We start from the raw sequence: 230,686 nt of genomic DNA, 5'->3' as shown, positions 1-230,686 counted from the left end.
TGTCATTTCCTCGGTCTGAGGGTTGATTTTGACAAAGCGGATACTGATACCGGGCGAAAGCGTGCTTACAGGCAAAGAAATAATCTGATGGCCCCGAATTACGAAATAACATTCCACAAGTGATTTTTCTTGAGCGGAACTTATTTCTAATATGGCTGATACTGCAATGTCAGCATTGGTTTCTTTGATGATTTCTTGAGGTACATTTTTGCCAATCTCAAGGAGTTTCAACTGAATCTTGTCGGAGATTTGTAGGATTTCTTCTTTTCGAATTTGAATTAATTTTTTTTCGAGGTCTTGGTAAGGTGGCACGATACTGCTGTACAAAGTATCGGGAATGTTGAGACGAAGCCCAAAAGATTCCATTTTTGCTGGAAATTTATAGATGAGATTATTCCTGAAAAGAATGGCAGGTTTGCTGGTGTGCATTTTGCGATCTTCTTTTCTAATAACCTCTAATTCCATCTGAAACTGCTGGTCATTTGGTTTGACTTCAAATTCTATGGGTGTAAATTGTGTATGAATGTTCTTTAACACATACAAATGCTCGTTGGTTTCAATGGAATCGCCGGGTTTTATAAAATGCATTTTATAGACGAGACTATCTTCTGCTTGTTTTGCAGATTCTGCATCTACCTGAGATTGCGGTATTTGAGCTATTAAGGAGAATATATCCTGATGAACTGATCTTTTAATGCTGGGGTTTGATGCTGCGACCTTTGTAAGTTTATTGTCGTATTGTATTTCGGGATATAAAGTAAAAGTCTCTGTTCGATTTCCACTTGTATCTTCCTTCCAAAACTGTAAAGTGTATTTACGTATCTTTTGTATAAAAGTATCCTGACTGTATTCAACCCAATAACCATTCATAAACATGGATTCATTGCGAATCAATGTTATGTGCTTGGAGAGTTCATCCATATCTGGATTTTCAAGGAGGCCTTCCTGTGCAAATTTATTGGTTGATAGAATTTGTTTATTAACGCCGGTAAATAATATTCCAAGTACGAGTATGCCAAAGCCACAATGTGACAAAACGGAAGCAGCTAATTTGAGATTTGCCTTTAATACAAATAGAAAAAAATACGCGGAAGTGAATAGCGCAAACCAAGCAGAAAAAAGAAATAAAAAATGGCTCCAATGTAATTGAACAAAAGAAATTTTATACACGACAGTGGAGCTTACTAAAGAAAGTAAAAACAAACTAACAAGTGTTAATATGGTTTTTTTTGAAGGCCCTTCCGGTTGTAAGTATTTTAAATACACGGCTGTACCTGACAGGAGAGAAATAAAAATGGCTATCCAAATCTGAAATTGATTATGATGTGAAATGGGATCCAGAGGAATACTTCTATGCAAATGCGTGAAGTTGTTGCCAGATATAGATCCTGCTAAGTCCAGGATTTTATTGTAAACGGGTATCGAGGTGGTAAATGAAATGAGCAATGCGCTAAACAATAGTGTTAAACTCCCAATAAACATCCAAAATTCACGGGAATGTATATCTTCTTCTTTTTGAGGAGAAGGAAAATATTTAATTTGTTTCCAATAAGTGTAAAATGGAAAAATGGTAGAGAAAACGCATAGAGCCACCAATTGCCATTCCAGTCCCATTTGTGTAAAGGCATGTGCAGAACTATCACCTAAGATTCCGCTCCTTGTAAGAAACGAAGAATAACAAACAAAAATAAAACTCAAAAAATATAATATAAATGTAGGCTTTAAGGAATAAGTTGTGGCGTTTGCGATGAGGTTGGCATGAATTCCTGCTACCAGGATCAACCAAGGCGCCAGTGACATATTTTCTACGGGATCCCAAGCCCAGTATCCTCCAAAGCTTAAGGCTTCATATGCCCATGCTCCGCCCATGAGAATGCCGGTGCCGAGTACAAATCCAGAAAACAGACTCCAGGGCAAAGCTTCTTTTAACCACTGTTGTTGATCTTTATGGATAAGTGCAGAACAGGCATATGCAAAAGGGATAATGGTTGATGCGAATCCCAGAAATAAAGTAGGTGGGTGTATGATCATCCAATAATTCTGAAGCAATGGATTTAAACCATTGCCTTTTATGAGACTTACATAATCAGCATTTGCGAATAATGGAATGTCCATGGTATATCGGAGAAGATTGAAAGGACTACTTCCTAACTTGATTTCACCAAAATGAACCCCTAACAACATAGAGGTCAGTATTGCATTAACCCCAAGAATGATGAGCAAAACGCTTGTTCTAAGTTTGTTTTGTTGGCGACAAAAATAAATTCCCAAAATCCCATTCCAGAACATCCATAACAAAAAACTCCCTTCCTGTCCTTCCCAAAATGCCGAAAGAATGTATCGCATCGGCAATTCATCTGACACATGTGCCCAAACGTATTCAAATTCGTAGTAATGGCTTTGCATCATATACAAGATCAAGCCAATAGCAGATAAAATGGAGCTAAAATGAATGATATATGCGAGCTTTATTGCGAGCAGCCATTGAGGGCTTGGTTGAGCGCGTTGCAGATAACCTGAAACGATTGCAAACATTGCACTAAAAAATGCAAGGAGTATTAAAAAATGTCCTACATAATGAATCCAGATATGTTCATTGAGGTATTGAACGGAATTCATAATTCGGCTGTAGACTTAATAAAGATTTCTTCGTCTTTGTATTTGGAGGGGCATTTTAAAAGCATATTTTTTGCTTCGAAATGTTCGGTTGTCATTTTGCCTGTTAATACAATTTGTTCTGATAATTCAAAATCCTGAGGTTTAGGAGCTCTTAAAATAACTTTTTTCGTCAAACCGGTTTTATCTGTTAAATAAAAACTAAAATAATTAGCATCCTCTTCAGGTTTGTAATAGATCTCCTGCTCTTTGGCCAATTGCCCTACAATTTTAACTAAATCTCCGCTAGCTGATGCATCTTCAAAACCGGAATAGGTTGAAAAATCTTTAGAAGCGGTGATGAGAATGCCTATTGCGGCTGCTATTAAAATAAAGGAAAGGATGTAAACTCTTTTCATTGGACAAATTTAGCTAAAGATCTGCATAAAAATTCTGTAAGCTCTTTTGTTTAAAATATATTGACATTTCAACAAAAACTTAGCTTGTCAGTCTAATTTTGAGCCTTAATACTTTCAATGATGACTTATCCGATTATCGATGCTTCAAGATTGTGTTTGTTTCATGGAGAGAAATGCATACTCGATGAGGGAACTTTTAAAATCTTTGAAGGGCAATGGAGTGAAATTATTGGTCCTCCAAATTCTGGAAAATCGACCTTATTGAATGCCATTATAGGAAATCACGATCAAGGGTCTGGGCAATTGCAAATATTGGGTTACACTTTATTTCCAGTAAACAGAGATGATGCCAGACTATTGCGTCGAAAAATTGGTCTTGCTCAACAAACTCCGGATTTGTTAATGGACAAGACCATACGTGTAAATTTAATGATGGCGCTGCAGGCAGCAGATAAAATTAAGGAAAAACCTGATGAAAGTATCATTCAAGAGATGCTTGACGAAGTAGGCTTGTTGGCGAAAATTAAATCTGAAATTAGAAATTTGTCACATACAGAAATACTAACCGTTGCGATCCTTAGAAGTATTATCACAAAACCCAAATTGATTTTAATTGATCAATTGCTCGAGTACTTAGAGGAGAATTTTCGCAACAAACTCATCGCAATCCTTTACAATTTAGTGATTAAAGAAAAAATTGCACTAATTTCAACAAGTTATTTGGAACTTCCGAACTTACCCTTCGAAACCCTGAGATTTAAACTTGATGGTGGCAAATTGCTAGCCATCAATTAGAACCATTGTCTTTTCAAGAAGTGCATATCAGGGTGCTCCTTCCTATATTTGCGCAAAATATTGATCATGTTTGAAAGTTTGAATGAACGTTTAGATCAGGCATTTAAAGCATTACGAGGCAATGCCAGGCTAACAGACCTAAATATTGCTGAATCCATTAAAGATATTCGCAGAGCCTTGGTCGAGGCCGATGTTAATTATAAAATCGCTAAAGAATTTACCGATAAAGTCAAGGAAAAGGCACTTGGGACTGAGAACATCTTAAAGGCTGTAAAACCCGGCGAGCTCATGGTAAAGATCGTCATGGATGAATTGATCGAACTCATGGGAAGTCAAGCCGAAGGCTTAAATCTGAGTGGAAAACCTTCAGTGATTCTTATAGCAGGCCTTCAAGGATCGGGTAAAACCACTTTTTCCGGAAAATTGGCTCTTTTCCTGAAATCAAAGAAGAATAAAAAAGTGCTCCTCACTGCTTGCGACGTTTACAGGCCGGCTGCCATTGATCAGTTGACGGTACTCGGAGAAAGCATTGAAACTGAAGTCTTCAAAAATATTGAAATTAAAGACCCTGTGGCAATAGCTCAGCAAGCAGTTCAGTATGCTAAAGAGCAACAGTTTGATATCGTCATTGTAGATACCGCCGGCCGGACTTCTGTCGATGAAGAAATGATGGACGAGATTGAGCGATTAAAAATTGCTTTGCAACCTTCCGAAACTTTGTTTGTGGTAGATTCCATGACAGGTCAAGATGCTGTAAATACGGCATTAGCCTTTCATAGCAGAATTCAGTTTGACGGAGTTGTTCTCACCAAATTAGATGGAGACACCCGCGGTGGAGCAGCATTGTCTGTGAAATACACGGTCGGAAAGCCCATTAAATTTGTGTCAACAGGTGAAAAATTAGATGCACTTGATGTGTTTTACCCCGACAGGATGGCACAGCGGATTTTAGGAATGGGGGATATCGTAAGTCTTGTCGAAAAAGCTCAAGAACAATTTGACGAAGTTGAAGCCAAAAAAATTGAGAAAAAGATCAAACAAAACAAGTTTGATTTTAATGATTTTCTAGGACAAGTTCAGCAAATCAAAAAAATGGGCGATGTAAACCAATTACTGGGTATGATCCCCGGGATGGGAAAACTAACCAAGGATGTTCAAATTGATGATAATGCTTTTGGTAAAGTGGAAGCCATCATACAATCTATGACACCCCAGGAACGCGGCAATCCGGAATTATTGAATATTTCCCGCAAAACCCGTATAGCTAAGGGTTGTGGAAGGAATTTGCATGAAGTAAATGCATTTATTAAGCAATTTGAGGAAATGCGAAAAATGATGTTTATGATGTCTAAAGGGCAAGGTGTGGGCAATATGATGCAGCAAATGCGGAATATCAGAAGATAAGGTCAGAAATTTTCTGAGAATCTCAATTGTTTTTCATTATTTTTACTAAAAATTAAAAAGCATGAAAAGATTCTTTTTCAGTTTACTGAGTTTTTTATTGGTAACTCAATCCAATGCCCAATTAGGTGAAGGTGCCATTGCTCCGGATTTTTCAGTTCAAGATCTCAATGGAAATACCTATAGCCTCTATTCAATGATGGGCACTGATAAAGCAGCTTGTTTGGATTTTATGGCTACCTGGTGTGGACCTTGCTGGACATTCAAGAGTAGCGGTGTGATGGAGCAGGTGTATAATAATTTGAGTGCTCAAACTACAGTAATCATGCTTGAGGGCGATTGGAGTACCAATACAAACTGTCTTTACGGTCCTTCTGGATGTAATAATTCTACCCAAGGCAATTGGGTTGCCGGAACGCCATATCCCATCGCTGATTTGTCATCTACTAACGGTCCATCCGTAATGAGTGATTACCAGATTGCTTTTTATCCAACGCTTTATGTGATCGCTCCGGATAAGAGAAGCTGGAAGATTAAATCAAGAACCTACCAGGAATATGTGAATTGGATTACCAAGAGTTTTAAACTAAATGCTACGGCTTCCGTGACACATTCACTTTGTGGTGACAATGGAAAAGTTACTTTAGCTACAACAGGTGGCCACAGTGTTTTGACATACAAATGGAGCAATGGTGCAACAACTAAAGATCTGATAAACTTGCCGGGAGGTACTTACGGAGTGACGGTAACCGACCTCAACGGTTATTTTAAAGAATTTGGTCCTTGGACTGTCAACGGTCCTTCTAAAAGAGTTGCTGTTACAAATTCTAATCTAACTCACGTCAATTGTTTCGGTGAATCAACCGGAGCTATTGAAATCGAAACGGATTATGGAACTTCGCCATATACTTATAACTGGTCAAATACCCAGAGCACTAAGGATCTTTCGAACCTAATAGCCGGTGCATATACGGTAACAGTAACTGATCAAAATAATTGTACTACTACGAAAAACTATACCCTTACACAACCAACATTATTAAAACTCACCACCAGCGCTAAACTGGAAACCTGTAGTGAAATGAATGGAAGCGTTTTAGCAAAAGCCACGGGTGGCGTCCCGCCTTATTCATACGATATTGGTTTTGGCCAGCAAGGCAGTCCGTTTTTTGAAGATTTGAGCGGTGGAAAAGACTATCAGGTTACGGTGACGGATTCTAAATTGTGCGATGAAGTTTCTAGCGTATTTGTTGATGTCACCATCAGACCAATTGCAAACGCAGGGTCTAATAAAGATCTTGAATGCAAAAATGGTTTTGTGTTGTTAGATGGTTCTATTTCAGATGAAGGCCCTGAAATTATTTATGAATGGTCAACCATTGCAGGTAGAATAACAAAGGGAATTGATGAAAAAATAGGAGAAGCCGACCTGCCAGGTCGATACTATATTAAAGTAAGTAATGTTCAAAACAAATGTAGTGCTATCGATTCAGTTGAAATCATCGATGTCCGCGAATTTCCCAATTTAAATTATACAGGAGATACAGCAATCAACTGTAAATATTTGGAATCAAATATTATAGGCAAGAGTCTGGATACTCAGGTTGTTTTTTATTGGAAGAAAGTTGGAGATTCCATATTTTATGAAAAATCTAATCTTTTGAAAGTCAGTGACGCTGGAAATTATATTCTACATGTCAAGGACACGGTCAATCAGTGTATTACCCGAGATACGATTGGTATTGTAAAGGATCAACTAAAACCAGATGCAATAGCAAACCCTGAAAGAGATTTGAGCTGCACTGTTTCTGAAATAACAATTGATGCAGGATCTTCATCAACGGGTCCGAATATGACTTACAGTTGGTCCACTTTAAATGGGAATATCGTTAGTGGAGCAAACTCTTTGTTTCCGCTGGTGGATAAAAAGGGAGACTATAAATTAGAAGTATTTAATGCTCAAAATCATTGTACGAATACTGCAGAAGTTCAAGTTCAAGAGCAAACACCATTACAAACAAATTTTGAACAAAATATAGACAATCGAACTGTTAAATTTCAAGATCTTACGACTGGATTACCTACAAAATGGACTTGGAATTTTGGAGATGGTGGACAAAGTAGTCTGCAAAATCCGGAACATAGCTTTGCTTCAGATGGCGAATACGAAGTATGTTTAAGTTCAGAAAATGATTGTGGACCTCAAGTCTACTGTAGGAAAATTCTTGTAGGCATTTCGGTTTCTTTGAATTTATTGAATTATGAACAACGAAATGTAAGTTGTTTTGGAGGCGATGATGGGCATATAAAACTAAACATCCAAGGTGGTGTGCCGCCCTATCACTTTTTATGGAATACTTCTGACACCAGTCAGAATCTTTTGAATCTCGAAGCAGGAGATTATGATGTTCAAATATCAGATCAACAGGGTACCAAGCTGAATAAATCATTTACCATCAAGCAAGCACTTGAAATTATAAGCCAAAATGTAAATATAACCAATACCACTTTTGGACAAAAAACTGGCAGCATCCTGCTTGAAATATTCGGTGGAGTGCCTCCTTATGCTTATAAATGGAGCAATGGTAGTATTGATAATCCTGCCAGCGGCTTAGCTGCGGGTATTTATAATTGTGAAGTAACTGATGCCAATGATTGTATAAAGGCATTCGGCCCTTATGAAGTTAAAGAATTGGTGAGTGTAGAAACTCCATCATGGTTAAACAGTGTATTCATTGCACCCAATCCTGGTTCAACAGCAACTCTTTTTATAGAATTAGCTGAATCTACAGTATTGAACTGGAGTATTCTCAATGTATACGGAAAAATTTTAAACCAAGAAGTCATTTCTGGAAAATCTATTAAACTTGATTTCAAAACGGAAGCTTTTGATCCAGGAATCTATTTTATTAATTTGCAAAGTGGTAATAAACAGCACACTTTGCGTTGGATGTGCATTAAATAAGGGGAGGGTTCATATTTTTGCTGGATAGGTTAACAATCAGTGTAAAAATAAATTTGCCTGATAGGAAATTTATTGTATTCAGTAAAATCAGATGAATTCTAGCTCCTGATTTTTAGAATTCCAATTGGGTGTAATATTTCATTTAATGATGTTGCGCAAAATGGAATGATGGAAACTAAATGTAAAAAATCTGCTGAGGAAAGACGGAATAAATGCTGCGTTAAAATATTGGTGATATAGCAATAATGACATCAGAAGTTCTTCAAGAATGTAATGGTAAATTAATTTCTGAATGAGTCTTTCCGTGTAGTTTTGTGAAATAGAGATTTTAATAATTTACGATTAGACCATTTGCCTAATCTAATCCGGGTTGTCAAATTTATTTGTGAAAAATATACACTACATTAAGAATTCAATGGCATTCAAACGGATCGCATTTGCTTTTGAATTTCAGCAATTTTCATCATACATTCAATAGGAGACAAGGTATTAAGATCTATTGCTTTGATTTGATCGATAAAATTTTGATTGACTATTTCTTGTTCCGTTGGAAATTGAATGGAATTTTCTTTTTCTATATTAGTTCCACTGTTGCCTTTAGATCTATGCTCTTCAAGCCCCTTTAATATTATAAAAGCTCTGTTTACAACTTCTTTAGGCATACCAGCCATTTGAGCAACGTGGATTCCAAAGGAATGTTCGCTGCCTCCTTTGACTAGTTTTCGCAAAAAAATGACACTGTTATTTAATTCTTTTGTGGCTACGTGATAATTATGAATCCTTGGCAAATATTCTGCAAGTTCATTTAATTCATGGTAATGCGTCGCGAAAAGCGTTTTGGCTCGTTTGTCAGGAATATTATGTAAATACTCAGCGATAGACCATGCGATGGAGATGCCGTCATAAGTGCTTGTGCCCCTGCCAATCTCATCCAATAAAATCAATGAACGATCAGAAAGGTTATTGAGAATAGAAGATGTTTCGTTCATTTCAACCATAAATGTTGATTCGCCGGAGGAAATGTTATCACTGGCACCAACTCGGGTAAAAATTCGATCAATAACACCTAGCCTTGCTTCTTTGGCAGGAACATATGATCCAATTTGAGCCATTAGACAGATCAACGCAGTTTGTCTAAGTATGGCTGATTTTCCTGACATATTTGGCCCAGTAATCATCAGGATTTGTTGTGAATCGGAATCGAGGTATATATCATTGGGAATGTAATGCTCCCCATCAGGTAATTGGTTTTCGATCACAGGATGCCTTCCATTTCGGATATCTATAATTTTGCCATCATCTAATAATGGCTTTGAAAAAGAAAGCGTCATTGCAGTTTTCGCGAATGAATGAACAACGTCTATGGTGGCAATATTTTTTGCGTTTTGCTGCAATGGTAAAAGGTATTCTTGAATTAAATCAATGAGTTTTTCAAACAGATCTTCTTCAATTTGAATAATTCTTTCTTCAGCTCCCAAAATTTTAACTTCCAGATTTTTAAGTTCTTCTGTTACATAACGTTCTCCCGTAGACATTGTTTGTTTGCGTATCCAATGGTCGGGAATGAGTCCTTGATTTTTAAATTTATTGGTAACTTCTAGATAATAACCAAAAACAGAGTTGTATCCGACTTTTAAATTGTTGATCCCGGTTGCTACGGCTTCTTTCATTTGGATTTCAACCAAAAGATCTTTTGAATGGGTGAGTACGAATTTTAATTCATCTAATTCTGACGAACAACCTGATTTAAAGATACCACCTTTATTGGTTTGATTTGGAGCATCATCTGCCAATTGCAAGTCTATTAGCTGACAAAGATCATCGCAATTTTGAATTTGGTTTCCAATTGTTTTTAGATTATGATTGGTTTGATTTTCTAAAAGTGACTTGAGTGGCTTTAATAATTTGAGGCACTTTTTAATATGATTAATTTCTCTGGGTGAAATCCTTCGCAATGGAATTTTTGAAACCAATCTTTCCAAATCACCGAATTGATGTAGTAATGATTCCAACTCATCAGTTAATTTTTGATCATTGATAACACTTTCAACCATGTCGAGCCTGGATTGAATTTTAGCTACATCCATGAGGGGAAGTACGATCCACTTTCGAAGTAATCTCGATCCCATCGGGGTTTGTGTGCGATCTATGATAGATAATAAGGTTTTGCCTTCGGGATGAATTGGCTCTATCAATTCTAGATTTCGAATGGTGAATCGATCCATCCATACGAAATCATCATTCGATAATCTGCTGATACTTGATAAATGTGATGGATTTTTAGTTTCGGTGGTGTCTAAATAATGCAATATGACACCAGCCGCTATTTGACCTATATTGTATTCTTCGATGCCAAATCCCTTAAGACTGTTGACTTTAAAATGGTCAAGGAGTTTTGTTTTGCCAAAATCACTTTGAAAAATCCATTCTTCTAAACCATAAGAATAAAACTGATCTCCAAATATTTTTTCAAATTCTGTGATTCGCTGTCTGGAAATAATGATCTCAGATGGATTAAAACTTTCAAGTAATTTTTTGATATAAGGAATATCTCCTTCTGAAAGATAAAATTCGCCTGTTGATATATCTGCCAAAGCGATTCCAATTTTCTCAATTGAAAAATGAATGGCAGCTAAAAAATTATTTTTCCGGACATCTAATAATTTATCATCAGTAGTAACTCCGGGTGTGATGACATCTGTGATACCGCGTTTCACAATTTTTTTTCCTTTAACGGGCTTTTCAAGTTGCTCGCACAATGCGACCCGAAAGCCGGCCCTTACAAGTCTCGGTAAATAAACATCAAGGGAATGGTGTGGGAAACCTGCCAATTCAATGTCTGAACCACCATTATTGCGTTTGGTCAACACAATGCCTAAAATTTTAGAAGTAGTAATGGCATCTTCGCCAAAGGTTTCATAAAAATCTCCCACTCTATAAAGCAATATCGCATCTGGATGCTTTGCCTTCATGGCATAATATTGCTCCATTAACGGAGTCATTGTATTTATTTCAAATAACAAAGGCTGTCCTTTCATTGCCGCAAATATAAAGCCGCTGCCAGCTATTTAGAATAGGATTCTACTGATATATTTGTTTGGTATTTAAAAGATAGTAAATTTGTCAATAATTCATTCCTTTAGACCTGATTTATGAATACACAATTTAAAGAAATCTCAGCAGCAGACTACCAATTGCTTGTCGAAGCTATTCCACTAATTGCTATTTTAATAGCAGGTGCGGATAATGAAATTGATTTAAAAGAGAAAACCTGGGCTGAGAAAATTGTAAAAATCAGAAGTTACCATAACCATTTTGATTTAAAGTCTTATTACAAAGATGTTGATCTTCAATATGCTGAATTGTTTGAAAAAGGGATGGCTGAACTTCCAGTTTCAGCGGAAGAAAGATGTTCTGTTATAAGTAATAAACTTAGTCAATTAAATCCAATTCTGCGAAAACTTCCCATGCGGACTTCGAGTCAACTATACACTTCTTTTTTAGCCTATGCCGAGCAAATTGCACGTTCGAGTGGAGGTATCTTAAGAATGATGTCAGTAAGTAAAGAAGAAACAGTATGGATCGGGTTGCCTATGATCGATCCTATCTTTTATGACGATTTTGAAGAGGAAGAATAAATTGAATTACCTCAAAAATGCGCTTCTGGAATTGACTTTAGCCCAATAATTACTTCTTCGTAAAATAAGTTTGCGATTCTAATAGCGAATAATTTTTTGAAAGTAACGCTTATTATTTTCCATCCAATAGATTAGATATAAACCAGGATTTTCACAGGAGCTCAAATCAAGTGTATTCCCGCTAAGAATGTTTTCAGATTTCAACAGTTGCATTTGACTGTTGAAAAGCAAAATGTATTCGGCTTTTGATTGGGTCTTAATGGTGTTTCCTAAAACCGGATTTGGATACCAGGTATCCGTTTTTTCTATCAAATTATTAGAGCTGGATGCACAATCAACTTCGGACAATAACGATAAAATATACTCACCTGGAAAAGCGGTACCTGGATATTCAGTGGTATAATCGAACGGAACGCCAACATTAACAGTGAGTTTTAACTTAATGATTGGTTTAAAATCACCAGGTGTATTTACAGGACTAGGAGTGCCATGGAGGATAAGACATCCGATTTCATTCTTTTTAAAAATACAGTTAGGTGGATTGCAACTGTACGAAATGCCAACCGGCAAATTTGAAATTGCATTTTGCGTATCAATGGATACTTTTTCAAGGGGTAGGGGAGCCGGCAAAATGGGAATTTGGACAGTGTCAGGCACTACTACCGTGAATACAAATTCATAGGGTTTGTTAATACATGCTTTTTTAGTGATACCTCCATTTGGATTTGTAGGAGATATAGGTCTTGGAAATACGCCTGCAGATGAATCTTTCAATGTACTATCAGGAAGACAGATCTGGGAATATGCACCTAAACTGAAGATGGATAAAATAAAAGAAATCGCAAATTGATTCATAATATTGCTGTATTTATTGGCCCAATATACAGACTAGATGAATAAGAACTTTATAATCCTGATAATTTTATTTTTGAAAGCATATTTGCCGGCTCAGGAACTAGCACAAAGTTTACAAGGACTTGTTTTGGATAACAAAACCAAAGAGCCCATTTCTGACGTGATGGTTACATCAGGCAAAAAATATTGTTTTACCAATGAAAGAGGTGAATTTAAATTGTCACTCGATAGTACTGCACATGTGCTTCGTTTTAAATTGGTGGGTTATGAGACCAAAGAAATTCCAATAGAGATGCTGACTGCAGAACCTGTGCTTTTGGAGGAAAGTTTTTTATTATTGTCAACTACTGTGGTGAGCGCCTCTAAATTTGAGAGACCTATTGCAGAATCTACGGTGTCTATGAATGTAATCACAAAAGAGATGCCTGACCGCCTCAACTCAATCAGTGGTGAAAAAGTGCTGGATCGAATTCCAGGAGTTCAAATCATAGATGGGCAGGCGAATATTCGTGGAGGTTCCGGATATAGTTATGGAGCGGGTAGCAGGGTCTTGTTGATGATGGATGATATGCCGATGATGCAACACGACGCTGCAAATCCCTATTGGAATGATTTACCCATGGAAAGCATCGGCCAAATTGAAGTTATAAAGGGTGCATCTTCAACGCTCTATGGGAGTTCGGCTATGAATGGAGTGGTCCATTTTCGGAGTGTACTTCCGGGGAGCGATCCTTATACTGCCATTTCTATTGTTCCAACGGTTTATTTAAAACCTGGAAATGGCAAAGAATGGTGGGGCAAAGAAGGTCAGATAAGTTTGCCTTATGAAAATTATTTTTCTATAGTACATCGCAAAAAAATAAACCAATGGGATTATTCGGTGAATGCCAGTTACGATCGGAAAATTGGATTTAATAAAAAAAATAATTCTGATAATGTTCGCTTCAACGGAATTGCGCGGTATCGAATGAGTGATAGTTTGCTTTTTTCGCTTGGCATAAATGCAAATGGCGGTTCCAGCAGTGATTTTTTTTATTGGCTGGATAATGGCTTGTACGAAGGGGCAGAAGGAGCGGCAACCAAAAGCGATAAATTGCGATTTACCATCGACCCGGCTTTAAGTTATCATGACCGAAAAGGCTTTCATCATAAATTGATAAGCAGGTATTACAATATTTTTAATGGAGCTGACCAGAATCAGGAAAATAAGAGCAACCATGCATATGGGGAATATCAAATGCATAAACGCATCAACTCTATATTGCTGGATATTCAAGCGGGACTGGTTTTAAATGGAACCTGGACGAAAGCCAAACTATATAGTGATACCGCATTTACATTACACAATCAAGCAGCTTATCTGCAATTGGAAAACGTTTTTGGTCTCGTTTGCTTATGAATGCGGGCATCCGGTATGAACGCTATACCTCTGAGGGTCCCGGTAAATTGTCAGGAAGTGATATTGCACAGCAAACAAAAGATGATCGGTTTATACTGCGCGCAGGGATGAATTATCAGTTGCTAAGAGCTAGCTTTTTAAGAGTTTCGATAGGTGAAGGATTTAGATTTCCTTCTTTGGCTGAAAAATACATTTCAACATTTGCCGGTGGATTACAAATCGTGCCTAATCCCAAATTACAGTCTGAGCATGGCTGGAATGCTGAGTTTGGAATCCGTCAGGGTTTAGCGATTTTGGGTTTTAAAGGAATGATTGACTTTTCTTATTTCCAGTCTAGTTATTTTGATATGATGGAATTTGTTTTGAACAATCAACTTCAGTTTCAATCCAAAAATATTGGGAATACTCAAATCAAAGGTTACGAAGCGGAATTGTATGTTTCTCGTCCTATTCAAAATGGATCACTTACGATTCAGGCAGGATATACTTATATCAATCCAAAATATCGGGAGTTTGATTTGGAAGGTAAAAATTTGGCTATCAATGAAAGGGAATTTGCACCCATTGGTCAGCAAAACGCAGCCAACTCAAGTGCCGATGTAAACATTCTCAAATATCGTTCTAAGAACTTATTCCGGTTTGATATAAATTTAGATTACAGGAAGTTTTATGCAGGATATTCATTTCAATATGTTTCACATGTGCAAGCCATTGATTGGTTGTTTCAGGTGACCTTATTCATAAAAGGGATAGAAGATTTTAGAAAAGTCCATGATCATGGATACAGGGTCCACGACCTGAGAATTGGCTACCATTTACAGCAATGGAATATTCAATTAAATGTTAATAATCTACTGAATGAAATTTATACTACCCGGCCTGGTCTTTTAGAGGCCCCAAGAAATATGAGTCTTAAATTGCGTTATACTTTTTAAAAACATATAAATAATTATAAATCAGTTATTTATAAAATTTTAATCATATTACCTAGGCTCCTTTTATTTTAGAATATCCTCCATTTCTTCGCTGGAAGCACTATATTTGCGGAGTTTTTGAAAAAAGTAAAGTAATACAGTATATGTTTGAAAAAGGAATCGTCAAGTGGCTGCTCATTGCAATCGTTCTTGTTTGTTTGTTGCAGTTTGTTTATTATTTACCAACGAATAAGGTTGAAAGACAGGCAGCAGAATACTCGCTAAATGTAACCGGAGGAATAGAAGATGAAACTTCCCGGCAAGCTGCTCAAAAAGTGGCCCGGGTAAAGTATCTCGACTCTATTTCCAGCGAAAAAATATTTAGCATTCCTTTGATTAAGGAATTTACCTACCACGATCTTAAAAAGCAACAATTGGCTTTGGGTTTGGATCTCAAGGGCGGAATGAGTACCATTCTTCAAATTGATTTATCAGATCTCATCATTTCATTAGCTGGAAACTCATCAGATCCTGCTTTTCGGAAAGCTATTGCCAATGCCAATGATCGCATGCGCAACAGCCAACAAGATTTCATCAGTCTTTTTGTCGAAGAATTTAAAAAAGAATCAAACGGTAAAAGTTTGGCTTCCGTTTTTTCGAGAGGTGCATCCTTAAAAGATCGAGTAAACTTTGAGACATCAGATTTAGATGTTGCAAGGATTTTGCGCGAGGTGGCTAATGAGACGGTAGATCTTACCTTTAAAAGGTTAAAAGACAGGATCGATAAGTTGGGTGTGACCCAACCTAACGTATCTCTTGATAAAACCAGAGATATGATCGTAGTCGAACTTCCGGGAATCGATAATCCCGAAAGAGCTCGTAAATATCTTCAAGCCAGCGCCAAATTAGAATTCTGGGATGTCTACCGAAATTCTGATCCCGGCGTTTTTGATGGCATCGTGAATGCTGATAAAAAATTGGCGGCTATTGACAAAGGAGATACGACTTCAACTCAAGCTGACTATACTTTAGTTGACCGCTATGATTATACCCGTGACTCATTAGGAAATCCGATAGACTCAGTTAAAATTGGTACCGATACTATTAAGTCAGATCCGCTTACAGAAAAAGGACCGCTTTTGGCTGTATTCTCGCCAACTAGCCCTGCTGCCGGTTATACGGCTATTATTGGTTCTGTTGAAAAATCAAATAGATCGCGATTTATTGAATTGGTCAACAGACCGGAAGTAAAGGCTGTATTTCCATCAGATCTAGAATTTAGAATTGAGGCAAAACCTTATAAGCTCCAAGGCGAAACCAAGCCTTCCAATAATTACAATGTATATGCCATCAAGAAAAAACCGGGAGTTTCTACGGCGCCTCTAGATGGTGAGAGAATAGCCAGAGCTTCCGCAAATCCAGACAATTTGACTGGAGAGGTAGTGGTTTCCCTGGCCATGGATAATAAAGGCTCCAAAATTTGGGGCGAAATGACTACCCGTGCAGGAAATGACAATAAACGTGAGATTGCCATAGTGCTTGATGATGAAGTAGTTTCATGTCCAAGTGTTCGCGAGCCTATTTTAGGCGGTAATTCTCAGATATCCGGTAATTTTACAATCGATGAAGCTAAAGATCTTGCAAATATTTTGCAAGTTGGTAAACTTCCGGCAAAGACCAGAATTGTTCAGGAGTCTTTGGTGGGTCCTTCCTTAGGTAAAGAAAACATCAGCAAATCATTATGGTCCATTATCGGTGGATTTTTACTGGTCATGGCTTTTATGGTTATTTATTACACTTCAAGTGGTTTTGTTGCGATTCTAACTTTATTGCTCAACGTATTGTTTATTCTGGCGACACTCGCTTCTTTTGGAACTGTACTTACCCTGCCTGGTATCGCAGGTCTCGTATTGACGATGGGTATGGCCGTTGATGCCAACGTCGTTATTTATGAACGTATCAAGGAAGAACTTGCAGCGGGACGCGTGCTTATGGATGCCATTAAAGAAGGATTTGCACACTCTTATTCTGCCATTATTGACTCTAACGTAACGACAATTTTAACTTCCATAGTCTTATTCATATACGGTTTAGGTCCTATTAAGGGATTTGGTATCGTTTTGATCATAGGTATTATTTTCTCTTTGTTTACTGCAGTCCTGGTTTCAAGATTGATTCTCGACTGGTGGGTTGGCGTAAAAGGTAACTCTATTTCTTTTGCCAGCAATTTGACAGCACGTGCCTTTAAGAACGTAAACTATGATTGGGTGGGCAATCGTAAATATGCCTACATATTATCTGCCGCAATGGTGATTATTAGCCTGGTATCTTTTTTTACCAGAGGTTTCGAACTTGGCGTTGAATTTAAAGGGGGGTATTCGTATAATGTCACTTTTGAAAAAGATGTGGATGCAGAAAACATACGGCAGGCTTTAACAAAATCCTTTGGAGGAAATCCGATCGTAAAAAGTGTAGATACCCGTAACACATTCAATATCACAACTTCTTATTTGATTAATGATAATGCCCCGGATGCAGCTGAAAGAGTCAATCAAAAATTATTTGAAGGAATTAATGAAATGAGTGGTGGCAATTTAAAATACGAGGATTTTATAAATAATGAGTTTTCCGGGACTCACATTGCCTCGTTTAGTCAGGTAGGGCCCATCATTGCAGATGATATCAAAAGTTCTGCGATTAAATCGATTATTATTGCCCTTCTCGTTATTTTCGTTTATATCCTATTCCGATTTTATAAATGGCAATACAGTGCCGGAGCGGTCATTGCTTTAGCGCATGATGCCATTATTACGCTTGGCGCTTTTTCGCTTTTACACGGAGTGTTAAATTTCTCCATGGAAGTGGATCAGGCACTTATCGCCGCCTTGCTAACAGTCATTGGATACTCCATCAACGATACAGTAATTGTATTTGATAGGATCAAAGAACATTTGGGTTTTGAATCTCAAAAATCAGATAGGGAATTGATCAATGAAGCAGTTTCATTGACATTATCAAGAACGGTAAATACCTCATTGGCGACGCTCTTGACAATCATTATACTTTTCTTGTTCGGAGGAGCCAGTACAAAAGGTTTTTGTTTTGCATTGGTGGTAGGGATCATTGTAGGTACTTACTCATCAATTTTTGTGGCCACTCCTATTATTGTCGACTTAAAGACAAATCTAAAGTATGCAGCTAAAAAGATCAAGGCAAAGACGAGCAAACAACTTTTAAAAGTTTAAACAACAAATAATTAAAACCCCTTGCTTATCAAGGGGTTTTTTGTTTATTTTTGAAAGTCGGAATTAGAGATTAGTTCTTTCCATACACTTAGCGAACGATTAAACGTTAATCTTGTTTGATATGAACGGAATGCTTTGATATGCTTTTCAAATATATATTTGCGATATTCATAATTGTCTTTTGCGGGTGTAATTATCAGTATAAAATCCGGACAGGCGATCAGGCCTTTGAGGTCAAACAGTATGCTAAGGCAGCATCGATGTTTAAACTGGAATTTACGGAAACTTCCACAGAATCTGTTAGAGCCGAAAAGGCTTATAAATTGGGTTTATGTTCGAAATTTACCGGCGATTACCAGCAATCCTTGCACTGGTTTCGCACAGCTTATGATTTAAATTTTGGTCCGGACGCTTTGCGTGAATACGCCATAGCGCTTAAAAATAATGGGGAGTATGAAGCAGCTGCAAATGCCTTCCAATTATATGGCGATGAAATTAAAAGTCCGCTGGAAGTACGCAAAGAAATAAGCATTTGTAAACTTATGCAACAATGGGAACAGTCCCCATCTAATTATCTGTATAGTATTGTTGAGTTACCTGAAGTCAATGGTGAAGGAAGTTCATATGGCTATCAGCGCTTTTTGCCGGATGAATGGATGTATGTTTCAGAAAAGTGGAATACCCAAAATAAAAGCCAAAATAAATTTGAGTGGACAGGAAGACCATTTTCAGACCTCATGGTAAAATCGCAGAATTCCAATGTCGTGGGTTCTATTTTTAATTCGGCTTTCAATGAAGGAGCCTTTTCTTATTCCCCAGTTTCAGATAAATTATATTTTACGCGATGTGACAAAATTATTCAAGGCAAACAATTTTGTAAAATATATGAATCAATTAGAACCAAGGATACATGGTCAACTCCGGAAGAACTTATTATGTTTGAGGAGGCATCCAATCAGATGCATCCGGCAATGCATGCCTCTGATTCCATTTTTGTCTTTAGCTCGGATCATCAAGATGGTCTTGGTAAATTCGACTTATATTATGTTTTAAAAAATGGCGATGAATGGTCTGATCCAATCAATTTTGGTGAGTCTATCAATACAGAATTTGACGAAGTATTTCCTGTCTGGAATGGGGACACGCTTTATTTTAGTAGTTCAGGTTTAGTTGGAATGGGCGGTTTAGATCTGTATAAAACACATTTTTCTTCACAGAACACTTGGTCGCCACCCATCAATTTAAAAAATCCAATCAATTCAGAGTCTGACGATTTTCACTATTACATTGACCAAAACGCGAATCTTGAAGAAAATGAATTACAAAAGGCTTATTTCTCATCCAATAGAACCGGCTCTGGCTTGGATAAAATTTATCAAGTTATTACGAAAGAAAAAATATTAAATCAGGAATTGCCTAAGAAAGAACCATACAAATTTGATATCATCGCAAAGATCAGGTTTTTGGAACCTGGAAGTTATACTGGTTCTGTTGAAAAAATATTGGATAGCATTAATTTGGTGGACAAAAAGAGTAAATCTAGTTTCTCTACGACATCCAATAAAGTATTAACTCTAAAATTACTAGCGGAACAAACGTATGAATTCGTAGTTGGCAAACCCGGTTATTTAAACAGAGATATTTCATTTAGTTCTCCCGCTAAACCTGACTTAGATCGGGATAGCATCCTTATTTTAAATATGGATTATGAATTAATTCCGGTCGTTTACAACAGAGAATTTTTATTAAAAGAATTGTATTATGATTTTGACAAATGGGAAATTCGGGAAGATGCCATTCCTGCATTGCAAAATTTAATGGATATCATGCAAAAAAATCCAAAAATTGTAGTGCTGATTGGATCGCATACCGATTGCATAGGAATGAATGATTATAATCTGAATCTTTCTGAAAAACGAGCAAAGTCTGCAGCAGATTGGTTAATAATGAAGGGAATACAGAAGGAACGAATAGCAGGAAAAGGTTTTGGAGCTACGAATCAGGCCATAAATTGTAAGTGTACAGATTGCACAGAGGAGCAACATCAGGCTAACAGACGATCCACATTTCAATTAATTCCACCAAAAAACTAAGGGAATGTTTATTTTGCAGAGCTAATTATAAAGCATGATCGCATTTAAATTTTTATTTAAAATTATTGTCCTTCTGGTCATAATTGCTCTTAAAGAAGGCCTTGGTAGTGAAATGCTTGAAACCTGGATTGATCAATCCGCTTTTTTTAGATCCTTACTGAATTTTGGCATTTTTTGGCTTTCTTTAAATGTGGTCATTAGGTTAACACAATACATCTATAGAAAGCGGAAAAAACTAGGCCATAAATATTCTGATAATGTCATTATTGGTCTGCGAAATATTTATTATTTACTTACCGTCATGGCATCATTTTTTCTGATGATTGGCATGTTTGGATTGCATCCAAAAGAGCTTTTAACTGCTTTGAGTATTGTCGCTGCAGCGCTTGCTATTATTTCAAAAGAATTGGTCATGGATGTTATCTGTGGCATCAATTTCAGCTTTTCAAGGGATATCGCAATAGGTGATTATGTTAAAATAAATGATAAAGAGGGGCGAGTCCATGATCTCAATATTCATAAAATTGTTTTATCCAATAATAATCAATTAATTAATATACCAAATTCATCAGCATATTTTAGTGATATTATCAACTATAGCAGTAAAGAAAATTTTTGTTTGAATATGGAGTTGGATTTGCCGGTTTCGGTCGTCAACAAAAGGCAACAATTAGATCTTATCATTCAAAAGGCTAGCCGGGATCTGGTTCCAGAGATGCTTATTAATGAAATTCAGATTCATCTTTCAAAACTCACAAAGGATACAGTTTCCTTGAGCATTGATTTTAATTTTAAACATGCAGATAAATCAATTTCTTTACCTAAACTAAAAGATAAAATTCTACTTGAAGTATTGAAAATGATGGATGTCTCAAAATAAATAGAACTGAGAAATTAATCTGCAGCCAGTTCACAAATAAGGCCATCTAACAATTCTGAAACCGGTAATTGGCAAGATAATCTTGAATTTTCAGCACTGTTGGGCAGGCTATCTAATAATTGTGCCTCTTCAGGTTTAATGTCGGGTAGGGAATTTGCAGAATGAACGAAAATATGACAGGATGCACAAAGAGCCATTCCACCACAGGTTCCTAATACTGGAAGTTCGCATGCTCTGAATAACTCCATCAGTGAGTAAGCGGGATCATTGGGCAATTCAAGTTCGTGAATTTCCTTAGTTTTATCTATAACTTTTATCCTGATATAATCCATTGAGCAGTTAAATTAATAACGGGCAGGTTTAGAATTTGTTGATTCCGGTGACCGTTGTATATTTAAAACTTGGCTTTTGACCCTTGTGAATAATTTTATATGCTGATTGAACGGCAAGGGTTGCTTCATGGAATCCGCATAGGATCAATTTTAGTTTTCCTTCATAAGAATTGATATCACCCACTGCAAATATTCCTGGCACATTGGTACTATAGTCAATTGAATTTACGAGTATTGCATTCTTATCTACATTTAAACCCCATTCGGCAATAGGTCCTAACTTGGGACTGAGGCCGAACAATGGTAAAAACTGATCACAGATAACATCCCATTCCTCTTGCTCATTTTTGATAGTTAAGGATTGCAGAGCTACATTCCCATGCAATTTTGTTACTTCTGCATTAAGATGTAAATGCACTTTGTTCTGATTTACCAACTCACTTAATTTTGAGATTGATTCAGGAGCAGCTCTAAATTCACTTCTGCGATGAATGAGGGTGAGCTTTTCAGTGATCTCTGCTAAAAAAATGCACCAATCTAATGCACTATCACCACCTCCAGCAATTACTACATTCTTGTTTCTGAATAATTCAGGGTCTTTGATAATATAATGAACTCCTTTATTTTCGTATTCGCTGATGTTTTCGATTTCGGGTTTACGGGGTTCAAAACAACCCAAACCTGCTGCAATGATGATCACAGGGGCCTCAATCTCTGAGCCAAGAGAAGTTTTTATTTCAAAAATACCATCTTCCCTTTTAAGCAAATGATCCACGCGTTCACCGAGTGTAAATTTTGGATTAAAAACAGAGATTTGCTCCATCAAATTAGCTATTAAATCCTTTGCAAGAATAACCGGATGGCCCGGAATATCATAAATAGGTTTTTTAGGATAAATTTCAGCTAATTGACCACCTGGAGATGGCAAATAGTCAATTAAATGACATTTGAGCTTGAGCAAGCCTGCTTCGAAAACCGTGAATAATCCACAAGGTCCTGCACCTATGATGACAATATCTGTTTTTTCCATACGATTCAGGCGGCAAAGCTACATAAAATGATGTCCGCCAAACCTTTGATATTCAAGAGAATTTTAACTTTCAGATTAATATTTTAACCATATCTTTAGTTTTTATTAAACTTTTAAATGTAGAATGAGTCTACATCATATTATGTTTTTATTTCTTACACTATAAGACTATTAAAATGGACAGAAGAGCCACATTAAAGAAATTTTTTGGAGTAGAATCTGCTGCTTTATCGGGCATGAGGCTCCAGGAAGAAGCACTACCTGTGGGAGGCGGATTAAATCCGTTTTCAGGAACGTGGAATTATGCCGCGGCCGCCCACTTATTGAGAAGGGCCATGTTTGGGCCCAGCCACGCACAAATTGAAAAAGCCGTCCAGGATGGGCTTGAAAAAACACTGGATCTTCTATTTACGCCACAAGCGAAACCTATGCCACCTGTACTTTATGGCGATTCACCGGATGATCCTGATTTAAAACTGGGAGACTCGTGGGTCGACAAAAAATTACATCCTGAAGTCCAGGCACTTGCAAATTTTAAGGAAAATTCACTTTATTCCTGGTTGTTGCAATTAATTTTTAACGAGGGAGTTTCTGTTACCGAAAAAATGACTTTGTTTTGGCACAACCACTTTGTCGTATCTGAGATTTTTGATCCCAGATATAGTTATGATTATATCACACTCTTGCGTGAAAATGCTTTGGGTAATTTTAAAGAATTGACTAAAAAAATTACGGTTGATAAGGCGATGCTCATTTACTTAAACGGCGCTCAGAACCTTAAACGCGCTCCAAATGAAAATTATGCAAGAGAGCTGATGGAGCTTTTTACGTTAGGCAAAGGTGATCTGGCAGGTCCTGGAGATTATACTACTTTTACAGAACAAGATGTACTTGCTTTAGCCAAAGCCCTCACTGGTTGGGTCATCAGAACGGATAGGATGGATGAATCGTTTTATCCTTATGTGGAATTTATTCCAACTCAACATGACACGAGCGTTAAGCAATTGTCTCATCGTTTTGGCGGAATAACAATAGCGAACGCTAATGCAAAGGAATATGAAAATGTAGTGGACATCCTATTTACAAAAAGGGAAGCAGCTACATTTATTTGCAAAAAATTATACCGCTATTTTGTTTACTATAAAGTGAGTCAGGACATTCAAAATCAAATCATCGAAGGTTTGGCAGATCTATTAATTGCCAATGATTTTGAGATCGCTCCGGTAGTTAGAACATTATTGGCCAGTGATCATTTTTATACAGATGAAGCACTTGGTTGTTTAATACGGATGCCTTATGAGTTTGTATTCAATACAATTAAAACGATGGGATTGAATGTACCAACAGACATTCCTGGCAAATACAATGTATTTCTGGATTTATACAGAAGTACTGCGGGGATGGAACAAGTTTATTTCAATCCCCCAAGTGTAGCAGGTTGGACACCTTACTACCAGGAACCCAACTATCATGAGATTTGGGTTAATTCTGTGACACTTCCCATAAGAAATGCCTTCACAACGGTCCTGGCCAACAAAGCGAAGAGAATTCGCAACATTCAAGGGATCTTGTTTGGACTCGACCTTATTGGTTATGTTGAGAAATTTGCGAATCCCGGAAATGCTACAGCCCTTATAGACGATGTAGTCAACCATTTGCTGCCAAAAGCTATTGAAGCCAATCAAAAAGCATTTTTAAAAGCTAAGCTGCTTGGACAAAGAAGTGAAGCACAATGGACTTCAGATTGGAATGCTTATAAAGCAAATCCTTCACAAGCAACGAGAACGGCCGTTGAAAACAGGCTAAAACCGTTATTCGTTTCCCTATTATCAATGCCTGAATATTATTTAAGTTAAAATAAATAGTACTATGAAAAGAAGGTCTTTTATTCAGCTCAGTTCAGCTGCAACCATACCCATGCTTATCAATGGAATTCCTGTAGGAGCCGTTGCACGCAATTCCTTTTTGGATTTTGTAAATCCGGACAACGATCGCATCTTAGTTCTGATCCAAATGACAGGAGGAAATGATGGTCTCAACATGGTGCTTCCATTAGATCAATATCCAAATCTTGACATTGCGAGAAACAAAATTCTAATTAAAGAAACATTGGGTCTCAAACTTCGAGATGATCTTGCATTGCATCCATCCATGGGATCCTTAAAAACAGTTTTTGATGCCGGTAAACTTCGCCTTATTCAATCTGTTGGTTATCCTAATCAAAACAGATCACATTTCAGATCTACTGATATATGGACCTCAGGTTCCAGTGCAGAAAAGATGGAACCAAGGGGTTGGTTAGGTAGATATTTTTATAATGATCATGCATCATTTCCGGGAGGTTATCCAAATAGTGATTTTCCAGATCCGCTTGCTATCACAATTGGTTCCTTAGTCTCACAAACTTGTCAAGGACCTGTTGCCAATTTTAGCCTCGCCATTAATGATCCTGCAACAATGGCGATTCTGGAAGAGCCGGAGTTCGCTACAAATATTCCGTCTACCAATTATGGGAATGAATTAAAGTATTTAATGGATACTTTTAAGCAGACCAATGATTATACAGATGTTATTAAAGACGCTTTTGACGCTGCTGGAGGTTCTATAGCCACTACAGGTAATCCGTTGTTGGATCAACTGAATATCGTGGCACAATTGATTAAAGGTGGCATGAAGACGAAAGTATACGTTGTGAGTATAGGCGGTTTTGATACCCATTCTGCGCAATGTGATCCTGATGATCATGAGATCGGTGCACATGCAACTTTGTTGCAAAGAGTTTCAGACGCAATTGCCGGATTTCAATCGGAAATTGAAAAATCTGGCAATGAAAAAGAGTTGTTGGAATGACCTTCTCTGAATTTGGAAGGAGAATTAAAGCAAACGATTCTACAGGTACTGACCATGGTTCAGCAGCTCCGCTTTTCCTATTCGGGAACTGTGTGAATCCGGGAATTCTTGGTACAAATCCGGTCATTACCAATAATGTAGGAAATGATGAAGGCGTAGCTATGCAATATGATTTCCGTTCTGTTTATGCCTCAATTTTAATTGATTGGTTTGAGTTAGCTCCATCTATTGTCAGTGAAATTTTATTTGCTGAATTTCAAAAACTTCCCATCATTGAAGGATGCTCGCCTGTAGCTACAGATGAGCAGAATAAGGACTTTAATTTTGTGTTTAATACTTATCCTAATCCGGCTGATCGGAAAGTAAATTTATCTTTTGAATCTGCAAACGAATTTATCCGAATCAGCGTGTTCGATCCTTTGGGTTCTGAAGTTAAATTATTGTATTCAGGAAGAATGCAAAGCGGTCAGCATCAAATGGAATTGCTTATCGAGGATTTAAAACCGGGTAATTATTTTATTCGCCTGGCATCAGACCATGCCCAAAATACGAAACTGCTGGTAAAACTTTAATGAGAATTTACTCCTGAATTTTTCAGAAGTAATTGAAATCTATAAACCCGAGGTTTTAAAAATTAAAAACCTCGGGTTTTTTTATGTATACATTATAACGGTGATAGCTTCCAACCGGATTTTTAAAACGTCTGCTTCGTTTATTAGAATATATTCCAAGTTCTATTCTTTTGGTATTCAGCTCTGCTACCTGCATTTGAATACCTGATTTCCATATTTTGATTTGGCGATTATTTGATGTTCTAACACTTTACTAAATATTCACTTTGCATAATGCAAATAAGGTAAAGCTGAGGCCTGAACCAGTACTTCTGCTCAAGACCTTTAGCTTGATTCCATTTTTTATTAATATTGCAATTAATTCGGAATTGCATGTTACAAAAGAAACCTTGTTTATTAATATTAGCAGCGGGTATGGGCAGTCGGTATGGCGGCCTAAAGCAAATGGATGTTTTTGGACCCGGTGGACAGACTATTATGGACTTTTCAATTTATGATGCGAAGTTGGCAGGTTTCGAGCAGGTCGTGTTTGTCATAAGAAAATCTTTTGCGGATGCTTTCATAGCGCAAATGAAGCAAAAATGGGAAGATAAGATGCAACTTGATTTTGTTTTTCAGGAAACGGATGATATTCCTCCTGTGCATGTGAAAATTAATAACCGCGATAAGCCCTGGGGAACTGCTCATGCTGTTTGGGTAGCCAGAGATGTTATCAACGGACCTTTTGGTGTTATAAATGCAGATGATTATTATGGACGTGAAGCCATGAATATGCTATATAAAGAGTTGCTTGATGATAAACAGTATTCTCTGGTAGCATATCCTATTTTAGATACCTTATCTGAGCATGGGACTGTCAATAGAGGGGTATGTAAAGTGGATGAACAAGGACATCTTTTGGCTATTAAAGAATGTAAAAACATAGAGCCTTATCCTAAAATTGCATACCTGGAAAATGGTATGAAAATCGAATTATCGGAAACTAGTATGGTATCCATGAATATGTGGGCGCTTAGGTCTGATTTCTTTTGTTGGGCTGAAGTTTATTTTAAGGAATTCCTGATTGCTAAAGGCAATGAGCAAAGCTCCGAATTTTATATCCCAGATGTAATTCAGCGACTTATGCAGGAAGAGCAAAAAATAATTAGTGTCGTAAATTCAGGTTCTAAATGGTATGGAGTTACTTACCAGGAAGATAAACCCATAGTCGAAACTGCTTTTTTGCAAATGATCCAAAATGGCCTATATCCTAAAGTCATGTAATTTGTGGAATGAGAATTAAATTTTTTGTACATTCGTATTGATTCTGGACTACGGTTTTGCTGAGCGTGTATCTTTTGTAATTCAATTTTACCAAAGCAATGAAAGAACAGTTTAAAAATTATATACTTTGGCTGGGCTTTACTTTTATGAATTACTGCGGAATGAGCCAGCATCTAACGCATCAAGTTTCCTTTAATTCTTCTTCTCCATCTGCATATTGTGAATACGCTATGCATGAAGAAAAATTGAAGTCTTATGTGACTGATAAAATTAAAAATTCCAAAACTTTGCTGTATTCCAGATCCGGTTCAGAAAATATGGATATCAGATTCTATATTGACACAAGTTACGAACGCAGGAGAACAGGCGATTATTCGCATAATGATAGTATTGTAAATTACCTCAATGTTCTCGTTAACGCAGTACAAAATGACTTTAATTTAGCTGCTCCAAATTGGGATATAGTTATTGAACCGGAATATGTTTTCTTTGATGGAGCTACACCATTTTCTTACGGTTCGACTATTGTCGAAACTTTTTTAAATTTTTTTGATTGGATCGACAGCCAAGGCTATCCTGGAATGCGCGATACTTATGTATTTTATTCTGGTCAATATACAAATCAAGGGATTGCCTTTTTAGGCACCTTGTGTTTGCCAGGAGGAGCCATGGTTGGCTATGTTCAGGATCAAGCTTCAAATGAAGATTTATCATCTCACGAGTGGATTGGACATTGTGCCAATTCGTCCCATTTTGATGGAGAAATAAATATTATGAATTCTATTGCTCATCGGCCCTGGAACGCCCCAAGCATAGCAATTATTGAAGATTATCTCGAAAACCAAAACTGTGTTATAAATGCTCAAGTAGAACTGGATCTTGAAATTGAAGATTTTAATCTTGTTTTGGATGGAAACAAAGTAATATTGAATTGGAAATCATTCGGAGATTACACACAGATGAAAATCGAAAGAAAAAGGGAAGAACATAATTGGCAAAAAATCTTTGAATTAAAGAAAACTGATGTTGAGACGATTTCAACTTATAGCGATTATCTGGAAAATACTGCAACTTATTTTTATCGTTTAATTTTCAAATTTGATGATGGAAGTGAGTTATATAGTGATATTCGAAAACTCAACTTTGAAGGCGGAGAAATTTTGAGCATTGTCGGAAACAAATTAAAAAATCCAAAGAGAAGAATTGTAAACGTTATAGATATGATGGGCCGCTGTATTTGGATTTTTGATCAGCCTGATTTTGATTTGGATAAATTGAAGACAAAAGGACTTTACTTTTTTAAAGCTGGATCAGAGACCATTCGCTGGGTACATTAAAGCTAAAATAATCGATGTGCAGATTAGAGGGTAGGCGTAGTATAGGATATTGATATTAGGCCTTTGGTAATTATTTGTGTAATTCTGAAATTTGTAAATTCATTTTCATATTAAATTCCTTTGGAACTACCAGTTGGGTTCGCTATGATCATCAGCAGCACCGGCGTTTTTACTGTTTTGCCACTCTTCTTCTCTTTTGGCAAATGCATCATAATCGTAATCAGGCATGTATTTAGTTTTGATTTGATCAACCACTTCTTGAAGGTTTTCAACAAACCTATTAAAATCTTCTTTGTAAACAAAAATTTTATGCCGATCATAACCATCACTGTCGAATTTCTTGGTGCTTTCAGTAATGGAAATAAAATAATCGTTAGACTTTGTTCTGCGAATGTCAAAGAAGTAAGTTCTACGTTTTCCGGCCTTAAGTTTTTTGGAAAAAATATTGTCAATATGTTTGTCCCCTTCCACAGTTAAGATTTTTATTCTATGGTAAAAATACTCATTTTTGGATTATTGCTGATATTTATTCTGATTTTCAATGGTATATAGAGTATTGAAAAGTCCAGATTCCGATACGAGTTTATCAAAACTTCCTTCTTGAACCAGGACACCATGATCCAGCACATATATATAATCTAAGAATCGGGTTTGTTTGATCCTTTGAGTGATGAACAACAGGGACCGGCCATTGAGACTTGATTCAAGATTGTTGAGAAACCGGAGCTCTGTTTCAGAATCAACTGCCGAAAGGCAATCATCCATAATAACCAGTTTTGAATCCTTCAGAAGAGCTCTGGCAAGGCCAATTCGTTGTTTTTGGCCACCAGATGTATTGACTCCTCTCTCACCGAGTATAGCCTGGTAACCTGATGCGAAGCCCTCAATATCGTCATGTACCAGCGCAGTTGTGGCTGCCTGTTGTATGCTTGCTTGAGATGTTCCAGGACTACCAAATTTAATGTTCTCATGTACAGTATCCGAAAACAGGAAAAGATCTTGCGGGACATATGACACCAAAGATCTTACAAAATGAGCTTGAATAGAGTTTAATGGTTTTTCACCAACATTTAATTGGCCTTGATCTGCATCATAAATTCGAAGTAACAATTCTGCTATCGTTGTTTTCCCGGAAGCCGTGCGACCTACCAAGCCTACTTTTTGCCCGGGCCGGATCACCAAATTAATATTTTTTAAAGCTTTGATCCCTGAATCGGGATAGGTAAAGCAAACATTTTGAAATTCAAACTCAGGTACTTCATTCGGTTCATACTTTTCGCCAATGTTGCTGAGTTTTGAAGTAGTTGCCAAAAACTGATTGATTCTTTTTTGTGAGGCCTCAGCCTGTTGAATGATAGACGCACACCAACCAATCGCTGATACAGGCCATGTTAGCATGGTAACATATATCACAAACTCAGCAATGTTTCCTGCGGTTACACTTCCATTGTACACATTCAATCCACCTACATAAATGGTTATAAGGGTAGATAAGCCAATGAGCAGTAACATACTCGGAAAAAACAATGCATCAATTTTAGTAAGTGACAGATAATCTGATTTATACTTTAAAGCTGCATTTCCAAAATCCTGATTCCAGGATTGTTCTGTAGCATATGATTTAACAATCCGGATCCCGCTAAACGATTCCTGGCTTTTGGTGGTAAGTGCAGCGAGTTGTTCTTGAATCACTTCACTTTTACGGTGAATTTTATCACTGACCTTATAAATGATATACGAAAGTATCGGCAAAGGCAGCAATGTAAATAAAGATAGTTTGGCGTTTACATTAAACATCGTAATGATAACAATGAGTACGAGGCTTATCAGGTTGATTCCATATAAAAGTGCAGGGCCTAAATACATTCTGACTTTATTGACATCTTCCACAATTCGGGACATGAGGTCGCCGGTTTTATGCTGCTTAAAAAATGTGGCATCCAAAGTCAAATAATGTTTAAATATTTCACTTCTAAGATCATATTCTATGAGTCTTGACATTACGATGATTGTTTGTCGCATCATAAACATAAAAAGCCCCATCAACACTGCAAAAAGCAAAATGTAGAACCCAAATTTCATAAGCGATTGAATCAGCAAATTTGCATTACGTGCCTCTGGAGCTAGTTCAACAAATGCTAAAATCTCATTGAGAGCTTCGCGAATCGCTTGTGGCTGAAGAACCCTAAAAATATTTGATAAAACCACAAACAGAATACCTAAAAAAAGTTTGCTCTTGTACTTCTTAAAATATTTATTTAATGTTAAAAGCTGTTTCAATACTTGTGATTCAAAGTTGTAAAGGTAATTCAATTCATTTCACCATAATTCTTAACTTTATCAGAAATTTGGCGGATGAACAGAAGGATAACCCTTGATGAATTTGTAATTGAAAATCAAGGAACTATAAAAGATGCGGGTGGGGAATTCAGCGACCTTTTGCGGCATATTGGGATTGCAGGTAAAATAATTAACAGAATTGTCAATAAAGCCGGCTTAATGGATATTTTAGGGGTAGATGGAAATGTTAATACCTCCGGTGATACTGTTCAGAAACTTGATATTTTTTCAAATGATCTCATGATTGAGTATTTAAGAAATAGCGGGGTTTGCGCAGGAGTAGCCTCTGAGGAACTAGAAGATTACATTTCATTCGACAATGTTATCAATCGCAAACATAAATATGTAGTAATGGTGGATCCTTTAGATGGATCCTCAAATATTGATGTAAACATTAGTGTAGGCACTATATTCGGTATTTATAAGCGGATATCTGAAGCAGGTCAAGCTTTAGAACTAAGTGATTTTCTACAAAGGGGCCGCAATCTTGTTGCAGCTGGATATATTTTGTATGGTACATCCACGATGTTAGTTTATTCTACAGGTTACGGTGTCAATGGATTTACTTATGATCGTGGAATCGGTGAATTCTGTTTGAGTCACAGAGATATGAAAATTCCGAATAATGGAAAAATTTATTCCATCAATCAGGGTTACTATAGGCAATTCTCTCAAGGTATGCAGAATTATGTAAGTCATTGTGCCCATCAGGAAATGATGTTGCGTTATATTGGCTCCATGGTAGCAGATGTGCATAGAACACTTTGTCTTGGTGGAATATTCCTTTATCCTTCAACTTCCAAAAACATTGATGGGAAATTGCGAATGCTCTATGAATGTAATCCTATGGGTTATGTCATTGAACAAGCTGGAGGAATTTGTGTAAATGAACGAGGTGAAAATATTTTAGATTTAGACATCGAGAAACTTCATCAAAGATCCCCGGTTATTATTGGATCAGCGGAACTTGTTCGCTCGGCCTTAAAATTTTTGACAGCCTGATTAGGGTCCCTGGCAGTAAAAATACCGGCTTAATTTATGAAGTTGCAGACTATCTTTGATGATGTGTTGCAGATCTTTTATATCTTTTATAACTCCATGTTGTTCCCGATATTTAAAGATGAGTTTTGCATTTTTATATTTAAGATATGGGTGTTTTGCAAGTGTATCTAGAGGCGCAGTTTGGATGGATATTCTTTGATGAGGTATTTGCAAATACAATCGGGATTCAATCCGCGCATAAATGCTGTCATGCATACCAAATACTTCCTGGATTTGTTTTAATTCATAATACCCGCCTAATGCAGTTCTATAGTTGATGATTCTGTACGCAAGTTTATATTCAAGATTTAGTTTATAAATCAATTCCTTTACATTGATTGCGTTAAGATCATATGTCAGCTGTTGTTTAATTTTGGGATGCTTGGATAAAACTTTTTCTTTTGGTGGTTGTATATGAATCATAGATTTCAATCGCTCATAAACCATTGAATCCATGCCATAAATATTCTTAAACTGTTCTGAAGTTTTAATAATGCCTCCTTTATTCAAATATTTCTGAAGATTGGTGTATGCTTTTTTAGGTATTCCGAGCTTGGTAGCATTCTCTGAAGTTAATTGATTTGGATTGAAGCGGAAACGCACATAGTCGACCCGTTCCGTTTTGTATTTATTCAGTTGCTGATGATCTATTTGGGGCTTCCATTTTATAGATGAGTCGGATTCAGTAATTCCAAAATTTATGGAATCTGGATATTGCTCAGTGCGATATTTATTGATATACATTCTTGTCATTATAGGCGTTGCTACATATAATGTACAGCAAAGAATCAAGGCCTGAATTCCCGACATTTCAGTTTTACTGAGGTAAAATTTATGTTTACTTGGAGGATTCATCTAATGGAAATAATTCGATTTGCCCAAAAGAATTTTGATGAGTGCTGATCAGTTTTTGATAGCTACTATCTTGGATGGCAACTGCATATTTGCTTTTTAAATATTGCAAAACAAGTTCTGATTTTATGATCCGGAATTCATTTATATATTTTCGTTTTAAATAAAGATCTAATGATGGATTTTTTAATTTGCTCTTATAACATTTCCCTGATTCCAATAATAGAAATTCTGCTTTAAACTTATTTGGGATGATAATCAGTTCTGAACTTTTAAATGTGCTTACTTCTCTTGTCAGATATTGAATGGATCCTAGCGCTTGAATGAAGAACATAAGCATGCCGTATTTTAGTTGATGAGTGCTTAAGTACTTGTAAAAAACGAATAAAACCGCAAAGTATAAAATGCAATCTGTGGCTTCAAACCAGTTATGTTCTAAACTTGCATAAGGGAAATCGTTGATGATCTGAAGTGCTTTCAGTCCCACACGCACAATGAATTCCGTTAAGTACATGAGATGGTATGTGAGATGATGACTGATCGGATTTATACAACAAATGAGAATCCCGCTTAACATGAGCACAGGAGTAATAGGAGCCCATATCAAATTTGTCAATAAAAAATATAAAGGAAAAGTATGAAAATGATATAAACATATTGGGGTAATGATGAGCTGAACTCCCAGCGATACAGAAATAGTCGACCACATAAATTGGCCGAGGCGCGTTGAAGGTAATAGGATCCGTTGCGTAAATTTGGAGAGCCAAAAAATGCCCAATAATGCAAAGCAGGATAACTGAAACCCAATATCTTCTAGGTTTCCTGGGTGGATGAAAACTAATATACTTGCTCCGGCAAACAGTATGTTGATGGGTTGCGTATTCCGCTTAAATAGCCTTGAAATTTGGAATAAGCTTAACATTAACGCAGATCTGCAAACTGCAACGCCAAGGCCAGTGATCAATGTGTATATCCAAATAATCAACAAAACAGTGAGTATTTCAAATCTGTAGGAAATCGGTATTCCAATCTTGCGAAGTTGCTTAAAGAAGTAAACGAGTATGAAATAAAAAATTCCCAGATGCATTCCAGAAACAGCTAGTATATGTGATATTCCACCTATTCTAAAAGCTTCTTTTATGCTCTTTTCCATGGAAGATTTGTCACCTAGTAGCAATCCCGTTAAGAGCTGTGCAGTCAGGGGAAATTGTGTGTGTTGTTCAAATTGGGTTTTAAAATAATAAGAAATAACTTGAGCGCTTCGAATAGTTGACCATTTGCTCATTTGGCGAACTGAAAAAGTACTATCAATTGTGTTTGCTTTTAAGTAAATTTGATTTTGCATTAAGTATCGGTCGAATGGCTTTATGTAGCGGCTTGGAGTTTCTTGTATTTTTATTAAATTGAGTTGCATTTTTACAGTATCACCGAAAAGAACTTCTGGTGGAAGTTGTTTATTCCCATCAGTGATTTGCAATTTTACTGGAACTCTTTGATAACTTATAATTCCAGTATATAAATTGCGGTTCAAATATTGAGTATTGTTTTTTATGACAACATCATAAATTCCCGATAACTGATCTGGAATCATTGAAGCTAATTTTCTGATGTCATGATGGTATTCAAAGATTCGGAAGCAGAAAATACAAAACAAACTACTCACCATTAAAAGAGCTCGTACTTTTTTGAAATACTCAAATTGCGCAATAAATAGAAGTATAAGAGAGGCTGCAAATAATTGATAAATGAAACATTCACTAGGTATCAAATATTTACTTAACAGATAAGCCAGTAAGAGTTGTAAAAATATATAAACAAAAGGCCTTGCAAGTACAAATTGCAACATAGGGTGTTAATAAATTATAGGAATAAAATTAAGAGCAAAAAATCCTGCCTGCGTATATTTGAAGGACTACCTTTTATACACCAGCGATCATTTATTCAGTCTCCGTGTTTAGTTATTTAATAACTTCCCCAGTATCTTCGTAAAAACCACTCCGTTGCGAGTAAGATAAAGGCCAACAGAAATATCCATTTGGAATCTATGATGGGTTTGCTCTCTAAATTATAGTAAAGCGTGGGTTTGTGCAAATTCGATGTTTGAAGTTCGTTTTGTAAAGCAGAAATCTCTGTTGGATAGTAAGATTTTGCACCTGACTTTGAGGCTATGTTTTTGAGAAGGGAATGGTCAGCTGTTGTGGTTGAGGTTTCCAAATCATAGTTTGATATTGCTATGCGTCCTTCTTGTTTAAATTCCTTTTGATTCCAGGATAATTTTGCTGTATACTTATACTCGCCGGGTTCGAACGAACCACAATTGAGGGTGTAAAAATCTAATTCCTTTGAAAAAACAAAGGGGTATAAATTGCCATTGAAGTCCGATAAGCTCAGCTGAAGATCTGCATCATTTATTCTTGCCAAATTATCATTATAAAATTCAGCTTTAAAACTGATGTTTTCACCAGAGCCAAATAATGTCTTTGCAGGTTTAACCCTCAATCTTCGGTCATCAGCTTTTGTGCTTACAAATTGAATTGTCTTAGAAATGAGTTCATCAACCATTAAACTGGTTTGGGTGGTATGAAATTCATTTAACCTCCATTTCCAAATGCCATCACCAAAAATAAATGCTTGTCTGAAGCCGCTTTTGTCTGAGATTGCCCATAGAGGATATTTCGTATCCACTTTGCCGATTTTTTGATAACAGAGAACATTTACAGCAGCGCTGAATTCATAATTTCCAAAGGCCGCATTTATGGGTGCAAACTTTTCTAAGTTTGACTGAAGGTTTATCGAAAGTGAAAAGCTGTAAAAATCTCTATTTAATATTGGAACCACTTCATTCATACTTTTCGTCTGGGCTTGAATGCTGATATGATCTTGCATTTTATTAAATTCATTCAGATGTGTGGCTTCCCCCAGCACATATAAAATTGGAATATTTTTATTTTGAAGTAAGGCCATTAATTTATTTGACGAATGTTGCAAACTAGGCAGTTGATGTAGAATGATTGCTTTAACATCATCCAACTTTAATCTTTGGTCAATGGAGTAGTTCGTCTCTACGATGTAATTCTTATTTGTCAGAAGTGCACTTTTCAGCGCCGCAATATCTGGATGTGGGCTGTTTGCTAAGATCAACACTTTTGTTTTGGATTCCAAAACCTGAACATAAAATTCTCGGACGTTGTTTATTTTATTGGTTTCATCAGGAAGTGTATTGGTTTCTACTTTATACCGGTATACACCTGGAGCAATTGTAGCTAATTTAAAATCGAGTGTTTTGAAATAACTATTGTCTTGTATTTGTATATTTTGCGAATTTAATAATTGCCAACTGTTATTTTTGAATTCTTTTAACTGTAGTTGAACGGTAGCATTTGCACAATTAAATGCTTTTAAATCAACTTGTGTAATAAATTCATCGCCTGCATGGATGAGTTCATTATAAAAGATATTAGAAATTGCAAAATCTTTGGATAGGGTAGTATCACCTAACATGATTGTATAAACGGGCAATTGTTTTAAGATAGAATTGTAAAGTGGATTCTTACCTTGATTATAAATGCCATCACTTGCAAGGACCATGGCCTTTACATTTCGAAGATCCAAATGGTCGGTACAATATTCTAATAAAGAGTTTATATCTGTAGAATTGCCGTCAAAACTGTCTCTGGCAATTGTGTAAACTTTGTCACTCATGTCTAAAGTTTGGATGAGAAACTCATCTTCGAGCTCTTGAATGAGTTTGTCTCTTTCTGCCAGATATTGGCTTAGCTCTGCTTTGGAATGATAGGGAATGGATCGACTACCATCCTGGGCAATTACTAATATGGGTTTAGATGAATACTCTGTTAGTTTCTTTAAAATGGGGTTTAAAAGAAGAATAAATAATAAGAAAATGCCAAAGGTCCTTAAAGCTGCTAAAAGTAACTTCTGTCCAGTAGTGCGATCTGAAAAAGCCTTATTTTTGGAATAAACCATGATGGCTATTCCAATAGATATCATAAAAAATACCAAAAGATACCAGGCTGAATATTGAAAACTAATTTGCCCCATTTTGCGTTTAAATCACAGCAAATATCCACAAATTGATTTTTTATTGAGACAAATAACCAAATATTAACTTTAAATAATTATCTTTCAGCAAGATATGTATCCAAATTCTTTAAATTCCAAAGCCTTAAATCAAATTTTGCAGCCTGGTACTGCTGAATTTCATTTAAATCCCTTATTTCCTTTCTTGACTTTGATTGAAATATTTCGAAATATTAATTTTGGAAACTTGATATGGAGACCAAAACTAATGTTGCTATTATGTCTTTTGATGCTATCAACGCTTTCATTTGCATCGTTTATTCTAATGCCTATGGATCTGAAGCAATCAAATCATCTGAAAGCTTATGGGATTACCTATTGGGTCATTGATCAGGGTGTGGAGGCATTTTGGCTTTTAAATTATAGAGGTGGGAGTTTTGTAATTCCAAATACTGCAGAATTTGAAAAAGAATGTAAAACGAGGGGAGTAAGTTATCAGGTCATTTCAGCCTCAGAATTTATCCAAATCAAATCGGATATTGCAGACCCTGAAAAAAATGAGGAAGTTATTAAATTGGAGCAAGCACCTAAAATAGCTGTTTATACTCCGGAGTTCAACGAAAAAGGTGAGCGCATACAACCCTGGGATGATGCAGTCACTTTGGCTTTAACTTATGCTGAAATACCTTTTGAGAAAATTTATGATAGGGAAATTATCGGTGGAATATTACCAAAATATGACTGGTTGCACCTGCATCACGAAGATTTTACAGGGCAATATGGCAAATTTTATAGGGGGCAACATACTCAGCCTTGGTATATAGAAAATCAGAAACGTGCTGAAAGACTTAGTAAGGAATTAGGTTTTGAGAAAGTTAGCGAATGCAAACTAGCGGTAGTTCAAAAAATCAGGGAATATGTAATTGGTGGGGGATTTATGTTTGCGATGTGTTCAGCAACAGATACCTATGATATAAGCTTAGCAGCAGCCGGATTAGATATTTGTGCGGTCGTTTTCGATGGCGATGCTGCGGATCCCCATGCTTCGTCCAAATTAAAATTTGAACCTACATTCGCTTTCCGCAATTTTACTTTGATTGAAAACCCGATGGAATATGAGTTTTCTTCCATTGACAACACTTATCAAAGGCAAGTTCAACCTGAAAATGATTATTTTACTTTGTTTGATTTCTCAGCAAAATGGGATCCAATACCCACTATGTTAACCCAAAATCATACCCGCACTGTAAAGGGATTTATGGGTCAAACTACTGCATTCAAAAAAGACCTCATCAAATCTGATGTCCTGTTGCTTGGAGAAAATAAAGCAGCTGATGAGGTACGTTACATTCATGGCAAAAACGGATATGGCACATGGACATTCTATTCAGGTCACGATCCTGAAGATTATCAACACCTTGTCGGGGATCCTCCAACTGATTTAAATTTGCATCCTAATTCTCCTGGCTACAGACTCATTTTAAATAATATATTATTTCCAGCAGCAAAAAAGAAAGAGCGAAAAACTTAATGGTTTCACGACTATAAGGATAATATAATTACTTAAAAATTCTAAAAAGTATTTTTAATATTTTCAATGGCTACAGAAAATGTTACACTTTTCTGCGTATAATTCTGCATAGCACGTAATATTTAATTGCTTATGAAATTGGTCCAAACTTCAATGTGTTAAGCCAATATTAGCTAAGATGTGTTTTTAAATCGAGTAAAATTTTGCTTTAAAGTTATCTTTACCTTGAAATGTAAAAATAAATGAAAGCAAAAATTGCCGGTATCGGATATTATGTACCAGAAAGAGTTGTGACAAATAAAGAGCTTGAAGGAATTATGGACACAACCGATGCCTGGATTCAGGAAAGGACTGGTATTCAGGAACGACGATATGGAGTACCTCATGTTGAAACCACAACAACGATGGGCGCAAGAGCTGCCGAAAAAGCGATGTCTGATGCTGGGATCACTGGTGCGGATGTAGATTTTATCATTTTTGCGACTTTAAGTCCTGACTATTATTTTCCCGGATGTTCAGTTCTCATGCAAAGAGAACTTAAAATTACAAATTGCGAAGCTGGAGCATTAGATATCAGAAATCAATGCAGTGGTTTTATATATGGTTTATCTATAGCTGATCAATTTATCAAATCCGGTCAATATAAAAACATCCTCTTAGTAGGCGCAGAAATGCATTCTATGGGTCTCGATTTTACAACCAGAGGAAGAAATGTATCAGTCATTTTTGGAGATGGTGCAGGAGCTGTCATCCTACAGCCAACAGAAGATGAGAATCATTCATTGATCAATACTGTGTTGCATGCAGATGGATCTTATGCAGAAGAATTAGCGTTTATTAACCCCGGAAGTCATGGCGGCCACCATTCGCCTGAAACTGATTTTGGTTATGAGAAAAAAGAATACGGGGGCGTATTTTTTACCCAGAAAATGTGGGATGAACAATGGGTATTTCCAACGATGAACGGACAAGTAGTTTTTAAAACTGCAGTGCAAAAATTTCCTGAGGTAATTCTGGAAGGTCTCCAAAAAGCAGGATTGCAAACCTCAGATATTCAAATGCTTATTCCGCACCAGGCTAATTTGAGGATCAGCCAATTTATTCAAAGAAAACTAAGTTTGCCGGATGAAAAAGTGTGGAATAATATTCAAAAATATGGCAATACAACAGCTGCTTCCATACCTATTGCAATGGCTGAAGCCTATGAGGCAGGTAAACTCAATAAAGGCGATTTGATTTGTATGGCTGCTTTTGGTAGTGGTTTTACATGGGGTTCTGCCTTGATGCGATGGGCTAAATAATATGCATAAAAATGATAAAAGCAAACACTTGTTATTTAAAAATCAAACCGGTTGATATTTTAGCTATAGGTGTTCATCCGGATGATGTTGAGTTATCTTGTTCGGGTACTTTACTCAAACATATGGACCTTGGGTATTCTGTTGGTGTACTGGATTTAACATTGGGCGAATTGGGAACGCGTGGCGATGCAACGCGGAGAACAATGGAAGCCATCGAAGCGTCCCAAAAAATGAACATTTCCTTCAGAACTCAGTTGAATTTAAGAGATGGATTTTTTAAAGATACGGAAGATGAAATATTAGCAATCATTCAAATCATCCGTGCTAGCATGCCCAAATTAATTCTGGCAAATGCACTCACGGATCGTCACCCGGATCATGGTCGCGCAGCTAAATTAACTTCTGATGCAGTATTTTATGCAGGACTAGCTAAAATCATTACGCTTGATGAAAACGAGAATTCGCAGCAAAGATGGAGGCCCAAAATGCTTGCACATTACGTTCAGGATTTTCAACTTGAGCCTGATTTTGTTGTAGATATCAGCCAATATATGAATGCTAAAATTGAGTTGATAAAATGTTTCGATTCGCAATTTTTTAAAGAAAATACTCCTGAACCTGATACCCCAATTTCAGGTCATGATTTCTTTGAATTCATTAAATCTAAAGCTAAAGTTTACGGTCGACCTTGCAATTTTGAATATGCAGAGGCCTTTCAACTCCAACATTATCCTGGTGTTAAGGATATTTTTTTAGGCTTTGATTTAAATAGCTAATTTTCGCTTTTTTAAGATAAATACCAATAATCATTATTCAATGATGAGAAAATAAATTGGGGTCGTGAACCCAAATTTATATTCCTGTTAATATATAGCAATTTTAGTTGAAATGATTTAATATTTTGCAATATCTGAATGGATGAGTTGCTGAATACATAATTCACGGATCATCCATAAGTCTTCGAGTTCAATGTTTTCTAATTTCGACTCTTGAATCCAATGATTTAGATAATTTTTATGCAGATTTGTTTTGAAATTAACAATATTCTCAGGCAATATTTCATGTTCAAAAATGATATCACCTGAGAATTTCCGGATATCAAAATTTGGTTTAGTAAAATCAAATATTTCGCCATGAATTTTTAAATAATTATGAGCTTCCGGTAAATAATTTAATTGGTACTTCTTCAGAATTTCTTTTACTTCAGGGGTGTTTATTTCATTCATTCTATATATGCCAAGCATAAGTCTTACTTCATCATGTTGATTTTCAGCTGCAACTGTTTTTAATAAAGCATGTTTTGAGCTGCAGGTTCCACAATGTTCAGTGAGAACGGCACCAGGATCATTTTCGTGATGGATTCGTCTGTAAGGAAGTAATTTAACATCATTACAGGCAACAAAAAAATTATGGATTCCACGATCCAAAAAGAGTTGTGTGATAGGACGACAAGATCCAGGTTTAAATTCAAATTTTAAAAAAGTATCACGAACAAATTCAGAATGAATACTCATCACCGTGGGCGTAAATAGTCGCCATACTCAACATCATTTGTATATTCATGAGATCCTAACCGAAATGAAAAGTACTTTGTACTTTTTGGATTTAACTTTTTTTCAAAAGTGCAAAATATGGAATTGCCAGGTCTGAACAGGAATTGTTGGTTCGTATATTTATTTTGAATTATAGAAAAGGTAAATCCGGAATCTATGCGCGGTTTTGAATTGAAGTTATAATGCATACTTTGAGCATTTAAAGAATTGCATTCATTAAAGTCAAAAGTAAGGATAGTGATTGTTACAAATAGTTTTAAAAGCCGGAGCATGTTCAGAATTTATAAGGTGTATGCTAAAGCTAAGATAAACAGGAATTAAGTCTGTATAATACCAGGGTTGAATTTTTTTAGTTTTCCATAAGCGGCAGCTTCAATCCCCATTATGATCCAATCCCGGGAATGCAGGGGATCTATCATTGCATCCACCCAGAGGCGTGCAGCAGCATAATACGGACTAGTTTGCTTTGTATATCTATCGTTAATTTCATCAAACAATTTTTTCTCATCATCTTCTGTGAGTTGCTCTCCTTTTGCTTTCATTGAACTTATTTGTATTTGAGTGAGAACTTTTGCAGCTTGAGAACCTCCCATTACTGCGATCTTAGCACTTGGCCAGGCTAGGATAAAACGAGGGTCATACGCTTTTCCACACATCGCATAATTTCCTGCACCATAAGAGTTTCCAATGATAATGGAAAATTTAGGGACCGTTGAATTTGCCACAGCATTCACCATTTTGGCGCCATCTTTTATAATGCCGCCATGTTCCGAGCGGGTACCTACCATAAAACCTGTGACATCATGCAAAAAAAGGAGTGGTATTTTTTTTTGATTGCAGTTCATAATGAAACGGCTTGCTTTATCAGCGGAATCTGAATAAATTACACCACCCATTTGCATTTCACCTTTAGCCGATTTTACGATTCTTCGGTCATTAGCAACTATTCCAATGGCATATCCTCCAATACGAGCGTAGGCACACAATACAGTTTTGCCATATTCTTTTTTATAATATACAATTGACTCAGCGTCGACAAGACAATCAAGAATGTCACCCATATTGTAAGGCTTTAATCCATCAGCAGGATATATTTTCAAAATATCTTCTGCAGATCGAGCCGGATTCCTTGCATCACGCAAATCAAAATTTGTTAGTTTCTGTAAGTTGATTTTATCTACCAGCGATTTTATAGTATCGAGGCATTCTTTATCATCTTTCATTTTATAATCAGTGACTCCAGAAATTTCACAATGTGTTCTTGCGCCTCCTAAAGTTTCCTGATCTGCCTCTTCGCCAATTGCAGCTTTTACAAGATAAGGCCCTGCTAAAAAAATGGATCCGGTTTTTTCGACGATTAATGCCTCATCTGACATAATTGGTAGGTAAGCTCCACCTGCGACACAACTACCCATAATTGCAGCAATCTGAGGTATACCTTTCGAAGATAGTATTGCATTGTTTCGAAATATTCTTCCAAAATTTTCTTTGTCTGGAAAAATTTCATCTTGTAAAGGCAAAAACACGCCTGCACTGTCGACCAAATAAATAATTGGAATGTGATTCTCCATTGCAATCTCCTGAGCTCTGAGGTTTTTTTTGCCGGTGATAGGAAACCATGCTCCGGCTTTTACGGTAGCATCATTAGCAACGATGATACACAATTTACCTTTAATATAACCTAATGTGACAATAACTCCAGCGGCAGGACAGCCTCCGTATTCTGAATACATTTCATAAGCTGCTAAAGCACCGATTTCAAATCTGGGGCTGTTTGCATCTAATAAATATGCTATGCGCTCTCTGGCTGTTAGCTTTCCATCATTTCTTTGAGCCTCTAATTTTTTAATTCCGCCACCTTCCCCGATTTTGTCGAGGATTCGCTCCAGTTTTGTTAAAGCTAATTTAAACTGATCTTCGTTTTGATTACTTTGTATATGCTCCATAGAAATGCGCTTGACAAATTTGATGTTGTTTAATATTTATTAAATCGGTAGGGATATTTTCCCTGATATTTTTCATAAAATCCATTGAGCAGTACATTTCGATCAGCGTTTTTAATATTTTCCACCAAATCATCCGTATTTCGAATGGGATTGCCATTTAATGATGTAATGATATAATTGGGTGCCATGTTAGTATTTTCAATGATGCTGTTTTCATAAATACTCAACACTTTTACTCCGCTTGTTTTAAATTGGGTTTTCTCTTCAGCTGTGAGATCTCTTACTTCCATTCCCAATTCCAAAAGTTCGCGATCTCTTCGGGTACTCACCATTCCAATGGTATTCGCTTGATTTTTCAAGATGGCTTCTGTGGATATACGCTTGGAGGATCTCCAATAATCAATTTTGATTTTGGTTCCAGGTCTCATTCGGCCGATGATCTCCTGTAGTTCAGGGACTGTTTTTATGGTTCTGTTATTGATTGAAATAATGATGTCTTCAGGTTTTAGTCCTGCAACATCTGCAGCGCCATTTTTTGTAGTATTACTTATAAAAACGCCTTCAACGGCATCTAAACCATATAATTTTGCCCGCTCACTGTTTACTTCTTCAATGACAACTCCCAGCAATCCGCGTTGCACCGTGCCAAAGTCCTTAAGATCCCAAACCACTTTTTGAACGAGTTTAGACGGGATAGAGAAAGAATATCCTTCGTATCTGCCTGTCTGACTCAAAATGGCCGTGTTAATTCCGATAAGCTTTCCAGAAGTATTGACTAATGCCCCGCCGCTATTCCCAGGATTCACAGCTGCATCAGTTTGTATAAAAGATTCAATCCGGTATTGCTGATTGTTTAATATATTGATGTTCCTGGCTTTTGCAGAAATGATTCCCGCAGTTACCGTTGATTGTAATCTCAAAGGATTGCCTACTGCAAGGACCCATTCTCCAACCATGCTTGAATCAGAATTGCCAAACTCCAGATATGGCAAATTTGCATCTTCGAGCTTTAGTAATGCTATGTCAGTAGTAGGATCCGTACCAATCAGTTCAGCAACATATTCCCGGTTGTTATTTAATAGGACTCTAATGGTTTGAGCATTTTCCACAACATGATTATTAGTTACGATATATCCATCAGGGCTAATAATGACTCCCGATCCTGTGGCTTGGCCTCTTTTCGACATAAAAAATAAAGGATCATCCTGTTCCACAGAGGATTCAATGTAAACCACAGCGGGAGTTGCCATAGCAGCTGCAGCCACAAAATTGGGAGGTGACTGCACCAAAAACGGGGATGCCTGGTTTGGCCCTGAGGTTAAATCAGCATGCAAATTCTCTGTAAGGGACTGTCTTTGCGTGAAATATGCATTTTGCTCGATACCTGACGGATACTTATAGTTGATGTAAACGCCAACGCTAACCAGACTCAAAGAGACAGCAGCCAGGATGGTTAATAAATTAAATTTAAGCGACATACGTATATAAAGTTTATATAATGTAATATTCTATATCAAAAACTGTGCCTTCAGCACAAGTTTCGTTAATCTTGCCTTATGGAACGAATGATTCCCTTTGAAAAATATGAGGCGACAGGAAATGATTTTGTCCTGTTCGATTTCTTTGAGAGTGAGTGGTTTGATATCAATGATCATGCGCTTATTTATAACATTTGCCAGCCACATTTTGGTGTGGGTGCTGATGGTTTATTAATCCTAAAACCCCATACATCATTTGATTTTGAAATGCTTTATTATAATGCAGACGGCAACCGTTCCAGTTTTTGCGGAAATGGCAGCAGAGCCTCAGTGCTTTATATGGCAAACAAACAAAATAAAAAGGAATTAAGTTTTATGGCTATGGATGGTCCTCATCTTGGCATATTACACAATGGGGTAGTTTCTGTTCAAATGAAGGATATCCCAAACCTTGTAAATCATGAATTGGGGACTATCATTGAAAGTGGTTCACCGCATCTAATGGTGGAAATAGATAATCCTTTTGAATCTGATATAAACACGGAAGGCCAAAAAATTCGAAGAAAATTTGATCCTGATGGAATTAATGTAAACTTTCTAAAAGTTGAAGATGATTTTATTACCATCGCAACTTATGAAAGGGGAGTGGAGGCTGAAACTTTAGCTTGTGGTACGGGCGTCACCGCTGCTGCTTATTTTGCCAATCGTAAAAATAATGCTCAAGGCCAACAAACTTTAAAAATTAAAGCCAAAGGTGGATTTTTAGAAGTTAAAATGCTACTTTCCGGTGAATTGGCAACAGACATTTGGTTAAGTGGACCTAGCCGTAAAGTATACAGCGGGTTTTATGTATTATGATTGTTCAATTTCCAGATTTAAAAGCACGGCTTTGAGTTCTGAAACTGAATGTAAATCGTTGGTTAACTGTGCTTTAATAATACCTTTTTGATAGATTTCTTTTGCTTTATTCCAATCTTCGCACTGTTCATATATTTTTCCCAGATGGAAATAGACGCCTGTGTATTCTGGGTCTGTGTCTAATATTTTTAAGTAAAATTCTTTTGCTTTTTCATATTCCTGAAGATTTTCAAACTCCTTAGCGATTGCAAATCTGAGAAATGAATTTAAAGGATCATCTTCGAGCATTTTTAATAATTGTTGCAGACGGTTCGTGGTGTTCATTCCTAAGCTATTAACCGTAAATATATATCTTTGCGTCAAATAGAAAGAAAGTGAATTTTTTAGTTTGCATAAGCAAAACAGCGGATACAACTTCGAAAATTGCATTTCATGCAGATGGAAAACAGTTTGTAGAAGAAGGTGTTCAGTTTATACTAAATCCTTACGATGAATGGTATGGACTTGTTAGAGCCATTGAACTCAGAGATCTGTTCGGTGGTCAAGTAGATGTGGTCCATGTTGGATTGGCTAGTTCAGATATTTTAATCAGAAAAGCATTGGCTATTGGTGCAGATGCTGCATATAGGATAGATCTTGAGCCTGATCATGCTTTTTCGGTTGCAAGCCAGATTGCTGCATTTGCCAAAGATCGAAATTATGATCTTATTTTTACTGGTAAAGAAACGATCGATTACAATAACGCGGAAGTCGGCTCTTTGCTTTCTGAATTGCTACAAAAACCATTTATTTCCCTTTGCAGTCATATGGAATTATCAGATCGCACAGCCATTTGTAAATGCGATATTGAAGGTGGCACACAGACTCTTGAAGTGCAATTGCCCATTATCGTTTCATCGGCAAAAGGTATGGCAGAGCAAAAATCCCAAACATGAAAGGCATTATTGATGCCAAAAAGAAACCACTTGAAGTAATTTCAGGCGTGGATGTTCAGTCTAAAATCAATCTCATAAAATACGAAATTCCCGAGGGCAAAAAAGGAGTTCGAATGATCGATCCTTTGAATACGGATGAATTAGTTGCCATTTTCAAAAATGAATTAAAAATAATCTAATCCAAAAATGATATTAGTAATTTGTGAGTCGAAGTCTGGAAGTTTATCTAAAAATTCAGCCGAAGCCTTAAGTTTTGGAATTTCAATTGCCCAATCTAGCGGAAAAAAAGTAACAGCTCTTGTTCCTTCAATTCTGGATAAAACGGCGCTCCAACAATTTAAATTAGATCATATTTATAGTTTTAATGCAGTTCATGAAATGGACGCAGAAAATTATTCAAAGCTCATAGATTTGGTTTGTCAAAAGTTGCAACCTGAATACCTTATATGTAGCAATAATTCATTGGGGAAAGCGATGGGTGGAAAACTTTCCGTAAAACTGAATGCAGGTTTAATCAGTAATGTTATCGGATATCATTTTATAGATGGTAAACTTCAATTTAAAAAGAGTGTATTTTCAGGAAAAGCATTTGCCTGGTACCAGGCAGAAACATTTCCTTGTATAATTTCGTTATTGCCTCATGCTTTCGGTGTATTGGAGTCGCAAGCTATGAATGTAAATTTGGTTGAAGATTTAAATTATAATTTGGAGCCATCACCTATAATCCATAAAGAGTTAAATCTTGCTAAAGGTAAAACGCCATTGACTGAGGCAGATGTTGTGGTTTCAGGAGGTAGAGGACTTAAAGAAGCCGCTAACTTTAGTATGATCGAAGAGCTTGCAGAATTGCTCAATGCTGGAACTGCTTGTTCACGTCCTGTTGCCGATGCTGGTTGGCGACCACACCATGAACACGTCGGACAAACAGGAACGGCCATTCGACCTAATGTTTATATCGCTGTTGGTATCTCAGGAGCTATTCAACATTTGGCTGGGGTCAATAATTCAAAAAAAATAATTGTTATTAATAAGGATGCAGATGCGCCTTTTTTTAAAGCTGCTGATTATGGTATATGTGGAGACTTGTTTGAAGTAGTACCAAAATTGATAGAAGCTTTGAGAAAATGTAAATAAAATAGAAGAATGCCCAATCAGGACAATAAATTACTGGAACTCGAAATTATAGCTTTGTCACATAGTGTGACGCAATCACAGAATTATGCGATTGTTTTAGGAGAATTAGAGGGAAACCGACGACTACCAATTGTTATTGGTGGATATGAAGCACAAGCGATTGCGGTAGTCCTGGAAAGGATGACTCCAAACAGACCTTTGACTCATGATCTTTTTAAAAATGCTCTGTCTTCTTTTGGTATTGAAATCAAAGAAATTATCATTAGCAATTTAGTCGATGGTATATTTTACTCTGAACTCATCTGCGAAAAGGATGGTGAGATTTTAAAAATAGATTCCAGAACTTCTGATGCATTAGCATTAGCTGTCCGATTTGAGTGTCCAATATTTACTTATGAATTTATCATGGATGCAGCCGGCGTAGTACTTGATGAAACAGAAGAAGAAACGGTTAAAAAGCCTGTTAAAAAAGAAGAGCCCATGAAATCTTTTAACAGCTATAGTACCCAAGATCTTGAGTCCTTACTCAAAAAGGTTTTGGAGGAAGAAAACTATGAAAAAGCTGCACACATCAGGGATGAATTAAACCGGCGTAAATAGGACAGAATTGACAAGATTAGCAAGATTTCTGGATTTGCAGAAATATTGAATATAATGGTTGAAAGATATATGCTTTATATGCTAAGGAATTATTAATGTGTTTGTGATTTTAAATTAAGTGAAGCTTTCAAAGTTATTTTGGTTTTAGCAATGTGATGAAAATTTTGAACAGAAGCCTGAGTTGAATTAATAAGATTTGCAGTATTCGTTAATCTTATAGACACCAGATTGCTAAATATTGCCAGGTAAGAATTTTATCAATTGCGGTGTGAAAATATTATACCTCAATATTTCTAAGTACTGGGAGTAATCTGTCTAACATTTCTTCTGTGAAATCTAGATGCGTTACAAATCGAACCATATGAAGCCCAAACGCATGCGCTAAAATATTTTGATCTTTTAACTGTTGAAGAAATTTTTGGGCGGGTAATTCCGATTTGAGTTCAAAAATGATAATGTTTGTATATACTGGTTTTATGGATGCAACGTAATCGCATTTTTGTAAACATGCTTCAATCTGCTTGGCTCTGATATGGTCTTCCTTGAGCCGTTTTGCATTGTTTTCTAAGGCATAGATTCCGGCAGCTGCTAAAAGCCCTGATTGTCGCATACCACCACCCATCACTTTCCGAATTTTACGTGCAATTGAAATAAATGTTGCGGATCCAATCAATACAGACCCTACAGGTGCCCCAAGGCCTTTCGACAAACAAATCGATATGGAATCAAAGTAAGCGCCTAGTTCAGCCGTTGTATAATTACTTTCAATAATAGCATTAAAAATTCTAGCCCCATCCATATGGAGTTTTAAGTTCTGTTCTTTGCAGAAAAGGGATATGTTTTTGATTTCTTCAAGTGTATAATAATTTCCTCCAGCTCTGTTTCCGGTGTTTTCTAATACCACTAATTGTGTATTTGGAAACCAATCAAAATTTGGACGAATATTGGATTGAATGAGTTCCACATCTAATTTACCATTTTTTGATATTATTGGAGTCACTGCAATTCCACTGTGAAAAGCATAACCGCCTACTTCAAATTGATAAACATGGCTGTTGACTTCACAAATCATTTCATCTAAAGGTTTCGTATGAGCTTTGATGGCTATTTGATTAGCCATGGTTCCTGAAGGACAAAACAGTCCAGCTTCCATGCCAAAAGTTGCAGAAAGTATTTCTTCTAATTTATTAACACTCGGGTCTTCCCTAAATACATCATCGCCTGTTTTAGCAGCCATCATAAATTTTAACATTTCTATGCTGGGCTGGGTAATGGTGTCGCTAATGAGATTGATAAGTGGAGCCTTCATTTGCCTTGGATTAAAATAAGGTCAAATATACTTGCCTGCCGAATTATGATGAGGAAGTAAAATTGCAATTTATGAAAAAGACTATTTTTAGTGTGAGCTAAAATGAAATCCATTGCCGGAAATGACATTGTAGCCTATCAAGTTGCTGTATTTGGTCGATAGATTTTGAAAGAAATTTTGCATTTCAAGATCAGACCATTTATGAGTGTAATAAAAATTTCGATAACTACCGACAAAGCCTGGATTATATGTTAGAACAACAGTATTGTTGTCCTTGATGTCGAAATATGAATAATACCCTTTGGGTAACCAATTGGTATAACAATCAAATTCAAGGTCTTTGATGAAATTTTGCAACATGATTTCATTCGTCGGATCGGATCCGATAGGATATACGAATCCCCAAACGAGATTATTTGGTATTTTATAAGTTTGAGGATATTTGAGTTGAAGTCCCTGGCCTTCTGAAATAGTCATTAAGTACTCTTTGGGTGCAGAATAAATCTGTGCTTTGATGAGACTTGCATTTCCGAGTTCAATGAGGATATTTAAAGTATCAGTAAAAGTGGGGAGCGCAATGCGACTCTTAAGCGGAAACTGCTTTTGGAAACAATCATTCGCTTTATAGGAATCCAATACTTCAATTTGTATTTCATTGGCATTTACAGTGGAGTGGTAAACCAATGAATCTGATTGACAATATTGAGAAGTAATAGAGCTTAATTCTAAAAATAATTGTCGGGTTCCACCTGGCAAGACTTCCTCCTGTATGATTGCATAAAACTCAGAAGGAATCTTTATATAATTTTCCTCGGGCTTTGAACAAGCATTTAGTAAGATCACGACTATTAAAAACAGGTAACTTCTCATAAATTCTACTTTAAATGTAACGAATACTTCGGTAATATGCTGCTTTAGTTCATATAGAAAACGCAAACAAAGCGTTAATACTTGCTAATCAAAGCGTTTTAGTTAAAATTGGGGATATAAATTAAAGATTTTTTCCTGAATTCTCGAGCAAGCCAGCAAATAATCAGGTAATTTCGCGCAGTTTTTAAATTATGGACCACATCCGAAATTTTTGTGTTATTGCCCATATCGATCATGGAAAGAGCACCCTTTCTGATCGCCTATTGGAGTTTACTAAAACCATTTCTTCAAGGGATATGCAAAACCAGGCGCTTGACGATATGGATCTTGAGCGGGAAAGAGGGATTACGATCAAAGCACATGCAATTCAACTACAGTATGATCATACTGATGGTAAGAAATATACTTTAAACTTAATAGATACTCCCGGACACGTAGACTTTTCTTATGAGGTCTCGAGGTCTATCGCAGCTTGTGAAGGCGCACTGCTGCTCGTCGATGCTACCCAGGGCATCCAGGCTCAAACCATATCAAATTTGTATATGGCCATTGAACATAATTTGGAGATCATACCAATTCTGAATAAGATTGATATGGAAAGTGCCATGATAGATCAAGTGAGTGACCAAATTATTGACTTGATTGGTTGCGACAAATCAGATATCGTTTTGGCCAGCGGTAAAACGGGACAAGGGATCGAAGAATTACTCAAAGCCATAGTGGATCGAATTCCACCTCCAAAAGGAAATCCTGATGGGCCCCTACAAGCATTAATATTTGACTCCGTTTATAACACATTTCGGGGCATCATTATTTATTTCAGGATCTTGAATGGAGTGATTCAAAAAGGAGATAAAATCAGGTTTTATAATGCGGGAAAAGATTATGATGCAGAAGAAATTGGTGTTCTCAAGATGACCCTTTTGCCCAAGCCAAATTTGGGATGCGGCGATGTAGGATATATCATTACTGGTATTAAAGATGCTAAAGATGTAAAAGTTGGCGATACCATAACTAAAGTTTCCAACCCTTGTTCTGAAGCAATCAAAGGATTCGAGGAAGTAAAACCTATGGTCTTTGCAGGTATTTATCCGGTTGAGAATGAATATTTCGAGGATTTGCGGGATAGCCTGGAAAAATTACAGCTCAATGATTCGTCATTAATTTATGAACCGGAAACTTCACTTGCTTTAGGATTTGGTTTTCGCTGTGGTTTTTTGGGAATGCTGCATTTGGAAATTATTCAGGAAAGACTTTCAAGAGAATTCAATCAGGAGGTAATCACCACGGTTCCAAACGTTTCTTATCATGCGCAAACGACGAGAGGTGAATTTCTCATTATTAATACACCAAATGATTTACCTGAACCCAATTTTCTAGAGTATGTAGAAGAACCTTATATTTCAGCGCAGATCATTACAAAGCCCGATTATATTGGCGCTATTATAAAACTATGTATGGATAAAAGGGGTATTTTAACGAAACAACATTACCTCACTACGGATCGCGTAGAATTGATGTTTGAAATGCCACTTGCTGAAATTGTTTTTGATTTTTTACGATCGTCTAAAATCTTCTACCCGAGGTTATGCCTCATTTGATTACCATCCCTTGAATTACCGGAAATCGGATCTCGTGAAATTGGATATTAAACTCAACGGGGATAATGTGGATGCGCTGACAGCATTGGTGCACCGCAGCAAAGCAGAATCTGTGGGTCGAAGAATGTGTTCCAAGCTAAAAGAAATTTTGCCTAAGCACCAGTTTGTGATCGCCATCCAGGCCGCTATTGGAGGAAAAATTATTGCACGAGAAACCATCAGCGCCATGCGTAAAGATGTTACCGCTAAATGTTATGGCGGCGATATATCCCGTAAACGGAAATTGCTTGAAAAACAAAAAGAAGGTAAGAAGAAAATGCGGCAAATTGGAACAATCGATGTTCCACAAAAAGCATTTCTTGATGTCCTTAAGTTAGATGAATAAAATTCAGTTTCTGAATCTTATCACAGTTTAAATATCTTAAAACTTTGCACCGAGTTACCGGTTTTGATGAGTAAATAATATGGTCCCGATGCAATTTCACTGAAGTCCAATCTTGCACCAATATCCTGACTTTGATAATTCAGGATCTTATTTCCCTGAAAATTGTAAAGTTCAATATCATGTTTCTCACCATTGATGAATCCGCTAATGCTGATCACTGAAGTGAATGGATTTGGTTTTATAACCACAGGATTTATATAAGATTTATCATCTGCAATGATCAGTTTAATCGCATAAGGTCCATAGATATATATGCATCCTTCGAAGTAGACTTTTACATAATAAACACCGGCATCTAAATCTTTACCTGATTTGTTTACAATATTGCCTTGTACATCAATAATTTCAATCGAATCATAGTTGTTTGGATACATCGTTATACTGCCGGCCTGAATTTCTATTCGATCTGTTATAATAACAGAATCGATGGCAAACAAACTATCCGGATAAACGAGGCCTGTATCAAGTTTAAGTTGGCAATTTGTTGTATCCAATATCAATATCTTAAGGGAATCTGGTCTGTCTGTGACAACAGTCAAAATAGTATCTGATAAAATTTGTAACGTATCGGCTTGTTCAATAAAAAGTAAGCGCGAATGGTTGGTATTTTTAATGGAAAGCGTAAATGATGCATGGTCACCATAACATTTTTCGAAATAACTTGTATCAAGACTTAGTTGGATGGGATTGCTGATATTTACTTTTACTTCAGCTGTCGTAAAATTATTGTTAGCATCTTCGGCACGATACGTCAGGACACTGAGGCCTATTGGAAATATTTCACCAGCTTTAGGTCCTCCAGTCTGTTCAAATTTAAGGATTCCGCAAGCATCATTTGCATTAAATGCGGGTACCATAATATTACAATAACTGAATGAAGTATCAGCCCAATGATTGATTACAGGTTTAATCGTATCGTTGATCGTTATTTGAATAGTGTCATAAGATTTATTTCCAAATTTATCCTCTGCAGTTAAATAATAATCTCTTGTTCCCACATTCAAGCAATTCAAACTGTCTAAATTAATTTCTAAGCTTGGCAAAGAATCGCAATTATCGATTAAAATATTTATATAATCTTTCGCTTGAATAACTGCAATTCCTGCTTGATTCAAATAGACCGTTCCGTTTTTTCCGACAAGCATGGGTGCAATAGTATCTGTACTGCTGAGCAAATATGATTTGAAAGTGCCACAATTTTTGGAATCAGTTATAGTTATGGTATAACTTCCCACAGGTTTATTTAAAATATTTGCTGTTGTTTCGCCGGAGCTCCATTTGTATTTATAAGGTGGAGTTGCACCAGAAACTAACACTTGTATGGCGCCCGAAGAATCGTTCGGGCAAAAGGGATTTTTAAACTGTAATTCTTCAATGGTATAATTTTCAGGTTGCAGAATCTCAAAGTTGCCACTGCTTTGGCAATTTTTAGAATCGGAAACAGTGTATCCATACATGCCGGCACTTAAATTATTCGAAGAACCAGAGGAGTAGACAAAAGTATAGGGTGGGGTACCACCGAATGCGTTGACCATAACACTGCCATCTCTACCTCCGGGGCAAGTCACATGTTTGGTGACCTGTGCAATACTTGTTAGTAGGGTAGGTTGGGTAATGTTGGTGCTTGCAGTTGCTGTGCTGGAGGCATTGTCGGTCACAGTAACGATATAGTTGCCTGCTGAAAGTCCTGTTACGGGATTGTCGGTGCTACCATTAGACCATTCATAGGTATATGGAGGATTACCACCTGTGGCATTGGCTGTTGCTGTGCCATCAGCTTCTCCAAAACAACTCACATTTGTTTTAGAGCTTATAGAAGCGATCAAAGGATCCCCACCTCCAACAATTGTTCCCGAGAAAACAGAATTAATGACAGCATCTCCACTAGATGAGTTATTATTATTTACCATGTTTCCTGCAAAATAAAAATTTACAGTTGTACCATTTGGTCCATTAGGAGATCTCCATTCAATATCCCAGCTGACGGTATTGCCGGATATAGTCTTAGCGCCTCTTTGGTCAATATACTCTCTTCCCCCTGAGAAAGAAGTTCCTGTTTCACCGTTTACGCTGCTTAGATTGCCCACATTCTGATTGGATTGATTCACTGCAACAAGCTGAAAACCAGCTCTTGATGGAGAGCCACTGGTCACATCAATCGTTACGGTAACCGGATACGTCGTATTAGGATCAATCATGCTTGGAATGCCATCAATTGTAACATTGCCCTGAAAACTTCCGCCACCATGACAATTTGAGCAAATGCCATCAAAAGGGGCTCCGGTATTGCCATCCGGCGGATTACCGGAATTTGATAAAAGAAATACGCCTATTACGATGCTGGAAAGTAAATACCATTTCCGTGAAAGTGGATTTTTCATTTGATTTGATTCTTGAATACAATAATAAAGGGAAAACCTATAAAAAGAGGAACTTTAACACTTGATGAGTTCTTTTTTAGCCCTGAAGAACTTGCGTTTTTGAGAAAAGAGATTCAACAAACGCTCTTTTATTGAAGACTTGCATCTGTTCTATGCCTTCACCAACTCCAATGTATTTAATGGGTATATGGAATTGATCTGATATTCCCAAAGCCACTCCACCTTTTGCAGTACCATCGAGTTTAGTAAGAATCAAACCCGTGAGTTCGGCACTCTTGCTGAATTGTTTACATTGCTCAATTGCATTTTGTCCGGTGGTCGCATCTAAAACCAATAATACTTCATGAGGAGCACCGGGTATAGATTTTGAAATACTCCTGTTCATTTTTGAAAGCTCTGCCATCAAATTTATTTTGGTATGTAACCTTCCGGCTGTATCGATAATGGCAATATCAATTTTGTGTTGGACTGCATATTGACAAGCTTCAAATGCAACTGCCGAAGGGTCTGCTCCCATGCCTTTGCTAAAAAAATGACAGCCAACTCTTTCAGACCAGATTTTTAATTGATCTTCAGCTGCAGCCCGAAAAGTATCTCCAGCAGCAATTAATACCGTTTTATTGAGTTTCCTAAGTTGATAGGCTAGTTTTCCGATGGATGTTGTTTTTCCTACACCATTTACCCCAACTACTAGAATAACATGCGGGTTTGTGCTTCCTGTATAATAATCCTCGAGATCTTCGGTCGTATTTTCGGTCAATAGATTCGAAATTTCTTCCTTCAACAATTCAACAACTTCATCGTATTGAAAATACTTGTCTTTTTCGACCCGTGCTTCAAGTCGCTTAATAATCTTGACCGTCGTTTCCAAACCAACATCTGAACCTATGAGTATTGATTCCAATTCATCCAGGAAGTTTTCATCAATTTTGCTCTTACCAACCAGCGTCTTAGCCAATTTACTTAATAAGCCTTCTTTTGTTTTATGAAGTCCCTTTTGGAGTTCCTGTTCTCTGTCTTTATTGAAAAATCTATCAAAAAATCCCATTTGCCGATGCTATAAATAAAAAAAGAAGCCCCCTTAATTGAAAGCTTCTCTTATTGAAATAAATTTTGTGGATATCTTATTTTGATTGTTCGAAGAACTCTTTCACTTTGTCTTTGTGAACGATCATTTCTTTATAAGTGTATTTACCGGTAACCGGGTCTTTGATAGATTTGATTACCTTAACGTGATCCCTTCCGGAACCTGCATTCGCTGCTCTCTGAGCAACACGGGCGTTTTTCGATACTTTAGCCATAATTACTTAATTTCTTTGTGAACGGTATACTTTTTCAATATAGGATTGTATTTTTTTAATTCAATCCGATCAGGAGTATTTTTTTTGTTTTTCTCACTGACATATCTGGAGGTGCCCGGTAAACCACTGTTTTTGTGTTCGGTACACTCAAGTATGATTTGCTGTCTGTTGCCTTTTGACTTCTTAGCCATATTTCTGGTTTTAAGCTTTTTTCGCTAATTTTTTAATATAAGCATATAAGCCAAGTTTATCTACGGTTCTAAGCGCCTTGGCTGTAATTTTTAATTGAATCCATTCTCCCGTTTCAGGAACATAAAACGACTTTTTCTGAAGATTAGGATTAAATCTTCTTCGCGTTTTTCGGTTAGAGTGTGAGACGTTATTCCCATATTGGGGTCTTACACCTGTTAAATCACATACTTTAGACATACGTTTATCTTAAATCTTGTTAATCAATGGTGACTCCGTAAGGATTCAAACCTTAAACCTCCTGATCCGTAGTCAGGTGCTCTATTCAATTGAGCTACGGAGCCCTATTCAAAATAGAGCGCAAAATTATAAAAGTTTGTTCAATATTTAATGCTAAAGTTTCAAGAAACTCTCTGCAAATTTAAGACCTTCACCTTCTATTAACATATGATATATGCCTGTAGACCAATGAGTTAACTCTAAATCAAATTTTAAAGGGGTATCCGGATTGAATTTGATTCTTTTTCGATACAATTCCTGGCCTAAAGAATTGAAGATGAGAACATGGTAATCTCCAAATTTTACAGGATTAAAATTAAGGGTAAATACGCCACTGCCCAGGCTTGGATTTAGGCCGATTTCAGGTGTTAGTATGCTATCATTGGTACAATAACTGTTGAGTTTTTCAAGAGATTTTAGCACATTTAATCTCTTGCCCGTACTTGTAATTCCTTTTAAACTAACTAAATCATCACCATTGGAAAGAATAAATGATTTCATGAGTAATGATGCGAACTCTGCTTGAGTTTTATTTAAAATATTGATTTTAGGACAGAATTGATACAACACAGAAACTGCGCCGGCCACGTGCGGGCTTGAAAAGGAACAACCGGACTCCTCGGATAACTTTCCGTCCAAATTTAACATAAGGATCTCTTCGCCACAGGCACCTAGGTCGACATGTACTGAATTATATCCGGCTTCAAACACCTTTTGGTCAAACCTATTTGTGTTGGTCACTGTGATTAAATGGTCTGATGGGCATAAACCAGGGATATCACCAACAACTGCAATATCGTCGTTGTCATTAATCGTAGCAACCACATTTAAAATTCCTACTTTTCCCAAACTGTCATACACCTGGCAAACGAGTGGTAAATCATCAGGAAATTGCCTGTCAAATCCGGCTGATAAATTACTACTAACAATATATGCACCTTTTTTACCTCCGGAATTAATATAATCCCTTTTCATTTTAATAAAATAGTAATAACATTTAAGCAGTTGATCCGAAGTAACTGCAGAGCATAATAGCATTTTAATGTTTTGATTAGTACCGGTTATGGCCTGTTTATTATTTCCTTGAGCTCCAACAACAGAGATGACTTGTGTACCATGTGATTCCTTAAAATGATTATCACTTTCTGGCATAATGCGAGCGTTTAAACCATAGTAATCATCTTTATACCCATTTTGATCATCATCAATTCCGTTATCGGGAATTTCGAGATTATTTCTAAATATATTGGGATGAAGGTCAGCCAAGGTAAAATCAAATCCGAAATCAATAACTCCGACAACCAAGGTGTCCCCCAAGGGATTTATTCCTGAATTTTTAAAACACCAAACTTCATCAAATCGCATGAGACCCATATTGTATTGCGCAAAATATGCGCTGTCGTTGGGAACACAAGCCCTCTGTTGAAGTGTGCTAACTTTTTGAAAGTTTTCAATAAAGAATTGTTTGTTTAACCAATTCAAAATAGCTTTATCCGAGTAGACCGTTTTAAAACTCAAATTTAAAAGGAACTTTTCCGGATTCAAAAATTCGTAGGAATCAACCGGCGAATCCTGACTTTCTAATAAGGACTGCACTTGTGAATCGAAACCAGCTTTTAATTGAACAGTGAATATTTTTTGACTCACTGCGATCAAACTTACAAACATCAAGATGAACAAGAGCAATTGGGATCTAAGGGCTTGAATACTCATAGTGTTTAACTATTTTAAAAATTTAAGGCCTTAAGGTACGAAAAACTTTTTTCCATATAACTTCCATACCACGAAAACATTTTACCATCAACAAGTTCGGCTCTTAAGGGTGCAAATTCAGCTATATTGCTTGGTTTGAATGGATAAGGTTCAGATGACAAAAATGTTATTTGGGTACCTGCGTTTTGAATTTCTGTAAGACTTATTTCCGGATATCTGGTCCTGTTCTTAAATACATTTTCAAAGCCAGCCATTTCAAGTATATGATGTATAAAAGTGTCACCACCGACGGTCATATATGGTTTGCGCCAGATAAGATAACAAATCTGAATTTTATCAGAAGTCCGGACAATAGACTTCAAGTCTAGTTCAAGTTCTTTTATCCGTTGAATCCAAAATTGTGCTCTGGGAAGGTTTACCATGATACCGATTTCTAGCATCATTTGGTACATTTCATTTAAATCACTTACTGATGACACATAAACCGGAGCGTGTAGTGCTAAGTGTTCTACATCTTTTTTGTTATTTTCTTCTTTATTAGCTAGGATAAGATCCGGTTTGAGATCTATGATTTTTTTTAAATCTGGCGTTTTTGTACCACCTATCATGTGTTTGGGTAAACTTTTGTGAGCTTGAGGCGTGCAGAATTTTGTAACTCCAATTAAACCTTCATGATCAATTAAATCTTGTATATACCAGCTCAAGGAGGGTACCAAAGAAACGATTCTGGAATTGCCCATCGGAAGCAATTCCGGCAAAATTAAACCTTGTTCCATCAGCATGAGTAATGAACGAACTTTGGGCCTGTTCTGTTATTTATTCACAAAAATGTTTGTTGGGACAAATGATTCTGCAAAAAAAAAACAATTGTTAGTTTTAACTGGATCCAGCATGTTTCCTAAAGAGTTTTATTCTATTATAGGACTACAATTCGATCAAGTGGGATCGGGATATATTGTAGCTCAAATCATGATCTGAAAATTCTTAAATAAAGGCACAACTATACCGTTTTTTAGAACCATGAAGTAAGTTACAAAAATCGAAATAAAAAGAAATGCCGAAACTTGATCAATCCATTTTGTTGGTAGAAGTAAATATTCGATCCCAGTTAATACCATTGCTAAAACTTCCATTTTTTAAGCTGAACCAAATAAATAGAGGTTTGCCTACAACATGATCAAAAGGCACAAAGCCCCATGCACGGGAGTCTTCTGAATTATGTCTGTTATCTCCCATGGCCCAGTAATAATCTTGTTGAAAAGTATAGGTGGTAGTTTCCTGACCGTTTATATAAATCCGATTCTCTTTCAATTCTAATGTATTCTGTTCATAAACAGAAATAATTCTTGAATACAAAGCGATATTGGCACGAGATATCGTGATGGTAGTTCCTTTTGCAGGGATCCATATGGGTCCATAATTATCGAATGACCAATTTGGAAAAAATTCGGGATCGTGGGGAAACACTTTTGTATCCTGATTATTAAAAGGAGTAATGGTGACGTCCTGGCCAAGAGATTTTACTTTAGCAACTTGAGCCTCATCTAAAAAGTAATATCCTGCTTTTGAATATTCATCAAAAACATTAATACCCCATGAATCCAGTTTTTTCCTATTAATGCTAGTTTGAGTAGAACTTACCTGATAGAGAAATTGCAAATGAGCTGGATGTAGTGCTTCTACACCATTGACATACAAAATGCGATCTTTTATTTGCAGTGTGTCGCCTCCAACTCCAACACATCTTTTAATATAATGATCTTTTTATCTAAAGGCCGGACAATTAAATCGAGTCCTTTGCATTCTCGGGCAGCATCTGCTTGTGTCAGCGTTTGAAAATGGGTCCAAGATCGGGTAGGGGTTACATATACACTGTCGCCAACGGGCCAATTAAAGACAAAAGGATCATTGCGTTTCACTGTAGTGATGGCAGGTAAACGATGATATGATAAACTTGGTTTTGTAATATAAGATTCCATTTCCAGTTTTGGTATTCGATTATGCAATAAAGGCAACATCATAATCGTCATAGGTGTCCTGATGCCGTAGTGCGCTTTGCTAACAAATAAAAAATCACCAACTTTTAAAGTGCCTTCCATTGAAGGAGTTGGTATGACATAGGCTTCAATAAGAAACATTCGTATAAATGTAGCAGCAAACACTGCAAAAATGATGGACTCCGCCCATTCTCTTAAAGTGCCTCTTACGTATTTATTACTTGCTTTCAGTTTAGTGATTTGCGCATAGTCTTTTTTCTTATGCGCCAAATGCATTTGTTGAAGAAATTCTTTTTCTTTTAAATATGCGGGCTCTACATACTTTATTTTATCATCCTTACCAATCAGCCCAAATGCCAGTGGTGGATAAACTACAGCCAAAACGGAATCTCCAAAACTCATTTTTCCAAATGATTTCACAAGATCTATACACATGGCTGCAAAAATGAAAATATTGACTATTGGGAACAGTAACCACCATGCATGCCTCGGATTGTGACCTATGATTTTACACCATATTCCAAAATTAATTCCTGGAATTAAAGCTTTTTGTGGGTCTTCGCCGGCTTTTAAAAATATGTTTCTAAGACTTAAACTGAGCAATACATAACTGACTCCTAAAAATATTGCAATTACCACGTGTTTATAATTTTATTGATTGTTGGGCAAAGATAGCTAATCTCAAAAGGAATGCAAGCGTTAACCGACCAGTGTGGCTTTTCACCCGTTATCTTAATCAAAAAAGTCGCCAAAGTGCCATTTGGCTTTGCCAGAAAATGGTTTGTGTGTTTAAAGTAATACTTAACTAATTTGATTCTATGTTCAGATCATTTAGCATACTTGCCAATTGGTCTTTAAAAATAATTCGATTATCAAGCCAATCTTTCTGAATGGCATTTGCAGATGCAACATGATGGAGCAGACATTCGATACCGAATAATTTTTCAGATTTATCGAAAGTATGGGTTAAATCTTCTGTGCCGGGTACTTTAAGCAAAGTGGCTTTGTATTGAGCCGATGATGCATCTGAATCAATAATAATTTCATTTCCTTTTGCAAACCAATGATAGGTATCTAGAAATTTCGGGTTTATTTTTTTCTTCAAATCATTGACTTTCGGAAAATGCTGAGCGATTTGTTTTTGGATGGCGTCATTTATCAGGGTGAGGGCTACATCATAAGCTCCCAATTGTTCGCCTTCAAAAACCAATTCCATTTTACCAGTTAAGGCAGGCACAATCGACAAGAGATCTGACAATCTGGCAAGGGCTGTTTTCTCTTTATTGATCAACATTCGCCTTTCAACGGCGCTGTATAATAATTCTCTTGCTGCTATACTCATTCTTGCAGACACGCCGCTTTTTTCATCAACCAACTCACTTTCTCGGGCAGAAAAGGCGATTTGTTCGACGATGTGCTGTAATAAAATTGGAATTTTAATTTGTGTCCTTTGTTGTTCGCTCAATTTGGCTTCGCTGTTTGTAATTCTCAGGGCTACATTAATGTCTTCAGGATAGTGGGTCAATATTTGACTTTCAATTCTATCTTTTAAAGGTGTAATAATATTACCTCTCTGTGTATAATCTTCTGGGTTTGCAGTAAAAACAAAAAAGATGTCCAATGGCAACTTTAGTTTGAAGCCTCTAATTTGAATATCATTCTCTTCTAGTATATTCAGCAGCGAAACTTGAATGCGAGCCTGCAAATCAGGCAATTCATTGATTGCAAAAATGGAACGGTTGGATCTTGGTATCAGACCATAATGTATGGAATATTCGTTATCAAATCCCGTTTTTTGATGCAGTGCTTTGATTGGATCGAGATCCCCAATTAAGTCAGCAATAGACACATCTGGCGTTGCAAGTTTTTCTACATATCGTTCTGTTCGATGAATCCATTGAATCGGTGTTTTATCGCCCATTTTTAATAATAATTCTTTAGCGTATTTGCTGATGGGAAAGTAGGGATGATCATTAATTTCACTTCCTTCAATGATTGGAGTGTATTCGTCCAATAATTCCATCATCAATCTTGCCAAACGCGTTTTTGCCTGGCCGCGCAATCCAAGGAATAGTATATTATGACCACTTAATAAGGCACGTTCTATATCCGGTATGACCGTTGTTTCATAACCATAGATCCCTTCAAATAAGTTTTGACCCTGGCTTAATTTCAATTTAAGATTTTTCTTTATTTCTTCACGTATTGGCAAAATCGTATATGAAGATTTTTTTAATGCTCCTAGTGTAGTCATTTTCATCTGTCCGATGTTTTTTTGCGATTATTTTGATAATGTACTAATATTTGATTTCCCAAATTATCAAGTTGCGTGTACATTGCTTTTCCATTGGCTTCTTTTGAAAAACGCTCCACAAAGTCTACTAAATACGGATCGGAGGTCAACATAAACGTGGTGATATCAATGTGCAATTTGCGGCATTTTCGAGCCATCGAAAGCGTTCGTTGAATGATGTAAGGGTCTAATCCATAAGGATTTTTATAATATTCTTTGCCCCGTTTGATGCAACTTGGTTTTCCATCGGTAATCATCATGATGTTTTTATTTGGACATCTTGACTTATTGAGCAAGCTTATTGCCAGATTTAATCCTTCTACTGTATTAGTGTGATAAGGTCCTACTTCGAGGTAAGGGATTTCAGATACAGATATTGACCAGGCATCATCACCAAATACAACGATATGCAGTTGATCATTCGGATAATGGAGTTTAATCAACTGTGTAAGTGCCAATGCAACTTTTTTAGCTGGTGTAATGCGATCTTCTCCATAGAGCACCATGGAGTGTGAAATATCGATCATGAGGACCGTACAACAAGAAACATTTTTATGGGTCTCGTTGACCGCGAGATCAGATTCATTTAAAATCAGATCTAATGACCTATTCCTTATAAATGCATTTTTAATAGATTCAGTTGCTTGGACTTGTGCGAAAGAATCACCAAACTCAAAAGGCTTTAATTCATTATTACTTTCATCGCCTTTCCCTGATTTTTTACTGACATGTTTTCCAGATTTGCCTCTGGCTAGTTTCCCAAAAAGGCTATGAAAAGCAGAGGCCCGAAGACTTATTTCAAATTTTGAACTTGGGAGCAGAATATTTGGGTCCTTGGGGTCTCTGAGGATAAGTCCCTTCTTATGAAGGTCCTCAATAAAGTCGCCCAATCGATAGTTTTGTTTAAACAGACCAAATTTTTTATCAATTTCCTGAAACCACTGAAAGGTGCTTTGAAGGTCACCCGAAGTTGCTAGAAAAATATCGTTAAAAAGTGCGAACAATTGTTGGAAGCCATTTTGATGGGCCTTACTCAAATTTTCAAAATAAAACTTGACCCCTTGCTTTGATTTTGCCGATTCGCTTCTCACAGATTAGTTAACATTCATTCATCTAATTCGTTTATAATCGCGTATGAAATATCAAATTATACTTGATATACTTTACTTTTGCTCTGTTTAGCCTCGTAGAAAATGTTAAGATTATTGCTTTTTTTCTGTGTTTTATGTAGCGGATCGACTGTTTTCGCTCAAAAAGCTTCCCTCCGGGGAAATATCTATAATAAAGTGAATGGAGAACCCTTAAGTTTTGCCACTATTTATCTTGACGGCACTAATTTGGGAGATGTCTCCGATCAGGTAGGTTTTTTCAATATTTCAGGAATTCCAACGGGTGAGTATAACTTAATTGTAACCTACCTGGGTTATGATACTTTCAGGACTGTGATTAATATTAGAGGCACGCAAATCTTAAATAAACAAATCCAGCTTTCTGAATCAGCAACTTTACTTGGGGAGGTCAGTGTTTCGGGAAAGAAGCAACAAGCGCGCACAGAAGTTAAAATATCAAGCCTGACCGTCACTCCAAAAGAAATAAAGGCCTTGCCTTCTACTGGAGGCGAAGCTGACATAGCTCAGTATCTTCAGATTATTCCGGGAGTGGTAAGCACAGGAGATCAAGGTGGACAAATTTACATCCGTGGTGGTTCACCAGTACAAAACAGGATACTTTTAGACGGGATGACCATTTTTAATCCATTTCACAGCATTGGTTTGTTTAGCGTGTTTGAAACCGAAGCGATAAGATCGGTTGAAGTGTTAACCGGAGGATTCCCGGCAGAATATGGCGGTAGGATATCAGCAATTGTTGACATTAAAACGCGCGAAGGCAATAAAACCAGGACTGCAGGTATCGTCTCCGGGAGTCCGTTTATGGCAAAATTGTTACTGGAAGGACCCATCGCCAAATTCAAAGAAGGCGGAAACGGGAGTACGTCATATTTACTGACGGGCAAAAAGTCATTTATCCATGAAACCTCACGATCATTATATAAGTATGCTTTAGATGAAGGTGCTGAGAATCTTCCTTTTGAATTTGATGACCTCTATGGTAAACTTAGTACCATCAGCAGCAATGGAAGTAGTTTAAACGTCTTTGGTTTTAGCTTTAATGACAAAGTCGCGTTTAAGGAACTTGCAGATTTAAACTGGAAGAACATAGGATTTGGCACGAATTTTAAATTGATACCTAATAACTCCACTTTGATCGTCTCAGGAAACATAGCATATTCAAGATATCTCATTGAATTAAAAGAAGTCAATGAAGAACCTAGAACCAGCGAATTAAAAGGCTTGCAAGCCAATTTTGATTTTACTTATTTTGGCAAAAATTCAGAAGTAAGATATGGCGTTGAATTTAATGCCAATACTACTGATTTTAGTTTTACCAACTTCCGTCAGATTCCAATAGATATTGAAGAAAACAATACAGAATTAGCCGGATATCTAAAATATCGCAAAGTCTTCAATAAGTTGGTACTTGATCCGAGTTTCAGGTTGCAATATTACGCATCTCTAAAAAAGTCAGCTTTTGAACCCAGGCTTGGTATTAAATATAATATTACAAATGATTTTCGCCTGAAAGCAGCTGGGGGATTGTACACCCAAAGTCTTATGAGTTCTGTTAGTGAACGCGATATCGTAAATCTGTTTGTTGGTTTTGTTACCAGTCCTGATTTAATTAAAGCAACTCATACAGTTTTTGGCTTTGAATACGATCTCACCGATTTTATGGATTTAAATGTGGAAACGTATTATAAAGATTTTTCTACGTTATACACCTTGAACAGGAACAAACGTACGGTAGCAGAATCCAATTATACCAAGGAACAAGGCGAGGCGTATGGTATTGATATCTTGTTAAAATCCAGTTGGGTAAACTGGAGTTTATGGCTGGGTTATAGTTTGGGTTTTGTAAATAGGAATGATGGTGTTCAGGAATTTCCTGCCTTATTTGACCGCAGGCATAATATGAACGTGGTCCTTGATTATAAATTTGGAAGAAATAAATTATGGCAAACAGGTCTGCGTTGGAATTTAGGAAGTGGATTTGCATTTACAAAGATCCAGGGCTTTTTTGAGGACAATAAATTGCCAAAAGGACTTGAGACATTTTTTGGAATTGAAAACGCTCCGATAGGTGTTATTTATTCCGACAAAATTAATTCTGGAAGATTACCTTATTATCATAGATTAGATCTATCTATTAAACGACAGATCAATTTATCTAAAACGAGTTATTTTGATGTAACAGCAGCGGTTACAAATGCATACGATCGTGAAAATATTTTCTATTTTAATGTGATTGAAAACAGGAGGGTCAACCAATTGCGTTTTCTACCTTCTATTGTGGTTGCCTTTCATTTTTAGAAATATTTCTACAAACAAGCAATTGTTTTGTAGTGTTATCCAGTTGAAATGGACTTCGTTTCCAATGCAATGCATTTATATAATTTAGGATATTATTTATTTCAATGGCAGATAGTTTAGGGATACCTGGCATCTGAATGCTAATCAAATCTTTTTGAAAACTTCCGGAATCAACTTTTGAATTAGATCCATTAGAAATAAGGCAAACGAATTCATTTGGGGAGAATTTAAAGGAATCAATATGAATCAAATTAGGATATATTTTGCCTAAACCTTCCATCGAATTACCATGACACGATGCACAGTGGTAAATGTATAAATCCTTTCCTTGTTTATAAGTTTCAGTAGATAATTTACAGGACATTCCAAAGAAATGACATGCTAAAAACCAAAGGAGATAGCCAAATTTATTCATTCAGTAATGAGCTGATATCTTTTATAAACCGATCTACTTCTTTATCATCAGTACCCAGGCAATAAGAACGGATATGCAATTCTTGATCAACCAACAAGAGCCAGCCACTATGATCAAATCCACCGGCAGCCGTAGAATCTTCCATGGCTATACTTAAATACTTTTGTGGAACTCGTTTTAATTCAAGCTGATCTGGCATGTGCAATAGGTGAAAATTAGGAAGATCAATCTGAAGTTTTTGATAGTATTCCTTGAGACGGGGTATACTATCTTTTCTAAAATCTATACTATAGCAAATGTATTGTAGAGACTCGTCAGAGCCAAAATGTTTTGCTATGCGAACCATGCTCCGCATAGTTTTAGGGCAAATTGTAGGACACGAAGTAAAGAAGAAATTAGCAATATGAATTTTTCCTTTCAAGTCATTTGCACTTATGGTTTGTCCAAACTGATTCAAATATGAGAATTCCGGAATTTTAGCATAAACTGTTTTCCCATCAACAATTTCGCGGTATCCAATAATTGGTAATTTATTTTCACTACAAGATGTTAGATATAAACTTAAGATGAGCAAATAAAAACGCATGATTTTCTATTTAACAGTGTTCAGAAATAAGGCCATCCTTCATCATAATATTATAATCGGCCAGCGCAGCAACATCTTTATCGTGTGTTACGATTAAAGTGGTCATTCCATATTCATTTTTTAAGGATAGGATAAGATCTAAGACTTGCGAAGCATTTTCATGGTCCAAATTACCGGTAGGTTCGTCAGCCAATAAAATTTTAGGTTTATTGATAATGGCTCTTGCCAATGCAACTCTTTGTTGTTCGCCACCCGAAAGTTCACCAGGTTTATGGTGCAATCTTTCTTTTAATCCAAGCTTATCCAGCAAATTTGTTGCATCTTCATGAATGTCTGAAAGTTTTCTGGAAGCGATATATGCCGGAAGTGATACATTTTCTAAAGCTGTAAACTCCGGGAGCAAATGATGAAACTGAAAAATAAAGCCAATTTCTTTGTTTCGCAAAGCCGCAAGTTGTTTTGCGTTCATATCTGCAGTATTTTGCCCAAACAAACTTAAAGTTCCCGAATCAGCTTTATCGAGGGTGCCTATAATATTTAATAAGGTACTTTTTCCAGCCCCGGAAGCTCCTAATATACTGACCAGATCGCCCTCCTTGACTTTTAATTGCACACCCTCAATACGTGTAAATTTTGATAATACTTCGTTATATTTTGACAATCAATTATATACATATAAGATTTGGGTACACTGAAATAGATTATAATATATTGTAAAGGTAAGTATTGATATACATACTAAAAGACTTCATTCATGAGTTAAGTAAATATTGTATTTAATAAACTAAAAGTCCTGCATTAATTTTGTGAGCTTTTAAGAACAAAGCCTATATACTCATCATGAAAGTCTTGCAAGTTTGTAAAAAATTTCCATTTCCTCCCAAGGATGGTGAATCTATTGCGATCTTGCAAATGAGCAAATCGCTTCATGAAGCTGGTTGTGAAGTAAGTTTGATGGCCATGAACACGAGTAAACATTACGTAGACTTGAAGGGGAAATACCCGGAAGAATTAAGTTATTATAAAGAAATTCGTTGTGTTGAAGTAGATAACCGGATTCGGTGGCAAGATGCCCTGAAAAATTTATTCAGCAAAGAATCCTATAATATCAGCAGATTTGTATCTGATGATTTTAGGAAAGAATTGACTGACCTGTTGAATCATAATTCTTATGATATCATACAATTAGAAACATTATATTTAGCACCTTTCATACCTGATATCAAGAAATTTTCTAAAGCACTCATCGTTCTTCGGGCTCACAATATTGAACACGAAATTTGGTTGCGTATAGCCGACCAGGTAAGCTTTTTACCTAAAAAAATGTATCTCAATTATCTTAGTAAGAAATTAAAAAATTACGAATTAAACATCCTCAATGATTATGATTATCTGGTTGCCATAACAGATAGAGATTTGGTTCAATTTCGGTCCTTAGGATATAAAAATGGTTGCACAGCAAGTCCGGTAGGGCTCAATATAAGTTCCTATGCACCTGATTATGAAGTTTTCAAAGAGCCTATTTCGCTTTCATTCATTGGATCTTTGGATTGGTTGCCAAATGCAGAAGCTGTAAGGTGGTTTTTAAAACGTGCCTGGCCTGATCTCCTGAAGAATTTTCCGGAACTAAGCTTTCATTTTGCAGGAAGAAATGCTCCTGACGATTTGGTAGCCTACAAGGAAGCTCCTGTCAAGTATTACGGAGATGTCCTTGATGCCAAGGAATTTATGCGAAAACACCCCATTATGATTGTTCCCATTTTTGCGGGTTCAGGTATCCGAGTCAAAATACTTGAGGCAATGGCACTGGGACGAGTTGTTATTACCACATCTATTGGTTTAGAAGGTATTCCGGCAAAACATATGCAAGAAGTTATCATTGCAAATAATGTGGAAGATATGATAGAAAGTATCAGATTTTGTTATCAAAATCCTGACCAATTACAAAAAATAGGAGAGAAGGCACATAAATTTGTCCAGGCGCATTTTGATAATCAAAAGTTGGGGATCAAACTTCACAATGCTTATAAAAAAGTACTGGCTGCGCATCATAAAGCGTGAGCATTATAAGTATGACCTTTCTATTCGAATTCTTAGTTTTTATCCTGGTATTTCTTATTATTTACCCTTTCTTGATTTACCCGCTGATTGTAATACTTTTATTCAAGTTTACAAGACATTTTAAACGTAATCAGTCTAATGAAGATTTTTTACCTTTTGTCAGTTGCATTATTGCTGTTTATAATGAACAAGATGTCATTAAAGCTAAAATAGACTCCATATTGCGCTCTGAATATCCATCCGATAAACTAAAAATATTTATTGGATCCGATGGATCGACTGATGATTCGAATCTTATCATAAAAGACCTGGCAGATAAATATGATCAGGTTTTTGCAAATTGTTTTCAACTGCGATCTGGAAAAACAAGTGTCATCAATAAAATGACAAAATGGGTACTGGATCAAAATCCTTCAAGCCCGGATCATATTATTGTTTATACCGACGCAAATATTATCCTGAGCCCCGATACGATTACTCAGTTGGTATCACCTTTTAACGATTTAGGTGTAGCCATTGTTGATTCGAGAATAATACAAAGGGCAGGCCATCAGTACGGAATTGCAAAGACGGAGAAACTGTACATGAATATAGAAAGTGAGATTAAGCGCAAAGAAGGTGAACTTTGGGGACTTTCGATGGGAGCTTTTGGCGGCTGTTATGCATTGCGTTCCAATTATAGTTGTGAACTACCAAATGGCTTATTGGTCGATGATTTTTATATTTCAATGCAAGCCATGATGAATAAAGGATTAAGTATTACAAATCATAAGGCGATTTGTTTTGAAAACATACCTGATAGTCTGAAAGAAGAATTTAATAGAAAAAGAAGAATTGCAGCTGGGAATTTTCAAAACTTGCAAGCATTTATTCCAAAAATTAATCTAATGCCAATCAAACTTGCATTCGTCTTTATTTCTCATAAAGTTTTGCGCTGGTTGTTTCCGTTCCATTTACTTTTATTCATTTTATTTTCTGCTTTACTTGGTTTCCTGGGAAAACCTATTTATAGTATCATTGTTATGCTTTTCATAGGTGTGTGGGCACTGCTCCCTTTACTAGATCATTTACTTGATAAATGGAGTATCAAAATATCTTGGTTGAGGTCCTGGAGCTATTTTGTATGGATGAACATTGCAGTATTATTTGGATTCTATAGATATTTACGGGGAATCCACCAAAGTACCTGGCAACCACCAAAAAGAACTCAAGAAGATGGCAAATTTTAACACAATAGAAGAAGCAATTAAGGATTTTCGTGATGGTAAAATATTAATTGTAGTAGACAATGAAGACCGCGAAAACGAAGGAGATTTCATTTGCGCTGCGGAAACGATCAGCCCCGAGACCGTCAATTTTATGGCTTTACAGGGACGCGGCTTATTATGCACACCACTGGAAGAATCCAGAGCTGATGTGCTGAATCTCCCCCTGATGGTTCGAAATAACACATCCTTACATGAAACCGCGTTTACAGTGTCTGTTGATCTTATTGGAAATGGTTGCACGACTGGTATTTCAACATTTGACCGATGTTTAACCATTAAAGCTCTAGCAAATAATACTTTACAAAGGATCACTTTGCAAGACCCGGTCATATATTTCCATTGCGTGCAAAAGCAGGTGGTGTATTGCAACGTGCAGGGCATACAGAAGCGGTCATAGATTTGGCGAAACTTGCCGGTATGTCTCCTGCCGGAGCACTTATAGAAATACTCAACGATGATGGTTCTATGGCGCGATTACCGCAATTGTTTGAGAAAGCTCAACAATTCGATCTTAAAATTATATCCATTCATGATCTGATCGAATACAGATTGCAAAGTGAACGATTAATCAAAGCTGAAAAGAACCTTAAGTTTACTATTGAAAATCAAACTTATTCGCTCATTCAATATCGGCAGACAAATACAAATGATTTACATTTTGCATTTGTACGCGGAGAATTGCATCCTCATAAATGTGTCATGTTCGGGTTCAACATGCAGACCCAATCGTCGAATTTTTTGATCTTTTCATCAATGATGAGACAAGTTTAATAAAGCGAGCTTTTAAGACTTTAAAGGAATTTCCATGTGCTGTTTTTCTGTTAATTACCAATCAAAACAGATCCTGTGATCCAATGCTAAGACTAAATGAGCATTCTCATGTTGGTTCCGATGGAATGCTTGTAGAACAACAACAAAGAGAAATTGGGATAGGTGCACAAATTTTAAAGGATTTGCAGGTAGGGAAAATGACAGTACTTTCCAATCATCCTAAAAAAACAATTAGTCTTGATGCATTTGGTTTAGAAATCGTTCAGTATATTAATTTTTAAATTGAATTATCATTTCATTGATAACTCAACAATGGATATCAAAATCTGGGTGCAAAATTGAATTGATTGTCGTATTCTCCCATAAGTCTTAAACTGATTTCGAAAGAGTGGGAGGGTGCTTTATAACTCGTTGCATCCCGTAATCCAAAGTCGTAATGCAAGCCTATCATAAAATTTTGAAATTCAAACCCAAGTTGAAATCCAAGATCAGCAAAGGAAAGAGAAGACTGACTTTTGACAGCTCTTGTGCTGATCCCGGTATGTAATGCATTTTGATTTGACTTTTGGAATGCCTGACGATATGAAAAACCCGTTATAATAATACCATGTGGTCCTTGCAAATTAACCAGTAATTTTGGATAAATTTCTTGAAAGTTATTGTAGCGATAAATCAGGTTCGAAATAAATATAATATTGCGGAAAAGCTTGATTTTCTCTGGAACCTATGTAATCAGGATTTTCGAAGTCATTATAAAAAGAATATTCTTTTGTAAACAATTTATGCACAGCAAGTCCAATTTGGAGATGCGTTTTTCGAGTTAAATATGAATGATATTGAAATCCAAAATTCAAAGTTGGCGATGCATGAATGTTGTGGGGCAGCAATTCTCTGGTGTTTCCGTTGTATTTATCCAAACCGTCAAATTGGTCTTCAAAATAGAGATTATCATAATTTACAGACCGTTGTTTGACGCCAAATCCGAAACCGCCAGATACAAAACTTCTTTTGTTTTTACTTAAGAGCTTGTGATATGCTAATTGAATAGCCATTTCGTTTGTGTTCCAGTCAAAAACCTGAGATCTATCTGTATTAAAATAAACTCCGGCACCTATAAAGTCTTTTAGTGGATTGTCAAATCCAAAACTAAATTTGATATCTCCGGCGATAGCCATTTGTGTAAGCGGCCGGTCCTTTAGTCCAATCCATTGATTCCGGTACATTGAACTAACCCTGTAATTGCCTGGAAATGACCCTGTAAATGCGGGATTATAATATAAGTTGACCGCATTAAATTGCGAAAAACTAATATCTTGGGCGCTGATAAAAAGCCCACTCATCAATAGGATGAAATTACTTAAGATTATTTTGTGAAACATAAGGGATTGCAGTCAAATTGCAAAGATAAATCAAACTATTCGCAATGAACTTTAATACCAATAAATATGTCCTGATTGTCGCTGCCCTGGCAGTTCGAAAGGCAGCCAATCATCGATCTGAAATGATCCATCAGATTTTATTCGGTGAGGAATTTTGGATACTTGAAGAAAATGAAAATTGGGTTTATGTGCGAACGGTTCTGGATCAATACGAGGGCTGGATTGAGCATAAAGTAGAATATTTTGAATTAGCAAAGCATGCCCCCAATGTTATTATTATTTCGAGCTATTTTGCAAAAGTTGCTAATGATCATCAATTGTTAAATGTTCCATTTGCAAGTTGTTTGGGGAATTCATCATTTCAATTGGTAGAAGGGGAGACCACAGCTATATTAAACATTAAAGATTGTCTTACAATTCTCGAAACAAATTATTTGGGTGCTCCCTATTTATGGGGCGGTAAGACAACTTATGGGATTGATTGTAGCGGCTTGGTTCAGATTTATGTTAGATTTTTAGGCAAACAAATAGCAAGGGATGCAAAAGATCAGGCTCAAATGGGTGAAACTATTCTATTTGATCAAATGAAAATAGGCGATCTTGTTTTTTTTGATGGCAAATTTGAACATCAAGTAAATCATGTCGGTATTCTATGCGGCTTAGGCTTAATACTACACGCTTCTGGTAGTGTCCGCAAAGATTCATTGCACCCTGAAGGAATTTGGAACGAAGATTTAAAAATTTATACGCATAAATATTTGTTCACGAAAAGAATTTAAATAGCACGGATAATATCATATTTTGTGATGACATTATATTGATTGTTTTCATCTTTTGTGATGACACCGGGACACTTTTCAGTAAAATATTTATTCAAAGTACTCATTGTTGTTTCTCTCTTTAAGAAAGGCATCGGTTCAGACATAATGATGGAGGCAGGCTTATCAGGATGGTTTAAAGGATTTTCCAGAATGAAACTTAAGACCATATTTTCAGAAACAGTACCAATTATTTGGTCATCCTCAATAACGGGAAGCTGCGAGATATCATGTTTTTTCATCAGACCCAAAACGCTTCTGATGGTCTCATTGGGTGAGATGGAATAAAAGGTTTTATCAACTTTCGATCTCAGTAACTCTGCTATAGTTTTATCCTTTGTGAGAAAACCACGTTCGATCATCCAATCGTCATTATAAATTTTTCCAATATATCTGCTCCCATGATCGTGAAAAATTAAAACAACAACATCATCAGCTTTCAGTTTGGATTTTAATTGATGCAGACCGGCCAAAGCAGAACCTGCTGAATATCCTAATAACAGGCCTTCATCTCGTGCAAGTCTTCTTGCAGCCAAAGCGCCATCTTTGTCAGATACCTTTTCAAAGAGATCAATCAAATCAAAATTTACATTTTTTGGTAAGATATCTTCTCCTATACCTTCTGTGATATAAGGATATATTTCTTTTTCATCAAAGATTCCTGTCTCTTTATATTTTTTAAATACCGAACCATAGGTGTCAATGCCCCAAATTTTGATGCCGGGATTTTGTTCTTTTAAATATTTTGCAACACCTGAAATGGTGCCACCGGTACCTACCCCAACTACTAGATGTGTTATTTTGCCATCTGTTTGATTCCAAATTTCAGGACCTGTTGTTTCATAATGCGCTTGGGCATTTGATAAATTATCATATTGATTACACCAAAATGAATTGGGTATTTCTTCACTGAGTTTTCGTGCTACTGAATAATAAGATCTTGGATCTTCAGGAGTTACATTTGTTGGGCAAACGATGACTTCAGCGCCCATCGCTTTGAGCATATCTATTTTTCTTTTGATTGCTTGTCGGATGTTGTAAAAATGCATTTATAGGACCGCACACAAGCTGCTAATGCAAGACCCATACCTGTATTTCCACTCGTACACTCAATAATAGTCCCTCCGGGTTTAAGTTTACCGGATTGTTCTGCATCATTGATCATTTTAATGGCCATGCGATCTTTTATAGAGTGGCCGGGATTAAAAGTTTCCACTTTAGCTAAAACGGTAGCTGTGATTCCATGAACAGATTTATGTAATTGAATGAGAGGTGTATTACCGACGGTTTCTAAGACATTATCAAAGTAGTTCATAAAGATTTGTTTTGTAAATTAAACGGCGGGTTTTATTGAAAGAATTTACATCGGGAACAAAGAACGTTATTATTCGAGACTGCATCAAATTCAAAAGGATACTTAACTTATCTTTTAGGCATTGAGAAAATCATAAAAAGGCCCTATTTCCTTTGTTGATATGTTATCACCGCGTAAAAGCGATTGTCGGGTATGCCTAAATACCGGGCTACACTTGAAGATACGACGACTTGAGTACCAGCTTCATAAATTGGGGGTAATCTACCTATGACTTTTGCATAAATCGTACGCATGTTTACAGGATTGGTAATAGCAATACTAGATTCGATAGGAGCCGTTGCATGCAATGCAAAATAGCGACCTTCACCTAGCCTGTTGCGTTCAACATAGGCAATCCCACGGCTATATGCAGCATTAGGGATTAAATGAATTGGAGATTCCTCAATGCGCTCTGAATTTTCCTGAGGATGCACTTCTTTAGCTAAAACCGATTCAGCTGGTACATTAAATTTAAAATAGCCAATTTTTAGAAAATTACCAGGATGCATATTTGATGTGTTGCCTGAATTGAGTTTTGCCAGCAAATTTTCTGATTTCTTAAAGACCCTATGTGATAATGAAAATAGATTATCCTTTGGCTTTATTTTATAATATACTGGCGAAGCTCCTGGAATTGAATCTTCCAAAATCGAATGTGCTTCTATGGGTATGCGAATCTCATGCGACTCCGTTATAAGCTTGGTCGCGATATCAGAATTGTAATTTGTAAGCTCCGGCAAGTTGACGCCATAAGTTCTTGCGATGCTAAACAGGGTTTCAGATTTACGTATTTTGTGCATGAAATAGAGATCCGATTCATTTGATGAAATCCGTTGGATCTCAATAACTTGCGCGTAATTGCTGCTCGTAAAAAGTAATAAAAAAGTCGTGGCTATTATGCTTTTACAGGAATTGCTACTTAGATTGAATTTCATGGTATACTCTGATATTTAGTTACAAATATATTATAAATATTTATTATATGAATGAAAATATGCCCAAAACGATAGCTTTGATCCCTGCAAGATTTGATTCTACCCGGTTGCCGGGTAAGCTGCTTTTGCCATTAGGTGATAAGTCTATATTAAAGTCCGTATATGACAGAGCTCTTCTTTGTAAAACATTAGATACGGTGGCAGTTGTTACTGACCATCCGGAAATTTTTAAGCATGTGCAGTCGTGGGGTGGGAATGTATATATGAGTGATCCTCAGCATCAAAGTGGAACAGATCGGATTGCAGAAATTGCTGCCCAACTCCATGAATTCAGTTATGTGGTAAATTTACAGGGCGATGAGCCTTTTATGGAGCCCATGGCTGTTGATTATTTGATGGAAATAATGGTGGCCTCTAAGGCTTCTATTGGGACTTTAATAAGTCGGATAAACACCACCGCTGATTTTATGAATCCCAATGTTGTGAAGGTCGTCAGAAATATTTTCGGTTCCGCTTTGTACTTTAGCAGAGCCTCCATACCATTTCATCGAGATCTTCCACCGGATATTACAAATCATGAAATCTTTCGGCATATAGGACTGTATATTTTTGAAAGAGAAACTTTATTAAAAATCACGAAAACACCTGTTTCCAATCTTGAATCTATTGAAAAATTAGAACAACTGAGATGGTTGGAACAAGGTTACCAGATTATCACAGCTCAAATGGATCTTCAATCTTTCGGAATTGATACTCAAAGTGATTATGATGCCGCAGTTAAGAGGATATCAGTAAATTAAAAGCTTAATCTTTTTGTAAAAATTCAGGACTAAATCCAAAAGGCAATAAATCATTACAACTTTGAAATATGGTAAGAGTTTTACCAGGCTGACCTAACAAGATTTCAATATTATTTTTATTGTTTCGCTCGTATTCAACCATAACTTGTCGACATAGTCCACAAGGTGCCGGAGGTAAATCTAAATGCGGATTTAATATTTTAGTACTTATGGCTAGTTTTAAAATTTTATGCTGTTTATAATTCGAGCCATAATAAAATAAAACGTTTCTTTCTGCACAAATTCCGCAAGGGTAGGATGCATTTTCTTGATTACTCGAACAAAGAATATTGCCATCCCCAAGCAATATTGCTGCGCCCACTTGATAATTTGAATAAGGAGCATATGCGGTATTACTTGCTAGAAAAGCTGACTTTAGCACACTATTCTGTTCAACCGTCAATCCATCCGTATGATCATAAATCTGGTAACTGATTATTTTAGTTTTCGATTGCATTAGAAATTATTGACTTACCGTAAAACTAACTTTAAGACTTTCTGTAGAACTAGTTATGCGCAAGTAATGTAAGCCGTTCTTGAGGCCACTGGTATAAATGTTGTACGAATTTTTTCCAGGCTTAGCATAGTATGAATATCCTCTCAATACTTTTCCGTTTAGGTCCAAAATGCTCACATAGATTTTCTCAGTAATAGCTGCTTTATGGTAATACTCAAAAGTTAGTTTCCTGGCTTACAGGATTTGGATAAACGTTTAATGGCTCTTCGGTAACTGGAGTGATTTGACTCGTCTGGAACGGAGCAGAATACAGCATTTGACCTGAAGTAGAAATTGCCTTTACGCGGAGCCAATCAGAAATTAAGCTTCCAGAGTTGATTTTCAAAACATATGTTGCTTTTTGCTGACTGGAACCCTTTGATAGAATTTGCTGTACCGAATCGTAAGGAAGACCATTTACTGATTTCTCCAGAACAAATCGTTTGCAATTATTTTCTGAATTTGTTTGGAATTCAACATTAGTTGTTGTGGCCTCTGAACTTGCTTTTAGTTCACCAAAAGATAAAAATGGAGTCGTGTTTGTTTGAAAAAATCCAAACCCAGTATTTTCAAAACTGGTCGTTATGAGCTCTGCAATATAACTTCCATTGCCTTGCTTCAAATAGATTAATTTTTCCGCACCTGACATATTTGATGTGCCATATGACTTAAAGTTTCCATTTTTAGCTAAATGATGGTTGGTTCGAGGATCAATCGAAGCTGGAGCTAAAATTTGAAAGCATAAGAGATCTTGTATATTTAAATCCGATACAGAACCCATCATATCTGAAACATCCTTTGGAGACAAGATATATTGTACACTAATTGGTTTTTTTAGTTTCGAGCTAGTTTTTAAGGTCCAATATTTATTAACCACTTGAAATGTGCGGGATGTACCCACATAGTCGGCATTAATAATTGCAGCTTTATGAGTTCCGTATGCGGAGGTGGTGGTCAATTGTATAAATAAACTGGAATCTCTTATGGATCCTAAATCATTGGAATCTTTGCGAATACTTACGATTAATATATCATCTTTGACATCGATGCTATTATTGTCAAAATAATAATGCGTATATAAACCATCTGAACATTCTGTATTTGCGGTAATTACAGTATTTGCAGTATCTAAATATTTTCCTTCAGGGGCACTTGATTTTAAGCAAGATGCATTTTGTATAGTGCTACGTATGAGCGCGCCCGGTTCTGGACCAAAGCCTGTTAAAAAATCTATGCCCGGCATATTACTGAGGTAGCAATAGCTCATCATCGTTCCTTTCTTGGGAATTCCTGGCAGACCACAAGTGCCTTCTAATTTAGCACAATTATCAATTGCTTGATTTTTGTTAGGTCCCCAGGCGCAGGCATGTGTATGCCTGGAACCGAAAACATGTCCTAGTTCATGTGCTACTACAAACACATCCCAACTGTAAGCAGGGCTTTGAGTATAGCTACCAACTACATTTCCATAAGCGTAAGAATAACTGCTGTTGCAAATGGTATTAATATATGCTATACCTCCAAGTGCAGCCTTGTTACCTTTAGAATATCCACTTAAGAGAAGCTTAATTGTTTTGTTTGAATTTGGGTATTTTTTGCGAAAATTTTCAAGATCGCTACTTGCGCTGATATGAGAAAAATAATCTTCACTTGTGTTTATATTAATTTGTGCCAATGCAATGCTGATGCCTTCATTTTTATATAATGTGTGCACATTGTTGAAAAGTCCGGTAACATAATTACTGACTTCTTGTGGATTTTTGTTAAATTTCAAATAGAGATCGTAATCAACATGAACAGAAATTTCAACTCTTTTGCACTGATCTGTTGAACGAATATCTAAATTGATTTCTGATCCCATAAAATCGCGAATATCATCAGTATGACAACCGGTGGAATGTGCTGACCAATTGGAAGTGCGTTCGTCTGCGAAAACACATTCAATCACATCTAAATTCTGGGATTGTGTAGGTGTCACACTATAATGAATTCCATTATCATGCAAAAATGTACCATATATTGAATTTGAAAACAAACTTAAACTGGAGAACCCTTTAGAACCATCTGCAGGTATTCCTTTTAAATGAATTCCGGGATCTACTTCAGTTTTCTGAATCTGGTTTTGGTCAATTAAATTTACTTCAAATTCTTCAGTATAAAAGTTATACTCTACGTAATTATAGGACAAGGATTGTTCCGTTTGAACGGGAATTTCAATATTCAATAATGGATTAAATTGATTTAATATTTTTTGAATTACCTTTTTATTTACACCTATTTTTTGAAGGGAGCTATTTGATACGTCTTGTTTAATATTTTTTGTGCCTTGAAATAAACTTCTGCTCTGAGGCTTTTCAAGTTGCTCCATAAGTCGGATTCCAAAAGGATCATTCGATTGAGAAGAGAGGCTTACACTTTGAGCAATAAATAACAAAGTGCATACAAAACCGATTACTTTTGTTTGAGAAAGAGCCTTTGCAGTCTTGAGTTGAGTGGTATACATATTAAATAAATTTATAATACGTAAATGTTAAAACAAGAACTGTGCCAGTTTTTGGAACTCGAGTTAAAAACCAGTTATAATACGCACGAAATCAATAATTTAGCAAATTATTTCATAGCGCATTGGAAGGAAACACAGAAACAACAAGTAATTCATTTGAAGGACTTGAGGAATGAAAAATGGATACTTGATTGGGTATTTAGACTCCAATCAGGAGAGCCTATTCAATACATTTCAGGAATAGCTCCTTTTATAAATCTAAATTTGAAAATCAATAGAGATGTTCTTATTCCCAGATCTGAAACTGAGGAGTTGGCTCACAAAATTTATCTTGAAAACAAAGAGTTTAATTCCCTGAAAGTTCTCGACATTGGATCTGGCTCAGGTTGTATCAGTTTGTACTTGAAAAGCAAAAAAAATGATTGGGAATTATCCGGTATTGATGTGTCTAAAACTGCTGTGGATTGTTCTGTAGAAAACGCAAAACGCTTACAATTAGATGTGGAATACCGAATATCTGATTTTTTAAATGTAAATGAATGGCCTGAAAAAAGTATGATATTATTGTAAGCAATCCACCTTATATCAGTAGTACTGAGTTGGAGAAAATGGATCAAAAAGTCTTGCAATTTGAACCTTGGACGGCTCTCTTTGCCAAAGGAGAAGATCCATTGATATTTTATAAAATGATTGCGGAATTTGGTAAACAACATTTGTTCGAGTATGCATGCATTTACTTGGAATTAAATGAATTTTTTGCGAATGAAATATATGCCATATTTCAAAAAGAGAACTATGAGAATATTGAAATAAAATGCGACTTTTATAATAAACCCAGGTTCTTAAAATGCAATAGGGGAACGGATTATTAAGTGGAAATGATTGACGACTATTTTGAAGTAATCAAAATAGTCTTTTAGTAAAGACATACTTTTGCAAACCAGGCTTTCTTTTGTTTGCTTTTCAAAATATAAATACCAGGGAGATCGCTTTGAATAATTAACTTATTTAATTGCAGCAAACATTGCACTTCTTTACCCGAGATGGTAAATGCGCTGAATTCCTTAGTTGAAGGCAGTTTAATTGTGCTAACTAATCTTTTGTTTAAATAGACAGAAAATTCTGATACCGCCAGTTCTTCTTGCGATTTTGTTGGAATACTCTTTTCAACGCGCTCGCATAAAAATGCTCCATAGCCATGAGTAAATAGAATCAACTTGTTCTGAATGAAGTCATACTGGATATCGTAAATGGGAACCATATCAAAATCGTGCCTGTTATAAGATTCCCAGTACATGCCTTGATCAAAACTCACATAAAGACCCAATTCTGTACCGGCATATAATGTTTCCGGATGTAAGGGATCTGGTAATATCACATGACAAGGAACATTTGGAAGATTATAATTGGGAAGTGCTTCCCAGTGATAGCCACCATCATTTGAAGTTACGACGCCTTTTGTTCCGAATGAAGATAATGCTAAGTAACAAATATTGGGGTTTGTGGAATGCTCTGTTATATCCCGTATTAATTCACCTTTAAATATCGTTGAAGTTTTAACCAAGGTTTTTCCTTCATCTAAACTGATGTAAATTTTAGAGACTTTTAATTCGGGATGGTAGCTGGCTACAATAAGCTTTCCAGATATATGTTTTGATGCAAGTAAACAAATTATTTTTTCATCCTTATTTTCTAAAGAGATCGTGCTCCAGTTTTTCCCAGCATTCTTAGAGATATAAAGTAGTTGGCCTCCGGAAAATATTTGATCAGGATTTAAGGGATTTAATTCAAAAGGAGCAATAAAAGCTGCATTATTATTAGGCGGAATTAACTCTTTCCAATCTAGTCCATTATTTTCAGTGATGTACAAATTTTGAAATTGGCTGGAAACAAAAAACATTTCATTATTCCATGGATGAAAAGCATTGTATGTGCCGTCTCCGAAATGGATATTTTTCCATTGCTTATTTTCATAATAAACACTCTTATTATCTTGAAGGCCTCCCAAAATTGCTTCCTTGTTTGAATTAGTTGATCCTTTATAGAATTGAGCACTTAAATATCCATGATTACAGGCAAATGCAGTCTTTCCAAAATCGTTGCTCCTGTAAAGCCCTCCATCTGTTGCAAAATAAACTTTATTGGGATCTTTGGGATTGGCAACTACATCATGAAAGTCAGCATGAATTTTTATTTTTTGATAAATGAGATTCGTCAATTTATTTCCTGTTCCGCTGGAGTCATAGTATAAATCGACTCCTCCCATCAAAAGTTTTTGAGGATCATCTTCTTTAATGTGGAGGCATTTCGCATACCACCCTTGATGTGCACAAATGTCTTTTATAGGAGTATAATATTTTGTTCGCTCAAAACCATCGTCACTTCTCATAATTCCCTTAGACTCAAATGCAGAAGCATAAGCTGCGAGAACTTTTTGAGGATTTCCTTTGGACGCACTCAACATAATTCTGCCATCCAATGAATCTCCTGCAGGGGATTCAATTTTTCGCCAATGTATCCCACCATCTAGAGATTTATAAAGGCCGAATTTATTACCTTGTATACCTCCAACGCCGGCATACAATATATTATGATTGTCGGCTTGAATGAGCATGTCCATAACCAGGCATGTATCAAATATGGAGCTCCAGGTCTCACCTGAATTTTCAGTTTTTAAAATACCCATATTACCGGCGAGGTAAATAATTTTATTTTGGCTTTGAGGAATTAAAATTTTCCAAATACACAAATCTGGCCTATCAGTATAATCCAGCAAAAGATCCCATGATTTTCCGTTATCAGTGGATTTTAATAGGCCTATTCCTCTGCTCCCCCTGAAAGTTCGGTTATGAGTTCCTCCACCTGGCATTTCAAGAGAATAGTTTTCTCCGGTTCCTATATACAAGTTAGAAGACTGATGCGGGTCTAATGCGATCGATGAAACGGCTTGAACAGGAAAACCGGTTAAAATATTTTTCCATGCATGAGTTCCCACACCTCCAGTTTGGCTATACCATAAACCGGAGCCAGCTGAACCCATCCAGATTTTTTGAGTATCTGTGGGGTGAATTGCGAGACACAAACTTCTTCCGGCAATTTCGTTTGGTCCTATAGAAATCCAATCGGGTTTTTCCTGATCAGCAAAATCACCAAAACTTGAGTTTTTCGAATGTAAAAACGCATTCATAAAATCCCTTCTGAAGGAATAATTGTCACTTTTATTTTCAAACCATGATTTGTATTGAAAAGCGTAATAACTGCTGTTTAATTTTTTCTCTGGCGAATTAGAATTAGCAGTTTTCTGTGTTTTATTTTGGAAGTTACTTTGCTTACAAGCCTGGATACAATATACGAGTGATATTGTTGCCATAAGAATCCATATAAAATTATTTCTAAGCACCACTTTTCTTAGTATTGCTATATCCAAGATCTTTGAGCATTAGAATAACTTTCTGCACCTGGTCTCCCTGAATAATAATTTCTCCATCTTTTACGCTTCCACCAACACCACATTTTTGTTTAATCTGTTTACATATTTGTTGTAGAATAGCTTCATTTTCACTTAAACCATAAACGATGGTTGCAGATTTGCCAGCTTTAAGGCGAGTATTCAATTGAACGCGAACAACTTGCAATTTTTTGTTTGAAGATACCGGAGTTTCAAAATCTTGATTTGGCTGCTCCTTTTGAGTTCCAGTAGAAAAAACAATAGCAAGATCACTTAAGGAATCAAGTTTTGTCTTTTTCATTCGGCTAAGGTAATTGATCTATAGAATTTCCGGTTAGCGAATTGTGGATTTGTATGTCCATGATTTTCTGCGCAATTTCAGTGGTAGCCAAATTAAATTGTTCTATGGATGTGTGGATCAGACTGGCAGAATTACTAGATAATGCATTTTCAAGTAATAAAATATTCGATTGCAGAATTAAATTTTCAGCTTCTGAAAGATATAATTCGTTGTTTTTTAGAAATTTTCGGGCATTTAATAAAATATAGTTGGCTTCATTACTTGCGTCAATATTGGCTTTTTGGTCCATGTCCATTTGCGCCATTTTAACCGATTCCATAAGCCTTTTTGCTATTTCTTCCTGGTCAAGTTTAAAGGATGATTTTATTTCAATACTTTGCTCTTTTTGGCTTCTCATTTCTTTAGCTGTGACTGATAAAATACCATCGACATCCAATGAAAATATAAGCTCAATACGAGGCAAACCGGCAGGCATAGGGTCAATATTTGTCAAAATAAATTCGCCGAGTTTGATATTATCCTTCACAAATTCTCTTTCACCTTGATAAACGGCTATTTTGATATTCTTTTGGCCGTCTTTGTAAGTTGTGTATTGTTTTGCGAGTTTTAATGGAATTTTTGAATTTCTAGGAATGATACTATCCATTAATCCCCCCATAGTTTCAATGCCCATACTCAGCGGAGTTACATCAAGCAGCAAGAAATCTTTTCGGTTTCCAGAAAGTATATCAGCTTGAATGGCAGCTCCTAATGCTACAACTTGATCCGGGTCTATAGTATCATTGACAGGCCTGTGAAATGTTTCCGTCAGCGCTATTTTGATGTCTTTCAATCGAGTTGAACCTCCTACCAGGACTATTTCATCAATATCTTCCAATTGAAGATGACTGTCTTGTAATGCTTTTTTACAACAGTTTAAACTACGCTCTATGAAAGGTAGAGATAAACGTGTGAGCTCTTCCGCATTTAATTTAAGTTTGATTTCAGATAAGTTAATTTCAAAAACATCATTGTTGCTTAAATGCTTTTTAGCTTCTTCAGCTATGGTACGCATTTCTTCAATTTTGGGATGTCCTGGAGAAATTTCATGTTTGTTCACCCAAAATTTCAAAATGGCTTCATCAATATCATCTCCGCCAAGTAAATTATCACCATTTGTAGACAGAACTTCAAAAATTCCATCTTCAATTCTCAATATAGATACATCAAAGGTTCCACCACCAAAATCATAGACCATGATATTTTGCGTAAGATCCCTGTTTAATCCAATTCCATAAGCCATGCTGGCTGCTGTAGGCTCATTTACGATGCGAAGCACTTCAAAACCAGCCATTTCGCCTGCCGACCGCGTGGCTTGCCTTTGAGCATCTGAAAAATATGCAGGTACAGTAATGACTGCTTTTTGTAAATTTTGTTTCAATATAAACTCAGCCTCTGCTTTCACTTCCTTTAATATGTATGATGATAACTCAACAGGGGAATATACTTTGTCCTTCAGCAGTATATTGATATAGCCGGATTCAGTGTGCCCAAAAACAGGGTAGGGAAGTTGTATATTATTTGATTGTAGGTCTTCCATAGTTCTACCTAACAATCTTTTAATGGAGTACACTGTTGTTAGTGGGTTTGCCATTCTTTTCACTCGTGCAAAATGACCAACTTCAATTACACCTTTTTCGTTCAGGTGAATTGCAGAAGGTAGTATTCCTTTACCATCAAAACCAATAGGAATGATTGCAGGCTTATCGCCATCCATATAGGCAATGAGACTATTTGTGGTCCCTAGGTCTATTCCAACAATAATTTCTTTTACGGTCGAAAGATTACCTGTTTTTAAATCAATTCCAAATTTGGCCATGTATTGTATTCAGCACAATAAACTTATTATTACGGCATTTGTTTATTTGTGATGGAAAAATCGGCCAAAAATAAGTCGAATCGTTTATTTATTGTACTTGCTGCGGTTTTTATCACAAACGCCTTGGTTGCGGAATTTATAGGGGTTAAAATATTCAGTCTTGAAAAAACGCTTGGGATAGACCCCTTTTCATTTTCCTTTTTTGGTCAAGAAAATCTTAGTTTTCAACTTACTGCTGGTGTTCTTATATGGCCAATCGTTTTTATTCTAACTGATATTATAAATGAATATTTTGGTAAAAAAGGTGTAATTCGTCTTTCTTATTTGGCCATAGGCATGATAAGTTATTCCTTTATTTTGATTTATTTTGCCATAAATTTGGTTCCGGCAGATTTTTGGGTTCAATCTCATCTCGATTTTGCAACAACTGAATCCGAAAAAATGCAACTTTCTGAACAAGTTGGAAATTATAATACCGCTTATAGTCTTGTTTTTGGACAAGGTTTAAAAATTATTTTTGCATCCTTGATTGCATTTTTTATAGCACAGCTCTTGGATGCCTTTATTTTTAGGAAAATTAAATTGCTAACAGGCGAAAAAAAAATTTGGCTACGGGCGACAGGTTCAACATTAATCTCTCAATTTTTTGATAGTTATATCGTTTTATGGATAGCCTTTTATATTGGTGCAAATTGGCCTTTGAAAACAGTTCTTGCAATTGGAACCGTTAATTACATTTATAAAGTTTTTATTGCCATAGTTTTAACACCCTTACTTTATTTTATGCACTGGTGAATCAGAAAGTACCTTGGCGAAACAGAAGCTTACAGGATTAGATTACTGGCGCTTGCAGATAAAGAATAATTTATTAACCCTCTTAATATTCGGAATGTCCAAACAACTTACAAATAAAATTCTCATGGTTAGGCCTGCAAACTTTGGATTTAATCAACAGACCGCCGCAAGCAACAGTTTTCAGCAACAGGATGGAGATTCCATAAACACTAATACATTGGCCATAGCCGAATTTGACAGGATGGTCAATCAATTACAGGTTAATGGTATTCAGGTGATCGTAATTCAAGACCTTGATCATATTAAACTACCAGATGCCGTATTTCCTAATAATTGGTTCTCTACGCATGAAGCCGGGGTCATTTACACTTACCCCATGTATGCACCCATTAGAAGGCAAGAAAGAAGAGAAGATATTTTATCCATACTGGAAAAGGAATTTCATTTTTCGAAGCGATATAGTTTAGAAATTTTAGAAAAGGATCATCAATTTCTGGAGGGAACAGGGTCTATGGTTTTAGACCGAGTTCATAAAATTGCTTATGCTTGTCTAAGTCCCCGAACTGATATTCGAGCATTGGATACATTTGCTATGCTAAGTCATTATAAAATTGTGCATTTCATAGCGAAGGATAGATCCGGTGCTCCAATATATCATACAAATGTTTTAATGGCTATGGGACAGGATTTTGTGATTTGTTGTTTGGAAGCTGTTCAAGTTGAGCACAGAGAAATTTTGCGAAAGAGTTTTGAGGAAACACATAAAACACTTATTGAAATTAATTATCAACAGATGGAGCAATTTGCAGGCAATATGCTTGAGTTGATCAATAAGGACCATGAACGTATTTTAGTAATGTCAGAGAGTGCTTTTCAAAGCCTCAATAACACTCAAATAGAGGCTTTAAAGTCAAGGACTAAATTGCTTCCTATTTCCATTCCTACCATTGAAAAAGTGGGCGGCGGAAGCACAAGATGCATGATGGCGGAAATTTATTAAGCCAAAGTAGGATATAATGACCTGTAATATAGCTCTTTATAAAATTAAAATTAATTTATACAAATTTAATATTGGCAGTTTATACTTCTGTTAACTTTGTTTCGTATTCATCTCTTATCTAAAAACTCAATTATGAAACTAAAATTAACAACTTGCATTTCTACAGCTTGTATGATCTTATTGATTTGCTACAGTGGCATCAATCAATTATTTTCTCAAGGTGTTACAACATCTCAATTATCCGGTTTAATCAGCGATTCCAAAGGAGAGCCACTCATTGCTGCTTCTGTATTTGCGATTCACAATTCATCAGGGACAGCATATGCTGTTAATACGCGTGAAGACGGACGCTACAATATCCCAAATATGAGAGTAGGTGGTCCCTATACCATTAAAGTGACTTATGTTGGTTATTCTTCACGGCAATTAGATAATGTGTTCTTTGAATTGGGCGAGAACAAAAAGTTAAACTTTTCTTTGGAAGAAACAAGCACTGAATTAAGTACGGTCGATATTGTTGCAAAAGTTGGTACACTAGGTGAAATTACGGGTACAGGTACTCAAATATCTGCAGAAAATATTGCCAATATACCTACCATTAACAGGGACATTGACGATTTTCTTAAGCTTACTCCCCAAGCTTCTGGATATTCGGATGGGATTACATTTGCAGGTATGAACAATCGCTATAATGCAATATACATTGATGGAGCGGTAAATAATGATGTTTACGGTTTGGCAACTTCCGGAACAAATGGAGGATCTACAGGAATAAGTCCTTTTTCTATTGATATCATAGACCAACTACAAGTGGTTCTTTCTCCTTATGATGTTTCTTACGGAGGATTTGCCGGAGGAGGAATTAATGCAGTCACTAAGTCAGGGACCAATACCTTGTCAGGTAGTGCCTACTATTTTATTCAGAATGAAGGTCTGACTGGAAAATCAAACAAAACTTATGCAGATCGTTATGGTTTGTCGAGAGTTAAATTAAATCCATACGCTGAGAAAACTTATGGATTTTCATTAGGGGGTCCCATTCAAAAAGACAAATTATTCTTTTTTGCAAACGTAGAGGTTCAAAAAGATGAAACTCCGGCTCCTTTTGATGTTGAAACATATTTAGGCCTTTCAACACAAGCTGATTTGGAAAGTTTAAGACAAACCTTGATTACCAAATATGGCTATGATCCAGGTGGATTTGGAAATACATCAGATAAATTGGATGGATTAAAATTATTTGGAAAAATTGATTACAATATTAACGAAAATAACAGATTGACTTTACGCCATAATTATACAAAGGGTGAGCAATTGGATCGCACTCCAGGATCCACAACCCGTATTAATTTTGAGAATACGGGAATCTTGTTCCCATCTGTTACAAATAGTTCGGCACTTGAATTGAATACAAGAATCAAGAATAAATATTCTAATAATTTAATTTTAGGGTATACAACTGTTAGAGATGACAGAGATCCAATTGGTAATGATTTCCCTTATCTTATCATTAATAATGGAGGAAATACGAGCATTCGTATAGGTTCTGAAGAGTTTTCAACAGCCAATCAGCTCAATCAGGATATCTTCTCTATTACTGATAATTTTAAAATTTACAATGGAGCACATACGATTACTATTGGAACACACAATGAGTTCTTTGATATGTACAATATTTTTATTGGACAGAATTACGGAACCTATACCTATGATTCCCTGAGTGGTTTTTTAAATGATCTTCCTGCAAGATCTTATGTAAGGAGTTATTCTTTGGTTGACAGTCTTACCGGTGACGGGTCGCAGGCTGCTGGCGTTTTCAAAGCTATGCAACTTGGATTATACGTGCAGGATGAATGGGAAGTCAACAAAAAATTAAGAGTTACAGCTGGTTTAAGGGTAGATATGCCCATTATGACCACAGATCCAGCGGTTGATACATTTTTTAATAATACTGCACTTCCAAAACTAAAACTACAACATGATTTGGCCAATGAAGTAGAAAGTGGCAAAGTACCAGATGGACAACTTATGTTTTCACCTCGTGTCGGATTTATCTACGATGTCAATAATAATAGAAAAACGATTGTGAGAGGTGGCATTGGATTGTTTACCAGTCGAATTCCATTTGTATGGCCCGGTGCAATTTATACCAACAACGGCTTGACATTAGGACGCGTTACGCAATCTGATATTACTGGGGGTGCTAAATTTATATCAGACGTCAATAATCAATACGTTAATCCTAATTTTAAAATACCTTCTGGACAATATGATTTGTTTGTTAAAGACTTTAAATATCCTCAGGTATTAAAAGGTAATCTTGGTTTAGATTTTAAACTTCCGCATGGAATCAATTTCTCACTTGAAGGTGTTTATACAAAAATCATGAACAATGTAGTGTATACCCAAATAAATAACGACGAAAATGCTGCATTCCGTTGGACAAGTTCAGCAGATAATAGACTCAATTATACACGCAAATCCATTGAATCTACTTACAGTGCTGTTTATGTTGCCAGTAATACAGATGAAGGCGATGCTTATACAGTGACAGCATCACTTGCCAAGAATTTCAATTTTGGATTACAGACCTTAATAGCATACACTTATGGAGATGCAAATTCATTGATGGATGCAACTTCATCTCAAAATTCATCTCAATGGAGAGGACAAATCAGCATCGATGGAAGGAATACCCCTACATATGGAAGATCTGATTATGCGACCGGACACAGAATGATTACAAGTTTATCTTATAAATTTAATTGGTTTAAAAGCAAAAATGTGGCCACCACGATCAGTTTATTTTATGAAGGAAAAACAGGTTCGCCATATTCTTACGTAATTGGTGGAACAAATGGTCAAAATGTGAATAATGAAGTTGGAAGTACAGGTAGAAACAGAGATCTTATCTACATCCCTAAGGATGCATCTGAAATCAATTTGGTTGATTATACAGTATCCGGTAAAGTTACTACAGCCGCTGAGCAATGGACCAAATTAGATGCATTTATAGAATCTGATCCTTATTTGAAAGCCAACAGAGGAAGTTATGCAGGGAAAAATAGCAATTGGATGCCATTCACAAGTTATCTGGATTTGGCTATCAAACAAGACTTCTCACTCTTTGTGAATGGAAAAAAGCACACCCTTCAGATCTCTGCAGATATATTCAATTTAGCCAATTTAATCAATTCGGAGTGGGGCGTACGTTATACCGTTCCGGGCAATGACTTCAACAATTACCAATTGATGACATTCGAAAAATTGGTAGCAGATGCAAACAATAATAATTTAGTCACGAAACCTACTTTTACTTATAGAGGTGGATCCGAAAGTGGTAAAGCCAGTTTAGACATCTTAAATGGTTCCTCTCGTTGGGAGTTGAGACTTGGTGCCAGATATTTCTTTTAATAGAAATTTCAAATTTTATATCAAAAGCCATATCTCCGGATATGGCTTTTTTGTTTTAAGCTTTGCGATTTTTAATTCCTTTTCCTATTTATTAGGACTCTTGTTATCTTTGATAAATTTATGACTTATGAAAAAAATCCTAACATTATTTTGCTTTATAATTTCATTGCTTGCGCTGGATGCGCAAATCGTGATCACTGAAATCATGTATAACCCGCCTGAAAGCGGAACAGATTATTTAGAATATATTGAATTTCAAAATACTGGAAATACACCGGTTAATATGAATAATTATAAAATACCGGATGCAGTAGTGTTTACTTTTCCGGATACTGTCATTAGTCCCGGCAGTTTTATTGTTGTTTGTGTTGATAGTCTTCGGTTAGATTCCATTTTTAATATACAAGCTTTGGAATGGACTTCAGGTGGCATGAGAAATACAGATGAAGTTATCACACTCTTAAATGCAAATGGTGAATTTGTGGATAGTGTTCATTATTTTAGTTCCTGGAGCCCTCAAACGAATGGTGATGGTTCCAGTCTTGAACTTTGTCGAACTACGGCCGATAATTCGTTGGCCGTGTATTGGAGGCCTTCTCTCACCAATGCGATGATTGAAGTCAATGCAAAAGCCGTATACGGTTCACCGGGCAAATCAAACAATGTTATCTGTGCAGAACACAGCATAAATTTACAGGCATCCAGTTTTGATCCTGCAGATATCAGCATTTTTGTAGGCGAGCAAGTTGAATGGATCAATACTTCGGGCACCCATAATGTAAATGGCAATCAATCCATATTCAGAGATAATCCGGCCTCCTTCTACAGCGGTAACCCGAAAAGTGGAAATTGGTCCTTTATTTATAAATTCGATTTGCCGGGTACTTATGAATACCAATGCGATATACATGGACCATCTGGCATGACCGGCGTTGTAAGGGTTCGCAACAAAGACATCAATTACCCAGATATTACAATTGATCTACTTAAAACAACCAATCAAAATGGGGTAATGGATTCGTTTGATAGGCGCTATACAGTCGAAGGCACCGTTTATGGCGTGAATTTGAGACCTGCCGGATTGCAGTTCACCATTATTGATAAGAACAACCAAGGCATAGGTGTATTTCTTTCAGCCGGAAACTTAAATTATACTGTTAAGGAAGGTGATTTGCTACGCATTAAAGGTTTGGCAACCCAGTTTAACGGACTAGCACAAATTGTTTTAGATAGTTTACAAATCCTTTCTACAGGTGCCAATCTATTTGCTGCCTCTATCGTGACGGATCTTAACGAAAACACAGAATCTCAACTCATACAAATTAAAAATGTAGAGCTGGTGGATCCCATTACATGGACGAATAATCCTTTGGGATTTACAGCCAAAATCACCAATGGAATTCAAGAATTTGATCTGCGTATAGACAATGATGTAAATATTCATGGTACGATGCCCCCAACAGGAAAATTCAATATCACAGGTATTGGCTCTCAATTTGATGCATCTAGTCCTTATTTTGATAACTATCAAATCATTCCACGTTATTTACAGGACCTTGAATTAATTACGGCGACAGATAACAGTTTAGCTCCAAGCACGCGGCTACGGTCAACCATCGTTACAAATTCAATTGAAATTTTAACTACGCTGCATTATGATGATATTGAAATTATAAACCAGAATGGGGTTGTACAATGGAACGGAAAATTTGTTAGGCAGCTCCAATTTGACCTGTTACCAGGTATTTACTTTTTAAAATTAAAAGGTCAGCGCAATTTCATAGCGAAGTTTGTCAAATTATAAATGTCTTCTAAAACTTTTGGTCTAGCACTTTCAGGTGGCGGTGCCAGAGGAATTTATCACATAGGTGTATTAAAGGCTTTAGAAGAAAAGGGGATACATCCAGATTGCATTTCCGGGACTAGCGCTGGTGCTCTAATTGGCGTGTTATATGCAAGTGGATTATCGGCAGACGAAATTTATCACATAGCATCAGGTACTAAATGGTTTAAGTTTTTAAAACCAAGCATTCCGTCCGGTGGTCTTATAGGAATGGATTATCTGAGTGAAATTCTGAATGCTTACTTGCCGGTTGATTCATTTGAGGCCTTAAGAATTCCTTGTTGGGTAACTGCTTGTAATATTACTAAAGGAGTCTTGGAAATTTTCAATAAAGGTCCCGTTGTGAAACCCGTATTGGCATCTTGTTCGGTACCCATGTTGTTCAGGCCTGTGAATATTAATGATGATTTTTACCTCGATGGAGGTATACTAATGAATTTACCGGCTTCCATTATTAGAAAAGATTGCAAAGTTCTTATGGGCGTTAGTTTAACACCTATTTTAAAATTGCCGAACCAACAATTAAACAGCAGTATGAAAATTCTTACCAGAGTTTTGGAACTTAATGTTAATAATAATTCGATACGACAAAAAGAAATTTGCGATGTACTTATCGAGTCTGAAGAAATAGCTGGCATTTCAAAATACCATTTAGGCGATTATGAACTTTTATATAAACTGGGCTACGAGAGCGCTATTTCAAATATTGAAAAAAATCCAGTGCTTCTCCAACTTATTTGAGCTCCACTGTCCAATCGTTTTGGCCATTTAACTTTACTTCAATGTGTTCTTTGATCGTAGTGGCTAACTTCATTCCAACGAATGTAACTTCGACCGGAAAGCGCTTATGTAATCTTTCTACCAACACAACTGTTTCAATGGACTTTGGAGTTGCTTTCATAAGACCGCCTAAAGCATAAAACATTGTTTTTCCGGAATTTGCTACATCATCGACAAGAAGTACAGATTTATTTTTGAGGGTAGAAAGTTCAATATTGGATTGAACATCAGCGCTTGTAGGCTTCACTTTATTTAACGACATTTGCGCTTGGGTGCATTTCAAAGGGCTTAATTTATGAATTTCCTGACAAAGCTGGTCTGCGAATAAAGCTCCCTGATCTTTAATCCCAATAATAATGATTTCAGAATCATTTGAATGCCTTTCGTATATTTCCATAGCCATTCGTTTGATTTTCTGCTGAATTTGTACTTTACCTAGAATAATCATATTTTTAACCCTGATGTAAACACAAAATTCTAATAATTATTTGAATTTGTTCATTTTATTATGATTTCAGCCATTGTATTTCTTACAGTTATTGCTCTCGCAAGTTATGTTTCGCTTTCAAAGTATAAACAAATCCTAAAAGCTATACAGCTGGGACAAAGGGAAGCAACTAATGGTTTGAAATCAGAAAGATGGAAAAATATGCTGCTTTTTGCATTGGGGCAACGAAAAATGTTTACAAGACCGATTTCTGGTTTCTTTCATTTGTTTATTTATTTAGCTTTTATTTTTACACAAATTGAGACCCTTGAGATAATAATTGATGGGCTTACCGGCCATCACCGCTTTTTTGCGAATAAAATTGGACTTTTTTATCCATTACTTATTAACTCCATTGAAGTGCTCTCTGTTTTGGCTTTGATTGCAACTATTGTCTTTTTATGGAGAAGGAATGTGATTAAATTAAAGAGATTTCAGATGCCTGAAATAAAAGGTTGGCCCTTTAAGGATGCAAACATAATTTTACTTGGAGAGATCATACTTATCATAAGCATCTTTATGATGAATGGAGCTTACCAGTATTTGCAAACTCAAAACCCGAATGTGTATCCGGATGGGGGGCGTTATTTTCTTTCAGCCCAATGGACTCTTCCATTATTTGAAGGAGCACTCAACAACTATGCCGTTATCTGTGAGCGGCTGTTTTGGTGGCTGCATTTTTTGGTCATTCTTGGATTTGTGGTTTACCTGCCTTATTCCAAACATTTACATATTTTTTTGGCTTTTCCCAATAGTTATTTTGCGGATCCATTGAATAGAGGCGCCATGCAAAATATTCCTGAAATTCAAAACGAAGTACGCAACATGTTGGGAATGGAAACGCAACCAAATATTGAGAGCAAAGGATTTTTTGGAGCTTCCGATGTTCATCAATTAAGTTGGAAGAACATCCTGCAAGCCTTTTCCTGCACCGAATGTGGAAGATGTACTTCTGTTTGTCCGGCAAATCTCACAGGTAAAAAACTGAGCCCTCGAAAAATTGTCATGGATATTCGGGATCGGAGTGAGGAACTCATTCGCAACGAGGGATATGTTAGAGTTGCTGATGATCAAATAGAAATTACAGATGGTAGATCTCTGTTTGATTTTATTTCTAAGGAAGAAATTTATGCATGTACAAGTTGTAATGCTTGTGTAGAGGCTTGTCCGGTTCTCATCAATCCACTTCAACCCATTTTGGAATTGCGTAGATATGATATTCTCATGAACAGCGGTGGCCCTCAGGAATGGTTGCCTGTTTTCAACAGTTTAGAAACAAATCAATCTGTTTGGGCGATGTCTGAATCTCGCACCCAATGGACACAAAACAGTTAATATGAAAGTTCCGATATTAAATGAACTTATAAGTAATGGACAGTCACCTGAAATTTTATTCTGGGTTGGTTGTGCTGGAAGTTATGATGCCAGAGCCCAAAAAGTCACCAAAGCATTTTGCGAAATACTGAATCGAATCGAATATTCTTATGCCATTTTAGGTGATGAAGAAAAATGTACAGGAGATCCTGCCCGGAGAGCAGGTAATGAATTTTTATTTCAAATGCTTGCTGTGCAAAATATAGAAACCTTGAATGCATACAATGTTCGAAAAATTGTTTGCACTTGTCCACATTGTTTTAATACCTTGAAAAACGAATATCCTGAATTGGGCGGGACTTATGAGGTGATCCATTATTCCCAATTTTTAGAAGGGCTCATCAAAGAAGGGAAAATTGTAATTAACAATGAGGCAAATCTGGAGGCTGTTGGGTATCACGATTCTTGTTATATGGGCAGAGTAAATAATGTTTATGAAGCTCCCCGAAATGTCATCGAATCTCTTCATCTCGAAATTAAAGAATTAAAACGCTCTCGATCCAATGGATTATGTTGTGGCGCAGGTGGTGCACAGATGTTTAAAGAAGATGAGCCCGGCAACAAACGCATCAATATTGAAAGAACAGAAGAATTTTTAGCCAACGGCACAAAAACAATTGTTTCAAATTGTCCGTTCTGTCTTACTATGCTGTCAGATGGCATAAAAGCCAAAGACCAGCAAGAAAGAGTTATGGTTTACGATCTTGCTGAGTTAGTGCTTCAAAATATGAAATAATGACAGACCTATTGAGTTTTCCGGACCATGCTCGTGTATGGATATATGGTGCCGACAAGATCATAGATGCAAATCATATTGCAGGACTTCATGATGAAATATTTAACTTCACAAAAAGCTGGAGCAGTCATCAATTGGCTGTTAAAGCTACCGGCGGCTTGTTGCATGGTTTTTTTATTGTTTTTGTAGTAGATGAAACCGGCAATAAACCCGGAGGCTGCAGTATAGATGGCTCTGTACAATTTATTAGAAAATTAGGAGAAAGAGAAAATGTAGATTTTCTAAATAGGCAAATTGTTTATTACCTGGATGAAGATAAAGTAAAATGTATGCCTTTAAGCCAATTAAAAGCAGCATTTTCTAATCAGGATGTAACAATGGATACTTTGTTTTTTGATACACTAGTGCAGGATAAAATAAATTTTCTAAAAGCCTGGTTGAAACCGCTTAAAGATTCTTGGCAAAACAAGTTTTTATAATGCCGGTTGGGGAGGGGAATAGTCTGTTTCATACTTGTCTGCATTCGAATTTAGTGAAGATAGATTAATGGTAAGAGGAATTTACTGCCAACTGACAACTTATTTTCGTAGGGTAGGATTGTAGGCTTGTAGCCTTGTAGGAAGAAGTTTGCTAGTCTACATTAATCAGTAAACTGACAACTTTTTTTAAAAATAAACGCACGCAACTATCAACTATCAATCATCAACTACCAACTAAACTTACTGCGCTTGATTTTTTTTCTGAATTTCTTCCAGAATTTGTTCCTCCGTTTTTCCAAGGTTTAAAATCAGAATCTGCGCATCATCAACAAATTCGCTTTTAGGGTATTTGCCAATGAATTCTGTATAATATTTGCGCGCAATTGCAGTATCTTTTAAATCGTTGTCAAATAAAAATGCTTTCATAAAGCAGGCATTCTCTGCTTTGGGGTGAGTAGGATATTTTTCGATAATCCAATCAAATAAACTAATGCATTTATCATAAGTCTGAAGCAATTTGGCCGTCTGGGCAGCACTGAAAAGAAATTCTGGTGATTTTTCAGAATTGGGTAATACAAGTGCATAAGCTTCGCAGGCATCCACGTAATTAAAAGCTACATCTTTATTATAGCTGCCTGTATCCGGAAACATGGATTTTGCCAATTCTGCTAAAAACTCCTCTGAAGATTGTTGACGCTGCAATCCGCTTAATAAATCCACTTTTGAAGGATGATTAGGAAAAGCTTCAGAAAAGCAAATGGACAAAATATCCGCTGCATAACTTTTTTCTATTTTCCGTAGACAATTAATCATTTCGACAACATTATCAGGAGTATCTGTTCGCTCGTAATGATTTTTGATGAGATTGTTGAGAAAGATAACAAGCTGCCGGCAATTATCCATTTTTTTGCTGGCTTGGGCTGCTTTGAATAACATCTCTTCAACAATTTTCTTATTGTCCTTATGTTCTTGCATAATTTCAAGATATCTGGTAAGTAGCTTATCATAGGTCGAGTCTACGCGATTATTCTCAAAAGCAGACTCCAGTGATGCCAGTTCTTTTCGATCGAAATCTTTCTTTGAATTACAGGCAAATAAGCCAATTAGTGCAATTAACAGTAAGAAGTATAGTTTCATTTTGCTCAATTTGAGGCAAAAATACACTTTAATTCAGGTTTTACATGGGGTTCAGATGAACGATTTTTAGAGTCGGATGTTCGGCTTTCATGATTTATAATATTTTTTGGTTTCGAAGAGATCTTCGTTTTGAGGACAATACGGCTTTGTTTCATGCATTATCATCGGAAAACCCTGTGATCCCAATTTTTATATTCGATCAAAATATTCTGTCTAAACTATCAGATCCTTATGATGCTCGCATCACGTTCATATATAATCAGATTCTTCAATTGCAATTAAAATTAAGAAGTTATAAGTCCGACCTGGTGATATTGTTTGATGAACCCTTACATGCCTGGTCAAAATTGCTTAAGGAATATAAATTGGGCAGCGTTTATTTTAACAGAGATTATGAATCTTACGCAAATCAAAGGGATCAGCAAATTGAAACATTGCTGACGCAGCACCAAATTCAAGTACATACTTATAAGGATCACGTGCTCTTTGAAGCCCACGAAGTACTGAAAGATGATGGCAAGCCCTATACCGTATTTACTCCATACAAAAACAAATTGCTACAAAGATTAAAAGCAAAAGCACCGCTAGTAGATAACCATGTCATTTTCGCTTGTTTACCATCCGAACAACGCACTCATAATTTTTGGAAAGCTACTACAAATGATTGCCCGGATCTTGATGAAATGGGATTTAAAACATCAAGTATAAATATTCCAAACATCAGGGTAAATGAAATGCTCATCAAAAACTATCAAAAGGATCGGGATTATCCGGCTAGAGATGCCACTACTCATTTAGGTATACATCTTCGCTTTGGCACGATAAGCATACGCTCGTTAGCTAACCAGGCATATCAGCTCAGCGATACCTTTTTCAGCGAATTACTATGGCGCGATTTTTACAGTACGATCCTTCAATGTTTTCCATATGTTGAATTCGGAGCATTCAAAAAGGTATATGATCAGATCACTTGGGAGAACAACGAAAACCAGTTTAAGGCCTGGTGCGAAGGCCGTACAGGTTATCCCATGGTAGATGCTGGTATGCGGCAATTGAATGAAACCGGATTTATGCATAACCGGCTAAGGATGATCACTGCAAGTTTTTTAGTCAAACATCTACTGATTGATTGGAAGTGGGGCGAAGCTTATTTTGCAGAAAAATTATTGGACTTTGAACTCGCGAGCAATAACGGCGGCTGGCAATGGGCTGCAGGTTGTGGTACTGATGCAGCGCCATATTTTAGAATCTTTAGTCCTGAAGCCCAACAAATGAAATTTGATCCGGATGGAGTGTTTGTTAAAAAATGGATTCCTGATCTGGATACGTTCGATTATCCAAAACCCATAGTGGAACACGCTATAGCAAGGCAACGTTGTATTGAAGTGTATAAAAAACGTTACAATTAATCTCACGCTATTTAAATATAATATTGTATTTAAACACTGAAATTTCTCTTCAATTTTCAGGAGATCAATTTTTGTGTGTAGTAGTGGATGATTTAGGCTTTATATAAGTAAGGCTGGGGGACGGCTGAATGACGCTCATTAAATAAGTTCATCGACTTTTTCGAGAAGCCATTTTTTACTCATAGCTTGGGAATGTTCAATTGCCGATTTCAACCTTTTTAATGTTTTAATATCGTAGAGTCGAGCTCTTTGTAAATTTAATAAATTCTAAATAGCTCTTTCTGATCCTCCGCAATTGATTTATTTCGCTTAAAAATACTTTTTAAAACTTTCAATGAAGAAAAAAGTGGATCAAATTCGTCCAATTCGTAATAGCAAGCAATAATATAGATTTTGCACTCCTGAATCCATAAGTCAATTCATCAAATTGAACTATTTGAAGAAGAGGGATTGCTTTGTTATATGCTTTTAAATAAAAGAACAGAGATGCAGAATTATAATTTACCGCATTTTCTCTGTAAATATTACTTATTCTAGGACCATAATCAGAAATAAAATTTTCAACCCAATTATATTTTCCTAGTCTTAAAGCCAAAGTGATAATATTTTTGAAAGACCAAGGTGATATCTCACCATTTACTAAAATAACATCTGTTTTTAAAGAATGCTTGATATAGCTCGAAGTTGTCTTCGGCAAAATTTTGAATTTCCTTTGTTTATTGTTGTTGAATTGTATAATTTATTGCGCTATTTACGATATCTCTAGCTTCAGCTGGAGGAAATAAATGTAAATGTTCTTGGATTAATTTTTTTAATTTATAAAAAGTGGCTCTATATTTTCAGGTTCTACGAAAGTTTAATAAATATTAATAAATTTCAATAGTTGGAAAATTATAATATGATAGACTAGTAATATTATCTACTTCTTTTAAAAAATTTAAATCTGATTTTATTTCAATCATCTTACTCCAACTTAAAATGAGACAGTAGTTACGAAGCTTTTCAGATATAAAAAAAATATTTAAATAGTCATCTATTACATTTAGATTTAAGTTTTGCAAGTTCGTTTTGTTTCTCAGTTTTTCATAATCGAAAACCTCATCTGGGTAAAATCCTTCCAGATTAATTCTTTATATAACTCTGGCTTATTTTGGGCTAGTATATTCCTTTTCAAATATTTCAAACAGTCTTAAAATTTTTGGATGGGAATTAAAATAAGGCGATTCCAAGTATTTGCGAAAACGTTTAAGTTCCTTAAGTTGGAGTTCCTGAAGAAAGCGATAAAATTTCGAGTCCGTCATAGCTGCTGAAAGATAGGCAAAAATTTATTTTTACAACTGCGATTTTAGTGCCTAAAGTGGAACTTAGACAAAGGGCAATTTCAAGACAACTTTTTAGTCCTTGTTTTAAGTATAAATTCATATCATATTATGAGAAAGATATATATATATATTACTGAATGTCAATTGCGTGAATAATACATTAAAAATTAAGCTTATATAAATGAAAAAAATATGAATATATTTCTTGCAAATGTGGTGTAAATGCTTACTTTTGTATCGCTGGTTATGAAAACAAACAGGACTTACACCCTTATTGTTCTTAGTCTGTTATTATCAATAGGCTTATCCGCTCAGGAAATTAATGGGCCTTATTTGGTATTTAAACTGTTGAAAGATAATGAAATAACCTACTATCCAAATACTTATCAGGCCAATAAACTTATCATTGATTCAACTGCTAACGGCGAACTGGTGCTGGCAGGTAGTAAATATGATCCACAGGTTGAATATACACCTACTCCGGGATTCATAGGAAAAGATACAGCCACATACGAATACAAGGACTTTTACGGAAAATACAAATATATAAGTTTCGTTTTCGAAGTCTTAAAATCGAATTTGATTACTAGACCCGATATTTATCTGGTCGATATGAACAGTGGCGATACTGATGTACAACCCTTGGTAAATGATAGTTCTTCTCTGGGCTCCCATATCTACCTTAATATTGATAATCTGTCAGCTCAGAACAATGTCATCGCATCCAAGCAGAACAGCACGACCATACGATTCAGGCCTGCTACAGATTTTATAGGAGTAGCTCACATCAACTATACCGTTTGCGATACACTGGGTTTATGTAAGGATGCAAATATGGTCATTAATGTAGTAGACCTCGCAAATTTGACTAATGACACCTTGCATCGGGGCACACCTAAAGCAAATCCAATCTCGATACCATTGCCGCAAGCAGGGTATACTACATACGATGCTCCTCAGAATGGAACCCTGGAATACAATACAGACTATAGTGTAATTTATAAACCTACCAGTTCTTTTACAGGTAAGGATACGTTCATCGTTGTAAGCAATGGTATCTATAGGTCAGTTTTCATGGAAGTATATCCTATGAAAGCACCAAATAAAATTGTGGTCAACGACTATTTTTTCTTGCCAAAAGATTCTAGTATTAGCTTCAATGTTGCCGATAACGATATTGTTAAAAAGTATGCATTTCTACTAGATCAAACGCCATCGAGAGGCTCAATTACCCAACTCGACAATTTGGGTAATTTTACATACACTCCAGAGGCAGGATACGAAGGTGTTCAGGATTTTACTTACAAAGTTTGTCCACAAGGAAATTGTGAATACGGAATAGTCAAATTATTTATAGGCAACTGGGAACCTGATAACAGGGCGATGTACAAATTTGCTACACCCAAAAACGTTCCTTTGGTCATCAGTTATCATATTCCGATAGATGCATATGACTTCAGTTCCCCCGATGATAGCGTTCGTTTTTATCCTGGGTATGACACTATTTACCTGGATTACAAGGGTTGTAAAGATACTGTCATGGGTTTTAATCTTTTGGTTTTCCATACTCCTAAAGATTATGCCGGTTTTAGGAATTTTACTGTTGAATATTGCATTTCCTCGACCAATGAATGCATAGAAGCAGCGTGCGAAGTTGAAATTTACGACGAGAGTAAAAACTGCGCTAAGCATTGTGCAGGCGACTGTGTTTGGCCGGGCGATGTCAATCTCGATGGGGAGGTCACTATGCTGGACCTGCTCGAAGTCGCATACCATCTCGGAAATGATGGAAGCAGCCGAACTTATCAATCCACTTCAAATTTTAGAGCACTTCGTTCCAATGATTGGGATGATCAATTTAGCAATGGTTTTGCAAATTTAAAACATGCCGATACAGATGGCAATGGAGTGATCAATATTAATGATACCCTTTATATTTCAAATTTCTATAGAAAACAACATTCTCTGGTTCCCAAACCAGTATATGACCGGGGCGATTTTCCTTTAATCTAGAAGTACTTACACCAAACATAGGTATTGGAGATCTCGCCATCATTGAAGTTCAATTAGGTGATGATGCATACCCTGCCATAAATATGACGGGGTACTCATACGAATTGGATTATAATGTGGATGTCGTTGACGAAAATACACTTGAAGTTGGATTTTATGATAATGGTTGGGCGGCGCAAAATGCGACTTTACTCCATATGTATAAAAACCATGGGATGGCAGATTGGAAAGTGGTTTTGGTAGGGCAAAATGGTAAAAAAGTAAGTGGTAAAGGTGGTGTGGAATTAATAACTTTTATAGTTGAGGATGATCTTGGAGGATTCCGCCGAGAAGATGATAAAATTCCATTTTTCTTTAAAAATATTCAATCTATCAACGAAGAAGGAAGAATTTTAAAATTACAAGATCAAGTGGCTTACTTGCGATTTACTAAAAACGAAGAACCTACTTTAGATCCTGATGCCCTAATTATTTATCCCGTGCCTGCTAGTGATATCTTGACGATGCATTTAAATGGAAAGAATAAATTGATCAGTCTTGCACTGTATTCATTGTCAGGAAATGTCATAAAATTGATTGAAAATCCCGATGCGAAACACAATCAAATCGAACTTGATGGAATTCAAAATGGTTTATACCTGTTAAAGGCAGAAACCATTTTAGGCCCCATCACCAAAAAAGTAGAAATCATTAGATAGTCCCTGTTTTTTATATAACCAGTTTAATCTAAATTGTTAGAATAAATAAGCCCCGTTAAGGGGCTTGTTTATTTTTAATAAGTTGGGAAAACTTAAATCCTTTTCTTGCTGATAATTTTGTTAAAGTGATCAGCATAGTTGTTTCCGATCGGAATTTGTTTGGCTTGTCCTTTGACGATCATCTCAATGTCATCTGAATGTATAGAATTGATCTTTTCGAGATTTACAATGTAAGATCTGTGTACTCTTACAAAAAATTGCTCGGGCAATTTTTCTTCCAGGGATTTCATGGTTTGTAAAGTGACTATGCGACTATTGTCGGTATAGATGATGACATAATCTTTAAGTCCTTCAATGAAAAGGATTTCATCGTACTGCAATTTGACCAACTTTTTGTCCGCCTTTACAAAAATAAAATCCTGCCTTTCCAGGTCCTTATCATTTTTCTTTTCTAAAGAGCCCAATTTTGACATAGCTTTATTGACGGACTTTAAAAAGCGGTCAAATGCAATAGGTTTGAGCAAATAGTCTACTGCATTCAATTCAAATCCTTCAACGGCAAACTCGGGATATGCGGTTGTAAATATGACCAACGGAGGATTTGCGAGGCTTCGCATCAATTCAATTCCCGTCATTTGCGGCATTTGAATATCTGCAAAAATGAGATCTACGGCTTCCGTTTGTATTAGCCGGTTGGCATCAATGGCATTATAACATTTGCCATGGAGCTGAAGCTCTGGAATCTGTTTTACATAGGTCTCCAGAATTTCTACTGCCAGTGGTTCGTCATCAATAATGAGTGTTCGTATCATTTGAATAAGTATTTAAATCAATTCGCAAATCAACTTTGAAAGTATCGGGCATATCCTGAATATCCAGGACATAACGCATGGGATAAATAAGTTCTAATCTTCGTTTTGCATTGACCAAGCCAACACCCCCTACAGTTTTTGGCCGTGCCTGATCCGGAGCTGACTGAGGTTTAGAATTATGAACGGCAAAAAATAACTCGTTGCCTACAAGTTTAGCTTGAATTTGAATGAAAGCCTGGTCAATAGTGTTTTGCATTCCATGCTTAAAACTGTTTTCAACAAATGGGATCAACAGAAGTGGAGCAATTTTGTATTTAGAAAGTTGTTCGTCGACGTCCAATTGAATTTCTGAATTCGCCGAATATCTGAGTTTTTCCAATTCAATATAATTTCGAATATATTTCATTTCCTGTTCGATCGTCACCATTGGTTCATTACATTCATACAACATGTAACGCATCATATCAGATAATTTCAAAACCACTTCCGGCGCTTGTTCTGACTTTTTTAAAGTAAGCGCATAAAGATTATTCAGCGTATTAAACAAAAAATGTGGATTGATCTGGTTTTTGAGCGATTGTAGCTCCGTTTCAATATTGCGGGTCAATAATTCCTTTTTCTCAGATTGAATTTTTAACCAATCCATGGGCACGCGAATCAAAGAGCTCAGGGCGCTTAAAATGATCAGATTGATAAAATGAAATTGAGGCAAAGTCAGCCATCTCACTTCCATTTCGGGGTAGTCTGAAACCATCCACATATTGAACATCCAGGCAAAAGGGGTCAAAAGCAGAGAAACGCCTAAAAGTAATGTCAAATAAGGTAGAATTGACTGCCTGAACATAAATCTTGGGATCAGGATATGTAGATTAACGTTGATGGCTATTATATAAAAAAATGTATTTCCGAGAGCCCACATCAGTGTTTCATAATAATTCCAGGGGACGGGTTTAATGTAAAAACCCAGAGCAATAAACAGCAACCATAAAAGACTTTGTGTGGTATATAATGAAGATATTTGACCACTTTTAAGATCAGTGCTGTTTACATTCATAATGCGAACTCAAAAATACGAGCTTTACGGGCCTTATGATCGAGATTTCGATTTATGATTTCATAAAATGGATTAATTTGACCACAAATCCGACGACTGTGCAACCAATGCTAACAAGAAAACGTTTATTCTCAAATTCTTTATCGTGCATTCATTAAAAAATAGTGATTTGGAAAGCCTCTACAAGACTTTGCTTGGCGAAATAGGAGAAGACCCGAACAGGGAAGGTTTATCTAAAACTCCGGAAAGAGCAGCAAAAGCCATGGAATTTTTTACCCAGGGTTATGCTTTAAAAGGAGAAGACGTATTATCATCTGCATTGTTCAAAGAAGAATACAGCGAAATGGTCATTGTTAAAGATATTGAACTGTACAGCCTCTGTGAACACCATATGCTCCCTTTTTTCGGCAAAGCGCATATTGGCTACATACCTAACGGACATATCGTCGGATTAAGTAAACTGGCTCGATTGGTCGATGTTTACAGCAGACGCCTGCAAGTACAGGAGCGCCTGACCCATGAAATACTGAATTGCATTCAAAATACTTTGAATCCACTCGGTGCTGCTATCGTCATTGAAGCCCGACATATGTGCATGATGATGCGGGGTGTACAAAAGCAAAATTCTATCACAAAAACATCCGCCTTTACCGGCATTTTCCGAAAGGTGGAAACGCGTAGTGAATTTTTAAATTTAATACAATCAGATTCTATTTAATATGCAAAAAACCGCATTTATTTTTCCTGGACAAGCCAGCCAGTTTAAGGGTATGGGCAAGAATTTATATGAAGAGAATTCTGAAGCCCGTAATTTGTTTGATGAAGCGAATGATTTATTGGGATTTAAAATCACAGAAGTTATGTTTGAAGGATCTGAGGAAGAACTTCGGCAAACTAAAATCACACAGCCTTCCGTATTTATTCATTCCGTGATCCATGCAAAAACACTCGGTAAGGATATCTCGTATCAAGGCGTGGCAGGGCATTCCCTTGGAGAATTTTCTGCTTTAGTAGCAGCTGGCGTTCTTAGCTTTCAGGATGGCTTAAAACTCGTTAATATTCGGGCACACGCGATGCAACATGCCTGTGAAACAAATCCGGGCACCATGGCTGCAATAGTTGGCTTGGATGATGCTAAGATTGAGGAATTGTGTCAATCTTTTACTGAAGATATAGTTATTGCTGCTAATTATAATTGTCCTGGACAGTTAGTGATCTCTGGAAGTTTGAGTGGTATTCAAAAAATAGAGACTATCATGCTTGCAGCCGGAGCTAAACGATTTATTACATTAGCCGTTGGCGGAGCATTTCATTCTCCTTTAATGGAACCTGCCCGCCGAGAATTGGAAAGCGCAATTGATGCAACAGATTTTAAACAACCGATTTGTCCCATTTACCAAAATGTGAATGCAGCAGCAGAAATAGAACCGGAGAAAATAAAAGCAAATTTAAAATCGCAATTGACATCAGCAGTAAAATGGACACAAACCATGCAAAATATGATACATGATGGTTATGATCAATTTTACGAAGTTGGAGGAAATGGAACTGTATTAAGCGGCTTTTTAAAAAGGATAAATAGGGAAGTACCCGTTCAATCTATTTAACGATGATTAAACCCGAAGGAATCCCCATATTAGAAACTGGGAAAATTTTGGTATCGGAGCCATTTATGCTGGATCCTAATTTTAAAAGAACCGTCGTTCTTGTTGCTGATTACACCCGTGAAGAAGGAACAGTTGGCTTTATATTAAATCGAAAAATGGATGTCCGTCTGGAAGACCTGACTTCCGACTTTGGTGATTTGGAAGCGCCCGTGCATTATGGTGGTCCGGTAGATAACAACAGCATGTATTTTATTCATAATGTTGGAGAATTATTGGACGATTCCATTAAAATATCTAGAGGTGTCTATTGGAGTGGGAACTATGACAAATTGAGATTTTTGATTGAATGTAAATTAATTCTGGCGCAGAACATTCGATTTTATGTTGGTTACAGCGGTTGGTCACAAGGCCAGCTTGAAGAAGAGATGAAAACAAAATCCTGGTTAGTTTCTGATATGGAGCCCAACTTTCTTTTTAAAAATAAACCCGAAAGTCTTTGGCGGGATATACTGGAGTACAAAGGCTATCATTTTAGTGCATTGTCCTCTTTGGATGGAGATGAACTCATGAATTAAACATAGTGATCAGAATACAAGGATTATATTTAGGTTTTGGAGGTCGGAAAATATTCGATAATCTGTCATTGACAATTTCAGACGGTGAAAAAATAGCCTTATGCGGTCGCAATGGAACAGGTAAATCTACCTTATTTAAAATACTCTCAGGTGAACTCAAACCCGATCAGGGTATTGTTGAAAACCAGGGTAATCAATCAATTGGCTTGTTAAGGCAAGAACTTCCTGTAGATCACGATTTCTTGCTGAAAGAAGAAGTTCGTAATGCGCTACCTGAAATTACGCATTTGCAAAGTATAGTTCAAAATTGCGAGTTGATTCTCCAACAACATTCTGCTGATGAACACACGTTGCAGGCTGCTATTATTGAATTACAAGAAGCACATTCTCGTTTGGATTATCTTGAAGCAGATAAACTGGAAGGTAAAATTGAAAAGATCTTAATTGGTTTAGGATTTACATCTAATGATTTTAATAAAAAAGTGAAGGAGTTCAGTGGCGGTTGGAGAATGCGCGTCGAACTTGCCAAATTACTTCTGTCAAAACCTGAAATTTTATTACTCGATGAGCCAAACAATCACCTGGATATCGTAGCACTTCGCTGGTTGGAGGATTTTTTAAAAAAATACGAAGGTACCGTAGTACTTATTTCTCACGATTTAATGTTTTTGGATAATGTAGGCAAACGCATTATTGAATTGGATAAAGGAAAAGTTTACGATTTCAAAGGAAATTACACAGCTTATAAACTTTACAGACAAGAACGAAAAGAAATGGAATTGCGCGAATTTGAAGCGCAACAAAAGTTAATCAAGCATAAAGAAATGCTGATTGATAAATTTCGATACAAAGCCAGCAAGGCCTCATTTGCACAATCGCTGATAACTGAATTGGGAAGATTGGATATCAAAGAACAACCCGAAGATGATGTCTCTGATATACGATTAAAATTCAGACCTACTGTTCAGAGTGGTCATAAAATTGTCGAAATTAAAAATCTTTCAAAGTCTTATGGCCCAAAACAAGTATTAGAAGATGTCAATCTGTATATCGAGAAAGGAATGAAATGGAGTTTTATTGGCGCCAATGGAAATGGTAAAAGTACCCTCGTTAGATTGATATGTGAAGAAATTATGGCTGAAAGCGGCACGCTTGAACTTGGCCATCAAGTTAAACTTGCTATTACGCTCAGGAACACAGCGATTTTTTAAATAAAGACTGGACACCTTTAGAAACCTTAGAGGCCTATTGCAATGCGGATATGAGGCCAATGGTTCGCAAAATTATGGGCGGACTTGGATTGAGGGGAGAGGATGTTGATAAAAAATAAGTGTATTGTCGGGAGGAGAAAAGGCGAGGGTTCGACTAGCTTTACTTTTGGTGCAAGAGCATAATTTTTTAATACTCGATGAGCCTACACACCACTTGGATATTCCTTCTAAAAACAGACTTAAAGAGGCCTTACGCGATTATACAGGTACGGTGATCATTGTATCACATGATCGTGAATTTTTAAAGGATCTTGCTCAGAAAACGATACTTTTTGAAAATAGGAAAATCCAGGTTTTCGAAGGTGATATCGAGTATTATCTGGAAAAGACGAATTCAGATACAGTATATGATGGCATGAAAGCTGCTAAGAAAACAGAAGCTATTGTAACACCAAGTTTAGATTATAATACCCGAAAAAAACTGCAAAGACAGATTCAAATTATTGAAAAGGAAATATTAAAAGTGGAGCAAGAGATTCAACTTACTGAACAAAAAATGCACGAACCATCTTTTTATGATTCCCCTGATCATAAACGGATCCTGCAAAATTATGAAGCCCTTCAAAATGCTCTAAACCAGTTGACTATCGATTGGGAAAAACTCGTAGAAGAAGTCGAATTATAAAAATATGATGGGTCCATTTACCCGATGAAAGACCTCAATGCCAGGGCAACAAAACGAAAGCTACATCAGTTATTTAAAGTCCGTCGGCTCAGCTTAAAGGAGAAAATAAGAACTATAAAAAAAGGCTTTAAATAGAATTTAAAGCCTTCGGTGTACACATCATGATAAAACTACAACAAAACTATATTCGTTGAAAGAATTGTCTAGAATTTAAAACCACGAAAGGACTATCGCTAGGAATATTTGATGGATGAAATGGCAAGAAGCCTGGTGTATAATGTTAAAATCAATCTATGTTTCCCTGATAGATAACCAAACCTAAACTCTAACTAACAATAGTCCCTCCTCATGGATCCCATTTTTACATGGTTTTCAGTATTCAAAAATCAAGCTGAGTGATCATTAACGTTTTAACGACTACAACGGTACAAAGTTGCAGCCTTTGATAATGCTAAACATCAGTAGAAACCCTGAATTTTAAAAATCAGGGTTTACCCTGATAGCACTCAGGGTTTACCCTGAGTTTTTGCCAAAAACCAGTAGCTATAAATAGCTCGAAAGGTCACTTTATTAACTTAAAATAAGCCTTTTTACAACATAAGTTTTATCGGATGGGAAGGTGTACTAGGATTGCAGTGCCTTGATTTTCATTGGAATCGAGCGTAAGTTCACCCCGCAGGTAATTAACCCGACTCTTAATATTTTCAAGGCCCATTCCTTTTTTAATGGAAGATTCATTAAATCCGGCCCCATCATCTTCCACGCTGATGGTCATTTCATTGCCTTTGCGATGCATTTGCACAAAAATTTCTTTACATCCTGCATGTTTTATGGAATTATTAACCAATTCCTGTATAATTCTGTAAATATTTAAAGCGGCATTAGCTTCAATTTGGCCACCTCCTTCAAAGCCGTAATATTGGAAGAAAATTTCTGGTCCATTATCAACTTTGTACCTGTTCAGCATATCCTTAATAGCTTCGATGAGACCAAGTTTCTCAAGTGAACCGGGTTTTAAGTCATTTGATATATATCTCACCTCATCACAAGCGGTATCAATGAGTTTTGTTAATTTTTCCAAAGAATCCCGATCTGCAAAATGGTGTTCATGTGCAAGATTCTCAAAGCGCAGTTTGATGGTCGATAATACACCCCCAAGGCTATCGTGCAGATCTTTTGCGATCCGCTCCCGTTCCGACTCCTGGCCGTTGATCATGGATTGCATTGATTGTAATTGCAAATTATTCTCCAGTTCTTTAATTTTTTGATTATTAATTTGCTCGGTCTGATTATGAATAATTTGGTTGGTCTCCAGTTTTTGCTGATAAAACAAAATAATAAAAAATCCAGCCAATAATATGGCCCCAATGCTAAATAGCAAACTGTAAAGTGTGTAATTGGACCTTCTTGATTTTAATTCAAAAATTCGTTTACTTTTGGCAAGATCTATTTTATCAGACTGAATTTCTTTTTGCTCATACTTTCCAATTAATTTTAATAAATATTCGGAACTATTGATTTTGTTGAGCGTATCGTTGTATTTGATAAACTGTAGTAAATAATCTGCAGCTCTTTTATAATTTCCGGAATAATTGCTACATTCATAAAGTCTAAAACTAAATTGTTTATTATAATCAATGAAATGATTAGTTTTAGATAACTCCAATGCCTTTTTATATACTGCTTCAGCCTGCTTATATCGGGCATTGTGATAATAATAATCGCCTAAAGTTTCAAGAGATTTAACATGTAATTCTGTATTGTTAATTGATTTTGCGTAGGTATAAATATTATTAAGAATCGATTGACTTCTTAGTCTGCTGAGATACAATTGAGCATCCACGAGGGCATGTTCGTTTTGACAAAACTCATTAAATTTATCAGCTTTTGAATTCTGGCATTGACCTAAAAAGTAAAGCGCCATATCCATATTTCCCAGTTTTTTATAGATATAAGCGAGTGCATGTTGACTTCGAACTACATCCAGATCTCTACCTTCTTGTTTAAAATAAACATGACAATATTCAAGAGTATTTGCAGCTTTTTGAAACATTCCCAGATACATGTACACTCTTGCCAAAACAAATCGATAATAATATACTTTTTCGTTGTTATTTTCCTGTCGGAAATATTCGATGGCTGTAAGCAAGGAACCCACTGCCGAAGGATAATCATGTTGACTTATTTTATACTCAATTTCATCTTGAATACTTTTTGCATCGAGGAGTACAACTTCAAATGAATCTTTGGGCAGATGCAAAGAATCTACGATGCTTGTTTGTCCGGCAGATTGCGAAGCAATCAAAATCCATAAAATAGCGATTATCCTCATAAAGCTACTATTGATCCAAGGTAAATTTCTCCAGTAAATTAAATTCCAGGGCAGCCCGAACCAAACCTGCTGTATTTCTTACATTTAACTTAGAAATCAAATTTCCACGATGTGTCTCAACTGTTTTAAGACTTATAAAAAGGCGCTCTGCAATTTCAGGATTGGTGTATTCTTTTACGATCAGCGCCAAAATTTGTTTTTCGCGGATAGAAAGTTTTGGCTGCAGTATATAAGATTTTTTGGTATTTGGTTTTTTGGTCAGGGAGCCCATTATGGTTTCGGTGACATCTTTACTAAAATACGTAGTTCCTTCAGATACCGTTTTAATAGCTAATATTAATTCTTCTCTTCCAGTATTTTTAAGGATATACCCTTGTGCTCCGTTTTTTAGCATCTCACTCACAATGCTTTCTTCGTTGTACATGGATAAGGCAATTATTTTTACATTTGGATGCTCTGTATGTAGCCGTTTAGCAACTTCAATTCCACTGATATCGGGCAAATTAATATCCAATAACAATACATCAATTTTGCGTTTCTTGAGCATTACAAATACCGATTGACCATCAAAACAGCGGTCCACCAATTTGATGCTTTCTTCATTTCTTAAAATGGATTCAATTCCATCAACAAACATTGCATGATCATCCGCAATGGCTACGTGGAGCATATATATCAGATTTAGCGTAAATAAATGGGAAGAGATAAAACCAGAATGTAGACAAATATAAGCTTAAATGGCGATTGCAGGGTCCGACTTGAATCAATATTTCAAAAACATAAATATGAAGGCCCATTCATGGATCATTTGTCCCATTTTTCAATCTGTTTTAAGGCAGCATTCATATCCTTAGGCATAGGTGCCTGGAGCAAATAATTTTCACCATTCAATACAAAACTTAACTGCGAAGCATGGAGAGCAGTTCTTTGTAGTAAATAACTTGCTTCTTCAATATCTATTCTTTTGGCTTTCCTTTTAATGTCTTGAATGCCAAGTGTTTTTCGAATTCCATAAAGAGGATCACAAACCAAAGGACTCCCTATAAAAGCAAAATGTACTCTGATCTGATGGGTTCTACCGGTTTTAGGACTCACTTGAATATGTCCAAAATGTTTAAATCTTTGAAGCACTAAAAATTTTGTGATACAGGTTTTTCCTTTTGGATGCACGGTCATCCTACCTGGATGGGAAGGATCATGTGCAATGGGCATATCAATCATTCCTTCATTGTCAACTGGGTAAGCCTCCGTAATGCATTGATACGTTTTCTCAATTTCCTGATGTTCAAACATCCCGTTTACCGTTTGATGTGTTTCCGGGTCTTTTGCAAACAATAATATTCCGGATGTGTCTTTATCTAAGCGATGTAAAATGAAAATTTGTTCGTGTTTTTCTTTTAAAAAATGGTAGGCACAAGGAAGTGTTTTATCATACCTGTCTGGAATACTCAACAATCCGGAAGGTTTGTTGATCGCCAACAAATAATCATTTTCAAAAATTACAGAAACTTGATGTTTATTCACTTGAAATATTGCTTTGGTATTTTAGAAAATACTTTATTACCAGCAATATAAAATTGAATAAAAATGGAAGAGTTTAGAATACCTCGTTTTCTGAAAGGCTTAATATTGAGTTCATCAATCAGATCATTGGTTTGACTTTTCTTATGGATCATATACAAAGTATTGATAATGCCAACAACATAAGCCTGAACAATTTTATAAAAGACCCAAATTTTACCTTTTAATAAATAACTGAAGGCGATAAAAATATCAAGGACCAATCTGGAAGGTAAAATAAAGATTAAATTGTACCAGCTTTCATTTTTAAAAATGGTAAATAAATTATTTCTAAAATTCAAATAGGTTTTACGAGGATTATCATAATCGAGAGTGCCCCCTCCTAGATGATAAACATGAGAAACATCAGTGCTTATAATTTTTCCACCTAAGCGTTTCATGCGCCAGCAAAGGTCTATTTCTTCTTGATGTGCAAAATAATCATCATCAAAGCCACCCAATGCCTTAAAAACAACTGTTTTTACCATCATTGCAGCGCCGCTGGACCAAAAAACCTCAGTGGTATCGTTGTATTGACCATTGTCCACTTCCAGATAATCAATAATTCTGCCCCGGCAAAAAGGATAACGCAACAAATCTATAAAGCCGCCTGCAGCTCCTGCATATTCGAATTTAAGTTTATCGGATAATGCTAAAATTTTAGGCTGCACTGCAAATATCATGGGATCTTGTTTCATGAGTGTGAACAAAGGCGAAACCCAATCCATGGTTACTAATACATCCGAATTTAACAAGACTAAATAATCAGAATCGATTTGAGCAATTCCTTTATTGTAACCTGTTGAAAATCCATAGTTTTTACGCAATCGTATAATTTGGACCTCAGGATAGTGATGCTCTAAATATAGAACACTATTGTCTGTAGATCCATTATCAATAATATAGATCTCCGCATTTTTTGGGGTATAATTCAGTATAGAAGGTAAAAAGTTTTTAAGTAGTCCTTCTCCATTATAATTTAATATAGCAATTGCAATCTTTGGTGTGTCCGTTTGCGGTTGCGACTTTAATTTGTACTTTAATAAAGTGCGACGTGTTGCTTTTTCATCAATTCCTATTTGCCTTGTAAGTTCAGTTTTTGAATCAAATTTTTGATCCTTTCGAAGAAAGCCAATCATTTGAACAGTGATTGCTTGCCCATAAATGTCCTGGTTAAAATCCAAAATATGGACTTCAATACTTAGGGCCAGATTTTCAGCGATGCTTTCACTATGACCGATGTATAACATCGCATCATAAGTCTGGGCATTGACTGTACAAAAAACTGCATAAATACCATTGGGAGGAATTAGTTTGTTTTTCTGAAGCAATTCTATATTAGCAGTGCGGTAACCCAATTCCCTTCCGATTTTGTTTCCGGGCACAACATTTCCTGAAAATGAATAATTATAAGCCAATAATTGATTGGCAATTTCAATCTTAGAATCTTTGATCAATTGCCGGATTCTAGTAGAACTTATCGTTAATCCATTATCGCTGAGATGATTCACTTCCTGAAAATAAAATGAGCCGGCGCTAGCATACTGATGTAACATAACTCCATCTCCCCGCCCATCTCTGCCAAATCTGTGGTCTATTCCAGCGATGACTTTAACTGGTTTAAAGTTGGCTATCAGAAAATTTTCAACATATTCCTGCGGAAACATTAAAGAGAAGGAATATGAAAATGGAACAATAACGAGATAATCTAAAGCTGTGGTTTTGAGTATTTCAATCTTCTCGTCAATAGTTGTTAAAAGCTTAAAATCCTGGTCGCTTTCGTCTAAAACCAATCTAGGGTGTGGCTCAAATGTGATTAAGATCGAATTGCCTGAAAGCTCCAGTGCCGATGCGAAAAGATTATCCAATATCTGCCTGTGGCCACGATGGAAACCATCAAATGCGCCAATAGCTAATACCGGATTTTTTAAATCGGGTATCTCATCTTTTCCAAAATATAAAAGTTGCATCGCTTTAAAAGAGGGCAAATTTATCAATTTTAAGGCTTACCGTGAATGAAAGAGTTTAATTTTGCTGACAATATGAACGATTTTATAGAACAATTAAGTGCAGTGTTAGCTCAAGTAATTGAGCCTGAAAGTGGAAAAGACATCATTCACTTGAAAATGGTAAGGGATATTCAACTGGATGCGAGCAATAGTATTCAAATGAAGCTCTATTTGCCTGGAAACAATTACACACATAAGGATAAGCTTTACAGCGATATACACAGCAAAGTAATGGCTTTTGCACCTGAAAAATCAATTCATGTTCATTTTGTAAACCAAATGAGTTATGCGGAAGCTCCAAACACAACAGTACCCCATATTAATCATATTATTGCTGTAGCATCCGGAAAAGGAGGAGTAGGAAAGTCAACGGTTTCGGTAAGTTTGGCATTAGCGTTAAAGGCATTGGGTTTCAGGGTCGGGTTGTTAGATGCTGATCTTTACGGTCCTTCCATTCCTACCATGTTAGGTATACAGAGCTTAAAACCTATGGTTAGTAATGATCAGTCAAAACCAAAACTCATACCTATTGATGTCCAGGGTTTGCATGTCGTTTCTATTGGGAATATCATCGAACCAGAACAAGCAGTTGTTTTGAGAGGACCTCGATTAGCTGCCATTATAAAACAATTTTTTAACGATACTGCTTGGCCAGCATTAGATTATTTGATTGTTGATTTACCCCCAGGCACAGGAGATATTCAACTTACACTCGTTCAGACAATACCTCTTACAGGTGCTGTGATGGTGACTACACCTCAGGAAGTTTCATATATTGACGCTTTGAAAGCAGCAAATATGTTTCGATTAGAACAAATTGCAGTTCCAATTTTGGGAATTATTGAAAATATGGCTTGGTTTGAACCGGAAGATGCTCCTGGAAAGAAGTATTTTATATTTGGGGAAGGAGCCGGTGAAAAATTGGCAATAAAAACCCAATCAAGTCTGTTAGGACAAATACCTATAAAGGAAAAATTGAGAATACTGCTCGACAAAGGGGAAGCATTCTCCATAGATCCCGAATATTTAGCGATTGTATCATCGATTGTTTCAAAACTGTTGAAAAAAATAACATTGCGGGATCTCATTTTAAGTCCTACTCAAGTCATACAAGCAACACCATAATCCAATTGAATCCTCTATGAAAGATTATCAATTTCTGGCTAACCAAATCCAAGAAAAAAAAAGCATGCTGTGTGTTGGATTGGATCCAGATCTAAAACTTATTCCAAAAATATTTCATGATTCAGATGAACCCTTGTATCATTTTTGCAAAAGCCTGATCGAAATATGCCATACCTATGCTATTGCTTTTAAACTTAATGTTGCATTTTTTGAATCCCAAGGTCCAACAGGATGGGTACAATTAGAAAAAGTAATCCGCTGTATCCCTGAAAATTGTCTGATTATTTTAGATGCAAAGAGAGCAGATATTGGCAATACAAGCCTTCAATATGCAAATTATTATTTTAATGTATTAAATGTAGATGCAGTTACATTGCACCCTTATATGGGTTATGATTCTATCGAACCTTTTTTAGTACATAAAAACAAATGGTCCATAGTATTAGCTTTAACATCTAACGAAGGAAGTAAGGATATTGAACTAAAATGTTTATCAAATGGAAACATGGTTTACGAAGAAACATTAAAACTATTTTCATATAAATCCAGTCACGAACAAATTATGTTTGTTTGTGGGGCAACCCATCCAGAATCCTTTCAAAACATACGGAAAATTTGCCCGGATCATTTTTTATTAGTTCCAGGTGTTGGAGCACAAGGTGGAGATTTACAAAAAATTATTGAATTTGGAAAAAATTCATCCGGAGGTTTAATTATAAATGTTTCTAGAGGGATAAGTTATCCTCCGGAAGGATATGCGTTTAATGACTGGGTGCAACAAAAGGCAGAATATTATCAAAAGAAAATCTCTGTTTTCCTTTAATAAAATTCTCGATCACCAGTCTCTGTATTAAGGGAAGTATATTTAACTAATTTGAATTGTTTATCTTTCTTTATAGAATTTAGAATCATCCGGTTCGTTTCAACATTTCCTTCGTAGGGTTTAAGATAAGCTTTAAGTTGTTCCGGATTTTCAATAGTTATATCCTCGTCGATAAATCCAGTATAGCGACAAAATCCGTGTTCAACACAAATAACACTTCGGTCGTGTGAAGTAATGCCTGCTCCAATTAATATAAAATCTTCTTTAAAAATACTATTTATATGTTCGCAGGCTTCTGCAAATCGTTCATTATAAGATTCTATACTTTCTTTTCCAATACAAGCACCAAGGCATTGCTGCATCTGAAATGCAAGACATGCCTGGTGATTCGTTTTTCCGGAATCAACAAGATGACATAAATTGTATTGCATTATTAAATAATCTACTTGTTGTTTTGCAGCCTGGATGGTTGGATAATGATTTAAAATTTCTTCATTTGGATCCAGCCATATAGCTTCTGTAATTTTGAAGCGATTGTAACCGATGGGATTTTTTAATTTTGTCAAAAGAAAAGCATGGGTTTTCTTGCGCAAAGCTCTGTTTATTTCTGGTTGATGAAATTTTATCAACTGTGCTTCTAATAGGGATGCCATTAATTCATTTCCAGTTAGTTCGTGGTCAATAAAATGAACCTTGGCAAGCATTTTTTGAACCTTTGGACTTGATTCATTAAAGTGTTGAATGATGCGGTCTTTTATACTTTTGCTTTTTCCGATATATACAGGTAACAGATCCTGGTCGAGCATTCTATATATTCCGGGTCTTTCCGGCAATTTAGCGAGTGTATCTTCTGCTAATTGGGCGGGCAGTTTTTGGTCTTTTATAAATTTTGGAATAAGTTTAGGTAGGTCACTTATGGCATTGCCTTGAGCCTGCAGGATTTCTTTAAATAAGGCCAGTGTAGCTTTACAATCGTCCATAGCTCTGTGCCGCGCTTCCACCTCAATAGAGAAGTGAACTATTAATGAGCCCAAACTATAAGAGGGGAGTCCCTTGAAAATTTTTCGGCTTAATTGAAGTGTGCATAATTTTTTTAAGCTAAAAGAAAATCCAAGCTGGTGAAACTCCTCCTTTATAAATCCGTAATCAAAATGAACATTATGTGCAACAAAAATGCAATCCTGGGTCTTAAGAATCACCTCTTTTGCAATTTCATAGAACTTTGGAGCATCTTCTACCATTTCATTTGTGATACCCGTTATTCTTGTGATTTCCGGTGGTATGCTCCGTTCTGGGTTAATCAGAGATGTATATTGATCGACAACTTCACCATTTTGGAACACGATTATCCCAATTTCCGTAATTTTATCCCGCCTGGCTAGTCCGCCGGTAGTTTCAATATCTATGATAGCAAATTTTGGATGGATCACTATTTTATGTTTCCTGGTAGGATTTTGTTGCGATTTTCCTTCAAAGTTAATGTCTTTGAATGATACGAAAAACTGCACAACAGAAGTACAAGCTGGAATTTATAGAATAGATGAATTATTGAAAATAATTCAGCATAAAAAAGTAGGACTTGTCGTCAACCATAGCTCTAGAATCGGAAATATACATCTTGTTGATACGCTTCAAAAATCAGGTGTAAATATCCAATTCATATTTGCGCCCGAACATGGGTTTAGAGGGAACGAAGATGCTGGAAAACACATAAGTTCCAATATTGACTCAAGCACACAAATTCAAGTCAAATCCTTATATGGAAAAAACTACAAACCTAATAAATCGGACATAACTCAACTCGATATCCTGGTATTCGATATTCAGGATGTTGGCGTGAGGTTTTACACTTATATCAGCACCTTACATTATGTGTTAGAAGCTTGTGCAGAAAACAAAATTCCTGCAATAGTTTTAGATCGCCCCAACCCGAATGGCCATTATATAGATGGCCCGGTATTAGATACTTCATTTAGTTCATTCGTAGGATTACATCCGATCCCGGTTGTGTATGGAATGACCATTGCGGAACTTGCAGGCATGATGAAAGGTGAATGTTGGATCAATGATTGTGATCAATTGCAACTTACAACGATCCGGTGTAAAGAATATGATCGTCGTAAAATGTACGATTTGAACGTTGAACCCTCACCAAATTTGAAAGAATTGAAGGCCATATTGCTGTACCCAAGTTTATGTTTTTTTGAAGGAACACAAATCAGCGTTGGTAGAGGTACTGATTACCCATTTATGATTTATGGGCATCCTTCCTTTAAATCAGATTTTAAATTTACTCCTGGCTCCAAAGCAGGCGCTAGCAATCCGCCCTGGAAAAATGTTTTATGTTATGGGTATGATTTACGAAAATTACCAATAACGGAATTGCATAAGAAAAAACAAATTGAGATTAAATATATCTTAAAAGCTTACCGGGAATTGGGTAATCAAGATAGTTTTTTCTAAAAGGAAATTTCATTGATAAGCTGGCAGGATCTGATAATTTCAGAAAACAAATTAAATCCGGAAAAAAAGAAAGTGAAATTCGAAATTCCTGGACCAAAGATTTAGCAAACTTTAAAAATAAGCGCAAAAAATATCTGTTGTATCCGGATTTTAATTCAACCGCTGAATAACACCTGAAGCTGTAAATGAGTAGGTACCACATTCTTTTCGGGCTGCCTTTGGATCAGGTTGAAACTTATAGAGCTGCATTTTTTGAGTTGCTTCCCGAATAAAGTTAACTTCTTTTGTTTTTGACAGTTTTGGATTGTAACGAATGTAAGTAACCGCACCTTCCCGATTAACGCACATATTAAAAACAACAGTTTGAGGAGTTGGCCTTGCGAGTCCAGATAAATCCGGTCTGGATATTACTTTGCGTTTCAAAACTCCGATTTCATCAAAATCTACACCTGCACCATCACCACTGCCACCGCCTGTTCCACTACCAGTGCCACCGCCGCCACCTGTTCCACTTCCAGTATTCGCACCACCTGCCCCGGTTCCACCTCCAGATCCGGTACCAGAACCACCGCTGCCAGGAGCGTCATCATCACCAGAGTTTCCATTGCCACTGGTTCCGCTACCGCCACCTGATTGGGTATTTGGTTTAGTTACAACAGGTGAAGGATTATTATTGGGAATGGGTCCAGGTCTTGTAGGACCAGGTACTTCAATTTTCTTTGGAGGATCGACTTTGACAACTTCTGGTGTAGGTGCCACAATGACCGGCTTAGGATTAGGAGTTGTAGGAATTGGAGTGGTTTTGACTGGCTCGATTTTTTCTTCAATTTTATCTACAACTTTAACCGCATCTTCAGGTGTTTTACTTTCAGGGGCTTCACTACCCGGTGAGCCACCTTCCTGAGGTTCTGTATCTTCCGGACCAGCAGAATTACCGCCCCCGGGATCTTGTTCAACTATGGGTTCTACATACTGAGGTGTGGGACCAAGGAGTTCAATAGCATATTCCTGAGGTGGTTCTACAGGCAATTCTAAAAACCGCCATAGAATAATAAACAGAATCAGAGCATGTACGATAGCTGAAATCAGGTAACCAATTCGCTTGTTACCGTTTTCGATTTTCTCTGCATCGTAATGATAATATTGTGCCATCTGATAAAAGTCTAATTTATAAACGTAAAATTACCTAAATATTTATTATTGTAAAGTTAAAATATTAAAGCATTTTATTATTTGAAGATCCCATAAAGGCCAAAATCAGGCCAGTTATGATAAAACTAAGTTTGATGATAGATGCATAAAAGAAGCCAAAACTTTCAACGGGTTTTAAAATGAGCAGGTGAATGCCAACCAAACTCAGAATTAAGGATAACATCCCAATTACAAAGAGAATAAACCCACTTAGAAGCATAATTGCCTTCTTTCGATTTTCCATGCTAATTTTGACTTAGACTTTGTAAATAACGCAAGAACACTGACATTTCGTTCATTATAACATGATTCGTGAAGTAAAATTGGTTGAATGCCCACGCGATGCCATGCAAGGCCTGGCTATGTTTGTACCTACAGAGCTTAAAATCAAGTATTTACAAAAATTATTAGAGGTCCAGTTTGATACTTTAGATTTTGGAAGTTTTGTCTCAGCGAAAGCGATTCCTCAAATGAGCGATACAGCTGCTGTGATAGATCAGCTGGATTTAAGCAAGACTACTACAAAGTTGTTGGCAATTGTTGCAAATTTGCGAGGCGCTATTTCAGCATGCCAGTATCCAGCTATAAATTACATCGGTTTTCCATTTTCGATTTCTCCAACATTTCAAATGAGAAATACGAATTCAAGTATTGAAGAATCAAGAAATCTGTTAAAAGACATTATTGAACAGTGCGTGGAGTCCGGCAAAGAACTAGTCGTCTATTTATCGATGGCTTTTGGTAATCCTTACGGAGATCCCTGGAATGCGGATATTGCAATCGAATGGACGGATCATTTACAAAATTTAGGAGTTCGAAGAATTGCGCTTTCTGATACGATTGGTGTAGCGCATGCTGAAAATATAAATTACTTGTTTTCCAATTTAATTCCAAGGTACTCCAACATTGAATTCGGTGCTCATTTCCACACCAGGCCCGAGGCTTGGGAAGAAAAAATTGCCGCTGCTTATGATGCTGGCTGTCTGAGATTTGATGGTGCCATAAAAGGTTATGGTGGTTGCCCTATGGCCAAAGATGAATTAACTGGAAATATGCCCACTGAAAAAATGGTTCAATATTTTAATCAAAATAATATTCCAAGCCATATCGATCAAGTTAAATTTTTTGAAGCTATTGAATTATCCGATTCAATATTTAATGTATACCATTGAATCCAAATTATTATTTTACACAAATTCAATACTTAAGTCCTGCCTATGAAGAGGCCGTTCAATTGCGTTATAGCGTGTTGCGCAAACCTCTGAAACTTGAATTTTCAACACAGCAACTCGAAGAAGAATATGACCAATTCCATTTTGGTGTATATGATCAAAACCATTTATTATGGGCTTGTTTAATTTTTAAAATTCACGATTCACAGACCCTGCAAATGAGACAAGTTGCGGTTGATGAATTTGCTCAAGGGCAAGGAATAGGCACATTTATGGTGCACGAATCTGAAAAGTGGGCAAAAATTATGGGCTTTGAAAAAATCATTTTACATGCGAGGGACATTGCAAAACCATTTTATGAAAAACTAAATTACCTGGCAGACGGTCCTCCGTTTGTGGAACTCAATATCCATCATTACAATATGTTTAAAAATTTGTAATCATGAAGATATTATTTCATTCCTTATTTTGTCAAACTACTAAAAACTCTTTATGAAAAAATTAGATGTCTTGTTAAATACATATGGAGAAAGTCATCAAAATACTACCAATAAATTAATACATTGGATTTGTGTACCTGCAATTATGTTTAGTTTAGTAGGACTGGTTATGCAAATACCATTTCCAATCGAAAAAAGTCTATGGATACATTGGGCTAGCATTCTTCTTGGTGGAGCTTGTTTGTATTATTTTACATTATCAAAAAGTATGGCGATTGGGTTTATAGCCATCAGTTTGCTCTTGATATGGGGAAATTTCAAATTAGATGAATTATGCGAAGCACAAGGATACCAAACTACATTTGTTTGCATAGGAATTTTTGTGTTGGCATGGATTGGACAGTTTATTGGACACGGAATAGAAGGAAAAAAACCATCGTTTCTACAGGATATTGAATTTTTATTGATAGGTCCTGCGTGGTTGCTTCATTTTATTTATAAAAAAATAAATTTACCCTATTAATTTTTATAAATGAATCACTTCGCCATATGCAGCAGCAGTGGCTTCCATTATGGCTTCAGACATGGTAGGGTGTGGATGTATGCACTTCAATATTTCATGCCCTGTTGTTTCTAATTTTCGAGCAACGACAACCTCCGCAATCATTTCTGTTACATTCATTCCTAGAAAATGTGCTCCGAGGAATTCTCCATATTTCTTATCATAAATGACCTTCACAAATCCTTCTTTTGCGCCAGCAGCACTTGCTTTTCCGGAAGCTGAAAATGGAAATTTACCAACCAAAATGTCGTAACCTGCGGCTTTGGCAGCAGCTTCGGTATAACCTACAGATGCAATTTCAGGACTACAATAAGTACATCCGGGTATATTATTATAATCAATAGGATCTGAATGTAGATTGCAAATTTTTTCTACACAATGAATACCTTCAGCGCTTGCAACGTGCGCTAATGCTGGACCTGGTACGATGTCGCCAATGGCATAAATGCCAGAAACATTAGTTTTATAATCTTTATCCACGAGGACAAATCCTTTATCCATTTTTATTCCTAATGCTTCAAGTCCTAAATTTTCAGTATTCGGAGAGATGCCGGCAGCAGACAATACTAGGTCGCATTCTATCTGGCTGGTTTTATGATCAGACCTATTTTTTATATTTACTTTAATATTCGATTTCAATTTTTCAACAGATTCAACACTGGTATTGGCATATGTTATAATGCCTTTCTTTTTAAATATTTTGGTAAGCTCCTTGGATATATCTGCATCTTCACGAGGTACAAGACCCTGTTCCATAAATTCAACAATGTGTACTTCTGTACCCAGAGAATTATAAAAATAGGCAAATTCAACGCCAATTGCTCCGGCGCCAACAATGAGCATTTTTGAAGGCAATTTTTCTAAAGTCATTGCTTTTCGGTAATCAATAATAGAATTCCCGTCTACCGGAACATTATTGAGATGCTTTGCTCTGCCACCTGTTGCCAGAATGATATGTTCAGCAGTATATTCTTCTTTTTTACCATCAGGAGAACTAACTATGATAGATTTATTCTTAGCAAGTTGAGCAGACCCAATTATGACTTGAATTTTATTCTTTTTCATAAGAAACTGAACGCCTTTGCTCATGCCATCTGCGACTGCTCTGCTTCTGCTAATAATGGCAGAAAAATTAGCGCTTATATTTTCGGCTTCAATGCCATAATCTTTGGCATGGTTGAGGTACTCAAATACCTGGGCGCTTTTAAGAAGCGCTTTGGTAGGGATGCATCCCCAATTTAAACAGATTCCACCCAGGGATTCTCTTTCAACAATAGCTACCTTTTTTCCGAGTTGAGCGGCCCTGATAGCAGCTACGTAACCACCTGGTCCAGCACCAATGACGAGTATATCAAATTGCATTTGTACAGTTTAAGCTCAAAATTAAGCCGAACTGTTTAATCACCCTATAAATATGGCATATAAATGTGAAGTATCTTTGCAGCCAGGATATGAAAAGAATAGCTGTGTTCCCAGGTTCTTTTGACCCTATTACAAAGGGTCATACAGATGTTGTTATGAGGGCCATTGATTTATTTGACCATATTTATATTGCAGTTGGCATCAACTCACAGAAGAAAGTTTTGTATTCTGCTGAAAAAAGAATAAAATGGCTCGAAACGATATTTAAAGATTATCCATCTGTCCAGATTCGTCAATTCGAGGGCCTTACAGCCTCATTTTGTAGTCAAATTGGCGCACAATATATTCTAAGAGGCATTCGAAATGCTACAGATTTTGACTATGAAAAAACAATTAGTCAGATAAACCATACCCTGCAACAAAATTTGGAAACTGTGTTTTTAATTTCCAGACCTGAATTGAGCCAACTAAGAATGAAGTTGTTTTAAATTATGCTAGCGGATCTGCGGAACGTAAAGCATTAAAAACGACACTGGCTTCATTAAAAAAAGAAGTCAAAGAAATTTGTATGATCATAGATGGTCAAGCTGTAAAATCAGAATCTCAAAAAGACATTTACGCACCTCATGATCGAAAACATCAGCTTGCTTATTATTACCGGGGCAATGAAACTCATGTGAAAGCTGCAATTGAAGCTGCTTTGAAAGCAAAAGATAAATGGGAAAAAATGCATTGGCAATCAAGGGCTGCTATATTTCTGAAAGCAGCCGACCTCATTGCCGGCAAATACAGGGCAATGACAAATGCAATGACCATGTTAGGTCAATCAAAAAATGTATTCCAGGCGGAGATTGATGCGGTATGTGAGTTTTGTGATTTTTTAAGATTTAACGTAAAATTCTTAACAGAAATCTATAGCCAACAGCCGGATTCAACTTCATTAATTTGGAACCAGATGGAACACCGGCCGCTAGAAGGTTTTGTATTTGCGCTCACCCCATTTAATTTTACATCAATTGCCGGTAATTTACCTTGTGCGCCTGCACTGATGGGAAATGTGGTTGTATGGAAACCTGCCGAAACCCAAATATATTCAGCGTCATTAATCATGGAGATCTTAAAAGAAGCAGGTTTGCCAGATGGTGTTATAAACCTGGTATTTGTGGATGGACCTACAGCGGGAAAAGTAATATTACATCACGAATTTTTTGCCGGACTTCATTTTACAGGATCCACAGGAGTTTTTAAATCAATTTGGCAAACGGTTGCTTTGAATTTGGATTTATATAAATCCTTTCCAAGATTAATAGGGGAGACAGGAGGAAAAGATTTTGTTATGGTGCATTCATCTGCAGATGCTAAAGTTGTGGCAGTTGCATTATCCAGAGGGTCTTTTGAATTTCAAGGGCAAAAATGCAGTGCTGCAAGTAGAGCTTATATTCCCAAGAGTTTATGGCATGATGTCAAAACCAATTTAATACAGGATCTTCAAGATATGAAAATGGGAAGCCCTGAAGATTTTCGAAACTTTATCAATGCGGTAATTGATGAAAAGTCATTTTTAAAAATTAAAGATTATATCCAAAAGGCTAAAGCTGACCCGCAAGTAGAAATTGTTTTCGGCGGGAATTGTGATCAGGAAACGGGATATTTTATACAACCTACTGTTCTGCTTACTTCCAATCCAAGCAGTCTTACAATGTGTGAAGAAATTTTCGGACCGGTGCTTACCATATATGTTTATAACGATTCTGATTTTGAAGAAACATTGGAACTGGTTGATAAAACTTCTCCCTACGCATTGACAGGTGCTATTTTTGCCAGAGAAAGAGATGTTATTGATCATGCAAGTTATAAATTGCGAAATGCTGCTGGTAACTTTTATATCAATGATAAACCTACTGGTGCAGTTGTTGGTCAACAACCTTTTGGAGGAGCAAGGGCATCCGGAACAAATGATAAAGCAGGTTCCCTTTTAAACCTCATCAGATGGGTTTCACCACGAAGTATCAAGGAAAATTTTGCGCCTCCAAGCGAATATTCTTATCCTTTTATGGAAGAAGCATAATATCTGCTTTATAATAAAAACTTAATGATACAACCGATCACCAAACCGGCAATTGCGCCATAATAATGAGCGTCGTGGTCGATCATATCATCATATCTTCCAGAGGCCCATTTCGAAAAGAACAAATACAGAATTCCAAATAGAGCAGCAGGAATAGGAACAAGTCCTAAGATAAAAAGTAAATTCAAAGGAAAATAGAGGATGTAAATAAATAATATACCCGATATCACACCCGAAGCACCAACACTTGAATAGTTCCGATTGTTTTTAAACTTTAAATAAGTAGGTAAACCAGATAATACTAATATGGTAAAATAAGTGAGCAGATAAAATATACCCCCCATTGCGAATCCAAACATCCCTTTAAAAATAGCTTCAACGGTACCACCAAATTGATAAAGTACAAATAAATTTAAAGCAAGATGCATAAGGTTCGCATGTAGAAAACCGGAAGTAATCCATCTGTAATAACTTTTATCTTGTCTCTCCTGAAATGGATAATGCTTGCAAGCATCCATGATATGCGTGTTTGAACTGGTCATGATGTACAAAGCAATATTTGCTAATATCAGCGAAAATGTCATTAAAGTATTGCCATCAATCATTGTGATAAGGTTGATTATTTAAAATCGTAAATGCTCTGTAAAGTTGCTCCATAAAAACCAAGCGAATGATTTGATGTGAAAATGTCATTTTCGAGAAAGAAAGGATTTCATCAGCATCCGCTTTGAATGTCTCAGAAAAACCGAATGAACCACCAAACACAAAAGTAATTTCGCCACGGGTATTCATTCGCTTCGTTTCAAGCCAGGATGCAAACTCCCTGCTTGTAAATTGCTTTCCTTTCTCATCTAAAAGAACAACGTACCTGTTTTTATTGATAATCTGCTTCTTTATTAATTTTTCTTCTTCAGCTGTAAGCCTTGCACCGTCTTCGATTCCTTTTATATTTTTAAGTAGCGTAATGTTAAGTTCAGTATATTTTGCAATTCGTTCCTGATAGATTTCTATGGTATTTCTGAGTACTTCAGGCTTACTGGGACCGATCCAAATGAGTTCCATGATTTAAGGCACATTACTAAACATGACGGCCTGGTAAGGTCCCAATTTCAACTCACTATTTGCAGGATAATTAACGGGTATTTTATTAAACAAATCATAAGCGTTTTGATATGCCTTCGTAAGTTTAAAGCTTGTTATAGTATCAGAAAAATTAAAAATTCCGACGCAATAAAAACTATCTGATGTTCTTTCGATAGCTAAAACATCTGATGGATGTGAGACTATAGCGCAATTATGTTGGCCCAAATTTTGATGCAATGCGGGATTGTTCTTCTTCTGTAAATTTAAACTGCGAAATAAATCTTCGTTAAAATGATATTTTCTCAACAAAGAATTGTTATTAAAAGCATTGATAGCTTGTGTCAATCCAAACTCTTGTCCATTCAGAATCCAGGGAATTCCGGGCAAAATATATGCAAACATGATATAATACTTATAGGCATTTGGAAACAATGTGTAATCTGTACCTTTGTTCAAATTTGTCTCATAATCTATAAAAGGATTCAACCAGTGTTTTTGGCTAGCCTCCTGAATGTGTTCTCTAAGGGATGTAGAAAGTTTTCCGGAATCGTAAACTGTAGTTAGCAAGTCAAATAACTTAGAATTCTTTCCATCTCCAATACCATCTTGTATATTTTCAGATGCGCTTAGAAGCAAAGGATCATCATTTAAGCCGGATCTTAAAATTTGAATCAGATTATTAATTGGATTAGCATTGCCATAGATCATAAAACCATCAAAATTAAAAGCATTTGCAAAATTTGAAAATGCTTCTCTATGCAAATCTGTCATATTTTCATGTTGCAGATTAAATTTTACATATTCCAAATTATAACGGTTATTAACTATTTTTTCAGAAGATCGAAAATGAAGTGGATGTAATTTTCTCCATAAATGGTGAGGCCCTGTCTCCTCAATATTCCATTCTAAAAATATTTTAAGTCCTAGTTGTTGCGCTTTTGATATTAAATCTTTGAGGTCCTTAGATGTTCCCAATTTAGGATCGATCTCATTATAATCCTGAATAGCAAACTGACTTGAAGGATTAAAAGGATTACTAGCCAGATCTCTAAGCTGTATAGGTTGTAGAAGAATCGTATTAAAGAATAAATTGCGAATACGGGGCAAATCTCTGGTAATCCCTTTCAATCCACCAGAGTCCACATATTGATAAGGGCTTAGTTCGTAAATGACCATGTCATTTGCCCAGGAAGGCCATACTTGTGAATCAGATTTCTGATGACATGAAATGTACAAGCACAATGCGATGGACAGAGAAATAATATGTAATGGATTGTATAATATTTTCATTATATGGCAAATTCTTCTGGATTCTTTATGGTACTCATCACCATTGAATAATGTTTCATAAGGTGCATAGATATTAAGCGTAATCTTTTTGTGGCTTTTGGTCCAATATTATGTTTTCTGAAATTTTTAAAATAATCACTATATGCTTTTAATAAAATAAGTTTGGCATCAATAGGTAATTCTGGATCATAATGCATGATTTGTTCAATGGTACCAATCCTACACAATTCGTTTGCCAACAATTTAAATTGCTGACTGTCCAAAAGTAGATCAAAATAAATATCGGGATGCTCTTCTAATATAAAACCATTCAAAGTAAAAAAATCCATAGCAGTTTGATAAAGAATATTTTTTTCAATTTCCAGATTAAAATATACTTTTAACAAATTAGAATTTTTAGAACTCAAATATAATCGAAGTATCAGCTCGTGATCTGAATTGAATTGCCAGTTTATATCCTGATCCAATAAATAAGTGATGGATAATTCCTGTAAATCATTATTAAGTTTTGGAAATATCCATTTAAAAAGTTCAAAGTAGTACTTAGAATCTAGTTCTTTACCCCTTGTCCCCAAATAAGTTAGTATTCCGGCAGGTGTAACTTTCTTGGAAAAGGCCGGACTTTTAAGAAATCGCAAAAAACCATCTGAATCCAACTGATAATATATATCCCATGTGTAAAATTCAAAAGGGTGATTCACGGATTCCAGGCACTTTGATTGCAGAGTATCGACCAGTTCCTTTTCAATTGTCTTATGTTTGAGGCGGCTTCGGATGGTAGTAAATAAATTTAAATCTTTTTTTGACGGATAATAATTCTTAGATCTTGTAAATTCCATTAAATACCTTAAAAAAGTATTTAAAGATTGTGGTGCGATAATAGCGGTAAGAATTTGGTTCAATGCATCCAAATATTTTTCAATTGCCAAATGAAATTTCTGAACATTTAATGTTTTCCTTTTAGCCATCTGTATATATAGGATCTCTATAGCAGCAATCATAATAGAGCATGCTCTGTTTACATCGGATAATGAGTAATAGCGCAAACTCGCATAATAAAGGTCATTAGATAATTGTAATATATTTTTTTCCTGGGTTATAGCATTTTTACTAAGTTCATTTAAGAAGAGAATAAATTGATTCGATTCTTCAACAATGTTTGAAATTTCAATTTCTTTAAACTGCCCGAGTTTTAACAAAAATTCTAACCATTTTTTGGCTTTCGGGTTGTTGCGGACCAGAGACTTTAAATAAAATGCCAATTCATCCTGAGTATTATTTTGTAAATTAATTTCAGCTTTAGAATCAGATACATACATTATATCGTTAGATCTTTGGTGTATTTTTATAATGTGCCAATAGATAATATGTTGGCTATGCTTACACAGTTTTGAATTACCCTTAAAACCACATGCACAATGCACTTGTTTTACACTTTTTAGGTTGTACTTGACTTCACAATCCGTCAGTATGCCTCCATATCGTAAACAATAATTCCAGGTGTTCTTTGTAACTTGATTAGCCTTAATCAAGGCACCACTTTCCAGCGTTTGTTGCATGGAAAACAACTCAGCTTCCGTAAAAAGATGTTCAAATTCATCGAAATTTATTGTTTGTAGGCCTGCTGACACGAATATTTTAGCTTTAACTGGTAAAAGTATTACTTTTACTTAAAATTACAGAGTGTTCGAATGAAAAAAGTAGTTTTCATACGGCATGCAAAATCTTCATGGGACGAGCCTTCGCTAAGAGATCTGGATAGACCTTTAAACTCAAGAGGTTTGTTAGATGCACCAAAAATGGCAAATTATTTATTGCAATCAGAGAACTTAAAGAACCTTGCCATCATTTCAAGTAGTGCAAAACGAGCTCGTCAGACAGCCTTTTACTTCGCAGAAGCTTTTGACATTAAACCCGATGAGATACTAACGGACGAACAATTATATTTTGGTGATGCATTAGATTATATAAAAGCATTTTATGGTCTAGATGATAAATTCAAATCCTGTTTAATTTTTGGTCACAACCCCAATATTGAACATTTGGTTGCACAATTTTCAAATCCATATTTGGGTCATGCTCCAACTTGTAGCATGTTTATCTGCGAGACTTCTTTAAATTTATGGAATGCAATACAAGCCAAGGACTTTATCCTTATGAAACATGTATATCCTAAAATGATATGACGTTTAAATTCACTTTTATTATTGTGTTTGTTCTGGTCTGTGGGCAATGCAAACCATCTACAGAACCTGCAAAAGAATCAGTGGTCATGGATAAAGACCTCGAAAAATATCTGGAAGAGACGTTTTTCTATTACGAGCTGATGCGCAATCAACCTTCCATACTGAGAGACAGTATTTTTGAGCTTGTAGCACTTGACCTCCGCAATAAATATCATCTTGACACTAACAGGATGAACGAGTTCATTAAACCAATGTCAGCATCTGGACTGGCTTATTCACAAATGTTAGATTCTATTAAGACAAGGCTCAAAAATGCATCTATGGAGTAACTTAATGATTTCTTAATATCAAAAGCATAACAAGACGCCTTCCATGCTGTTTTCAAGGCAAATGTAAATATGAATTATAAATTATTAATTGTCGATGACGAACCCGATATTCTTGAAATCCTGTCTTTTAACTTAAAAAAGGAGGGATTTGATGTGGCTACAGCCACCAACGGCAAAATGGCACTCGATAGATTAGTGAGTTTCAATCCGGACCTTATTTTATTGGATATCATGATGCCTGTAATGGATGGCTTACAAACATGTGAAGAAATCAGAAAACAAAATAAATTTGACAATGTGAGCATCTTGTTTCTCACAGCCAAAGGCGATGAAGAAACACATATCAAAGCACTTGATTTAGGAGGTGATGATTTCGTAAGTAAACCTGTAGCGATAAAAATTCTCATCAGTCGGATTCGCGCGCTCATTCGAAGAAAACTTAAACCTTTAACCAATGAAGGCGAAAATGAAATCCTTGAATATGAGTCTATCAGCATCAATCCATTAAAAATGGAAGTGCGCTACCACGACAAAAAACCTGAATTTGCGAGAAAAGAATTTTTGTTATTGTATCTACTTGCTTCTAGTCCGGGTAAGGTTTTTAAACGCGACGAAATTTTAGACAAAATCTGGGGCAAAGATATTATTGTCGGAGATCGCACGATTGACGTACATATTCGTAAATTGCGCGAGAAACTTGATGATTCATTTATAAAGACTATTAAAGGCGTTGGCTATAAATTTGAAATTTGAAGCTTTAAAGAACATAACAGCAAATAAATTAGCTTCTCTAATAAGTGTTTGCATTTCCTCGCTTATAGCACTCATCTTACTTTTCATTGGGATTATTAAACCTGAGTTGATTTCGGCTTACACGGCATTTATTTGTATAATTTCTGTGTTGGTTTTTGGCTTTTTTATTACCCGTTCTCTTATCAAGGAATTTATTTACCGCCGTATCAAGCTTATCTACAAAATCATTACGGATACCAAATTACCGGAAGAATTGGTCAAAGAATCTAAATTCAAAGAACATATGGATTTGGAACAAGTCGAAAAAGATGCATACAGTTGGATTAAAAAGAAAAACTCGGAAATTGATCACATTAAGCAAATGGAAAATTTCCGGCGAGAATATATTGGAAATGTATCACATGAGTTAAAAACTCCGGTCTTTAATATTCAGGCTTATTTGCAAACCATTCATGATATGGATAGCCTGCAGGACGAGCAGTTAAAAATATTTTTGGACAAGGCTATAAAAAATACATTCAGGCTGCAGGAAATTATAGATGATCTTTCCGTAGTTGACAAACTTGAGTCGGGAGATTATTTCCTGGATAAGCAAACTTTTAATATAAAAGAGTTATCAGATGAAGTTTTTGAAGAGCAACAAGGACTTGCCGATCAGAAAAATATTAAATTAATATTCAAAGAGGGGGCTGATGCTGATAATCTAGTTATTGCTGACCGAGAATATATTAGGATTGCGCTTAGCAACCTTGTCAACAACAGCATTAAATATGGCAAATACAATGGATTCGTAAAAATGTCATTTTATAAACTTGACGAAAGTTTACTCATTGAAGTTAGTGACAATGGAATTGGAATTCCGGAAGAACATCTTTCACATGTATTTGACCGGTTCTATCGGGTTGATAAAAGCAGATCGAGAGATCAGGGCGGTTCCGGTCTTGGCTTGTCAATTGTTAAACACATTTTAGAATCTCACCATCAAAAACTTCATGTAAGGAGCAAAGATGGGGTAGGGACTACTTTCGGATTTACTTTGCAGTTATCGGATAAAATTATGACCTTCTAATTTTATTTAAAGCCATTTCATTATCAATATTATCCAGAATACTCAAAAGCCTTTCTTTATGTTTTAAAAACTCAGGCAAAACACTTTCTGGCAATGGTTCAGGAGACGGAAAACTCAATCTCCTATGATCGACTTGTCTTCCATTTTTCCAGAATCTAAAGCATACATGTGGACCGGTTGCCAAGCCAGTAGATCCAACATAGCCTATAATTTGACCTTGTGAAACATGTGCACCACGTCTAACGCCTGAGGCAAAACGGGACATATGAAGATATTGTGTTTGGTGGGCGTTATCATGTTTAATCTTTACATAATTCCCATTCCCACCGGTATAAGAAGCCGCTTCAACCACCCCTGAACCAACAGCCATTATAGGAGTGCCGTGAGGTGCTGCATAATCAGTTCCTAAGTGTGGTCTACTGAATTTTAATACAGGATGTAATCTTTTTAAATTAAATCCGGATGTAATCCGGGAAAATCTCAATGGTGCTTTTAAAAATCGGCTTTTCATCGGCCTGCCTTTTAAATCGTAATAGCCCGAATTTTTACCAGACGTATATTGGAAGGAGTAATTGTCTTTTCCAGATGCATTAAAATAGGCAGCTAATAACTCGCCATCATCAGTGGGTACGCCTTCGATATAAAGGCGATTGTATACCAGTTTAAAAATGTCTCCTTTCTGTACATGATGGAAATCTACGGCAGAAGCCAATGCATCTTCCATTTGATCAATTAAATTTAGCGAAATATTCTCAGACTCCAATGCGTGCCACAAAGTCTTATCAATAAAGCCATAGGATATTTCTTGCTGATATGTTTTTTCCTTTTCTACCAACTCGACACAATAATCACCAAATAACTGACAAACCAAATATTTGCTGCTATTGATCTCATAGCAAAAGTAATCCGGCCTATGGCACATGTCAGAATGAACAAATGCAATCTTATTGCCTGCTATGAAACGGGTTGGCGAAAAATTTTGTTGAATATTTTGGATGACTTGCCTGGAAACTTGCTCTACTATATTATTCTCCTGAAAAATTGAGCCTAATGATTGACCGCTTACAAATTTACCAGCCTCTAGATGAAATAGTTTCGAATGAAAGCCAAATTCTAATTCTTGATCAGATAAATCACAAAATTTAGCATCAATATCTTTAGGAATCGTGTAATTTAATATTAAATTACTGATTATAAATGAATTAAGTACGAATAGCCCCCCCAGCGCAAGCACGAACAAAAGGACTTTCATATAACTTTTGTAAGTCATAGTCTCAGCTTGTTTGAATTTGAATACGCTGCAAAGATACAATTTTATCGATAGAAGACTTATAAAATATGTAATTGATAATGAATAGATTATGATGTAATTGAATGCTTAAATATTAATAATTATGGCTAAAGTCCATTACCTTTGACCAAAATTCCGCAATCTTTGAAACAAGCAGTTCTTCAGGCTATTTTCGATCCGGAACCTCGTTTACCGCTCGTCATGGGTATTATGAATTTAGACCCTAATAGTTTTTACAAAGCGAGTATTCCGATTCATGAAAAAGATGCACTCGATAAAATCGAAAAATGGATTCAGTCAGGAATGAGCATACTGGATATAGGTGCTTTCACCAGCCGGCCTGGTTCAAAGATCCCAAAATCCGACGATGAGTTAAGAACCTTACTTCCATGTTTAAAAGCCATTTCCAAGGAGTTTCCAGAGCTTGTGGTATCAATTGATACCGTGCATTCTGACACTGCTAAGGCTTGCATTGAATCAGGAGCAGAAATCATCAATGACATTAGTGGTGGGCTCATGGATCCAAAAATGGCCGAAATTATTTCCCAAGATCAAAAAATTCTAGTCTTAATGCATATGAGAGGAAGCCCGGAAAACATGCAATCCAAAGAAAATATAAATTATGAGAATATCTTAACAGAAATAATAGATTATTTTATCAATAGGGTGGAGACCTTAAGAAAAAAAGCTGTTACAAAAATCATTATAGATCCAGGATTCGGCTTTAGTAAAACATTAACGGATAACTACAAAATTTTAAGCAATTTGTCGCTGTTTAAGATATTAGATGCACCATTAATGGTAGGATTGTCAAGAAAATCTATGTTCTGGAAAATAGAACAAACTTCAGCTGAGCAGGTACTGCCGGCAACTTTAACAGCAAATACCTTTGCAATCCTTAATGGCTGCCGCATTATAAGAGTCCACGATGTAGACGAACACATGCAAAGCATACGCGTTATCCAAAATTGTCAAAACGAACTAAGACAAATTTGATTCCTGAGCCAAGAAAGAATGAAAGATCAAAGCATACCTCATAAAATTGCCCGTAGAAAAGAAAATTCTATTTGGGAAGTGGTGTTTTCAACATTGATCCTAATCCTATTTAGCTGGGTAATTCTGTCTCTTGTCGTAAAACTTCCCATTGTTCAAAATTATATAAAAGAAAGATTGCTTACTTGGGTAAATCAAAATTTTGATCAAGATATTCAACTGAATAATTTAACCTTTGACATATCAACAGGCATACAATTTAAACTGCTCATTAAAGATCACCATCAGGACACTTTATTTTATGCCGAAGAATTTTTTATAGACCCAAAGAATTTACTTTCTCTCGCTTTTAAACCGGAGCTGGAATTAAAAGTTGTCAAAGGAAATCAAATAAGATTTAATATCAAGAATTATCCCGGAGAGGATGATTCCAACCTTCAAATATTTATCAACAAATTCAAATCAGGCAATTCAAAAAGCAAAGCATTTTCATTAATGGTGCATACGCTTACACTCTTTAAAGTTCGGACGACTTTAAATAATCCTCAAATGGAAGTGAGCCTCAATTTAGACAAACTTCACTTACGAATGGACAGTATGGATTTGTCTTCCACTTTTTTCCACTTCAGATCTGTAGTTCTTGATAATCCTAATGTTCATGTTATTATGAAAGAAAATCCGCTAAAGGACAGTCTTCAATTAAAAAAGGACGAACTTGAAACAGACCCGGAATTCTGCTCCCCAGGACTAGCTTTGTTTTTTAGTTTTATCAATTGCAATCATGGCAAATTTACTTTTGAAAATCCGTCGCAAAATCAATTTAAATCATTTGACGCGATTAATTTTTCATCTACTTACGCTTATTATAGTCCGGATTTATTAAGAATGGAATTCCTGACCTTAAATGCTATTGGCGATCGCGGATTTCAGCTTAAAGATTTGCATGTTTCTAATTTCAATTACAATCCTTACGAAATAAGTTTAGGAAAATTTTTGCTAAAAACAAATCATTCATCTATTCTGTTAAAAGGCAATATCCAATCCGGTTCAAGTGCATTAAAAGAGACCGATTATTCTGACTGGGTTTCAAACTTGCAAATAGACAAAGCACAAATAGGCCCTAATGATATTTCCTATTTTATGGAAAACAGCGAGTTGTTAAATATTCTAACATTAGACGAAAGTATTCCAGTAAATATTTCGGCCAATATCATAGGCACTATTAAGAGTCTTATTTTAAAGAGTGTTCAAATCAATTATGGGCATGTATTTGCACTTGATGGTTCGGGTCAGATTAGAAATGCACTTTCCGGAACAGATGCACTTGTCAATTTCAAATTTAAGTCAGCTTTTCTTAATTCTGATTTTGGTTATCAATTATTGAAAAATCCAAGTATTCCCAAAAGTTACAAAAATCTTGGTAATATTCAATTCACAGGCAACTTCGATGGTTACTTATCTGATTTTGTAGCTTTTGGAAATTTTAAAACAAATTTAGGAAGTATTCAGTCAGATATTAAAGTAGCTTTAAAGAAAGACATTACTAAATCAAGCTATAGTGGAAATGTAAATGCATCGGGGTTTGAATTGGGAAAATTACTGGACATCAAAGATTTAGGTCAAATTGATATAAGAGCCGGAATCTCAAATGGGAAAGGCCTCACCAAGGAATCTGTAGATGCAACATTTACAGCGGACATAAAGTCCATAGAGTTTAAAAATATATTAATTAAGGAATTAAAATTTGATGGCATATTAAAAAGTGATTTATTAAAAGGTCAACTTCAACTCAATGATGAACAAGTCAAAGCAGTTATTAATGGAGAGGTCCATCTGCTTGGCTCAAACTGGAATGCAAGTATTAAATCAGAAATATCAAGACTCCAATTAGGCCTCATTAATGCACAGTTGAACCAGCTAATATTGAGTGGTAATGTGATTGCTAACCTCAGACAAAATCAAAATAAAGAATTTATTGGTTCAATTAAAGCCGAAAAACTTACTTATTCAGACAGTGTTGAAACTGTCTATCTCGACCATCTTTTAATCGAGCAACATTTTCAGAAATCTTTACGAACCATAAAATTTGATTCTGACATCTTGACATTTCAGGCAGTCGGATTTTTCGATATCGCAACAATTGGCAAAGATATCATCGGCTATTTAGATTCAAAGCATAAACATTTGATGGGAATTCTGATGGAGCCTGCTAAGACTGCGGCAAATCCAATAAGCTGCAATGCTAATATTTTTATAAAAGATGGAATAACACTGAATAAAATTTTAAAACTTCCTTTTTCTACGCATTTAATGGATTTGGATTTGCTGGTAGACAGTCGCAAAGATTTATTTGAGCTTAAATCAAATCGATTTGATATTTTATATAAAAATATTAAATTAGACAAAGTCAGTTTTTCGGTTCGAAGCAATGAAATGCTCAAGTTTCTTTTAACTTTTGATGCTCTTAAAGAGAAAGACATAAATCGGACTGGAAACGGGAAAGTTGCTATTCAATTAGGGAATGGTACCGGAAATATGCACATTCAGTTGTTCGACGGAGTCAACAAAAAAATATTAACAAACTTGTTGTCTGCAATTGATTTTACAAAAGAACAATTAAGTTTAATTTTGAAAGACGAGGATCTTTATTTTAATGATACCAAATGGCATGTAAATCCAAAAAACTTAATTCAATATAAAAGAGACTATTTAAATATCCAAAATTTAGAGTTGTCAGATTCCACCCATTTTATTAGTGTACGAGATTTTGATCATAAAGGATTGGTTTTAAACACGGATGGCTTTTCACTTGATTTGGTAAATCATCTATTAAAAAGTGAAACCGTTTATTTTGGCGGTATTTTTTCAACTAAGATAAGTATTCCGAATTTAAATAATTTCAAAGACGCTCATGGTGAAATCAATGTAGTTGATTTTATGCTCAATAAAAGTCATTTTGGACCTTTACGTGTTTCATTTGAAATTCCTGATCCTTCTGAGCCCTGGAATATAAATTTAACCAGTAAATTTAAAGATCAGCACCTCATCGGAAAAGGAACTTTAAATATTCCTAATTCAAGTTTTTATAAATATTCACCTTTTGATTTTGATGTATTATTTAATTTGAAACAATTCCCTATGAGCTTTCTCGAAAACTTTTTAGACCCTATTTCAAATTCTAAAGGTGGTGGAGATGGCATCATGCGATTTTATACGGAAAAAAATAAACTTAACCTCGAAGGAAAAATTAATATTTCAGAAGCAAGCACTTACATTAACTATTTGGGTGTGCCGGTTCATATGACAAACCAGGAAATTAATTTTTATAAAAAGTCAATTTCATTTAATAATACCCAAATGAAAGACAAGCTTGGAAACCCTTTGACTGTTGAAGGAAATATCTTTCATACCAATTTAAAAGATTGGGTTTTGGACGTCCGCGTAAAATCTGACAAAGCCCTAGTGCTCGAAACGGATAAAACGAATAAGGAAGCATATTATGGATATGGTATCGGCAAAGTAGATGCCCTGTTTTTAGGTCCAGTAACACAACTGCAAATGGATGTCGATTTGGTTTCCACAAAAGGAAGCAGATTATTTATTCCAATGACAAGCAGTAATGAAACTGAAAGAGCCGAATTTGTTCAATTTATTGACCGGAGCGCAGAGAAAAAAGTAGTCTTAAATACGGTTGTCAGCAATTCAAAATTGACTGGATTGAATGTAAATATGCAACTTACATTGACCGAAGATGCTGAAGTCTCAGTCATCTTTGATGAACAAACAGGTGATATCCTAAAAGGAAAAGGAAGAGGAAATTTGCAGATTAAATCATTGAGAAATGGACTCTTTACAGTTAACGGTGATTTCGAGGTTGAGCAAGGACAGTATTTATTTACACTATACAATTTTGTAAACAAACCCTTTACGCTCACCAGAGGCGGTATTGCTACCTGGACGGGAGATCCTTTAAATGCAAATATCAATATTGAAGCTGTATATGAAGGTCTTCAAGCGGCACCATATTTACTAATTCAGGAATACTTGGGCGAAAACCAAGAACTCATTGAAGAAGCGAAAAGAAGAACATCCGTTAAGTTAAAGATGCTATTGACAGGCAGTCTTTTAAAGCCTACTATCACATTCGATCTTGAATTACCAGATTTAACTGGAAGTTTAAAGAACTATGCAGAAAATAAAATTGGCTATTTAAAGTTAAATCAGGACCAATTTAACCAACAAATATTTGGTCTGCTGGTACTGGGCTCTTTCCTAAACAATACCAATCCATGGGAAGGTGGCCTTATAGGTAATCTCGGAACCACAACAATTAATACCATGAGCGAAATGCTGAGTAATCAGTTTTCCTTATTTGTAACTAACCTGCTGAACAATGCTTTTGATGATGTAAATTTTATTAGTGGAATTGATTTTAACATTGGCTACGATATTGATAATACCAAGGTTGGAGGAACCAATCTTAATGAAACCGAAGTAGTATTTAGTCTTAAACACAGGCTATGGAATGATCAATGGATTGTTACCTTAGGTGGAAATTATAAGTCTAACTCACAATTGTTAGGCAATTCCTATTTTAATCCGGAAAGTGTAATCGAGTGGAATACGCCAGTACAAGGACTCAAAATGAGAGTCTATTACCGGGGTGACGAATCGATTGAGGGTATCAAACACAAAGTTGGTGCCGGAGTCAATATCAGAAAAGAGTTTGACAAAATATTTTCAGGTAAATAAAATCATTATAATATAAAATATATAACTTGATTTTATGCCTACATTGAAACTTTACTCCGCACTAGAATTTGACAAAATCATTGAACTAACACTGGAATTATTGCAATTTGATGAAAGTTATGAATTGCTACAAAATCAATTACCCGAGCAAGATTTTGATATCATTTCATCGAAATTAAATCTTACAGCTCAGTTAGCAGAAGCTTCATATTTCAATTCGCTTTCCCTAAAGAAGATCCATCATATATCTCATTTAATACCTATCATCCAGATTGAAAGCAGTCAACTGGGCCTTCAAGATCTGATAAATATCAGGAATATAATCCATAATTCTAATGCACTTTATCTAATAAAAAAGGAACGCAACAACATCCTGCAAGCAGAATTAAAAGATTTCTTGACGCAATTTTATGAATTTAGCAAACTTGTCATTGAATTTCAAACTGTTTTTGATAAAGATAACCAGATAAGAGATACTGCATCAGAGGAATTGATGAAAATCCGGCAGTCCATCAAACAAGTAAATTCTATTATTTATAAACAGTTCAAAAAGGAATTGGAAATTTATAAAAAGCAGGGAATATTGGCTGAAGGAGAAGAATCAGTCTATAACGGCAGATATGTGCTGCGAATTTTATCAGAATACAAAAGAAAGGTTAATGGTCTCATTGCTGGAGAATCAGATAGCGGAAAAACAATATTTATTGAACCCCAGGCATGTGTGGAATTACACAATGAATTGTTTGAATTAGAAATGGAAGAAGCAAGAGAAATCGATAAAATTCTCAAAAACCTTACTGCCATTTGCCGAATTGATATTCAAAACATTCAAAATAACTTCAAGGCTTTATTGGAGTTTGATATTGCATATGCCAAAGCCAGGTTATCGAAACACATGAAAGGTGTTAAACCAGTACTTTCAAAAATTAAATGTTTAAAAATAGCTAAAGGCCTTCATCCTCTATTGTATCTCCGACTTCATGAATCAGGCAAACCTGTAGTTCCCTTAGACTTAATGCTAGATGACAAAGATCATATACTGATCATCTCCGGACCAAATGCTGGTGGAAAAACCATCGTGTTAAAAACAATTGGACTGTATCAGCTGATGCTTCGGTCTTCCTACCTAATACCTGTTAGTCCAACGAGTGAGCTAAGTCTATTTCAGAATATTATGGTAGATATTGGAGATAATCAATCTTTGGAAAATGATTTAAGTACTTATTCCGCCAAATTGTCTTTCATGCGAGAACTCCTTCTTAAAGCTGACCATCATACTCTAGTACTCATGGATGAATTTGGTAGTGGTACAGAGCCCGTCATTGGGGGTTCCATAGCAGAAGTCATTCTCGAAGAAATAGTGCAACGGAAAAGTTTTGGAATTATAACAACACATTACAGTAATATAAAAGGATTAGCACATAATAAAGCAGGATTAGTGAATGGAAGTATGAGTTTTGATCTTGAAGCAAAGAAACCAAAATTTGAATTGATACAAGGCGTTCCGGGAAGTTCATACGCTCTGGAAATGGCCGAGAATCTTAAAATTCCACAACATATCATTAAAAAAGCTAAAGCAAAAGCAAATAAGGGTGTAGTCAACCTGGAATCTTTAATTAGCACATTAAAAGCTGATAAAAATGAATTAGCTACCAAAAATCAAATGCTTGAATCAAAAATTCAATCTTTGAATAAATTGATCCGGGCTTATGAGCAAATGCAAAAACAACATGATCTTAAGCGGCTGAAAATGAAATTAGAGATAAAGCAGCATGAATTTGAAACACTTTCAAGTCAAAACGCAAAAACTAGCAACTTACTGAAAGAAATTGAAGACAAATTGGATATCATTGCTGCCCAAAAATTAGCAGAGCAAACGAAAAATAAATTAAAGGAAGCAGAAGTAGAATTAAATACAATTCATCAAAACTATAATCAAATCATTCGTTCTAATTATCCGGTTGGTGATATCAAAGCTGGAGATCAAGTCCTGTTGTTAAAAAATAATCTCACAGGTACTGTAGCAAATATTTATCAAAATCAAGTTGAAGTTATCACGGAAAAATTTACCATTTTCGTGGACTTATCTGACGTCGTAGCTTTGAAAAAGAAAAACGAACTCACGATCAAATCCAAGTTAGATTTAGACATTGTACAAAGGGCAAGTACCGTAAAAGGCTTGCTCGATATTCGCGGCACAACACCCGATGATGCAGTACGCGCGTTAGAAGATTATCTGGATATGGCAATTGTCTCTAATTTAAAAGAGGCCAGAATTTTGCATGGAAAAGGAACGGGAGTTTTGCGAAGAACAATATTGCAACAGGTCAAGAAAAATAAATTTATCAAGAATTTCAGACATCCTGAAGAACAGGATGGTGGATTAGGCGTTACCATTATTGAGTTTGCGTAAGTGGGTATCGGGCCAAAGCCGTAATTGATAAATCGGCAAAATCCTTTTTTAAATATTTTAAATATCCCAAATATGCAATCATTGCTGCATTATCTGTACAATAGCTGATGGATGGTAAGTATATATTCCAGTTATTCTTATCGCAGAGTTCAGATATGTTTGCCCGTAGTTCTGAATTGGCGCTTACACCACCTGCTATTCCGATACTCCGGGCCTTGTAATCGATAGCTGCTATGTTTAATTTTTGGAGAAGCATTTTTACAATGACATGCTGAATAGAAGCGCAGAGATCTGTTAAATTTCGTTCGATAAAAAGTGGATCCATTCGTTGTTGATCCTGCAAGAAATAAAGTACTGCCGTTTTTAAACCACTGAACCTATAGTTATACTTTGGAACCTGGGCCATCGGAAATTTAAACTTAGGAATTCCTTGTTTTGCAAGTTTATCCATTTCTGGTCCGGCTGGATATTTCAAACCTAATAACTTCCCAGTTTTATCAAACGCTTCTCCAGCCGCATCATCTAAGGTTTGGCCTATGACATCAAATTCAGATTCATCCTTGAAAAATAAAAGTTGAGTATGCCCTCCACTAACCGTAAGGCACAATAATGGATAATTGGCTTTTTGGTCTATGAATAAGGAGGTAGCATGTGCATGCAAATGGTTGATTTCAATAAGAGGGATGTTTAGACTCAAACAAACAGATTTTGCAAAACTTAAGCCTACCATCAGAGATCCCAACAAACCCGGTCCTCTGGTCACTGCAACAGCGTTAATATCCTCAGGTCGCAAACCAACTTTTTGGATTGCCATTTCATATAATTCTATGATAGATTCTACATGAAATCGGGATGCGTATTCAGGCACAACACCTCCATACTTTTTGTGAATCCACTGACTTGTAATTAAGTTCACTAAAACTGCGCCATCTTGAACAATAGCAATCGATGTGTCGTCGCAGGAAGTCTCTATTCCTAATATAGTTATTTTTGGATTTAAAACCACATTCATTGAATTTATCACAAATTTAGTAATTTTACGCCTGTAGGCAACGCATGATTAAAACTCCACCTGATTCGATTTATACACTACTCAACGGCAAGAAAATTTCTTTGAGTCGAGATTTCTATTTTCATAGTAGCGATGAAATGGCTCATCATCCATCGTTACTGCATTTGGGCAATAATGGAAAGCTCCATATTCATGAAATGCCAAATATGCCTTACAAACTGGCTTTTGTTGAAAGAGAAAATGCTTCTGAGACTCCTTTAGACAGAATGCCTTTTATCCATATAGCTGAATTGATTCCTGCCATCAGCAAACATTTACCTGAAAATTCATTAACAAACGTTTGTTTGTTTTTGTATGAAAACACAGCTTTGATTTTTATTACGCGATTAAAGGAAATTCTAGCTGTTGAATTGAAACCTTATAAAATTCCGGATGACTTATTATATCATGTGATCCATGCGATCCAAAAAAGTAAGTTAGTTCCTGAATCCGTACATCTTAACTTGGCAGGTGAAATTGCAACGGATTCTGCGATTATGCATAATTTTAGCAGATATTTTAAACAAATCTCTGTGATACCTATGTCCATAGATACCTTATAAAATGCGAATCTCAGGTGGACTTTTAAAAGGTCGCTTATTTTACCCTCCGGCAGATAAATGGCCAACCAGACCAACTACTGACATTGCCCGGGAAGCTTTATTTAATGTTTTGACAAATTTTTTAGATTTCGAGCAGATCAAGGCCTTGGACCTTTTTGGTGGTAGTGGCGCACATACTTATGAAATGGTGTCACGAGGATGTCAGGATGTGAGTTATGTAGATCATCATAAACCATGTCATTCCTTTGTCAGAAAAACCTTATCTACACTTCATATAGAATCACAAGTAAAGCTCTTTCAGATGGATTATCTGGACTTTATACAAACAACTAACTCAAAATTTGATTACATTTTTGCAGGGCCACCATATCCTTTAAAGGCCATTCCTCTCATTCCAGACCAGATTCTACATAGCTCTTTACTAAAGGCAAATGGGATTATAACTTTGGAACACAATCCTGATCATAAGTTTGATTCGCATCCAAACTATTGGAAATCAAAGAACTATGGTCAAACCTTTTTCAGTTTTTTTAAGGGATAGTTTCGTAATTTTGTGGCTTGAATGGACCCAAGTACATACACTTTTCAGGCAGCATTTGAAGAATTATTTAATATCACTGCCAGTTCCAAAGAACTGCACATACAAGCCTGTTCTCCGGAGTTTGATAAAGATTATACGCTAATTTTATTTCCCTGGATTAAAAAATTAAACAAAAAACCTGAAGAAATAGGAGAACTCCTGGGACAAAAACTCATTTCTGAGAATATTATCAGCGATTATCAAATTATCAAAGGCTTTTTCAATTTCAGTTATCCAGACAATTATTGGATGTCACTGCTCAAGACTCCACCAGTAAGTCATAGTGAAGATGGGCAATCTAACATTGAAAAAATTTTGATCGAGTATTGTAGCCCTAATACCAACAAACCATTACATCTTGGGCATGTCAGGAATATACTTTTAGGCTGGTCAGTTTATAAAATCTTAATGGCAAGCGGTCATCACGTGGAAACGACTCAAGTCATAAATGATAGAGGAGTGGCCATCTGCAAAAGTATGTTGGCATGGAAAAAGTGGGGGAATAATTCAACTCCGGAAAATACCGGAATTAAATCAGACCATTTTGTAGGTGATTATTATGTTTTATTCGAAGTAAAATTTCAGGAAGAATACAATATATGGTTAAGTTCTGATGAGGCAGCAAACGTTTATGAGACAAAATTCGGAGAGATCGAACGCAAAGAATTTAAATCCAAATTTAAAAACGAGTATTTCAATTCCATTAGTCCATTAGGGGATGAAATTCGAAAAATGCTAGTTCTCTGGGAGTCAAATGATCATGAAACCATCAAACTTTGGAAACAAATGAACCAATGGGTGTATGATGGATTTGACAAAACTTATAAGCGCCTGCAAATTAAATTTGATCATATTTATTATGAATCTCAAACCTATTTATTAGGAAAAGATATCATTCAAAAAGGACTTCAATCTGGCGTTTTCTATAAAGAACCAGATGGTTCTACTTGGGTCGATCTTGAACCACGAGGTCTTGATAAAAAGATTCTCATGAGAAAAGATGGAACAAGCGTTTATATCACACAAGACCTGGGTACTGCTCAGCAGCGCCATGAGAAACATCAGGCAGATCGCTATATTTATGTAGTAGGAGACGAACAAGATTACCATTTTAAAGTCTTATTCGAAACGCTTAAAGTCTTAAAAGAAAGTTTTGCTGACCACTTATTTCATTTATCCTATGGCATGGTAGATTTGCCTGAAGGAAAAATGAAATCCAGGGAAGGAAATGTCGTTGATGCTGATGATTTAGTGGATAATGTTGTGGAAGAAGCGCGAAAGAGCGCACAGGAAAGAGGAGAAATAGCGATATTACCTGGAGAAGAACAAGAAATTATTTTTAATAAAATTGGAATGGCCGCTTTAAAATATTTTATTTTAAAAGTACATCCAAAAAAGAGAATGCTGTTTGATCCAAAAGAAGCCGTAGATATGCAAGGACATACGGGTCCCTATATTGTGAATGCATATGTAAGAATTCAATCAATACTTAGGAAACAAGATGGCCAAAATTCTATTAATGATCAAAATATTCAAATCAATCGGAATGAAAAATCACTTATTCGGTTGATACATGAATATAATAATATCATTCAAACAGCTGCAAAAGATTTAGACCCATCTCATCTTGCTAATTATTTATATCTGTTAGCCAAAGAATTTCACAAGTATTACCATGATTATAGTATTCTAAATGCAGAAACAGATGAATTAAAATATTTCAGATTACACTTAAGCCGTAAAGTATCAGATATATTAAAAAATGGAATGGAATGTTTAGGTATTGAAATGCCAGACAGAATGTAAATTTTAATGAATGGAAGAAACGAAGAAATCCTTAAATTTTATTGAAGAAATTATAGAAGAAGATATCCGCAATGGAAAACATGGAGGACGGGTGCATACACGTTTTCCACCGGAACCCAATGGTTATCTGCATATTGGGCATGCCAAAGCCATATGTTTAAATTTTGGCCTGGCTTTGAAATACAAAGGAAAAACAAACTTGCGCTTTGATGATACGAATCCGGTTACAGAGGAAACTGAATTTGTAGAATCCATTAAAAAGGATATACAATGGTTAGGGTTTGACTGGGAAGACAGAGAGTATTATGCTTCTGATTATTTTGAACAGCTCTACCAATTTGCAAACGTTTTGATTGAAAAAGGACTGGCTTATGTAGATGATAGCACTGCAGAAGAAATTGCAGAGATGAAAAAATCCCCTACAGAACCGGGCATTCTAAGTCCTTTTAGAAACCGAAGTATCGATGAAAATTTAAATTTATTTTCCAGGATGAAAGCCGGAGAATTTCCCGAAGGCAGTAAAGTACTCAGGGCTAAAATTGATATGTCCTCTCCTAATATGCATTTTCGGGATCCTATCCTCTATAGAATTCTATATAAATCGCATCATAGAACCGGAACTCAATGGTGTATTTATCCAATGTATGATTTTGCACACGGACAATCGGATTCTATTGAAGGCATCACGCATTCAATTTGTACGCTGGAGTTTGAAAATCACAAACCTTTATATAATTGGTTTATCAAAGAACTTGGAATCTTTCCATCTCAACAATACGAATTTGCCAGACTCAATTTGAGCTTTACCGTCATGTCAAAAAGAAAATTGTTGCGCTTGGTTCAGGAAGGTTTTGTCAGTGGGTGGGACGATCCTAGAATGCCTACGATTAGTGCATTTCGGCGAAAAGGATATACTCCTGAATCCCTCAGAAAATTTGCATCAATGGTAGGGATTGCAAAGCGTGATAATATTATTGATCTTTCACTATTGGAATTTGCATTGCGTGAAGATTTAAATAAAACTGCAATTCGCGTCATGGCTATTTCTCAACCACTGCTGATTCATATCACTAATTATCCGAATACTACTGAAGGGCTGGAAATTGAAAATAATCCAGAAATGCCCGAAACTGGAAAAAGAAATGTGCTATTTGGTAATTCAATTTATATAGAACAGGATGATTTCATGGAAAATCCGATCAGCGGATTTTTTAGGTTATGCCCAGGTGGAATGGTGAGATTAAAAGGAGCTTACATTATTCGGTGTGATGAGATCTCAAAAGATGTTAATGGCAATATGATTCAGTTAAATTGCAGCTATATTCCGGAAAGCAAGAGTGGTCAGGATACTTCAGGATTAAAAGTTAAATCGACCATACATTGGGTGGAAGCAGGGAGCTCAGTAAATGCAGAACTTAGGTACTTTGATAAATTATTTACATTGGAAGATCCTAACGAAGCTGAAGATTTTACTAAAGTAATCAACAAAGATTCTCTGTGTGTTTACAGTAATGCTAAATTGGAAGCCAGCCTTTATCATGCGCAAAAGGATGTACATTATCAATTTGTACGGCTTGGATATTTTGTTTTAGATACAGACAGTACGCAACAACACCAGATTTTCAACAGAAGTGTTGGGCTAAAAGATTCTTGGGCTAAAATAAAGGAGAAAAAAAATTAAAACAATGCCTGGAAAACATAAAGTTTTACTTTCCGAATTGCAACTAAATCTCGTAATTGATCGCTTGTGTCATCAGCTCTTAGAACACCATGCACCCTTCACAAATTGTTGCATCATTGGAATTCAGTTAAAAGGAGCAATTTTAGCAGAAAGGATATGTCGTAAATTAGAAATACTAAATCCATCTTATAAAATCCCTTTTGGTAAATTGGATATCACTTTTTCAAGAGATGATTTTAAATCTACCAAAAAACTAGTTACAGCACATCCTACACAAATTAATTTTCTCATCGAAAACAAACAAGTCATTCTCATTGACGATGTATTATACACAGGAAGAACCATACAAGCTGCTTTATTAGAGTTGCAAAATTATGGCAGGCCTGAACGTGTTGAACTTCTGGTATTGGTAGATCGCCGGTTTAACCGACAACTTCCAATTCAAGCTGATTATTACGGAACCAGAATTGATGCCGTTAATCAATCTTATGTAAAAGTGGATCTCAGAGAAGAAGGCGGTGACGATAGAGTTTTGTTTTTTGAGGTAGCCAAACAAAATTAATCCGATGTCAGAACCCAAACTTAGCGTAAAACATCTTGTGGGCATTAAAGAACTGCATGTTGAAGATCTTAGATTGATTTTGGATGTGGCAAAGCAGTTTAAGGAAGTTCTTCAACGGCCAATTAAAAAAGTTCCTTCTCTGAGAGATATAACAGTAGCCAATTTATTTTTTGAGAATTCTACACGTACCCGAATGTCTTTTGAATTGGCTGAAAAAAGATTATCTGCTGATGTCATCAATTTTTCTGCAAGCGGATCATCAGTCTCCAAAGGCGAAACATTACTGGACACCGTTCAAAATATTCTCGCAATGAAGGTAGATATGGTTGTGGTGAGACATCCTAAAGTTGGAGCTGCAAGATTTCTTGCGGAAAGGGTAGAGGCTACGGTTATTAATGCAGGTGACGGTACCCATGAACATCCTACACAAGCTTTATTAGATGCCTTTTCGATTGAAGAATCAATGGGTACACTCAAAGGAGTAAAAGTTGCGCTTGTTGGAGATATCCTTCATAGCAGGGTGGCTCTTAGCAATATTTTGTGTTTAAAAAAATTAGGTGCAAAAATTAAAGTTTGCGGTCCACCTACCATAATACCCAAATATGTAAGCTCACTTGGAATTGAGGTAGATTATAAACTGGAAAACATCCTAAGCTGGGCAGATGTCGTTAACGTTTTAAGAATTCAAACAGAACGAATGGAACTTCAATATTTTCCTTCTGTCAGAGAATATTCCCAATTTTATGGCATCAATAAAGAAAAATTAGACCGCAATGGAAAAAAATTAGTTCTCATGCATCCAGGACCTATCAACAGAGGTGTGGAATTAAATTCAGATGCTGCAGATTCTGATTATTCGATCATATTAGATCAGGTTGAAAATGGAGTTGCCATTCGAATGGCCGTACTCTATTTACTTGCCAATTCCCGAAGCAAGTCAGATGCCTGATGAAGTGTCCCTATCTATTACACTTACCTAAATGGTATCCCAATAAAACTGATACGCTCGAAGGTATTTTTGTCAGAAGACATATTGATTGTACAGATTACGCTTGTAAATCTGTTATTCTTTATATCAGAGCAGCTGAAATAAAGAATAAAGCTTTTCTTTATGAATCGGAAAAAATAAACACTTCAAACTCCATTGAATATAAAGTTTACTACAAAAAACAGATAACCGGAATTCAAGCGCTTGATAAAGTCTTGAAATTTATTGTTTACTATCTTTTATCTCTTAGATGGTTGATTACTATTTATAAAGAACATGGAAAGCCTTCGCTGGTGATGGTGCATGTACTTCTGCGACAAGGATTCACAGCATGGATGTTAAAGGTCTTCTTTAATATACCATACCTGATCATAGAACACAGTACATTTTATCTCCAAAATTATTTTACGCCAATAGAAAATATTAAAAACAAGCTTCGAAAATTTGTTCTCATTCATTCAAATGGCCTCATGGCTGTTTCAAATAATCTACTTTTTGCAATGAGCAAAATTGGTTTATCGAATCCGAATTCTTTACAGGTCTATAATTCGGTTAACACGCAAATATTTTATCCAAAAAAAAGACTGAAAGATCAGAATTATAATGTTTTACATGTTTCTGAGTTTAATGATGCTCATAAAAATGTACTTGGAATTTTACGAGCGTTTCAAAATATGTTGTCGGCGTATCCGAATATTCATTTGCACTTGGTAGGTTATGGCCGAGATACAAACGTGATTTTACAACACATCCAAAAAAATGGGCTTCAAAATAACATACATTATAAAGGACAACTAGAAGGTGAGACTCTGGCCAACGAATATAGAAATGCAGATGTGTTTGTTTTATTCAGTAATAAGGAAAATATGCCTTGTGTCATCGCGGAATCACTTTGCTGTGGAACTCCGGTGATCGCTACACGTGTGGGCGGCATACCCGAAATCATAAATTCAAGCAACGGTGTACTTATAGATGTAGGAGATGAAAAAGCGCTCACAAAAGCAATTACCCAATGTTTCAATTCAGAACATATATTTGACCGAGATGTAATCGCGATTAATGCCTTACAATTATTCAGCGAAAATTCCGTTGGAGAATCATTGCTGAAAATATACACTAAAATTAAACCTGATTTGGTTAAATAATTGTTATTGAAAAGCATATACATTTTATAAATTGAATGGTATTATAATTTTGACTTTGTTAATCAGAAGAACTATATGAGCTATCATAATATTTTAAGCAAGTTTATTTCGACATTATTTATCCTTTCATTTTTATTCGGAAATCTAGATGCACAGGCCTATAAAATTAAAGTTAATTTTAAGGGCTATGAAAATGATACACTTTTGTTGGGCTATTATTTTGGGGATAAACAATATATAAAAGACACAGCCTATAAATCCAAAGATGGCACTTTTACATTTCAGAGTGATACCTTGTTAGAACCCGGGATGTATTTGGTCGTCACACAGCCCGAGCATAATTATATACAAATTCTCATTGACAAGGAACAACAAAAATTTGCCATTGAATCTGAAGCTGCGTATTTAAATGAAAAATTGAAATTTCACGGATCAAAGCTTAATCAAGATTTTAATGCTTACATAGATTTTCTTTCTGATAAGAGAATGCTCGCTGATTCCCTAAATGCGCTTTTAAAAAATGCTAAAGATGAACAGGAAAAGACTTTGACAAAATCAAAATTAGAGTTGGTCGATAAATTAGTTAAAGATAAACAACAAGAAATTCTTCAGTCCCAAGCTAAATCTATCCTGAGTCTGGTGCTTCGCTGGAGTCTGGATGTTCAGGTGCCTGAATTTACTGATGCTAAACCAGAAGATCGGGAACTCCTTGCTTTTCAATATTACAAAAAGCATTTTTTTGATCAAGCTGAATTTCAAGATGACAGAAATGTGCGATTGCCACTCTTTTATCAGAAAGTTTCTAGATATCTTGAGCGATTGACCGTGCAACATCCTGATTCAATCAATTTAGCTTTAGATATGATCTTATCGAAACTAACACCAGAGTCTCAAAATCACAAGTTTTTGCTAAGTCATTTTTTGAATACCTATGCTAACTCAAAATATGTGGGTATGGATGGGGTATATGTTCATTTGGTAGAAAATTATTATGCAAAAGGCAAAGCTCCATGGATCGATGCCGAAAATCTTGCAAAAATGACCAAAGACGCTAAAGCATTAAAGCCTTTGTTGATAGACCGCATTGCTCCTGATATTTTGCTATTTAAAGAAGATTCAACGGCATTCAGATTACACGACATTAAAAGTCCATATACCGTACTTATATTTTGGGCACCGGATTGCGGTCATTGCAAAAAATCGATCCCATTTGTAAATGAATTTTATGAAAAATTCAAAAATAGGGGAGTTGAGGTGCTAGCTGTTTGCTCCCAAATTGGCACAGAAGCAAAAAAAGCATGTTTTGACGCTGTTAAATCACACAACATGTTATCCTATATCAATGCCTATGATCCGAGCCATGTTTCAAGGTTCAAAATAATTTATGATTTAAAAACGACTCCTCAAATATATATCTTAGATGCTTCAAAGAAAATTTTAACAAAAAAAATAGGGGCTGAACAATTGAACGAAATAATGGATAAACTGTTATCTTTTAAATAACAACACATAGGAAAATCTGGATTTGTAAAGTTACAAAAGGAAAATTTAGATTTTATTAGTACATATTATAAAAAGTTATAATATATTTGCTACTGGCAGCCAACTGCCTATTTGTAACTTTTAAACCATCGAGTATGACCTATTCTAGAACCACCCCTGGGGCTATAGCCCTGCTATGCCTTCTCAGTTTATTTATGAGTTGCTCTAAAACTGAGTTAGCCACACCTAATTCTTCTTTTCTTAATGACAAAAGCTCCAATTTTATAACTGATTGGACTGCTTTATCGCTGGAGCTTAGTAGTCAATGCAATGGCTATTCAGAACCTATTACAAGTAGAGCGATGTTTTATTCGGCATTAACGATGTATGAATCCTTACAGCCTGGATTGCGTCAAACCAAGTCTCTACAATTAAAACTTAATAATTTTAATACAACTTTACCTCAAGCTGATCCGGGACTAGCCTATAATTACCTAATTACGGCCAGCCAATCCATGTATAGAATTACATTAGAACTTTTTAAGTCCTCCGGAAGTGAAAATCTTAAGAAAGTCGAAATCCTGCGAGACAAATATCTACAATCTGAATCAGTAGAGTTAGATCCCGATATCATCAAGCGTTCTCTTGATTTAGGAAATGAAATTGCCTGGAAAATGATTTCTTTTTCAGAAAATGACGGAAAGGCAAATGCATATTTAAATCCTAGTCCAGCTTATATCATTTCAAATGATCCTGCCATATGGAGACCGACACCACCAGATTATTTTTCAAAGCCTATATTGCCCGATTGGGGCTCTGCTAAAATTTGTTTTGCTGAGAACTCGGAACTTGTATCAGCCATGAAATCGGAAGTTCTAAAATATTCTGATTCTCAAAATTCTATCATTTATGCAGAAGCTTTTGAAGTATATAATCTGTCCATAAATTTAGATTCCCAGCAAAGAGATTATCTTGAATATTGGAACTCAAAAATGGACTTTCATGCATCTCCCTTATTGCATAATTACCTGCTTATGATGCAATTGATCGAGGAACATAATCTCCATTTGGAGCCTGCACTTAAGTTGTTTGTGAGATTGGCAATCGCACAATATGAGGCTTATGTAATCAGTTGGGATATAAAATATAAGACCAATTTATTGAGACCTTCCACTTATATCAAGCAACACATTGACAGATATTATATTCCAGAATATTCAAGTCCGGCAACCCCTGAATTTGTTTCAGATAAAGCAGTAATTTATAATGCAAGTGCACGCATTTTTAGTGAAACTTTTGGATTTCGTTTGCCCTTTATGGATTATACCCAAAGCATGCGCAAAGATCTGAGAGAAAATAGAATATTTTTTGAATCATTCGAACAAATGGCAAAAGTAGCAGCTTATTCGGATCTTTACAGCGCTTCTCAATTTCGTTCAAGCATTGTCAATGGCTTAAACATAGGTAATGCCATTGCTGGTCAGGTTATGAAGCTGAAATTAGACTAATAAAAAATAAATTTTCATTTAAGGAATTAAAAATAGCTCTTCTAGTAGGAGCTATTTTTTTTGCTTTTTAAATGGATTCCACTCTTTTATTTTATTCTTAATGCTATCCCTACTGCTTCCACCAGGAATAATTTTATGTCCCAGCGAATCCAATGGTCCCTTTAATAAATCCGAAGCTTTATTAGAAATAGACGTATCAAGCTTTTTCAATAATTCCTCTTGAGCCGATTCCTTAAGCTTATCCAATTGGTGCTCACCCTTAGCTTTTATTGAATCTGCGATTCTATCGATTCCATCTTTGGCCTTATTTTGAAGATCTTCTATAATCTCTCCTTTTTTAGCGGCCAGAGAGTCTTTTATCAAATCCATACCTTGCTCCAATCCATTTCCGCTACTTTGAGTTGCGGATTTTGGTTTTAACCCAACTTTAATGTTAGGCTTAAGAATACTGCCACCTAATTTTACATGAATCAGCATTTCTGAACTCAGTTTTTGATTGAAGCCTATTTTAGACATGATTTCATTATAATACTGGATCCCTTCATCGAGCTTAATGGTATTTAGGATTGCTTTAGTTTTATGAGATGGAATATCAAAAAATAGATTATAGGCCATATCACCTTCCAAAGGATGCATACCATCTGCAATTAATGTGACATCTCCGATATTTTTAGAGAATTCAGATATTTTGACGATTCCTTTCTCTACAGTGATCCAATTTTTAGAATTTTTTATATTTAAACTTGCCAATTCTTTTACATTCACTCTGGATGCAATATCCTGAAGAGGTTTAAATCCTTTAATAGCTCCTTCGAGTGTTTCTATGATCCCATCAATATTGACAGTCATCAGATCCGGAAAATTATCTTTCTTCAAGGCGCCCTGAAAAATAAAAGTACTATTAAAGAACCCGTCGATGTAATTAAATAAAGGAGCCAGTTTTGCGACCGTATGAAAAGATTTAAAAGCATTTTTAAATTCCAACTTCTTGAGATCATATTTAAAATTAAACACCGGCTGGGTATTGGTTTTGGCTTCAAATAAACCGCTTAATTGCATCTTCCCGCTTGCGACTTCTGCGGTAGCACTCTGTATTTCAAGCGTTTGCTCAATTAATCGCATACTACCATTAAGTTTATTTAAAGTCAATGGGGAAAACTTCATCGTTGCCGCTGAAAATTGTATTTGAAGATCCATATTTTCAGGTAAACTAAAATAAATCTCAGATGGTGTTGCTGCACCCACAGTACTTTCAGGTACCTGCATCAGTTTATCGAGATCAAGAATTGCTGCAGTCAAATGGAGTTGTCCTTTGAGAACTTTATCTGACAACGAATAGTCCATAATATTATCAAAATCTGCCGAACCTTGAACGATATTATCATTAATGACTGCTTCCATTTTGGGAATTTTAAGCTTATTTCCTGACAACATTCCTTCTCCATGAGCTGCTTTAATTTGGTAGGTATCAAATTTAATATTTTCAATTCGAGATCTGAAGAAAATTTGATAGTTTAAAAATGGCGTTCCAACTGAATTGGATACGGATGGTACATTAACCTTACTATCGTTGGCAACTGAATTTCTAAGCTCATCCAAATCAAGCAAATCCGAAGTATGAACAAGGTTCATATTTACAATTCCATTCGTAGTTAATAAATTTAAAGGTTGCATCACTTTGCCACTTATATGAAAATCACTTTGCCCATAAAATAATTTTACATTTACAATATCCCACTGCTTTGGAGTAAACATGATTTGGGCGTTGGGTATTCTTGTATCAAGTATTCCATTCGATTTAAAAATAAAATCGGTCAATTTACATTCGCCATCAAATTTCAAATTGCTATAATCATTATTTTCAATAGCGTACTTGTTAAATTTGAAATCAGAAATTAGATTAAGTTTTCCTTGGAGTAAATCGCCATCTTCCATAGGATAAAATGCCTGAATTTGTGCTAAAGATAAGTTCGCATTTATCGAACCTTTGGTATCAAATTTATTCTTTAGATCATCTATTCTCAATTGACCTGTTATAGATTCTTCATCCAATGTAAAACCAAAATTGCTAAGCTCCAGATAACTGTTTGACATGTCGTTGGAAGCATTTTCCGAATGAAGATTTAAATTGAAATTTCGCAATTTCAAGTTTTTTTCAGGATATTTTAATTCTCCATTCTGAATATCTAATTTAACTTTCCAGGAAGGATAGATTTTATTGCTATCGGAATACGCACCGTCAATCATACCGTCGAGACTAACTTTACCCGAAGAAACGACTTGTTTAAAATCCTTAGTATATGCGTTTGGTAAGATACTAAAGATATCCTTAAATTCTGTAGAAGGCGAATTCATTAGAAATTTATCAAAAACGATCTCTCCATAATTTATTTTTATGCCACCTTGATAATTTATACTAAATTCATTCAATTGCAATTTAGATGGAGCAATCAGGATGGATTTACCATCGTCATATAATTCTAAATTGTTCACTGCGTGTATTTGTACATTTTTAAGTAAAGCCACTGAATTTTCGACAAAACTTAAACTTTCAATCGTCGTGATACTTTGCGTTTTTTGTCCTTTGGCAAACTGTTCAAAGGATCCTTTTTGTTGTATCCCAGAAATGACAAGTTCCTGATTTGTATATAAATCAGTGTAATTCAAAGAAGAGTTATTGATTTCGTAGTCATCAATTTTAAACTGAAAGTCCGACTGCTTTGATTGTGCACTTGAATTTGCTTGTACCATTTGGAAATTTCCCTGTAGCGAATCGTATTGAATAATGTTAATCTGAGCAGTATTCATGCGAATTGTTGAAATATTGAAGGTCTCTTTATTCATTAAAACATCCCATAATCCCAGAGAGATAAAAACTTCTTTGGCCTTAAATATTTCAGAAGTATCGGCTGCCACAAAAGACTTGCAAACAGGCTCGACCAATCCCAGTGATAAATTCGGAAAATCTCTGAACAAGGATAGCTTCAAATCCTTAAAATCAAAGGATCCAATGATAGCAGCATTTACTTCACGACGAATCTGATCATTTAAACGATCTTTAAACAAAAAGGGAAGGGCGCTCATTAATAATAAGATCAAGCCCAGCATGATCCCCAATATTTTCAAGAATTTCTTCATAAACATACTCATTAAAATATAAAACAAATTTAGCCCGGTTTAAGTTTTTTAAAATTTAAAGCTTAACTTTTAATTACTTTGCGACATGAACCTTTTGGAAATTGCAGATTTACGTATAGGTTTTACAGATTTACCAGAACAGGATGTTTTGAAGGGCATAAACCTGAGTATTCCTCATGCATCTATTACAGGACTCGTTGGTGAAAGTGGCTCAGGAAAAACAATCACAGCTTATAGTATCTTAAAGCTCCTCGATGTTAAAGCAAAGCTTAGAACTGGCTCTATTTCTTTTGATAATGGAAACCAAATTGTAAATCTATTAAATTTAGAAAGCGAGGCCTTGCGCAAAATCAGAGGCCATCAGATAACTATGGTTTTTCAGGAAGCCATGGCTGCTATGAATCCTGTATTAAAATGCGGATTTCAGGTTTCAGAAGTTGTGAAAGCTCATTTCAACTTGTCAAAAAGTGAAATTAAGGATCAAACCTTTGAGGCATTTCTAAAAGTTGGGCTTGAGGACCCTCAAAGGATATACAATTCATATCCATTTGAATTGTCAGGAGGGCAAATCCAAAGAGTTTTAATAGCATTAGCCATTATTAATAAGCCCAAACTGATCATTGCCGATGAACCTACTACTGCTTTAGATGTAAATATGCAAAAAAAAGTTCTGGACCTCTTCAAAGAAATTCATGCAGAACTTGGGAGTTCAATTCTTTTTATAAGTCATGATCTAGGTTTGGTGAAAGATTTGTGTCACCAAATTTCTGTCATGCGGTATGGGCAAATAGTTGAATCCGGAAGTGTCAATGATGTTTTTAATAAGCCTAAACATCCTTATACCAGAGGATTACTACACTGTAAACCACCTTTAACCCAAAAGCTTAAAAAGCTATTTACTCTTAATGATTTTATTGAATCCACGGATGAAAAGACCAAGCCCGTAGAAAATTATTCTGTTGAAGAACTGAAGTCCAAAAACAAACAATTGCAAGACTCAGCAGAACTATTGTCGGTTCAAAATCTTTCGATTCAATATGATACCAGGTCTGATTTCTTTCTTCGTAAAAAACAAAAACATATAGCTGTTTCTGATGTAAGTTTTTCTATTAAACAAGGAGAAGTTTTAGGGCTGGTTGGTGAATCGGGTAGTGGCAAAACCTCTATAGGAAGATGCATCGTCCGTTTATTAAATCCCGAAAAAGGACATATTCGTTATTTGGGTGAGGATATTCTTACTTTATCTGGTAGCGCGTTATTACCTCTGCGAAAGGAAATACAAATGATTTTTCAAGATCCTTATTCCTCCTTAAATCCAAGGCAAAAAATAGGAGAGGCCATTCAGGAGCCTCTTGAAATTCATAAGTTACATGGCCATTCAAAACAAAGAAAAGACAGGGCAATGGAGCTTTTGAATATCGTTGGAATGGAAACTCATCATTATGATAGGTATCCCCATCAATTTTCCGGTGGCCAAAGGCAACGCATTTGCATAGCCCGGGCCTTGAGCGTGGAACCAAAATTACTTGTATGTGACGAACCTGTTTCTGCTTTGGATGTGTCAGTACAAGCTCAGATCCTGAACCTCTTCAAAGAATTACAGGAAAAGTTTAAACTAAGTTATTTGTTTATCAGCCATGATCTTGCTGTGGTCCACTTTATTGCAGATAGAATTATTGTTTTACAAAATGGGGCTATCGTAGAAGAAGGATTTAGCAGCCAGGTGATAAGTCATCCTCAAAATAAATATACCCAGAGTTTGTTAAATGCCACACCGCAATAATTTATATTTTCAGCTTGGATCCATTGATAAATTCTACACCCGACATTGCTTTTTTTCCTTCTGGTTTAATAAGCAACAATTCAATAAAACCATCTGTGCATACGAGGTATAATTTTCTTTGATTGGATCGCAATGTACCGGGAGTTTCGTTGTGCAACTCAACTATTTTATCTGCCTTAAGTACTTTAATTGCGCTTCCATTCCATTCAAACCAGGCACAAGGATAGGGGAGTAATGCCCTGATTTTATTATAAATTGCTTGGACGTTTTCATTCTTATTCAATTGGCAATCTTCTCTAAATATTTTTGGAGCAGCTGTGACTTTAGATTCGTCCTGGACAGAATATTTTGCTTTTCCACTTTCAATAGCCTCAAGTACTTCTATGAGCAATTCGGCACCAAGACCTTTCATTTGATCATAGATTTCACCACCTGTGGTATTTTCGCCAATAGGCATCATTTTTTGTTGAATAATTTGGCCTGTATCTATTTTGCTGTCAAGCTTAAAAACAGTTAAACCAGTGTGGCTTTCTCCTGCCATAATAGCTCTTTGTATAGGCGCTGCGCCTCTATATTTTGGCAATAAACTACCATGCAGGTTTATGGCCCCCCAAATAGACTTATCCATTAGTATAGGCGGAATCATTCGAAATGCTACCACTACAAAAATATCGGGTTTCAATTTATCAATTTCAGCTAAAAAGTGTCCAGATTTTAAGTTCACAGGTTGAAATAACTTAACATGATGCGCCAAGGCCCATTTTTTAACTTCCGTTTCTTGTAAATGATGGCCTCTTCCTGCCGGTTTATCTGAAGCCGTAACGACGGCCAATAATTCATGCTTTTTTGAAATTGCTTCAAGTGATGGAATCGCAAAATCCGGGGAGCCCATAAATATGATCCGCATAATATTTAAGTCTAATTGAATTAAATTAATTCTAATTTTGCATGATAGCCTTTCTGCTAAATTCTTGTTAACCTATTGGTTATGAATAAACTAATAAATATTTTACCAGTTATTCTCCTTACGCATACTTTAAGTATGACAATTCAGACAAGTGCTTCAAATGTAGTTCAAAACCATTGCAAAATAAGCTCAAGTTTTCAAAAATCTTTATATCCGCAATCAAGAGATCTTCAATCTGAAAACCATCCATTTTACGTCATATCAGGAAGCTTCCTCATTCAGAAGAATGCGATTAAAAAAGTGGCTTTACTAAAAAAAGCAGGTTATCTTAAAACATCTATTAAAATTTTTCCTGAGTCAGAATATTATTCAATAGTTGTTGATAGCTTCTCTACAGAGACTGAAGCAATAAACCTCAAAGAAAATTTGGCACATCAAAAATTTGAGTGTTTTATAAAGCGTTTAATTCCGTAAAATGGGATCCATACTGAAAGTAAAAAAGATCAATGCTTAAACTTAAGCGACTGGATTCAATGTTAATAAAGGGATTTATTCCACCCTTTATTGTATCATTTTTTATGGCACTTTTTGTTCTTGTTATGCAGGTATTTTGGCTTTACGTAGATGATATACTAGGTAAAGGTGCTGGAATCATCATTATTTTCGAGTTTTTATTTTATTTATGCTTTTCCTTGGTACCACTTGCATTACCTATTGGCGTTCTTTTAGCAGGCGTATTTCTCTTTGGCAATTTAGGCGAACGATATGAACTGGCAAGCATGAAATCTGCCGGAATGTCCCTATTTCGAATTATGCTTCCCTTGACCATTTTTTCAATGGCAATTGCTGCATTTTCATTTGTCTGTTCAGAATACATCATTCCAAAATCAAACTTAAAATACATCAGCAGGCTTCATGATCTGAAACGACAAAAACCTACACTTGGACTTGATGAAGCCATTTTTAACAATGATTTTTACGGCTATTCCATCCGCATTGGAAAAAAAGAAGATAACGGAAAAGACATCAAGAATATACTTATTTACGACCATAGTAAAACTGAAGTGTCACGGGAGTCATCAATTATATCAGCTTCTGAAGGAAGAATGTATGTGACCCCAGAACAGCGATTCATGGTCATGGAACTTCAGAATGGCTATGTTTATCAAAACCCTGAAAGCACGTCAAGTCGTGCTGCTTATAAGCCTTTTGTAGTCATAGCTTTTGATAAATTAATAAAAGTTTTCGACCTAAGTGAGTTCGAACTTGATCGCACCAATGAAGACCTTTTCAAAGGCGACCGCAAAATGAAAAATAGTAAGCAGCTTCAATCAGAAATAGATAGTTTCAATACACTTTTAGTAGGTAGCAGTGACGGGTTTATGCTGGCAAATCTCAAAACTGAAAAATCAGTACTTAATAAATCTACTCATTTCCAGGCGACCAAAGATCAGATTTATTTTCAACAGAAAAATGCTGAATTGGATAGTTTATATTGTTTATGGTTAAACAGATCTGAAGCTCTGTTCGAAAAACTGAGACCTTCCGTTATCCAAAGTATCGAGATCGAACAAAACCGCATTGCCTCAGCGAATACAGAACGCAAACATTATACTAAGCAAAAAGCTAAAATCGAATACGAACTTTTTTTGAAGCACGCATTGGCTTTCGTTTGCTTTATGTTTATTTTTATTGGAGCTCCACTGGGAGCTATCGTCAGAAAAGGCGGTTATGGTTATCCATTAATTATATGTATTCTGGTATTTGTAGCTTATATCTTGATGAATACTTTTTGCAAAAGACTGGCTGAAGGATTAAGAATTGATAGTTTCTCAGGTGCATGGTTACCCATTTTTATTTTGGCGATTCCAAGTCTTTTGCTTACCTGGTCTGCCATGCGCGACCGAAATGTATTGCAGGATATAAAATTGAATTTTCGTAAAATGATGCAATAATGATGTGATTGCTAATTAATTTTCCGCATCAGCTGACTCGCTGGTTTGCAACTCCTGTTCAATATTTCGCAGTATAAGACTGCAATATTCAAGCAATTCTTTAGCTTTTTTAATTTCTGCAGGTAATTCTTCAATTGGAATTTCATCCCGCTTAATTCTTTCAGCTAAATTTTCTAATGAAGCCAGCGCTTCAGAGTAAGTCATTTTTCGTTTTCCCATACGTCTGTAATTTTACTTTTTAAAATCCCTGATTGGTAAACAGTGGTCAATTCTTGACCAGGTGCTAAATTATTTAGTTTATGCAATGCCTTACCATCAATGGTCGATATACTATAACCCTTTCCCAGTATAGAAACGGGATCGTTCATACTAAAGAGCAATTGTAAGAAATGTTGCTTTTCTTTTAGTGACAATAAGACTCCGGTGGCTGCATTTAAATAATTCTGTTGCGTCTTATAAATTTTGCGATGTTCATTTGATATTCTTTGACTGGACTGTAATTTAATATTAGACGAAAGGCCCTGCAAATTTTGATTTAACCGGTTGCATTGCCATTGTGCCCATTGATTTATTTCATTCATGCAATGTATGGCCAAAGCTTCTGCATCAGTCGTATGTTGTATGATGAACTCTGCCACTGCTGTAGGTGTTTTCAAGGATAAAAACGCTGAATGATCTGTGATCGACACGTCGGTTTGGTGACCAATTCCTGTAATCACAGGTAAGGAACATATGGAAACTGCCTTTGAAATTTCATATTGATCAAAGTCAGAAAGATCATGTTTTGATCCTCCGCCCCGAATAATTACTACGATATCATAACTGGAACTATTCTTTTCTATAGCTTGAAATGTTTTTACAAAATTTTTTGAAGATAACTGTCCTTGAACAGCCACATTGAAACTATGTAACTTAAATTTATAAGCAAAACGATTTTGAAGGAGTTGATCTGTGAAATCAGCAAAAGCCGCCGATGTTTCGCTGGTAATCAATGCAATTCTTTGGATAGTCTTCGGTAATTGTAAACTTTTATTTAATTGCCATAAACCCTCATTTTTTAAATCTTGAATGACTTTTTGTTTATTTAGTGCAATAAGTCCAAAAGTAAATTCTTTGTTTAATTCTAAAACTTGCAATTTCAAACCATAACGGACATGAAAATCAACATTAGCTTTGAACATAATTTCGTTACCGGCCTTCAAAATCGAGCTTAAACTTGACTGAAGCTGCTGGCTAATAGATTCCGCCTGAGATTTCCAAAGTATAGCTGAACTTTGAGCAATGATCTCATCTGTATTGGATTTTTCTCCCAATTCTATATAATAATGGCCAGACTTTTGAACTACATTAAAAATTTCCGCTCTAACCCAAATGGATTCAGGAAAATTAACACTTATAACTCTCCGGATATAAGTATGTAGTCTGCTAAGTGAAAAACAATCCAATCAATTTGATAATACGGTTTTAACCAGGTTAGCCGCATCCTGAAGTTCTATAGCACTATGTACTTTCAAACCAGATGCATCGATAATTTCTTTTCCAATTTCGGCATTGGTACCTTGAAGCCTAACTATAATTGGTACATTGATATTTGCCATATTCTTATATGCATCGACAATACCTTGTGCCACGCGATCGCAACGAACAATGCCTCCAAATATATTTACAAGAATTGCTTTCACCTCAGGATCTTTTAAGATGATCCTAAAAGCTTGTTCAACGCGCTGAGCATCCGCAGTTCCACCAACATCCAAAAAATTGGCTGGATTTCCGCCTGAAAGTTTGATAATATCCATGGTTGCCATTGCTAGACCAGCACCATTAACCATACAACCGACATTACCATCCAATTTTACATAATTGAGATTGAAATTTTTAGCCTCAACTTCTGTGGCATCTTCCTCAGTTTCATCGCGCATAGCTTCAAGATCAGGATGCCGATAAAGTGCACTCTCATCAACACTTATTTTACAATCTACTGCTACCACTTGCTCATGACAATCAATAAGTGTAGGATTGATTTCTATCAGGCTTAAATCTTTATCTACAAAAAGCTTATAAATAGATTTTACGAATTGAGCCATTTCTTTAAATACCTTGCCGCTAAGTCCTAATTGAAAGGCAATTTTACGCCCTTGAAAATCCTGAAATCCTAAACTAGGATCTACAAATTCTTTATAAACCAGATCCGGTGTTTCTTCCGCTACTTTTTCAATATCCATACCACCTTGAGTAGAATAAATAATGACATTCTTTTGGGAAGCACGATCTGTAAGTATTGAAAAATAGAACTCTTTACATTTTCCAAAATCGGGGGCATAAGAGTCTTCTGCTAAAAATATTTTATGCACTTTTTTTCCTTCACCTTCCAATCCTCCTGGCGTTTGAGGTGTTTTAAGTTGCATGCCTAAAATTTGATTCGAAAATTCAAGGACCTCCTGCTTGTTTTTGGCAAGCTTTACCCCGCCACCTTTACCGCGACCACCGGCATGTATTTGAGCCTTGACAACCACAAATGAACTTCCCGTAAGATCCAATAATTGTTGATAAGCCAATTCTATATTTTCTTTCTGCTCAACTACAATACCCCTTTGAGTTCTTAAGCCAAACTGTTGCAGCAGTGTTTTACCTTGATATTCGTGAATGTTCATATTTAATCTTGGATGGAAATTTTCGAATAATAGTTGCCTGATTCTGTTTTTAGATTGATTAAATAAAATCCAGTACTTAAATTGTCCAAATCAACCAAAATCCTATTTTCCAATTGAGAAAAATGAAGATCAGATAAAGTGCCACCTTTGGCGCTTATCAACTTGACTTCTTTAATTTGATTAAAATCTAAATGCTCTGGAATTTCAATTTGTAGTTTTTCAGAATTCCGAATTGGATTGGGAAATAAATTGAGCTCACTTGCGAATATTTGATCTGTGCTAACAGGATCTGCCTGAGTTTTAAAGTGGCCTACAGACGACTCAATGCCACAAAAATCAAAATCTGAAAACGCGCGAACACGCCACCAATAATTTTTACCTTGAGTTAAGGAATCTATATCCACTTTATTACTTGTAAGCAATAAATTTTTAACGACGACACTAAAATTAGAAGTTCTACTTATTTGCAATACATAGTAAGTTGCATTTTCAACTGCTTCCCAGGAAACTTCTAAATTTTTTGACACTACTGTCAGGCTATCAGAAGGAAAAGTCAAATTTAATTGAGATTGTGTTATAAAACTAGGAACCACATCTGGCCTTATCAATTCCGCACGAGGACCATTTAAACTTTTGTGCATGGCATCCATTTGCTCTGTACTAAAGCGATTCATACATTGATCATTGGAATAAGACATAAATAAGGAACCATCCGCTCTAAATGTTGAATCATTGACATCTCTCATGATCAAACTGCTGAATCCATCCTGATTACAGGACCATCGATATGATATATAATCGGGATTGGTATCACAGAAATAATCTGCTTGTCTTTTGCATTGAGCACGAACTACATTTTCAATTTGCCTAAAAACATCACCTTGGTATTCAGATGTTTTTTTACTACTAGAATATCTGATTCCTTCCCATCCATAAAAAGTATGTGGCAAGGAAAAGAAATGGCCTAATTCATGAGCCCACGTATGACTATACTTTCCAAGACAGGTTTTATTTAATGCCACTCCATCTCCTGAATATGTAAAGTATCCACAATTACCAGCAGGGTCTGATACCAAATAACAATTTACCATTTCAGGAATATTGCTTTCGACCATCATTTCTTCACCTTTCTGAAAATCTTCGTGATTATTCCATTCACTGTTTCGAATATAATTAAAACCTCTTTCTAGATAAAATTGGAAACCTGTTGGAAGGAAATCCGAATTTAAAGTACAAAGTGTTTCAAATAAGGGCCAGGCCGCAAAAAAACTATTGCTATTGTCATTGGTGACATTATGGACCATTAAAGGAATATATGTAATGGCATTATCCTGCCGGTAAACATATGGTAAGCCATCAATTGAGTTTAAGGCTTGTTGCTGGTCTTCAATTCTGGTACCACAAAATTCAGCTTGTGCGAATAGTCCATTCGCAATGAATAAGGCGAATGCCTTAATGATTAGCTTCATACGAGCTTTATATTTAATAAATGAAAAATTTACCGGTATTCATTTGCTGCTTTGTATTCAGCAAGCTGTAAAAGTAAACACCTGCTTTCAAATGATTGAGTTCTACGATTGTTTGCCCATTCAAAATATTCAGCGTACCTCCGGTAACTATTTTACCTTGGGCATCCATCACTCTATAATAGAGTTCTTCGTTCGCTTTGTTTTGAATAAACCACTTCATAGAAGATAATCCATTTTGAACAATGTAGGAATTAGTTTGAGTATCTTCTATATTTTCAGATGCAACTGTCCAATTTGGATTTTTAAATGTAATCAACTTAGAAACAATACAAAAACTATTGCTGTTGTATGCAGTTACTCTCCAGTAATAAGTCTTATTCTTGATAAGGTTCCTCAAAACTGTATCCGACTTTGTTAAAATATAAAATTTTGGATTAATCGAAAACCCTGTGTTTTCTCCCAATTCGAAGATATAATGAGTTGCCTCCGGTACATCATCCCAATCAAAAACTACTTCATCATAACCAAAAGGAAGGTTAGTGCTTGTTGGTTTAATATAATTTATTGATTCCGTTATTTGAGGTTTGGCAGTATACTCAGGAGTTCTTCTTAAATAATTTCTTGCAGAACTCAGATAATCCTTTAAAATGGCAGCCTTTTGATCGTCTGTAAAACTATTAATACAGTCCAGAAAATAACTCATATAGTTAACCTCCAATGGATCAAGTTTGACACCATCGGGATCTACGGTGCAACTGTCATAATTGCAACCACGACCATTATATCCAAAGCCAAGATTGTAATCCGCCGGAGTGTCACAAAAACCATCAGCTGCCTGTTCACACAATTTTTTACCCCCAGTTCCAGCTTTGTTGCGATCAACGTATTCAACCAAAACGGAGCCGCCTGCATAGGAGACTATTTTTGGTGTAGGTTTGGTACAATTGCTGGTAACATCATAATAATCTGTATTTTCCCAGCCAAAAAAAGTATGGGCAAGTGAAAAGTAATGTCCAATCTCATGCGCTAGAGTAGAGCAATCTGAATTGATATAAGCCTTATTGGTAACAATATAATCACCGGAAGGGTTGTAAAATGCCAGTACACCTGGATCAGAAGCTCTTGCAATATTGGCAATAAAAATATTGATTGCATTTTTATTTCCAAGCATATACGATCTGATATATGCTTCTCCTAATGTACTGCTCGGATCGTCAAAAACATAAGAGCGGTTTTCAAATATGACTTTATTGACATAAAATTGAAAATCCATATCTTTATAAACAGAGTTATTCAGACAGCACATGAATTCAGTTATTTTAGATGGCAGTAAACGTCCGCTGCCATCATCTTTTGCCATCAACCATAGATTAATGGGAATATAAGTGATGGCACCTGATCTGGTGAATAGCTTTCCTTCCCATGCTGCACGATTCGCCAACATCCGTTCCTTGATCATACCGTTGTCTTCAAGGGTTGTACCACAATATCCTTTAAGCTGTTGAGCTTGTGTAGATTGAAGCCCTATCAAACACAAGGCCATTAGCTTTAAAAATTTATTCATATAATAAATGTTAAATATGTTCCAAATAGCCTACAAAATTAAGACATCGTGTCATAGTTTTGCAACTTTAACAAAATAACGTTTAAAAATGACAAAAGTTACTGTTGTAGGAGCTGGAAATGTAGGTGCTACTGTTGCCAACGTATTGGCACATAAAGATTTTGTAAAAGAGGTCGTTCTCATAGATATTAAAGCAGAAATGGCAAGTGGTAAAGCCTTGGACAGCTTCCAACAAGCACCCATTGACTATTATTCGACAAGATTGGTGGGCACTGGAGATTACAGCCTTACGGCCAATTCTGATATCGTTGTCATTACAGCCGGATTACCGCGTAAACCTGGAATGTCTCGCGATGATCTGATAAGCACCAACGCAGAAATCGTCAACTCAGTAACGAAAAACATTCTCCAGTTTTCAAATGACCCCATTATTATCGTCGTTTCCAATCCATTGGACGTTATGACATATGCAGCTTATAAAGTTTCAGGCCTATCCGAAAAAAAAGTGATTGGAATGGCTGGCATACTGGATACCGCGAGATACCGTGCTTTTCTTTCAGAAGCCCTCGATGTTTCCCCAAAAGACATTCAGGCACTGCTCATGGGAGGACATGGAGATTCGATGGTTCCATTGCCAAGATTTACAACCGTTTGCGGTATCCCTGTAACAGACCTAATAGATGCCGATAGCCTGAATGCCATTGTCGAGCGAACTAAATACGGGGGCGGAGAACTGGTGAAACTCATGGGCACTTCTGCATGGTATGCTCCGGGAGCTGCTGCAGCTCAAATGGTCGAAGCTATTGTGAAGGACGAGAAAAGAATTTTTCCCTGCTGTGTTCGACTTTCCGGACAATATGGTTTAGCTGGTGTATTTGTTGGAGTCCCTGTCAAACTTGGAAAAAATGGGGTAGAATCCATTTTAGAACTCAAATTAACAGCTCCTGAAATGGAAATGCTGAATAAGTCAGCTGCCGAGGTCAAATCAACTATGGATGTATATGATAATTTGCATCCCTAATTCTTGAACTTAAAGGTAGTGAGCTTGTTTGTGCACTATGCATTACATGCGTGATACCATCAATCAAATGCATACACATCATGGAGAATCTGTGTATGAACTATCCTTAAGAAAAGACGTCCTACTGGTATTTCTCAGGCACTTTGGCTGCACGTTTTGCAGGGAAGCACTCGAGGAATTGTCAAAACTCAAAATTGAGATTGCACAAAAAAATACACAGCTGGTTTTTGTTCACATGTCCATTGAAGAACATGCATTTAAGTATTTTCAAAAATATGACCTGATTGATATTGACCGGGTCGCTGATCCGGATTGTACTTATTACAAGAATTTTGGCTTGATTAAGGGTACTTTCAATCAATTGTTTGGCTTCAGATCTTGGTTTCGCGGTATCGAAGCAGGTTTGATCAAAGGCTACGGTTTTGGAATGCAACTTGGCGATGGATTTCAGATGCCAGGAGTTTTTTTGATATCAAAAGGTGCCATCCTATCTGAGTTTAGGCATAAATTCGCTTCAGATAAACCAGATTATTTGAAAATGGTGGATTGTCAGGCTATACATACTAAGTACTAAGGTATTTGTCGTTAAGGGTGTATGAAATCACTTGTTTTTTCACTGTTCCTTCTCAGTCATTCACTAAATTGCTCTTCACAAATTTTATCTAGCACAGATAGTCTTCGCTTTTGGGGAGACGCAATGATAAGTCTTAAAACTCCTGACTTTAGACAAGCCGCAAGCTCTGAATTTCAAAAAATTGCTGAAAAACTCATCCGAGAAAATTCAGATTCAATCTTACTTGATTTTCATCCTTCTATTGTAAAAACTTCAACACATGATGGAAAACTTAAATTTTATTCCTGGGCTTCTGAATTGAGCGAGAATCGAATTCAATACTTTTCATATTTATTTTTCGACCATCAGAAACCTGTTTTCTTGAAAAGCCAGGAAAGAAATTTGAGGCGGATCAATTATGAAGAATTAAATGCCAAGAATTGGTATGGCGCATTGTATTATCATATTTTAAAAGACAGTTTCTCCGCGCGTTACTTTTTGCTTGGATTTGCAACATCTCCCGATGGAACCAAGCATAGAATTATAGAACCGCTTTATATAGATAAAGATCAAATTTTATTTGGCGCACCATTATTCGTAAAAAAAGATGAAAACCAGAAAGATGAAGTTTATCACCGAATCCTCATACATTATTCACCAAGTGCTCAGGCCGTCGTAAATTACAATCCTGAATTAAAGCAAATTATGTATGATCATATAAGTAGTTATACTGATGCAAAATCAGGTGAGACTTTACTCGTACCGGATGGCACTTTTGAAGCATTTGACTGGAATGGTAGTCATTGGATTCATAATCCGTATTTGAAAAACGAGATTTTAGAATCAGCACCTATAGACAAACCTTTATTTAATGCTGATACTAAATCCAGAGATATACTTGGAAGAAAAAAATCAAAGTAAATTTTCCTATGCAGGATTCCATCTTAAGGTAAGAATAGAAGTAGTATCTTCGTTTACAAGATAATGATTTGACCTCAAAATTCCAGGAATCCAAATGATTTGATCTCCTGAACAAACCATGGGTACTTTTGATTTTTCAATGATATTCAATTTGCAATCAGTAAAAACATCCTGCACTTTTTTGCTTTTCCCTGACAAACCAAAAGGCTTAATCCTATCGCCCTTTTGCCAATTGCGCAAAAACAATGGAAATCCAAGATTTTGCACATCAAAAATGGCTTTATTTTGATCTTTCAAATCTGTCAAAATCAAATCCTTTGTTGCAAAACCGCGTTGAATCGAAAAGCTTCCGTGAGGTATTTTAAGAACCCGGCTCTTATTTGTTATTTTTTTGAAATATTCATTCTTATTTATTCTTGTTGAGTAAATCAATTTATTCCGATCTATGACAAGGACTCCTCCTAAATTATTGTTGAATTTTCTGCCTGAAACTGACAAGGAATCCATAATTTTAAATACTGTTTCAGGATGAAAATGAATTTCTGCTAAAAGATGAGCAATAAATACTTTATCCGCTTCACCAGCGTAGGAGATGTGCATTTCATGATTGCGTTCATTGATATTTAAGGCTTTCCAATTTGCAAACGAACTTTCAAAAAAAGCATATGAACTTTTGAGATGATTTATACTCCTGCTCGCCATGTTCCTGAAACTTGGAAAACGGCTTTCAATCAAAGGAATAATCTCATTGCGAATAAAATTACGCTCGTATTCATTCGTAAAATTACTTTTATCATCTCTATAAGCCACCTGATGCAACATTGCGTATTGGTATAAACTTTGTTTATCAATATTCAACAAAGGCCTTACATATATTCCATTTACTTTTGGAATGGACTTTAAGCCTTTTAATCCTGCACCTCTGCTTAAATTGTAAAAAAAGCTTTCAAGAACATCCTCACGATGGTGAGCTGTTAGTATAAATTCGTAATTGAAATCGTTTCTGATTTTTTCAAAATATGCATATCTGATTTTTCGGGCCCTGTCTTGCAGATTTCCCTTTCCAAGCTTTCTTCTCAGATGTAAAATGTGAACCCTAATGCCATTTTCATTTGCGTAATCCTTAACTACTTTGGCATCTAAATCAGAATCATTGCCCCTTAATCGGTAATTTACATGGACTAGAGCGATGTTATATTTGAGCGAATGAAGAAGGTGAGCCAAAACCATAGAATCAAGGCCACCGCTTACTGCCAGTAATAATTTGGCAGTTCGTGGAAATAATTTAGAATTTTCAATAGTTTTGCCTAAATTATCCATCATTTAATCAAGTAACATGACATCGTATAAACTATTCTCCATCATCCTGCTTTTTGTTTGTATTAGTTGTAAAGATAACAAGCAACAAAGCAATGAAACATCAAATACAGAATCTGAGACAAGCACTGAAGAAATCAAATTACCACCCGCAGCCATGAACAAGCCCGATGCTAAATTTATAGAAGCTGCCGGAAAACAGAAGATCAATAACGAAATTACAGATCAAATCTGGCATTATGCCTTTGCACTCTCCATAAAAGATCCAACACCAAAAGAAAATGTTTATGAAGGGCAATGGCTGGATTTATTATCAAACGGGACCTTTAAGCAAGGATTATATCAGGATACCTTAGATTCCGGTTATTATTTATTTACAGAATCGGAAAAGGAAGATGTACTCGAACTCAGATCCGAAAAGGCAGCCTCTGAATGGAAAGTAAAAAAAGATCCGGCTAACTTACTTTTGGTTGGAACATCAAAATATGGCAACAATCCCTGGCAAATCAAATTGAGAAGATCAGCCTCGCTGCCTGAAAAAAAATAGATTATTTAATTTTTTCTTTATCCAGCCATCGCCGGTAGGCGGTTGCATTGATGCTGTGTGCTCTTAGGGTTTCTGCAAAAACATGCCGACCTTCGTAGCCCGGTTTCGCACAAAAAAACAAATATCCATTTGTCGGACTTTCCAGAACAGAATCAATGGTTGATATTGATGGCATATAGATGGGACCCGGTGGCAAGCCTTCGTACAAATAAGTATTAAACGGGGAATCGATTTTAAGATGCTCCAGCAAAACCCGATAAACATTATCTCTCCGCAGCGAAAAGACGACTGTTGGGTCTGCCTGAAGTTTCATTCCAGATCGAAGCCTGTTAAGATAAACTCCAGCAATCAATGCTTTTTCATCTTCGACGTTGGTTTCTTTTTCAACGATTGAAGCAAGAATATAAACATCATCAATGCTCAAATTTTTTTGCGCAGCTTTAGCCTTTCTATCATTTTTTAGCCAAAAAGCTTCATGTTCATCCGAAAGTTTTCGGTATAATTTTTCAGGACTGATATTCCAATAAACCTGATATGTATTAGGAATGAAACGACACAGTATGTTTTCAGTGCGTAACTGTTGATCTTTCAAAAATTTATCATTTGTCCATTTTTCAACGAGAACGGTTGAATCATGCATCAATTGTTTTCCCAAAATTCCACAGAGTTCGTTAATATCTTTTGCATTATTAAAAGTGAGATTTATTGGAGTCTGATTGCCATTTCTCAATTTTTTTAAAATAGCAAAATTATCCATTCCCCGGGTCAACTGGTATTTACCTGATTTCCAATAATCAATCTGCAGTACCTTGGTCAATCTAATAAATGAGCAAGGATCTAAAAGCATCGTATCGAGTTTCAGAAAAACACTATCTTTTGTATCATGTGGATAGATATATAGTGAGAATCCTTCAGACTTAAATTTTACATTGGGTTTAAATGCGGCATAATAGACGAAAAAGCCCATTATACTTCCACAAATTACAGTAAAGCCTAACAAATAATAAAAAGCCCTTTTAACCAGCATTAATATTGTTCATTAGCATTTGGGAATTCACGGTTTCTAATATCAGATATATACTTTTTTACTGCAGCATTAATGACTTCATGGAGTTCAGCATATCTTCTAAGAAATCTTGGATGAAATTCGTGATTGATACCCAGCATGTCATGGCTTACTAAAACCTGACCATCAGCCCCTGCGCCTGCACCTATTCCAATGGTTGGTATTTCTAAACTTAAACTGACTTCTTCCGCTAGTTTTGCAGGGATTTTTTCAAGAACAAGAGCAAAACATCCGGATTCTTGTAACAATTTGGCATCATGTTTCAATTTTTCGGCCTCAGCATCTTCTTTAGCTCTGACCACATAAGTCCCAAATTTATAAATTGATTGTGGAGTCAAACCAAGATGTCCCATTACAGGAATACCAGCGGTTAGAATGCGTTTCACAGATTCCGCAATTTCTTCACCACCTTCTAATTTAACGGCATGGGCGCCACTTTCTTTCATGATTCGAATCGCAGATTCCAATGCCAATCTACTATTTCCCTGGTAGGATCCAAATGGCATATCTACCACAACCAGAGCCCTTTGAACTGCACGGACCACCGACTGGGCGTGGTAAATCATTTGATCTAAAGTAATAGGCAGGGTTGTTTCATGTCCTGCCATAACATTTGACGCTGAATCTCCAACCAACAAGACATCAATTCCTGCAGCATCCAAAAGTTTCGCCATGGAATAATCATAGGCCGTTAACATGGCAATTTTATGCCCATTTGCCTTCATTTCCTGAAGGGTATGGGTTGTAATTCTTTTAATGTTTTTTTGCAAAGACATGGCCCAAAGGTAGTTGAAAAATAGCTTTCGGCTAAACCTCGATTGATTTCCTTAATTTGGAACAATGCGGTTTTGCAAATTTCGTTAAAATTGCTAAAAGCATATTTTCAAAGCCTATCTTTGTACAATGAAACAGATAAAATTTGCCGGTTTCGCAGTTTTAATCCTAACTTTAGCTGCATGTGATGAGGATTTTCAACTTACAGAACCCTTCAAGGCAATTCCAGTCATATATGGTTTTATGGATCGAACAGACACCGCGCAATTTATACGGGTTGAAAAAGCTTTTGTAAGTGAAGATATTTCAGCCTCAACTATAGCCCAAAATCCCGATTCTCTTTATTATAATGATCCCCTGGTTAAAATAGTAAACCTCACGCAATCAAAAGAGTACACACTTAGTAAGGTTGATGGCAATTTGGAAGGATTTACAAGAAATTCAGGCCCATTTGCACAATCGCCAAATATCCTGTACAAAATTAAAACCTCAGCTATGCAATGGAATGGTGGTGATAGCTTGCAAATAATTGTTCAAACGAGTGAATTGGCAAGTCCCGTAACCGCTAAAATAGCTTCAGTGAGTGACATGAAATTCACTTTTCCAGATGATAACACGAAACAATTGAAGTTTTTTTCTATCAATAATTATGACTTCCAATGGAAACATCGCACCAATGCGCGTTTATTTAATCTGAAAGCCCTGATCCATGTAGAAGAATTTAATATCACTACAGGAAGCTCTATCATCAAAATCATAGAAATGCCAATCACTACAAATTTTCCGGGAAGGGAGGGTAGCGGTGAAATATTTTCCAGTGTCAAAGTATTTGGTTCTAGTTTATATAATTTTTTAAACGATAAATTGAGCCCGGAAACAGGCATCGAGAGATATCTTATCAAACTTGATTTTCATCTCGTAGGGGGTGGTCCAGAAATCAAGGAATATTTTGAAATTTTAAATGCAAATACTGGAATCACAGCCAGTCAGGAAATACCAAGGTATACCAATCTTTCTCAAGGTTTTGGAATTTTTAGCTCAACGCATAGCATTATTAAATCCATCACACCTCAAGAACCTACAACAGATTCTCTTAAAGTGCATCCACTAACAAGAGATCTTACTTTCAAATAGTGCATTTCAAAACTTTTACCTGACTTTTTGACATATTAAATATATTATAATAGGTCAATTTGTTGCTAATTTGTGACTAAATATGTCAAAATCTGCCATTTTCTCGTATGGCACGAGTATTGACCTAAAGGCCATAAATAAAAGAAAATGGGAAAAATAATTGGAATTGATTTAGGTACGACGAATTCCTGTGTAGCTGTGATGGAAGGCAATGAACCAGTGGTTATTGCCAATGACGAAGGGAGAAGGACAACTCCTTCAATTGTTGCATTTTTGGATAATGGGGAACGCAAAGTAGGTGATCCTGCAAAGCGTCAGGCGATTACCAATCCTAAAAGAACAATTGCGTCTATTAAGCGATTTATGGGTGGTCGATTTGATGAATCGAGTAAAGAAATCAGCCGAACTGCTTTTAAAATTGATAAAGGTGATAATAATACCATCAGGGTCAATATTGATGGCAGGCTTTATACTCCTCAGGAAATCAGTGCCATTATTCTTCAAAAAATGAAGAAAACGGCAGAAGACTTTTTAGGACACGAAGTAACCGAAGCAGTTATTACAGTGCCTGCTTACTTTAACGATTCACAAAGGCAGGCCACAAAAGAAGCCGGTGAAATTGCAGGACTCGTTGTCAAAAGAATCATAAATGAACCCACAGCGGCGGCCCTAGCGTACGGTCTCGACAAGAAAACCCAAGACATGACCATTGCCGTTTACGATCTCGGTGGTGGAACATTTGACATTTCGATTCTGGAATTAGGCGATGGTGTCTTCGAAGTAAAATCAACAAATGGTGATACGCATTTAGGAGGTGATGATTTTGATCAGGTATTGATCGATTATCTTGCAGATCAATTTAAAGCTCAGGAGAACATTGATTTAAGGAAAGATCCAATGGCATTGCAGCGTTTAAAAGAAGCTGCGGAAAAAGCAAAAGTCGAACTCTCCAGTTCTACAGAAACTGAAATAAACTTGCCATATGTGACTGCCGTAGATGGTGTTCCTAAACACCTCGTTCTTAAGATAAGCCGTGCAAAATTTGAGCAATTGGCTGATGATTTGGTTCGCCGTACTTTAAAACCCTGTGAAGATGCCTTGAGAGATGCCGGCTTGACTAAAAATGACATTGATGAAATTATCCTCGTAGGAGGATCTACAAGGATTCCTAGAATCCAACAAGTAGTGGAAGAATTTTTTGGCAAAAAACCAAATAAAGGCGTCAACCCGGATGAGGTAGTTGCAGTAGGTGCTTCCATTCAAGGCGGGGTTCTTACCGGCGAGATAAAAGACGTTTTACTTTTAGATGTAACCCCACTTTCATTGGGAATTGAAACTATGGGTGGTGTTTATGACGTCGTTATTGAATCCAATTCAACCATTCCTACCAAGAAATCTAAAGTGTATTCTACAGCTGCAGATAATCAGCCTTCTGTTGAAATACATATTCTTCAGGGCGAAAGGCCAATGGCCAAAGACAACCGATCTGTAGGACGTTTTATACTGGATGGATTGCCACCTGCACCCAGAGGAGTTCCTCAGGTAGAAGTAAGCTTTGACATCGATGCCAATGGAATCCTAAATGTGAGTGCACTTGATAAAGGCACCGGTAAAAAGCAAAACATCAGAATTGAGGCTTCAACTGGATTATCCAAGGAGGAAATCGAAAAAATGAAAACAGAGGCAGCAATGAATGCAGAAGCTGATAAAAAAATTCGCGAAACTGCAGATAAAATAAACCAGGCTGATTCCATTATTTTTCAAACGGAGAAGCAATTGCAAGAGTTTGGAGACAAATTACCAGCTGATAAAAAGGAAAATATTGCAAGCGCACTGCTAACTTTGAAAGAAGCTTTAAAAGTTCAGAACTTAGAAGAAATTGACAAATCAATGGAAGCTTTAAATCAAGCATGGCAAGCTGCCAGTCAGGATTTATACCAAGCTCAGAACCAACAAAGCTCCGAGCAAAACGCAGCCAATACAAGCGCTACAAATGGAGATGAAAAGGTAACAGATGTTGAGTTTGAGGAAGTTAACAAGAATTAATGTTTAGCAGTTAAGACTAAATTAAAGGGTTTGCATTGATAAAATGCGAACCCTTAATATTTTATTTGGTTTTTGTGCATTAATCTGTAATTTTACAGAGGTTAAAAACAGGTAATATGCCCAATACAAACTGCCTGACTGGCGGATTACAGCAATACGTTCCCAGTCCTTCTAAGCCTTGGAATGAAAAACGCATTCATCATCTCTACAATAAGATCAGCAATGGAGCGCCACTCAATTTAATCAACCTGGCGAAAGCCAATACCCCGGCTGTACTCGTTGATTATCTCTTTAATAATTTAACGACCCATCCTTTGCCTGGCGAAAGGAAAGTTGGCGTTACCACCATTGATTATACCTATGCTTGGGCTGAGCAAAATATTGCTGAAGACCCCAACGCTTATTACAAGTATCTGGAATTGGTCCATATGTGGTTTAATGGAATGATCACTGAAGGGATACGCCACAAATTAGTTCTCTTTTGGGCTAATCATTTTGTAACAACAGCCGATGATGCCGGCAATCGCCCAACCTGGGTCTTTCAATATTATTACCTGCTGCATAAACACGCTTTAGGTAATTTTAAAGACTTCGTTAAGGCCATGGGCTTGACTCCATCTATGCTCATTTATCTCGACGGCAGATACAATACGCGCTATTCGCCAAATGAAAATTACGCCCGCGAACTGCTCGAGTTATTTACCATGGGTGTTGGCAATTATACACAAAGAGACGTTGCAGAAACTGCGCGTTTATTAACGGGGTGGAATATTCAATATTATGAATCCCCGGCAGGCAGCGGGAATTATATCATTGGACCAACGAAAACAGATCAGTTTGTCTTTTACAGAAATAATCATGATTGGAAAGGTAAGTTCATATTTGGTCAAGCTATAGGTGATAATGGTGGCGTTGTGCCCAGCACAGATGCTGAAGCCATGCAAAAAGCTAGAAATGAATACAACCTATTGCACGATGAACTTATCTTCAAAACAAAAAGAATGAAGTAGCCAGATTTATCTGTGGCAAACTGTATAAATACTATGTATATAATGAACCCCCAGAAGAAATACTTGATGGCCTTGCTCAAGTATTTATTTCGAGCAACTTTAATATTGCTACTGTACTCAAAACTCTTTTCAAAAGTGAACATTTTTATGAAGAAGAAGTCATGGGGCTGGGCATTAAAAGTCATATTGAAAATCAAATTCATTATTTCAGAAGTCTGGGATTGGAAGCTGGTAAAGATTATTTTAAATATAAGTGGATCAACAATACTTTTCAAGCGGAAGTACCCGATCCAACGAATTTTCCAAATTCATTAAACAGAGATACATTAAGTCATATTTATAATTCAAATACCAATCTCGGCCAAAGATTATTTAATCCGGTCAATGTAGCGGGTTGGCCTGGGTATCGTGCCTGGTTAAATGAATTTACCTTGGTCAACAGGTGGCGATATAATCGGGATCAATTCAGTTACTATTTTCAATACGATAGGACTAAAGAAAAGTACAGAAGCTTCCTGAAGACGCTTTCCAATAACAGTAGTGATCCTGATCCAATTGTTAGAGCAGTTATCGGCTATTTTTTTACAGCGACCCTTCCAGAAGAAATTATTGAATCTGCAATTGGCGTATTTAAAGCTTCAGTTCCGTTAAACTACTATAATGATGGAACCTGGACTTTGAATTACGTTTCCGTGCCCAACCAGTTCATAAACTTGATGAATTATTTGGTTACACTTCCTGAATTTCAACTTTTATAAATTCCAATTCATTACAACATGTGCTTAGATCATAAAAATCACAATTTATTCCGCAGCGATCTTGGGGAGAAACATACGGAAGACCACCTCATGTGGAACAGACGACAATTTCTGATGACGGGTGGTATCGCAGGACTTGGTACCATGCTGCTTAGTGGTTTGCCTGTGAGTCCACTCTTATCTTCGGACTTACCTGCTTCTGTTATAGGAGGTGGAGATAACATTATTGTTCTACTGAAAATGTTTGGAGGCAACGATGGATTAAATATGGTCTTTCCGCATAGTGATCATGTTGGAAGACTTGAATATTTAAATTATCGCCCTAGTATAAGTCATAAATTTGGAACAGACTACACTGCTAATACGGTATTATCAGGATTTGGGCCAGATGAATTTGCGATTCCTAACTCGATGAATGCATTAATGCCTTTATGGAATGAAGGAAACATGGCTGTGCTTCACAATGTTGGATACCCCAATCAGGATTATTCGCATTTTAGCAGCATTGATAATTGGGCATCTGCCGCAGACAATCTTTACGATCCCAGATATAAATCTGGTTACATGGGTAGATATTTGGATCAGGAATTTCCTGTATTCACAGAAACCCCGCCAACTGTTCCACCTGCATTGAGAATTGGTTATAATGCGGATTTGGTTTTCAGATCTGAAACCAATCAACAATTTGAATTGGTATTCAATGATCCCAACGAATTTTATCGCCTTGCTCAATATGGAAAGCTTTATCCAACAGATGGTTTGAGTGATTGTCCAAGCGGTCAGGAGGTTGAATTTCTAAGGCAATTGACGAATAACTCACTTCGGTACAGTCAATCTGTAACTCAAGCATATAACCAGACCAGTAATAAAGTTACTTATCCGCTCAATACTGTTTCAAGACTTGCAGAACAATTAAAAATTGTTTCTCGTCTCATTAAAGGAAAGCTTGGAACCCGGATATATATGGTTTATATTGATGGTTTTGATACACATGCCAATCAAAGGGATCCGCATAATAGGTTAATGCAAAACATTTCTGAATCTGTATCTGCATTTTTCAATGATCTGAAACTAGATGGAATGGATACAAATGTGTCCTTGATGACTTTTTCAGAGTTCGGAAGAACCATTCGCGAAAATGGTTCAGTAGGTACAGACCATGGAAACATGGCACCTATGCTCGTGTTTGGTCCGGGAGTTAAAGGCGGATTTTATGGCAGTCCGATAAATTTAAACGACGCTGCTTTAAAAGCAGGTGATACCCGTGTGTACTTTGAAAAACAAAGTTCCATCGATTTCAGAAGTATGTATGCAAGCATCATGGAACAATGGTTGTGTCTCGATAAAGATTTGGTAGATTTTAGTCTGGGTCAGCCTTATTCGCGATTAAATTTGTTTGATATGCCATGTTCAGGACAAAGCTCCGGCTCGAATTATCACACCATACTATTAGGACATAATCCAAATGAAAGCAACAGTAAAACGATTGATATTAAATTCAGTCAGCTTACTTCAAATCAAGTCAAATTAAGCATTAAAGCGGCAGATGGAAAAACCCTTGCCATATTACACGATGATTATACTTTGAAGGGTTCTTATGCAATTCCACTGGATCCAAACAAATGGAAATTACATCCGGGAGAATACATATATCAGCCGGACAGTGCAGGCAAAACTTTTATGAGACGTTTCAATATATTTTAAAAAAACCACGATGAAAAAATTAATAATAATTATAGCGGTTTGCATTTCAAATATTCAAGCTCAGAATCTCATCGTTTCTGAACAATTTTCAGCTTGCTCCCTTCCTGAAAAATGGAGTTTGGAGACAGCTGCAGGTCCTTACTCATTTGCGGTCATCAAAAGCAATCTTATGCCACAGGCAGATGCTACTTGCACCATCGTTTACCAGCAAACGGATAAAAATAATACTACATTTCGCAAATTTAGCATATCAACAAAAGCCTTTCCATTATTTAAATATTCCAATTACAAACTCGATTTCGGACTTCGTTTTGTGAGGGCTGGAGCGCCTAACCAGCTTAAATTATACAGTTTGTTAGATGGCACAAAAACACTAATACAAACCTATAGTAACGATGTTGTGCAAAATGGCCTTGTGCTGGTCAATCAAAGTTTGGATCTGCAGATTCCTCCAAATGCGCAAACGATTCAGTTTATTTTCGAATATGAATCCAATGGCAATGATGTCAATACGATTTTACTAATTGATAATTTATATTTAAATGGTCCTGATAATGACGATTGTTCACGAGCGGTAGAAATTACTTTAGATGCGCCATGTTTAAGTGGAAATATAATATGGTTTTGGAGGTGAGGACAATCACTTTAATATCGAAGCCGGGAAAACTTATTTTTTTAGAATTGCCAAGCAAACAAATTATTACGGAAGAGACGATCTCAATGATGTATGTATTTCCATTATCAAAGAAATTCCAATTTATCCCAATCCTGATTTATGTACTCAGAGTAAATTATTAAATGTAAACAATAATTGTCAAGTAGATAATAATCTTCAAGCACGTTTTGACAAACCTGAACCCAGTTTAAATTTCAGATCACGGGCAGATGTCTGGTATCATTTTATACCGACAAATGGCAATGCATTGGAAATTATTTCAAATGCAAATTTTGCAGATGTGCTCACATTATTTACAGGTGATTGCAATCAACTCACGGAAGTTCAATGCGAGCATTTAGGAAACAAAATTATTTTCCAAAACCCCAGTGCAAAGACAAAATATTATCTTCAGGTTTCCGGCTATTTTTCAACGATAGAAGGCAATATTTGTGTTGATATAAAAGAAAGGACAAGCCAAAAACCAGTTCATGACGATTGTTTGAATGCAACTGCCATCGTACTTGGACAAACTTGTATTCAAAGTCAAAATGTCAACAGTTTGGCAAGTAACATAAAAAGCAGTTGTATGGTTTACGCTGCTCCGGATATCTGGTATAGTTTTATAGCTCCTGCTGAGAAAGAAGTTGGAATTCAAATTCAAAGTGGGTTTATGTTCAATTATGCGATCTATGAAGGGCCTTGCAATAAGTTGACAGAAATTACCTGCGGCAAGCAGCCCGATCCATGCAAGGGATTTCTTAGCTTTAAAGGATTGATAGCAGGTAAAACTTATTATTTGCAAATATCATCCATAGTACATCCTTTAAGAGTTAGCGAATCTTCAATTTGCATCAAAATAGATCCGCTGAGTCAACTCAGCGCTTTTTCAAGCCTGGATCTGAATTTATCTACAGAATGTATTCATGGAGTTTTAGGGCGAATTAATTATACGGCTACCGGCGGAAGGCTTCCATATCAGTATACAGGTCCTTCAAACGATGAGTACTTTTTGCCAGGCTCAAAAGTGGAAGCCTTTATAGAAGATGCTTCCGGGTGTAGGGATTTTGCATCTTTAACAATACAGTGTTTGCCTCCTGAAAAGTGTAAGAATACTGATTTAGACATTCAAGTCACAAGCACTTGTTTAAAAGACTCTATTGGCAGACAAACAGGTATGGTAAAACTTGATTTTGCAGGAATAGGTGGAACCGGCGCTTACTTTTATTATGGTACAACTAATGGCAGCATTCTTCAGCATGGAGATGAGTATAAAGTTGTTTTAATTGATTCTGATTCATGTTATATTATTGAAGAAGGTAAAATAAATTGTCCACCCTTCGATTGTAATCAATCAGCATTGCGCATTGAACCCAGTTACGAATGCATAGATACCTTGCTTAAGGCTCGTTTGAACTTAAACATAAGCGGAGCTTTAGGAGGATACATTTTAACTGGTCATCAACCAGGAGAATTGCTGGAACAGGGAAGTATATTCAGAACGACAGTAACAGATGCTGCCGGTTGTAGTTTCCAAATTACCGGAGAAATTAAATGTCAATTTGACTCTTGCGCTTTTGCCAGACCTGAATTGAAAGTTGATTACAGTTGTCTTACAGATGCTAATGGCGATCGCACGGGTAAGGCGGTTTTAAATGTTTTTGCTTCAAGTTATGCGGGTGGTATCTCCTTTACAGGAAATCAAAATGGGGATACTTTAAACCATTTGGATACTTACAATATACAGATGACTGATACATTTGGCTGTAGTTTATCATCCACTGGAATCATTGAATGTTTACCTGTGAATTCAAGTAATGATTCTAAAATTAATATTTTAAGGCTATACCCTAATCCGGCAAACAAGAAAATAGCCATTCAATTACTGGTATCTCCTTTTTCGGATATTAAATTTACTTTATACAATAGCAGTGGAAAATCCTTTCCTTGTGAAATAGTTAAAGAAATTTCAAATAGCATTGAAACCTATACCATGCAAGTAGAGTCACTTCCTGCCGGCATTTATTATTTAAAAGTTCAGAATAAAACCACGAGTGACATTTTACGGTTTGTAAAATTATAAATTTCCCGAAACGCAATTCAATAAACCTCATTTAAATAAACGTTAAACCATTTTATGAAACAACATTTACATATTGTATTCCTATGTTTCTCCATTAGTTTTTCAACTCTAATGGCTCAAAACCAAGCTGACCTATTTACCAAAGCAAAAAGTCATTATTGGATCAATCCATCAACTCAGGAAATCATTCGCACAAGCGAATATTTGAAGAAATTTAATCAGGATTTTCAATACCCGGAATTGAACGAACTACATTTAAAATCTGATATCACAGATCAAAATCAAATTCGACACAGAAAACTGCAACACTATTACAGAGATCTGGAAGTTTTAGGCAGTGAATTGTTTATTCATAGTCAAAACGAAAATGTCATATCTGTGAATGGAAGTATTCCATTTCAATTAGACATTAACGCAACTGCAAAAATAGATATTTCAAGTGCAATCGAAATTGCCAAAACTACTTTACCTTCCCAAATGTATGCCTGGGAAAATGATGCTTCCCATTACCCTAAACCTCAGTTAGTATGGATGGATGAAGCATATCCGGAAATTTCCGGAAACATGCGGTTAGCTTATAAAATTGAAATTTACAGCCACCAACCTTTGGCTAAAAAAAGGGTATACATCGATGCTCAGAATGGTACCTTAATTCTTGAACATAATATTTTGATGACCTGCTTTGGCGGTGGACCAGGAGATGCGCATACCTTATATCATGGACAAAGAAGTATAGAAACAGAAATGGTCTCCGGACAATTCGAGCTTTTGGATTTGACAAGAGGCGATGGCATTGAAACTGTTTCCGCAACAGGACGAAAATATACAGACGATGACAACAACTGGGAAGCAGGCAGTTTTACACAAAGAAAAGGAGCCTTGGATGTTCATTTTGGAGCCCAGGCTACTTATGATTATTATAAAAATTATTTTAAAAGAAATGGAGTAGATGATAAAGGATCTAAACTTTTGAACAAAATCATAGATACAACTTTCTATGTAAATGCTTTTTGGGATGGCCTAGGCACAAATTTTGGCATAGGTGACTCCGTCATTACGAATCCTTTAACTTCATTGGATGTAGTAGCACACGAGATTACACATGGACTCACTCAACATACTTGTGGTTTGGAATACCTATATGAATCTGGAGCTTTAAATGAAAGTTATAGCGATATCGTTGGTAAAGCCGTAGAATTTGAATATGATTCTTCCAATTTTAACTGGTTGCTGGGTTCAAGATTTTTTCACCAAGCAGACACTGCGTTCAGAAGTATGTCAGACCCTGTTAGATTTGGAAACCCTAAAAATTATAAAGGAAACAAATGGGTTGCTAATTCCGGTGACAATGGGGGAGTACATTCGAATAGCGGCGTTTTGAATTACTGGTTTTATTTATTATCGGAAGGAGGGAATGGTAAAACTGAAAAAAATGTCGATTTTGATGTCAAAAAAATTGGAATTCGAGAAGCTGTTTCTATAGTATATGAAGCGATGACTTTGTACTTAGGCAAAACATCCAAATATTACGATATGCGCCAGGCTACATTAACTATTGCCGAACAGCGATATGGAAAATGTTCAGAGAACTATAAGAATATTGTCGAAGCTTGGTTGGCGGTTGGAATGGGTGCTCGCCATTCTGACAATGATCTTATGCTTGTTAATGAGAAAATCCCTCAAGTATCATGTAAAGAAGGTTACTTTCCAGTCGAAGTGAGACTTGTAAATTTAAGTTGTGGCATGACCATATCTGCAGGAACTGAAATCAATATGCATATTTCAGTGCCTCGCAGAAATAAAATTACTGAATTACTTACACTTAGTGAAGATCTCCATCCAGGACAATCTTTGATATATAAATTTATCCGAAGCCCTTTTATTGAAAGGACAAATATTACAATACAGGTTGAAGCAGAATTTATTGGTGATGCAGATACGGTTAATAATAGATTGCCCTTATTAATTTCTAAAAACGGCAATGGGGAACATGATTTCCGAGTCACCAGCATAAATGCTTCAGGTTCTATTTGTGAAGGAAGAACTGTAACTGCACAAGTAGTTTCTAATTATTTAGGTTGCCATCCTGTTCCTGTTGGAACACCTATTAAAATTACGCTTTCATACGATGGAAAATCTATTGAACACATTTTCGCTGTAGATAGAACCATTTATCCTAATGCAAATTACAGAACTCCTCAATTTGATATCAATCGCGAATTTTTAGGCCACCGCAAAGTGCTTGCAAAACTCGAATATTTAAATGATACACTGACTGCAAATAACAGCGCTTACTTCAATGCTGTCTTTATTGATAATGCTACTATTGGCTATTTAGAACCATTTACTGATTTAAAATTTGACTCCACTCTATTAGTGGTAAGGCCTGATTCAAATCAATTACTGGATATCAACTCCAATATTTTTGGTTCTGAAGCTTTGCTTATCTCTGGTGGTAAAATTCTAAATGATCAGAACAGACTGGTACCAATTGTAAGCGGAACTATTGGAAATATGTTCTCCAGTAATCCTAAATTCACTACAACTTTATATGCTTGTGTCAATACAGAACGACTTCAAAAAGCGTATTTGGCATTTGACTACTTGCAAAAAATAGGCAATCCTTTATATGACTCTATCCTCACCGATATTACAAGAGCTGCCGTTACAAGAGTCATCTTTAGAAATGAAAACGGACAATCCATAGGTAACGCAATTTACCTGCAAGATGGAAGCAGAACCCCGGAGATGAAACATTTTGAACAAGAAATTCCATTAACAGGTGGAACCGTAAGCATTGAAATTGGAAATCTCGTTCTGGAAGGATCATTGGACTCTTTAACATCTAATATTGACTTAAGCAAAGATTATGTCCTTTTGGATAATTTGAAAATATTTGGTGAAGTTGTAAAATCTGATAACGAAAATATTAGAAATGAGGTCAACCTACTACCCAATCCAGTAGATAATATGTTATTTATTCAATTAACTTCCAATACAAAACAAATAGTTGCTTTTAAATTAAGCAATATCCTGGGAGGGGTAAGTTTGAAAGACAAAATGCTCCCTGGCACAAAAAGCATCGATGTTTCAAATATGGTTCCTGGAACTTACATTTTAGAACTTGTTTTTGAAAATGGAAACTCACAGAACTTCAAAATAGTGAAACAATAATCTATAATTCGAAAATATTAAAAAGGATAAGCAAATTCTGCTTATCCTTTTTTTTTATATCTCCGGTTTAACATAGATGCCGAAATGCACATAGTTTCCTTTTCTTCTGTAAGTGCTAAGAGTAGCCAATGGCTCCTTATGAAATACATCAGAACCAGGATGCAAGTTGACCATAACACATCGTTCACAATCTTTAATTTTTAAAAATGGGATCTCATTAATTGTGATATTATTAATCTGATCTTCTACAAATGCTTTTTTCAGATCTACATAAATATTTGCTCTGAATTGTAAAGGGTGCAATTGCTTTTTGCAAGCTTCCTTCAGCCATTGTATGGAAGCAGTATTTATAACATGGATAGGATAGGCATCTTGAAAATTTAATAACATTTGAATATCCAAATTTCCTTTAGTAACTGTTTTGGTTCTTAGAGGTTGAAAAACGACATGTATTTTTTCGCTTAGAAAATCCGACATCCATTGAGCAAGTTCTTTTTGGGTAAGATAAGCATCTATTTGATGGCCCCAGATTTCAACAGATAATCTATCCAAAGCTTCCATCTGTTTAGGAAATTCAATAGCCGGGAATCGCGCATCGTGGGTCATGAGGATAAAAGAATGCTCTTTTTCTTCCATGAGCAAAGTATTGAGTTGCGGAAATGCCCTTTGTGTAATAAACTCCCCATTAGGCTTTGCTAACATCCAGTATCTATCATATTTAAGACAACCATCCTCCCATTCCAATTTTTGCTTGCGAACGGGTGGACCTGATTTAATAGGGTAGATATAAATCTGACGGCTATGATAGCTTGATGTATCCATTTATTGAAATTTAGGACTACCTTTACATCCCGTAACAAAGTAAAGGAATTTCACTATGGCTGCAAAATACATTTTTGTTACGGGCGGGGTTACTTCCTCTCTTGGCAAAGGCATTATATCTGCATCTCTTGCAAAACTACTACAAGCAAGAGGGTATAATGTTACCATTCAAAAATTTGATCCTTACATTAATATTGATCCTGGCACGCTCAATCCATACGAGCATGGTGAATGTTATGTAACAGATGATGGGGCTGAAACCGACCTTGATTTAGGTCATTATGAACGATTTTTAAACAAGCCAACATCGCAATCCAATAATATTACCACTGGAAAGATCTATCAAACTGTTATCGACAAAGAGCGTAAAGGAGATTACCTAGGGAAAACAGTACAAGTCATTCCTCATATTACGGATGAAATAAAAAGGAGAATTTCACTTTTGGGAGACTCAGGTTATCAATTAGTCATCACCGAACTAGGCGGCACAGTGGGCGATATAGAATCATTGCCTTATTTGGAGGCCCTCAGGCAATTTAGAATGGATGTTGGAACTCAAAATGTGGTAACTATCCATTTAACCCTGATCCCATATTTAGCGGCTGCTAAAGAATTGAAGACCAAGCCTAGCCAGCATTCCGTAAAAGAATTACTGGAAGCAGGGATCCAACCTGATATTCTGGTATGTCGTACAGAAAGACCCATCACCGACGAAATTAGAGCCAAACTTGCATTGTTTTGCAACCTTCAACGCGAGAATGTAATCGAAGCAATCGATGCCGATACAATTTACGACGTACCATTACTAATGCTAAAGGAAAAATTGGATGTCAGAGTGTTGGAAAAATTGAATCTGCCAACAAAGGCAGAACCTGATTTGAAAAATTGGAAAAAGTTTTTAGGACAGCTCAAGAATCCAAGCGAATCTGTTACAATTGGCTTAGTTGGCAAATATATTGAGCTGCCGGATGCCTACAAGTCCATACATGAGGCATTCGTTCATGCTGGAGCCTTTAACGAGTGCAAAGTGAAAGTCATTCCCATCCATTCTGAAGATCTTGAAAACGATCTCGAAGTCGAAAAAGCACTCAAAGAATTAGACGGAATATTGGTCGCCCCGGGATTTGGGGAGAGGGGAATAGATGGAAAAATCAGAGCTATAAATTACGCAAGGACCCATAAAATGCCATTTTTTGGAATTTGCCTAGGCATGCAATGTGCAGTTGTAGAATTTTTTAGAAATGTGGTTGGTTATAAAGATGCGGCTTCAACAGAGGTTAACTCTAAATCGACTCATCCCGTCATTGACATGATGGAAAATCAAAAAAAGGTTAAAAACAAAGGTGGCACCATGCGATTAGGTGCTTACAATTGCATTTTAAGCGACAAATCACTTGCTAAAAAATGTTATAAAACCGAGTCCATTTATGAACGTCACAGGCATCGGTATGAATTTAACAATGATTATTTGGAGCAGGCTAAACAAGCCGGTCTAACACCCACAGGAATTAATCCAGATCAGGGTTTGGTTGAAATTGTAGAACTAAAAGATCATCCCTGGTTTGTTGGTGTTCAATTTCATCCTGAATTAAAAAGTACCGTTGAAGCGCCACATCCTTTATTTATAGGTTTTATCAAAGCATGTATTCAGAAAAAAACTAAAAAATAAAGGAATTTGGTCCGCAAAAAAGAACTGGAAGAATTAAATCGGATCTCAAGTGAGGAATTTATTCAAAGTCAGAAATTTCCACTGATTCTATGCGCAGATAATATCCGATCAGGACATAATATTGGTTCTTTATTCAGAATTGCCGATGCATTCCGGATTGAATCCTTGTTGTTAGGACCGCAATGCGCGAAACCGCCGCATCCCGAAATCCTTAAAACTGCTTTGGGAGCCCAGCATCATGTATCCTGGAAATTGAGTCAAAATTTGGCTGAAGACTTAAACGTTTTAAAAGCGGAAGGCTATCAACTTTTAGGAATAGAGCAAACAATAGATAGTATTGCTTTACACCAATACCCCGTTGATTTAAATTCAAAATATGTATTGATTTTGGGTCACGAAATTAATGGCATCGATCAGTCAATCATCGAATTATTAGATGCCTGTCTTGAAATTCCTCAGTTTGGTGTTAAACACAGTTTAAATGTGAGTGTGGCAGCCGGAATTGCTTGCTGGCAAATTTGCAGTCGGTTTATGTAATTTATCTAATGCGTTTGGAATACCACAAATAGCGAAATCCCAACTGTAAATTCATATGTGCAGCTGATTTTTCCCAGGTTTTCAAAAGCTCATCAAATTCATAATGACCATTAAAAGTTCTCGAAAGCACTACAAATGCACTCAAAGTTGTTTGCCTGCTTAATCCGAAGTCAAATCCAAGCCCTAGACCAATTTCTGGCAAGAAACCTTTATAATCCGGAGCTTCATCCAGATTCTTAAGAGAAGTCCATACATGGTTTATACCAGGTTGAATTAAAATATAGAGCCCTTTTTCAAATACTTCGCCTTGTTTATTAAATGTAGGGCAATTACAATCATCTGCAAAATCCAATAAGTAAAATAAAATGGGCAAATTAAAAGCAGCCCCCATTTCGCTAAAAGCCAAATCCGAATCCAAAAAATCACCGGTACCATAAGCTAATGATAAAACCGGATGCATTTCAATTCGCACCGTTTTTAGCCTTAGACCATATGAAATACCCAAATCACCTGCCTTCAGAGCTTCAGCTTGCAAATGTTTGCTAGTTGTATTGGGATTCAAAAGGTGATTCATGCCCGAAACCTGGATACCAATTTGCGCAGCAATATCAAGCTTAAAAAAAGAAATGAATAGCCAAAATGCGATTTTACTTAGTTTCATCACAATAAAACATAATTTTTCAGGCTTTGTTATCTTTGCCAAAACAAATTTTGCGTACAAAAACACATAACAAGAGAAAAGTACAGCTTGTTACTTTAGGCTGCTCAAAAAATTGGGTAGATTCGGAGAATATAATAACTCAACTGGCACATAACAATTTCGAAGTCCAGCACAATGGGAAAGATTATGGTCCAGAGACAGTGATTGTCAACACTTGCGGTTTCATTGAAAGGGCAAAGGAAGAATCCATTCAAACCATACTCGAGTTTGCGAAATTAAAAACCGAAGGTAAAATTGAAACACTCTATGTAACCGGATGCCTCTCCCAGCGGTATAAAGAAAATTTGGAAGATGAAATACCGGAAGTAGATGCCTACTTTGGAACCATGGATATGCCTGCATTATTGTCTAGGCTAAATGTTGATTTTCGACAGGATCTTATTGGGGAAAGACTTTTGTCTACGCCTTCACACTATGCATACTTAAAAATTTCCGAAGGTTGTAATCGCACTTGCAGTTTTTGTGCAATTCCACTCATGCGTGGTCAGCATAAGTCAACACCCATTGAAGATTTAGTGCTGCAAGCCCGAAATTTTGCAAAAAATGGTGTCAAAGAACTCATCTTGATTGCACAGGAATTGACCTATTATGGTTTGGATATTTATAAAAAAAGAAGACTCAACGATCTGCTCAAAGCTCTTACAGAAATTGATGGAATAGAGTGGATTCGATTGCATTACGCATACCCTTCAAATTTTCCTTTGGAGATTATTGAACTCATGAAAGCAGAACCCAAAATATGCAGTTATCTTGATATGCCATTACAACATATTTCAAGCCGGGTGCTAAAAAGTATGCGAAGACAAATTTCAAAAGAAGAAACTACAGAATTGATCAAAACAATCAGAATTTTACATCCTGAAATTCATTTGCGCACTACATTTTTAGTTGGATACCCTGAAGAAACCAGTGAAGACTTCGACGAATTATGCGAATTTGTTCAAGAATCCAAATTTGAGAGAATTGGAGTATTCACTTATTCGCATGAAGATGACACCATTGCATCTTCTTTAAAAGATATACACAGCCCTGAGCTTAAAGAACAAAGAGCTCAACATTTAATGCAACTGCAGGAAGACATTAGTCTCGAACTCAACGAAAAGAAAGTGGGCAAACAATTTAAAACGCTAATAGATCGCAAAGAAGGAAAAAATTATATTGGCAGAACAGAATTTGATAGCCCTGATGTAGATAATGAAGTCCACATTCCTTCAAATTCTAATAAGTATATACGAATAGGTGATTTTGAAACTATTAAAATCACCAAAGCTGAGCCATACGATTTATTCGGTATTCCCGTTTAATTTAGTAATCAGAATGAAAAAACTTGAAAAATATTATGTCTCGCCAATAGGTCAAGGAATTCTTGCATTGAGCATATTTCTCGTATTGGCCTTATTCAATTTTGGCCTTGAACAAAGTCAACTCATTAACAAACAAGATCTGAATACATGGCTGTTTGCAACGTCTCTCCTTTTTTTTTATATTATGATGAGCAGCATTTTTTGCTTTAATGCCAATAATCGAATGCTTTACTACAGAAATGCAATTTTTACCTATGTAGGCCTCGCGCTAGCTGTGTGTTTGATAAGTTCAATGTTAACCGGTATAAATCTGAAAGCGGCAGCAAGTCACTCCTGGATTATATATGTACTCAGCATTGTATACTTAGTATTCATGGTCATTATAGCAATGATCCGAAAAATAGTTGACCTGGCACTCAAACAAAAATGAGCATCCATAAATCAAATTCAATGAAATTACATTTTTTATATTTAATATTCCCATTGATTTTACACCATGCATCTTGCCAGGAGAAAAAATCTCAGGCTACTGTTTATGAATCAAAAGAAAAGGGGAGAGATACTGCTATTAACATTCCAACTACTATTGTAAAAGCAATAAAATCACAAGAAGATTGGCGTAATCAATTAGATAAAGAATCATTTTATGTTTTGCGTGAACATGGAACCGAAAGAGCTTTTAGTGGCAAGTATTGGGATCAACACGAAAAAGGAATTTATTGTTGCAAAGCATGTCAGCTTCCTCTTTTTAATGCTTCCGATAAATTTGATTCAGGTACCGGTTGGCCCAGTTTTACAAATGCCATTCAAAGTCATCTCGTTTCTGAAAAAACCGACAACAGTTATGGAATGCAGCGCGTAGAAGTTCTCTGCGCCCAATGCGATGGGCATTTAGGGCATGTTTTTGACGATGGTCCTAAACCTACCGGTAAAAGGTTTTGCATCAATTCAGTTTCCTTGGATTTTGTTAAGAATGCAAGTATTAAATAAGCATTCATTTATCTCTTGCTGTTAAGTTTTACATCGTACCAGTCCGGCTCTTGAAATTTCTTCAATATTTGCACAACCGGTTAAGCTCATAAGAATTTTTAATTCAGAAATATAATTGGCCATCAATTCCTCCACGCCCTTATGTCCGGCTAAATGCATAGCATATACATAAGGTCTTCCAATGGATACAGCGTTGGCCCCTAAAGCCAATGCAATAAATATATCTGTTCCGGATCGAATTCCGCTATCGAGTATAACAGGAAAATTTTCGTCCACGTTTTTTCGAATATCTGCTAGACAATCCAAACTCGCAGCATTGTTATTGATCTGTCTTCCCCCGTGATTAGATACAATAACTCCATTACAACCTGTATCAACTGTCTTAATCGCATCAGCAGCATGCAAAATGCCTTTTAGAAAAATTGGTAAATTTGTTTGTGCTCTTAACCATTTTATATCATCCCAATTCAATTCAGGTCTCGAATAGCTGCGCGTAAAAAGTTGAACAGCTTTTATCGGATTTTTACTTCGTAGTTTGTCTAAAATATTGCCGGGAAACGAATTAAACAATTTTAGAATATGCAACAGCGATGGTTTACCTTTACTTTCATTCGAAATGATTTCATTTTCTAAACAAGCTAAAAAATAAGGATCTGAAGTATAATTTGCGATTCCTTTACCTTCCAGAAAAGGCAGGTAAGCTGTTTCAAGATCCAAATTTCTCCAACCAAGCATGACCGTATCCAGGGTTAACACGATGGCACTGGCGCCCGCATCTTCAGCTCTTCTGACAAAACTTTGCGTCAACTCTTTAGACTGGCTAAAATACAATTGAAACCACCAGGGCACATCTCTTATAATGTTTGCACAATGCTCCAATGAGATAGACGACTGGCTCGACACAATCATTGGTATGCGCGTACCACAAGAAGCCCTTGCTAACTCTGCATCCGCATGACGATGAGCAAGTTCTAAAACACCTATAGGTGCAAATAGTATCGGAAAATCGAGCTTGTAGCCGCAAAGATGAATAGACAAATCCGGATCTTTTAGACCTCTGCACCAGCGCGGCAGGATCTCGTATTTTTTAAAAGCCTCTTGATTATTTTTAACGCCACAATTATCGCCGGCACCAGTAAAAATATAATTAAAATATTTTTCAGGTAATGACTGTCTACATAATTGTTCTAAGGAATTATAATTCTGCGGGATTGAAGACTTTTTTCCAAAGATGGCGTCCAAATAAATTTGCCTTTGCCGCTCTATCCCAATTTTGAATTTCATTGTATACTCATACAAGCTCTACGATAAACTTATTCTTTTTACCATTTTCAACAACGATATATTTACCCAGTATCCAGTTATCAACATTCAATGAAGTTTCCGGATCAGATATCCGAATTTTATTGATGGAAATTGCATTTGATTGAATTGCTCGTCTGGCTTCAGATTTCGAAGCTAGATGGCCTGTACCTTCCGTCATTAAATTTACCAGTCCGATATCTGTTGTATTAAGTTCTCGTGCGATTTGATAATGCGGGATCTCTGACTTTAATTGCACGAAAGTTTCTTCAGGCAGACTAAATAAAAATTCATTTGAGCAATTCTTATTAAATAACAATTCTGAAACCTGTTGCACACTTTGAAGCGCGCTGGCGCCATGTATTCTAGATGTTATTTCTTCTGCCAGTAACTTCTTTAATAAAATAGGCTCATCCTCATTGAGCTGTTCTAAAGAACTAATTTCTTCAAAAGATTTTAAACTAAAATATCTATAAAGTTTTTTTTATATCGGCGTCATCACTGTTTAACCAAAACTGATAAAATTTATAGGGGCTAGTAAATTCCTTATCTAAAAAAATATTTCCTTCTTCTGTTTTACCAAATTTTTTACCATCAGACTTTGTTAATAGGGGAGTTGTCAATGCATATGCTTTTGAACCTGGAATACATTTCCCAATCATCTCTGTACCTGAAGTAATATTTCCCCATTGATCAGATCCACCCATTTGTATTCTACAATCCTCTTTTTCGTACAGACAAAGAAAATCGTATGCTTGCAACAATTGATAAGAAAATTCGGTAAAAGAAATGCCTGTTTCCAATCTCTTTTTAACGGATTCTTTAGACATCATATAATTAATGGTCATATGTTTTCCCACATCGCGCAAAAAGCTTAAAACATTCATGTCCTTATAAAAATCATAATTATTGATCCAAATGGCATTATTCTCACCGTTTTCAAAATCAAGCAAAGTCCTCAATTGTTTTTCCTGGAAACGAATATTCTCATCTAATTCTTCCATGGACTTTAAGTCTCGCTCTTTATCTTTTCCGGATGGGTCACCTATTCTTCCGGTTGCGCCGCCCATGACTACAACAGGCTGATGCCCTGCCCTTTGAAATTGGGTAAGGAGCATGATTTGTACATAATTTCCAATTCCCAATGATTTGGCAGTTGGATCAAAACCAATATATGCTTTTCGAATTCCAGAAGAAAGATACTCATCCAAACCAGGTGTAAAATCCTGTAACATATTGCGCCACTGCAACTCTGCCAAAAAGTCTTTTCTTTGCATACCACTCGAAGTTCTGTAAGTTTGCAAAATTAATCCAATAAGTTAAATATAGGCCTACGTTAGATGCCCATTGATTATGAAAGTCTATAATTTTATTGCCAAAAGGTCTTTTTCGAGTTTCAAAAAATCATTTACAAAAAGCATCATAAGGCTTTCTGTAATAGCTACAAGCCTTAGCCTTGCCGTTATGATCGTGGCACAGAGCATATTTAACGGATTTCAAACTGAAATTGCAAAAAAAGTTTTCGGATTCTGGGGTCATATCCGAATTTCTGATATTAAGGCAAGCCAAAGCCAGGAACCAATCATGCTCATTGTAAATGACTCTATTCGCAATTCCATCAAAACATCTTGTGTTGATATCGACGGCAAGCCCATGATTCAACATGTACAATCATTTTTGCTGTATCCTTCCATCATGAGCCAAAGTGAATTCAATGAGGGCTTATTTCTTAAAGGTGTTGGTAAAGATTTTCATTGGGAATTCTTTAATAATTTCCTGGTAGAGGGAAAAACATTGGAATTGAACTCATCTGAACCCAGCAGAGATGTTATGATCTCAAAAGAAACAGCAGAAAGGTTAGAAACTAAAATAGGACAATCCATAATTCTCCATTTTTTTGTAGATAATGAAGTGTTAAAAAGAAAGGTGCGCATTTCAGGCATTTACAATACAGGGCTTGGAGAATACGACAAAAAGTTTGCTTTTGTGGATATTCAATTATTGCAAACTCTTCTGGGATTAGAAGCCCACCAGGTCAGTGGATTAGAAGTCATATGCAATGATGTTTTAGAAGCCGAAATCGTCAATAAAAACTTTTTGAAGAAATTTTGCCTGACACCTGGTATTCAGAAACAATTCGGTTCAAGTTTCCACAAATATTTGAATGGTTATCCTTACAAGACATCACTAAAGCTTTTATACTCATATTGATTTTAAGTGTTTGTATCATAAATATGTCGACAACATTAATGATTCTTATTTTAGAACGCACGCATATGATCGGTGTACTTACAGTCTTGGGAATGCCATTTTGGGACCAACGCAAAATATTCTTAAAATATGCAACGAAAATCATTACATCAAGTTTAATTTTAGGCAATCTTGCAGGATATGGGCTCATTTATTTTCAGGATAAGTATAAAATCATTAAATTGAGTGAGGCCGATTACTATCTTTCGCATGCTCCTGTAGATTTAAATCTTTGGCCTATTCTTGCGCTTAATTTAATTTTTTTTGCAGTGATCATCATATGCCTATTGGTACCTAGCTGGTTAGTTTCATTTATCAAACCAGTTCAGGCATTAAAATTCAGATAAATTAATTCATATTTGTTTTATTAAATATATAAATCAATGTTATCTAAATAGAATCGAACTCAAAATAAATACATATATGAATTTATTCACTGGAGTTGGATTTAATCTTGATCAATGTTCTATTTGGTCTGCTTTTTGTTACCTTTGTTTGCTTTAAGAGCTCAGTTGTAATGAAATCAATTCAAGAAGAAAAAGCACTGGATGATTCGTTTTTATACCACCGGAAATCAAACATTTCAGGAAACCGATTCTTTAGAAGAGGCTTACTGGATTGATCTATCTCCACCGTTTTTACCAGGGGAGCTCGACGGCTTTGCAACAACCCTTGGAATTGAATCTGACTTTTTAACCGATCCATTAGACATTGAAGAGAGAGCGCGTTATGAGCGATATGATGAAGCCCGAAGCATCATTATAAATACACCCGTACTTAATGAAACTGAAAAAGAAAATGATCCCATATTCATTACCGTTCCATTGGGAATTATTTTATGCCAGGGAAAATTAATTACAATTTGCAGTGTGGAGAGTCCGGTCATCGAAAAGTTTATAGACAATAGAGTTAAAGGATTTCTGATTCAAAATGAAACATTGTTTATTCTTCAAATATTTGAACAAACCGTTCGCTTGTTTTTGGAAGATCTTCGAAAATTAAATTTAAGACGAAATTTAATTGAACAAGAGTTATATCATTCCAGCAGATCTGAAGAATTAAGGAGTTTGCTTCGCATAGAAAAATCTCTGGTGTATTTTGTAAATTCATTAAGTGCCAATGAGTTACTAAAGTTAAAAATGAAGCGAACTGATTTTTTAAGTATCAAGAATAATGAAGATTATTCAGAACTCTTTGAAGATATTATCGTTGATAATAACCAGGCCAGGGAAGTAGCCCAATTATATACGAACATTCTGAACGGCACGATGGAGGCATACGCATCCATTATTTCCAATAACCTGAATAAATTTGTGAATAGACTGACTGTCATAACGGTCATTCTGATGGTTCCTACTTTGATATCCAGTTTTTTTGGAATGAATGTACCCATGCCGTTTTCATTAGGAGATTCAAATGTTTCCTTTTACCTGGTAATGTTTGCTTCAGTTATGCTCAGCCTAATTATTGCCTGGGTTTTTAAAGAACGCAAGTTTTTTTAGTGCCCAACTTTTTCCAAATTACGAATTAAATTTTCTTGTTTAAAAGTGCTACGTTGATTGAAAAAAACTTCACAAGGCGTGTAGTGAATTGACACGATGATTCATGCACAATACTTTAAAACAATCCATGTATATGTGCATTTACCGATTCAATGACCTGTCCAAGATGTTCGGCTTCATTGATAAAATCAAGTTGATCAGTTTGAATAATGACTTTTGGACTTTCATCATACATCTCAATCCAATCATCATATCGTTGATTCAATTTTTTTAAATAGTCGAGACTCATATTTCCTTCATAATCCCGTCCTCGCATTTGTATATGATTTACAAGCGTGGGAATAGATGCCTTCAGATAAATGATGAGATCGGGTGGCCTTATCGTACTCATCATGATTTGAAACAGTGAAAAATAGTTATCAAAATCTCTTTTCGACATCAGTCCCATTTCATGAAGATTTGGAGCAAATATATGCGCGTCTTCATAGATCGTACGATCCTGAATAACCGTATTCTCACCCTTTTGTATTTCGACAATCTGCCGAAATCTCGAATTCAAAAAATACACCTGAAGATTAAATGACCATCGGGTCATATCATAATAGAAATCACTTAAATAAGGGTTTGTAGTAGTATCCTCATAGAGGATATCCCACTGGTAGTGATGACCCAGAACTTCACATAAACTGGTTTTTCCGCATCCGATATTTCCCGCAACTGCTATATGCTTCATTTATACTTTGGTAACTTCAATAAGCATGCAAAATAAAGAAACTTATGGATTCATCGAAAATAACCGACAGCTAGTCTTCGAAGTTCCATAGATCGCCTAATAGCTGCCATAAACAAGTCAAAAAAGCTTTAATTTTACGGAGAAAGAATGAATATGGAGAATAAGCTGATAGTGCTTGAAAATATCAAAAAGATCTATAAAATGGGGGAGGAGGTCATCGAAGCTTTAAGAGATGTTAATTTATGCATCGAAAGAAACGAATTCCTGGCTTTGATGGGACCTTCAGGAAGTGGCAAATCCACCTTAATGAACGTCATTGGCTGCCTGGATAGTCCAAGTTCCGGAACTTACATCCTTAACAACAAATCTGTTGGCACTATGAATGATAATGAACTTGCAGAAATTAGAAATAAGGAAATTGGCTTTGTGTTCCAAACTTTCAATTTATTGCCTAGAATGACTGCTCTTGAAAATGTGGCTATGCCATTAGTATATGCAGGCAAATCCAAAAAAGAAAGAGAAAATATAGCCAAAGAAAAGTTGGAAGCAGTTGGTCTGGCAGATCGAATGACGCACAAACCCAACGAATTGAGCGGAGGCCAAAGACAAAGAGTTGCCATTGCGAGAGCATTGGTAAATAACCCTTCCCTAATTTTGGCAGATGAGCCGACCGGAAACCTGGATTCAAAAACAAGTGATGAAATATTGAATATTTTCAAAGAAATACATTCATTAGGGAATACGATAATTCTGGTCACACACGAAAATGATATCGCAAAGCATGCTCATCGCATTGTTCGTCTAAAGGATGGTATGGTAGAGTCTGATATAAATTTGTAGCCATGAAAATATACACTAAAACTGGTGACTTCGGAGAAACATCTTTATTTGGGGGCAAACGCATCTCAAAAGATGATATCCGCATTGAAGCATATGGCACTGTTGATGAATTAAATTCACATTTAGGGGTATTGCTCTCCGGTATTAACGATCCTATCTGGGTGGTAAGATGGAAGGAAATACAGTCATATTTGTTTGTCATTGGCTCTCATTTAGCAACAGATGCCCAAAATATATCCAATAAACTACCACCACTGATTCAAGATTACGAAAAACATCTTGAGCATTTTATGGATACTTTGGAAAAACAATTGGATCCTCTTCAACATTTCGTGCTCCCGGGAGGTGGAGCAAGAGCTTCTCAGGCTCATGTTTGCAGAACTGTTTGCAGAAGGGCAGAAAGAAGGGTTGTGAGCTTAGCGACACATGAATCTGTTGATCCATCTATCATCATTTATTTAAATCGATTGTCTGACTTTTTGTTTGTGTACTCCCGGTATTTATGCAAGGAAGATCAAAAGGAGGAGAATTATTGGCTACCTTAATTATTTAACATTTTAGGAATAATCCTATCCATTCTCATAAATGATCTATTACAAATATTCATTTCGAATATGGACAATGTCTGCATCCGGATTGGCAACAGTATCCACGCTTTAAATGGTAAGTTTCAGTAAATACAATTTTACCTTCTTCTTCGTAAAAATCAGCATTGCTGAATGCAATTTCAGATTCTTGACTAAGATCTGGCTCCACTTTTAATTTCATTTGTTTGAAGACTTGGCTGCATTAACCAATAGGCAGCAAAAAAGATGGAACAATAAAACAAAGTGCCTGCAACTTCATTGCCAAAAAACGGGATCGCAGCAACATAACATTCCATGATTCCAGTTATATCCTTTGAGTACAAACTCGAATTCATCCATACAGATAAATTACTAAATATGAAAAACAGAACTGAACAAGATATTGAAGTAACGAATACAGGTATCGGAGCACTCATCTGTTTTCCAAACTTAACAAGCAAAACATAAATCAAAGTGTAAATGATGACCAGATATTCTATTCCTGATGTAAACCAGGTAAATTCAGTTTTTAAGAATAGACTATTGTTGAGTGCAAGGTCCGAAACCCAATAGGCGAATAGCAAGAAAAGCCAAAAAATGTATTTTCGAAATATTAAAGCCGAAAAAATCAAACTCGCCAAGGTAGCTGTAAAATTTGGAGCATGAGGAACCAACCTGCTCATAATCAATATAATAGATAAACCTGCGATTAATTTTAGTGATTGCATTCTAGGATATTAAGTTCACAAACAAAATTACATCATTTTTGCCTCTCCAGCTAATAGACTCAATTCAATACTTTTGCTGTATGAATCCAAGCGAAGCCTACTCGTTTTTAAATCAAGCAAAGTCGGGCCTATATGGCAAAGCAATTCTCCTGCTTGCTTTGTTTTGCTTGATCCCTTTGATCATCTTCATAAAAATTTTGCTGAATTTCATATTTGCTGAGCTCAATAGCCTTGGATTTTCAGACGATGCTCAATTAAAGAATTCAATATTTTATACGTTTTGTATAGTGTCGCTCCTGTTTAGTATTAAGTTCTTCCACAAGATTTCGCCATCACAATGGATCATAGGTTCAAATGCTTTTGCTTTAAAATCAATAATCCTGACCGTATTGATCTATGGAACCTTATTATATAGCAGTTCACAAATTCAAGCTAAATGGTTTGGGCTTGAAATTAATGAGTTTCCCTTTGAAATCAGTTCTTTAAATCTTTTGGTCGGCGTGAGTGTTTTTACATGGGTTCTGTTTGAAGAATTATTCTTCAGAGCTTATTTGTTGCAGCAATTCTACCTCATATTTAAGGATCTCCGGATCACATTTATTTTATCTGGCGCACTCTTTGCCGCTATACATTATACAGCCGAAGGTCTAAGTATTTTTGACTCATTTCTCGTTTTGATCTATTACTTTTTAGTATCCATCATACTAAGTATATTTACTGTATTAAGCGACGGGATTACGGTCCCGATAGCGATTCATTTCACAAATAATTTAGCTGCCTTAGCATTGTCCCCATCAAAATATTTTATAAATGAGTCTTTAAATTTAGAATCCATAAAAATTAGTCTGTTGACCTCCTTCGTAGAATTAATCATTTGTGCTTGTGTACTATATTGGATACTTCTCCAAACGAAACTTATTTCAAATATTAAAAAACTAAATATCTCTTATAAAATATGAGGACACTTATTATTATCATTTTAGCACTCAGCTTTTCTTCATTAGTTAAAAGCCAAAGCCATTGTTGGCAAATGCGAGCAAGTTATGATATTGATCTGGAAATGAATACAACAAATCATAGCTATACTGCAACCCAACGTACAATTTTATATAATAACAGTCCGGATACCTTATTTGAATTGTTTTTTCATCTGTACTTTAACGCATTTCAACCAGGTAGTGATATGGATATTCGTTCCAGAACTTTACCGGATCCGGATGCTAGAATCGGGCAACGCATTTCTAAATTGAGCCCATCTGAATTTGGATTTATTCAAATTCAAAAAATGAAACAATTTAAAAAAGAAATAAATTATAAAGTGGAGGGGACTCTCTTAATTGCCAAACTGTACGAAACTTGTATCCCCGGTGATAGTATCGTTATCGAATTACAATACAATGCTCAGGTTCCTGTACAAATCAGAAGAAGCGGAAGAAACAACAAGGAAGGTATTGATTATTCTATGGCTCAATGGTATCCGAAACTTTGCCAATATGATGCTCATGGCTGGCATACAGATCCATATATAGCTCGAGAATTTTATGGAATATTTGCTGATTATAAAGTACAAATCAAGATTAATCAAAGTTATTGTCTGGGCTTTACGGGTGTACTTCAAAATCCTGGTCAGGGTGCCTGTAATAAACCTTTGAATACAAATGGCGATGCCAAACTTGAATGGATTATAAAAGCTGAGGATGTGCATGATTTTGTTTGGGCTGCAGATCCTGAATATATTTATCAATCACATACTTGCTCAAATGGAGTCCTTTTAGAGAGTTACTATAAAAATGACCCCAGCTCCAAAGAATCCTGGGAACAGCTTGCCCATATTGTTGATAAAGCCTTTGAATTTATTGAATCCAAATACGGTCCTTATCCCTATCCTAAGTATGCCATTATTCAAGGTGGTGATGGAGGCATGGAATATCCAATGGCAACACTCATAACAGGCAACCGTCCATTGATAAGTCTGGTAGGCGTAACGATTCATGAATTGATGCACAGTTGGTTTCAAGCCGTATTGGCTACAAATGAAAGTTTGTACGCATGGATGGATGAAGGCTTTACATCTTATGCTGAAGAAGAAACGATGAATTATTTAAAATCAAAGAAACTTATTCCCGGAATCCCTAGTCCTACTCCCCATAAAGAAAACAGAGACAATTTCACTACTTTTTCTATGAGTGGACTGGAAGAGCCACTTTCAACCCATTCTGATCATTTCAGAACCAACAAGGCTTATGGCATGGGGGCTTACAGCAAAGGCGCCTTATGTCTAGACCAACTACATTATATTCTTGGATCAAAGCTCTTTGATGAGGCTATGTTAAAGTATTACTGGACCTGGAGATTTAAACATCCTACTCCAAATGACTTTTTCAGAGTATTGGAAAAAACAAGTAAAATTCAATTGGATTGGTTTCAAAAATATTTTACTGAAACGACAAAAACCATAGACTATGGTGTAGATTCTGTTTATACTTCAGAAAGCAAAACCATTTGCCGTCTTGTAAGATTTGGAGAATTTCCGATGCCTGTAGAACTTGAATTAACGAAAACCGATGGGACAAAAATGAGCTACTATATACCATTAAATCTCATGCGCGGTTGTAAAATATTTGATAAGTCAGAAAAAGTTCAAATGCAGCCGGCATGGTCATGGGTAAATCCCTATTATGAACTGTCGCTGAATATTTCATTAAACGAAATAAAACAAATTTGCATCAATGCAACTCATGAGTTAGCAGATATAGATGTATCTAATGATTGCTCTTTACTACAAACAGCAGAATAAAATTCAAAATAAAAAAAAATACTTATGACAACAAAGGAATTTTTACTAAATCTGCCCGAAAAAATAAATACAAAAGCGCTTGAAGGAATGTCAACTTGTTTTCATTTTGATTTAGAAGGCGAAGGGGGCGGACAGATTTCAGTTCTTGTTCAAAATGGAATCATGCAATGTAATGAAGGACTGCATGGCGAAGTAAAATGTGTTATTAAATCGAATGCGACGGACATGAAAAAAATATTTAAAGGTGAGCTCAATCCCATGATGGCCATTCTTACCGGCAAAATGAAAATTTCAAATCAATCAGAAATGTTGAAATTTGCAAAAATCCTGGGTTGGATGTAATCGCTCATCAAAATCTCAATTGCATCAAAACTTGTCCGCCGTATCCACTAAAATCCGGAGCCCATTGAAGACTTAAATCTTTTGAAACATCGAACTGATTGAGGTGCGCATCGACATATGCATCAATACCAGTAAGAAGATACACTATTCCCAATCCTATATAACTTAATTGTAAGTTGCGATCATAAAATTTTCGATAACTATCAATACCGGTAAGAGATAAAATGCCAACGAATTCATCCTGTGGATCTGAAGGATTGTCAATGCGTTCTCGAAGTGCTCTATCATAGCGATTGAATTCAGTACTGTTGAAACTAATAAAATAGATCATGCTTCCGAAACCAGCGTAAACGATAGGCAGTTTCCAATATTTCTTGTTATACACTTGGCCTGCGCCGGGTAATAATAAGGAATAGGCGAGAGCTTTACCGGGTTTTCCACTAAACAGAACAGAAAAAATGCTCTTGGAAGGCTCTTTTGAGTGTTTTAAAGTATCTATTGCCTCTTGCGCATAAGACTGCATTGGAAAGTATGCAAAAATGCCGACCATAATCAATGTACGAACCATTAATATCTTACTCATCAACCCGATCAAGAATTTCATTGAGTTGGCGATCATTTTTAAATTTGATGATAATCTGCCCTTCACCATTCTCTTTTCGTTGTATTTGAACTTTATATCCAAAAAACATGCTCATTTTTTGCTCCAGAGGCTCTATTGCATGATTGCTTGTTTTTGTTGATGGACTTGCCGGTCGTCTGGCTTTAGACCTTTGATAACTTTGTAAGGTTTTTTCTGTTTCTCTAACGGACATTTCATTTTTTTGAATGTCTTTAAACAGTTGCATTTGTAAAATGAGATCATCTACACCAGCAATGACGCGTGCATGACCCATACTTATATTTTTTGCTTTAATTGCATTTTGAACTTCAACCGGCAATTTTAAAAGTCTCACATAATTGCTGATAGTACTTCTTTTTTTGCCAACCCGATCTGATAATTGCTCCTGAGTATAGCCACATTCGTCAGACAATCTTTGATAAGAAATGGCCACTTCAATTGGATTGAGGTCTTCCCGCTGAATGTTTTCAACCAAAGCCATTTCGAGCATCTCGTTGTCATTTGCAAGCCGGACGTAAACAGGAATTTCTTTAAAACCAGCCAATTGCGAAGCTCTGAATCTTCTTTCGCCACTGATGATTTGAAATTGATCAGAGCCTACCTGACGAACGGTAAGCGGTTGAATGATGCCATATGTTTTTATTGATTCCGCCAATTCAGCTATGAGTTCTTCATCAAAAACATGGCGAGGTTGTTGTTTATTCGCAAAAATCTTTTCTATGGGAATCAAGCTAACTGCATTGATTTTAGAACTTTCTGTAACATCACCCTGCATCGGAGTATCTGCATTGATACTTGACAACAATGCTCTCAAACCTTTTCCCAACTCATTTTTTTGCTTCATGGGTATTCAATTTATTTTTTCGCATAAATTCATCTGCCAAATTTAAAAAATTGTGACTTCCTTTACTGGCTGCATCATATAAAACAACCGGTTTTTTCGCCAACGGAGCTTCTGATATTTTGGAATTTCTATGAATGATCGTATCAAATACCGGTAAGTTAATATTTGATTTAATATCTTCAATCACCATCGCAGACAATCGCAAACGTTTATCATACATACTTAAAAGCACGCCTTCAATTTCAAGCTTTGGGTTTAAAACACTTTTCACAAGATCGATTGTGTTTTTGATTTTAGACAAGCCTTCTAGTGCAAAAAGTTCACATTGCACTGGAACAATTACTGAATCTGCTGCTGTCAATGCATTGATGGTGATCAAACCTAATGAAGGAAGGCAATCGATAAAAATAAAATCGTAATCTGCTTTGATGGGATCTAATACTTTTTTCAGGACCCGCTCGCGATTTTGCATATTAACCAATTCAATGTCGGCACCAACAAGATCGATCGTTGAGGGTAAAATAAATAAATTGGGAGTATCGGTTGCTATGATGGCCTGTTCGGCAGGGACATCATTGATCATACAATCATATAAACTCATTTGGCCGGGTTCAACAATCGCTCCGGTGCCGGAAGTGCTGTTTGATTGTGGATCTGCATCTACTAATAGCACTTTATGCTCCAGAATGGCAATGCATGATGCTAAATTGATGGAGGTTGTAGTTTTTCCGACACCTCCTTTTTGATTGGCTATGGCTATTATTTTGCCCATTTAAATGCTTATTGCTTCGTTAATTTTAGGTATGGTCAGCAATTTACCTTTTTCTGCAAATGCTGACTCAAGTACACCTCCGTCGATTTGAATAGGTGGAAAAGTATTAAAGTGACAGGCAATAATATGCGAACACTTGATAAAATCACTGGCCATCAGGGCATCTTCATATCCCATTGTAAAATGGTCTCCGATAGGCAAAATTGCAAATTTTAAAGGCGGGCACATCATTGGTATCAATTGCATATCCATAGTCAAAGCAGTATCTCCGGCAAAGTAAAAACTGGTTTCATCATTGAAAATACAAAAACCCACAGGATTCGCTCCATAAGAACCATCCGGCAATAGACTTGAATGAATGGCATTTACCAGTTTGACAGTTCCAAAATCAAGTTTAATTTTTCCACCCGTATTCATGTGAATCCCCTTAATTCCTAGCTTTTCAAACCATGCTACGATTTCATAAGTACTGATAATCAAAGCATTACTATTTTTTGCTATAAGTTCAGCATCGGCCATATGATCACCATGACCATGTGATATCAGGATATAATCTGCTTGAATCGATTCAATGTCAATATCTTTGGCTAAGGGATTCGCGGATATAAAAGGATCAAATAAAATGCGTTTGCCGGAAATTTCTGCTGCAAAACAGGAATGCCCGTAATAATGTAATTTCATGTTCTCAATTTCATGCAAACCTACGGCAATTCTATCGACTAAACCCAAACAAAAGCCTAAGTCCGATTGGAACGCCCCATCAACAAGCTAACAAATCAAGATGCCTAATGTAATTTAGCGTTTTCCTAAAAATGGACTCAATAACATGTTCGCAATTCAATTCAGGAATTACTTAGTGAAGCACATCGCATGAATATAAAACCAAATAATGCCTGGCTTTTTTTCGTTTTGTTGTATGCGTGTAATGTACAAGATAACAGTCCAATTTTTAAACCTGCCGTATTTCATTACAATCAGCCAAATCTCATCAATTCTTTGGATCCTGCTTTTGCAAAATCGCAAAATAATATATGGGCCATAGAACACTTGTATAACCAACTGGTCGATTTGGATGATTCAATGAAAATCATCCCGGAATTAGCAACTTCCTGGGAAATCCTTCAGAATGGAAATCTATACAGGTTTCACATCCGAAATGATGTTTACTTTCATATAGATTCCTGTTTTGGAATTCCACTTACCCGTAAGTTAATCGCTTCAGATGTAGTTTATAGTTTTAAGAGACTGATTGATGATCAATTGAGTGCACCCGGATCCTGGATATTTAAAACTAAAGTGATAGCAGACGAACCTTTTCGCTCTGTTGGCGATAGCATTTTCGAAATTCACTTGCTGAGTCCATTTGCACCTTTGCTACAATTACTTACATCGGCATATTGCAGTGTTTATCCTCCTGAAGCCATCAACATATACGGAAATCAATTTTCAAAACATCCGGTTGGAACCAGCGCATTCCGACTTCGAAAATGGATAGGTAGAAAAGGGTTATTTCTCGAACGTAATCCAGCCTATTATGCTAAAGCTCCAAATTTGGATGGCATCCGAATCAGTTTCATGGAGGATAGAAATACAGCTTATTTAGAATTTCTTAAAAATCAATTAGACTTTTTCTCAGGTATCCATACGGGCTTCGCCCATCAAATCCTAAATTCAAGAGGTTACTTGCGAGAGGACCAAGAGGGGAAGTTTCAACTATTAAAAGGCGACTACCTAAACACCGAATACATTGGGATAAACACAAGTAAATTGGATCCTTCACATCCTTTACATATGAAGGCATTCAGACAGGCTCTCAACTACGCGATTGATCGAAAGAAACTGGTTGAAAATTTTCGCTTTGGAATTGGTACCCCGGCATTATCGGGATTTATACCAAAAGGATTACCGGCATATGACCCGATCCAAAATCCTGGATATTCATACGACCCTGAAAAAGCAAAGCAGTTATTTGCGCAATGCGGCTTTTCAGACATTCAAAATATTCCTGAACTTGTCATTAGCACGAACAAGGATTATGTAGATTTAATGACTTTTATAGCAAAACAGTGGCAAGAAATTGGCTTAGACGTAAGCATCGATTTGGTTGAAACAGCAAGCTTAAGAGAACAGATGCGATCAGGTGATGTCTCCATTTTTAGAGCATCCTGGATAGCAGATTACCCCGATGAAGAATCATTTATGACTGTTTTTTACGGACCTAATACGGCTCCACCAAATTATACCCGATTTAATGATCCGCTATTTAATAAAATATATGAGACCGCCATTTCTGAAATCAATCCCGACAAAAGGCGAAAATATTATCAACAATTAGACGCTATACTCATTGAGCACGCACCGGTTATCGTTTTGTTTTATGACCAAACTGCCTGGTTTGCTCAAAACCATATTCGGAATTTAAAGACCAATCCTCTCAATTTATTAAAATTGAATGAGACGTCTGAAACCTATTGAGATTCATGAACTAACAATTGTTAGGGAATAAATATCTTGCTAACGAATGGCGCTTTGGACACACCGAAAACCTTCACAAAGTATATCCCGCTTGGCCAAAGATCAGTTCTGATCTCCATACGATGACTTCCGTTGGATATAAATCTGGAATCTGGGAAAATATTCCTTCCGTGCACATCTAATACTTCCAAATTTTTAATCAGATCAGACGATTGTAGTTGAATTAATTTAGAACCATTATTGAAAATCAAAGAAATTTGGTTTTTGGAATGATTCGCAAACATGAGTTTAAAGTCTTCCGTTTTACGGTCATTTGAAAATATAAATTCAGTTGGAAACAAAGTCTCATCTACTTTCGAAATACTTGCCTCACCATAACTTATAACTTTCAACACAGCCTGTTTACTATTCCATTGTTGGCCATACATTGATTTTTTCCAGGCCATCATTCTGATCGTTCCTGTTGCTGATTCTAAAGAATAGTCCATTTCATAAGTCGGGTGGTCCAGCTGTCCGGTCGAGATTTGTTCGATGAAAGTATTTTGGAAATTAACGGCAAACTGAAAAGCCTCCAGGTCATCAATATTTTGGATATAAAATGAATATTGGTAGTTTCCATTTTCCAATTTCGATTGCTCAACATAAACTTGAACATTACTTGAATTTCTGTTTACAGTTTCATTGGATTTAAATAAATTAGCTCCGGTAATGTCACCATATTTTCCAATACCAAATTCATTGATCTTGGTTTTATTCACAAGATCTTTTATCAAAACTTTATTATCTGAATCAAAAATATTCCTGGATTTTGGGTTATGTACGACTGCATATGATTCAGTGAGTTTACTAAAGCCAGAAGTTACACCTAAAATCAATTTCCGGATATCACTGACATCTGCAGCAGTTACCGAAAAGGAATTGTTTACATCTGCTATTTTTTGTTGAAGATTATTCAAAGTATCCAATTTGAGAATATGCCTTTGAATACGAACGATGTCACCTGTTGTCACACCAGAGACGGGATCAGCCTTACTGCCGATATAAGGCAAGACATAAATGCCATCCAAATTTTGCGGCAACTGGAATTCGCAATTATAGCTTCCTGAATCCATTTTAATAGCAGGATTCCCATTTAAATAATCTACGATTAAATAGGATTCAGGTTGAATTGAAGTTATTGTTTTAACGGAGAAAGCATTTGTGCATCCCGTACCGCCACCGCCGCCGCCGCCGCCGTTAACCTTCCTGAATGCCCTTGCAATAGCTGTATCTAATCCATAGGGATTTCCAGCACTCATATTGACATTGTAATCCACATCTCCATTAGGCGCAATAACGACAAAAGTTGGGGTTCCGTACCACGTTCCAAAATTTCCACTTTTATAGGGAGAAAGTGCCTGGGCAGAATTACCATCTGATCCAACTCCAGGAAAAGTCAGACCTTTTGACTGGTGATAAGATTTCACACTGGCATTTTTATCTGAACTCAGCGTAGTAATCTGTAAAAATTCCACATCACCAGATCCTGAGCCCCATCTTGTGTATGCACTCTGTACATAGGGTGCTATGCTGGCGCAAGGCGGGCAACCCACGAAGAAAAACTTTATGACGATAACTTTGTCTTTATCGAGATAATCCTCGTAAAGCTTATGAGTCTTGGAATTAAAATCAGTAATTGTGAAATCAGGGGCTTTCTGAGCATTAATTACAGAAAGACTGAGCCCTGTTATAAGACCCAAGAGTGTTATTTTTGTGCGCATCCTCAAATTTTTATCAAAAATATAGCCATTTGATTGATAATCAAAGGAATTTAACCAAAAAATTACAGATACTGGACCTTGGGGAACAGCCTTATTCCAATGTATGGGCATTACAAAGTGAACTACACCAGAACCTTATTGCCCAAAAAAGGGAAGACCCGGCGGGGCTTCATTTTACTTCTCACGCTCTCATCTTATGTGAGCATCCCCATGTTTTTACATTGGGAAAATCAGGTCAACAAGACCATTTATTGCAACCCCTGGACAAAATGGAAGAAATCAATGCCGAATTTCATATGATCAACAGAGGCGGAGATATTACTTATCATGGACCCGGTCAACTCGTTGCTTATCCAATTCTTGACCTTGAGAAAATATTTACAGATGTCCATAAATACATCCGTTCCTTAGAGGAAGTTGTCATTCTCGTATTAAAAGAATACGGCATTGCTGCAGATAGAATTTCTGGGCTCACAGGTGTCTGGATAGATATTCATGGCACAAAACCGCGAAAAATCTGTGCCATTGGAGTCCACCTCAGCCGGTGGGTAAGCCTGCATGGTTTGGCTTTTAATGTAAACACAGATTTAGATTATTTTAAATACATCGTCCCTTGTGGTATTAATGTAGAAGAAAAACCCGTAACTTCTCTCAAAAAAGAATTGGGTTTTCCTGTTTCAATGGAGGACGTTAAATCAAAATTTATTCAACATTTTTTAAATACATTTGAACTTTATATCACATGACAACAGAAATTAGTAAAAAAGTATCTGAATCATTCATTGAAATGAATGAACTGGTATTGCCCAACGACACCAATGTTTTAGGCAATTTAATGGGTGGAAATCTCATGCGATGGATGGACATTGCTTCTGGTATTTGTGCCAGTAATCATTGCGATTCACATGTAGTTACGGTATCTGTAGATCATCTTACCTTTCAGGAGCCCATCAAATTGGGAGATGTAGTCAATATTAAAGCATATGTAACAAGAGCATTTCACACTTCAGTAGAAGTGTATCTAGAAGTCTTTACAAGGGGTGTGCTTCAGAATAAAACCCGGAAATCTAATCAGGCATTTTTCACCTTTGTAGCTTTGGATGAAAGGACCATGCGTCCCAAAAATATTCCGCACGTGATTCCTGAAACTGACGCTGAGAAAAAATTATTCGATGAAGCGATCGTGCGCAGAGAAATGCGATTGGTGCATAGTGGCAGATTAAAGCCATCAGAAGCAACGCAATCTAAAGATTTTTTAAACGCTTAAATGTTAATTTCCAATGAAAAATATTTCCATTATTTTTTTGGCTTTGACTATTTCCTCAACTCTTTGGTTTTGTTCCACAAAAAATGAAATAGTTCCTGTAGATATTTCAAATATTCCTCCGGATGATTTATATCTATTGGACAAAATTGGCATTCCTGATGAAGCTTTCCTGCGAAAAGTAGAAAACGAAATTATTGATTTTAAAAAACAACAAGCCTTCAGAAATCCTCACTTTGCATTTCCGGGTAAATGGTCTACTCAAGGTCCAGGTAACTTGGGTGGAAGAGTAAATACCATTGCTGTGCATCCTGACAATGAAAATATTATTTTCATAGGATTCTCTCATGGCGGAGCGTACCGAACTTTAAATGGCGGAGCCCAATGGGTGCCAGTATTTGATCAGCAATCCACGCTGTATGTAAGTGATATCGTCTTTGATCCACAAAATCCTAACATCCTTTATATCGCAACCGGCGATCACAGTGGCGGATTTTACTGTGGTCAGGGGGCAGGTGTATTCAAAAGTACGGATCTAGGTAACACCTGGACCTATTCAGGCTTAAAAGAAACCCGTGTCATTTCCGAATTAGCTGTAAATCCAAAAAACCCTCAAATCGTTTATGCAGCGTCTTTGGGTTACAGTTACGGAAAAAACGAACATAGAGGTTTATACAAATCCAATGATGCAGGTAAAAATTGGACAAAAGTCTTTTATCTCAACGACTCAGCAGGTATTACTGATATTGCTATGCATCCAACGGATCCAGATGTTTTATATATCGCCAGCTGGAATAAATTAGGTACTAACAATCGTTCGTTTGTCGTCGGACCAGATGGCCAAATTTTTAAAACTTCTGATGGTGGCACCAATTGGATAAAACTTACAAACGGGCTACCCAGTGATAGCATAAATGGCCGTATCGCTCTTGCGCTTTCAGAAAGTAATCCAGATATACTCTACGCCAGATATGTTCGTACCTATTCGTGCAACAGATCAAATTCCAATCATTTGTACGCAATTTACAAAACTGAAAATGCCGGAACTTCATGGAAAAATTTAAATGCAGTTTCTGATAGTTCAGGTTTGGCATGTGATGTATTGGGCGGATTTGGTTGGTATTTCAGAACCATTGCGGTCAATCCAAAAGATGCAGATGACTTACTGGTATTGGGTGTTGATATATTCAGGTCTCTCGATGGTGGAAAAAATTGGTTTCCGGCGGCACCTGATTGGTCAGGTTATGAAGTGCATGCCGACAAACACGATCTTGTGTTTTTGGACAACGGCGATATGCTTTTAGGAACAGATGGAGGTTTGTATCGTTACATGGCTGCAGATGATGAGTGGAAAGATATAGAAGACATTCCTACTAATCAAATCTACCGAGTCGCGTATAATCCAAACATTCCAGATTTATATTACGGCGGATTACAGGATAACGGATCCACAGGTGGTAACCAAATGAACATCTCTGAATGGGAAAGAATATTTGGTGGAGATGGATTTCAAATGGAATTCAAACCCGGCAACCCGGATATCTATTATGCCGAATACCAAAATGGAAATATCTGGCAGTATTATAATGGCGACTGGAGGTCCTTTACAAGGGGCATTTCCGGAACCCGTAACTGGGATTTTCCGTATATGATCTCCAGACATGATCACGACAAATTATTAGCAGGATCAACATCTGTTTATGTGAACTATAAAGATACAGCTGCTCATTGGGTTGCCATCAGTCCGAATCTCGTAGCCAATGGAAAATATCCGGCGCGCTCAAATCCAAGCATCACAAGTCTGGATGAATCTCCTTTAGATTCAAATGTGATTATCGCCGGAACGCTTAATGGAAATGTTTGGTCCACAAATGAATTTCTAAACAATTGGAAAAATATTTCTGCAGGTCTTCCACAAGGCTATATAACATCCGTCAAATGTTCTTACTTTGATAAAACTCATTTCTTTGTTACACTCAGCGGACATAGAGGTGATGACTTTAAATCTTATGTTTATAAAACAATAAACAGCGGGCAAACCTGGACGAGTATCCAAGGCAATTTACCGGATCTGCCTATTTATGATATTTTAGTCTATCCTTCAAAAAGTGATTCTGTTTTATTTATTGGAAATCATATCGGTGTTTATGCAAGTATTGATGGAGGGAAAGATTGGAAGAGAGTAGGCGACAATATGCCATTTATTGAAGTTTTTGATTTAGGCATCAATGACGCAGAGCAAACTTTAGTAGCAGGTACTTATGGCAAATCCATTATGAGTTTTCCTTTGCAATCTATTTTAAAACCTATAGTCGATAATAAAAACGAATATGTTGAATTTGCATTTGAAGTCTATCCCAATCCTGCAACGCAAAGTATACAACTAAATTATCCTCAGAATTTTAAAAAAATAATAAGTTATCAACTCATCAATATGTTTGGAAAGATTGTAGGAATTGGAACATTGGATCTCCAATCTAATGATAAAATCAATATTCAACAATTGGAAAATGGGATTTATTTTATACGACTGAAAGGCATATCCAATCCTTTAACTTTTCTAAAGATTTAAGCAGGTTTGAAATTTCAGAATATTCATTTTCATTCTCTGGATGCGTTTTTTGAATATTTACCAAAGGATCAAAAAATAATTACTGAATCACTTCGGGATATTGTTATGTCGACTTTGCCCGATGTAAAAGAAAAATTATCGTATAATGTTCCCTTTTATGCCCTGCATAAACGCATTGCATTTATCTGGCCCGGAGCTGTGCCCTGGGGAAAAACAATCAAAGAAGGCGTCGAGTTGGGTTTTACCCTGGGATACCTGTTACCGGAAAATACATATTTAAATCAGGGTAACAGAAAGCAAGTTTTTATCAAAACCATTTATTCAACTGCTGATATAAGAGAACAGTTGATTCGGGATTTACTCTTACAATCTGCAGAACTTGATCAATTGCTAAAATTTAAAAGTTGAAAAGTTGTTGCAAATATTTTGAATGGTAAGTTATAATAAGCTTAAAATATTAATTTTACTTTCTTCCAGAACGATCCACAAGCGTTGCCGAAGCCTGTTGTGAACTCATCACAAGAATGTCCTGGATATTAACATGTAAAGGACGCGAGCAAATAAAATAGATGATATCTGCAACATCATTAGCATTCAATGGTGTAAAATCCTGATAAATATTTGCGCGTTCCTGATCACCGTCGAAACGCGTTAATGCAAACTCTGTATTCTCAACATGACCCGGCGCAACCTGACTTACTCTGATATTGTAAGGGAAAAGGTCTTGCCGCATGGCTTTGGTCAGTGCATCCACAGCAAATTTAGTAGCACAATATACATTTCCTTTAGGGTAAACTTCTTTTCCTGCTGTAGAACAGATATTTATAATATGCCCGGAACCCTTTTCAACCATGTAAGGAGAAATCAATCTCGTGACATATAACAATCCCTTAAGATTGGTATCGATCATGGTTTCCCAGTGTTCCAAATGGCCTTTATGAATTGGCTCAAGACCCTTTGCAAGGCCCGCATTATTGATTAATATATCAACTTGTGGAAGCAGCTCAGAAATAAGTTGTAAAGAATTTTCAATGTCCTTAAAATCACGGATATCAAAACAGCATTTTGTAATACGCGTATTATTCCATACAGATAACTGCAGTTCTAAGGCATCTAGTAATTCTCTACGCCGTCCACACAAAATGAGATGCCCGGTTTGATTTGCCGCAAATAATTCTGCGGTGGCCTTTCCAATGCCTGATGTGGCGCCCGTTATGAATACTGTTTTATTCATGCTCGGTAAACTTACGAATGTTAGTTTCGAAATCCCGAATATATTCTTGATATTTGGAAGTGGCAGGACCATCAAATCCGGTATGAACTTTAACTATCTTATGATGATGATCTACGAAAAGCAGGGTGGGGAAGGCCATCAACTGTGATATTTGAGGAATGACCTTGGATGCAGAATCTCTATTGGCCTTTCCGCCTAATGCAATATCATAAGCAAGTTTTAATTTTGTTTTAAAATCTAGGATTCTTTGCATCGCTTTTTGTTTTTCCGGATGTCTTTCAAAGGACAATCCAAGCACAACCACCTTGTCATTGGGGTTATTATGAAAATACTCATTTAAGAAAACTGCTTCATCCAGACAGTTGGGGCACCAGGATCCCATAATTTGCACGAGTTTCAATTTGTTTTTGAATTTTTCATCTCTGAAATCAATAATTTGACCATCTGGAGTTTCAAAACCAAAATAAAAAGGTTCAGAAGAAACAGCAGTACTTAATGAATCCGCATGCTTCAATTTACCTTCTTTTACCTTTACAGCCTTCCACTGAGTTTTATAATGGATACCAGAATAAAACATTCCATCAAGAGAATCTCCGGTAATCGTGGCATGAAACAAAAAAGCGTGAGACCCATCAAATGTAGAAAGCCAAAGTTCATTTTCAACAACCTGCCCTTCAAGAAATCTAAAATCACCAGATTCTGTTCGAAAAGTACCCGTGAGCTTATCTCCTGTTTGCTCAAATTCACCAATGGCATCATACGGCTTCTCCGTATCTACTCCAAATTTTGCCTGATAATGGCCGAAAATCGTTGCGTCAACTTTAGCCGGATTTGTTTTCTTGTAACGATGTGATTGCCCATACTTTGCCTCAAACTCCATCGAATAATTTGATTTATCCAAAACGATCCAGTGACCTTTCATTTTGTCACCTTCAAAAATTCCTTTCAAACATGCATCATATGGACTTAATTTTATGTAAAAAGTATCATCTCCGGTTCGAATATCGCGTCCAAGGCTAATCTCATCAAACACCATTCGTTCTGCTCCATTAATGACCGTCATGATTTGTTTTCCGTCCGGAGCATTTCCAATTTCAAAATTAAAAGCGACGAAATTTGATTTTTCTTCAAAATCGACGTCTCTTTTTACATCTTTTTTCCTTCCTTCCGTTACAATGAGTTCCTTGTGTTGGTTGATAAATAACAAACCTCTCCAAGGACCAGGAGCTAATCCTTCATATCTGTTTGGAATGCTAACGCAAGCAGAAAAATAAACAGCTATTGTAATAATAGAAATAAAAAAAAGAAATCGGTGATTTTGCATTTATGGTACGATCGTATAATATATGATTAAAATGAGCGCTACATTATTCAGTTTTCTCACCTACAAAAAATTGCTCTTTATTGCGAAATAAAATATTAAACGTTGTAAGACTTCCGTAAATACGGGTAATGTATTGCTGTAAATTGACTTTGTCTTCGTCTTCAAGTTTACTGCTGTTAATGCGTTGCTCCATGACTCTGAGTCGATCCCGTACCATTACAATTTTGTGAAAAAATTGATCAATTGGTATTTCTTTCTCTTTCAAGCCAACTTCTCCCGGTTTTAAGATCATCAATCCGTTTTTCCATTTATCTCCCAATGGAACTACTTCTGTAATATCAGACCAGGCACGTAAAATTTTAGCCAAAGCTTTTTCAGCTTCATTAAAGCTGACTGCCTCTTCTGGCTCTATACGCTCAATGATTTCCAGTTGTTGATAATCTTTACCCACCAACTTGATTCCGAATTGAACGAAGCATACTTTATATGCCGCCACGTCAATATGAATAACCACCCCATCACCAAAAGCAGGATGTTTAACCCTTGAGCCTATTCCAAGTATTTTATCCAAACCCATAGATATATTTTAAGTTGCAAAGATATTATAAATTAAGAGCCTTCTATTTATAAGCTAGTGTCATCTCTCTTTTGCCCATTGGACCGGGTACATTTTCCACCTTAAAGCCAATTCGTTTGAGGCTTCTTTTGAAATCACCCTTGGCACAATACGTCGTCAATAATCCGCCGTGACTGAGCATACGGTAAAATTTTAGTAACACTTCTTCTTCCCATAGTTCAGCCTGATCGTTGGGAGAAAATGCATCCATATAAATTAAATCAAAGGATTCCTGTGTATCCCATATTGTTAGATCTCCATTGATTTTTTCAAGTATAAAATTCTCAGTGAATCGCTTGGCCTGGTTCCAGGAACATTGATGGAATGATAAGAACTGCTCATTAGCATCCGGCGTTTGTAAAATTTCAGGATAATTTAGCGATTCATAGAGAAAGTCAGGAAGAGGCCATTTTTCGATCGCTGTATAAGAAATGTTTAAACTTCCATGATTCACAGCATATAAGTAGGTTAGGAAAGCATTTAATCCGGTACCAAAACCCATCTCGAAAATGCGAACGTTGTCCAGTCTGGAAGCCATCGTGTGCAAGCCATAATTTATAAAGACATGCTTGCTTTCTGTAATGGCACCATGCACCGAATGGTAATAATAATTGTTCACCTCATCGTAAATAGTGTCAGAGCCATCAGAAGTTTTAAAAATGCTTAACATAGTGCAAAAAAAAACCAGCTTCCTGAAGAAACTGGTTTATTTCTTAAAAGAATATAATGTTATTAAAAAAGGGAAATCAGAACTTGGGTAGCCAACTGAAATACCATATTCAGGCTATCAGTTATAGAAAAATCATACGGGCAACCATAGCCTCTGCTACAGGAGCTCAGGCCGCATAAAACCAACAAACCTAAGATTGTCTGTAATTTTTGATTTTTGAATACTTTCATATACGTCAATTTAATGATGAACCAATACAGCTCTAACGAGGGTCAAAGATAAAATATTATCGACAAAATCTCATTATGTTTACCGGTTAAAATAATGGTATAATACATGGCTAAAATCCATCTTATCGCAATCGGAGGCAGTGTAATGCATAATCTGGCCCTGGCTTTAGTAGAAAACGGGCATCAGGTAAGTGGCAGTGACGACCAGATTTTCGAACCTGCACGCACAAAATTATTGAATAAAGGACTTTTACCGGATCAAGATGGTTGGTTTCCGGATAAAATCAGCACTGAAATTGATTTTATCATTCTTGGAATGCATGCAAAAAATGACAATCCGGAACTTCTGGCAGCTATCCAATTGGGAATTCCAATCTATTCGTTTCCAGAATATGTTCAAAAAGCATACAAAGAAAAATTTCAAATCGTAGTCATTGGTAGTCATGGTAAAACGACCACTACTTCAATGATCATGCATATTTTTAAAGAACTTGGACTGGATTTCGATTATTTAGTAGGATCTCAATTGGAAGGCTTTTCGAATATGGTCAGAATTTCGGAAGCTCCATTTGCGATTATAGAAGGTGATGAATATCTGAGTTCTTGCCTGGATTCTCAACCAAAATTTATGCACTACAGTCCTCAAATTTTAGTGATTACCGGAATCGCCTGGGACCATTATAATGTCTTTCCAACATTTGACTCATATCTGGACGCCTTTAGAAAACGTTTAATGACTGGTCTTGCTGCTACGCAAATCGCATATTGTCAAAATGATGCGGTTCTCCGGGAATTAATAATATCAACAGCTCGGCCGGAAAGTTTGCATCCATATCAGGCAGCTCCGAATATCATAAGCCCAACTGAAACACAGCTTATTTACGAAAATGAGCGCTACCCATTGCAAATTTTTGGAAATCATAATTTGGAAAATTTACAAGCCGCTATAACAGTATCCATCTTGCTGAATCATGATTTAAAAAATGTATATTTAGCATTGACAAGCTTTAAAGGTGCATCCAAAAGACTGGAACGCATTTATGAGGATGCAAACAGAATTATCTATAGGGATTTTGCCCACGCACCATCCAAACTAAAAGCGAGTCTTTTAGCAGTTCGCGAGAAACATCCGGGCAAAAAATTACTTGCAGTCGTCGAACTCCATACTTACAGCAGTTTAAATCCAGAATTTTTACCGCATTATGCACAAACAGCAAGTCCTGTTGATAAATTAATGGTTTATTATGATCAGAAGGCAATGGAGATCAAAAGAATGGAACAAATTGATCCATTGCTTTTATTGAAGGCATTCGAACATCCTGATATCAGTATCATCAATGATGCCATGCAACTCAAAGCTCTTTTAGTCTCAAGCATCTCCCAATACGAAGTCATTGTATTTGCAGGTTCAGGAAACTTTGGTAAGCTGGATCTGGCAAACTTTTACCAAAGTCCTTTTTGAAACCTTAGAATGCCCTCATATTCATTATTTTTGAGCCTTTAAACCAGATATGAGCAGAATAATAACTTTAAGAGATGCCTTGCGGGAAGCAATGTCGGAAGAGATGAGAAGAGATCCTCATGTATTTCTGATGGGAGAGGAAGTAGCACAATACAATGGAGCCTACAAAGTAAGTAAGGGAATGTTAGAAGAATTTGGCCCGCAAAGAGTCATCGATACGCCAATCACGGAATTGGGCTTTGCAGGAATTGGTGTAGGTGCTGCCATGAATGGATTGAGACCGGTTATTGAGTTTATGACCTGGAATTTTGCAGTACTGGCGTTTGATCAGATCGTCAACAATGCTGCTAAAACACTCTCGCAGTCGGCTGGACAGTTTAATTGTCCGATCGTTTTTAGAGGACCGAGTGGCGCTGCTGGACAACTTGCGCAACAGCATAGTCAGATGTTTGAAAGTTGGCTAGCCAATTGTCCGGGGCTTAAAGTTGTGTCCTGTGTTGATCCTTATGATTCAAAAGGCCTTCTAAAAGCTGCCATTCGCGACAATGATCCGGTTTGTTTTATGGAATCAGAAATGATGTATGGTCTTCAAGGCGAAGTACCGGAAGGAGAGTACCTTGTAGAAATTGGCAAAGCCGCTATCAAAAGAGAAGGCACTGACGTTACGATTGTATCTTTTAACAAAATGATGGAAGTGGTCAAAACAGCAGCTGCAGAATTGGCTAAAGATGGGATCGACGCAGAAATCATTGACCTCCGGACCATCCGGCCATTGGATTATGATACCCTGATTCAATCTGTCCAAAAAACGAATCGATTGGTGGTTGTTGATGAAAGCTGGCCATTTGCCGGTGTTGCTTCGGAAATTACTTATGTGGTTCAGAAACATGCTTTTGATTACCTGGACGCACCTGTCACTCGGGTAAATGCAGCAGATACTTCATTGCCCTATGCATCGCCCTTTGTTCAGGCTTATATGCCAAATCCTGAAAAAGTGATAAAGGCAGTAAAACAAGTCCTCTATACTAAATATTGATTAGATCCTTCAAATTATTGAATGAATGCCTACTGGAAATTCAGTTTATTCAGCCATCACTTTTTTTTCAATTTCCTTTAAGCTGATCTGCCTGTAATCCCCTGGTGGAAGTGCCCCAAGCGATAAGTTACCTATAGCACTCCTGATCAGACGCAGTACAGGGAATCCTGCAGCGGCGAGCATTTTTCGGACCTGATGATTTTTGCCTTCCGCGATGCCTATTTTTATCCAACTCACCGGTTGATGGATCCTCATTCTAATAGGAGGAACTCTGGCCTGGAATTCCGGATCCTTTTCCAGAATATCTATTTTCACTGCCTTTAAAAACAGCCATTGCTTCTTGATACGAACCTGCAAACCCTTGAGTAATAGAGATATTGCCTCTGGTTTGATCTGGCCTTCCACCTGGCAGCAATAAGTTTTTACAATAAATTTTTCAGGTGATAAAATTTGATGATTTAGCCTTTTGTCGTTGCTAAGTAATAAAAGTCCCTCCGAATCTTTATCTAATCTTCCAATGGGGTAGACATCCGATTCAATGGTTAAATAATCGCGGAGGCACTTTTGGCCGGGGGTTTCCGGCGTAAACTGACAAAGAACCCCAAAAGGTTTATGAAAAACGTAATAAGAATATGACTTAGAACTTTCGACAGATTTATATTTTGATTTCGATTTTTCCACCTGTATAAATAAAAATTATAACTAATATATTAGCGCTTGGGAATGAAAAACAAACACTTTTCAACAATATTGCACATGTTTTGCACATCTCATCGAACTTTTAACAGTTTGTAAGATGTACTAATTCACAAACTTATTAAAGTTTTCAACAATATGTTAATAAAATTGCCATAATAGCGCTTGACTTTGGCTTATTTTTGAAACAGATATGTAATTATTCTATAATATGTTTTTAGGAACTATTTTTTACTTTTATTTAAGACTATAAATTGATTATTAGATAATTAAATATTATAGTTAAAAATATATCTAAATTTTTATTATATAATATCGCGATCTTCAATACATTTGTGCCCGTTTCTCCTCATTTTTTACCGAATCAAACAAGAGACTCAATGACTTACCAACAAGAACCTATCCTCGTCGAAAATCCGAACCGATTTGTCATATTCCCGATACAACACAATGATATATGGCAATTTTACAAAAATTCGGAGGCCTGTTTCTGGACAGCGGAGGAGATAGATCTTGTACAAGATTTAGATGATTGGAACCAGAAATTGAATGATGACGAGAAACATTTTATCAAACATGTGCTTGCCTTTTTTGCTGCCAGTGACGGTATCGTCAACGAGAATCTGGCTGAAAATATGGTTCGCATGGTTCAGTATCCTGAGGCTAAATTTTTCTATGGTTTCCAAATCATGATGGAAAACATCCATTCTGAAACTTATTCTCTTCTGATAGATACTTATATAAAGGATCCAAAAGAAAAAGATTTCTTATTTCATGCCGTTGAAAATCTTGATTGCGTAAAACAAAAAGCTGACTGGGCTTTAAGATGGATTAAGCAAGGCAGTTTTTGTGAGCAATTGATCGCTTTTGCAGTAGTCGAAGGAATCTTCTTCAGTGGTTCTTTCTGTAGCATCTTTTGGCTTAAAAAACGAGGCCTGATGCCGGGTTTATCCTTTAGTAATGAATTGATATCCCGGGACGAGGGTATGCATTGCGATTTCGCATGCCTGCTTTATAATAAACACATTACAAACAAATTACCGAAGCAAACGATAGAAGACATTATTCGCGAAGCTGTTTCTATCGAAAAATATTTTATTACAGAAGCCATTCCGGCCGCACTTATAGGTATGAATTCAGATTTAATGTGCGAGTACATTGAATTTGTTGCGGACCGATTATTAGTTGCATTGGGCAATAATAAAATCTACAATGCCAACAATCCTTTCCCTTTTATGGATATGATTTCCATACAGGGCAAAACCAATTTCTTTGAAAAGAGGGTATCTGAGTACCAAAAATCGGGTGTAAGTGAAAACATTGCACCCAAAGTATTCACTATCGACGAAGACTTTTAATGTAAAGTTGTAACCCTTTTAATTCATTTTAACCCAACCGTTCTATGCAAGTAATTAAGCGCAATGGCAAGCGTGAAGAAGTCAGTTTCGACAAAATCACCGCAAGAGTCAAGAAATTATGTTATGGTCTTGATGCTCAATTTGTAGATCCAATTGAGATCTCGAAAAAGGTCATATTAGGTTTGTACAATGGTGTTAGTACCTCCGATTTGGATAATCTTGCTGCTGAAACAGCTGCTTCTCTGGCAACTATTCATCCGGATTACGCCATCTTGGCTGCGAGAATTGCAGTTTCAAATCTGCATAAAAACACCCGCAAATCATTCTCCGAAACAATGGAGATCTTGTATAATTATATAGACCCAATTACAAATAAGAAGGCTGGTCTAATCAGTGATGAGATCATAGAGGTCATCCGTCAAAACGCCGATCGATTAGACTCAGCCATCATTTATGATCGAGATTATGATTTTGATTATTTTGGTTTTAAAACCCTTGAACGATCTTATCTATTAAAAGCAGAGAAAAAAGTCGTTGAAAGGCCACAACATCTGCTGATGCGGGCTTCTATCGGTATCCATAGCAATGATCTGGATGCCGCAGTAGAAACTTATCATTTAATGTCCGAAAAATGGTTTATCCATGCCACCCCAACGCTGTTTAATGCTGGTACCCCAAAGCCGCAATTATCATCCTGCTTTCTACTCAGTATGGTTGATGACAGTATACCCGGCATTTTCGAAACCCTTAGCCGTTGTGCTAAAATTTCACAGTCTGCCGGCGGGATCGGTTTGAGCATTCACAATGTGCGAGCAAAAGGTAGTTACATCAAAGGTACCGGGGGAACTTCGAATGGTATTATTCCCATGTTACGCGTATTTAATGACACGGCTCGTTATGTCGATCAAGGGGGCGGCAAAAGAAAAGGTGCCTTTGCCATTTATCTCGAACCTTGGCATGCAGACATTGAAGACTTCCTGGAGCTCAAGAAAAATCACGGAAAAGAAGAAATGCGTGCAAGAGATCTTTTCTTTGCCATGTGGATTTCTGATTTATTTATGGAGCGGGTTTTATCAGACAGTACCTGGTCTTTATTTTGTCCGAATGAAGCTCCGGGCTTATGTGATGTTTATGGCGAGGATTTCAATAAACTCTACAAAAAATATGAGGATGCAGGACTTGCACGCAAAACAGTGCGGGCGCAAGAACTCTGGTTTCAAATTTGTCAAAGTCAAATTGAAACAGGAACTCCTTACATCCTATATAAAGATGCCTGCAATCAAAAGTCTAACCAAAAAAATTTGGGGACCATCAGATCTTCAAATTTATGTACAGAAATTATCGAATATACTTCTGCAGATGAGGTTGCAGTATGTAATTTGGCTTCCATTTCTCTGCCAAAATTTATAAGCGATCAGACTTTTGATTTTCAAAAACTTGCAGAGGTCACAAGAGTGATCACGAGAAACCTCAATAGAATTATCGACATTAACTATTATCCTATAGAAGAGGCCAAAAGATCCAACATGCGCCACCGGCCAATTGGCATTGGTGTACAAGGACTTGCAGATGCCTTCATTTTAATGCGGATGCCTTTTGACAGTCCCGCGGCAAAAAAACTCAATCAGGAAATATTTGAGACGATTTATTATGCAGCTGTCAGTGAAAGCTGTAATCAGGCCAAAATATTCGGCAGCTACGAAACTTTTGCCAACTCACCCATGAGCCAGGGAATTTTCCAGTTTGACATGTGGAATGTAAAACCCGATACAGGAAGATGGGATTGGGAAAGTCTGAGATCAGATGTCATAAAAAATGGTCTACGCAATAGCTTATTGCTTGCTCCTATGCCTACCGCCAGTACTTCTCAAGTGCTGGGTAATAATGAATGCTTTGAACCATATACTTCCAATTTATACACAAGAAGGACTTTATCTGGTGAGTTCATTGTTGTCAATAAACATCTACTTGCTGATCTGGTAAAGAGAAATCTTTGGAATCAGGAAATGAAAGAAATGCTCATGTTTAATAACGGTTCTATTCAAAATATAGAGGCCATCCCACAAGACCTAAAAGAGATTTATAAAACCGTTTGGGAACTGAGTCAGAAATGCATTATTGATATGGCTGCAGACAGAGGTGCTTATATCTGTCAAAGTCAATCCTTAAATTTATTCATGGAAAATGCCAGTGTCAATAAATTGAGTTCGATGCATTTTTATGGTTGGAAAAAAGGCCTCAAAACAGGCATTTATTACCTGCGCACCAAATCGGCAGTTGACCCTATCAAGTTTACTCTAGGAGACAAGCATCAACAACGATTTGTCGACAAACAGCTTGCCGGATCAGTTGAAGATGTTGAGATGATTAATCCTACAAAGTCTGCAAGCATGCACAAAGAAAAAATTGATGAAATGCTTAATGCAGAAGTAAGTGTTCAGCAAATTGTAGAAGGCCAGGTTTGTACCATGGAGGAGGGTTGTATCTCTTGCCAGGGTTAATGTTAAATTTTTTACATTAATTAAACTTTTGCTTAACTTTAAGGTCAAACTACGAACCAAAAACCCTTGTTCCGGTAATGAGCGTTTGTGACTTAAAGTATGATTGATTTTTCCCTTTATTCCTTAAATACGGATAATCCCTCGCCTTTATCTGTTATTTATGCTTTGACCGCAAGTTTTATACTCGCTTGTCTCATTTCATTTACTTTCGATAAAACAAGTAAACACCTACAAGCTCCCGGTCATTTTATACAATCCATGATCCTGGGTGCAATTATTGCGACCATTGTTACCATCGCTATTGGAGATAATATTGGCAGAGGACTTGGTATGTTGGGAATCATGTCCATCATAAGGTTTCGGACCAATTTGACACAACCGAGAAATATGATATTCATATTTTCAGCTTTAGGAATTGGTATCGCATGTGGCGTATTTTCATTTAATATCGCTGTATATGGGGCTGCTTTTTTTGTATCATCGCCTTCTTACTAACGCTAACGCCTTTCGCATCATTTCCAAAAAAACAACAAAGTCTGAGAATCCAAATCAATGATGAAAATTTCATGATTGAAAATCTTGTATTTGATATTTTTAAAGAATTGAAAATTCAAGGCAAGCTCTCAAGAATAGATAATCGTAAAACTGCTGATCTGTTTGAAATGGAATATACCTGGGACCTTGAGAAAGTTGATGATCATGACTGTACCATTCTAGTTAAAACATTACATCAGAGAATACCACTGAATACCATTAGATTTTCAATGCGATTCGAAGATCCAATAGTTTAAAATTAATGAAATGAAATCTATATTCAATCTCCTTACCATTTTAGGCTGTCTTAACCTTGCGGAAGCTCAAAATTTGCCTCTGGAAATGCAGTTTTCAACTGATGGGAAAAGGTTAATTACCGGTGCTTCAGAGACAGATGGTTTTTACCAGTTGAATAAAATCAGGGTCATAGAACTCAATTTTGAACAACCGGATTATTGGGCACAACTAACTGCTAACTATGCCACCAAAAAAGATTTGATGGCCAGCCTGACATACAATGGTGAAGTATACCCAAATGTTGGCGTCCGTTTTAAAGGTCAAACATCCTATCAAAGAGTTACATCACAAAAGAAGTCGTTCAACATAACGATGGATTTTATGGATGACTCCCAAGACATCAAAGGTTATGAAACTTTAAATCTCAATAATTCATATGAAGACAATAGCTTTGTAAGAGAGGTGCTTTACGAATATATCACGAGACCTTTCTGCCCTTCACTCAAAGCAAATTTTTCTCATTTATATATCAACGGGCAGGATTGGGGTTTATATCCTAATGTCCAGGCACTCGACGGAGATTACGTTTCTGAATGGTTCTTGAGCAATGAAGGTACCCGCTGGCGTTGTGAAAGGACAACCGGTGGAGGTCCGGGCCAACCAGGCGGTGGATTTGGGGCTGGTACATCAACGCTTAATTTTCTGGGTGATGATACGACTTTATACAAACCTCATTACACTTTGAAAAAAACAACTTTAAGTGATCCCTGGACAGATCTCATGCGCGCTACTAAAGTTTTGAATACAATTCCACTCGATCAACTTGAAGATACACTTCATAAGGTTATGGATGTTGACCGTACGCTGTGGTTTTTAGCCAAAGAAATTTTGTTTGGAGATGACGATAGTTATATCAATAAAGGAGGAATGGATTATTATGCGATTTACCAAAAAGACATCGAAAAATTAATTCCTCTGGAATACGATGCAAATTCTGTTATGAAATCCCAAACCAGCAGCTGGTCCTTATTTCTAAAAGAGTCCGATACCAAATTTCCGCTCGCAAACAGATTATTTAAAGTGCCTGCTTTGAGACAACGATACCTGGCGCATGTAAGAACCATGTTTAATCAGGCTTTAGATAGCGCTCATTACGTGTCAACGATTAATTACTTATATAATTTAATCGACAGCTTAGTGCAAGCCGATCCCAAAAAATTAATGACCTATACTGCTTTTCAAAGTGAAAAAAATGTATTGATCAATTGGATGCGCAATAGAAGAGTATATGTTTTAAACAATACTGAGTTTAAGCAAATTGGCAACAAAATATCAAATGTTGTATATGCGGTAAACGGACAATTGGATCAAACGCCACTTGATCATGAGCACCTAACGGTTAATGCAAACATTTCTGATGGTCCTGGTGTTCGAAATGCATTTCTTTACTATTCACCTGGTTTTGATGGCACTTTCAAAAAAACGCAAATGTTTGATGATGGATTACATGAAGATGGTATTGCTGCTGATGGGGTTTATGGTGCAGCGATTCCTCCACATCCTGCAGGAAGTTTTGTACGTTTTTATATAGAATCCATTGCCAATAATACATCCGGCACAGCCAGTTATATGCCTGAAGGAGCAGAACACGATGTTTATATCTATCAAGTCAAAGTAAACCAGTCATCTGAGGCAGATGTCGTCATTAATGAATTGATGGCTTCCAACACTAAATCTGTAACTGATCAGGATGGGGAATATGATGATTGGATAGAATTATACAATAAATCTTCAGACGCAGTTGATATCAGTAACTGGATCATGACGGACAATCCTGCAAATTTGGACAAATATCGATTTCCGCAAAACACCATCATTCAACCGAATACTTATCTTATTGTTTGGGCTGACGAAAATGGAAAACAAACAGGATTACATGCAAATTTTAAATTATCTGCCTCTGGAGAAGAGGTTTTATTGTTAGACTCTACAGGATTACTGGTAGACTCCGTCGTATTTGGAAATCAAAAGGAAGACCTTGCTTTTGCTCGCAAACCCAACGGAACCGGCAATTTTATCATTCAAACGCACACCTACAATGCAAATAACGACCTGATACTGGTCAACTACGAAGATGAAATAGAGTCCGTAAAATTAGTCCCAAACCCAGCATCGCATTCTGTAAAACTACTTTCCAACAAGCAAAAACCAAATGTCTTGAAAATCGGAGATGCCATGGGCAGAATTGTACATACTCAATATTACCAACCAAATGATTGGCTGGATATTGGCCATCTTCAAAATGGATTTTATGTTTTGTCGTTTCAGCAACAATCGTTTAAACTTATTGTAAAACGTTAAGATCGTTTTGAAAAAAATTAATATCATTTACATTCTGGCCAGTATCGCCGGTTTATGGTTTATACCTGTTCTTAAAAACAAACTGGCCCACTCAGAAGAGTTTTTTGGAATTGCTGAAAATCCTGTCAAATCTGTCAATTTTGACTATCCGGTTGAAATCGTTCGCGTTTATAAAAAACAAGGAGAAACATTTCTTACAGGAGATACTATTTTGACTTTGCGCAGACTTGATTTGCGATCGAAAGAAACTTCATTACAATACGAATTAGCAGATAATGACTCCAGGTTAAAGGCATCTATTGAAGCACTTTCGCACGATATTGCGATTTTAGAGAATCAAAAAAATCAAATCGAGAATGAATTTCGATACGATGGTGAATTATTGAGACAGGCACAACAAAAATATATAACCAGTCAACAATATTTGATACACAATGACTCTATAACCAATCCTGTCAACACATATATCCCGGAGTCTAAACAACTTGAAACGAATTATCGGCAGAAATTATCTGAAGTCAATCTAAAGATTCGCCAAAAACACAATGACAAGACAGCCTACCTTTTAAATAATCAATTGAAAGCCTCCAAGCTGCAAAAGGAACTTGAAGCCCTTCGTCATTCTGAAGGTGAATTAACAGTTGTTAGTTCAGACAAAGGCATGATTGGTCAGTTAGATTTTGGAGCCGGAGACAGAATTCCCGAATTTACACAGATTGTCAAATTTTATGACGAACATCCAAGTATTGTCATTTTTTACATAGGCGATCAACAGCTCACTTTATTAAATGAAGGCGATAGCCTTTGGATAGAATCTATCAATACACCGAACTTCAAATTTAAAGGTGCCATCAGCTCAATGGGAAACCGTATTACAAACCTTCCGGAACGACTTAAAAAAATACCTGAACAGAGGGCATGGGGCAGGGAAGTTCAGGTACAAATACCCCTTGTGAATCCATTCCTTCAAGGCGAAAAAGTAAAAGTACATTTTTAAAAAATAAAGTCATTCAAAATGCCTAAGTACTTGCTTCATAATCAAATCAAAATTGTACATATCATTTATCTGATCTTAGGATTTGAATACTCATTTTCCCAATCTCCACTTTCTCATTTTTTACAAACAGAACATTTTAGGAATACCGATAGCCTGTTCAATTCCTTCCAGCAACAGACTATGAAAATGGATTTTCGCAAACCTATTTTTAAGCAATTAGATTTTCGTACAGAATCTCATGATTTTAAATTAAATCAACAGGAATATTTGCTTAGATTAAGTTTTCAAAATAACAGTGAAAACAAGTATAGTAGTCAAATTTATTCCACAAAAAAAGAAATACTTGAAAAAGAATATTCAAAATGGAAGGCTAAGTTACTTTTGGATAAATACTATAGTTTATTAGAAGGCTATAAAAGTCTTGAATGTTTGGCGGCATATAAAAGCGCCCTACAGCAATATGAAATCATGTATAAAACATATATGATACGTTTGCAGGAAAACACCCAACTTCTAAAGCCGCTTGCCAAAATAGAGATTAAAATCGCAACATATGAAAACGATTTAATCAAATTGGAGTCAGACTATCAGCATTCCAAAAAACTTCTGCATTTTGATGATCATTTTATTTTGTTGAATCCTATTGTATTACAAACTTCAGATATCATTGAATTCGTTGAAAATGATAAAACCGCACTCAGTTATGACGATACCATTTATATTTTGCAACAAGATATTGAACAGCTTCAGTACAAGATAAAAAAATCAGCCGGCAATCAAATTCTTGATTTTATTCAAGCTAAATATACAGCAGATCCGGAAAGCCTTCTTCAGGAAAAGGCATCTATAGGTATTGGTCTTAAAATTCCGTATATCATCCGAAACAACTACTTAAATGAAGATTACGACTTTAACAAATTAAAAATACAGTGGTCAGCTGAGTTAAACAGACAGGAGTACGTGCAGGAAGTGTGGAAGCTCAAAGTTGAACTCGTAAATAAATGCAAACAACAACTTGGCCTTGAAGAAAGAATTTCAAAACTGGAAGCAAAATATAATCTGGCTAAATTAATGGAAACATCAATTCTAGATCCTGAAGATATTGTTGATATAAGACTTGAGATAAACATGTTAAATATTCATCAAATAAAGTCAAAATTTGAAATTCTTCACGAATACATTCAATATTTGCATAAATCTGGCCATTTCTTAATAAACCCTGACTTAAATTATCTGACCTTACCGTTTCGAAAATTATGAAAATCTATTTAATCGGATCGCTTCTGTTTCTTTTTCAGCATATAAGTTGCAGCTTATCTGCTCAGGTCTATACTTCAGGTGGGAAGCTTGAAGAAAGAATTCAAACTCAGTTGGACGAGTTAACGGGCATCTTAACCCTTTCTGAAGAACAGAAACAATTGCTGAAAGATATCCTTTTGAAATATGGTCAACTTGCTCAGGATAAAAGAAACGAACTCGGCGAAGCACCCAGAGATTCGGTAAGAGCAGTTCTTATGGGATTGGATAGTTTGAAAAATGAAGAAGTCAAAGCCATCCTGACAGAATCTCAATTTGCAGATTATCTCAAATTTATTGAAGAACAACGATTGCAACGCCGTGAAAGGTTTCGTCGATAAACAATAGCACATGCCTATAAAAATTTACCTTTTTACACTCTTCTTGTTTTTTGGCTTTTTAGGAATCGCTCAAAACAGTACGATCCAAGGCAGGGTATTAGATGAAAAAGGAATTGCACTTCCTGAAATTCCGGTTCTCATCAAACACCCCTGGGGAGCTTTGGCTTTGAGTTTATCAACAGATTCAAAAGGTCAGTTTACGACAGATCAACTTAAAATAGGCGGTTATAAGTTGGAAATAGGTCTATTAGGATTCGAGACTTATTTATTAGAATTTGTTCAAACATCAGACAACAGAGATTTTGGAAATATTCAATTGAAAGTAAGTAGCAAGTTATTGAAGGAAATTACTGTAGCTGATAAAAAATATCCCGGTAAAATACTTAACGACACCGTTCAATTTGATGCTTCCAGTTATAAAGTGGCAAAAGATGCATCAGCCGAAGACCTCATTACAAAAATGCCAACTGTTACCAATGAGAACGGTACCGTTAAAGCACAAAATGAAGATGTCAAACAAGTTCTTGTCGATGGCAAACCATTTTTTGGAAATGATCCAAATCTTTCTTTAAAAAATTTACCCGCTGAACTTATTGACAAGATTCAAATTTTCGATCAACAAAGCGAACAAAGCCAATTCACCGGCGTCAATGATGGTAACACTGTTAAAACTATAAATATTGTTACCAAAAGTGGTTTAAACAACGGACAATTTGGAAAGATATATGCGGGTTATAATTTGAATGATAAATATCAAACAGGAGGAAATATAAATTACTTTGATGGCAGCAGGCGTATAAGCTTAATTGCCATGTCGAATAATATTAACATTCAAAATTTTTCAACTGATGATATTTTAGGTGCTTTAGGAAATTCAGGAAGCAGAAATCGACCCGGTTCACAAAATGCAGGCAGAAGGGAATTTAGATCAGGTTCATCCGGTACAAGTGATTTTTTAATTCCTCAAAGCGGAGGTATTGCCAAAACAAATGCGATAGGTCTCAATTATAGCGACAATTTTGGCAAAACATTGGAAATAAACCTGTCCTATTTTTTTAAT

At 36.2% G+C, this 230,686-nt stretch carries 197 protein-coding genes, 1 tRNA gene and 6 pseudogenes (2 of these 204 cut by a window edge); 117 read left to right on the top strand and 87 right to left on the bottom strand.

The annotated features are described in order from the left end of the window. Together ccsA and IPM92_07150 are read right to left on the bottom strand one after the other, a co-directional pair. On the bottom strand, nucleotides 1-2,619 hold the 5' portion of the coding sequence (gene ccsA, locus IPM92_07155; protein MBK9108155.1) for a cytochrome c biogenesis protein CcsA. Its footprint begins 204 nt before the window's first position; the window shows 2,619 of its 2,823 coding nt (coding positions 1-2,619); the start codon lies at nucleotides 2,617-2,619; its stop codon lies off the left edge, out of view. Then, a complete protein-coding gene (locus IPM92_07150; protein MBK9108154.1) occupies nucleotides 2,616-3,014 on the bottom strand; it encodes a cytochrome c maturation protein CcmE in 399 nt (132 codons plus the stop codon). The genes ccsA and IPM92_07150 overlap by 4 nt, the downstream gene beginning before the upstream one ends. Nucleotides 3,015-3,131: 117 nt before the next feature. Between IPM92_07150 and IPM92_07145 the strand changes: the two genes are divergently transcribed. The 3 genes from IPM92_07145 to IPM92_07135 all read left to right on the top strand — a co-directional run bounded on the left by IPM92_07145 (nucleotide 3,132) and on the right by IPM92_07135 (nucleotide 8,175). Next, nucleotides 3,132-3,809, top strand: a complete 678-nt coding sequence (locus IPM92_07145) for an ATP-binding cassette domain-containing protein (protein ID MBK9108153.1) — start codon at nucleotides 3,132-3,134, stop codon at nucleotides 3,807-3,809. A gap of 66 nt (nucleotides 3,810-3,875) precedes the next feature. Beyond that, on the top strand, nucleotides 3,876-5,213 hold the full coding sequence (ffh, locus tag IPM92_07140) for a signal recognition particle protein (GenBank protein ID MBK9108152.1): 1,338 nt from the start codon (nucleotides 3,876-3,878) through the stop codon (nucleotides 5,211-5,213). Nucleotides 5,214-5,274: 61 nt separating this feature from the next. Continuing rightward, entirely contained in the window at nucleotides 5,275-8,175 is a 2,901-nt protein-coding gene (locus IPM92_07135; protein MBK9108151.1) for a T9SS type A sorting domain-containing protein, read from the top strand. 422 nt (nucleotides 8,176-8,597) lie between these two features. Here the strand turns inward: IPM92_07135 and mutS are convergent, their stop codons facing one another. Further along, nucleotides 8,598-11,165 carry a DNA mismatch repair protein MutS gene (gene mutS / locus IPM92_07130; protein MBK9108150.1) on the bottom strand — a complete coding sequence of 856 codons (2,568 nt, stop codon included), beginning with the start codon at nucleotides 11,163-11,165 and terminating at the stop codon, nucleotides 8,598-8,600. Nucleotides 11,166-11,327: 162 nt separating this feature from the next. Here mutS and IPM92_07125 point away from each other — a divergent pair, with 162 nt between their 5' ends. Continuing rightward, on the top strand, nucleotides 11,328-11,813 hold the full coding sequence (locus IPM92_07125; GenBank protein MBK9108149.1) for a hypothetical protein: 486 nt from the start codon (nucleotides 11,328-11,330) through the stop codon (nucleotides 11,811-11,813). Between the two features lie 78 nt (nucleotides 11,814-11,891). Here IPM92_07125 and IPM92_07120 read toward each other — a convergent pair whose 3' ends face one another. Next, entirely contained in the window at nucleotides 11,892-12,668 is a 777-nt protein-coding gene (locus IPM92_07120; protein ID MBK9108148.1) for a T9SS type A sorting domain-containing protein, read from the bottom strand. Between the two features lie 73 nt (nucleotides 12,669-12,741). On the opposite strand from IPM92_07120, the gene IPM92_07115 reads away from it, so the two are divergent. The 5 genes from IPM92_07115 to IPM92_07095 all read left to right on the top strand — a co-directional run bounded on the left by IPM92_07115 (nucleotide 12,742) and on the right by IPM92_07095 (nucleotide 21,199). Continuing rightward, the gene (locus IPM92_07115) at nucleotides 12,742-14,067 is read left to right on the top strand and encodes a TonB-dependent receptor plug domain-containing protein (protein ID MBK9108147.1); all 1,326 of its coding nucleotides are present in this window, start codon (nucleotides 12,742-12,744) and stop codon (nucleotides 14,065-14,067) included. Beyond that, nucleotides 14,064-15,002, top strand: a complete 939-nt coding sequence (locus IPM92_07110; protein MBK9108146.1) for a TonB-dependent receptor — start codon at nucleotides 14,064-14,066, stop codon at nucleotides 15,000-15,002. The genes IPM92_07115 and IPM92_07110 overlap by 4 nt, the downstream gene beginning before the upstream one ends. A 143-nt stretch (nucleotides 15,003-15,145) precedes the next feature. Then, on the top strand, nucleotides 15,146-18,226 hold the full coding sequence (secDF, locus tag IPM92_07105; protein MBK9108145.1) for a protein translocase subunit SecDF: 3,081 nt from the start codon (nucleotides 15,146-15,148) through the stop codon (nucleotides 18,224-18,226). 140 nt (nucleotides 18,227-18,366) lie between these two features. Continuing rightward, nucleotides 18,367-20,319: an OmpA family protein gene (locus IPM92_07100; protein MBK9108144.1), complete on the top strand. Its 1,953-nt coding sequence runs from the start codon at nucleotides 18,367-18,369 to the stop codon at nucleotides 20,317-20,319. A gap of 34 nt (nucleotides 20,320-20,353) precedes the next feature. Then, nucleotides 20,354-21,199 (top strand): mechanosensitive ion channel, encoded by an 846-nt coding sequence (locus IPM92_07095; GenBank protein MBK9108143.1) that lies wholly within the window; start codon nucleotides 20,354-20,356, stop codon nucleotides 21,197-21,199. 14 nt (nucleotides 21,200-21,213) lie between these two features. Here IPM92_07095 and IPM92_07090 read toward each other — a convergent pair whose 3' ends face one another. Together IPM92_07090 and IPM92_07085 are read right to left on the bottom strand one after the other, a co-directional pair. Beyond that, the gene (locus IPM92_07090; GenBank protein MBK9108142.1) at nucleotides 21,214-21,531 is read right to left on the bottom strand and encodes a 2Fe-2S iron-sulfur cluster binding domain-containing protein; all 318 of its coding nucleotides are present in this window, start codon (nucleotides 21,529-21,531) and stop codon (nucleotides 21,214-21,216) included. A gap of 28 nt (nucleotides 21,532-21,559) precedes the next feature. Next, a complete protein-coding gene (locus IPM92_07085) occupies nucleotides 21,560-22,561 on the bottom strand; it encodes an NAD(P)/FAD-dependent oxidoreductase (protein ID MBK9108141.1) in 1,002 nt (333 codons plus the stop codon). 176 nt (nucleotides 22,562-22,737) lie between these two features. Between IPM92_07085 and IPM92_07080 the strand changes: the two genes are divergently transcribed. The 5 genes from IPM92_07080 (at nucleotide 22,738) to IPM92_07060 (ending at nucleotide 28,583) form a co-directional block, all read left to right on the top strand. After that, nucleotides 22,738-24,417: a DUF1800 domain-containing protein gene (locus IPM92_07080; protein ID MBK9108140.1), complete on the top strand. Its 1,680-nt coding sequence runs from the start codon at nucleotides 22,738-22,740 to the stop codon at nucleotides 24,415-24,417. Between the two features lie 13 nt (nucleotides 24,418-24,430). Then, nucleotides 24,431-25,411: a DUF1501 domain-containing protein gene (locus IPM92_07075; protein MBK9108139.1), complete on the top strand. Its 981-nt coding sequence runs from the start codon at nucleotides 24,431-24,433 to the stop codon at nucleotides 25,409-25,411. Next, complete coding sequence (locus IPM92_07070; protein ID MBK9108138.1) at nucleotides 25,408-25,983, top strand: T9SS type A sorting domain-containing protein; 576 nt, start codon at nucleotides 25,408-25,410, stop codon at nucleotides 25,981-25,983. Before IPM92_07075 ends, IPM92_07070 begins: the two co-directional genes overlap by 4 nt. Nucleotides 25,984-26,355: 372 nt before the next feature. Beyond that, nucleotides 26,356-27,246 carry a nucleotidyltransferase gene (locus IPM92_07065; GenBank protein MBK9108137.1) on the top strand — a complete coding sequence of 297 codons (891 nt, stop codon included), beginning with the start codon at nucleotides 26,356-26,358 and terminating at the stop codon, nucleotides 27,244-27,246. A 161-nt stretch (nucleotides 27,247-27,407) separates the two neighbouring features. Further along, nucleotides 27,408-28,583, top strand: a complete 1,176-nt coding sequence (locus IPM92_07060) for a hypothetical protein (protein ID MBK9108136.1) — start codon at nucleotides 27,408-27,410, stop codon at nucleotides 28,581-28,583. Nucleotides 28,584-28,709: 126 nt separating this feature from the next. Here IPM92_07060 and IPM92_07055 read toward each other — a convergent pair whose 3' ends face one another. Both IPM92_07055 and IPM92_07050 read right to left on the bottom strand, forming a co-directional pair. Continuing rightward, the gene (locus tag IPM92_07055) at nucleotides 28,710-29,063 is read right to left on the bottom strand and encodes a DUF3276 family protein (protein MBK9108135.1); all 354 of its coding nucleotides are present in this window, start codon (nucleotides 29,061-29,063) and stop codon (nucleotides 28,710-28,712) included. Nucleotides 29,064-29,096: 33 nt separating this feature from the next. Then, the gene (locus tag IPM92_07050; GenBank protein MBK9108134.1) at nucleotides 29,097-30,863 is read right to left on the bottom strand and encodes an ABC transporter ATP-binding protein; all 1,767 of its coding nucleotides are present in this window, start codon (nucleotides 30,861-30,863) and stop codon (nucleotides 29,097-29,099) included. Nucleotides 30,864-30,938: 75 nt separating this feature from the next. Between IPM92_07050 and fbp the strand changes: the two genes are divergently transcribed. Beyond that, nucleotides 30,939-31,925, top strand: coding sequence for a class 1 fructose-bisphosphatase (fbp, locus tag IPM92_07045; protein ID MBK9108133.1), 987 nt, complete (start codon nucleotides 30,939-30,941; stop codon nucleotides 31,923-31,925). On the opposite strand, the gene IPM92_07040 is transcribed toward fbp, so the two are convergent. The 3 genes from IPM92_07040 to IPM92_07030 all read right to left on the bottom strand — a co-directional run bounded on the left by IPM92_07040 (nucleotide 31,926) and on the right by IPM92_07030 (nucleotide 36,875). Next, nucleotides 31,926-32,819: a helix-hairpin-helix domain-containing protein gene (locus tag IPM92_07040; protein MBK9108132.1), complete on the bottom strand. Its 894-nt coding sequence runs from the start codon at nucleotides 32,817-32,819 to the stop codon at nucleotides 31,926-31,928. Next, nucleotides 32,803-34,407, bottom strand: a complete 1,605-nt coding sequence (locus IPM92_07035) for a ComEC/Rec2 family competence protein (GenBank protein MBK9108131.1) — start codon at nucleotides 34,405-34,407, stop codon at nucleotides 32,803-32,805. The genes IPM92_07040 and IPM92_07035 overlap by 17 nt, the downstream gene beginning before the upstream one ends. A 371-nt stretch (nucleotides 34,408-34,778) precedes the next feature. Further along, the gene (locus IPM92_07030; GenBank protein MBK9108130.1) at nucleotides 34,779-36,875 is read right to left on the bottom strand and encodes a hypothetical protein; all 2,097 of its coding nucleotides are present in this window, start codon (nucleotides 36,873-36,875) and stop codon (nucleotides 34,779-34,781) included. 247 nt (nucleotides 36,876-37,122) lie between these two features. On the opposite strand from IPM92_07030, the gene IPM92_07025 reads away from it, so the two are divergent. From IPM92_07025 to bshB1, 3 genes are all read left to right on the top strand, one after another. Beyond that, nucleotides 37,123-38,385: an asparagine synthetase B gene (locus tag IPM92_07025; GenBank protein ID MBK9108129.1), complete on the top strand. Its 1,263-nt coding sequence runs from the start codon at nucleotides 37,123-37,125 to the stop codon at nucleotides 38,383-38,385. Between the two features lie 242 nt (nucleotides 38,386-38,627). Beyond that, entirely contained in the window at nucleotides 38,628-39,686 is a 1,059-nt protein-coding gene (locus IPM92_07020) for a ketoacyl-ACP synthase III (GenBank protein MBK9108128.1), read from the top strand. Nucleotides 39,687-39,697: 11 nt separating this feature from the next. Further along, entirely contained in the window at nucleotides 39,698-40,462 is a 765-nt protein-coding gene (gene bshB1, locus IPM92_07015) for a bacillithiol biosynthesis deacetylase BshB1 (protein MBK9108127.1), read from the top strand. 117 nt (nucleotides 40,463-40,579) lie between these two features. Here bshB1 and IPM92_07010 read toward each other — a convergent pair whose 3' ends face one another. From IPM92_07010 to IPM92_07000, 3 genes are all read right to left on the bottom strand, one after another. Next, the gene (locus IPM92_07010) at nucleotides 40,580-41,200 is read right to left on the bottom strand and encodes a hypothetical protein (GenBank protein MBK9108126.1); all 621 of its coding nucleotides are present in this window, start codon (nucleotides 41,198-41,200) and stop codon (nucleotides 40,580-40,582) included. A 356-nt stretch (nucleotides 41,201-41,556) separates the two neighbouring features. Further along, nucleotides 41,557-43,185, bottom strand: a complete 1,629-nt coding sequence (locus IPM92_07005) for an acyl-CoA carboxylase subunit beta (GenBank protein MBK9108125.1) — start codon at nucleotides 43,183-43,185, stop codon at nucleotides 41,557-41,559. A 29-nt stretch (nucleotides 43,186-43,214) separates the two neighbouring features. Further along, nucleotides 43,215-44,663, bottom strand: a complete 1,449-nt coding sequence (locus IPM92_07000; protein MBK9108124.1) for a trypsin-like peptidase domain-containing protein — start codon at nucleotides 44,661-44,663, stop codon at nucleotides 43,215-43,217. 78 nt (nucleotides 44,664-44,741) lie between these two features. Between IPM92_07000 and dapF the strand changes: the two genes are divergently transcribed. Further along, nucleotides 44,742-45,521, top strand: a complete 780-nt coding sequence (dapF, locus tag IPM92_06995) for a diaminopimelate epimerase (GenBank protein MBK9108123.1) — start codon at nucleotides 44,742-44,744, stop codon at nucleotides 45,519-45,521. On the opposite strand, the gene IPM92_06990 is transcribed toward dapF, so the two are convergent. Then, nucleotides 45,516-45,845, bottom strand: coding sequence for a tetratricopeptide repeat protein (locus tag IPM92_06990; GenBank protein ID MBK9108122.1), 330 nt, complete (start codon nucleotides 45,843-45,845; stop codon nucleotides 45,516-45,518). The genes dapF and IPM92_06990 overlap by 6 nt on opposite strands. A 50-nt stretch (nucleotides 45,846-45,895) precedes the next feature. Here IPM92_06990 and IPM92_06985 point away from each other — a divergent pair. From IPM92_06985 to IPM92_06975, 3 genes and pseudogenes are all read left to right on the top strand, one after another. Then, nucleotides 45,896-46,635, top strand: a pseudogene (locus IPM92_06985) (electron transfer flavoprotein beta subunit/FixA family protein). 7 nt (nucleotides 46,636-46,642) lie between these two features. Then, nucleotides 46,643-47,590 carry an electron transfer flavoprotein subunit alpha/FixB family protein gene (locus IPM92_06980; protein MBK9108121.1) on the top strand — a complete coding sequence of 316 codons (948 nt, stop codon included), beginning with the start codon at nucleotides 46,643-46,645 and terminating at the stop codon, nucleotides 47,588-47,590. Between the two features lie 9 nt (nucleotides 47,591-47,599). Further along, nucleotides 47,600-48,190: a bifunctional nuclease family protein gene (locus IPM92_06975; GenBank protein ID MBK9108120.1), complete on the top strand. Its 591-nt coding sequence runs from the start codon at nucleotides 47,600-47,602 to the stop codon at nucleotides 48,188-48,190. A 277-nt stretch (nucleotides 48,191-48,467) separates the two neighbouring features. Here the strand turns inward: IPM92_06975 and IPM92_06970 are convergent, their stop codons facing one another. Continuing rightward, nucleotides 48,468-49,499, bottom strand: a complete 1,032-nt coding sequence (locus tag IPM92_06970) for an aminotransferase class I/II-fold pyridoxal phosphate-dependent enzyme (GenBank protein MBK9108119.1) — start codon at nucleotides 49,497-49,499, stop codon at nucleotides 48,468-48,470. A gap of 87 nt (nucleotides 49,500-49,586) precedes the next feature. Then, complete coding sequence (locus IPM92_06965) at nucleotides 49,587-50,435, bottom strand: hypothetical protein (GenBank protein ID MBK9108118.1); 849 nt, start codon at nucleotides 50,433-50,435, stop codon at nucleotides 49,587-49,589. A 125-nt stretch (nucleotides 50,436-50,560) separates the two neighbouring features. Between IPM92_06965 and lepA the strand changes: the two are divergent. Further along, nucleotides 50,561-52,355 (top strand): annotated as a pseudogene (lepA, locus tag IPM92_06960) (elongation factor 4). A gap of 20 nt (nucleotides 52,356-52,375) precedes the next feature. Here the strand turns inward: lepA and IPM92_06955 are convergent. The 11 genes and pseudogenes from IPM92_06955 to IPM92_06905 all read right to left on the bottom strand — a co-directional run bounded on the left by IPM92_06955 (nucleotide 52,376) and on the right by IPM92_06905 (nucleotide 63,605). Next, a complete protein-coding gene (locus IPM92_06955) occupies nucleotides 52,376-54,796 on the bottom strand; it encodes a T9SS type A sorting domain-containing protein (protein ID MBK9108117.1) in 2,421 nt (806 codons plus the stop codon). Nucleotides 54,797-54,872: 76 nt separating this feature from the next. Further along, the gene (gene ftsY, locus IPM92_06950; protein ID MBK9108116.1) at nucleotides 54,873-55,844 is read right to left on the bottom strand and encodes a signal recognition particle-docking protein FtsY; all 972 of its coding nucleotides are present in this window, start codon (nucleotides 55,842-55,844) and stop codon (nucleotides 54,873-54,875) included. 76 nt (nucleotides 55,845-55,920) lie between these two features. After that, nucleotides 55,921-56,097, bottom strand: a complete 177-nt coding sequence (locus tag IPM92_06945) for a DUF4295 family protein (GenBank protein ID MBK9108115.1) — start codon at nucleotides 56,095-56,097, stop codon at nucleotides 55,921-55,923. Nucleotides 56,098-56,099: 2 nt separating this feature from the next. Beyond that, complete coding sequence (gene rpmG / locus IPM92_06940) at nucleotides 56,100-56,288, bottom strand: 50S ribosomal protein L33 (protein MBK9108114.1); 189 nt, start codon at nucleotides 56,286-56,288, stop codon at nucleotides 56,100-56,102. Between the two features lie 10 nt (nucleotides 56,289-56,298). Continuing rightward, nucleotides 56,299-56,526, bottom strand: a complete 228-nt coding sequence (gene rpmB / locus IPM92_06935) for a 50S ribosomal protein L28 (protein MBK9108113.1) — start codon at nucleotides 56,524-56,526, stop codon at nucleotides 56,299-56,301. Between the two features lie 27 nt (nucleotides 56,527-56,553). Beyond that, nucleotides 56,554-56,630: transfer RNA gene (locus IPM92_06930), tRNA-Arg, on the bottom strand. 49 nt (nucleotides 56,631-56,679) lie between these two features. Then, complete coding sequence (locus IPM92_06925; GenBank protein MBK9108112.1) at nucleotides 56,680-58,278, bottom strand: S8 family serine peptidase; 1,599 nt, start codon at nucleotides 58,276-58,278, stop codon at nucleotides 56,680-56,682. 14 nt (nucleotides 58,279-58,292) lie between these two features. Further along, on the bottom strand, nucleotides 58,293-59,054 hold the full coding sequence (locus IPM92_06920) for an ABC transporter substrate-binding protein (protein MBK9108111.1): 762 nt from the start codon (nucleotides 59,052-59,054) through the stop codon (nucleotides 58,293-58,295). Between the two features lie 292 nt (nucleotides 59,055-59,346). Then, nucleotides 59,347-60,908, bottom strand: a pseudogene (gene lepB, locus IPM92_06915) (signal peptidase I). A 172-nt stretch (nucleotides 60,909-61,080) separates the two neighbouring features. After that, the gene (locus tag IPM92_06910) at nucleotides 61,081-62,535 is read right to left on the bottom strand and encodes a magnesium chelatase (protein ID MBK9108110.1); all 1,455 of its coding nucleotides are present in this window, start codon (nucleotides 62,533-62,535) and stop codon (nucleotides 61,081-61,083) included. Next, nucleotides 62,532-63,605: a hypothetical protein gene (locus IPM92_06905; protein ID MBK9108109.1), complete on the bottom strand. Its 1,074-nt coding sequence runs from the start codon at nucleotides 63,603-63,605 to the stop codon at nucleotides 62,532-62,534. Before IPM92_06905 ends, IPM92_06910 begins: the two co-directional genes overlap by 4 nt. Nucleotides 63,606-63,761: 156 nt before the next feature. Between IPM92_06905 and IPM92_06900 the strand changes: the two genes are divergently transcribed. Then, entirely contained in the window at nucleotides 63,762-65,996 is a 2,235-nt protein-coding gene (locus IPM92_06900) for a TonB-dependent receptor (GenBank protein MBK9108108.1), read from the top strand. Here IPM92_06900 and IPM92_06895 read toward each other — a convergent pair. From IPM92_06895 to IPM92_06885, 3 genes are read right to left on the bottom strand one after another with little or no spacing between them, the layout of a single operon-like run. Beyond that, entirely contained in the window at nucleotides 65,971-66,360 is a 390-nt protein-coding gene (locus IPM92_06895; protein ID MBK9108107.1) for a c-type cytochrome, read from the bottom strand. The two genes, IPM92_06900 and IPM92_06895, sit on opposite strands and share 26 nt — an antisense overlap. A 43-nt stretch (nucleotides 66,361-66,403) precedes the next feature. Further along, a complete protein-coding gene (locus IPM92_06890) occupies nucleotides 66,404-66,997 on the bottom strand; it encodes an SCO family protein (protein MBK9108106.1) in 594 nt (197 codons plus the stop codon). Nucleotides 66,998-67,007: 10 nt separating this feature from the next. Next, complete coding sequence (locus IPM92_06885) at nucleotides 67,008-67,658, bottom strand: ABC transporter ATP-binding protein (GenBank protein ID MBK9108105.1); 651 nt, start codon at nucleotides 67,656-67,658, stop codon at nucleotides 67,008-67,010. Nucleotides 67,659-67,837: 179 nt separating this feature from the next. Between IPM92_06885 and IPM92_06880 the strand changes: the two genes are divergently transcribed. From IPM92_06880 to IPM92_06865, 4 genes and pseudogenes are all read left to right on the top strand, one after another. Beyond that, nucleotides 67,838-69,058, top strand: coding sequence for a glycosyltransferase (locus IPM92_06880; GenBank protein ID MBK9108104.1), 1,221 nt, complete (start codon nucleotides 67,838-67,840; stop codon nucleotides 69,056-69,058). A 71-nt stretch (nucleotides 69,059-69,129) separates the two neighbouring features. Beyond that, nucleotides 69,130-70,287: a glycosyltransferase gene (locus IPM92_06875; GenBank protein MBK9108103.1), complete on the top strand. Its 1,158-nt coding sequence runs from the start codon at nucleotides 69,130-69,132 to the stop codon at nucleotides 70,285-70,287. Next, nucleotides 70,274-71,097: pseudogene (gene ribB, locus IPM92_06870) on the top strand (3,4-dihydroxy-2-butanone-4-phosphate synthase). Before IPM92_06875 ends, ribB begins: the two are co-directional and overlap by 14 nt. Next, on the top strand, nucleotides 71,019-71,378 hold the full coding sequence (locus tag IPM92_06865) for a hypothetical protein (GenBank protein ID MBK9108102.1): 360 nt from the start codon (nucleotides 71,019-71,021) through the stop codon (nucleotides 71,376-71,378). The pseudogene ribB and the gene IPM92_06865 overlap by 79 nt, the downstream one beginning before the upstream one ends. 38 nt (nucleotides 71,379-71,416) lie before the next feature. Here IPM92_06865 and IPM92_06860 read toward each other — a convergent pair whose 3' ends face one another. Together IPM92_06860 and IPM92_06855 are read right to left on the bottom strand one after the other, a co-directional pair. Continuing rightward, nucleotides 71,417-71,809, bottom strand: a complete 393-nt coding sequence (locus IPM92_06860) for a type IX secretion system membrane protein PorP/SprF (protein ID MBK9108101.1) — start codon at nucleotides 71,807-71,809, stop codon at nucleotides 71,417-71,419. Beyond that, the gene (locus IPM92_06855) at nucleotides 71,754-72,437 is read right to left on the bottom strand and encodes a PorP/SprF family type IX secretion system membrane protein (GenBank protein MBK9108100.1); all 684 of its coding nucleotides are present in this window, start codon (nucleotides 72,435-72,437) and stop codon (nucleotides 71,754-71,756) included. Before IPM92_06855 ends, IPM92_06860 begins: the two co-directional genes overlap by 56 nt. Before the next feature lie 83 nt (nucleotides 72,438-72,520). Here IPM92_06855 and IPM92_06850 point away from each other — a divergent pair, with 83 nt between their 5' ends. Beyond that, nucleotides 72,521-73,255, top strand: coding sequence for a C40 family peptidase (locus IPM92_06850; protein MBK9108099.1), 735 nt, complete (start codon nucleotides 72,521-72,523; stop codon nucleotides 73,253-73,255). Here the strand turns inward: IPM92_06850 and IPM92_06845 are convergent. Both IPM92_06845 and IPM92_06840 read right to left on the bottom strand, forming a co-directional pair. Then, a pseudogene (locus IPM92_06845) lies at nucleotides 73,252-74,609 on the bottom strand (pyridoxal-phosphate dependent enzyme). The gene IPM92_06850 and the pseudogene IPM92_06845 sit on opposite strands and share 4 nt — an antisense overlap. A gap of 143 nt (nucleotides 74,610-74,752) precedes the next feature. After that, entirely contained in the window at nucleotides 74,753-75,583 is an 831-nt protein-coding gene (locus IPM92_06840) for a LysM peptidoglycan-binding domain-containing protein (protein ID MBK9108098.1), read from the bottom strand. A 47-nt stretch (nucleotides 75,584-75,630) separates the two neighbouring features. Here IPM92_06840 and kdsB point away from each other — a divergent pair, with 47 nt between their 5' ends. Next, nucleotides 75,631-76,383 carry a 3-deoxy-manno-octulosonate cytidylyltransferase gene (kdsB, locus tag IPM92_06835; protein MBK9108097.1) on the top strand — a complete coding sequence of 251 codons (753 nt, stop codon included), beginning with the start codon at nucleotides 75,631-75,633 and terminating at the stop codon, nucleotides 76,381-76,383. A gap of 4 nt (nucleotides 76,384-76,387) precedes the next feature. Here the strand turns inward: kdsB and IPM92_06830 are convergent, their stop codons facing one another. The 3 genes from IPM92_06830 to IPM92_06820 are packed head-to-tail and all read right to left on the bottom strand — an operon-like array spanning nucleotide 76,388 to nucleotide 79,421. Beyond that, nucleotides 76,388-76,879: a cytidine deaminase gene (locus IPM92_06830; protein ID MBK9108096.1), complete on the bottom strand. Its 492-nt coding sequence runs from the start codon at nucleotides 76,877-76,879 to the stop codon at nucleotides 76,388-76,390. A gap of 6 nt (nucleotides 76,880-76,885) precedes the next feature. Beyond that, the gene (locus IPM92_06825) at nucleotides 76,886-77,056 is read right to left on the bottom strand and encodes a hypothetical protein (GenBank protein MBK9108095.1); all 171 of its coding nucleotides are present in this window, start codon (nucleotides 77,054-77,056) and stop codon (nucleotides 76,886-76,888) included. Between the two features lie 37 nt (nucleotides 77,057-77,093). Further along, nucleotides 77,094-79,421 carry a hypothetical protein gene (locus IPM92_06820; protein MBK9108094.1) on the bottom strand — a complete coding sequence of 776 codons (2,328 nt, stop codon included), beginning with the start codon at nucleotides 79,419-79,421 and terminating at the stop codon, nucleotides 77,094-77,096. Between the two features lie 24 nt (nucleotides 79,422-79,445). Between IPM92_06820 and IPM92_06815 the strand changes: the two genes are divergently transcribed. Further along, a complete protein-coding gene (locus IPM92_06815) occupies nucleotides 79,446-79,991 on the top strand; it encodes a methyltransferase (protein MBK9108093.1) in 546 nt (181 codons plus the stop codon). 38 nt (nucleotides 79,992-80,029) lie between these two features. Continuing rightward, nucleotides 80,030-80,293: a hypothetical protein gene (locus IPM92_06810; protein MBK9108092.1), complete on the top strand. Its 264-nt coding sequence runs from the start codon at nucleotides 80,030-80,032 to the stop codon at nucleotides 80,291-80,293. A gap of 44 nt (nucleotides 80,294-80,337) precedes the next feature. Here the strand turns inward: IPM92_06810 and IPM92_06805 are convergent, their stop codons facing one another. Genes IPM92_06805 through hscA form a run of 3 tightly spaced genes read right to left on the bottom strand, consistent with a single transcriptional unit; the run spans nucleotide 80,338 to nucleotide 85,028 of the window. Beyond that, nucleotides 80,338-82,791 (bottom strand): hypothetical protein, encoded by a 2,454-nt coding sequence (locus IPM92_06805; protein MBK9108091.1) that lies wholly within the window; start codon nucleotides 82,789-82,791, stop codon nucleotides 80,338-80,340. Nucleotides 82,792-82,813: 22 nt separating this feature from the next. After that, nucleotides 82,814-83,170 carry a translation initiation factor gene (locus IPM92_06800; GenBank protein MBK9108090.1) on the bottom strand — a complete coding sequence of 119 codons (357 nt, stop codon included), beginning with the start codon at nucleotides 83,168-83,170 and terminating at the stop codon, nucleotides 82,814-82,816. Nucleotides 83,171-83,174: 4 nt separating this feature from the next. Continuing rightward, entirely contained in the window at nucleotides 83,175-85,028 is a 1,854-nt protein-coding gene (hscA, locus tag IPM92_06795) for a Fe-S protein assembly chaperone HscA (GenBank protein ID MBK9108089.1), read from the bottom strand. A gap of 51 nt (nucleotides 85,029-85,079) precedes the next feature. On the opposite strand from hscA, the gene IPM92_06790 reads away from it, so the two are divergent. The 5 genes from IPM92_06790 to IPM92_06770 all read left to right on the top strand — a co-directional run bounded on the left by IPM92_06790 (nucleotide 85,080) and on the right by IPM92_06770 (nucleotide 92,821). Continuing rightward, nucleotides 85,080-85,823, top strand: coding sequence for a queuosine precursor transporter (locus IPM92_06790; protein MBK9108088.1), 744 nt, complete (start codon nucleotides 85,080-85,082; stop codon nucleotides 85,821-85,823). 94 nt (nucleotides 85,824-85,917) lie between these two features. Continuing rightward, nucleotides 85,918-86,823: an amidinotransferase gene (locus IPM92_06785; GenBank protein ID MBK9108087.1), complete on the top strand. Its 906-nt coding sequence runs from the start codon at nucleotides 85,918-85,920 to the stop codon at nucleotides 86,821-86,823. A 171-nt stretch (nucleotides 86,824-86,994) separates the two neighbouring features. Continuing rightward, nucleotides 86,995-90,237, top strand: a complete 3,243-nt coding sequence (locus IPM92_06780) for a TonB-dependent receptor (protein ID MBK9108086.1) — start codon at nucleotides 86,995-86,997, stop codon at nucleotides 90,235-90,237. Nucleotides 90,238-90,364: 127 nt separating this feature from the next. Next, entirely contained in the window at nucleotides 90,365-92,041 is a 1,677-nt protein-coding gene (locus IPM92_06775) for a lamin tail domain-containing protein (GenBank protein MBK9108085.1), read from the top strand. After that, complete coding sequence (locus IPM92_06770; GenBank protein MBK9108084.1) at nucleotides 92,042-92,821, top strand: patatin-like phospholipase family protein; 780 nt, start codon at nucleotides 92,042-92,044, stop codon at nucleotides 92,819-92,821. On the opposite strand, the gene IPM92_06765 is transcribed toward IPM92_06770, so the two are convergent. Continuing rightward, a complete protein-coding gene (locus tag IPM92_06765; GenBank protein ID MBK9108083.1) occupies nucleotides 92,814-93,257 on the bottom strand; it encodes a phosphoribosyltransferase in 444 nt (147 codons plus the stop codon). The genes IPM92_06770 and IPM92_06765 overlap by 8 nt on opposite strands. Nucleotides 93,258-93,368: 111 nt before the next feature. On the opposite strand from IPM92_06765, the gene IPM92_06760 reads away from it, so the two are divergent. From IPM92_06760 to IPM92_06750, 3 genes are read left to right on the top strand one after another with little or no spacing between them, the layout of a single operon-like run. After that, on the top strand, nucleotides 93,369-94,682 hold the full coding sequence (locus tag IPM92_06760) for a (Fe-S)-binding protein (GenBank protein ID MBK9108082.1): 1,314 nt from the start codon (nucleotides 93,369-93,371) through the stop codon (nucleotides 94,680-94,682). A 1-nt stretch (nucleotide 94,683) separates the two neighbouring features. After that, a complete protein-coding gene (locus IPM92_06755; GenBank protein ID MBK9108081.1) occupies nucleotides 94,684-95,457 on the top strand; it encodes a (Fe-S)-binding protein in 774 nt (257 codons plus the stop codon). Continuing rightward, nucleotides 95,457-95,936, top strand: coding sequence for a hypothetical protein (locus IPM92_06750; GenBank protein ID MBK9108080.1), 480 nt, complete (start codon nucleotides 95,457-95,459; stop codon nucleotides 95,934-95,936). Before IPM92_06755 ends, IPM92_06750 begins: the two co-directional genes overlap by 1 nt. Before the next feature lie 240 nt (nucleotides 95,937-96,176). Here IPM92_06750 and IPM92_06745 read toward each other — a convergent pair whose 3' ends face one another. Then, nucleotides 96,177-97,073 (bottom strand): hypothetical protein, encoded by an 897-nt coding sequence (locus IPM92_06745; protein MBK9108079.1) that lies wholly within the window; start codon nucleotides 97,071-97,073, stop codon nucleotides 96,177-96,179. An 89-nt stretch (nucleotides 97,074-97,162) separates the two neighbouring features. Between IPM92_06745 and IPM92_06740 the strand changes: the two genes are divergently transcribed. Continuing rightward, entirely contained in the window at nucleotides 97,163-98,482 is a 1,320-nt protein-coding gene (locus IPM92_06740) for a deoxyribodipyrimidine photo-lyase (protein MBK9108078.1), read from the top strand. A 331-nt stretch (nucleotides 98,483-98,813) separates the two neighbouring features. Here the strand turns inward: IPM92_06740 and IPM92_06735 are convergent, their stop codons facing one another. Then, the gene (locus IPM92_06735; protein ID MBK9108077.1) at nucleotides 98,814-99,179 is read right to left on the bottom strand and encodes a hypothetical protein; all 366 of its coding nucleotides are present in this window, start codon (nucleotides 99,177-99,179) and stop codon (nucleotides 98,814-98,816) included. Nucleotides 99,180-100,050: 871 nt separating this feature from the next. Here IPM92_06735 and IPM92_06730 point away from each other — a divergent pair. Together IPM92_06730 and IPM92_06725 are read left to right on the top strand one after the other, a co-directional pair. Next, complete coding sequence (locus IPM92_06730; GenBank protein MBK9108076.1) at nucleotides 100,051-101,817, top strand: hypothetical protein; 1,767 nt, start codon at nucleotides 100,051-100,053, stop codon at nucleotides 101,815-101,817. An 83-nt stretch (nucleotides 101,818-101,900) separates the two neighbouring features. Beyond that, complete coding sequence (locus tag IPM92_06725) at nucleotides 101,901-102,515, top strand: T9SS type A sorting domain-containing protein (protein MBK9108075.1); 615 nt, start codon at nucleotides 101,901-101,903, stop codon at nucleotides 102,513-102,515. 92 nt (nucleotides 102,516-102,607) lie between these two features. Here IPM92_06725 and IPM92_06720 read toward each other — a convergent pair whose 3' ends face one another. Continuing rightward, a complete protein-coding gene (locus IPM92_06720) occupies nucleotides 102,608-103,327 on the bottom strand; it encodes a response regulator transcription factor (protein ID MBK9108074.1) in 720 nt (239 codons plus the stop codon). Then, nucleotides 103,305-104,381, bottom strand: a complete 1,077-nt coding sequence (locus IPM92_06715; protein ID MBK9108073.1) for a histidine kinase — start codon at nucleotides 104,379-104,381, stop codon at nucleotides 103,305-103,307. Before IPM92_06715 ends, IPM92_06720 begins: the two co-directional genes overlap by 23 nt. Nucleotides 104,382-104,508: 127 nt before the next feature. On the opposite strand from IPM92_06715, the gene folE reads away from it, so the two are divergent. The 5 genes from folE to IPM92_06690 all read left to right on the top strand — a co-directional run bounded on the left by folE (nucleotide 104,509) and on the right by IPM92_06690 (nucleotide 108,459). After that, a complete protein-coding gene (gene folE, locus IPM92_06710; protein MBK9108072.1) occupies nucleotides 104,509-105,099 on the top strand; it encodes a GTP cyclohydrolase I FolE in 591 nt (196 codons plus the stop codon). Between the two features lies 1 nt (nucleotide 105,100). Then, nucleotides 105,101-105,988 (top strand): ACP S-malonyltransferase, encoded by an 888-nt coding sequence (gene fabD / locus IPM92_06705; GenBank protein ID MBK9108071.1) that lies wholly within the window; start codon nucleotides 105,101-105,103, stop codon nucleotides 105,986-105,988. A 2-nt stretch (nucleotides 105,989-105,990) separates the two neighbouring features. Next, nucleotides 105,991-106,563 carry a YqgE/AlgH family protein gene (locus IPM92_06700; protein ID MBK9108070.1) on the top strand — a complete coding sequence of 191 codons (573 nt, stop codon included), beginning with the start codon at nucleotides 105,991-105,993 and terminating at the stop codon, nucleotides 106,561-106,563. 5 nt (nucleotides 106,564-106,568) lie between these two features. Next, complete coding sequence (locus IPM92_06695) at nucleotides 106,569-107,774, top strand: ABC-F family ATP-binding cassette domain-containing protein (protein ID MBK9108069.1); 1,206 nt, start codon at nucleotides 106,569-106,571, stop codon at nucleotides 107,772-107,774. A 124-nt stretch (nucleotides 107,775-107,898) separates the two neighbouring features. Further along, nucleotides 107,899-108,459, top strand: coding sequence for an ABC-F family ATP-binding cassette domain-containing protein (locus tag IPM92_06690; GenBank protein MBK9108068.1), 561 nt, complete (start codon nucleotides 107,899-107,901; stop codon nucleotides 108,457-108,459). A gap of 604 nt (nucleotides 108,460-109,063) precedes the next feature. On the opposite strand, the gene IPM92_06685 is transcribed toward IPM92_06690, so the two are convergent. The 4 genes from IPM92_06685 to ribF all read right to left on the bottom strand — a co-directional run bounded on the left by IPM92_06685 (nucleotide 109,064) and on the right by ribF (nucleotide 114,339). After that, the gene (locus IPM92_06685) at nucleotides 109,064-110,791 is read right to left on the bottom strand and encodes an ATP-binding protein (GenBank protein ID MBK9108067.1); all 1,728 of its coding nucleotides are present in this window, start codon (nucleotides 110,789-110,791) and stop codon (nucleotides 109,064-109,066) included. A 7-nt stretch (nucleotides 110,792-110,798) separates the two neighbouring features. Next, complete coding sequence (locus tag IPM92_06680) at nucleotides 110,799-111,461, bottom strand: response regulator transcription factor (protein ID MBK9108066.1); 663 nt, start codon at nucleotides 111,459-111,461, stop codon at nucleotides 110,799-110,801. A 134-nt stretch (nucleotides 111,462-111,595) separates the two neighbouring features. Further along, nucleotides 111,596-112,315 carry an RluA family pseudouridine synthase gene (locus IPM92_06675; protein MBK9108065.1) on the bottom strand — a complete coding sequence of 240 codons (720 nt, stop codon included), beginning with the start codon at nucleotides 112,313-112,315 and terminating at the stop codon, nucleotides 111,596-111,598. Beyond that, nucleotides 112,312-114,339, bottom strand: coding sequence for a riboflavin biosynthesis protein RibF (ribF, locus tag IPM92_06670; GenBank protein MBK9108064.1), 2,028 nt, complete (start codon nucleotides 114,337-114,339; stop codon nucleotides 112,312-112,314). Before ribF ends, IPM92_06675 begins: the two co-directional genes overlap by 4 nt. 54 nt (nucleotides 114,340-114,393) lie before the next feature. Here ribF and IPM92_06665 point away from each other — a divergent pair, with 54 nt between their 5' ends. Both IPM92_06665 and pyrF read left to right on the top strand, forming a co-directional pair. Continuing rightward, nucleotides 114,394-115,485 carry an Mrp/NBP35 family ATP-binding protein gene (locus IPM92_06665; GenBank protein ID MBK9108063.1) on the top strand — a complete coding sequence of 364 codons (1,092 nt, stop codon included), beginning with the start codon at nucleotides 114,394-114,396 and terminating at the stop codon, nucleotides 115,483-115,485. A 16-nt stretch (nucleotides 115,486-115,501) separates the two neighbouring features. Then, nucleotides 115,502-116,308: an orotidine-5'-phosphate decarboxylase gene (gene pyrF, locus IPM92_06660; GenBank protein ID MBK9108062.1), complete on the top strand. Its 807-nt coding sequence runs from the start codon at nucleotides 115,502-115,504 to the stop codon at nucleotides 116,306-116,308. On the opposite strand, the gene IPM92_06655 is transcribed toward pyrF, so the two are convergent. Further along, on the bottom strand, nucleotides 116,305-117,738 hold the full coding sequence (locus IPM92_06655) for a GIY-YIG nuclease family protein (GenBank protein MBK9108061.1): 1,434 nt from the start codon (nucleotides 117,736-117,738) through the stop codon (nucleotides 116,305-116,307). The two genes, pyrF and IPM92_06655, sit on opposite strands and share 4 nt — an antisense overlap. Between IPM92_06655 and IPM92_06650 the strand changes: the two genes are divergently transcribed. Together IPM92_06650 and IPM92_06645 are read left to right on the top strand one after the other, a co-directional pair. Further along, nucleotides 117,713-118,771 carry a DUF1343 domain-containing protein gene (locus IPM92_06650; protein MBK9108060.1) on the top strand — a complete coding sequence of 353 codons (1,059 nt, stop codon included), beginning with the start codon at nucleotides 117,713-117,715 and terminating at the stop codon, nucleotides 118,769-118,771. The two genes, IPM92_06655 and IPM92_06650, sit on opposite strands and share 26 nt — an antisense overlap. An 11-nt stretch (nucleotides 118,772-118,782) precedes the next feature. Then, a complete protein-coding gene (locus IPM92_06645) occupies nucleotides 118,783-118,941 on the top strand; it encodes a DUF1343 domain-containing protein (protein ID MBK9108059.1) in 159 nt (52 codons plus the stop codon). Here IPM92_06645 and IPM92_06640 read toward each other — a convergent pair. Then, complete coding sequence (locus tag IPM92_06640; GenBank protein MBK9108058.1) at nucleotides 118,922-119,923, bottom strand: hypothetical protein; 1,002 nt, start codon at nucleotides 119,921-119,923, stop codon at nucleotides 118,922-118,924. The two genes, IPM92_06645 and IPM92_06640, sit on opposite strands and share 20 nt — an antisense overlap. A gap of 64 nt (nucleotides 119,924-119,987) precedes the next feature. Next, nucleotides 119,988-120,206: a hypothetical protein gene (locus tag IPM92_06635; GenBank protein ID MBK9108057.1), complete on the bottom strand. Its 219-nt coding sequence runs from the start codon at nucleotides 120,204-120,206 to the stop codon at nucleotides 119,988-119,990. 61 nt (nucleotides 120,207-120,267) lie between these two features. On the opposite strand from IPM92_06635, the gene IPM92_06630 reads away from it, so the two are divergent. Genes IPM92_06630 through IPM92_06620 form a run of 3 tightly spaced genes read left to right on the top strand, consistent with a single transcriptional unit; the run spans nucleotide 120,268 to nucleotide 122,097 of the window. Continuing rightward, complete coding sequence (locus IPM92_06630; protein MBK9108056.1) at nucleotides 120,268-121,134, top strand: hydroxymethylglutaryl-CoA lyase; 867 nt, start codon at nucleotides 120,268-120,270, stop codon at nucleotides 121,132-121,134. Further along, nucleotides 121,131-121,574, top strand: a complete 444-nt coding sequence (locus IPM92_06625) for a GNAT family N-acetyltransferase (protein MBK9108055.1) — start codon at nucleotides 121,131-121,133, stop codon at nucleotides 121,572-121,574. The genes IPM92_06630 and IPM92_06625 overlap by 4 nt, the downstream gene beginning before the upstream one ends. Before the next feature lie 52 nt (nucleotides 121,575-121,626). Further along, nucleotides 121,627-122,097 (top strand): DUF962 domain-containing protein, encoded by a 471-nt coding sequence (locus tag IPM92_06620; protein ID MBK9108054.1) that lies wholly within the window; start codon nucleotides 121,627-121,629, stop codon nucleotides 122,095-122,097. A 3-nt stretch (nucleotides 122,098-122,100) separates the two neighbouring features. On the opposite strand, the gene lpdA is transcribed toward IPM92_06620, so the two are convergent. Then, nucleotides 122,101-123,498 (bottom strand): dihydrolipoyl dehydrogenase, encoded by a 1,398-nt coding sequence (gene lpdA, locus IPM92_06615; protein ID MBK9108053.1) that lies wholly within the window; start codon nucleotides 123,496-123,498, stop codon nucleotides 122,101-122,103. An 89-nt stretch (nucleotides 123,499-123,587) separates the two neighbouring features. Between lpdA and coaD the strand changes: the two genes are divergently transcribed. Both coaD and pruA read left to right on the top strand, forming a co-directional pair. Next, nucleotides 123,588-123,986 (top strand): pantetheine-phosphate adenylyltransferase, encoded by a 399-nt coding sequence (gene coaD / locus IPM92_06610; GenBank protein ID MBK9108052.1) that lies wholly within the window; start codon nucleotides 123,588-123,590, stop codon nucleotides 123,984-123,986. Then, a complete protein-coding gene (gene pruA, locus IPM92_06605) occupies nucleotides 123,956-125,566 on the top strand; it encodes an L-glutamate gamma-semialdehyde dehydrogenase (GenBank protein MBK9108051.1) in 1,611 nt (536 codons plus the stop codon). The genes coaD and pruA overlap by 31 nt, the downstream gene beginning before the upstream one ends. Nucleotides 125,567-125,574: 8 nt before the next feature. Here the strand turns inward: pruA and IPM92_06600 are convergent, their stop codons facing one another. Genes IPM92_06600 through IPM92_06585 form a run of 4 tightly spaced genes read right to left on the bottom strand, consistent with a single transcriptional unit; the run spans nucleotide 125,575 to nucleotide 129,570 of the window. After that, nucleotides 125,575-126,171: a rhomboid family intramembrane serine protease gene (locus tag IPM92_06600; protein ID MBK9108050.1), complete on the bottom strand. Its 597-nt coding sequence runs from the start codon at nucleotides 126,169-126,171 to the stop codon at nucleotides 125,575-125,577. Continuing rightward, on the bottom strand, nucleotides 126,164-126,628 hold the full coding sequence (locus tag IPM92_06595) for a 23S rRNA (pseudouridine(1915)-N(3))-methyltransferase RlmH (GenBank protein ID MBK9108049.1): 465 nt from the start codon (nucleotides 126,626-126,628) through the stop codon (nucleotides 126,164-126,166). The genes IPM92_06600 and IPM92_06595 overlap by 8 nt, the downstream gene beginning before the upstream one ends. A gap of 3 nt (nucleotides 126,629-126,631) precedes the next feature. Continuing rightward, nucleotides 126,632-127,939: a hypothetical protein gene (locus IPM92_06590; GenBank protein ID MBK9108048.1), complete on the bottom strand. Its 1,308-nt coding sequence runs from the start codon at nucleotides 127,937-127,939 to the stop codon at nucleotides 126,632-126,634. Continuing rightward, a complete protein-coding gene (locus IPM92_06585) occupies nucleotides 127,939-129,570 on the bottom strand; it encodes a hypothetical protein (GenBank protein MBK9108047.1) in 1,632 nt (543 codons plus the stop codon). Before IPM92_06585 ends, IPM92_06590 begins: the two co-directional genes overlap by 1 nt. A 60-nt stretch (nucleotides 129,571-129,630) precedes the next feature. Between IPM92_06585 and IPM92_06580 the strand changes: the two genes are divergently transcribed. The 4 genes from IPM92_06580 to IPM92_06565 all read left to right on the top strand — a co-directional run bounded on the left by IPM92_06580 (nucleotide 129,631) and on the right by IPM92_06565 (nucleotide 132,276). After that, on the top strand, nucleotides 129,631-130,125 hold the full coding sequence (locus tag IPM92_06580; protein MBK9108046.1) for a histidine phosphatase family protein: 495 nt from the start codon (nucleotides 129,631-129,633) through the stop codon (nucleotides 130,123-130,125). Further along, a complete protein-coding gene (locus IPM92_06575) occupies nucleotides 130,122-130,454 on the top strand; it encodes a hypothetical protein (protein MBK9108045.1) in 333 nt (110 codons plus the stop codon). The genes IPM92_06580 and IPM92_06575 overlap by 4 nt, the downstream gene beginning before the upstream one ends. A 69-nt stretch (nucleotides 130,455-130,523) precedes the next feature. After that, a complete protein-coding gene (locus tag IPM92_06570) occupies nucleotides 130,524-131,207 on the top strand; it encodes a response regulator transcription factor (protein MBK9108044.1) in 684 nt (227 codons plus the stop codon). Further along, nucleotides 131,197-132,276: a GHKL domain-containing protein gene (locus tag IPM92_06565; GenBank protein MBK9108043.1), complete on the top strand. Its 1,080-nt coding sequence runs from the start codon at nucleotides 131,197-131,199 to the stop codon at nucleotides 132,274-132,276. The genes IPM92_06570 and IPM92_06565 overlap by 11 nt, the downstream gene beginning before the upstream one ends. On the opposite strand, the gene IPM92_06560 is transcribed toward IPM92_06565, so the two are convergent. After that, on the bottom strand, nucleotides 132,263-133,546 hold the full coding sequence (locus tag IPM92_06560; protein MBK9108042.1) for a M23 family metallopeptidase: 1,284 nt from the start codon (nucleotides 133,544-133,546) through the stop codon (nucleotides 132,263-132,265). The genes IPM92_06565 and IPM92_06560 overlap by 14 nt on opposite strands. A gap of 165 nt (nucleotides 133,547-133,711) precedes the next feature. Here IPM92_06560 and folP point away from each other — a divergent pair, with 165 nt between their 5' ends. Genes folP through IPM92_06545 form a run of 3 tightly spaced genes read left to right on the top strand, consistent with a single transcriptional unit; the run spans nucleotide 133,712 to nucleotide 141,725 of the window. Beyond that, complete coding sequence (folP, locus tag IPM92_06555; GenBank protein MBK9108041.1) at nucleotides 133,712-134,563, top strand: dihydropteroate synthase; 852 nt, start codon at nucleotides 133,712-133,714, stop codon at nucleotides 134,561-134,563. Between the two features lie 18 nt (nucleotides 134,564-134,581). Continuing rightward, the gene (locus IPM92_06550) at nucleotides 134,582-139,312 is read left to right on the top strand and encodes a translocation/assembly module TamB domain-containing protein (protein MBK9108040.1); all 4,731 of its coding nucleotides are present in this window, start codon (nucleotides 134,582-134,584) and stop codon (nucleotides 139,310-139,312) included. 34 nt (nucleotides 139,313-139,346) lie between these two features. Then, nucleotides 139,347-141,725 (top strand): Smr/MutS family protein, encoded by a 2,379-nt coding sequence (locus tag IPM92_06545; protein ID MBK9108039.1) that lies wholly within the window; start codon nucleotides 139,347-139,349, stop codon nucleotides 141,723-141,725. Here IPM92_06545 and tsaD read toward each other — a convergent pair. Further along, nucleotides 141,709-142,737 (bottom strand): tRNA (adenosine(37)-N6)-threonylcarbamoyltransferase complex transferase subunit TsaD, encoded by a 1,029-nt coding sequence (gene tsaD / locus IPM92_06540; GenBank protein ID MBK9108038.1) that lies wholly within the window; start codon nucleotides 142,735-142,737, stop codon nucleotides 141,709-141,711. The two genes, IPM92_06545 and tsaD, sit on opposite strands and share 17 nt — an antisense overlap. Nucleotides 142,738-142,781: 44 nt before the next feature. Between tsaD and IPM92_06535 the strand changes: the two genes are divergently transcribed. The 9 genes from IPM92_06535 (at nucleotide 142,782) to IPM92_06495 (ending at nucleotide 153,091) form a co-directional block, all read left to right on the top strand. After that, nucleotides 142,782-143,339 (top strand): DUF3822 family protein, encoded by a 558-nt coding sequence (locus IPM92_06535; GenBank protein MBK9108037.1) that lies wholly within the window; start codon nucleotides 142,782-142,784, stop codon nucleotides 143,337-143,339. 1 nt (nucleotide 143,340) lies between these two features. After that, nucleotides 143,341-143,880, top strand: a complete 540-nt coding sequence (locus IPM92_06530) for an RsmD family RNA methyltransferase (GenBank protein MBK9108036.1) — start codon at nucleotides 143,341-143,343, stop codon at nucleotides 143,878-143,880. Between the two features lie 21 nt (nucleotides 143,881-143,901). Beyond that, nucleotides 143,902-145,725, top strand: a complete 1,824-nt coding sequence (locus tag IPM92_06525; protein MBK9108035.1) for an arginine--tRNA ligase — start codon at nucleotides 143,902-143,904, stop codon at nucleotides 145,723-145,725. 10 nt (nucleotides 145,726-145,735) lie between these two features. Next, nucleotides 145,736-147,406: a glutamine--tRNA ligase/YqeY domain fusion protein gene (locus IPM92_06520; protein MBK9108034.1), complete on the top strand. Its 1,671-nt coding sequence runs from the start codon at nucleotides 145,736-145,738 to the stop codon at nucleotides 147,404-147,406. A gap of 4 nt (nucleotides 147,407-147,410) precedes the next feature. Continuing rightward, a complete protein-coding gene (gene pyrR / locus IPM92_06515) occupies nucleotides 147,411-147,968 on the top strand; it encodes a bifunctional pyr operon transcriptional regulator/uracil phosphoribosyltransferase PyrR (GenBank protein ID MBK9108033.1) in 558 nt (185 codons plus the stop codon). A gap of 4 nt (nucleotides 147,969-147,972) precedes the next feature. Further along, complete coding sequence (locus tag IPM92_06510; GenBank protein ID MBK9108032.1) at nucleotides 147,973-148,917, top strand: aspartate carbamoyltransferase catalytic subunit; 945 nt, start codon at nucleotides 147,973-147,975, stop codon at nucleotides 148,915-148,917. Then, nucleotides 148,917-150,101: a glycosyltransferase gene (locus tag IPM92_06505; protein ID MBK9108031.1), complete on the top strand. Its 1,185-nt coding sequence runs from the start codon at nucleotides 148,917-148,919 to the stop codon at nucleotides 150,099-150,101. The genes IPM92_06510 and IPM92_06505 overlap by 1 nt, the downstream gene beginning before the upstream one ends. A 75-nt stretch (nucleotides 150,102-150,176) precedes the next feature. Next, nucleotides 150,177-151,604, top strand: a complete 1,428-nt coding sequence (locus tag IPM92_06500; protein MBK9108030.1) for a redoxin family protein — start codon at nucleotides 150,177-150,179, stop codon at nucleotides 151,602-151,604. A 134-nt stretch (nucleotides 151,605-151,738) separates the two neighbouring features. Next, nucleotides 151,739-153,091, top strand: coding sequence for a hypothetical protein (locus IPM92_06495; GenBank protein ID MBK9108029.1), 1,353 nt, complete (start codon nucleotides 151,739-151,741; stop codon nucleotides 153,089-153,091). A gap of 51 nt (nucleotides 153,092-153,142) precedes the next feature. Here IPM92_06495 and IPM92_06490 read toward each other — a convergent pair whose 3' ends face one another. Next, nucleotides 153,143-156,229, bottom strand: a complete 3,087-nt coding sequence (locus IPM92_06490; GenBank protein MBK9108028.1) for a hypothetical protein — start codon at nucleotides 156,227-156,229, stop codon at nucleotides 153,143-153,145. A gap of 85 nt (nucleotides 156,230-156,314) precedes the next feature. Here IPM92_06490 and IPM92_06485 point away from each other — a divergent pair, with 85 nt between their 5' ends. Next, nucleotides 156,315-158,012, top strand: a complete 1,698-nt coding sequence (locus tag IPM92_06485; protein MBK9108027.1) for an ABC transporter ATP-binding protein — start codon at nucleotides 156,315-156,317, stop codon at nucleotides 158,010-158,012. Nucleotide 158,013: 1 nt separating this feature from the next. Here the strand turns inward: IPM92_06485 and IPM92_06480 are convergent, their stop codons facing one another. Next, complete coding sequence (locus IPM92_06480) at nucleotides 158,014-158,919, bottom strand: methionyl-tRNA formyltransferase (GenBank protein ID MBK9108026.1); 906 nt, start codon at nucleotides 158,917-158,919, stop codon at nucleotides 158,014-158,016. 81 nt (nucleotides 158,920-159,000) lie between these two features. Here IPM92_06480 and IPM92_06475 point away from each other — a divergent pair, with 81 nt between their 5' ends. Both IPM92_06475 and IPM92_06470 read left to right on the top strand, forming a co-directional pair. Then, nucleotides 159,001-159,393 (top strand): SPOR domain-containing protein, encoded by a 393-nt coding sequence (locus IPM92_06475; GenBank protein ID MBK9108025.1) that lies wholly within the window; start codon nucleotides 159,001-159,003, stop codon nucleotides 159,391-159,393. Nucleotides 159,394-159,425: 32 nt separating this feature from the next. Then, entirely contained in the window at nucleotides 159,426-160,874 is a 1,449-nt protein-coding gene (locus IPM92_06470) for an LptF/LptG family permease (GenBank protein ID MBK9108024.1), read from the top strand. 15 nt (nucleotides 160,875-160,889) lie between these two features. Here the strand turns inward: IPM92_06470 and xseB are convergent, their stop codons facing one another. From xseB to IPM92_06445, 5 genes are read right to left on the bottom strand one after another with little or no spacing between them, the layout of a single operon-like run. Continuing rightward, the gene (gene xseB, locus IPM92_06465; GenBank protein ID MBK9108023.1) at nucleotides 160,890-161,093 is read right to left on the bottom strand and encodes an exodeoxyribonuclease VII small subunit; all 204 of its coding nucleotides are present in this window, start codon (nucleotides 161,091-161,093) and stop codon (nucleotides 160,890-160,892) included. Then, the gene (gene xseA, locus IPM92_06460) at nucleotides 161,075-162,319 is read right to left on the bottom strand and encodes an exodeoxyribonuclease VII large subunit (protein MBK9108022.1); all 1,245 of its coding nucleotides are present in this window, start codon (nucleotides 162,317-162,319) and stop codon (nucleotides 161,075-161,077) included. The genes xseB and xseA overlap by 19 nt, the downstream gene beginning before the upstream one ends. Beyond that, complete coding sequence (gene sucC, locus IPM92_06455) at nucleotides 162,320-163,525, bottom strand: ADP-forming succinate--CoA ligase subunit beta (GenBank protein ID MBK9108021.1); 1,206 nt, start codon at nucleotides 163,523-163,525, stop codon at nucleotides 162,320-162,322. 2 nt (nucleotides 163,526-163,527) lie between these two features. Then, a complete protein-coding gene (locus tag IPM92_06450) occupies nucleotides 163,528-164,994 on the bottom strand; it encodes a T9SS type A sorting domain-containing protein (GenBank protein ID MBK9108020.1) in 1,467 nt (488 codons plus the stop codon). Nucleotides 164,995-165,007: 13 nt separating this feature from the next. After that, nucleotides 165,008-166,558, bottom strand: a complete 1,551-nt coding sequence (locus IPM92_06445) for a T9SS type A sorting domain-containing protein (protein MBK9108019.1) — start codon at nucleotides 166,556-166,558, stop codon at nucleotides 165,008-165,010. 88 nt (nucleotides 166,559-166,646) lie between these two features. On the opposite strand from IPM92_06445, the gene mdh reads away from it, so the two are divergent. The 3 genes from mdh to IPM92_06430 are packed head-to-tail and all read left to right on the top strand — an operon-like array spanning nucleotide 166,647 to nucleotide 169,053. Then, a complete protein-coding gene (gene mdh, locus IPM92_06440) occupies nucleotides 166,647-167,579 on the top strand; it encodes a malate dehydrogenase (protein ID MBK9108018.1) in 933 nt (310 codons plus the stop codon). Between the two features lie 37 nt (nucleotides 167,580-167,616). Further along, entirely contained in the window at nucleotides 167,617-168,153 is a 537-nt protein-coding gene (locus tag IPM92_06435) for an AhpC/TSA family protein (GenBank protein ID MBK9108017.1), read from the top strand. A gap of 21 nt (nucleotides 168,154-168,174) precedes the next feature. Continuing rightward, on the top strand, nucleotides 168,175-169,053 hold the full coding sequence (locus IPM92_06430; protein MBK9108016.1) for a hypothetical protein: 879 nt from the start codon (nucleotides 168,175-168,177) through the stop codon (nucleotides 169,051-169,053). A gap of 6 nt (nucleotides 169,054-169,059) precedes the next feature. Here the strand turns inward: IPM92_06430 and tilS are convergent, their stop codons facing one another. After that, the gene (gene tilS / locus IPM92_06425; protein MBK9108015.1) at nucleotides 169,060-170,376 is read right to left on the bottom strand and encodes a tRNA lysidine(34) synthetase TilS; all 1,317 of its coding nucleotides are present in this window, start codon (nucleotides 170,374-170,376) and stop codon (nucleotides 169,060-169,062) included. Nucleotides 170,377-170,389: 13 nt separating this feature from the next. On the opposite strand from tilS, the gene IPM92_06420 reads away from it, so the two are divergent. Next, nucleotides 170,390-170,917 (top strand): hypothetical protein, encoded by a 528-nt coding sequence (locus IPM92_06420; GenBank protein MBK9108014.1) that lies wholly within the window; start codon nucleotides 170,390-170,392, stop codon nucleotides 170,915-170,917. Between the two features lies 1 nt (nucleotide 170,918). Here the strand turns inward: IPM92_06420 and mltG are convergent, their stop codons facing one another. Then, nucleotides 170,919-171,944, bottom strand: coding sequence for an endolytic transglycosylase MltG (gene mltG, locus IPM92_06415; GenBank protein ID MBK9108013.1), 1,026 nt, complete (start codon nucleotides 171,942-171,944; stop codon nucleotides 170,919-170,921). Then, nucleotides 171,944-172,759: a 3-methyl-2-oxobutanoate hydroxymethyltransferase gene (gene panB / locus IPM92_06410; GenBank protein MBK9108012.1), complete on the bottom strand. Its 816-nt coding sequence runs from the start codon at nucleotides 172,757-172,759 to the stop codon at nucleotides 171,944-171,946. Before panB ends, mltG begins: the two co-directional genes overlap by 1 nt. A 127-nt stretch (nucleotides 172,760-172,886) precedes the next feature. Here panB and IPM92_06405 point away from each other — a divergent pair, with 127 nt between their 5' ends. The 8 genes from IPM92_06405 to IPM92_06370 all read left to right on the top strand — a co-directional run bounded on the left by IPM92_06405 (nucleotide 172,887) and on the right by IPM92_06370 (nucleotide 185,321). Then, complete coding sequence (locus IPM92_06405) at nucleotides 172,887-173,891, top strand: DUF4249 family protein (protein ID MBK9108011.1); 1,005 nt, start codon at nucleotides 172,887-172,889, stop codon at nucleotides 173,889-173,891. A gap of 147 nt (nucleotides 173,892-174,038) precedes the next feature. Next, complete coding sequence (gene dnaK / locus IPM92_06400; protein MBK9108010.1) at nucleotides 174,039-175,937, top strand: molecular chaperone DnaK; 1,899 nt, start codon at nucleotides 174,039-174,041, stop codon at nucleotides 175,935-175,937. A 116-nt stretch (nucleotides 175,938-176,053) separates the two neighbouring features. Continuing rightward, on the top strand, nucleotides 176,054-176,947 hold the full coding sequence (locus IPM92_06395) for a DUF1800 family protein (GenBank protein ID MBK9108009.1): 894 nt from the start codon (nucleotides 176,054-176,056) through the stop codon (nucleotides 176,945-176,947). Between the two features lie 8 nt (nucleotides 176,948-176,955). Next, nucleotides 176,956-177,705 (top strand): DUF1800 family protein, encoded by a 750-nt coding sequence (locus tag IPM92_06390; protein MBK9108008.1) that lies wholly within the window; start codon nucleotides 176,956-176,958, stop codon nucleotides 177,703-177,705. An 18-nt stretch (nucleotides 177,706-177,723) separates the two neighbouring features. Further along, on the top strand, nucleotides 177,724-179,409 hold the full coding sequence (locus IPM92_06385; GenBank protein ID MBK9108007.1) for a DUF1501 domain-containing protein: 1,686 nt from the start codon (nucleotides 177,724-177,726) through the stop codon (nucleotides 179,407-179,409). Between the two features lie 10 nt (nucleotides 179,410-179,419). Further along, nucleotides 179,420-180,043, top strand: a complete 624-nt coding sequence (locus IPM92_06380; GenBank protein MBK9108006.1) for a hypothetical protein — start codon at nucleotides 179,420-179,422, stop codon at nucleotides 180,041-180,043. 289 nt (nucleotides 180,044-180,332) lie between these two features. After that, nucleotides 180,333-182,147, top strand: coding sequence for a T9SS type A sorting domain-containing protein (locus IPM92_06375; protein MBK9108005.1), 1,815 nt, complete (start codon nucleotides 180,333-180,335; stop codon nucleotides 182,145-182,147). Nucleotides 182,148-182,201: 54 nt separating this feature from the next. After that, a complete protein-coding gene (locus IPM92_06370; GenBank protein MBK9108004.1) occupies nucleotides 182,202-185,321 on the top strand; it encodes a M4 family metallopeptidase in 3,120 nt (1,039 codons plus the stop codon). A 54-nt stretch (nucleotides 185,322-185,375) separates the two neighbouring features. Here the strand turns inward: IPM92_06370 and IPM92_06365 are convergent, their stop codons facing one another. Beyond that, complete coding sequence (locus tag IPM92_06365; protein ID MBK9108003.1) at nucleotides 185,376-186,143, bottom strand: MOSC domain-containing protein; 768 nt, start codon at nucleotides 186,141-186,143, stop codon at nucleotides 185,376-185,378. Nucleotides 186,144-186,198: 55 nt separating this feature from the next. Between IPM92_06365 and IPM92_06360 the strand changes: the two genes are divergently transcribed. Together IPM92_06360 and IPM92_06355 are read left to right on the top strand one after the other, a co-directional pair. Further along, nucleotides 186,199-187,812, top strand: coding sequence for a CTP synthase (locus tag IPM92_06360; GenBank protein MBK9108002.1), 1,614 nt, complete (start codon nucleotides 186,199-186,201; stop codon nucleotides 187,810-187,812). Between the two features lie 6 nt (nucleotides 187,813-187,818). Continuing rightward, nucleotides 187,819-188,349: a TrmH family RNA methyltransferase gene (locus IPM92_06355; GenBank protein MBK9108001.1), complete on the top strand. Its 531-nt coding sequence runs from the start codon at nucleotides 187,819-187,821 to the stop codon at nucleotides 188,347-188,349. 1 nt (nucleotide 188,350) lies between these two features. On the opposite strand, the gene IPM92_06350 is transcribed toward IPM92_06355, so the two are convergent. Continuing rightward, on the bottom strand, nucleotides 188,351-189,010 hold the full coding sequence (locus IPM92_06350) for a hypothetical protein (GenBank protein ID MBK9108000.1): 660 nt from the start codon (nucleotides 189,008-189,010) through the stop codon (nucleotides 188,351-188,353). Nucleotides 189,011-189,060: 50 nt separating this feature from the next. Between IPM92_06350 and rimO the strand changes: the two genes are divergently transcribed. Genes rimO through msrB form a run of 3 tightly spaced genes read left to right on the top strand, consistent with a single transcriptional unit; the run spans nucleotide 189,061 to nucleotide 191,364 of the window. After that, complete coding sequence (gene rimO / locus IPM92_06345; protein MBK9107999.1) at nucleotides 189,061-190,374, top strand: 30S ribosomal protein S12 methylthiotransferase RimO; 1,314 nt, start codon at nucleotides 189,061-189,063, stop codon at nucleotides 190,372-190,374. 13 nt (nucleotides 190,375-190,387) lie between these two features. Further along, on the top strand, nucleotides 190,388-190,804 hold the full coding sequence (locus IPM92_06340) for a hypothetical protein (protein MBK9107998.1): 417 nt from the start codon (nucleotides 190,388-190,390) through the stop codon (nucleotides 190,802-190,804). A 20-nt stretch (nucleotides 190,805-190,824) separates the two neighbouring features. Further along, nucleotides 190,825-191,364, top strand: a complete 540-nt coding sequence (msrB, locus tag IPM92_06335) for a peptide-methionine (R)-S-oxide reductase MsrB (protein MBK9107997.1) — start codon at nucleotides 190,825-190,827, stop codon at nucleotides 191,362-191,364. A gap of 21 nt (nucleotides 191,365-191,385) precedes the next feature. Here msrB and IPM92_06330 read toward each other — a convergent pair whose 3' ends face one another. Both IPM92_06330 and IPM92_06325 read right to left on the bottom strand, forming a co-directional pair. Continuing rightward, nucleotides 191,386-192,648 (bottom strand): alpha-hydroxy-acid oxidizing protein, encoded by a 1,263-nt coding sequence (locus IPM92_06330; GenBank protein ID MBK9107996.1) that lies wholly within the window; start codon nucleotides 192,646-192,648, stop codon nucleotides 191,386-191,388. Nucleotides 192,649-192,655: 7 nt separating this feature from the next. Continuing rightward, nucleotides 192,656-193,943: pseudogene (locus tag IPM92_06325) on the bottom strand (tyrosine--tRNA ligase). A gap of 76 nt (nucleotides 193,944-194,019) precedes the next feature. Here IPM92_06325 and IPM92_06320 point away from each other — a divergent pair. The 3 genes from IPM92_06320 (at nucleotide 194,020) to IPM92_06310 (ending at nucleotide 196,418) form a co-directional block, all read left to right on the top strand. Then, on the top strand, nucleotides 194,020-194,877 hold the full coding sequence (locus IPM92_06320) for an ABC transporter permease (protein ID MBK9107995.1): 858 nt from the start codon (nucleotides 194,020-194,022) through the stop codon (nucleotides 194,875-194,877). A gap of 23 nt (nucleotides 194,878-194,900) precedes the next feature. Beyond that, a complete protein-coding gene (locus tag IPM92_06315) occupies nucleotides 194,901-195,263 on the top strand; it encodes a hypothetical protein (protein MBK9107994.1) in 363 nt (120 codons plus the stop codon). Nucleotides 195,264-195,464: 201 nt separating this feature from the next. Beyond that, nucleotides 195,465-196,418, top strand: coding sequence for a magnesium transporter CorA family protein (locus IPM92_06310; GenBank protein MBK9107993.1), 954 nt, complete (start codon nucleotides 195,465-195,467; stop codon nucleotides 196,416-196,418). Nucleotides 196,419-196,533: 115 nt separating this feature from the next. Here IPM92_06310 and IPM92_06305 read toward each other — a convergent pair whose 3' ends face one another. Then, nucleotides 196,534-197,151: a deoxynucleoside kinase gene (locus IPM92_06305; GenBank protein ID MBK9107992.1), complete on the bottom strand. Its 618-nt coding sequence runs from the start codon at nucleotides 197,149-197,151 to the stop codon at nucleotides 196,534-196,536. A gap of 165 nt (nucleotides 197,152-197,316) precedes the next feature. Between IPM92_06305 and IPM92_06300 the strand changes: the two genes are divergently transcribed. Both IPM92_06300 and IPM92_06295 read left to right on the top strand, forming a co-directional pair. Continuing rightward, a complete protein-coding gene (locus IPM92_06300) occupies nucleotides 197,317-197,991 on the top strand; it encodes an ABC transporter ATP-binding protein (protein ID MBK9107991.1) in 675 nt (224 codons plus the stop codon). Nucleotides 197,992-197,993: 2 nt separating this feature from the next. After that, a complete protein-coding gene (locus IPM92_06295) occupies nucleotides 197,994-198,536 on the top strand; it encodes a cob(I)yrinic acid a,c-diamide adenosyltransferase (GenBank protein MBK9107990.1) in 543 nt (180 codons plus the stop codon). Between the two features lie 58 nt (nucleotides 198,537-198,594). Here the strand turns inward: IPM92_06295 and IPM92_06290 are convergent, their stop codons facing one another. Together IPM92_06290 and IPM92_06285 are read right to left on the bottom strand one after the other, a co-directional pair. Then, nucleotides 198,595-198,759 carry a hypothetical protein gene (locus IPM92_06290; protein MBK9107989.1) on the bottom strand — a complete coding sequence of 55 codons (165 nt, stop codon included), beginning with the start codon at nucleotides 198,757-198,759 and terminating at the stop codon, nucleotides 198,595-198,597. Beyond that, complete coding sequence (locus IPM92_06285; GenBank protein MBK9107988.1) at nucleotides 198,731-199,285, bottom strand: hypothetical protein; 555 nt, start codon at nucleotides 199,283-199,285, stop codon at nucleotides 198,731-198,733. Before IPM92_06285 ends, IPM92_06290 begins: the two co-directional genes overlap by 29 nt. An 80-nt stretch (nucleotides 199,286-199,365) precedes the next feature. Here IPM92_06285 and IPM92_06280 point away from each other — a divergent pair, with 80 nt between their 5' ends. From IPM92_06280 to IPM92_06270, 3 genes are read left to right on the top strand one after another with little or no spacing between them, the layout of a single operon-like run. Next, on the top strand, nucleotides 199,366-200,244 hold the full coding sequence (locus IPM92_06280) for a CPBP family intramembrane metalloprotease (GenBank protein MBK9107987.1): 879 nt from the start codon (nucleotides 199,366-199,368) through the stop codon (nucleotides 200,242-200,244). Next, a complete protein-coding gene (locus tag IPM92_06275) occupies nucleotides 200,241-202,082 on the top strand; it encodes a M1 family metallopeptidase (GenBank protein ID MBK9107986.1) in 1,842 nt (613 codons plus the stop codon). The genes IPM92_06280 and IPM92_06275 overlap by 4 nt, the downstream gene beginning before the upstream one ends. Before the next feature lie 24 nt (nucleotides 202,083-202,106). Continuing rightward, entirely contained in the window at nucleotides 202,107-202,424 is a 318-nt protein-coding gene (locus IPM92_06270; GenBank protein MBK9107985.1) for an SCP2 sterol-binding domain-containing protein, read from the top strand. A 7-nt stretch (nucleotides 202,425-202,431) separates the two neighbouring features. Here IPM92_06270 and IPM92_06265 read toward each other — a convergent pair whose 3' ends face one another. Genes IPM92_06265 through IPM92_06250 form a run of 4 tightly spaced genes read right to left on the bottom strand, consistent with a single transcriptional unit; the run spans nucleotide 202,432 to nucleotide 205,343 of the window. Further along, nucleotides 202,432-203,007, bottom strand: coding sequence for a hypothetical protein (locus IPM92_06265; GenBank protein ID MBK9107984.1), 576 nt, complete (start codon nucleotides 203,005-203,007; stop codon nucleotides 202,432-202,434). Further along, complete coding sequence (locus tag IPM92_06260) at nucleotides 203,000-203,890, bottom strand: ParB/RepB/Spo0J family partition protein (GenBank protein ID MBK9107983.1); 891 nt, start codon at nucleotides 203,888-203,890, stop codon at nucleotides 203,000-203,002. Before IPM92_06260 ends, IPM92_06265 begins: the two co-directional genes overlap by 8 nt. Continuing rightward, nucleotides 203,874-204,662, bottom strand: coding sequence for a ParA family protein (locus IPM92_06255; protein MBK9107982.1), 789 nt, complete (start codon nucleotides 204,660-204,662; stop codon nucleotides 203,874-203,876). The genes IPM92_06260 and IPM92_06255 overlap by 17 nt, the downstream gene beginning before the upstream one ends. After that, a complete protein-coding gene (locus tag IPM92_06250; protein MBK9107981.1) occupies nucleotides 204,663-205,343 on the bottom strand; it encodes a metal-dependent hydrolase in 681 nt (226 codons plus the stop codon). It abuts the gene before it with no gap. 189 nt (nucleotides 205,344-205,532) lie between these two features. Here IPM92_06250 and IPM92_06245 point away from each other — a divergent pair, with 189 nt between their 5' ends. Then, on the top strand, nucleotides 205,533-207,137 hold the full coding sequence (locus IPM92_06245; protein ID MBK9107980.1) for an ABC transporter substrate-binding protein: 1,605 nt from the start codon (nucleotides 205,533-205,535) through the stop codon (nucleotides 207,135-207,137). 20 nt (nucleotides 207,138-207,157) lie between these two features. Here the strand turns inward: IPM92_06245 and IPM92_06240 are convergent, their stop codons facing one another. Beyond that, nucleotides 207,158-208,897: a redoxin domain-containing protein gene (locus IPM92_06240; GenBank protein MBK9107979.1), complete on the bottom strand. Its 1,740-nt coding sequence runs from the start codon at nucleotides 208,895-208,897 to the stop codon at nucleotides 207,158-207,160. A 32-nt stretch (nucleotides 208,898-208,929) separates the two neighbouring features. Between IPM92_06240 and lipB the strand changes: the two genes are divergently transcribed. From lipB to IPM92_06220, 4 genes are read left to right on the top strand one after another with little or no spacing between them, the layout of a single operon-like run. Next, nucleotides 208,930-209,643, top strand: coding sequence for a lipoyl(octanoyl) transferase LipB (lipB, locus tag IPM92_06235; GenBank protein ID MBK9107978.1), 714 nt, complete (start codon nucleotides 208,930-208,932; stop codon nucleotides 209,641-209,643). Beyond that, the gene (locus IPM92_06230) at nucleotides 209,640-210,164 is read left to right on the top strand and encodes an acyl-CoA thioesterase (GenBank protein ID MBK9107977.1); all 525 of its coding nucleotides are present in this window, start codon (nucleotides 209,640-209,642) and stop codon (nucleotides 210,162-210,164) included. The genes lipB and IPM92_06230 overlap by 4 nt, the downstream gene beginning before the upstream one ends. 13 nt (nucleotides 210,165-210,177) lie before the next feature. Next, entirely contained in the window at nucleotides 210,178-212,733 is a 2,556-nt protein-coding gene (locus tag IPM92_06225; protein ID MBK9107976.1) for a T9SS type A sorting domain-containing protein, read from the top strand. A 6-nt stretch (nucleotides 212,734-212,739) separates the two neighbouring features. Continuing rightward, a complete protein-coding gene (locus tag IPM92_06220) occupies nucleotides 212,740-213,141 on the top strand; it encodes a DUF1801 domain-containing protein (GenBank protein ID MBK9107975.1) in 402 nt (133 codons plus the stop codon). Between the two features lie 55 nt (nucleotides 213,142-213,196). Here the strand turns inward: IPM92_06220 and IPM92_06215 are convergent, their stop codons facing one another. From IPM92_06215 to mnmD, 4 genes are read right to left on the bottom strand one after another with little or no spacing between them, the layout of a single operon-like run. Beyond that, nucleotides 213,197-213,967 (bottom strand): SDR family NAD(P)-dependent oxidoreductase, encoded by a 771-nt coding sequence (locus tag IPM92_06215; protein ID MBK9107974.1) that lies wholly within the window; start codon nucleotides 213,965-213,967, stop codon nucleotides 213,197-213,199. Continuing rightward, nucleotides 213,960-215,291: a TlpA family protein disulfide reductase gene (locus tag IPM92_06210; GenBank protein MBK9107973.1), complete on the bottom strand. Its 1,332-nt coding sequence runs from the start codon at nucleotides 215,289-215,291 to the stop codon at nucleotides 213,960-213,962. The genes IPM92_06215 and IPM92_06210 overlap by 8 nt, the downstream gene beginning before the upstream one ends. 43 nt (nucleotides 215,292-215,334) lie before the next feature. After that, the gene (locus IPM92_06205) at nucleotides 215,335-215,862 is read right to left on the bottom strand and encodes a hypothetical protein (protein MBK9107972.1); all 528 of its coding nucleotides are present in this window, start codon (nucleotides 215,860-215,862) and stop codon (nucleotides 215,335-215,337) included. A 49-nt stretch (nucleotides 215,863-215,911) separates the two neighbouring features. Further along, a complete protein-coding gene (gene mnmD, locus IPM92_06200; GenBank protein ID MBK9107971.1) occupies nucleotides 215,912-216,577 on the bottom strand; it encodes a tRNA (5-methylaminomethyl-2-thiouridine)(34)-methyltransferase MnmD in 666 nt (221 codons plus the stop codon). Nucleotides 216,578-216,913: 336 nt separating this feature from the next. Here mnmD and IPM92_06195 point away from each other — a divergent pair, with 336 nt between their 5' ends. Together IPM92_06195 and IPM92_06190 are read left to right on the top strand one after the other, a co-directional pair. Further along, entirely contained in the window at nucleotides 216,914-218,269 is a 1,356-nt protein-coding gene (locus tag IPM92_06195) for a peptidoglycan synthetase (GenBank protein MBK9107970.1), read from the top strand. Nucleotides 218,270-218,318: 49 nt separating this feature from the next. Next, nucleotides 218,319-219,305, top strand: coding sequence for a pyruvate dehydrogenase complex E1 component subunit beta (locus IPM92_06190; protein MBK9107969.1), 987 nt, complete (start codon nucleotides 218,319-218,321; stop codon nucleotides 219,303-219,305). Between the two features lie 45 nt (nucleotides 219,306-219,350). Here IPM92_06190 and IPM92_06185 read toward each other — a convergent pair whose 3' ends face one another. Beyond that, entirely contained in the window at nucleotides 219,351-219,986 is a 636-nt protein-coding gene (locus IPM92_06185) for a pseudouridine synthase (GenBank protein MBK9107968.1), read from the bottom strand. A gap of 395 nt (nucleotides 219,987-220,381) precedes the next feature. Here IPM92_06185 and IPM92_06180 point away from each other — a divergent pair, with 395 nt between their 5' ends. The 9 genes from IPM92_06180 to IPM92_06140 all read left to right on the top strand — a co-directional run. Further along, nucleotides 220,382-221,359, top strand: coding sequence for a ribonucleotide-diphosphate reductase subunit beta (locus tag IPM92_06180; protein ID MBK9107967.1), 978 nt, complete (start codon nucleotides 220,382-220,384; stop codon nucleotides 221,357-221,359). A 44-nt stretch (nucleotides 221,360-221,403) separates the two neighbouring features. After that, nucleotides 221,404-223,860, top strand: coding sequence for a ribonucleoside-diphosphate reductase subunit alpha (locus IPM92_06175; protein ID MBK9107966.1), 2,457 nt, complete (start codon nucleotides 221,404-221,406; stop codon nucleotides 223,858-223,860). Nucleotides 223,861-223,959: 99 nt separating this feature from the next. Continuing rightward, on the top strand, nucleotides 223,960-224,355 hold the full coding sequence (locus tag IPM92_06170) for a DUF4956 domain-containing protein (protein MBK9107965.1): 396 nt from the start codon (nucleotides 223,960-223,962) through the stop codon (nucleotides 224,353-224,355). Nucleotides 224,356-224,426: 71 nt separating this feature from the next. After that, complete coding sequence (locus IPM92_06165) at nucleotides 224,427-224,651, top strand: hypothetical protein (GenBank protein MBK9107964.1); 225 nt, start codon at nucleotides 224,427-224,429, stop codon at nucleotides 224,649-224,651. Between the two features lie 10 nt (nucleotides 224,652-224,661). After that, on the top strand, nucleotides 224,662-226,992 hold the full coding sequence (locus tag IPM92_06160; GenBank protein ID MBK9107963.1) for a CotH kinase family protein: 2,331 nt from the start codon (nucleotides 224,662-224,664) through the stop codon (nucleotides 226,990-226,992). Nucleotides 226,993-226,999: 7 nt separating this feature from the next. Further along, entirely contained in the window at nucleotides 227,000-227,989 is a 990-nt protein-coding gene (locus IPM92_06155; GenBank protein ID MBK9107962.1) for a hypothetical protein, read from the top strand. A gap of 18 nt (nucleotides 227,990-228,007) precedes the next feature. Then, nucleotides 228,008-229,249 (top strand): hypothetical protein, encoded by a 1,242-nt coding sequence (locus IPM92_06150; protein MBK9107961.1) that lies wholly within the window; start codon nucleotides 228,008-228,010, stop codon nucleotides 229,247-229,249. Beyond that, entirely contained in the window at nucleotides 229,246-229,626 is a 381-nt protein-coding gene (locus IPM92_06145) for a hypothetical protein (protein MBK9107960.1), read from the top strand. Before IPM92_06150 ends, IPM92_06145 begins: the two co-directional genes overlap by 4 nt. A 10-nt stretch (nucleotides 229,627-229,636) precedes the next feature. Then, nucleotides 229,637-230,686, top strand: the 5' end (the start) of a protein-coding gene (locus IPM92_06140; GenBank protein ID MBK9107959.1) for a TonB-dependent receptor. 1,806 nt of this gene lie beyond the right edge of the window; only the first 1,050 of its 2,856 coding nucleotides appear in the window; it begins with the start codon at nucleotides 229,637-229,639; its stop codon lies off the right edge, out of view.

This window comes from Saprospiraceae bacterium, from assembly GCA_016719615.1.
GTDB lineage: Bacteria > Bacteroidota > Bacteroidia > Chitinophagales > Saprospiraceae > Vicinibacter.
Note: the sequence above shows the minus strand (reverse complement) of the source record. Positions and strands in the feature narration are given on the sequence as shown.

What these genes read in the sequence shown, in the direction of transcription:
- IPM92_07150 (MBK9108154.1), bottom strand. Translation starts at nt 3,014, where the DNA reads ATGAAAAGAGTTTACATCCTTTCCTTTATTTTAATAGCAGCCGCAATA.
- IPM92_07145 (MBK9108153.1), top strand. Translation starts at nt 3,132, where the DNA reads ATGATGACTTATCCGATTATCGATGCTTCAAGATTGTGTTTGTTTCAT.
- ffh (MBK9108152.1), top strand. Translation starts at nt 3,876, where the DNA reads ATGTTTGAAAGTTTGAATGAACGTTTAGATCAGGCATTTAAAGCATTA.
- IPM92_07135 (MBK9108151.1), top strand. Translation starts at nt 5,275, where the DNA reads ATGAAAAGATTCTTTTTCAGTTTACTGAGTTTTTTATTGGTAACTCAA.
- mutS (MBK9108150.1), bottom strand. Translation starts at nt 11,165, where the DNA reads ATGGAGCAATATTATGCCATGAAGGCAAAGCATCCAGATGCGATATTG.
- IPM92_07125 (MBK9108149.1), top strand. Translation starts at nt 11,328, where the DNA reads ATGAATACACAATTTAAAGAAATCTCAGCAGCAGACTACCAATTGCTT.
- IPM92_07120 (MBK9108148.1), bottom strand. Translation starts at nt 12,668, where the DNA reads ATGAATCAATTTGCGATTTCTTTTATTTTATCCATCTTCAGTTTAGGT.
- IPM92_07110 (MBK9108146.1), top strand. Translation starts at nt 14,064, where the DNA reads ATGAATGCGGGCATCCGGTATGAACGCTATACCTCTGAGGGTCCCGGT.
- secDF (MBK9108145.1), top strand. Translation starts at nt 15,146, where the DNA reads ATGTTTGAAAAAGGAATCGTCAAGTGGCTGCTCATTGCAATCGTTCTT.
- IPM92_07100 (MBK9108144.1), top strand. Translation starts at nt 18,367, where the DNA reads ATGCTTTTCAAATATATATTTGCGATATTCATAATTGTCTTTTGCGGG.
- IPM92_07095 (MBK9108143.1), top strand. Translation starts at nt 20,354, where the DNA reads ATGATCGCATTTAAATTTTTATTTAAAATTATTGTCCTTCTGGTCATA.
- IPM92_07090 (MBK9108142.1), bottom strand. Translation starts at nt 21,531, where the DNA reads ATGGATTATATCAGGATAAAAGTTATAGATAAAACTAAGGAAATTCAC.
- IPM92_07085 (MBK9108141.1), bottom strand. Translation starts at nt 22,561, where the DNA reads ATGGAAAAAACAGATATTGTCATCATAGGTGCAGGACCTTGTGGATTA.
- IPM92_07080 (MBK9108140.1), top strand. Translation starts at nt 22,738, where the DNA reads ATGGACAGAAGAGCCACATTAAAGAAATTTTTTGGAGTAGAATCTGCT.
- IPM92_07075 (MBK9108139.1), top strand. Translation starts at nt 24,431, where the DNA reads ATGAAAAGAAGGTCTTTTATTCAGCTCAGTTCAGCTGCAACCATACCC.
- IPM92_07070 (MBK9108138.1), top strand. Translation starts at nt 25,408, where the DNA reads ATGACCTTCTCTGAATTTGGAAGGAGAATTAAAGCAAACGATTCTACA.
- IPM92_07065 (MBK9108137.1), top strand. Translation starts at nt 26,356, where the DNA reads ATGTTACAAAAGAAACCTTGTTTATTAATATTAGCAGCGGGTATGGGC.
- IPM92_07060 (MBK9108136.1), top strand. Translation starts at nt 27,408, where the DNA reads ATGAGCCAGCATCTAACGCATCAAGTTTCCTTTAATTCTTCTTCTCCA.
- fbp (MBK9108133.1), top strand. Translation starts at nt 30,939, where the DNA reads ATGAACAGAAGGATAACCCTTGATGAATTTGTAATTGAAAATCAAGGA.
- IPM92_07040 (MBK9108132.1), bottom strand. Translation starts at nt 32,819, where the DNA reads ATGAATCCTCCAAGTAAACATAAATTTTACCTCAGTAAAACTGAAATG.
- IPM92_07035 (MBK9108131.1), bottom strand. Translation starts at nt 34,407, where the DNA reads ATGATTCCAGATCAGTTATCGGGAATTTATGATGTTGTCATAAAAAAC.
- IPM92_07030 (MBK9108130.1), bottom strand. Translation starts at nt 36,875, where the DNA reads ATGGGGCAAATTAGTTTTCAATATTCAGCCTGGTATCTTTTGGTATTT.
- IPM92_07025 (MBK9108129.1), top strand. Translation starts at nt 37,123, where the DNA reads ATGTTGCTATTATGTCTTTTGATGCTATCAACGCTTTCATTTGCATCG.
- IPM92_07020 (MBK9108128.1), top strand. Translation starts at nt 38,628, where the DNA reads ATGAAAGCAAAAATTGCCGGTATCGGATATTATGTACCAGAAAGAGTT.
- bshB1 (MBK9108127.1), top strand. Translation starts at nt 39,698, where the DNA reads ATGATAAAAGCAAACACTTGTTATTTAAAAATCAAACCGGTTGATATT.
- IPM92_07010 (MBK9108126.1), bottom strand. Translation starts at nt 41,200, where the DNA reads ATGAGTATTCATTCTGAATTTGTTCGTGATACTTTTTTAAAATTTGAA.
- IPM92_07005 (MBK9108125.1), bottom strand. Translation starts at nt 43,185, where the DNA reads ATGGAGCATATACAAAGTAATCAAAACGAAGATCAGTTTAAATTAGCT.
- IPM92_07000 (MBK9108124.1), bottom strand. Translation starts at nt 44,663, where the DNA reads ATGTCGCTTAAATTTAATTTATTAACCATCCTGGCTGCTGTCTCTTTG.
- dapF (MBK9108123.1), top strand. Translation starts at nt 44,742, where the DNA reads ATGGAACGAATGATTCCCTTTGAAAAATATGAGGCGACAGGAAATGAT.
- IPM92_06990 (MBK9108122.1), bottom strand. Translation starts at nt 45,845, where the DNA reads ATGAACACCACGAACCGTCTGCAACAATTATTAAAAATGCTCGAAGAT.
- IPM92_06980 (MBK9108121.1), top strand. Translation starts at nt 46,643, where the DNA reads ATGATATTAGTAATTTGTGAGTCGAAGTCTGGAAGTTTATCTAAAAAT.
- IPM92_06975 (MBK9108120.1), top strand. Translation starts at nt 47,600, where the DNA reads ATGCCCAATCAGGACAATAAATTACTGGAACTCGAAATTATAGCTTTG.
- IPM92_06970 (MBK9108119.1), bottom strand. Translation starts at nt 49,499, where the DNA reads ATGAAGGCTCCACTTATCAATCTCATTAGCGACACCATTACCCAGCCC.
- IPM92_06955 (MBK9108117.1), bottom strand. Translation starts at nt 54,796, where the DNA reads ATGAAAAATCCACTTTCACGGAAATGGTATTTACTTTCCAGCATCGTA.
- ftsY (MBK9108116.1), bottom strand. Translation starts at nt 55,844, where the DNA reads ATGGGATTTTTTGATAGATTTTTCAATAAAGACAGAGAACAGGAACTC.
- IPM92_06945 (MBK9108115.1), bottom strand. Translation starts at nt 56,097, where the DNA reads ATGGCTAAAGTATCGAAAAACGCCCGTGTTGCTCAGAGAGCAGCGAAT.
- rpmG (MBK9108114.1), bottom strand. Translation starts at nt 56,288, where the DNA reads ATGGCTAAGAAGTCAAAAGGCAACAGACAGCAAATCATACTTGAGTGT.
- rpmB (MBK9108113.1), bottom strand. Translation starts at nt 56,526, where the DNA reads ATGTCTAAAGTATGTGATTTAACAGGTGTAAGACCCCAATATGGGAAT.
- IPM92_06925 (MBK9108112.1), bottom strand. Translation starts at nt 58,278, where the DNA reads ATGAGTATTCAAGCCCTTAGATCCCAATTGCTCTTGTTCATCTTGATG.
- IPM92_06920 (MBK9108111.1), bottom strand. Translation starts at nt 59,054, where the DNA reads ATGGAACAAGGTTTAATTTTGCCGGAATTGCTTCCGATGGGCAATTCC.
- IPM92_06910 (MBK9108110.1), bottom strand. Translation starts at nt 62,535, where the DNA reads ATGAAAATGACTACACTAGGAGCATTAAAAAAATCTTCATATACGATT.
- IPM92_06900 (MBK9108108.1), top strand. Translation starts at nt 63,762, where the DNA reads ATGTTAAGATTATTGCTTTTTTTCTGTGTTTTATGTAGCGGATCGACT.
- IPM92_06895 (MBK9108107.1), bottom strand. Translation starts at nt 66,360, where the DNA reads ATGTCCTGTAAATTATCTACTGAAACTTATAAACAAGGAAAGGATTTA.
- IPM92_06890 (MBK9108106.1), bottom strand. Translation starts at nt 66,997, where the DNA reads ATGCGTTTTTATTTGCTCATCTTAAGTTTATATCTAACATCTTGTAGT.
- IPM92_06880 (MBK9108104.1), top strand. Translation starts at nt 67,838, where the DNA reads ATGAAAGTCTTGCAAGTTTGTAAAAAATTTCCATTTCCTCCCAAGGAT.
- IPM92_06865 (MBK9108102.1), top strand. Translation starts at nt 71,019, where the DNA reads ATGTGTCATGTTCGGGTTCAACATGCAGACCCAATCGTCGAATTTTTT.
- IPM92_06855 (MBK9108100.1), bottom strand. Translation starts at nt 72,437, where the DNA reads ATGAGTGGGCTTTTTATCAGCGCCCAAGATATTAGTTTTTCGCAATTT.
- IPM92_06850 (MBK9108099.1), top strand. Translation starts at nt 72,521, where the DNA reads ATGAACTTTAATACCAATAAATATGTCCTGATTGTCGCTGCCCTGGCA.
- IPM92_06840 (MBK9108098.1), bottom strand. Translation starts at nt 75,583, where the DNA reads ATGAAATTCAATCTAAGTAGCAATTCCTGTAAAAGCATAATAGCCACG.
- kdsB (MBK9108097.1), top strand. Translation starts at nt 75,631, where the DNA reads ATGAATGAAAATATGCCCAAAACGATAGCTTTGATCCCTGCAAGATTT.
- IPM92_06830 (MBK9108096.1), bottom strand. Translation starts at nt 76,879, where the DNA reads ATGCAATCGAAAACTAAAATAATCAGTTACCAGATTTATGATCATACG.
- IPM92_06820 (MBK9108094.1), bottom strand. Translation starts at nt 79,421, where the DNA reads ATGTATACCACTCAACTCAAGACTGCAAAGGCTCTTTCTCAAACAAAA.
- IPM92_06815 (MBK9108093.1), top strand. Translation starts at nt 79,446, where the DNA reads ATGTTAAAACAAGAACTGTGCCAGTTTTTGGAACTCGAGTTAAAAACC.
- IPM92_06810 (MBK9108092.1), top strand. Translation starts at nt 80,030, where the DNA reads ATGGATCAAAAAGTCTTGCAATTTGAACCTTGGACGGCTCTCTTTGCC.
- IPM92_06805 (MBK9108091.1), bottom strand. Translation starts at nt 82,791, where the DNA reads ATGGCAACAATATCACTCGTATATTGTATCCAGGCTTGTAAGCAAAGT.
- IPM92_06800 (MBK9108090.1), bottom strand. Translation starts at nt 83,170, where the DNA reads ATGAAAAAGACAAAACTTGATTCCTTAAGTGATCTTGCTATTGTTTTT.
- hscA (MBK9108089.1), bottom strand. Translation starts at nt 85,028, where the DNA reads ATGGCCAAATTTGGAATTGATTTAAAAACAGGTAATCTTTCGACCGTA.
- IPM92_06790 (MBK9108088.1), top strand. Translation starts at nt 85,080, where the DNA reads ATGGAAAAATCGGCCAAAAATAAGTCGAATCGTTTATTTATTGTACTT.
- IPM92_06785 (MBK9108087.1), top strand. Translation starts at nt 85,918, where the DNA reads ATGTCCAAACAACTTACAAATAAAATTCTCATGGTTAGGCCTGCAAAC.
- IPM92_06780 (MBK9108086.1), top strand. Translation starts at nt 86,995, where the DNA reads ATGATCTTATTGATTTGCTACAGTGGCATCAATCAATTATTTTCTCAA.
- IPM92_06775 (MBK9108085.1), top strand. Translation starts at nt 90,365, where the DNA reads ATGAAAAAAATCCTAACATTATTTTGCTTTATAATTTCATTGCTTGCG.
- IPM92_06770 (MBK9108084.1), top strand. Translation starts at nt 92,042, where the DNA reads ATGTCTTCTAAAACTTTTGGTCTAGCACTTTCAGGTGGCGGTGCCAGA.
- IPM92_06765 (MBK9108083.1), bottom strand. Translation starts at nt 93,257, where the DNA reads ATGGAAATATACGAAAGGCATTCAAATGATTCTGAAATCATTATTATT.
- IPM92_06760 (MBK9108082.1), top strand. Translation starts at nt 93,369, where the DNA reads ATGATTTCAGCCATTGTATTTCTTACAGTTATTGCTCTCGCAAGTTAT.
- IPM92_06755 (MBK9108081.1), top strand. Translation starts at nt 94,684, where the DNA reads ATGAAAGTTCCGATATTAAATGAACTTATAAGTAATGGACAGTCACCT.
- IPM92_06750 (MBK9108080.1), top strand. Translation starts at nt 95,457, where the DNA reads ATGACAGACCTATTGAGTTTTCCGGACCATGCTCGTGTATGGATATAT.
- IPM92_06745 (MBK9108079.1), bottom strand. Translation starts at nt 97,073, where the DNA reads ATGAAACTATACTTCTTACTGTTAATTGCACTAATTGGCTTATTTGCC.
- IPM92_06740 (MBK9108078.1), top strand. Translation starts at nt 97,163, where the DNA reads ATGATTTATAATATTTTTTGGTTTCGAAGAGATCTTCGTTTTGAGGAC.
- IPM92_06730 (MBK9108076.1), top strand. Translation starts at nt 100,051, where the DNA reads ATGAAAACAAACAGGACTTACACCCTTATTGTTCTTAGTCTGTTATTA.
- IPM92_06725 (MBK9108075.1), top strand. Translation starts at nt 101,901, where the DNA reads ATGACGGGGTACTCATACGAATTGGATTATAATGTGGATGTCGTTGAC.
- IPM92_06720 (MBK9108074.1), bottom strand. Translation starts at nt 103,327, where the DNA reads ATGATACGAACACTCATTATTGATGACGAACCACTGGCAGTAGAAATT.
- IPM92_06715 (MBK9108073.1), bottom strand. Translation starts at nt 104,381, where the DNA reads ATGAATGTAAACAGCACTGATCTTAAAAGTGGTCAAATATCTTCATTA.
- fabD (MBK9108071.1), top strand. Translation starts at nt 105,101, where the DNA reads ATGCAAAAAACCGCATTTATTTTTCCTGGACAAGCCAGCCAGTTTAAG.
- IPM92_06700 (MBK9108070.1), top strand. Translation starts at nt 105,991, where the DNA reads ATGATTAAACCCGAAGGAATCCCCATATTAGAAACTGGGAAAATTTTG.
- IPM92_06685 (MBK9108067.1), bottom strand. Translation starts at nt 110,791, where the DNA reads ATGAGGATAATCGCTATTTTATGGATTTTGATTGCTTCGCAATCTGCC.
- IPM92_06680 (MBK9108066.1), bottom strand. Translation starts at nt 111,461, where the DNA reads ATGCTCCACGTAGCCATTGCGGATGATCATGCAATGTTTGTTGATGGA.
- IPM92_06665 (MBK9108063.1), top strand. Translation starts at nt 114,394, where the DNA reads ATGAACGATTTTATAGAACAATTAAGTGCAGTGTTAGCTCAAGTAATT.
- pyrF (MBK9108062.1), top strand. Translation starts at nt 115,502, where the DNA reads ATGAAAGATTATCAATTTCTGGCTAACCAAATCCAAGAAAAAAAAAGC.
- IPM92_06650 (MBK9108060.1), top strand. Translation starts at nt 117,713, where the DNA reads ATGATAGCAAATTTTGGATGGATCACTATTTTATGTTTCCTGGTAGGA.
- IPM92_06640 (MBK9108058.1), bottom strand. Translation starts at nt 119,923, where the DNA reads ATGGCACAATATTATCATTACGATGCAGAGAAAATCGAAAACGGTAAC.
- IPM92_06635 (MBK9108057.1), bottom strand. Translation starts at nt 120,206, where the DNA reads ATGGAAAATCGAAAGAAGGCAATTATGCTTCTAAGTGGGTTTATTCTC.
- IPM92_06630 (MBK9108056.1), top strand. Translation starts at nt 120,268, where the DNA reads ATGATTCGTGAAGTAAAATTGGTTGAATGCCCACGCGATGCCATGCAA.
- IPM92_06620 (MBK9108054.1), top strand. Translation starts at nt 121,627, where the DNA reads ATGAAAAAATTAGATGTCTTGTTAAATACATATGGAGAAAGTCATCAA.
- lpdA (MBK9108053.1), bottom strand. Translation starts at nt 123,498, where the DNA reads ATGCAATTTGATATACTCGTCATTGGTGCTGGACCAGGTGGTTACGTA.
- coaD (MBK9108052.1), top strand. Translation starts at nt 123,588, where the DNA reads ATGAAAAGAATAGCTGTGTTCCCAGGTTCTTTTGACCCTATTACAAAG.
- IPM92_06600 (MBK9108050.1), bottom strand. Translation starts at nt 126,171, where the DNA reads ATGATTGATGGCAATACTTTAATGACATTTTCGCTGATATTAGCAAAT.
- IPM92_06595 (MBK9108049.1), bottom strand. Translation starts at nt 126,628, where the DNA reads ATGGAACTCATTTGGATCGGTCCCAGTAAGCCTGAAGTACTCAGAAAT.
- IPM92_06590 (MBK9108048.1), bottom strand. Translation starts at nt 127,939, where the DNA reads ATGAAAATATTATACAATCCATTACATATTATTTCTCTGTCCATCGCA.
- IPM92_06580 (MBK9108046.1), top strand. Translation starts at nt 129,631, where the DNA reads ATGAAAAAAGTAGTTTTCATACGGCATGCAAAATCTTCATGGGACGAG.
- IPM92_06575 (MBK9108045.1), top strand. Translation starts at nt 130,122, where the DNA reads ATGACGTTTAAATTCACTTTTATTATTGTGTTTGTTCTGGTCTGTGGG.
- IPM92_06570 (MBK9108044.1), top strand. Translation starts at nt 130,524, where the DNA reads ATGAATTATAAATTATTAATTGTCGATGACGAACCCGATATTCTTGAA.
- IPM92_06560 (MBK9108042.1), bottom strand. Translation starts at nt 133,546, where the DNA reads ATGACTTACAAAAGTTATATGAAAGTCCTTTTGTTCGTGCTTGCGCTG.
- IPM92_06550 (MBK9108040.1), top strand. Translation starts at nt 134,582, where the DNA reads ATGAAAGATCAAAGCATACCTCATAAAATTGCCCGTAGAAAAGAAAAT.
- IPM92_06545 (MBK9108039.1), top strand. Translation starts at nt 139,347, where the DNA reads ATGCCTACATTGAAACTTTACTCCGCACTAGAATTTGACAAAATCATT.
- tsaD (MBK9108038.1), bottom strand. Translation starts at nt 142,737, where the DNA reads ATGAATGTGGTTTTAAATCCAAAAATAACTATATTAGGAATAGAGACT.
- IPM92_06535 (MBK9108037.1), top strand. Translation starts at nt 142,782, where the DNA reads ATGATTAAAACTCCACCTGATTCGATTTATACACTACTCAACGGCAAG.
- IPM92_06530 (MBK9108036.1), top strand. Translation starts at nt 143,341, where the DNA reads ATGCGAATCTCAGGTGGACTTTTAAAAGGTCGCTTATTTTACCCTCCG.
- IPM92_06525 (MBK9108035.1), top strand. Translation starts at nt 143,902, where the DNA reads ATGGACCCAAGTACATACACTTTTCAGGCAGCATTTGAAGAATTATTT.
- IPM92_06520 (MBK9108034.1), top strand. Translation starts at nt 145,736, where the DNA reads ATGGAAGAAACGAAGAAATCCTTAAATTTTATTGAAGAAATTATAGAA.
- pyrR (MBK9108033.1), top strand. Translation starts at nt 147,411, where the DNA reads ATGCCTGGAAAACATAAAGTTTTACTTTCCGAATTGCAACTAAATCTC.
- IPM92_06510 (MBK9108032.1), top strand. Translation starts at nt 147,973, where the DNA reads ATGTCAGAACCCAAACTTAGCGTAAAACATCTTGTGGGCATTAAAGAA.
- IPM92_06505 (MBK9108031.1), top strand. Translation starts at nt 148,917, where the DNA reads ATGAAGTGTCCCTATCTATTACACTTACCTAAATGGTATCCCAATAAA.
- IPM92_06500 (MBK9108030.1), top strand. Translation starts at nt 150,177, where the DNA reads ATGAGCTATCATAATATTTTAAGCAAGTTTATTTCGACATTATTTATC.
- IPM92_06495 (MBK9108029.1), top strand. Translation starts at nt 151,739, where the DNA reads ATGACCTATTCTAGAACCACCCCTGGGGCTATAGCCCTGCTATGCCTT.
- IPM92_06490 (MBK9108028.1), bottom strand. Translation starts at nt 156,229, where the DNA reads ATGAAGAAATTCTTGAAAATATTGGGGATCATGCTGGGCTTGATCTTA.
- IPM92_06485 (MBK9108027.1), top strand. Translation starts at nt 156,315, where the DNA reads ATGAACCTTTTGGAAATTGCAGATTTACGTATAGGTTTTACAGATTTA.
- IPM92_06480 (MBK9108026.1), bottom strand. Translation starts at nt 158,919, where the DNA reads ATGCGGATCATATTTATGGGCTCCCCGGATTTTGCGATTCCATCACTT.
- IPM92_06475 (MBK9108025.1), top strand. Translation starts at nt 159,001, where the DNA reads ATGAATAAACTAATAAATATTTTACCAGTTATTCTCCTTACGCATACT.
- IPM92_06470 (MBK9108024.1), top strand. Translation starts at nt 159,426, where the DNA reads ATGCTTAAACTTAAGCGACTGGATTCAATGTTAATAAAGGGATTTATT.
- xseB (MBK9108023.1), bottom strand. Translation starts at nt 161,093, where the DNA reads ATGGGAAAACGAAAAATGACTTACTCTGAAGCGCTGGCTTCATTAGAA.
- sucC (MBK9108021.1), bottom strand. Translation starts at nt 163,525, where the DNA reads ATGAACATTCACGAATATCAAGGTAAAACACTGCTGCAACAGTTTGGC.
- IPM92_06450 (MBK9108020.1), bottom strand. Translation starts at nt 164,994, where the DNA reads ATGAAGCTAATCATTAAGGCATTCGCCTTATTCATTGCGAATGGACTA.
- IPM92_06445 (MBK9108019.1), bottom strand. Translation starts at nt 166,558, where the DNA reads ATGAATAAATTTTTAAAGCTAATGGCCTTGTGTTTGATAGGGCTTCAA.
- mdh (MBK9108018.1), top strand. Translation starts at nt 166,647, where the DNA reads ATGACAAAAGTTACTGTTGTAGGAGCTGGAAATGTAGGTGCTACTGTT.
- IPM92_06435 (MBK9108017.1), top strand. Translation starts at nt 167,617, where the DNA reads ATGCATTACATGCGTGATACCATCAATCAAATGCATACACATCATGGA.
- IPM92_06430 (MBK9108016.1), top strand. Translation starts at nt 168,175, where the DNA reads ATGAAATCACTTGTTTTTTCACTGTTCCTTCTCAGTCATTCACTAAAT.
- tilS (MBK9108015.1), bottom strand. Translation starts at nt 170,376, where the DNA reads ATGATGGATAATTTAGGCAAAACTATTGAAAATTCTAAATTATTTCCA.
- IPM92_06420 (MBK9108014.1), top strand. Translation starts at nt 170,390, where the DNA reads ATGACATCGTATAAACTATTCTCCATCATCCTGCTTTTTGTTTGTATT.
- mltG (MBK9108013.1), bottom strand. Translation starts at nt 171,944, where the DNA reads ATGCTGGTTAAAAGGGCTTTTTATTATTTGTTAGGCTTTACTGTAATT.
- panB (MBK9108012.1), bottom strand. Translation starts at nt 172,759, where the DNA reads ATGTCTTTGCAAAAAAACATTAAAAGAATTACAACCCATACCCTTCAG.
- IPM92_06405 (MBK9108011.1), top strand. Translation starts at nt 172,887, where the DNA reads ATGAAACAGATAAAATTTGCCGGTTTCGCAGTTTTAATCCTAACTTTA.
- dnaK (MBK9108010.1), top strand. Translation starts at nt 174,039, where the DNA reads ATGGGAAAAATAATTGGAATTGATTTAGGTACGACGAATTCCTGTGTA.
- IPM92_06395 (MBK9108009.1), top strand. Translation starts at nt 176,054, where the DNA reads ATGCCCAATACAAACTGCCTGACTGGCGGATTACAGCAATACGTTCCC.
- IPM92_06385 (MBK9108007.1), top strand. Translation starts at nt 177,724, where the DNA reads ATGTGCTTAGATCATAAAAATCACAATTTATTCCGCAGCGATCTTGGG.
- IPM92_06380 (MBK9108006.1), top strand. Translation starts at nt 179,420, where the DNA reads ATGAAAAAATTAATAATAATTATAGCGGTTTGCATTTCAAATATTCAA.
- IPM92_06370 (MBK9108004.1), top strand. Translation starts at nt 182,202, where the DNA reads ATGAAACAACATTTACATATTGTATTCCTATGTTTCTCCATTAGTTTT.
- IPM92_06365 (MBK9108003.1), bottom strand. Translation starts at nt 186,143, where the DNA reads ATGGATACATCAAGCTATCATAGCCGTCAGATTTATATCTACCCTATT.
- IPM92_06360 (MBK9108002.1), top strand. Translation starts at nt 186,199, where the DNA reads ATGGCTGCAAAATACATTTTTGTTACGGGCGGGGTTACTTCCTCTCTT.
- IPM92_06350 (MBK9108000.1), bottom strand. Translation starts at nt 189,010, where the DNA reads ATGAAACTAAGTAAAATCGCATTTTGGCTATTCATTTCTTTTTTTAAG.
- IPM92_06340 (MBK9107998.1), top strand. Translation starts at nt 190,388, where the DNA reads ATGAAAAAACTTGAAAAATATTATGTCTCGCCAATAGGTCAAGGAATT.
- msrB (MBK9107997.1), top strand. Translation starts at nt 190,825, where the DNA reads ATGAAATTACATTTTTTATATTTAATATTCCCATTGATTTTACACCAT.
- IPM92_06330 (MBK9107996.1), bottom strand. Translation starts at nt 192,648, where the DNA reads ATGAAATTCAAAATTGGGATAGAGCGGCAAAGGCAAATTTATTTGGAC.
- IPM92_06320 (MBK9107995.1), top strand. Translation starts at nt 194,020, where the DNA reads ATGAAAGTCTATAATTTTATTGCCAAAAGGTCTTTTTCGAGTTTCAAA.
- IPM92_06315 (MBK9107994.1), top strand. Translation starts at nt 194,901, where the DNA reads ATGTCGACAACATTAATGATTCTTATTTTAGAACGCACGCATATGATC.
- IPM92_06310 (MBK9107993.1), top strand. Translation starts at nt 195,465, where the DNA reads ATGATTCGTTTTTATACCACCGGAAATCAAACATTTCAGGAAACCGAT.
- IPM92_06305 (MBK9107992.1), bottom strand. Translation starts at nt 197,151, where the DNA reads ATGAAGCATATAGCAGTTGCGGGAAATATCGGATGCGGAAAAACCAGT.
- IPM92_06295 (MBK9107990.1), top strand. Translation starts at nt 197,994, where the DNA reads ATGAAAATATACACTAAAACTGGTGACTTCGGAGAAACATCTTTATTT.
- IPM92_06290 (MBK9107989.1), bottom strand. Translation starts at nt 198,759, where the DNA reads ATGAAATTAAAAGTGGAGCCAGATCTTAGTCAAGAATCTGAAATTGCA.
- IPM92_06285 (MBK9107988.1), bottom strand. Translation starts at nt 199,285, where the DNA reads ATGCAATCACTAAAATTAATCGCAGGTTTATCTATTATATTGATTATG.
- IPM92_06280 (MBK9107987.1), top strand. Translation starts at nt 199,366, where the DNA reads ATGAATCCAAGCGAAGCCTACTCGTTTTTAAATCAAGCAAAGTCGGGC.
- IPM92_06275 (MBK9107986.1), top strand. Translation starts at nt 200,241, where the DNA reads ATGAGGACACTTATTATTATCATTTTAGCACTCAGCTTTTCTTCATTA.
- IPM92_06270 (MBK9107985.1), top strand. Translation starts at nt 202,107, where the DNA reads ATGACAACAAAGGAATTTTTACTAAATCTGCCCGAAAAAATAAATACA.
- IPM92_06265 (MBK9107984.1), bottom strand. Translation starts at nt 203,007, where the DNA reads ATGAGTAAGATATTAATGGTTCGTACATTGATTATGGTCGGCATTTTT.
- IPM92_06260 (MBK9107983.1), bottom strand. Translation starts at nt 203,890, where the DNA reads ATGAAGCAAAAAAATGAGTTGGGAAAAGGTTTGAGAGCATTGTTGTCA.
- IPM92_06255 (MBK9107982.1), bottom strand. Translation starts at nt 204,662, where the DNA reads ATGGGCAAAATAATAGCCATAGCCAATCAAAAAGGAGGTGTCGGAAAA.
- IPM92_06250 (MBK9107981.1), bottom strand. Translation starts at nt 205,343, where the DNA reads ATGAAATTACATTATTACGGGCATTCCTGTTTTGCAGCAGAAATTTCC.
- IPM92_06245 (MBK9107980.1), top strand. Translation starts at nt 205,533, where the DNA reads ATGAATATAAAACCAAATAATGCCTGGCTTTTTTTCGTTTTGTTGTAT.
- IPM92_06240 (MBK9107979.1), bottom strand. Translation starts at nt 208,897, where the DNA reads ATGCGCACAAAAATAACACTCTTGGGTCTTATAACAGGGCTCAGTCTT.
- IPM92_06230 (MBK9107977.1), top strand. Translation starts at nt 209,640, where the DNA reads ATGACAACAGAAATTAGTAAAAAAGTATCTGAATCATTCATTGAAATG.
- IPM92_06225 (MBK9107976.1), top strand. Translation starts at nt 210,178, where the DNA reads ATGAAAAATATTTCCATTATTTTTTTGGCTTTGACTATTTCCTCAACT.
- IPM92_06215 (MBK9107974.1), bottom strand. Translation starts at nt 213,967, where the DNA reads ATGAATAAAACAGTATTCATAACGGGCGCCACATCAGGCATTGGAAAG.
- IPM92_06210 (MBK9107973.1), bottom strand. Translation starts at nt 215,291, where the DNA reads ATGCAAAATCACCGATTTCTTTTTTTTATTTCTATTATTACAATAGCT.
- mnmD (MBK9107971.1), bottom strand. Translation starts at nt 216,577, where the DNA reads ATGTTAAGCATTTTTAAAACTTCTGATGGCTCTGACACTATTTACGAT.
- IPM92_06195 (MBK9107970.1), top strand. Translation starts at nt 216,914, where the DNA reads ATGGCTAAAATCCATCTTATCGCAATCGGAGGCAGTGTAATGCATAAT.
- IPM92_06190 (MBK9107969.1), top strand. Translation starts at nt 218,319, where the DNA reads ATGAGCAGAATAATAACTTTAAGAGATGCCTTGCGGGAAGCAATGTCG.
- IPM92_06180 (MBK9107967.1), top strand. Translation starts at nt 220,382, where the DNA reads ATGACTTACCAACAAGAACCTATCCTCGTCGAAAATCCGAACCGATTT.
- IPM92_06175 (MBK9107966.1), top strand. Translation starts at nt 221,404, where the DNA reads ATGCAAGTAATTAAGCGCAATGGCAAGCGTGAAGAAGTCAGTTTCGAC.
- IPM92_06170 (MBK9107965.1), top strand. Translation starts at nt 223,960, where the DNA reads ATGATTGATTTTTCCCTTTATTCCTTAAATACGGATAATCCCTCGCCT.
- IPM92_06165 (MBK9107964.1), top strand. Translation starts at nt 224,427, where the DNA reads ATGATTGAAAATCTTGTATTTGATATTTTTAAAGAATTGAAAATTCAA.
- IPM92_06160 (MBK9107963.1), top strand. Translation starts at nt 224,662, where the DNA reads ATGAAATCTATATTCAATCTCCTTACCATTTTAGGCTGTCTTAACCTT.
- IPM92_06150 (MBK9107961.1), top strand. Translation starts at nt 228,008, where the DNA reads ATGCCTAAGTACTTGCTTCATAATCAAATCAAAATTGTACATATCATT.
- IPM92_06145 (MBK9107960.1), top strand. Translation starts at nt 229,246, where the DNA reads ATGAAAATCTATTTAATCGGATCGCTTCTGTTTCTTTTTCAGCATATA.